Below are 230,686 nucleotides of genomic sequence, written 5' to 3'. Positions count from 1 at the left end.
TGGCTGCGAACTTTTGCGCCAGTATATGCTTTTTTAGCAAGGTTGGGGCATGTGATGGCAGCGCAGTTAAAGCCATAATGCAACAATGGGTCGTTCCAGATAGGGCGCACAATGCCGCTCTCAATTTTATTCAGCGTCAGTTTTTTGCCGTTTACAACAGCGACTTTATCATTAAATGGTCCGTATACATCAAGAGCGTTTTTCTTAATGTCACGGATAGATTTAAGCGGATAATGCTTGAGCGCTACGCCAACCGTGCTGGCATTATAAAGATTAAGCCAATACGCATATTGTTCGTTACGGTTCAGTTTCGTTACATCCACGGCTTGTAGTGATTTAAGATAATTTCTTAAGGCCGCTTTATCTTCGCCGCTGACACGACCATAAGCGACAAGATTAACGCCTTGTCCGTTCGTTTTTACGTATTTTCCTAAAAATTTACTCCAAGGAGCGTGGTCGATGACAATCTTTGATGCGGCATCATGTTTCCTCCAAATTTGATCAGCAAGCTTTGATTTGGGCACAAAGGAGCGCTCAATAGAGCTTTGTGCAAAGGCTGGCGTGAGAAAATTTGTGAGTGCTAATAAGAACAAAGCACTAAGCGCAATAATGACGGCAAATGGCTTGAAGCGCATGATTGAATGAAGCATATATGTACCTTAATGTTTAAACATTGTTTCTTCTACATAACTAATGATTGTACTGAGAATTTACTAAGCACTTTCAATCACCCCACATCACATATGGTTTAGATCGTAGTCTACGCCGTTATTGTCGCGAGCATTTGTTAAGGTGTGATTCATGATATATTTAGTCTGTTTTTGTTCGTAACGGTTTTTATGCGATTTTTGCTTAAGATTTATGGTGTTTAACCAACTGTTTTATCTTAACTGGAAAAGCGACACTATGGACCAGATTATTAAATGGGTAAGCGGCATAATTTTTGTTGCGATTGCCGCTCATTTTGGCGTCTTAAACTATGTTGAGCCAAGGCTTGATAAAGGTACGGATAATCAAGAAATTCAGACACAAGCAGCTCTCCCAGTCGAGCTTAATCGCACAGAAGTAAAACACGTCGAGCAAGAAGAGCCTTTGCCGGGTCGGGCTGTGCGTGTGAAAGCTGGCAACAACGGTCATTTTTATCTTGATGCCAAAATCAACGGGACAAGAACGCCGTTTTTAGTTGATACGGGTGCCTCGATGGTTGCTTTAAGCTATGAGTCTGCTCAAAGGGCTGGTATTCGCTTGAAAAAATCAGATTTTAAACACACGGCATCAACCGCTAATGGACAGGTGGCTATGGCTGTTGTGATGCTTGATAGCGTCCGCTTCAAAAATATTCTCGTCCGCAATGTGCGAGCTGGGGTCTTACCAAAAGGGGCTTTGGGTGGCGCTAATCTTCTCGGCAACAGTTTCCTGAGTCGGCTGCGAGAATATAAGGTGAGTGATGGCTCGCTCATTATGCGCCCATAATCAAAGAAAATTAGATTTTACCGTTTCATCTGAGGGTTGTGAATGATTGGCAGCACAGCACGCTTGCGCCACATGGTTGTTTCACTCTAAGGTTTACAGCGACGACTCACTGTCTTTGACTCTTTAAATGAGCTGCTATGTTTCCTAATCCTGTTGCCAAACTTTCTCCAAATACATTGGAGTTTGAAACAATTCCCATGGTCAAGCCGACAGGTTTTCGCGAATATGATGCGCGATGGTTGTTTGGTGATGAAATCAACATCATGGGCATTCAGATGCTTGGCGCAGGTATTGGCACCGTCATGCATGAAATGGGCATCAAACCTGAAATTGTTGTTGGCCATGATTACAGAAGCTATTCCGCGTCCATCAAGATTGCGTTGACGAGCGGGCTGATGGCGGCAGGCATCAAGGTTTATGATATAGGCTTGGCTTTATCGCCGATGGCATATTTTGCTCAATTTGAGCTTGATGTTGCTGCTGTTGCCATGGTGACGGCATCGCATAATGAAAATGGCTGGACCGGCGTCAAAATGGGCGTTAATCGCCCACTGACCTTTGGGCCGGATGAAATGAGCCGATTGCGCGATATAGTTTTGACAAACAAGCTCAATTTAAAGGGCTGCGGCTCCTATGAGTTCGTTGCTAATTTTGGTGAACGCTATGCAAAAGACTTGACCGCGCGACCTAAATTAAAACGCCCCATCAAAGTGGTGGCAGCCTGTGGCAATGGCACGGCTGGCGCTTTTGCTCCTCAAATTTTGTCTGACATTGGCGCGGATGTGATCCCTCTTGATGCTGAGCTTGACCATACATTTCCGCGCTATAATCCCAACCCTGAAGACATGAAAATGCTACACGCAATCCGCGATGCAGTTTTGGACAATGGGGCAGAGGTGGGCCTTGGTTTCGATGGCGATGGCGATCGGTGCGGTGTTGTTGATAATGAAGGTGAAGAAATTTTTGCTGACAAAGTGGGCGTCATGCTTGCGCGTGATCTGTCAGCTATTCATGCTGATGCTACATTTGTCGTGGATGTGAAATCTACAGGATTATTCCATACCGATCCGGTTTTGATAGAGAACAATGTAACGACAGATTACTGGAAAACGGGTCATTCATATATCAAACGTCGTGTGAATGAATTGCAGGCTTTGGCAGGATTTGAAAAATCAGGCCATTATTTCTTTAATGCCCCTATTGGCCGCGGCTATGATGATGGTCTGGTTTCAGCATTAGCAGTTCTTGATATGTTGGATCGTAATCCTGAGCGCACCATGGCTGACCTAGGTCGTGCACTTCCCAAAACGTGGGGGTCGCCTACCATGTCGCCCACATGTGACGATGAAAAAAAATATGGTGTAATTGATAAAGTGGTCGCGCGCTTTGAACAGATGAAGGCGAACGGGGAGAAAATCAATGGTCAAAATATCGTTGATTTGATTACCGTGAATGGCGTTCGTATGGTTGCAGAAGATGGCACATGGGGCTTAGTGCGCGCGTCGTCGAACAAACCGGAACTTGTTGTCGTTGTTGAAAGTCCAGTGTCTGAAGCGCGACTGCATGAAATGTTTCACATCGTTGATGGTGTGCTGCGTGAAAATGAGGGTGTTGGCGCCTATAACCAGACAATCTAGGGTATTGATCTATGACCTGTTTGAAAAAAACAATCTCACCTTTTTTAAGCGCGGTTATTATTTGCTTTGCGGTTGTTTTGCCGCTCAAAGCGCAGGATGGAAAAGAGAATACAGAAGAAGGCAGAGAGCTGGATGAGGTTATTGAATTAATTCAAGAACCCGAGCTATTTGATCCTGACCAGACATTTGATGATTCAATTATTACCTCGACCACCAAGAAAGGTGAAGTGGGGGAAGGCGTTATTCAAGAATTGAAGGCGGACTGGCGCGATGGTGTTGGTGTGTTGACAATTGGGTATTTGATTGACGGTGACGAAAAGCGTCAACGCCGCCAACTGGAGCCTTTCCGTTTAGCCTTGCAGGGCACGAGTGGACTAAAGGTTGCCTATCGAGCTGTTCGTACATTGGACCAGCTGATTAAACTTCAGGCTGATCGTCGTGTGCAATACGCGCTTCATTCTGCATCATCCTACATAACGCTTCAAGCCGTGTGTAAATGCGTCGAGCCGCTTGCGGTACCGAAAGATCATGTGGGTGCTTCTGGTGTGCATGCCGTCGTTCTTGCCCCATTCAGCGGCAAGGTCAAAACCTTGAGTGATTTAAAAGGAAAAAGGCTTGCCGTGCCCGCGCCGCCTGCAACAATAACGCGACTTTTGCCTTTGAGTAATTTCAAAGAGGCAGGGTATGATAAATCAGACGATCTTGGCGAGCTTATTGATGTTGCAAACCCTGTTGAGGGATGGCGGAAAATTACAGCCGGTGAGGCTGATGCTTCCATAGGGTGGTCAAGTTTGCAGGGCGATCTGAAATCCGGCTATTCTAGCGGTACGCTCAAACATCTCATTGTTGTAACTGAGCTTGCGAAAAGCACGGATATGCGTGTTGTGTGGCGATCTAAAATGGTGCCCAACGCGCCTCATGTTATTCGATCTGATCTGCCAACGCCTTTAAAGGAGTTGCTACGTGATTTTTTGACCAATCTACATGAAAAAAATCGCGCCGCTTATGATGCGATTTCTCCAGTGCTTTCAGGTGGTTTTACTTTGATAGAAGAAAAAGATTTTTCACCCTTGGCCAAAATTATCGAAAAGAAGAAAGAGGGTTGATCTCTTTCTAACGTGGACTTGATAAATTATGTGCCGTCAATAGGTAGTCCTGAGCGTGATTGGAAATAAGCAGTTTCACTCAAATTGAACATGACCGATGAAAGTGTTTCATAAGGTAGAGTTGTTTCTGTTACGACTAGGAAAACACCCGGCGTTAATGCTGACGGCAGATTGATTTTTGAGTTAATAGGCGGTGCTAATGCGCTAGGTCCAAATCCTTCACTCCAATCAACAGTGGCTGTTGTGCCGTTAGAATCAACCAAAGCACCAGTAATAATGATGTTAGCAAGAGTAACGTCATTAGGTGTCATAATCACCTTGCCGAGTTCTGAGAGCGCTTGACGGTCAGTGCTATCCAAAGCTGTTTCGCGCGCTGCAATATCTGCCATGGAGTGGGTCGCCAAAGACACCTTGCGCTTGGCGGTCAAAGCAAAAACAGCATCGATACTACCGAGCAACAAGATCACAATAATTGGCACCACAAGTGCAAATTCGACAGCCGCTATACCGCGTTGGTCTTTTGAGAGCGAGTTTCTTTTAGCTGGAATTTTTTTGAATAGATTGAAGAACATCGGCGTTCCTTTTCCTAAATGCTATTATTTAGCAAATTGTATGTATTGCTTATGATAGTGGTTTAGTCGCTGAATAACTCGTTCTGGAACGCTAGGCTTGTTGATAGCTGTAGTCCATTACCACTCACGCCTGGCAAGACGTCACCAGCAACAATTGGGATGAATACGGAAGCACTAACAACGACGATTTCTCCGCCTTGCCCAGGTTCAAAAGTGCCGTCCACGATTACGGGCCTTCCATTGGGAGTATATAGATCACCCGCAGTCTGTGCTTGATCCACAGCATCAAAGTCTACAAATGATTGTACCGATAACAGCATTTGGTTTTCACAATCGGATATCAGTGTTACGCGATCACACACGTCACGTCTAAAATCACTAAGAGTTCCGCCCGTTTGAGTGATTTGACCGGTTTGTATTTCTCGAGCGGCTACATCAACGGCTTCATCCAGCGTCTGGTTCGCCAGAAAGATGATGCCGAGCTGTATTGTGCCAATTATCAATGCAAAGAATGGCAGAGCTAATACTGCAAATTCTACTGCTGTAGCACCACGAGTGTTCGAGGCTAATTTTTGAATGCTTTTTCTCATAATAATATGCAACCACCCATATTTGTTTGGATTATTTATAACTCATATGAATAAAAATTATGTTTATAGGTGGGTTTATTTTTCGATGTTTCTGATAACTATTCATTAGTTATAAATTAGTTTGGCTTGTTACTTTGTACTGATGGGTAAAGAGCCAACATCTGAGAACATAGAGCAAATATCAACGGAAGAGCGGTGTTCTATATCGTCAAAATGATCCTTTAGCCATAGATCTGCAACCTCACGCCCTCTATCGAATAGATGCGTTAGGAAAGCCCAGTCTGTGTTGAGCTTTGACGATGCATCCAATGCCTCCATGTTATGCCCGCCGCCCATGATATGAATATTAACTTTGCGATGAAGCTCATCAGAAACTGCGCCGCTTTCGAGTAGCTGGTTAATATAATCAATGCCGCGCAATTCGTGGATGAGAGATGAATTGAAAGTGATTTCATTGACGCGGTTTAAAATTTCACGTGCTGTTTGCGGCACACCTTCCCGTTTTGTAGGATTAATTTGAATAACAACGATGTCTGAGGAATCGGCATTGCTTAGAAGAGGAACCAGCGGTGGATTGCCCATATAGCCGCCGTCCCAATAGTGTTGCCCGTCAATTTCTACGGCCTGATAGATAAACGGCAAGCACGTTGATGCCATAATAACATCAGCATTGATCTCGTCACGTTTGAAGACTCGACCGCGCCCGGTTTCTACATTGGTCGCCGAGATAAAAATACCGAGATCTTTGCAGGCTCGCACTTTTTCAAAATCAATCAAATCTTCAATCATTGTGCGAAACGGATTAATATTAAGCGGGTTCAAGTCATAAGGCGAAGCCACACGTTGCATCATATCAAGGAAAAGATACATCGGTGACTTGTCGAGACCCCAGTTGCCTAGGGCCGCATCAAAGGGTGTTGTCTTGAGTGGGCTTAGTTTTCCTGCGTCACTAACCGCTTTCCAAAATGTTCTCAGGGCCTCGCGCGCGGCTGGCGCTTGACCTTCATGCATGCCTTGTGCGGCAACTACAGCATTGACGGCACCTGCACTTGTACCGCTGATGGCGTCTATCCAAAGCCTGTCGTCTTCAAACATTCGGTCCAAAATACCCCAAGTGAAAGCTCCGTGTGAACCGCCGCCTTGGAGAGCAAGATTAATGGACTTGACGTGTCTTTTTTTGCGTGTGCTTGGCATAGTTTTACTGCTTTCAATTGAAAGTAATGAAGAGAAATTAGTTCAATAACACCTATATACAGAGCTATATTGCAATGCACAATCAGGCCGATTGTGTTTGTTTAATTTTTCGTTCGTTTACGATGTTTAACGAAGTATTAAAATTAAAGCAGCGTTAGAACCATTTTTCGCCTAAATTATCGGTAAATATCTTTGTAGGCTTAAAACATAAGGATAGATAATGTCTCAGGTTTTGCGTCGTGGCATCATTCGCCTTGAACTGACAACGAAAATAACCCTAGCCATTCTTGCACTCGCCAGTGGTGTCTACACCTACTTGGGCGTGCGCGGCTTACTGCAGGGCACCGGTGCGTCCGTTTTCTTTGGTGCTGTGGTTTACGCAACGGCGGTTTCCGTTGGTATTTATGCCTTTTGGTCCTATCTCATCCAGTTTGCACCGCATATCCGCGATGGTGGCACACGGCGGCTTCTTCTTTTCGCAATGTTGCTTGGTAGTGCGATGATTATTGCCATGTCATCATGGCTGAATGCAGCAGCCCTTGCGGGTGGTGCGGCTCTTGAGCAGCATTTGGCCAATACCACAGAAGATTATCAAGCACGGCTGAACAAGGCGCATAATAATGCACTGGCAGCTCAAAGTCTTTTGCCCGATATCGAACTTGCTGCAGAACGGTTTCAGCGTCTTGGCCAAGAAGAACGAGCCAGCGGTTCATTGACTGGCACATCGGGAAGCGGGACCGTGGTGCAGTTATTACGACAAATGTCATCACAACTTGAGGGTCTTGGTGTCGAGGTTCGCACAGCACGTACAGCATCCGATGCGCTCTACGATCAAGGCGGGCGCCGTCTTGGGCAAATGCGAAAAATTGTCTCAAGCTTTGGTCCGATCGATGACCGCAGTATTGCTTTTTCAGAAGAAGCTGTCGCGCTTGCCGGCATCATTACAGCTTTGCAGCAAACATCCATTGCTCCTTCTGTGAAGCGAGCCGCCGATGATCTGGGCGCGACCTTTGTAGCCCCAGTTTCCGATGGGGGCAGTGCTGGTAATGTTGATCTTGCCACCCGCCAAGATGCTGTGGTCGGGCGTGTGGAAAAAGCGATCAAAGCCCAGTCATCTGCTTTATCTAGAGCGGCAGATGAAATTTTAGCACGCGACCCGGTTCAGCCGTTGCGGTTTAAACCACTCTCAACAGCTGAAGCTGTTTTGCTCTATGCTGAAGATTTCTTGCCAAGTTGGGCTGGCGCGATTTCAATCGATCTTTTACCAGGCGTTTTGATCCTTATTCTGTCAGGCGTTCAGGCGTCTATTCGTCGTGAAGAAGGACATGACCTCGATGAAAATCATGTCACGGTTAGTGAGCTAAACCGTGCTCTCCGCCTTTATGACAAATTACCTTCAGCTTTGGTGCAGCATATTGATCAGTCAAAAAATCCAGGAAAACGACCTCAGGAGTCAGAAAAAGAGCCAACCCCAGAACCTCTTGTTGCCAAAACAAAAGAGCCAGCTCTTAATGCTGAAGAAATTGAACAATCCAGCGTGACGAAACTCACATCTTTGAAGTCGCGAAAAGGTGATGGTCCTGCACGCGATGGGTCAAAAGGCTAAGGGTGATAAGATGGCGCATGCACCTGTAGACGAGGAAGAGTATAAACCAAAATTTAGCGGCGAAGAGATGGTGTTGACCTTACTTTTTGGTGTTCTTCTCGCTGGTGTTCTTGGCGTGTTGTTGATTGATTATCGAACGCTTACCGGACAAAAGGTGCCGTTGGATATTCCATTTTTACGCCCGTCTGAAACCTCAAGCCCGATCCAACCCGCGCGTAAAGACGACCAAGTTCGACGTTATTCACCACAAACAACTGTGGATTTTGGTCCCGGAGGTCGTGTAAGTCTGCCAGGTGTACCAGGGCGTGCGGATGGTTTGTTAAGCGGAACGATGACTTTTCATTCAGCTGGTAAAGGCATCGTGACCGCTGTCGGTTTTATTGAAGCTGGCACGGCCATACGGTTTGAAGAATTTGTGGCAAGTCAAGAAGAGTTGGGCGGCGTTAAAACGCTTTACCTCCATTCACCAGGGGGCTCAGTGCGAGATGCCATTGAGATGTCACGCTTCATTCGCGAGAGGCGAATGAATACGGTTATCACCAAGCATGGTTATTGTGCGTCGTCTTGCCCGCTTGTTTTTTCTGGTGGTGTCAAACGAACCATTACAAAACCAGCAGCTCTTGGTGTGCATCAGATTTTTACGAGTGATAGCGCGATCGGCACACTACAACAGGGTATAGCCAATGCGCAGGCCATAAGCGCTGAAGCCCAGCAGCTTCTGGTGCAAATGGGAGTTGACCCAAAAGCGTGGATAGAGGCGATGGCAACGCCAAAAGATAAGCTTTACCTATTCACTGATAAAGAAATTAGAGATCTTAATTGGATTGTTAAGTAACCTTTGTAATAGGCGTTGTATGAATTGTTTTAACAACAGTTTTGTTTGTTGGACTGGAAATTAATAGAGTTGGTTTTGGGCATGGTAATGGACCTTTCATTAGACCAGATAAAAACGATTAAGAGCAAAATAGATCACGGCTATCGTGATATGGATATTGCTCAAACGATCGAATATTTTAGAAAGTTCTTTGTTGAGACTTGTCCTATTCCAAGCGACCAGTTGAAAGACGTTACGATTGGTGATTTTGGCTGTGGTTATGGCTGGTTAGCGTTGGCCTTCGCGCTGCATACGGATGCTCAAATCATTGCCATGGACATTGACGAAGGTCGCGTGAATGCTGCCCGTGAACTGGCTGACTATTTTGGCGTTTCAGATAAAATAGAATTTCGTACTGGCAGCTTAATGGAGCTTCCCTTTAAAGAACTCGAAGTTGATGTTGGTTACACGATTGAGGCGCTTGAGCACATTGGAGCTGATGAACGGGCTTTTTCAGAATTAACAAGAGTGTGTAATCGTTATTTGGTTGCGACAACACCTAATAAATGGTTCCCGCTAATTGCCCATGATACACGGCTACCGTTTTGCCATTGGTTGCCGATGCCGCTGCGCGATATTTATGCAAAGTTATGCGGCCAAATGGAAAAACAACATGGCAATTATTTTTGGAGCGAGCTGGATTTAAAGCGTGGGCTTGCGGGCTTTGAGCGCGCACCCAGCTTTATGCAATTTCCTGATGCCGCAAGTTATTTGGGGCAATATCCTACTTACCTACCCTATAACGGGGGTGAAGTGCGTCAAATTGGGCGACTGAAAAGGATCTATATGACATGGGCTTCTAGAGTCTTGGGTCGTCACGTATCGTATGCTCTGCCCAATCTTTCTGGCATCTGGCAGCGGCGTCAAAGCGAGCGCTGATTAACCCGTTTTGATACTTGCTCTGCTGTTTCCACGCGCTCAGAATATCGATCAACTAGATATTCTGAACGCCCCCGCACCATATGGGTAAATTTCACAAGCTCCTCAACCACATCAACAATACGATTGTAGTAGGGCGAAGATTTCATGCGGCCATTATCATCAAATTCAGTAAATGCTTTGGGAACAGAAGACTGATTTGGAATGGTGACCATGCGCATCCACCGCCCTAGAGTTCGCATTTGATTGACCGAGTTAAAGCTCTGAGAACCGCCACAGACCTGCATCAGGGCAAGGGTCTTGCCCTGTGTTGGTCGCATTCCGCCGATTGATAAGGGGATCCAATCAATTTGAGCCTTCATAATGCCTGTCATGGCACCGTGGCGCTCTGGTGATACCCATATCATCCCTTCAGACCAAAAGGCCAGATCACGTAATTCCGTTACTTTGGGATGGCTATCTTCCACGCTATCTGGAAGAGGAAGATCGCTGGGGTCAAAAATTTTGGGTTCAGCCCCAAAAAACGTCAAAAGGCGAACGGTTTCTTCTGCGACCAGTCGCGAATAGGAGCGTTCTCGCAAGGAACCATAAAGCACTAAGATACGCGGTTTATGCTTTGGGCCGTCAGGTGCTTTGAGGTCTTCGATATTGATTGAATGGGCATGATTGCCATCCAGATTGGGTAGATCATCTGTCGTCATAGGGTTATCGTCTTACTGTGAGGGGGTATCTGATGGAATAGCTATCATTGATAGATAACGATAGCATGACAAACTGAAAATGAAGACGCAAGAGCGTGGTGCATTATAAAAGTAATTCACGTGTCATGAGGCTGATTCCGGCAATGAGCAGCAGAAATATCAAAAGCCTTTTGAATTGGTGATCTTTGAGTCTTTTAAAGATGATTATTCCAACTTGTGCTGCAATAATTGATAAAGGGATGGCAATGGCGAGATTAAAAAGGACGGGTTTGCTGTAAACACCTTGAAAAGCGAGTATAGCTGCGGAAAGGCTTAAAATAATAATATTAAATGGTTGTAGAATGCCGCGCTGTTCATGCTTCGGCCATGGCCGCAAAGCGATCCACATGGTTGGTAACGAGCCAGATAATCCAGCAACAGCTCCTAATATGCCAGCGAAAAAACCGATTATACCATCAATGATATTGGTGGGCCGTGTGAAGTTTGGCAGCCCTTTTTTAAGGGTAAAGAAGACACCATAAAGTATCAAAAATACGGCGATACCAATTTTTAGAATGCTGGGATTTATGATCGCCAATAACTCAATGCCTATTGGCACACCAAGGAGGGCGGGAAGAAGAAACCAAGCTAGTTTTTTATAATTTATGTGTTTCCAAACAACGATTATGCCCTGTATGCCACTGGAAACAGACATGAAAAGCGCCATTGCAACCGCTTCCAGTGGCGGCATGATTTGTAGCCACCAACCTAAAGCGAATAAAGATGTGCCAAAGCCGGCGAGGCCATTGATGAACCCTCCGGCAAGAGAGCCTGCTGTAAGGAGGAGAAAAAATTCCAGCGTCATTGAGTGGTCGCACTAGGTCGCGGCACAATAGTTGTTTTGATGTCATTCAATCCTGCCACACCGCCGGTCATTACATTGCCAGCACGCACAGCGCCAACACCGGCTGGCGTGCCAGTCATAATAAGATCTCCCGGTGCCAGCTCGACAGATTGTGACAAAATAGAAATGTGTTCTTTTACAGACCAGATCATGTCGCTGATATCGGCGTCCTGTTTGATGTCTCCATCAACCGCCAGCCAGATACGGCCCTGTTCTAGGGAGGCAATATCAGCTATTGGAGAAAGCGGAGCGATAGGCGCAGAATTGTCAAAACCTTTCGCTAAATCCCAAGGTCTTCCCATTTTTTTTGCGACAGCTTGTAGATCGCGACGGGTTAAATCAATGCCGACCCCCGCGCCCCAGATGTGGTCATAAACATCATCTTGCGCGATGTCTGAACCGCCTTTGGCCATGGCAATCACCAGCTCTATTTCAAAATGCATATCATCAGTTTGTGGGGGATAGATAAGGTCTGCACCGCTATCAACCACGGCGTCAGCTGGTTTTGTAAAGAAGAAGGGCGGCTCACGGTCAGGATCTTTACCCATTTCTCGCGCATGAGCCGCGTAGTTTCGTCCAACGCAAAAGATACGGCGAACTGGAAAACGATGATCGCTATTTGCAATAGAAACAGAGGCTTGTGGTGGGGGTGAAATTACAAATTTTGTCACGTCGATATTCCTACATATCTTGGCGTGTTAGTTATATTCATAATTGGTTCCCCTGCTTATCTGTTTCTGTGGTATCGATAAAGGCTAGTTCGTTGCTTGGCGATAAATTAAAAATTATGATGTGATTTCTTTTTTATAACCGTAAATGAGTTAAATATGTCGAAGCCTATCCTATTAATAGATTATGCTGAACCGGGCAAAAATAGTTACGGTATTATTCGTCTGCTTGCAGCATTGGCAGTGGTTTTCTCTCATGCATCTATCATTTCTGGTGGTGTCTCTATTAAAGAGCCTCTAGAAGTTTTGACAGGCTACACCTTGGGTGCGCATGCGGTCCATATTTTTTTCGTTTTGTCCGGCCTCATGGTTACAGCAAGCTTTGAGCGGTCACGCAACATCTATGCTTTTGTATGGGCGCGATTATTGCGAATTTATCCTGCGATGATGACGGTGGTGGTCGTTTTTATCATTATCGGTGGACTTTTTTATACGAGTGCGGCGCAATCAGACTATTGGTCATCAGGAAATATTGGCGGCTATTTTTTGCGTAATATGCTGCTTCTTGGTGGCGGAGCCACTTTGTTGGGTATCTTCGAAAATAACCCTCTCGCTAACGCAATTAATGGTCCTTTATGGACGCTGAAGTTTGAAGTTGTCTGCTATATTTCATTGGTTATCACGCTTGGATTAGCGCAAAAGTTTTTTCCACCTGAAAAACGCCAGAAGATAATATTGATTATCACCGGTATGATTTTGGCCACTACACTTTTACTACATGTGACGCCTCCAGCTTATCATGATAGCGGTCATTTAGATCATTTGATTAGAATGGCATTTGCCTTCTATTTGGGGTCCCTTGCTTGGACTCTTAGGGCTCGTTTTGTGCTTTCGGCTTGGATTGTCTCAGGCTTGTCAGTGCTCGTTGTTCTTTTTACACATTTTACTTTGCCGTTGAGAGAGCAAATCCAGATAATCTTCCTAGCCTATGGTGTTTTGTGGTTAGGACATTTCAGTGGCGGCAAGCTCCAAAGCTTTATTGATAAGCAAGATTACTCATATGGCGTTTATATAATTGGATTTCCTGTGCAGCAGACGCTGATGCTCTACAATGAGTCGATGACGCCTATACAAAACTTTTTGATGGCAGTGCCAATTACTCTTGTACTGGCAGCACTGAGCTGGAATTTGGTCGAACGACCGGCTATGAAGTTCAAAAAAATATTCAATTCGGGATTAAAAGTAGGCCTCCTAGGTCGTTATAGGTTGGGCTAGCAGGTCAGGATCAATTGTCTGCACTGTTTTATTTAGTTCTGATTACTTGTTCGGTCCAATCATCAACTCGGGCCGCACATATTGATCGAACTCTTCTTCGCTTAAAAGCCCCAATGCAAGGGTTTCCTCTTTCAAGGTTGTACCGTTCTGATGGGCCGCTTTTGCGATCTTCGTCGCATTGTCATAGCCAATGTGAGGGTTAAGCGCTGTCACAAGCATTAGAGAACGTTCCATTAGAGTTTTGATGTTGTCTTCATTGGCTTTAATGCCAACAACGCAGCGGTCGGTGAAAGACACAGCCGCATCACCCAAAAGTTTGATGGATTGCAACATCGCATAGCCCATCACGGGATTATAAACATTCAATTCAAAGTGCCCTTGCGAACCGGCAAAAGCAATCGTTGTTTGATTGCCCATCACCTGAGCACAGACCATAGTCATGGCTTCACATTGTGTCGGGTTCACTTTGCCTGGCATGATCGAAGAGCCAGGCTCATTTTCTGGCAAGGACAGCTCGCCAAGGCCCGAGCGCGGGCCAGAACCTAAAAGGCGCACATCATTGGCGATCTTAAACAAAGACGCTGCAACGGTGTTGAGTGCACCATGAGCATAAACATAAGCATCATGGGCGGCCAAAGCCTCAAACTTGTTGGGCGCGGTGCGGAAGGGAAGGCCGGTGATGTCAGAAACGGCACTGGCAAAGTCGCTATCGAAGCCAACCTTTGAATTGAGGCCGGTGCCCACGGCGGTGCCGCCTTGGGCTAATTCATAAAGACCATCGAGTGTTTCTTCAACGCGCTTAATGCCCATGGCAACTTGGTGGGTATAGCCAGAGAATTCCTGACCCAATGTGAGCGGTGTTGCATCTTGCGTATGGGTGCGGCCAATTTTGATGATATCTTTGAAGGCTTCGGATTTTGCCTGAAGGGCTGCGTGTAGATGTTTCAAGCCGGGTAGAAGCACTGAATTAATTTCTCGCGCTGCCGCGATATGCATTGCAGTGGGGAATGTGTCATTTGATGATTGGCCCATGTTGCAATGGTCATTGGGGTGAACGGGTTCCTTTGTCCCAATTACACCCCCCATGATTTCGATTGCACGATTTGCAATCACCTCATTGGTGTTCATATTGGATTGTGTGCCGGATCCTGTCTGCCAGACAACAAGGGGGAAATGGTCATCGAGATCGCCGCTTGCGACTTCGTTGGCCGCTTGTTCAATCGCTTTGGCGCGATCATCATCAAGTTTTCCCATTTTGTGATTCACACGCGCTGCCGCTTGTTTCACGATGCCCAGTGCATGAATGAGGGGTAGGGGTTGTGTTTCGCCGCCTATTGGAAAGTTCATGATAGAGCGGGCCGTTTGTGCGCCATAATATTGGCCTTCGGGTATATCGAGTGAGCCGAATGAATCGCTTTCGCTACGGGCTGGTATTTTGGACATGAGGCGCTCCTTGTCGATCAATGTTATTGCAACATAGTCACAATAGATCAGTATGCAAGCAGGCAAATAGGACAATTTAATAGTGGCCTAGCTATTGAATAGCTTCACTCTATGTAAGGTTATAAATGCAGATTTAAATATGTATTTGGGTGTTTTAAATTCGGCATCACTCTGCTAATAGATACTACAAATGAGACTTTAAGTCTCATTTGTGAGATTTTATACGTAAATATTTATCATACCCTAGAAACGATCCAGCGGCACTAAAGCCTTAGCTGGGTCCACAAATAGGGATAGCAGTTTCTGTTTTTGTAATGCAAAAGATTAAGTAGATTTCATGCCAGCACAGTGTTGGCCAGAGGAGATTCAAGGTTGGCTAATAAAGACAGAGGACTGGATACATCCCCCCATGTATCCGATGAAATACGCCAAACCACATGTTATATGTGTGCGTGCCGTTGCGGCATCAATGTGCATATGCGCAAGGATGAAGCTGGCAAAGACAAAATTCGTTACATCGAGGGCAATCGCGATCACCCAATCAACAAGGGTGTTTTATGCGCGAAAGGCTCAGCAGGCATCATGCAGCACTATTCTCCTGCGCGCCTGAAAAAACCACTGAAACGGGTCGGTGAGCGCGGCGAAGCAAAATTCGAAGAAATCGAATGGGATGAAGCACTGGACATAGCACAGGACTGGCTATCAACCATTCGCAAAGATGATCCTAAGAAATTAGCTTTCTTTACAGGCCGCGACCAAAGCCAATCCTTTACAGGCTGGTGGGCGCAAATGTTTGGGACGCCAAATTTTGCGGCACATGGCGGCTTTTGCTCGGTCAATATGGCTGCTGGAGGCATCTATACATTTGGCGGCGCCTTTTGGGAATTTGGATCACCGGATTGGGACAAAAGCGAATATTTCATGATCTTTGGTGTTGCAGAAGATCATGATTCAAATCCAATCAAAATAGGTCTTTCTAAACTTAAAAATCGCGGCAAAAAAATTGTCGGCGTGAACCCGATTCGCACAGGCTATAATGCCATTGCTGACGAATGGGTCGGTATTACACCGGGCACAGACGGCTTGTTTGTACTGGCATTGGTGCATGAGCTTTTGAAGGCTGGCCAGATCGATCTAGACTACCTGATCCGATATACGAATGCCCCATGGCTAGTGATTGATAACCCTGATGGTGACGATCATGGTCTTTTTGCACGTGACAAAGATGGCAATGCACTGGTTGTGGATCGCACAACAGGCAAAGTTGTTGCCTATAATAAGAAAGGCGTCAAACCGCATCTTAAAGGCGAGTTCACTGTGTCAAAAGGCAAAAAGGCTCGCCCAGCTTTTGAGCTTTTGGCTGAAAAATACCTGTCAGACGAATATTCACCTGAAAATGTCACTGAAACCACAGGGGTTCCCGTCAACCAGATGAAGCGTCTGGCGCAAGAAATTGCGGATGCGGCATTTAAAAGCGAGGTGGTGATTGATCAACCATGGACAGATATGCGCGGCGAAAAGCATGACAAGATGATTGGTCGCCCGGTCGCTTTCCATGCAATGCGCGGCATTTCTGCTCATTCAAATGGTTTCCAAACATGTCGAGCCATTCACCTGTTGCAAATTTTACTAGGTTCAATTGATAGCCCAGGCGGGTTTCGCTACAAGCCACCTTATCCGCGCCCTGTTGATGCTCAACCCAAGCCACATGGCGGCGGCAAAGGAGAAGGCCCTCTGTCTGGCCCACACCTAGGCTTTTTGAACAGTCCAGAAGAATTACTTCTCGAAGATGATGGTCTTACAGCTCAGCGTATTGATAAGGCATTTTCGTGGGACGCGCCAATGTCATCACACGGATTGATGCATATGGTGATATCAAACGCGCATGCACGCGAGCCTTATGGCATCGATGTTCTCTTCATGTATATGGCGAATATGGCGTGGAATTCTTCCATGAATACAGCCAGCGTTATGAAGATGCTCACGGATAAAAAAGATGATGGTGAATATGTCATTCCAAAAATAATCTATTCGGATGCCTATTCATCTGAGATGGTGGCTTATGCTGATTTGATTTTACCAGATACGACATATCTAGAGCGTCACGATGCCATTTCGATGCTGGACCGACCGATCAGTGAACCAGATGCAATGTGTGATGCAATCCGATGGCCGGTTGTAGAGCCTGATCGCGATGTACGCGGTTTTCAGTCTGTCTTAGTTGAGCTTGGCGGGCGGCTTGGACTGCCTAATATGGTCAACGAAGATGGTTCGCATAAATACAAAGACTATGCCGATTACATGATCAATCATGAGCGCAGACCCGGTGTTGGTCCGCTTTCAGGCTGGCGTGGGGATGGTGATAAAACCGGTCGCGGTGAGCCGAATCCCGATCAGATTAATAAGTATATTGAAAATGGGGGGTTCTCGGAAACACATGTGCCGAAAGAGGCGCTCTATTTCAAACATGCCAATGTCGCATGGCAGGATTTTGCTGTGGAAATGGGTTTACAAGAAGGGCATGTTGAAAATGTCTTCCAGCTTTATTTGGAACCCCTTCGTAAATTTCAACTCAGTGCAGAAGGTAAGGCAGAACCACAACCGCCAGAAACTCACAGGCAACGGATCAAAAATTGCTTTGATCCGCTACCGATCTGGTATCCCCCTTTTGAGGGGACAGATATTGATGAGAAAGAATTTCCTTATCACGCTCTAACGCAGCGACCTGCAGCTATGTACCATTCATGGGGTTCGCAAAACCCGTGGCTTCGACAAATCCACGGAACAAACCCGATGTATATACCAGGTGAAATCTGTGACGATGTTGGCCTTGTTGACGATGATTGGGCGTGGATCACATCATATCACGGCAAAATAAAAGTGCCGATCAAACGCATGGATGCTGTCAACGGTAAGACCATGTGGACATGGAATGCGATTGGCAAGCGCAAGGGTGCATGGGCGCTTGATAGTGATGCACCGGAAACTAAAAAAGCCTTCCTGCTCAATCACCTCATCAATGAGCTTTTACCACCCAAAGGCGATGGACTTCGTTGGGCAAATTCTGACCCAATCACCGGACAAGCCGCGTGGTTTGACCTTCGTGTGAAAATCGAAAAAGCAGAACCTGGTCTTGAGGTCAGCGAGCCGCAATTCGATGAGCAAGGCAATCCAGGCTTTTCTACCGATGATAAATTATCTTACGGAAAGGAGTGGACGAAGTGACAACCCTCCCAACTACGACCAACAAAAAGCTTGGTCTTGTCATTGACCTCGATGTCTGCGTTGGCTGCCATGCTTGTGTGGTCAACTGTAAAGAATGGAACACGGGCGGCTATGGTGCGCCTTTGTCGGACACCGACCCCTATGGCAGCAATCCTGTCGGTGCTTGGCTCAACCGCATTCATACCTTTGAGGTCACACCGGAAGATGCCCCGGCCTCTATCGTGCATTTCCCAAAATCATGCCTTCATTGTGATGATGCGCCTTGTGTTACTGTGTGCCCCACAGGAGCCAGCTATAAGCGCTCTGAAGACGGCATCGTACTGGTGGAAGAAGACAAATGCATCGGCTGTGGCTTATGTGCTTGGTCGTGCCCTTATGGCGCTCGCGAGATGGATCCTGTCGAGCAAGTGATGAAGAAGTGCACCTTGTGTGTTGATCGCATCTACAATGAAAATCTTGAAGAGGTCGACCGCGTCCCTGCATGCGTGCGCACATGCCCTGCCAATGCTCGTCACTTTGGTGATTTTGCTGATCCAAATTCGGATGTCTCCATCATGACGCGTGAGCGTGGGGGTATCGATTTGATGCCTGAGATGAGAACAAAACCGGTCAATCAATATCTGCCGCCACGTCCAAAAACACGACCAGACGCGGCACCCACTATGACAACGCCAATACCAAAAGCTGAAGGCGGTCTTTTGGGTTGGGTTGATAAAATGTTGGAGGCGCTCTAATGCATCCCGCCCTATCGGTTATATTCTTCACCGTCACTTCAGGCGCAGGTTTTGGCTTTATGTTCGTGCTTGGCCTTGGTTTGCCAATGCCTGAAAGTCGAGTTGCAGCCTTCTTTATTTCTGCGCTGGCTGGTGGGCTTGCTATTGCAGGCTTGATCTCATCAACGTTCCACCTTGGCCACCCTGAGCGGGCATGGCGGGCATTCTCGCAATGGCGCTCATCATGGTTGTCTCGTGAGGGCGTGCTGGCAGTTTTAGCCTTGTCTTGCTTCGGTCTTTACGTACTGTTTTGGGTGTTTTCGGGTGAGCGTATTTTGATGCTTGGTTTGTTAGTCAGCGTCCTATCATTCGCCACAATTTTTGCAACGGCCATGATTTATGCCCAGCTTAAAACCGTGCCAAACTGGCATACATTTTGGACGCCTCTTTGCTATCTTTTCTTTGCTATCGCCTCCGGTCTACTTTTGGCGGCGGCTTTCACCACAAGTAATTCAGTCAGCATCACAACAGCCGCATTTGTATTTGTTATTCTATCTTGGGCAATAAAACTAAAATGGTGGAGCCGCGCGGCCGCCGTTGGATTTAGCGATACGGGGTCAGATGTTGGCACCGCAACGGGGCTTGGTAAAATTGGCAAAGTGAGATTGCTAGAAAAACCACATTCAGGTGAGAACTATCTAACCAAAGAAATGGTGCATCAGATTGGTCGTAAACACGCTGATAAACTGCGAAAGCTTGCTCTTATTGTTGGTGGGGTAATACCAGCTATTTTATGTTTATTGGTTGCGTTCTTTGGCCTTCCAAGCCTTGTTCTGTTTTTAGCATTCATTGCCATGGCGGTTGGCCTGTTCGCGGAGCGCTGGTTATTCTTCGCTGAGGCCAAGCACGCTGTGTCTTTGTATTATTAATCAGCTAAGCTTTTTCAAAAAAGGCTGCATCAGATCAAAGAGAGCGTCGGGCTTTTCAACGCAGGGTAAATGCCCTGAGCCTTGAATAATTTCATAGCCCGCACCCGGTATTAATCTAGAGAGCTCTTCAACAAGAGCAGGCGGCGTGGCGCCGTCTTCGCTGCCAACAATACATAAGGATGGCACTTTGATGTTGGGCGCTTGCTCAGTGAAGTCTGCATCTCTTATGGCCGCACTTGTCCCCATATATCCCTCAGGTGATGTGCGCTCCAGCATATGTCGATAACCCGCAAAAGTTGCTACCTGCGCGGAGCGGAATTCTTTGGAAAACCAGCGCGACAAAATCAATTCTGAGATGGCTGGAATGCCGATTTCATTGACAGCTTTAATACGCCCATTCCACAGCTCTGTATCACCAATTTTGTGTGCCGTATCACAAAGCACTAAAGCTTTCACAAGGTCGGGCCGAGCGAGCGTTAGCCCCTGTGCGATCAATCCACCAACTGACAGCCCGCAGATAATCGCATCTTTTACCTTAAGGTAATCAAGCAAAGCAGCAAGGTCAGCCACGTGATCATCTATTTTATAGGGCGCTGGCGGTGAATCAGAAAGACCGTGTCCCCGCTTGTCGTAGGTCACAATAGAAAACTCACCAATAAGCTGAACGATGACATCGCGCCAAATTCTAAAATCAGTTCCAAGTGAATTTGAAAAGACAATCACTGGTTTGCCCTCAGGTGCGCCAATAACCTGATAGTGCAGAGTGATATTGTTGAGTTTTTCAAACTGCATTAATAGTACCCCATAAAAAAATAGTTTATAAATATCTGAGAGTATTGTCTCATAGATGCATCTTCTCATCTCGAACACTGTTTCACCAGTAAATAGAATTTGAACAGGGTTATTGCTTTCCACTGCAAATGCTTGAATGGTAATAGTGCATTTAAATGTCATACAGCGAGAAGTCCTGTTGAGCCCCTTGTTTGAAGAGATTGACTACCGACCGACGCCCATCGGCGCAATAAGCCTGCGTCGCCGCCGTATTCTGGCGCTTGATCAAGATGTCTATGAGATCATTTTGGGTGATGAGCATTTGATGTCGAGTTTGTTCAACGCATCAGAAATTGCACTAGCAAAGCTGGGGCTTGAAGCTCACGCTGGCAAGGCGCTTGATGTTGTGGTTGGCGGCTTGGGCTTAGGCTATACGGCAGGCGCGGTTCTAGAGCATGATAACGTCGCATCTCTCACCGTTGTTGAATTTCTCGATGCGGTTATCGACTGGCATGTAGAGGGTTTGGTGCCACTTGATCCACCTTTGTCAAAAGACAAACGATGCCGTGTCGTTCAAGGCGATTTCTTTGAGTTGGCAGCATCTGAAACAGGATTCGATGCGCGAGAGCCAGCGCGCCTTTTCGATGCAATCTTAATCGACATAGACCATGCACCTGATTGGTTGCTGGATGAACGCAGCGGTGGTTTTTACAGTGTTGATGGACTTGAAAAACTCACCCGCCACTTAAAGCCCGGTGGCGTCATGGGGCTTTGGTCAGACAAGTTGGAAGATAAAGAATTTACGCAGCGTTTAGCGGATGTTTTTGATAAAGCATGGGCAGAGCCAGTAACTTTTCACAATCCGCTACAAGATAAACCATTCACACAAACGGTCTATCTTGCTTTGAAAAAGTCTTAAGCGATTTCTTTAAACAGACGCGGCTGATCTTCTACCTTTACGGAAACGATTTTTCGGGTTGCCGTTTCTTGCCCCAGGTTTCGAGCTGGGTTTTGAGCCGTTGGTACGTTTGCCGCTTGGGGTACCTGCACCGGCAGTATTGCGCTGGCCGCCTGCTCTTTTAGCATCGCGGTTTCTATTGCCATGAGCTTTGCCTCCGGCGCGTCCTCCTCTTGTGGGAGTTTTATTAGCGCGTGCTTCTGCCTTGGTTGGGCGCTGGCCACTTGCGGCATGGATGTTAATTTTCATCACTTCTTCAATGGCGAAAAGCAAATGAGCATCGCCCGGGGAACAAAAGGCAATAGCTTGGCCCTCTGCGCCTGCGCGCGCTGTGCGGCCAATACGGTGGACATAGTTCTCGGGAACTTCTGGTAGATCGAAATTATACACAAAGGCAACACCAGGAATATCAATGCCGCGCGCAGCCACATCGGTGGCGACGAGAATTTTTATATTTCCAGCGCGGAAATCACGAATAGCACGATCGCGTTGACCCTGACTTTTATTGCCATGAATGGAGGCCGCATCAAAACCTTTGGCAACCAACCGCTTCATTAGTTTTTCGGCACCATGCTTTGTGCGGGCAAAAACAATGGACAACTCTTCAGGATTTTTAGAAAGGCATTCTTCAAGAAAATCGGCTTTTTTGCCGCCATCAATGTAATGGACGCATTGGGTCACTTTATCTGCGGCCTTGCCAACACTGGCTGTTTCTATTCGCACAGGATCATTCAAATAAGATTTTGAGAGTTCAGCCATTTGTTTTGGCATGGTGGCCGAAAACAGCAGTGTCTGACGTTTTGGGGCAAGCAATTTTGCAATTTTGCGAAGCGCATTGATAAAGCCAAGGTCGAGCATTTGGTCTGCTTCATCGAGAACCAGAAAATTTGTTTCATTCAACCGCAACGCGCCGCGATCAAGAAGGTCCATTAAACGGCCAGGGGTAGCAACTAGAATATCAGTGCCTTGTTCCAGCTTTTTGCGCTGAACGTTAATGGACGCGCCACCAACAACCACATTCACGCGCAGGCTAGTGCCTTGGACGTAAAGACGTAAATTATCGGCGATTTGATTGGCTAGCTCGCGGGTCGGTGCAAGGATCAATGACTTTGCAGTTTTTGGCTGCGGGCGGCCCTTGTTGGCGAAAAGATGTTCGACAAGCGGCAAGCCGAACGCAGCTGTTTTGCCAGTGCCTGTTTGGGCAAGACCCATAATGTCGCGGCCTTCCATCACAAGTGGAATGGCTTTTTGCTGGATTGGGGTTGGTTTATCAAAACCAAGGCGTGCAATGGATTTGAGGATGAGTGGAGAAAGCCCAAGGGCTTCGAAATTAGACAAGGAAATACCTTTCAAGGTGCGATCCAGCCTATGGCTTGGTATCGCATAATAAAAATAAGACGCCCCATTAGCCTGGGAGAAGGCGAACGGTGTCGTCTGGTGCGGTTGGGTTTCATCACGCTCTTGCTGATGGAACCACTAGAACCCCGCGTGAATTGGGAAACTGGGTAGGAAAGCGTCAATGATATCAAAAGCGGTATCAAAGAACGCTGGCGCATTTATCTCTCGGAAACACTCAATGGTGCTCTATAATCGGGAGAGGGACTGCTCACGCGGCAGCAATGCAAGGATGTCAGTCCTATCTGCTTTAAAGCATTGAAAGTCAAGCAGTCATTTGTAAAGTAGCTTAATGATAAACCTGATTAAACCGCAATTCGGACATCGGTAGCACGTGAGATATGACGAAGTTTTCTGCAAATTTGGGATTCCTATGGTCTGAGTTATCGCTTGTTGACGGTATTCGAGCTGCGAAGCTGGCAGGCTTTGATGCTGTTGAGTGCCACTGGCCTTATGAGACGCCGCCTCAAGATGTTGCAGATGTCTTAGAGGAAACTGGATTGGTGATGCTTGGTCTTAATACTGTGTGTGGTGGTGAGAATGAGAAAGGGCTGTCAGCCTTGCCGGGGCGTGAGCAAGAGGCGCGTGAGGCTATTGATCAAGCCATTGCTTATGCGCGCGCCATAGACGCAAAAAATATTCATGTAATGGCGGGCTTTGCAAGTGGCGTAGAGGCACAAGCAACCTTTATTGAGAATCTTGAATATGCCTGCATGGGCGCTAAAAAATCAGGCATTACAATTCTTATCGAACCACTTAATCATTATGATGCGCCCGGTTATTTTTTGACCAATTCGTCGCATGCGAAAGAGATCATTGAAAGCGTTGGTGCCTCCAACTTAAAGCTGATGTATGATTGTTATCATATGCAAATCATGGAAGGTGACTTGAGCCGTCGTTTGACGAATCTGCTGCCAATTATCGGGCACATCCAAATTGCAGGCGTACCAGAGCGCGGCCCGCCGGATAGTGGTGAAATCGCCTATACTCATCTTTACAAATTACTTGATGACCTCGGCTACAGCACGCCACTTGGCGCTGAATATAGACCTTTAGGCTCGACAGAAGAAAGCTTAGATTGGTTGGCTGCGATTAAGGATAATGTTCAGTGATTGATTATGAGCGACGTGTGGCAAATCATTCAAGGGCGCGGGCAGCGTGCCAATGGGCCATTTGATAGTGGGAAATCCCAGCGCAGTGTTAAGTCTTCACCCGACAGCTCCATGCCTACGAAATAACCGCGTAAAGAATCTTCTCCGCATATCGCATGTGCCCCAGTGAAAAAGCCGTTTTTACGCGCGTCAATCGCCGCCCAGTTAAGGCTGCAATAGAGTTGTCCTTTTTTCAACCAGCGTTTGCTGATCTCAAACGGCTCAGCCAAAACCGTTCCGCCCTGCTTGATTGGTTCGCGCGCGCATTGCTTCGGCGTGCCCCATGTTCCATAGAAGGCCTCGTGCTTATCGGCGGCGAGGGCTTTAGCAGGAAAGATAAGAAAAGGGATCAAAAAGACGGTGCGCATTGATGTAGTCTATGCCATGGCCCGAAACGATTGCCAATCAAATTGCCTTGATGGGAGTGTTCAAATAGACGGCTGATTTAAATGCCGCAGTCGAGGTTACGTACCTTCATACCCCTTCGGGTTTTTGCGTATCCAGTTCCATGTGTCAGCGCACATGGTTTCCAGATCCCGTTCAGCTTTCCAGCTGAGCTCAGACTGTGCGAGGCTTGTATCCGCGTAACATGATGCAACATCGCCTTCACGGCGTGGGGAAATTTGGTAGGCAACTTTTTGATTCGAAGCCCGTTCAAAAGCGCGGATCATTTCCAAAACACTATAGCCTGTACCGGTGCCGAGATTAACCGCATGGCAGCCGGTGTTGGAGAGTTTATCATGCGCTGCCAGATGCCCGCGTGCGAGGTCCATCACATGGATATAATCGCGTACGCCTGTGCCATCAGGGGTCTCATAATCATCGCCAAAAACAGACAGCTGCTCGCGCCTCCCACTCGCTACCTGCGCAATGAATGGCATGAGGTTATTGGGTATACCAATCGGATTTTCACCGATGAGACCACTTTCATGCCCACCCACCGGGTTGAAATAACGAAGCAACATGATGCCCCAGCGAGGATCACTGGCGGCGAGATCGCGCAGAACATCTTCGATCATTTGTTTGGTGCGGCCATAAGGGTTGATAGCGCCAAGGGGGTGACTCTCGGTTAGTGGCAGATATTGCGGCACACCATAAACGGTCGCAGATGAACTGAATATAATCTTGCGAACGTCACATTCATTCATTGCTTCCAAAAGACGAAGCGAGCCAACGACATTATTGTCATAGTAAGAAAGCGGTATCTCATTCGATTCCCCGACAGCCTTGAGTCCTGCAAAATGCACAACACTGTCACAGTGATGGGCTTTTATGACCGAACAAAGCCCGTCCTTATCGCGGATATCGAGTTTCTCGAAATGGACCTTGCGACCCGTAATGTCAGCCACGCGTTCAAGGGACACTAAATGGCTATTTGTCAGGTTATCGACCACGACAACATCGTGACCAGCTTCTAAGAAAAGAAGGGATGTGTGTGAGCCGATATAACCGGCACCACCTGTGATTAAAACGCTCATTTCTATCAATAATCCTTATGATAAGGCGTTGATATCTTCATCAGTTAAGTCGCCAGGAACAATTGTCATCGGAATAGGGAAATGGCTGCTCATGGTTCGGGTAAAGTCTGAGATCAAAGGCCCTGGCCCTTCTCCATCCATACTGGCGGCGAGGACAAGAAGTGCTATATCTTCATCCTCTTCAATCAGTTCTGCGATCACTTCAGTTGGCACGCCTTCCTTAATGACCTGTTCCGGTTCAATTTGGGCTATTTCATGTGCAATATCATTAAAGCTACTAAGAATGGTTTGTGCCTGTTCATGTGCTTCGGCTCTCATCACACCCTCAACGCCCAGCCAATGCTGAAATTCAGATGGCTTGATTATATAGAGCATAATCAGCCCGCCATTCGTACGCTCGGCTCGCTTCGCTGAATAAGCAACGGCACGTGCGCACTCTGGTGTATCATCAAGAACCACTAGAAACTTGCGGCGATGACCTTCTTCAGAACTTTTACGTTTCCACCCCATAACAAACCTTTGCCAGTTGTATAGATTAGGTGACAAGCACCTATCTTAAAAAGCCCAGAATGTCTTTTACATCATCCATAATAGGCCGCGCTATAGCATTTGCACGATGCGCGCCTTCTCGCAAGACACCATCAATATAATCTGGCGCATCCACCAGTCTGCGCATTTCATTCGCGACCGGGCTTAAGGTTGTTAGTGCAAGCTCTGCAAGAGCGGGTTTGAATTCTGAAAACTGCTTGCCTCCATACTCACGAAGCACGTCATCTTTTGATTGGGCAGAAAGCGCGGCAAAGATGCCAACGAGATTGTTTGCCTCGGGCCGACCCTCCAAACCTTTTGTTTCACTTGGCAGTGCATCGGGGTCAGTTTTTGCCTTACGTAGTTTTTTCATAATCGTATCAGCATCATCTGTCAGGTTAAGACGAGACAGGTCTGAGGGATCAGATTTAGACATCTTCTTTGTGCCATCACGTAGCGACATTACCCGCGTGGCTGGCCCTTGGATCAAGGGCTCTGGGAGTGGGAAAAACCCACCCTCATGTCCTTGAGCGGCAATGGCATCGGCAAGATCAGTATTAAATTTAGATGCAATATCGCGTGACAGTTCCAAATGTTGTTTTTGGTCTTCGCCAACAGGTACATGGGTTGCTTTATAGGCCAGAATATCGGCAGCCATCAGATTAGGATATGAAAACAGGCCAACAGAGGCATTTTCTTTGTTTTTACCCGCTTTATCTTTGAACTGCGTCATCCGGTTTAGCCAGCCCATGCGGGCGGTACAATTGAAAACCCATGCAAGCTCTGCATGAACGCTGACCTGACTCTGGTTGAAGACGATTTGCTCCACTGGATCGACGCCGGCTGCGATGAAAGCAGCACTAACCTCGCGAATGTTATTTTTCAAAACATCTGGTGGCTGTATTTCCGCAGTAATGGCATGCTGGTCGACAACGCAATAAAGACAATTATGGGTTTCTTGCAAGGCGACGAATTTTACGATGGCCCCTAAGTAATTACCCAAGTGCAGGTTACCCGTCGGTTGAACGCCAGAAAAAACACGTGCTTCAAAGTTTGTTTCACTCATTTAGTGTTCCGATTATTTGCTTGCCATTTGCGATATTCGAGGGCGTTTAATTGTTTGGTGATTTACGACGCATTGTGCGCAGCATGTGCCTGAAATCAACCGCTCCCGTCAACCTGCATAAAATAAAATAGATAAATGCGCCCAAAATGACGAGGCCGCTGAGCGATGCTATTTGTGATAAAAAGCCATCCAGCAGGCCTTGGCTCTGCAGCCATTTTTGCGCGCCATAAAGGCCTAAAGCCATGCCGGCACTCGATAAAACCATCATCAAGCAGCGTCTGAGCGTGCTTGATTTTATGGGCCAGTAATTGCGGCGCTTCAAGCCGACATATAACAAGATAACATTCACCCATGCCGCCACACTGGTGGCCATGGCAATGCCAACGTGGTCATAAGTTTGGAATAAAATAATGGATAAGATGACATTCACAATCGCATTGATCGCGGCATAGATCATCGGGCTTTTTGTGTTTTCCCGTGCGAAAAAGGCAGGCGATAGCACCTTGATGAGAACAAAAGCCGGTAAGCCGATCGCAAAAGCGGAAAGAGCCGCTGAGACGCCAACTGTGGCTGCTGCATCAAAGGCGCCACGTTCATAAAGGGAAGAGGTGATTAAATGAGGAATAACCATGAGAGCGGCGGCGGCCGGCAATGTCAGGCACATGGCAAATTCCATCGACTGATTTTGTGTCTCAATAGCTTTGGATTTTTCACCGGATTTCAGATCGCGCGCCAATTCAGGCAAGAGCACAACCCCTATAGCAATACCAATCACGCCGAGTGGTAATTGATAAATCCTGTCAGCATATTGCAAAAGCGCAATCGCGCCATCTTGTGCTGAGGCGATGATTTGGCCAACCAGCAGATTGATTTGCGTGATTCCACCAGCGATGGCTGTAGGTACAGCCAGTATAAGAACCCGCTTCACCGGCGGTGTCATGCGTGGTCGGCTCATAGAAAGTCTAAACCCGGTCTTGCGTGCCGCCGCCCAAACAAGGGCAAGTTGTGCAAAGCCCGAGACAAACACACCCCAAGCCATATATGTTCCAGTGAGCGGCGTATTGCCTGTTTCGAACAAGGAACAGAAAAGCAAAACAGCAATCATGATGACATTGAGTAATACCGGCACAAAAGCGGCCGCAAAATAATGGCGGAACGAATTCAAAACGCCAGATAACATCGCAACCAGTGACATACATAAAAGATAGGGGAACATGATCCGTGCAAGATCAATGGTTAGCAGTGTTTTCTCGCTCCCCTCGCCAAATCGTGGTGCAATAATGGTTTTAACAAGCCAGGGCATGGATATTTCAGCCAAAGCAGTCAGCACCAAAAGAGTGACAAATAAAACGGAAAAGACTTGACGAGCAAAAGCTTGTGCCGCCTCGCGTCCACCAGTTTCAAGCTCTTTGGCAAACAGCGGGATGAAGGCGGTGTTAAAGGCTCCTTCTGCAAACAGGCGTCGGAAAAGGTTTGGAAATCTGAAGGCGGCATAAAAGGCATCCGCCACTGGACCAGCGCCAATTAAGCTTGCAATCAGTATCTCGCGCACAAACCCCAATATGCGACTGGCAATAGTGGCGCCGCCGACGGTTGCAAAGCTTTTGAATAAACGCATCTTTTAAGCCACTTTCTTTTTGGGTTTAGCAGGTGGGTTAAAAGCTTTTTCTAGATGCCGTTTGATTTTGCCTTGTCGTGCCTTATTGGTGATTTTTTCGCCCATCAGATCAGTCACGTAAAAGACGTCCACAGCACGTTCGCCGAAGGTAGCAATATGGGCAGATGATATGTTGAGACTCAGGCCAAAAATAGCATGTGCTAGATCATGCAGAAGACCTTTGCGGTCTTTGCCGGATGCTTCGATAACAGAAAATCGATTCGACAATGTGTTGTCTATCACGATTTCGGTTTGGACAGAAAACGCTTTGCTTGATTGTTGCACTGAGCGAAGGGAAATCCCGTTTTCGGTTTTTGGTTTTATACCCGCTAGCGAGTTTCTAATCTCGTCGCCAATTCTCTCTGCGCGTCTAATTTCGTCTTCTTCTTTATCAAACTCACGGCGCACGTGCATGGTATCGATGGCAAATCCATCGCGGGTTGTATAAATCTGGGCGTCAACAATATGGGCGCCAGCACGTGCACAAGCGCCAGCCAAAACCCTGAGCATGTCTGGTTGGTCCGGTGCATAGATAGTGATCTCTGTCACGCCTTCAAATGCGAGGGTGTGGGCCATGGTGGCTAGAGGCATATCACCGATTTGCGACTTTAAGATGAACTCGGCATGTTGTTTTTGCGTCTCAAGATCGGTGCGCAACAAATAGGCGGGATAGTGGCGCTCTACATAAGCAATTCTATCTGCTTCATCCCATCCAGTTAGTGCCTTGGCCAATGCGCCACGGGCTTCTTCCATGCGCTTTTCAATCGCTATGGTATTGTATCCACCGGCTAACAAGGGCTGAGTTTCATGATATAATGTTCGAAGCAATTGTCCTTTCCAGCCATTCCAAACGCCTGGGCCAACGGCTTTGATATCGCAGATAGTCAAAATTAAAAGCAGTTTTAAACGTTCAGGGCTTTGCACTATATTGGCAAAATCCCGGATGGTTTTGGGGTCGCTTAAATCTCTTGATTGCGCGATGATGCTCATGGTCAAATGTTCAAGCACCAGCCATGAGAGTGTCTCAATTTGCGATGGTTTGAGATTAAACCGTTTGCCAATACGCTTGGCCACCTTCGCCCCTGCAATGGAATGATCTTCTGGTCGTCCCTTGGCAATATCGTGTAAAAAAAGTGCGATATAAAGCATCCGTCGGTCGTCGAGTGTATCGAACAGATTATGAGCAACAGGATGCTCGTCTTCCGACTCTTTGTGCTCAATAGAAGAGAGCACACCAATCGCGCGGATTGTGTGTTCGTCTACTGTGTAGTGATGATACATATTGAATTGCATCATCGCGATGATTTTACCAAAATCTGGTACAAACCGACCTAAAACACCTGATTCATTCATCTTGCGTAATATGGTTTCAGGATCACGTTTGGAGCATAAAACCTCCAAGAAGATATCATTTGCTTCCCTGTTTGCGCGCACTTCCTTGGTGATCAATTTCAAAGAACGTGCCATCAAATGCAAAAGGTTTGGGTGAAAATTTAGCCCAGTTCTGTCTGCAGTCTTAAAGGCGCGCAGAAAATTCACGGGGTCTTTTTTAAAAATATCGTCATTCGTTTGGATGATACGGTTGTTTTCATTCAAAAAGACATCATTGCCCTTTATCGCGCTTGGTTTGCGACCTCTGATTGCTGCTACGAGGCGGTTAAGCTTGGGCGCTTTCTTTACCTGATTTTGCTCTAATTTGGTTGATAGAATATTGGTTAGATCACCAACGTTTTTTGCGACCAAAAAATAGTGTTTCATAAAACGCTCGACATCGAGCAACCCGCCATGCGTTTTATAATTGAGCCGCTTTGCCATTTCACGCTGAAGGTCAAAGCTAAGGCGTTCTTCTGCCCTGCCTGTCAGATAATGCAAATGACAGCGAACCGCCCACAGAAAGTCGCCTGATTTACGAAACAATTTATATTCGTCTTTGTTGAATATACCTTCTTTGAGAAGCTCATCCGCTGTTTTGACCTGATAGAAATATTTTGAAATCCAGAACAATGTGTGTAGGTCACGCAGTGCTCCTTTACCTTCTTTCAGGTTGGGCTCGACCAGATAACGGGAGCCACCAGCCCTACTGTGCCGCTGATCGCGTTCTGCCATTTTTGCTTCAATAAATTTAGCGCTTGTGCCGCGGATAACCTCTTTGCTGAACCTTTCTTCCATATCGTCGAAAAGGTCTTTGTCGCCATGCAAAAACCGCGCTTCCAAAACGGCTGTGCGGATGGTCATATCTTGCAATGACAGGCGGATACATTCGTCAAGATTGCGGGTAGCATGGCCAACTTTGAAGCTCATATCCCAAAGCATATAGAGAATATATTCGACAACACTCTCACCCCATGGGGTTTGCTTATAGGGCAAGAGGAACAGGAGATCGATGTCTGAACCAGGTGCCAATGTTCCGCGACCATAACCACCAACAGCCACAATCGCCATACGCTCAGCAGCTGATGGATTGTCAATACGGTAGATATGTTTGAGTACAAATCGATGTATTGCACCAATGAGTTCATCTTGAAGGCTGCTTAAGCGAGCGGCACATTTTAATCCTGAGCCGTCTTCTAAAAGCAGCACTTCACCACGGTCGCGCCCATCGGCAATTACTTGCTTCAAATAGGCCAAAAGAGCATTTCTACATTGCGGCGATGTGGCATCACCAAACTCGGCAATGAGCGCTTCAATTTTGCCATCAAGTGTTGCTAGGTCAATTAAGCCATCACGTTCCGCGAGGCACTTGGTGCCTTTTTTTGGTTTATTCTTGGATGTCAAAGACAGCTTCCTATTGCACGCATTGGTGTGTTTTACGAATCCCTTGCCCGTGCTTTTAGAGCATAGAGTTGCTCAAGGGCCTCACGCGGGGTTAGATCATCTGGGTTCACCGCGTCAAGAGCCATTTTCAGCGCGCCTTCCGCAGCATTGCTTGTTGGGGGGGCTGGTTTGGCCGCATTGAAAAGCGGTAAATCATCAATCAAAGTCGTAGGGTTTTGCCGGTCACTCGCTTCAAGTTGCCCCAGAACACCTTTCGCGCGGTTGATAACCGTGGCTGGCAGCCCGGCTAATTTAGCAACTTGAATGCCATATGAGCGGTCAGCAGCACCGGGCACGATCTCATGCAAAAACACAACGTCTCCCTTCCATTCGCTCACCTTGACTGTGGCATTGGATAGTCGTTTGAGCTTTTCTGAAAGTGCGGTCAATTCATGATAGTGAGTTGCAAATAAACAGCGTGAGCGATTGACCTCATGTAAATGTTCAATCGCAGCCCAAGCAATTGAAAGTCCATCAAATGTTGCTGTGCCACGGCCAATTTCATCAAGGATGACGAGCGCGCGCGATCCTGCCTGATTGAGAATGGCGGCCGTCTCTACCATTTCCACCATGAAGGTGGATCGTCCACGCGCCAGATCATCCGCCGCTCCAACGCGTGAGAAAAGCCGGTCAACCATGCCTATATGAGCCGATGTTGCAGGCACATAACCGCCACTTTGCGCCATGATGGCAATCAGTGCGTTTTGACGCAGAAATGTTGATTTACCTGCCATATTAGGTCCCGTGACAAGCCAGATCAAACCGCCACCGGTTTTCACATTATCGCCTGAGAGGTCGCAATTATTGGCAACGAAAGGATCGCTCATGGCCTGGGATAAAGCACGCTCCACCACTGGGTGTCGCCCCTCAACCACAGCAAAAGACAGGCTATTGTCCACTTTAGGCCGACAATAATTACGCCGCTCGGCCAGTTCTGCATTTGCGTTCGCCACATCAAGTTCGGCCATGGCGCGTGCAATTTTTTTGATCGGCCCGCTAGCTGACACAATGGCATCTTCCAAGGTGTCAAAGATGGCAAGTTCCATACCTCTCGCCCGATCAGCAGCATTGACGATACTGGTTTGTAATTCAGACAATTCTGTTGTTGTAAAACGTATGACATTGGCCAATGTCTGTCGGTGAATGAATGTCTCGCTCATTGGCGCTGCCAACAAGCGCTCACTATGCTGGGCTGTGACTTCAATGAAATAACCAAGCACATTATTATGTTTGATTTTCAGGGCTTTGATGTCAGCAAGTTCTGAATATTTAACTTGCAGGCTTGCAATAACCTTGCGGCTTTCATCACGGAGCGCACAGGTTTCATCAAGCGCCTTGTCATACCCCTTGGCAACAAAGCCTCCATCGCGTTTTAACAATGGCAATTCATCACGCAGCGCGGAGATGAGTAAATGAGCTAAGTCTTTTGGTGCATCACGCAGTTCATTCAGCGCTTCTTGGATGAGTTTAGGATAATCCGATGATAGGGCTTGTTCGCCAAGCAAGGTATCAAGCGAAAGCGCTGCCTCAAGTCCAGCACCAATGGCTGCCATATCACGTGGACCGCCTCTTGAAAGAGTCAATCGTGAGAGGCATCGTAGAATATCAGGCGCGGCTTTTAATGTGTTACGTAAACGAGCACGAAGCTCGCGGGCATTTAAAAAATAACTGACCGCATCAAGGCGTTGATTAATGGTCTCGGCATTTAAAGAAGGGCTTGCAAGGCGTTCCGCCAAAAGCCGTGCACCGCTACCGGTCACGGTCATATTGACGGTTGCAAGCAGCCCGCCCTTTTTCTCACCGGACAAGGTTTTTGTAATCTCAAGATTGGCTCTGGTAGCAGGGTCGATCAGCATGACACTATTAGCATCTTCACGAGCTGGCGGGTTCAAAGCAGGTTTTTCACCGATTTGTGTCTTCTCGATATAGGATAAAATGGCCGCCGCCGCTGCCAACTCACAGCGTGAGAATGTGCCAAAGGCGTCAAGCGAGGCCACATTAAAAAACCGAGTTATTCGCTCATCCGCCGTTGTGGATTCAAAAAACGCAGCAGGTTGAGGGACGACAGCTCCAACAATCTCCTCAAAAATTTGGCGCATCTCAGGGTCACAAAACACAGCGTCGCTCAAGATCAGCTCTTTTGGATCAATGCGCGCAATATCGGCCTCAAGATTTTTAAGGCTCGTGGCTGCAAGGCGGAACTCACCGGTTGAAAGATCAACCCACGCCAGCGTATAATCGCCTGCCTCAGAAACCTGGGTGCGGGCAAGGCTCGCAAGAAAATTATTAGCTCCTGATTCAAGTAAATTATCTTCTGTCAGGGTGCCAGGTGTGACAAGACGCACAACATCGCGCTTGACCACGGACTTCGCCCCGCGCTTTTTCGCTTCAGCTGGGTCTTCCAATTGCTCGCAAACAGCCACCCGAAAATCAAGCGCAATGAGTTGCTGTAAATAGCCATCCGCTGCATGCACTGGCACGCCACACATTGGAATGTCTTCTCCTTGATGTTTGCCGCGTTTGGTCAGGGTAATACCGAGTGCCCGCGATGCCTCTTCGGCATCTTCAAAGAAAAGCTCGTAAAAATCGCCCATACGATAAAACAGCAAACTATCGGGGTTTGCGATTTTGATCTCCACATATTGCGCCATCATAGGGGTTAGTTCCGGCGCTTTGTTGGCCGGCTTATCAATGTTGGGACTGGGAGTAGATATATTCATATCCCAAGCTTAGCAGAGGCTGGTGATGAATTCACGCCCGACGATTACAAGACTGACGGCTTTCCATAGATTTATGCGGCGTACCGTCCAGCACTTTCACCGTAGTGGCTGATATAGCGCGGATTGATGTTTTCAACAGGCAGGATAATCAGCACATCTGTTGTACCAAAATCATGGTCGATCACCGCCCCGTCGCCAATATAAGCCCCCAGCCGCAGATATCCTTTGATAAGGGGCGGCAGGGCTGAAAGGGCCTGTTTTTTGGAAAAATTGGCACTATGCGCTTTCATGGGAACATAATGGTTTCCATGTGCTTTTACCTGCCATTCTTTCGGCGTGTCATGCAGCTGCGAAAGGAAAGATAATTGCTCTTGCAAGGCCTTTATATCAGTTCCTTCAAGCGAAGCGCAGCCGAACATGACATCGATTTTGTGATGCAGCACATAAGTCCAAATACCATGCCACAAAAGTTCAACGGTGCGTTTAGTTCGATATTCCTTCATGACGCAAGAACGGCCAAGTTCAAGAAACCGCATGTTTTTATGATGGTCTAGAAAATTTACAAGGTCATATTCCTTGGCTGAATAAAAGCCGTCGTTTTGTTGGGCTATCTCCTGACGCAATAGGCGATAGGTTCCAATGATTTTGGCTTTCGTTCCCTTAATGTCATTTTGGTGCGCCTCATTGTCGATAACAATCAAATGGTCGCAATAGGCATCAAAAGGATCCACATCGCGACGCGGGGTAAGAGTCATGACTTTGCCACGAGCTGACATTTCATCAAAGAAGACTTGATAGCGCAAACGCTGTGCTGCCCGAAGTTCTGCCCGCGTTGTCGCAAGTCTTACTTCAAGAGACCCAATCCGACCAAGCAAAGGATTTAATCTCTCTTGGTTTCGGCGACTTTTGGCTTTTTTAAAAGCGGCAAGAGTTTGGGACAGAAAGGCACGATGCTTAAATGTCTTCAGGCCGAGCATTGCTTGTCTTTTCCGTAGAATTAAATGAGTGCTTCTTTAGAGCAGTGTTATTCTACAGTCCTGTGACAGATTTGTATTTAGAATTATCGGATTGATGTTGAATTTTCCCAATTTCATGTCGAAAAAGTTCAATATCTATCGGTTTCGTCAAAATAGCATCCATGCCAGCGTCCAGCGCAGCAATGCGTGCTTCATCTGTTGCATCAGCCGTTAAGGTCAAAATAGTGGTTTCTGGCAATCTGCGTTCTTTTTCTAGTTTGCGTATGATGCGTGCAGCGCTCAGGCCGTCCATGCCAGGCATATGAAGGTCCATTAAAATCAGATCGAAAGATGAGCCTTGTTCTATGTGGGCAACGGCATCTTGACCATTTTCAACACTTTCAACCTGCCATCCTTCACGCTGTAATAGCGCACGTGATAAAAGCGCGTTAATGGGATTATCTTCAACAAGCAAAACAGAACGCGAAGCTGCTTTTGTTCTGCGCTTAGGCTTCTTTGTTTTATTCAAATCAGCAGGGTCAGAAATAAAACTGGTTTGCTTTTTCGTGGTTGGATTAATGAGGTCGAGCGACACGCGGCTAAACGAGGATGCACGGATAGGTCGCATTAAATAGGACTGGAAGCCGGCCTTTTTGATGGCGGCAAGTTTTGGGCGATCGCGCGGTGCAATCAGAACAACTGATGGCGGTATTTTCGCTGTTGCCTCATTTAAGGTTTTCATCACATTATCGGGCTTGGCGATGAAGCGTGCGTCGATTGCAATGAGGTCAAACATTTCGCCTGCAGCTTCAGCAGCAGCTATTTTAGCTTGCGCCTCAACCAACGTCAGGGCTGATGTGATCACCGCGCCATCATCTTTTGCTTGTGCGGTAAAAACGTCGGCTTCCGGTTTTTGCGGACTGATATGAAGGATCGACCGGTTTTTAAGCGGGGCATGAGCTTGCGCCACCTCGGTGAGGTTTTTCATGATTTCGAATTGGAAGCAGGAGCCTTCATCTGGCGTGCTCTCAACGCGTAACTCGCTCCCAAAAGCACCAACGATATGGTGCGAAATAGCAAGACCTAACCCTGTGCCACCAAAGGCGCGCGCAGTGCCTTCATCAGCCTGTCCGAACTCTTGAAAAATTCTCAATTTGGCTTCATCAGCAATGCCAATACCTGTATCACGTACGGAAAACAGAATGCCATTTTTCGATCTCACAGCGCTAAGTATAACGCCGCCTTTTTCTGTAAACTTGATGGCATTGCCAACAAGATTAAACAAAACTTGTCGCAGACGCTCCCCGTCAACATGAATAGTTTTCGGCAAAGCGGGGTCAATATAGGCGGCAAGATCAATATCTTTTTCATAGGCACGTGGCGCGAGTAGCTCCGCCGTTCCTTCCAAGAGCTCGTTGAGCGAAATGTCACTTGGTAGAAGATTGAGTTGTCCTGCTTCAATTTTTGAGAAATCAAGAATGTCATTGATAAGACTTAAAAGAGCAGTGCCAGATTTTTTGACCGCATCATTATAAGCACGTTGATCTGATGAAAGGGTGGTCTCGGAAAGTAAATCGGTCATTCCCAAGATACCATTAAGGGGGGTTCTGATCTCATGGCTAACGGTTGCTAGAAAGCGTGATTTAGCACGGTTCGAACTTTCAGCTTTTTCAAGGCGTTGGTCTTGAGCGTGTTTTTCCCATAACTCGTCTTGGGATAGTTCAAGTTCTGTAACCAGATCGTCTATACGTTTGTTCGCTCGTGCTTTCTCATTTGCGTGTCTCTTGTTTAAAATCAACGTGAGAGCAAAAGGCATAAGACATAATAGACCAGCTATAACCAGCGGGCTTGGTATTGTGATGGCGCTCGGACCTGTGATCCATAGGGCAAGCACGATGATAGGGGACAGCGCGAGAACTCCCCAAATCGTCCAAAGGAGCGCGGAAGTTTTATCTTGATGGGTGGTGGTTGGTTGCAATTCACTTTTCATTCTCCAAGTATGCAGGATGAAAGTTGCGAAAGTCTTGAGTGCTTGTATTTAGTTTTGATTTTTTGAATGAGGAAACCACTTAAGCAATCAGGCAGCAAGCGCACTCACTGAACTGATGGTGCGATAAGAGATAGCTTCGGCTATATTCATACGGGAAACATCGCGCGATGCTTCAAGATCGGCGAGTGTGCGGGCAACCTTCAAAATACGATGATAGGCGCGGGCGGAAAGTGAGAGTTTTTCTGCCGCATCATGCAAGAGCGTGCGTGCGCTATCGTCCATTTCCATAATTTTTTCAATCAAAGCAGGTGTTGATGTCGCATTGTTCATGGTGGGTCCAGCACCGCTTGCCTCGTCCATACACAACGCTTGATAACGTTCGCCCTGTATGGCGCGCGCCCTCGCAACCCGCGCTGCAATTGTGGCGCTGGTTTCACTGCTTCCAGGTTCTATTAAATCCAAGGCAGACACGGCGGGCACCTCAAGGCGAATATCGATGCGGTCAAGGAAGGGGCCAGAAATTCTGCCTTGATAATCACTCACGCAGCGTGGGCCGCGCCTGCATGTATGGCCCGGCTCACCTGCCATGCCACAGCGGCATGGATTCATGGCGGCAATCAATTGGAAGCGTGAGGGATAACGCACACGGTGATTAGCGCGCGCGATGATTGTCTCACCGGCTTCAAGCGGCTGGCGCAAGGAATCGAGCACTTGCGGCGAGAATTCCGGCAGTTCATCGAGAAATAATACGCCGTGATGGGCGAGGGCAGCTTCTCCCGGTTTGGCGCGCATCCCACCACCAACCATTGCTGCCATGGAAGCAGAATGATGCGGCGTGCGAAACGGACGCGCGTCTGATAATTTTCCGTTAGCAAGCTCGCCCGCGATGGAAGAAATCATCGAGACTTCCAGCAGTTCTTGAGGCGATAGAGGCGGCAGGATGGTAGGAAGGCGGCTAGCCAGCATGGATTTACCAGCACCTGGTGGCCCCACCATTAGTAAATTATGCCCCCCTGCGGCAGCAACTTCGAGCGCGCGTTTAGCGCTCTCTTGTCCTTTTATGTCGGCTAAATCAATTGATGATGCGCCAATGTCAGCCATCGCTGGGCTTGGGCGGGCCATCGTCTGTGTGCCCTTAATATGATTGACAAGCTGTGTCAGGTTGCGGGGCGCCAAAACCTCCATGTCGGCCCCTGCCCATGCAGCTTCGGGTCCGCTGCCATGAGGGCATAATAATCCTTTGTTTTGCGCATTAGCGGCCATAGCAGCAGGAAGAGCACCGGCAACATTTTCGATCGAACCATCGAGTGATAATTCGCCAAGCACCACATAGTCATCAAGACAATCAGAAGGCAGAACATCCATGGCAACCATGACGGCAAGAGCAATGGGAAGATCGAAGTGACTGCCTTCTTTGGGAAGGTCGGCTGGTGCCATATTAACAATCACACGTTTTGCTGGAAGCGACAGACCGGAGGCGACAAGTGCTGATCTGACCCGCTCACGGCTCTCGCCCACAGCCTTATCAGGCAGGCCAACAATGGTGAAGGCTGGCAGGCCAGACATAAGCTGGACCTGAACATCAACCGATACAGCCTCAATGCCTTGAAAAGCCACCGTTGTTACATGCGCCACCATAACAAATATCCCATACATTCGCTTTTTAGCAGTATAGAACATAAAAGGAACATTTGTACAGTCTTGCTGTGCAATAATATTAGATTGGGCTTATGTCTGATGCTGAATAACCAGCGAAACCGTGTAAAATAAAGCTTTAAGCGCGCTTAGCCTCTACAGCATCCCAGAATAGAGCCGCAATATCATTGCCACCGAATTTCTTCACCTCGCGAATGCCGGTTGGCGAGGTGACATTGATTTCCGTCATAACGTCGCCAATCACATCAATGCCCACAAGCACAAAACCGCGCTTTTTCAGTTCAGGTCCAATGCGGGCGCATATTTCAAGTTCGCGCTCTGTCATGTCGGTTTTTATGGCCTTGCCGCCCACATGCATGTTGGAACGTGCATCGCCTTCGGCTGGCACACGGTTGATGGCACCAACAGGCTCGCCATCAATTAAAATGATGCGTTTATCGCCTGCGCGCACATCAGGCAAATATTGCTGAATCACATAGGGCTCAGGATATAAGCCGTCGAACATTTCTAAAAGCGAAGACAGATTTTGATCTTGTTGTGTGACGCGAAAAACGCCAGCCCCCCCATTGCCATAAAGCGGCTTGATGATGATATCGCCAAATTCTTTTCTAAAGGCTTTGATGTCATCTGTATTGCGCGTAATCAGGGTTGGCGGCATCAGGTCCGGATATTCTGTGACGAAGATTTTTTCTGGCGCATTACGCACTTCAGCCGGATAGTTCAGCACCAATGTTTTGGGGTGAATGCGCTCTAAGATATGGGTGGCTGTTATGTAACCCATATGAAAGGGCGGGTCTTGGCGCATCAAAACCACATCCATTGTTGATAAATCAGTCGTGGCCTTTTCGCCTAGCGTGTAGTGATCGCCTTCAACATCGCGCACACTAACAGGTTCAAGCCCAGCAAAAACTTTGCCATCGCGCATTGATAGGCGGTCTGTTGTGTAATGAAAAAGTTCATGGCCGCGCATCTGTGCTTCCAGCATCAGGGCAAAGGTCGTGTCGCCGCCAATATGCAGGGTAGAAATATGGTCCATCTGGATGGCGATTTTCATGAATGCGTTCTCCGAAATAAAGCTATTGTTCTCTTATGGGAGTTGAGGGGTTTTCTTTCAAGCGTGTTATCGTTAGGCCTGCGTATTATTCGCTGGCGTCAAAGGCTGCTTCAATCATTGTAATGGCTTTGTCAGGAGTCATGATTGCCACATCAAAGCGAAAATCAATATCTGATCCCAAGGTCTCAGCATTTTCACTCATCCATAAAAGAGCGCTGTTAGCAATACGCTTTTGAGCGGTTAAGGTAACGCTATAGGCTCCTTCATCAACCGAACGCCGCGCTTTCACTTCGACAAACACGACCAGATTTTTTCTTCGTACAATGAGATCAATTTCACCATATTTTGTTTTATAGCGGTGTTCTAATAACTCGAACCCAAGCAAGCTAAGGTGGTCGCCAGCAAGTTTTTCTGCCTCAATGCCCAGATCAAAAGCTTTGCGCCGTTTGAGGCTAGGTTCCTTCATCTGCTTCCTCTTTCAAGGCGAGAGCGCGTTGATACAGGTCGCGTTTTGGGAGCCCCAATTGTTTGGATAAGAGAGAAGCGGCCTCTTTGATTTGGTGGGTTTTGAGCAAATCTCGAAGATCACGATCAATGACGTCTTGATTAATTGTCTTTTCAACAGGTGGTCCGATCATGAGCACAATCTCGCCTTTTGGGGTATCATCTCGCGCAAATTGTGCGGCTAATTCGCTCACGGTGCCGCGTGAAAAAGTTTCATACAGCTTTGTGAGTTCGCGCCCCACAGCCGCGTCCCGCTCACTGCCTAGGGCGTCCACGCAATCGGTAAGTACGCCTGCAATGCGTTTGGGGGATTCAAGAAAGACGAGTGTTGCTGGAATATCGGCAAGCTGTGTTAAGCGGGCCATGCGAGCGGCTTTTTTGGGTGGCAAAAACCCAGCAAACATAAAGGCGTCAGTTGGCAGACCTGCGGCAGATAGAGCGACAATTGGCGATGATGCGCCAGGTAGCGGTATTACCTTGTGCCCAGCCTCAAGCACATCATTGATGAGTCTAAAGCCTGGATCTGAGATCAAGGGTGTCCCAGCATCACTGACAAGAGCAATGGATTGTCCATTTTCCAGCGTGCTGAGCATCCGTGGGGATTGCTTTGCCGCATTATGGTCATGATAAGCGACCATACGGGTTTTAATAGAAAACCGTTGTAGCAATTTGCCCGTAACACGTGTGTCTTCGCAAGCGATCATATTAGCACCAGCAAGTGTTTGAAGCGCGCGCAGGGTTATGTCACCGAGATTACCAATGGGTGTGGCGACGATATAAAGCGCAGACTCTAATGGTTTGGCACGTAGGGAGGCTGGGTCAATGAAGAAGCCGCTATCTGATGAAGAGGTATTTTCCTGCATTGACGTATCATTGCCTCACTATAATAAGGGCCTCTTCTTAACCATAACACCTATAAATAGGCTACCGAAGGGGTTTGTGTCTGTTGTTCTTGGTTAATTTTTGGTACTTAGTTTAAAAATGCGGTAGAATGATCGGTATATCTCGCAGTCATATAGGGGCTTTCAGCTTGGTTGGGAAATTATATGCGGTTGAGAATAAAGGAAATTGCTATGAGTCGACGGTTTTATAAAACACTGGCATCCGCAATGGTTGCGGCTGTTGCTTTAACAGCCTGTGTTGCAACTGGGCCGCAATTTAGCGGAGGGCTGACAACGCCTACACCCGCAATTCCAACGCCAAGTGAGCAAATACCTGAAACAACCGTCACATCACCAGCACCCGCGAATGGTACAATTATTGGCCGCGGACCGATACGGGTTGCTATGTTACTGCCTAAATCAGCAGCTGGCTTTGGTTCCCTAGCCGCTGAAAATTTTGCTAATGCTGCAAGTCTTGCTTTGCGGGAATTTGATGAAAACGCGATAAATATCGTTGTGAAAGATACAGGTGGCACGGCTGCTGGAGCGGCGAATGCCACGCGAGAAGCACTCAATGAAGGCGCAGAGTTGATATTGGGGCCGGTCTTTTCAAAAGCAGTGCCGGCGGCGGTTTCTATCGCTAGACCTGCTGGCATTCCTGTTATCACGTTTTCTAATTCGTCAGGAGTAGGTTCTAGAGGGACTTATGTCTTTGGATTTACCCCTGAGCCAGGTATTAAGCGCGCGATACAATATGCAGGCAACAATGGTAGAAAAAGTTTTGCGGCTTTGTTGCCAAATAATGCTTTTGGTACTTTGGCCGAAGCGGCGTTTAGGCAATCTGTTGCCAGTGCCGGAGGTCGGATTGTCTCAATTGTAAAATATAGTTACAGCAATGGTGAGCCCAATAAAAGAGCTCAAGAGATTGGCGCCCTGGCTGCTAGTGGACAGATTGATGCGGTTTTTGTACCTGATGCTGGCGATGTAGCGCCTCAGCTCGTGACAACCATAAAACAGGTCGCGCCTAGCAATCCTAATTTGTTATTTATAGGCTCCGGCCAATGGGATGACCCGCGTATTTTTCGTAATTCTACCCTAGCAGGTGCGATATATCCAGCGCCTGAACGTAGTGGGTTTAATCAATTTGCCCAGCGTTATAATGGTACCTTTGGCAAACCACCTATTCGTTTAGCAAGCTTGGGCTATGATGCCGCAAGTTTGATGATTGTCTTAACTCAAAACTTTAAAGACCAACGATTTGCTGAAAGTAATTTAACAAACCCAAGCGGCTTCAAAGGTGTGGTCGATGGCACTTTCCGTCTTGAGACAAGTGGTCAAGTCAAACGTTCCTTTGCTGTTTATGAAGTAACAGTTGGCGGCCCGCGTATTGTTGCACCAGCACCACGAACATTTGCGCAAACAGCATCTAGTAATTAAAGCGCCATTCTTTAAGTCGTTAGTGGCGATGGTTTTTTGTTGCGCGTCATCAGCAAAATACCGAGCGTGAGTACAAAAAGCCCAGCCCAACTTATCAAGCCAATGGGCTCATCAAGAAAAATCAAACTGAGAAGAGCGACCAGACCAGGCACGCTTGCCATAAAAGCGGCTGTCCCAGATGGGCCAAGATGACGCGCTGCGATTGAGATCATTAGCAATCCAAATAAATTAGGCACCAGTCCTTGAAACAGGGCTTGAAGCCAGAATTGATGAGGTGTTGTCTCTGCAATGCCGCTTGGTAAAAAGAAAAACCAGATAGGCACAAAGGTGATTGCGTTTAAAATTGAACTGCACATCAAAACTTGTGTTGATGTTACATCCCAAAGACGACTGACCACGAGGTAAAGGCAAAAAAGCAAGGCGGCAACGATAAACATCAAATCACCTTGCCAAGTATCGAAAAAGCCAAAAGTGGCATCTCCTACGGTCATGATGACGCCAAAAAGAATGATCAGAGAGGCAATGATATGTCGTCTTGAAGGGCGTTGCGCGAGCCAAGTCCAGCCAATCAAAAGTGTGATAATCGGCAGCACGCCATTCATAAAAACACCCCCGTGGGCGGCAGGCGCTAATTTAAAACCAAAAAAAACCAGTAAGACATAGATAGGGCCAAGAAGCATCATCACCGTGATCATTCGCTTCCATGACATGTTTCGCCAAGGTTTGAAATAAAGCACGATGGGAAGAGCGACAAGAGCAGAAACGCCGTATCGCAAAGCCGCCAGATCATAAGGCGTCATAGGAGTGAGGGCTCCAGCGCGGCTGACGACCAGCCATGAAGACCAAATGAAGACAACCGACACTGCTGCAAACGCCCCAAGAAGAGGCCTGCGCGAAAAGGTTGCTGGACTAGATGTCAATCGTTTCGCCTATCATGAGCACTGTGAGACGATTTGTCTTATTGACGCGCATTCATCACTCATGCACTCAGCCCTTGTTCAAGGTCCGCAATAATGTCGCTCACATCTTCGATCCCTATTGAAAGTCGAATGACATCACCGGTCGCACCAGCGACAGTTTTTTGCTCGTCGCTCAGCTGTTTGTGCGTCGTTGATGCCGGATGAATGATCAGACTTCTGGTGTCACCAATATTGGCAAGATGCGAGAAGAGTTCAACATTGGAGACAAGTTTCACGCCCGCCTCATACCCGCCTTTGAGGCCAAAAGTGAAAACAGCACCGGCGCCGTTGGGCATATATCGGGCTGCGAGTGCGTGATTGGGGCTGTCTTCCAAGCCGGCATAACGCACCCATTCAACCGCTGGATGATTGTTGAGATAATCAGCAACCTGCAAGGCGTTGTCACAGTGACGCTGCATGCGAAGGGGTAGGGTTTCAACGCCCGTGAGAAGCTGGGATGAATTGAACGGAGAAATCGCTGCACCAAGGTCACGAAGCCCAAGCACACGGCAAGCAATTGCAAAACCAAAATTACCAAAAGTCTCATGAATGACCAGCCCATCATATTCTGGCCGAGGCTGTGATAGCATAGGAAAACGGGACGACGCGCTCCAATCGAAATTACCACAATCAACAATCATGCCGCCCATAGAATTCCCATGCCCGCCAATGAATTTGGTCAAGGAGTGGACGATGATATTGGCGCCATAATCAATAGGGCGACATAAATAAGGTGTAGCCATCGTATTATCGACAATCAGCGGCACGCCTGCTTTTTCTGCTATCCTTGCGATAGCTTCAATATCGGTGACAATGCCACCCGGATTAGCGAGACTTTCAATAAAAATGGCTTTTGTTTTGTCGCTTAAAGCGGCTTCAAAAGTGCTAATATCGTCGGTATCAGCCCATTTCACACGCCAATCAAAATTTTTGAAGGAGTGGTTGAACTGATTGATAGACCCACCGTAAAGCTTGTTCGCGGCGATGAATTCATCGCCTGACTGCATCAAGGTGTGAAAGACGCCAAATTGTGCCGCGTGGCCGGAAGCGACCGCAAGACCTGCTGTTCCGCCCTCAAGTGTTGCAATGCGTTCTTCTAAGACAGCGGTGGTTGGATTGGTGATACGGGTATAAATATTACCAAAAGCCTGAAGTCCGAAAAGAGAGGCGGCTTGTTCAACGTCATCAAAAACAAAACTAGTTGTTTGATAAATAGGAGTTGCACGCGCGCCTGTTGTTGGATCAGGGGCCGCGCCTGCGTGAATCGCCTGTGTCGAAAACCCTGGTTTTTTATCACTCATAATCCCGCTCCTATTTTTGCATTACTCCAAACCGCTGAAACCCTTTCAGCAATTTTGGTTTTCTTGATGAAATCACACCAGAGCAAACGCCTGCCCAGCCAATTTCACGCGCTAATCTTGCATATTCAATCTTCGGGCAACGGTCCATAACCACCTGTACGCCAGCCTCTTCAGCAAGTGTCGCCGCCTCTTGATTGAAAACGGTTAATTGCATCCAGATGACTTTTGGAAGTGGGTCAAGCATCAAGGCTTCCTTGACAACCCCAAGGGCCGCATCAGAGTTTCTGAAAATATCGACCATATCAACGGGTCTGTCTATATCTGCCAATGAGGCATAAACTTTCGCGCCACAAATCTCACCACCTGCCAGCCCCGGGTTCACCGGTATGACATCATAGCCCTTGGAAATCAGATATTTCACCACAAAATAAGAAGGCCGTATGGTCTTGGCACTGGCACCAACCACGGCAATGGTTTTCGTTTCGCATAAAATCGAGCTAATATATTTGTCGTCGTAAGCAGAGTGATCCATGTGTTTATTTAATCACGAAAGAATCCTTTCGTCATCCTCTACATTGCTAAATCTGCAACCACCGCATCAAGCACAAACCAGCCTTCGCGGCTGACGCGGATGATGTCATCAGATAGTTTTTCAAGCATCCCATCACCAATAAGATCTTCGATCTGTTTGTTTTCTATTGTCATGCCGGAAAGAGTTTCATAACGGCTGATTGAAATACCCTCTTTGAGGCGTAGCCCCATGAGCAGCATTTCATCTCCCGACTGCTCTTCGTTTAAAACTTCGACATTCCATATGCCATGTCCCTTCGCCTCAACCTCCTTCAGCCATGTTTCGGGATAGGTCTCAACAGCAAAGCCTGTACGCTCACCATCTAAAGTCAGTCGTGAATGGGCGCCCGGCCCAATGCCAGCGTAATCGCCATAGCGCCAATAGGTCAAATTGTGCAGGCTTTCACTACCTACTTTCGCGTGATTTGAAATCTCATAAGCAGGCAGACCGCGTGCATTACAAACATCTTGCGTGATGTCATAAAGCGCGCGTGCATGGTCATGATCAGGCGGTACGAGTTTGCCTGCATCAAACAGTTTTTGAAAAGGGGTGTCTGGTTCAATCGTCAATTGATAGAGCGAGAGATGATCGGCTGCATAATCTATTGCCAGATTCAGCTCGTCTTCCCAGTCTTTCTCGCTTTGGCCCGGTCGCGCATAGATCAAGTCAAAAGAAATACGCGGGAATGTGGCGCGCGCAATTTCAACCGCATTGATCGCTTGTTCCACATCATGCAGTCGTCCGAGGAATTTTAAATCTGCGTCTTTCAAACTTTGCACGCCAATCGAAAGCCGATTGATGCCAGAGGCGCGATAGGCTTCAAAACGTTCCGCCTCCACCGATGAAGGATTAGCTTCCATCGATATTTCTGCACCCTCCATCACATCCCAGTTGTTGCGTACTTCGCGCACCAGTGCATCGAGGGTTTCAGGCTCCATCAGTGACGGCGTGCCGCCGCCAAAAAACATACTGGTTACCTGTTTGCCTTTGGTGAGATCAGCAAAGTAGGCGATTTCGCGGCGATAGGCTTCCACGTAATCTTTTTGCGTCACACCACCATGGCGTACATGGGAATTGAAATCGCAATAGGGGCATTTTGCTTCACAAAATGGCCAGTGAATATAGATGCCAAAACCGGGGGAGGGTTGTTTCAAGGGCTTATCCTATATTGTCTAAAAGGCAAGCTTCGGCGAACATTTTGAAAGCAACAGCACGATGGGAAAGCGGTTCTTTGTCGCCGCCGAGATCAGAAGGTTTCCAGCCGTGTTTTTCGTCCGCCGTCATCTCGCCAAATGTTTTGGAATGGTCGTTGGGAAGAAATATTGGATCATAGCCAAAGCCTTCACTCCCGCGCGGGGGCCAAACAACATCGCCATGGACTTCGCCACGAAACATTTCATGATGGCCATCAGGCCACGCAAGGCAAAGGCAAGCGACAAAATAAGCGTGGCGGTCGTCTGAGCCACTGGCTTCTATTTTCTCCTGCACATTACGCATGGCGCGGGAAAAATCTTTGTCTTCCCCTGCCCAGCGCGCGGAATAAATACCCGGATCGCCATTGAGTACTGAAACCGCAAAGCCTGAATCATCGGCCAAAGCAGGTAGACCCGTTGCTTTCGCTGCAGCCTCAGCTTTCAAAAGTGCATTGGCTTCAAATGTTGTGCCCGTTTCTTCAGGTTCAGGAAGGTTAAGTTCGCTCGCAGATTTAGCCACAAGACCAAAGGGAGAGATCAATTCGTTGATCTCGCGCACCTTGCCTTTATTGTGGCTTGCTACAACCAGCGTGTCACCTTCGAGCTTTCGCGTCATTCTTTGATGGCCGCCTTTTGTAAATCAACCAGTTCGGCAATGCCTTTTTTGGCCAATGTCATGAGGGCTGCAAATTCCTCTTCCGAGAATGGATCTTTTTCAGCGGTTCCTTGAATCTCGATGATGCCGCCTGAACCGGACATGACAAAATTAGCGTCTGTCTCAGCATTGCTGTCTTCGGCATAATCCAGATCAAGAACGGGTGTGCCATTGTATATACCGCATGAGATAGCGGCTACATTGTCTTTTAAAACTGTGCCTTGCAAGAGCGAGCGATCACGCATCCATTCGATACAATCATTGAGAGCAACCCAAGCACCAGTAATGGCTGCTGTGCGTGTGCCGCCGTCCGCTTGAATGACATCACAATCGACAGAAATCTGCTTTTCGCCAAGCGCTTTCATGTCCACAACGGCGCGCAACGAGCGACCAATAAGGCGCTGGATTTCCTGTGTGCGGCCTGATTGCTTGCCGGAGGAGGCTTCACGGCGCATCCGGTCAGAAGTTGAACGCGGCAACATGCCATATTCGGCCGTCACCCAGCCTTGTCCGCCACCGCGCAACCACGGTGGTACACGTTCTTCTAGGCTGGCTGTACATAAAACATGGGTATCGCCAAATTTAATAAGGCATGAGCCTTCCGCATGTTTTGAAACATTACGCTCTATTGAGACATCACGCATGGTGTCTGGTGTGCGGTTCGATGGGCGCATGGGAATTCCTTCTTATGTTTAACTTTATCTGATGTCTTAACGAGGGAATGAGCAGGCGTAAACTACTGTTGGCAAAGAATGACCAAAATAACAGGAGAGGAGGGGGTATTTACATGGTCATGAATGTTTTGGTTATGTGTCTTTCATGAAATGAAGCTGTTTTTTTAAAAGAGGCTTGAGCAATACCTATTGAATGGTAGATAGTAGTTCTACAATTGAATTGCCTGAGGGAATATTTTGACCGGCTCGACAGATCAGCTTTTACGTGAGGTGGATGAACGCTCACGCGAGATTTTCCGCCATATTGTTGACACCTATCTTGCCTCTGGCGAGCCTGTTGGCTCACGCAATATTTCGCGATCTCTCTCCGATAGCTTATCGCCAGCATCGGTGCGCAATGTGATGTCTGATCTTGAGCATCTGGGGCTCATTTATGCGCCACATACGAGTGCCGGTCGTATGCCGACCCAAGAAGGGCTGCGCTTTTTTATCGACTCCATCATGCAAGTAGGTTCTCTTGATAACGCAGAGCGCCAAAATATAGAGCGTAACATCCAAGAAAGTGCAGACACAGAAGGTCTGGATAATGTGCTGGCAGAGGCAAGCACTATGCTTTCTGGTCTAACGGGTAGCGCTGGGCTTGTTTTAGCGCGAAAACAAAATGCGGCGCTCAAACATGTTGAATTTGTCCGTCTTGATGAAGCCCGCGCCCTTGTTATTCTTGTCAATGAAGATGGGCAGGTCGAAAATCGTGTGCTGCAATTGCCCAATGGAACGACGCAGTCGTCGTTAACGGAAGCGACCAATTATTTGAATGCCCGTATTCGTGGGAATACATTGAACGAGGCGAAAACAGATATTGAAAATCTCTATGAGTCATCAAAGCAAGAGCTTGATGTGCTCACTCAGAAAGTGGTTGAAGCTGGAATTGCTACATGGGTGGAGACGACAGAGGGCAGCGCGCCGACCATGATTGTGCGGGGCCGCTCTAATCTACTTGAAGATATGACCGCTGGTGAAGATCTGGGCCGAATCCGGCAACTTTTCGACGATCTGGAAGCTAAAAAAGACTTGATGCAGCTTTTGACGCTTGCAGAACAAGGTGACGGCGTGCGGATTTTTATTGGATCGGAAAATTCATTGTTTTCCATGTCTGGATCGTCGTTGGTTATGTCGCCTTATCGCGACAAGGAAGAGCGGGTTGTTGGTGTTTTGGGCATTATCGGGCCGACACGGCTGAATTATGCGCGCATTATCCCGATGGTGGATTATACTGCGCAGTTGATCAGCCGCATGCTTAAATAGCAGAAAATACAAGTAATTTAGAGCTCAAATCCTGCTTTAGAAGCAATTTGTCGCAGGCTCGAATCAAGTCTTGGTCCTACAACTTGAATGACTTGTGACGCCAATAGACATCCAAGCCGCCCGGCATTTTCATGGCTCATGTCATTTGTCAGACCATACAAATATCCAGCTGCGAACATATCCCCAGCACCGGTTGTGTCGATCACATTACTTGTCGGGAATGGCTTACAGGCGATCTGTTTTCCATGATCCAGAACGATCGCGCCCTTTTCACCACGTGTGATGGCAGCGGTTGAGCATTCTGCGGCTAGCATACGTAAAGCACTGTCAAAATTATTTGATTCGAATAATGATAAAAGCTCGTCTTCATTCGCCAGAACAATATCAACCGTACGGTTTTGGATAAGTTCTCTGAATTCATCACGGTATCTATCGACACAAAAAGAATCAGACAGCGTGAGCGCCACTTTACCGTCTGCTTCATGTGCAATTTCTGCCGCGCGGCGTAACGCATCTTTTGCGCGCGGTGGGTCCCATAGATATCCTTCAAAATAGATAACTTGGGAAGCGCGAATGACGCCGTCGTCCATATCTTCAGGACCAATTTCAGTGCAAGCACCAAGATAGGTATTCATTGTGCGTTCGCCGTCTGGCGTAATGGCAATGATAGAGCGGGCTGTTGGTTCTTTTTCCTTGATGGAGGCTGTTGGAAAATGCACGCCAAGCTTCACCATATCGTCGTAATATTGTTTTCCCATGTCATCATCAGCAACTTTGCCGAAGAAGGCAGTGCTGGAGCCAAGGTCTGCAAGGCCTGCAATGGTGTTGCCAGCAGACCCACCGGAGCGAATCTTTGAATCTTGAATTTGACCGCTTAGATAGAGTGCTCTTTCAGCATCGATCAGTGCCATACTGCCTTTGGTCAAATCATGAGTCGTGATGAAATCGTCCTCGACTTTGGCCAAAATATCGACAATTGCGTTGCCTATGCCCAAGACCTGATATTTTTTCGTTGTCATATGAAATTCCAATTCGCCGCGTGGTTCTTAAAAGCTATCTGAGTGGTGGTCCTTGCACAAGGGTGTTGTGTGTCTTACTTGAAAGAAACTGAAAGATAATTTATGCGGACAAAAAATCATGTTTCACGCGGCGAGCCTTGCGTTTAATCAAGTTTTTTCTAAGCCTTTTAGAGGCGTCTTCTGGAAAGCCCTTGGCATCACCTTAATATTGTTGGTGTTGCTTTGGTTGGGTGTTCAGGCGCTTCTTACAGCTTTTTTAGTTGTGCCTTACCCTTGGCTCGAAACAATCATTGCCTGGGCAACGGGTGCTGGCATGTTGGTAGGTCTTGGCTTTTTTATTGCGCCAGTGACATCTGTCTTTGCGGGTATTTTTCTCGATGAAATTGCGGAGAAAGTCGAAGACAGATTTTATCCACAAGACCCTCGTGGTAGGGAGATGCCTTTGTTGAAGTCTTTGGGGCTGACCACGCGTTTTGTGATGACGGTTCTCGGTGTCAATATTGTTGCCCTTATCTTGTTTTTCGTTCTCGGATTGGGCGTCCCGATTTTCTTCATTGCCAATGGTTACTTGCTGGGTCGTGAATATTTCGAGCTGGCGGCGATGCGATTTTTGCCAGTTGAAGAGGCCCGCACTTTGCGCAAGCATCATTCAATGCGGGTGTTTTTGGCTGGGCTTATGATTGCCGGCTTTTTAGCCATCCCCTTATTAAATTTACTCACGCCCCTGTTTGCAACAGCCTTCATGGTGCATATTTACAAAATGCTTTCAGGCTCCACACGCCCCGCGTTAGAATCGCAACTAAGCTAGATACAAAAAAGCCGCAGGCAGTGCCCGCGGCTTTTTTTGAATGTATCTGCGATTATTCGGCAGCAGCATTTCCATCAAGGCCGATGGTTTTCAAATAAGCGATCACATCTTTACGCTGATCTTCTTTTTTGAGTTTAAGAGCCATTTTAACTTTGGCTTTCTCATTTCCTGTGTGTCCACGGATGTATTTTTTAGGATCTTCTAGATATCCAAAAAGGGTCTCTTCATTCCAAACAAGACCAGAATAACCCTCAGGCGTGTCAAGATAACCATCACCATCTGCATCTTCGCCAATTTTACCGCGCGCTTCAATAATGCCTGTGCCATATTTATAGCCAACAGCAACACCGGCTGTGCGGCCAACGATACCATTTAATATTGGGCCAAGTTTGTTTTTCGCATCAGGTCCAACCGTATGACAGGCTTTGCATCGTTTGAATACTTTCTCACCAGCAACTGCATCGCCTGCACTTGCACCGGATGTGGCTGTTAGGGCCATGGCAGATGCCAATAAAATGCTCACAGCGACTGTTTTTAGTGGGTTATTCATCACAGATAGTCTCCTCAAATTATATTCTATCTTGGCTTATATCTTAATTGCCTGATAATAAGCCAGTAACTTATGACTGAATTATGAGAAAAATATGAACTACCAGCCACCCCAAAATTATTATGCATTAGATGCCGAAACGATGACCCGTTATTTGGCGCTTAATGCTCAAATTATTGATATTCTAGGCGGCAATCCGGAAAAATGGATTACTGAAGAGGTGGGTGATGGGAATCTGAATCTCGTATTCATTGTCAAAAATGGTGATAAATCTGTCATTGTCAAACAAGCGCTGCCCTATGTGCGTCTTGTCGGCGAAAGCTGGCCCTTGCCCTTGTCGAGAATTTATTTTGAACATGAAGCTTTATCACGGCAGGAGGCTGCGGTACCCGGTTTGACGCCGAAAATCTTGTGCTACGACCATGAGATGGCGCTGATTGTGATGGAGCATCTCACGCCGCATATAATTTTGCGAAAAGGATTGATTGCGGGCATTCAATATCCACATCTGGCTGATCATGCAGGTCGGTTTATGGCGGAAACATTGTTTTCCTATTCTGATCTTGCGCTTGATGGCGAAGCCAAGAAACTCAATGTAGCTTTGTTCTCAGAAAACCATGTGATGTGCGCACTCACAGAGCAGGTAATTTTTAATGACCCTTATTATCAGGCCGAATTAAACCATCACACGACCCCCCAGCTTGATGAGGTCGTCAAAGATATTCAACAAGATAGCGCCTTGAAGGTGGCAGTGCAGGAATTAAAGACGCTGTTTATGTCGAAGACGCAAACGCTTTTACACGGCGATCTTCATTCTGGCTCTATCATGGTCACCGAGAGTGATACACGTGTGATCGATCCAGAATTCGCGTTTTATGGGCCGATGGGATTTGATGTAGGTGCTTTAATGGCCAACTTGCTTTTGGCCTATTTCAGTCAAAAGGGCCATGCTACGGCTTCAGATGATCGGGCGGACTATAGCGAATGGCTGTTGCAAACGCTGTTGCAGACCTATGCAGTATTTGAGGCCGATTTTTCTACATTGTGGCGAGAGAGACGGGTTGGATCGCTTTATCCTGAAGCACTGTTCGCGACCAGTGATAGCTCAGCCTCAGAGCGTGCTTTGAATGCATATTTGCGCGATATTATGATTGATTCTATTGGTTTTGCTGGCGCAAAAATGCTGCGCCGAATTGTGGGCATTGCTCATGTGGAAGATCTTGAGGCGATTGAAGACGAAGATAAACGGGCCGCGTGTGAAAAGCGGGCTTTATCTTTAGCCCGTATTTTGATCACCGACCGCGCGTCCTTCTCCAGTTTTGATGATGTGGTGCGCATGGCACGGGAAATAAACGCATGAAAATCGAGGGCAAAGCCTATCGCTCCATCTGGATTGAGGATGATAAAGTAAAAATCATCGACCAAACACGCCTGCCACACGAACTGATGATTGTCGAATTGGAAACGATGGAAGACGCTGCCAGAGCCATCTCTCACATGCTTGTGCGTGGTGCGCCACTCATTGGGGCAACAGCGGCCTACGGCTTGGCTTTGGCCATGCGGATTGATGCCAGTGATGAGCATTTGAGCCATGCGGCAAAAACACTTGGTGCAACCCGTCCAACTGCCATTAATCTACGCTGGGCCATTGAGCGTGTCAGCACGTATTTAAAACCCTTGAGTGAGTCTGAACGTCTAGATGCCGCCTTTAAGCTGGCCTTTGAAATTTGCGATGAAGATGTAGAGATTAACCGGCGGATTGGTGAAAATGGACTGGCCATCATCAAGGACATCGCATCGAAAAAAGAGGGGCCAGTCAATATTTTAACCCACTGCAATGCTGGTTGGATTGCAACCGTTGACTGGGGAACCGCAACATCGCCGATTTATCAGGCCCATGATCTTGGCATAGATGTTCATGTTTGGGTGGATGAAACCCGCCCACGCAATCAAGGTGCGCATTTGACCGCATGGGAACTGGGCAGCCATGATGTCCCGCATACATTGATTGTCGATAATGCCGGCGGTCATCTCATGCAGCATGGCATGGTGGATGTCTGTATCACTGGTACAGATCGTGTGGCGTCAAACGGTGATGTTTGCAATAAAATAGGGACCTATTTGAAAGCCTTAGCAGCTCAAGATAACAATGTGCCTTTTTATGTGGCTTTGCCATCTCCAACCATTGATTGGAGTGTCTCGGATGGTTGTCGCGATATCCCAATTGAACAGCGTTCAGGCGATGAGGTCGCTTTCGTTCAAGGTTTGCTCAATGGTCAGACTGAACAAGTACGAATCACGCCTGAAACAACGCCCTGCGGTAATTATGCCTTTGATGTAACACCGTCTAAATATGTGACGGGTCTTATCACCGAACGGGGGATTTGCGCAGCGAACACTGAAGGACTCGCCGTTTTGTTCTCTGATTTAGCTGAACGCATGTGAGCCAAACCCTTGCGGGGCTTGAAGTCTGGCACAAAATCTATATCAAACACATAGGGTTCTGACCCTAGTCGATCTCCCACGACCACCTATACGGACAATATATAATGCTACGCCCTACATTTGCTGCCTTCGCGCGGAAACTAACGATTCCTGAATTAAAGAGCGCTGGATCTGCTGATTTCACTCCTTCTCGCGTAAAAACAGAACTACTTTCAGGTCTGACTGTTGCGCTTGCGTTGGTGCCGGAAGCTGTTGCTTTTGCTTTTGTGGCAGGGGTGCATCCGCTTGTAGGGCTTTATGCGGCCTTTATCGTAGGTCTGGTGACAGCAGTATTAGGCGGTCGTCCCGGGATGATTTCAGGAGCAACAGGGGCCTTGGCTGTTGTCATGGTTTCGCTTGTGGCGAGCCATGGCGTTGAATATCTCTTTGCAACCGTTGTCTTGATGGGGATTTTACAACTTCTGGCCGGTGTTTTCAGGCTTGGCAAATTTATCCGCCTCGTCCCGCATCCAGTGATGTTGGGTTTTGTGAACGGTCTGGCGATTGTTATTTTCATGGCGCAATTAAGCCAGTTTAAGGTGCCCGGCGCAGATGGTGCGCTGGTCTGGATGACCGGAACACCTCTTATCATGATGTTAGGACTTGTCGCCCTCACCATGGTGATCATCTGGGGCTGGCCCAAGATCACTACCGCTATTCCAGCCCCTCTTGTTGGTATCGGCGTTGTTGCCGGACTGGTGATTTTCTTCGGCATCGATGTGCCGCGCGTTGGTGATCTTGCCTCTATTCAAGGTGGGTTGCCGATGTTCCATATTCCCACTGTTCCGATCAATTTTGAAACGCTTCAAGTCATTGTTCCTTACGCCTTTATTCTCGCAGCGATTGGCCTGATTGAAAGTCTGCTGACACTTAATCTGGTAGGTGAAATCACAGGCAAACGCGGTGGCGCTTCACAAGAATGTCTGGCTCAGGGCCTTGCTAACACCATCACAGGTTTCTTTGGCGGCATGGGCGGTTGCGCGATGATTGGTCAATCTATGATCAATGTGAATTCTGGTGGGCGCACTCGTCTTTCCGGCATATTTGCCGCCCTTTGTTTGCTCGCCTTTATTCTGGTTGCCTCAGGTTTGATCGAGCAAATTCCACTAGCTGCTTTGGTGGGCGTTATGTTCATGGTGGTCATCGGTACATTTGCTTGGCAAAGCCTTGCCATTATGCGCATCATACCGCTCACTGATGCACTCGTTATAGTGCTTGTCACAGTTGTAACCGTGATGACTGACCTTGCGATTGCCGTTATCGTTGGCGTCATCGTTTCTGCGCTAGCCTTTGCATGGACAAACGCCAGACGTATTCACGCCAGACGAAGCGTCACGCCCGAAGGCACTAAAGTTTATGAGATTGAAGGACCACTTTTCTTCGGTTCAACCGACGGATTTGCTGAATTATTTGATCCCGCAGGTGACCCTGATCACGTGATTATTGATTTTCTCAACAGCCGGGTCGCAGATCAGTCTGCTTTGCAAGCCATAGAAGATTTGGCTTCAAAATATCAATCACAAGGCAAAGAGCTGCAATTACGTCATCTCTCTCGCGATGGTCATAAGCTTTTGAACCGGGCAGGCCAATTGGTTGTCGATGCGGATGATGACCCCGATTACGGTATTGCTGTGGATTATTCAATTAAGACTGGCAGCTTTGGTGGCGGCGGGCATTAGGTCAACACCTGTGTTATCGGTTTAATTCAGCTTCGACAAAATAAACCAGATTGCTTGCATAGCTGCGCAAGATTTCAACATTTTCTGTTGCCCTAGAGGCGGACCATAAACCTTGTGTGGCGATGGCCAGCACAGAGGCAAGCTCTTTCAGTTCGCTCCTGCTTCTTTTGCGGGCATCCTTATTCATGCGCTGAAGAACATTCTCAAAACCTGCCTGTAGGCGTTGGTTATGCGCATTAACATGTGCCATCACTTCTGGATCATGTGGGGCGAGTTCGGTCATTGTATTGGCCATCAAGCAGCCTGGACCTGGTAAGCCGACACCTTCAGCGAAGGCGATTTGACGCTCAAAATAAGCTTCCAGCGCCTCAAGCCCCACGCCTTTGATTTCAACAGGCGCAAAAGCAGGCGTTATCACATGGGTTGAATAATGATCCAAACAGGTGAGGAATAAATCACGCTTGCCGCCAAAGTCCGCGTATATCGCATGGCGGCTGCTGCCAGTGACTTTGACCAGAACATCCATCGACAAGGCTTCATAGCCGCGCTGCCAGAACAGATTCATGGCTTTGGCAATAACTTGATCTATGCTCTGGGACTTGGGTCGAGGCATTCGCATTATCCAAAATGGGTTAATACGAATAAGCTAGCAGCGCCCCCGTGACCTTTCAAGACGACAAGCAGAGCGCCGTGCATCATATCGTCTATTGTGGAGATCAAAAGATAGGGACTATAAGAGAAGCATTATGATTGAGTATGGTATCGTTCTTTTAGCTTTTGCACTTGGCTTTTCATTGGCTCGCGCCAGCACATGTACCGTGGCAGCAACCAACAGATTTGTAATGAACGGCAAGGCGGATTGGTTTTTCGGTCTAGTTGTTGCGGTAAGCTGGTCCGGTATGACCTTGCTTTTTCTAACCGTGTTTCTTCCAGATTTTGCGGCCATGCCACAGGATTTTGTGATTGGTTGGCAATTGGTTTTGGGCGCGGGCGTTATCGGTCTTGGGGCGTTGCTTAATAAAGCCTGCTTCATTGGTAGTGTCGCTAAGATTGGTATTGGTGATTTTTCTTATATTTTGACCTTTGTTGGTCTTGCGGCCTCATTGCCTGTGAGTCAAATTCCCGCGCTATCCGAATTTGTTCATACCACGCCCATCGAGAATGCAAACCGCCACAGTGGCGCTTTGTTTTGGATAATGCTCACGATTTTTATCGTGATATGCGCAATCAGCATATGGCGATTGATTAAACATAAGTCACAGGTCAAATTGGCACTGAGTGTTATGGGCATAACGGCGGCCATGATTTATGCGGCTCAACCAGGTTGGAGTTATCAGCATATGCTGGAGGAGATGGTTCTTCGCAAACGTTTTTCCAGCGGGTATATTATTGAAATGACCGTTGCCGCCCTTTTTCTTGGTGCGATCATCAGCTCGGAACTTAAAAATCGATTTAATCCGCATTTTTCATCGTGGAAGCCCAGTATGATGAATTTTGCAGGTGGCTTTTTAATGGGGCTAGGAGCGAAAGCGGTGCCGGGGGGTAACGATACCTTGCTTTTGTGGGACATACCCGGATTTGCCCTTCATGGGCTGGTGGCCTATGGCATCATGATCGCCGTTGTTGCGATGATGATCGCTACAATGAAACGCCTTGGCGTAGCCATGTAAATTGCCCATAGATATGAAAAGGCGAAAGCAGAGAAAGCCTGCTTTCGCTTTAATAACGGCTGTGAGACAGCTTATTTGCCCAGCGACAAAAATGTGTCTTGCTTGCGCATCAAGAAATGAGCGAGCGATGCACCAAATACAGGAACCGCTGTCAGGAATAAAATATTTGGCTTGGTTCCTGGATCAAGGATCAACGGTAAAGACACAACCAAAGAAGCAAGGTTCATCAGCATAACCGCACCTGTTGTGACAAATTTGAAAAGACCCAGAACATAAGCAAGCAGCAACAAAACTTGAGCCGCACCCACGGCATAGACAATGCTTACTCCAATACTGACACCGTAAAATTTCTCAAAAATACCCGGTTCATCGCCGCCAGCATAAGATTCTGGTGCGGCAATTTTAAGTACTGCCCACATAATCATAAGAAGAAAAATGGTCAGCCTTATTATGAACAAACCATATTGTGTTGATTTTTCATCATTCATTATGAAAGTTCCCCTCTATTTTTTATTATTAAGCTGGATAACCAGCCGCCATGCGCGCCTTGCGCATGTTAAGATAGCACCTAGAATAACCAACCAAAGCACGATAATAAAGACCATATTATCGGACCACCAAATGGGTTCAAAAAGGGCAATTATACTGCCAAGGGTAACCATAGCCATGCGATGCGGTTTGGCCATCGGGCCGGTGAAATCGGCCGGAAGTCCATTACTGCAACCAAGCTCGCGAATATAGGCGGTGAATATGGCAAGTGTCGCGGCAATCCAGCCAAGCATCGGGTTGGAAGCGGCATAGCCCACACCCACTAAAATTGCGATGTCGGCTATGCGGTCTGGAAATTCATTCCAAAACGGGCCGTCTGACGCAGACTTTCCAGCCTCAATAGCCACAAGGCCATCCATTAAATTACACAAAAGGCGAAGCTGGCAAAAAACGGCAGCAGCGATCAAAAACGTAATGCGTATCCCGCCTTCAGCATCAGCAGATAGAGTGAATAAAAACCCGCTGATTATGGCAAATGGTATGCTGAGTATGGATATCTGATTGGGGGTGATGCTGGTCGCCGCCAATCGTTTTGTTAGCCAGTTAGCCCAACCGGTATTGCGGCTTTTAAGGGGGCGGCGATTATCATCCTTAGTCATTTATCGCACCTTTGGTTTTCCAAAGAGAGAAATTATAAATAGCAGCATAAAGGCTGGCGACACAAAAAGGCAAAGCGATGGTGAGGAAGACTTCTGGTGTTCCTGCAAGAGTGTGTAGCGTTGTGAGTAGGATAAAGGAGACAGCAATGGCTGCGAGCGGCGGAACAATGAGCGCTGTGATGCCGGATAGACGCGCGGCCAAAGCTTCGATACTTTTTTTGAGAAAAAGGGTAATGCAGGCAGAAAGCCCACCTTGTAAAAGTGCGGCGAATATCGGCTTTGGCATCTCATAAGCGCTGTTTGCAAGAAATGCCCAGCCTCCCATCGCGATGAAAGCGCCAACAACATGCATGAAGCTGCTTTGGGATAGTTGAACGATTAGCGCGCGCATCTATCCCCAGCCATAGTGTACGAGATGGAAGAAAACAGGAGCGGCGAAGACGACAGAATCCAGTCGGTCAATAAACCCGCCATGGCCCGCGATTGTATGACCCCAATCTTTAATGCCCTTGTCTCGTTTGATGGCTGACATAACAAGCCCGCCAAAGAACCCCATGATAGTGATAACAAAGGCAATCAGCCCTGCTTGAAGGGGGTTGAAGGGGGTGATCCAATAAAGAGCGCTACCAACAAGTGTAGCGCTTAAGATGCCGCCAACAAGCCCTTCAAGGGTTTTAGAGGGAGAGAGGTTGGGGGCAATTTGTCTGCGCCCCAAGAGCTTTCCCCACACATATTGCAGCACATCGCTCAGTTGAACGATGATAATCAAAAATGCAATCAGCAATACGTTACGTCCTTCGTACCCTTCAATCTCAAGAGACAATAGAGCGGGTACATGGGAGGCACAAAAAACACAAATCATCAAAGCCCATTGGGTCTGTGCAATGCGCAAAAGGAAATTTTCAGCATCACCGCGTAGCGCGGCGACAATAGGCATCAACAAGAATGCATAGACTGGAATGAAGATGGAATAAAACCCGTACCAGTCGATCCAGATTGCATAATATTGGATGGGCAGAATAACGAAAAAAGCCGTGACCAGCGCCCAGTGGTCGGCGCGTTTGGTGTTGAGGAGCGTCACAAATTCTCGCAGGGCAGCAAAGGAGCAAAATGCAAAAAGAAGCACAACGCCTGCTCGCCCGCCGAGAAAGGCAATGCCCAACAATGTGACCATTGCCCACCAAGCATTGATGCGTGCGTTCAAATTCTCAACGCCGAGGCTGATATTGGGTGCTGCACGGCGCCTCAATATTTGTCCAATGATAGTTGCGACAACAAGAAGAATTGCCACCCCAAAAAGAAGTTTAATGAGGTCTATTGTGTCAGCACTCATTGCTCTTCTCCCACGGGCTTATCTTTTGATGGATTAAGGTCCAACAATGCCTTTTCAGCCCGCTTTAAAAAAGCCGCTTTATCCTCACCGTCTTCTACATGCAAAGGTGTGCCAAATGTTACTGTACACACCAGCGGTATCGGAATGATCTCACCTTTCGGCATAACGCGGTTCAGGTTTTCTATCCATGCAGGTGTCAGAGGCACATTGGGTTTTGCTTTGGCAAGATGATAAAGCCCACTTTTAAAGGGCAGCAATGCTTGATCCGTTAAGTTGCGGAGTCCTTCGGGGAAGATGATCAGAGACGATCCTTCATCCAGAGCGTTTGACATTTGGGTAACTGGATCTTCTGTTCGATCTTCTGGCTTACGTTCAATAAGCACAGCATTGAAGACGTCTTTTCCGATAAACCGCCTGATTGTGGAGGTGAGCCAATAGTCGGCGGCCGCGACAGGTCGCGTCTTGTTGCGCACATGGGCTGGTAACAAGGTCCAAATTAGGACGAAGTCGCCATTGCTTGTGTGATTGGCAAAATAAACGGTTTGCTGACCTCCCGCCTGTGGGTCTTGCCAAATGCCACGCACAGCTGTGATGAAGCGGGCAAATAAAATTATACCGGATGCAACGAGTGGGGAGAACAGTTTCATAATGTCCTAATTACCATAAAATTATCCCCTTGGGTGGAAGAGGCAAGATCGCGCTCAAACTAAAGATGAGAAGCATTTTATATGCACTTTGAGCGACATGCAGAATTGTTTTTTAATTTAATTTAAAAAAATGTTATAAAGCCCTTCTCTTTAGGCAACTTAGTGTCTATATCAACGGACTTGAAAGACATTGATTGTCTTTGTATCGCGGGGTGGAGCAGCCCGGTAGCTCGTCAGGCTCATAACCTGAAGGTCGTAGGTTCAAATCCTACCCCCGCAACCAACGCAATATGCGTTAGACCAATTTTATTTTTATCGGACCGTGTGAATCATTTGTTGGTAGCAAACTAATGAGTGTGTTTTGGTCTAATTTAGCTCAATGGAGCTGTGGATCTGTTCAAGACCTTGTTATTCTTTACCTTGTTTGCATATTCACGACCAATTTATTTTGGGCTTTTTAATAGTTCCTATAATTATAACGTGACGAATCTAAGAACTATGGAATTGAGGGGCTTGTTTTGGTTGAGAATTTTTTCTCGAAATTTAAGTTTACAAAACGCAGGCTATTAGTTTCTGCATCGCTGCTATTATTGGCCTCAACACCTGTGCTTAGCGCGGATAAATTCACATCACCTGATATTTTTATTATAGGAGACTCGCAGCTTTCATTCGGTGCAGGCCCGGTTTTTCTCGATTTTTTTCAAAATATAAAAGCCCATTGTGATCCTAATTTGGTGCAAATTGATGATCTGAAGTCCTTGGGAGAAATGTCTGTTGGTGTCATCGGAGTGCGATCGACATCACTCCATTCATGGTCGGCTAAAACTGGCAGGGCGAAAGGAACAATCTGCAATGTTGACCGTAAGTGGAAAGTGAATGCCAGTGTCTACGGCATCATCAAACGCAGCAAGGCAAAATATGTGCAAATAGGCCAAGGGGCCGCTTATGATTTTTGTAAAAGCGAAAAGTCAGCCTTCGAATCCATGTTCAGGGATAATTATTACAACCCGAAACTGCTGATCATGTCTTTTCTGGGCAACTCCGCCCATCGCTGGGCTCAAAATCCAAAAACAACGAAAAGAGATGTTGAGCGGACAATGAAGCAAATCCCAGACGATCTGCCTTGTATTTTCATGACAACAGCGCCAGCCTATAAAAAGAAAACAGTTGATCTGAGATGGCGCGCGCAAAAAAATGTAAAAAAAGCTTTCGAGGAAGTTGGTAGTCGCTGCAGTTTTGTCGAAGGGCACACCCCTGAAACTGTGAAAGCTAATCTTGGCAACAAGTCATATTTCAGATTGAATAAAGCGGGCAGAGTAAAAGATCCATTCCATCCCAACCAAAAAGCGGCGCGCCATTTTTTTGCGATTGAAACTAAGGAAATCTGTTCAGCTGTGTTTAAACAGGTAAAAGGCTCTTCTTTTGATATTGTTGATAGTCGAAATGAGCTCAAACCCAGCCTTGGCATATATGGCACACAGTGACATCTTGACGTAATCGTTAGATTGATTGTCTGGCTTTGCTAGCATTTAGGTCATATTCTATAGAAAATTTATATATGACACACAAAAATTGGAGATCAATTATGTCATTCTCACGTCGAAAATTCATAGCAACTGGTTTAGCATTTATTGGAACAAGCGCACTGTTTGTGACTGCTGCAGAAGCTATGGGCCAAATTTTTGGCAGACAAGGGCTTGCCATTCGCGGTTATGACCCAGTTGCGTATTTTAAAGTGTCTAAACCTGTGAAGGGTAAGAAGGAATTTAGGACAAAACACAAAGGTGCTACATGGGCTTTTGCGTCGCAGGAAAACCTCGATGACTTCGTGAAATCCCCTGATAAATTTACGCCGGTCTATGGCGGCTATTGTTCATGGGCGATGTCTCAGGGTCGCCTTGCAACGACTGTTCCACAAGCATGGGATATTGTCGGTGGTAAGCTGTATTTGAATTTCAGCCTTGGAATACGCAAAAAATGGCGTACGAATATCCCTAAGCATATTAGACTTGCTGATAAAAAATGGCCTACTGTCAGAAAAAAATTGAGCTAAAAGGTCTTGGCGTAGGATCGCTCTTGTTTAGAGGGCCGACCCCTATTTATTTCTAGGACAACCCATTTGGCAAAACTTAGCCAGTCTCAGGCAGTTTGGCAGGTCTTGCACAGTCCGCGCAGCTCGATGGTTGTCTTTAGTAATGTAAAATGTGTCTCACTAGCAAGGTGCGCAAGTCGCTTTGTAAGTGGGCGATCCGTTATCTCATCTACCTGACCGCATGTGTCGCATATCATGAAGGCCAGCGTTTCCTGACCATCGCAATCTGGGTGACTACAGGCAACAAAAGCATTCAGGCTTTCCAATCGATGCACCATGCCAAATTCAACGAGTTTGTCGAGTGCGCGATAAACTTGTAGCGGGGCGCGAAAGCCTCGATCACGCAGCTGATCCAAAATGGTATAGGCGCTGAGTGGCTCTTCTGACTTTGCCAAGGCTCCCATAACTAAAGATTGGTTTTTGGTCAGGTTCTCGATAGCGTGAACATGGTTGCTCATGATCGGTTTCCTTTTCGAGGTTTATTTGAATGCTTGTTCTCGGCGTTAGTATTTTTAGTTCTGTTTGGGGAACGATAAAAGAGGGAGAGAATGAAAAGGGCGAGAGCAGCCACAACGATGCTGGGGCCAGCGGGTGTGTCCCATTCTAGTGACCCGAATAAACCGCCAACGACAGAGGTTGCTCCAATGAGGGCCGCCCAAAGCGCCATCTGCTCAGGACCAAAAGAAAACCGGCGCGCAGTGGCCGCAGGAATAATCAGCATGGCAGTGATCAATAACACACCAACAATCTTCATTGAAATGGCAATGACTGCGGCCATTAAAAGCATGAAGATGATATTAGCCCGTTCTGGCCTCATACCCTCAGCTTCACTCAATTCGTGGTTGACCGTCGCTGCAAAAAGCGGGCGCCAGATAGCGGCAAGGATACCAAGCACAATAAGACCACCAAGCCAAATGATGGCAATATCTGGTTTGGACACAGCCAAGATATCGCCGAATAAGAAGCCCATTAGATCAATGCGGACCCACGTCATGAATGCAAGAGCAACGAGACCTAACGCCAGCGAAGAATGAGCCAGAAGACCGAGCAGTGCATCGCTTGAAAGGGTTGCATGGCGCCGTAACAATAAAAGCGCAAGTGAAACACAAGCAGAGATAGCAAAGACGGCAAGTGTGATGTTTATCTCAAACAAAAAAGCAAGCGCCACGCCAAGTAGCGCCGCGTGCGACAAGGTATCGCCGAAATAAGCAAGCCTGCGCCAGACAATAAAGCAGCCCAACGGCCCTGCAATAAGCGCAACGCCAATGCCTGCAATAATTGCGCGAATGAAGAAGTCGTCAAGCATCGTGTTTTGTCTCCCTTTTAAGGGAATGCTTCTCGTCTGATACGTCATCATGGTGGTGATGGCCGTCATCGGGGTGGCAATGGTCGGTAATGGTGCCATCGCTATGTTGGATGAGGCCATTGGGCAAATGGGTGTGATCGTGGTGATGTTCATAAACTGCGAGCGTAGAGGTCGCCCGTGCGCCAAACAGAGCTTGATATTCCGGACTTGATGCAACAACTGTTGGTGTGCCTGAACAACAAACATGGCCATTCAAACACATAACGCGGTCAGTGGCGGCCATTACCACATGCAGATCATGGGAAATCAGTAATATGCCGCATTGAATTTCATCGCGAATGTTTTTGATGAGATCATAAAGGGCAATCTCACCAGTAAAATCGACCCCTTGCACTGGCTCATCGAGGACCAGCAAGTCAGGTTTGCGTGCAATCGCGCGCGCTAGCATGGCGCGCTGAAACTCACCCCCTGAAAGCGTTCGCATCTCCGCATCGGCCATATGATTGACACCTGTGGCAGTCATGGCTTTGTCAGCCTCATTAGTGCTGACGTTGCCGGTCAATCGCATGAAACGGCGAACACTAAGCGGCAGCGTCCAATCAATCTCAAGTTTCTGCGGTACATAGGAGATATTCAAATTTTGTTTGCGGGTCACCGAACCTTCATCCGGCTTGATAATACCAAGGGCCATTTTGGCGGTTGTGGATTTCCCCGAACCGTTCGGACCGATCAGCGTTACAATTTCTCCCGCTTCTATAGAAAAGCTCACACCCCGCACAAGCCAGTTGCCTGCACGGTGAATGCCGGCATTATCCAGCGTGACAAGGGGTTCAGGTATATTCGACATTGTTTTCAAGAAGACTCTTTTTTCGTCAATAGCTCTTGCTATATCTTATGGCACTGGTTATACCATCACGCAATAATGTAATACAATAACATAACACATCTTTGTATATTTATTAGGAGTGCTTGTCTTGCGTGGTTTAAAATTACTCTCTCTGTCCGTGACATTGCTTTTTGCGTCCCCTGCTGTGCCTTACCTTGCGCCACTAAGTGTCGCCAAAGCTGATGTTAATGTGGTTGCTTCAATCAAGCCGGTCCATTCGCTCGTGGCGGCAGTAATGGAAGGTGTTGGAAAGCCAGGGTTGATTGTTCAAGGTGCCGCGTCCCCGCATAATTATGCTTTAAAGCCTTCGCAGGCCAAAATGCTGGAAGCTGCAAATATTGTGTTCTGGATAGGGCATGATCTTGAGCCTTTCCTTGAAAAATCTCTTGAGACCATCGCTGCAAAGGCCAAATCGGTTGAACTGATTGATGCCCACGATCTTATAAAGCATGAGTTTCGTGAGGGCGGTGCCTTTGATGGGCATGGGCACGAAGAAAAAGATGATCACAAAGAAACGGCCGGGCACGATGATCATGACAAGCACGATGATCATGACAAGCATGATAAGCATGACAAGCACGATGACCATGATGATCATGATAAGAAAGCCAAGTCTGATCATAAAGAACACAAAAAGGCGGGACACGATCACGAGGCGCACGGCGCACATGATGCCCATGTCTGGCTTGATCCTGTAAATGCGAAAGCGCTCGTCCACGAAATCGAAGAAACACTTGTTGAAGCTGACCCAGCTAATGCCGGCAAGTATGAAGCCAATGCCAAAGCTATATCCAGCAAGATTGACGTCTTAATTGCTGATGTAGCCGCCGAATTGAAACCACTCCATGATAAGAATTTCATCGTCTTTCATGATGCTTATCAATATTTTGAAAAGCGCTTTGATGTGACGGCATCTGGCTCGATCACGGTTTCTCCAGAAGTCTTACCAGGTGCAGAGCGCATCAGTGAAATTAGAACGAAACTTAAAGGATTGGATGCAGCTTGCGTGTTTGCCGAACCACAATTTGAGTCCAAGCTGGTATCGACCGTAATTGAGGGCACAAAGGCAAAATCAGGCATCATTGACCCTCTCGGCGCACGGCTTGATGCGGGCCCAAATCTTTATTTCCAATTAATCCAAAACATGGCGGCTTCCTTCAAGGGCTGCCTCACATAAGCAAGCCAGTAGATTGCGTTAGATCATGCGTTCCATATGGCATTTTGTCATAATAAGCGCTTGTACAGTAATGGTATTTTGTTTTATCGCCTCCCCATTGCTGGTGGTTGAACAGAGCACTAACCAAAGTAAGAAATTATCAGAGTTTGAAAGTTGATATGATGAAACTATTTAGAAAATATACCCCAACCAAATTTATTCTAGCCGCTATGACAACGGCCGCTATATCATTGGTTATGCAAACAGGGATTACCTCGCAAGCAAATGCCCAAGCGGGTATATTTGAAGTCGTCCATCCTGATGTTACAAAAGATGAAATAGAGATTGAAGTCCTTAATGGCTTTGGCCTTTCTAATGTTGAAGAAGGCGACGAGCGCTCGGCACATGAATTCGCGATTGGCTATGGGCTAACGGATTTTTGGAAATTTACGGTTGCTGTTGAAGTGGCAAACCCGCGCGGTGAAAGCCCTGAGATTGAGGGTTTTGAGTTTGAAAACCTTCTCCTTTTGCCATTTTTTGGCGACCATGATCACGGTCACGATAAAGATGAAAAAGAGAGCGCTGCTGATGAAGATGATGAACATGGTGAATTTTCACTAGGGCTCTTTACTGCGCTTGAAATTCCAAGAGAAGGCGGTATCAGCGAAGGTGCTCTTGAGGTTGGGCCAGTTTTTGAAGCGGGATTAGGCCCTTTTGACTGGGTTGGTAACCTCCTCGTAGAAATACCCTTCGAAAGCGGTGAAGATGCTGGTCTCGCTTATGCATCCCAAGTTATTTTCCCTGTAAGTGATTCAGTCGGCATAGGCTTTGAGAATTTTGGTGAATTCGAAGGCCTATTTGGTGGTGGTAATGAGCAAGAACATCTTGCTGGTCCTGCCATTTATTATGAATATGAATTGCCAAATGGACACGTCCTTGAGCCACGGGCTGCGGTCTTGTTTGGTTTGAATGATGAATCGTCAGATGCAGTTTTGTCGTTCAATATCGAATATAAATTCGGAGCCAAGTAAGCACCTCAATTGAGGGCTTATTCAAGAACATAAGAGCTTGAGTTGACTTAAGACGGTCGCTCAAGCTTTTTCTTTTGTATCATCTGCAATAGTCCTGACCCAAATCTAAGCCTGACAATGTCTTTTCATTTATGATGATTAAGAGTAAACGGTATCCAATAGCATCCAAATGGTAGCTAATGAGAGCGACAAATAGGCAAAGGTTTTAATGCGATATGAAAAAAATAACTGTTGTTGGTCTCGGCTATGTTGGTTTGGCAATGTCAGTTTTACTGTCTCGCGATAATGAAGTCAGAGCTTTTGATATTTCAAAAGCGCGGGTGGATGCGCTTAATAATCGTCAATCCTCGGTGTGTGATGAGCTCGCAGAAAAAATTCTATCAGAGGAAAAACTGCATCTTGTTGCGACAACCAATCCAGATGAAGCTTTTCCTGGCGCAGATGTGGTCATCATTGCAACGCCCACAGATTACGACCCTGAAAAGAATTATTTCAATACAAAAACAGTAGACCATTCTATTCAGCAAGCCCTTGGTCTATGCCCAAAGGCCGTGATCGTTATTAAATCGACCATCCCAGTTGGTTATACAAAACGGGCCAACGCACAATTTAATACAAATAATGTCATTTTTTCTCCAGAGTTTCTAAGAGAAGGAAAAGCACTTTATGACAATTTGTATCCCTCCAGAATTGTTGTTGGAGATACGGGGGAACGCGGTGCGCTAATCGCTGATATTTTGAAAAAGGCGACTGCAAAACCTGACGTTGATGTCGTGCTCACTGGCTCCGCGGAAGCTGAAGCGATTAAGCTGTTTTCTAATACCTATCTTGCGATGCGCGTGGCTTATTTTAATGAACTTGATTCTTTTGCCATGCATGACGGCTTGGATTCAGAACAAATCATTCGCGGGGTTTGTTTCGATCCTCGTATCGGTGAGGGCTACAACAACCCTTCCTTTGGTTATGGTGGCTATTGCCTGCCAAAGGATACCAAACAATTGGTCGCAAATTATTCTAGTGTACCGCAAAACCTGATCTCGGCTATTGTGAGCGCCAATACAACGCGCAAGGATGTGATTGCAAATGCCATCCTTGAATCAAAACCTAAAACCGTTGGCATTTATAGGTTGGTGATGAAGCAAGATTCTGACAATTTCCGCAGTTCTTCCGTACAAGGTGTCATGAAGCGGATAAATGCGAAAGGTGCTGAAATCATAATCTATGAACCGGCATTTGAGGATGAAAAACTCTTCGGCGCCGAGATTGTCCGCGATCTTGAATCCTTTAAATCGAGCGCGGATATCATTGTTGCTAACCGGTGGCATGAAGATTTAAACGATGTGCGCAGCAAGGTCTTCACACGAGATCTTTTCCACGCTGATTAAGGCCTATTTAAACGCAAGCCTGACATTGCCCCAGCGTCTGCCATTGACCATGATGGGGACATTCAGTTCTTTCATGATAACAAAGTTTCCATTACCCATATCGCGGCGGTAGGTCTGAAGCAAAAGAGGGGATTCGTTCTTAGCAGCTCGTTGGCCTACTTTGTCGGTGAAAATGCGACGGTTGCGGGAATTCGCGGTGTTCCATTCAGGATCCTGCCCTTGAGGCTTGGAAAACTTCAATAGATGGGAAGGCAGATACCCTTTGGTATCGGTCGCGATAACATAAACAACAGTTGAATTCTCGCTCGCGATAGCTTCTTGGAGAGGTACCAATACCTCTTCTGCAAAACTGAGATAAGGCACCAGAAACTGCTCAGGATTTGACCCTTCAACTACTTTGTAGTCATGAGAAAAGAGGCTTGCTTCTGTTACCTGACCATTAGCAATACCGTCTTCAAAGGCCGCTGATACTTGCGAGCCATACGATTTAGCCAATTCCATATACTTTGCGTCATCAACATCAACGCCGGACTGAATGACATCGACGACTAAGCCATCGAGCATATCTGCCACCGTTTGTAGTCGCTTGCTGAAACTGACCAGATCGGTCGATTGGGTGCTGGTATTCTGTGATAATGTGTCAAAGGCATTGGAGAATGTAACACAAGTTTCGCTGACCTTGTCACTACGGCATGAGACGTCTTTTGTTGAGTCTTGAATTTCATCAATTGCATTGCTTACCATTGACAACATTGATGTGAACGATCCAGCCTTTTCGCCAACGACTTCTGCTTTTTTGGTGGCACCTGTTGATCGTTCATTTAAGCCGTCGAGGCCGGTTTTGATGCGATTGATTGTACTATCAATTTCTTCTGTCGCCGATGTCGTATTTTGGGCGAGCTGTTTAACTTCACTTGCAACGACAGCAAAACCTTTGCCAGCTTCGCCTGCTCGTGCGGCTTCAATTGTTGCATTGAGAGCGAGGAGGTTGGTTTGACGGGCTATGGTTTCAATGATGCCTGTAACAGCACGCACACTTTCCATAGCGTCATTTAATTCGATCATGTTGGTATCAAAAGACGATACGTCAGCGATCAACTCATCAATTGATGTGATGGCTTGTGTTGTCGTGTCTTGGGATTGTTGCAGTTCACTGCCAACTTGATCTGACACGTTGCGTGCGCTTGTCATGCTCTCAGTGATACTATTCGCGGAGGTTTCAACCACGTTCAAATCTTCGATGAGTTCGTCAAAATTATTTGCGTTATCTACCGATTGCGATGCTATCGTCTCAATAGAACCTGATATATCAGCCACATCTAAACCAAAATTGCTTAGACCTTGTGCGATCTTTTTTAAAACAGTCTTTAACGAGCGGTTTTCTTTTTCAAGATGATTTAAGTATTCAGAATTTTCGGTGTTTTCTAAATTATGAGCGATAGATTCATTTCGAGCAAACATAGTTGAAATCTTATCATATATTGAAAATATCTATAATACTATGGAGTGTTGGTTAACAAAATTATAAAATCAACTGAGACAAGCTTTGTGGACGTGGAGGGAATAACTAGTAAGTGCGATTTTCGCATCCTCAGAATCACTGTATGAAATAATCATGGAATTTACAGATATCATCCTGACACTGGGTAATCACCCGATTTCGCTTGGTGATGCGCTTATTGCAGCCGGTGCTTTGTTCTTGGTCATGCTGCTGCTGCTTATTATTACTATCTGGCGTTCTGGTCAGCGTCGTTCAGCTCTTGAGGCAGTCACGCGCATGCAAGCCAAAGAGATGGATGCTAGGATGGCTGAGGTGATCAAAGCTCAGTCTGAAATGACTGGCCGGATGCAGACATTTGCGGAAGTCTTTGGTTCTAGACAGCAGGATTTAACCCGTGTTTTGGGTGAGCGCATGGATACGATGAGTCACCGTCTGGGCCAAAACATGACGGAAACGACAAAATCCACGCATGATAACTTGAAGGTATTGGCTGAGCGGCTTGCTGTGATTGATACAGCACAATCCAATATCACCAAGCTCTCCACTCAAGTAGTCGAACTACAAAATGTGCTGGCCAACAAACAAACACGCGGTGCTTTTGGTCAAGCGCGCATGGAGACAATCATACAAGATGGCTTGCCGCACGGGGCTTATGGGTTCCAAGAAACCTTATCGAATAGAAACAGACCGGATTGTTTGATTTTTATGCCCAATGATGCGCCTTCCTTGGTTGTGGATGCAAAATTTCCGCTTGAATCATGGAACGCTGCGCGGCAAAGCGATAACCCGGAAGAAATCCGTTTGGCGCATACCCAGTTCCGCCGTGATGTGGAAAAACATATTAAAGACATCTCGGAGCGTTATTTCATCACTGGTGAAACCCAAGATACAGCCTTTATGTTTGTGCCATCAGAAAGTATTTTCGCTGATATTCATGAGCATTTTGAGGACATTGTGCAAAAAGCCCACCGCTCACGGGTGGTGATCGTGTCGCCATCTTTGTTGATGCTCTCAATACAAGTTGTTCAATCTGTCTTACGTGATCAGCGCATGCGTGATCAAGCGCACATCATTCAAAAGGAAGTTGTGGCGCTTATGCAAGATGTTGTGCGCCTTGATGATCGGGTCAGCAAGCTGCAAACCCATTTCACACAAGCCAATCGTGATGTTGAGCAAATACTGACATCAACCAAGAAAATTACAACGCGCGGCGGTCGCATTGATGCGCTTGATTTTGCAGGCGAGGCCGGCGCGGAACAAAGTCAAGATGGTGCGCCTGACCGCAGCGTGGTGCAAAAGCCCGCGCAACCTGATCTTTTGGCTGGTGAATAAAAAAAGCCCCGAGATATACTCGGGGCTTCGTTTGTTCGGATTTTGTTTTTTAGCTTTGTGTCAGCGGTGAAATCTGGATTTCTACGCGACGGTTTTGGGATTTGCCTTCCGGTGTTGCATTTGTTGCAATCGGTCGCTGTTCCCCAAAGCCTTGAATAGCAAAGCGGCGTCCATCCACACCCTGTGTAGCAAGGTAAGAGGCAACATTTGTTGCGCGTCGCTGTGACAAGTTGAAGTTAGATGTATCGTCACCATCACTGTCTGTATGGCCGAAGACATCGACAAGAGTCTGATTATATTTATTCAAGACGATAGCTACTGAATTGAGAACCGAATGGAAGTTCGGTTGAACCTGATCAGCGCCACTTGCAAAGGTAACATTGCTTGGTAGATTCAAAATAATCTGATCACCATTGCGTGTAACGCTAACGCCAGTTCCTTGAAGCTGTTGGCGCAGCTCAGCTTCTTGACGATCGAGATAAACGCCCACACCACCGCCTGCTAAGGCACCGATACCTGCGCCAATCAAGGCGCCGCGTCTTGTATTATTACTTGCCTTGCCGATCAAAGCACCTGCAAGCGCGCCGCCAGCAGCACCAATGCCAGTACCTTTAGCCGCGCGGCTGATTTTTGACTCGCCAGTGAAAGCGTCTTGTGTTGTTACACAACCCGCTAAACCCAGACAGAATGCTGCCATAAGGGCAGAAGTTTTCATCATTTTGTTCATTGGAATATTTCCGCTTTTGTTATCGTCTAATTAATGGGAGAAAAAGGCTAATTTCAGATAGAGAGAGGTTATCTCACCGTTTTATGTCTCGAATTGGGCGAATATACACTTAAGATGCTGAAGCAATCCTGAACAAAGGCGTGTTTTATGATTTTATAAGGTGAAGGCGCTTATAAGGCTGTGCGCTGGCGCATTGCGGCAGAAAGTGTGCCCTCGTCAAGATAATCAAGTTCACCGCCCACTGGCACACCATGAGCAAGACGAGATACCTGCACACCTTCACTACTCAATTGATCCATAATGTAGTGGGCAGTCGTTTGCCCTTCCACGGTGGCATTCACGGCCAGTATAACCTCATTTACATCGCTTTCATGAACTCTGTCGATCAATCCATTAATGTTCAAGTCTTCAGGGCCAATGCCGTCTAGAGGTGAGAGTGTGCCGCCAAGGACGTGATAGACCCCTTTAACAGCCATGGCGCGTTCAAGCGCCCAAAGATCGGCGACATCTTCTACGACCACGAGTGTTGTCATGTCGCGGCTTTGGTCCTTACAGATGGTGCAAGGTGAAGAGGTGTCGACATTTCCGCATGCGCGACATTCAACAATGTTCGATACCGCGTCAGCCATTGCTGCCCCAAGCGGGGCCATGAGTTTGTCTTTATTCTTTACAAGATGAAGCACGGCACGGCGCGCTGATCGCGGGCCAAGGCCGGGCAATTTAGCAAGTAATTGTACAAGGCGCTCAATTTCTGGGCCGGTAACGGACTTAGGCATACAGGTGGCTCTCAATGTTTGTGAGAATATATAACCCGATTCGAAGTTGCCTTCGGCATATCTTCGTGTCTAAGCCTAACCTCTCCCCAAATAGGGCATTTTTGTTGCCATCACGGTCATAAATTGAACATTGGCGCTTAAAGGTAAATCAGCCATATAGCCCACCGCATCGCCCACATGTTTTAAATCCATCAAAGGCTCGGGGCTCATAGTGCCATCCGCTTGCATGGCGCCTTCAGACAAGGGAATTGCCATGTCAGAGGCTGCATTTCCGATATCAAGCTGCGAACAAGCAATATCAAAAGGTCGACCATCTAGAGATAAGCATTTGGTCAGGCCAGTGATGGCATGTTTGGTGGTTGTATAAGGCGTGGAGCCAGGTCGTGGTGCATAGGCTGATATGGAGCCATTATTGATGATGCGTCCACCCATAGGGCTTTGCTTGCGCATAAGAGCGAAAGCCGCGCGTGCACATAAAAACGAACCAGTAAGATTAACATCCACGGCCTGCTGCCACTCTTCTAAGCTTAGCTCGTCAATTAATTTGCCAGCAATAAAGATCCCGGCATTATTAAATAGAACATCAAGGCGTCCGTGGCGCTCCGCGATAGATTTGAATAACGCGTCAATCGCGGTAGCGTCGGTCACATCACAGGCGATTGCCTCGCCGCTACCTTGGCCTTCACTCAATGCTTGTTCCAAAACATTTAGGCGACGACCAATGAATATAACATGATAGCCTGCGCTCATTAAAGCGTGAGCAGCGGCTTTGCCAACGCCTGTTCCAGCACCTGTTACGAGAGTGATTTTAGTCATTCAACTCACTTTTAAAATGGAAGCTTCATACCCGGAGGCAAAGGTAGCCCTGAGGTCAAATCTTGCATTTTTTCCTGCATTAATGTTTCAGATTTTCCTTTAGCTTCGTTATGGGCGGCCATAATCAGGTCTTCCAGAATTTCAACATCGTCTTCTTTGAAGAGTGATGGATCAATAGAAAGTCCTCGCATTTCGCCTTTGCCACTCATGGTCACCGTGACAAGCCCGCCACCTGAAGTCCCGGAGACTTCCGCATTGGCAGCCTCTTCCTGCATTTCCTGCATTTTTTCCTGCATTTCGCCGGCTTTTTTCATCAATCCCATGATATCTTTCATGGCTGTTACTCCTGTTTATTCGTCAAAATCGTCGGGGTCATTTTCGGGCACTTGTTCAAGGATACCATCTGTTTCATCGTCTAAAAATGTAACATTGACCACCTTGGAGCCAGAGAATGTTTTTAAGACAGCAGCAACCACCGGGTCTTCTTCCGCATCGCGGGTGCGCTGTTTGTCTTCTTCATCGCGTTGAACGCGCAAAGGATCATCACCACCGTCGCGGGCAACAATGACTGTCCACTTCGCCCCAGTCCAATCAAGAAGACGGGTTTTGATGTCATTAGCAAGTGTTCTTGGCGCTTGCGCCGTTTGTGCAATTTCAATGCGACCATTTTCAAATGAAATCAGCCTCACATGATTTTCTAGCGCTGAACGCATAGCTAAATCGCGATGCTCTTCTGCAAGGGCGACAAAATCCTCAAACCGGTTGATGCGTAGAATTTGTTTCTCAGGTGCGACCAGTGGTTTTTCAATAGGACGCGGGTCAGGATTATTTGTCGCCAAGACAGGGCGCGGGCGTGTTTGGGTGGCCTGTGATGCTGACATTTCAGGAGAGGGAACGTTATCAACCATGGGTATTTGTGAGGTTTGTGTAGCTGCACTCGTGGACCCTAATGGAGAAGCCATCCCGCTATTTGCAACTCCAGACCCAGACCCAGACCCAGGCCCAAGCGCAAGCGATGGAGTGGTTTGCGTCGATGCTGTGCCATCCCGCAACGTTTTCAACGCTTCATCGGGTGTAGGTAAATCAGCGACATAAGCAAGGCGCACGATCACCATATCAGCTGCAGCCCATGGTTTATTGGCACTTTGCACTTCTTCGATGCCTTTGAGGAGCATCTGCCATGCGCGCGACAAAACACGAATGGATAGATTGGTTGCGAATTCCTCGGCCTTTCCTTTTTCTAAATCGGAAAGTGCTTGTCCGTTCGGCACACCATCGGCGAGCTTGGCTGTTGTCACCAGATGGGTGAAATCGGCAAGATCTGTGAGTACAACCAAGGGGTCCGCACCGATATCTACTTGCGCTTTAATTTCATCAAGCGCCTCTTTGACGCGGCCTGACATAATGTGATTGAAAAGGTCGATCACCCGTGTGCGGTCGGCCAGACCCAGCATGTCGCGCATTTGTTCGCTATCAACGGTGCCGCCGCCATGAGCAATGGCTTGATCGAGTAAGGAAAGCGCGTCGCGCACCGATCCTTCAGATGCGCGTGCGACCAGCGACAAGGCGTTTTTTTCAACAGTGACGGATTCTTTTTTGGAAACATTGTCAAGAAAGTCAACCATCGTATCGGCTTCAATGCGGCGTAGATCAAATCGCTGGCAGCGGGATAAAACAGTGACGGGCACTTTTCTAATTTCGGTGGTAGCAAAGATAAATTTCACATGTTCAGGCGGCTCTTCCAGTGTTTTTAAAAGCCCGTTGAACGCGGATTTTGAAAGCATATGTACTTCATCGATGATGTAGACTTTATAGCGTGCGGCTGCTGGTTTGTATTTAACGGCATCCACAATTTCACGAATATCATCAATACCGGTATGCGAGGCGGCATCCATTTCGATGACATCAATATGTCTGGAATCGATAATTGCATCACAATGTGCGCCATAGTCGGGCATCTCTATTGTGGGCGTTTGAATGGCGTCGGTCTCATAGTTTAAGGCGCGGGCCAAAATACGCGCGGTCGTTGTTTTGCCAACACCGCGCACGCCGGTCAACATATAGGCCTGTGCAATGCGACCCAGCTTGAAAGCATTGGTGAGCGTCTGCACCATTGGCTCTTGGCCAATGAGGTCATCAAACGTGCTGGGACGATATTTTCTCGCAAGCACGCGATAGGCGCTCTCGGAGTTGGAGCCGCTTGGGGAGTTGGAACCGTTGGCTTTACCTTCGTCCATAAACGACGCCCGCATCTTTCCTGAACATTTAAAAGTCAGGCTTTTATTGCCTGACATAGTTACCAAACGCCATGGCGCGAAAAGTAGGAGGCTGGACGTTGACCCGAGCCGAAGCTCGTTAGGGCTGCTTCCTTCCGGATCTGACCCGGTTGGCGAGTGGCACGTCCATCGCCAACCTCCCAGTAATACTCTATCACAAGGCGCGCGGTAATTTGCAAGCATCATTTGCATTTTTGATGCGGCTGGTTTCAAATTGGGTATAAATTAAAGATTGAAAGCAAGACCTTATGAAAAAAAATGAAAAAACCGGCTTTTTTCTCGCTGATCAGCTCAAACGCGATACGTTTCCTATCGCTGAACTGAGGTTGTCATCATTGCTTTTGATGAATGACAAAAGATACCCATGGGTTATTTTGGTGCCTCGTGTGGCTAATGCGCAAGAACTTTTTGATCTTAATCGCACTGAACAGAGCTTTCTAATGGAAGAAATCAGTGTGACATCAAAGGCGATGTCGCTTGTTAGTCGACCGGAAAAAATCAATGTGGGTGCAATCGGTAATATGGTGCGCCAACTGCATGTGCATGTGGTGGCCCGCTTTACAACAGATATGGCGTGGCCAGCCCCAATATGGGGCAATGGCGCGGCGGAGCCTTATCATGATAAGGCCGAGGCTTATCTGTCCTTGCTGCGCCCACAAATCAAGCAATTGATGATGGAATAATAACGGCTAAGCTAAACTGTTCTGTTGACTCAATAAGAGTCCGTCAACTCCCTGTGGATTTTAACACGCAAAACCGTTAGATAGACCTAATGACGTTTCAAGAAGGAATATTTGTATGACGATCCGTTTTCACAAGGGCGATTTGCCGGATCTTAGCCGTTATACGGGTGATGTTGCTATAGATACTGAGGCCATGGGCCTTCATGCGCATCGTGACAGGCTTTGTGTGGTGCAATTATCTCCTGGCGATGGCAGTGCTGACGTTGTCCAAATTGCTGCAGGACAAGCAGACGCTCCTAATATTTGTGCGCTTTTGGCAGATATGAGTAAGGAAAAAATATTTCATTTTGCCCGCTTTGATGTGGCGCTGCTGCTGCATAGCTTCAATGTTATGACGACGCCGATTTTTTGCACAAAAATAGCCTCGAAACTCACACGTACTTATACTGATAGACATGGCCTCAAAGAGCTTGCGCGCGAGCTGGTTGGCGTTGATATGTCCAAGCAACAGCAAAGTTCGGATTGGGGGGCTGATACTTTGAGTGAGGCCCAGCTTAATTATGCAGCCTCTGATGTCCTTTATCTTCATGCCATGCGGGATATTTTGAAAGAGCGTCTGTTACGCGAAAGTAGAACAGACATGGCCAATGCATGTTTTGACTTTTTACCAACCCGTGCAAAACTAGACCTCGCTGGTTGGCCGGATACGGATATATTCTCGCATTCATAGAATCTGATCCTCAAAAAATTCAAATCTCTAAAAGCATAATGCGACATAGTAATTTGGAATGAACAAGCTCATATTTCCGCCATACTGATAGGAGCTATAGCTTATCTAGTTAGTTTTAATGGCGCTGCTTTTGCGACGTTATATCGAATGGTGAGTTTACTTCTTACATGTGTTATTGTGTTATGAATAAAAGCTAACAAACGTAGCATAGCCAACAATTTGGTAGTTCATGAATATACATGACCCTAATATGAGCAATACGACACAAGGATTGACCGGGCCAGCGGCTGTCGATCATCTTGGTCATGGCGATGGTCAACAGCAACAATTGTTGCAAGCTATACAAGCTCAAAAAATTGAAGGAGCCAATAAGTTTAAGGCCGCTCGAAGCTATTCCCGCCGCGTGCGGAAACTCAAAATTGCTTTACCGGTCATTGGGGCCATTTTTATAGCCCTCTTCGTTGGCATTGCGTATCTGTCACAATTTTCTACGCTGCCACTTGGTTTTGCCGCCATTGATTTGACAAATGGACAAATTGTTATGGAGCGCCCAACCTTGAACGGTTTTACATCAAGCGATGCGGAATATGAAATCGTCGCTGAGCGGGCGTTACAAGACCTAACAGATCCGAAAAAGGTTCTTCTGGAAAAAATTAGCGCGACCCTTACGCTTGATGATGGCAATATCGTTTCAATTGACGCTGGAAAAGGTCGATTTAATGTCAAGGGTCAGCATCTCGTGCTGAGCGATGGCATAAGCATGCATATGAGTTCAGGTTACACTGGTGAATTGGATTCTGCCACAATTGATATAAAAGGCGGCATGCTTACCAGTAAGGGTGACGTGTTTGTGAAGGCCGATATTGGTGAAATTCGAGCAAATAGCCTAACCGTTCGTGATAATGCCACTTTTATTCTGTTTGAAGACAGGGTACGGATGATTGTTAACCCAACTAAAGTGCGTCCAAAATAGATGCTACATAGTCAAAGGATACTGCCTGTGATGACCTTCAGGTCTAAAGCATATTTACATTTGTCATTGTTCGCTGTTGCTATCATTGCGACTGCCTTCTTTTATGTGACTGCTGGTTTCGCGCAAGCCACAGGTGACGCCTTTACGGGATTTCGTTCGAACAATAACAACCCTATCCAAATAGAAGCTGACAGTCTGGAAGTGCGAGATGTAGAAAAACTGGCCGTCTTCAAAGGCAATGTTGATGTTAAGCAGGGTGAAACCACAATGCGTGCCGCAACATTGCACGTCTATTACGATGGTTCTGTTAAACCTGGAGAAACTGGCGGCAATCAGGGCATTAGCCGTATTGAGGCAAACGGCAAAGTTATTGTGACATCAGGCGATAATAAAGCCACAGGAAAAAATGCGGTATTCAATATGAAGTCGCAATTGGTTACGCTCACAGGCGGCGTTGTTCTTACGCAATGTGAAAATATTATTCGTGGAAAAAAGCTCACCGTCAATCTTGATACAGGAAAAGCGCAACTCTCTGGTCAAGGGCGTGTCCAAGCCTTGTTTTCGCAAGGTCAAGGATCTTCATCATCAAAGAAATGCAAGTGATTTAAGGCGTATATAAGGCGCTTTGAAATAACGTAATGATTGACTCCTCTCGCTCAATTGATGGCAAACTGATGCGCAACAGATATATAGTGTGAATGAACAGCCATATGCCTCATGTTGAAGTAGCCCCAGCAGCCTCCGTAGAAACATTGCGCGATAACACGGGCCGTGGCTGGTTGATCGCTAAAAATTTGCGCAAGAGCTATAATGGCCGCACTGTTGTCAATGGCGCTAGCTTGGCGATTGGTCGAGGCGAGGCCGTTGGCCTTTTAGGGCCAAATGGTGCGGGTAAAACAACAACTTTTTATATGATAACAGGTTTGGTGCGGGCGGATGAGGGGTCTATTTACCTCGATAGGCACGATATATCGCCTTTGCCGATGTATCGTCGGGCGCGCCTCGGCATCGGTTATCTGCCACAAGAAGCTTCTATTTTTCGAGGCCTGAATGTTGAAAATAACATTCGCGCTGTTCTTGAAGTGATTGAGCCGAATAAGAAGCGGCGAGAGCAAGACCTTGAAAACTTACTCACCGAATTTGGTATTGAACATTTACGCAAAGCGCCCTCAATTGCCTTGTCAGGCGGTGAACGCCGACGGTGTGAAATCGCACGCACATTGGCAAGCAGGCCGAATTTTGTACTGTTGGATGAGCCCTTCGCTGGTATTGATCCTATAGCGGTTGGTGATATACAAATTCTCGTCAAACACCTCAAGAAACGTGGCATCGGTGTTTTGATAACTGATCACAATGTCCGAGAAACCCTCGGGGTGATTGACCGTGCTTATATTATTCACTCAGGTCAGGTATTAACCCAAGGCACGCCTGAAACCATCATCGCTAACCCCGATGTGAGACGCCTTTATCTTGGCGACCAATTCACATTATAATTTGACGGGTTATCAGCCATAATTGCGCTTGTTAGCGATGTCTTGAGTGATTTTATTTACAATTTTGGTATAACTATGCTTTAACTTAAGCAAGACTTGGACCAGTTTTAGCTGGACTAGACAAAAAACTTTCAAAAGAAGCATAACAACGGTAACTCATGGCCCTTTCGCCAAGATTAGAATTTAGACAGTCGCAATCGCTGGTGATGACGCCGCAGTTGATGCAGGCGATCAAACTATTGCAGCTGTCTCATTTGGATCTGACAAGCTATGTGGAAGCTGAGCTGGAGAAGAATCCACTGCTACAGCGCGCAGAAGAGAAAGAAAGCGCTAACTCAGAAAACGTCGGAGAATTACCTGCAGCCTCCCAAGAAGAAGGAAGTGGCGGGGATGATAATAATTGGGCTGATGAGCCGCTTGAGGCTAACCCACAACAAATAGCCGAAACCTTTGATACCGATGCTGAAAATGTTTTTCCAGATGATTCAGGAAGCGCTGGCCGTGAAGCCTCAACTGTTACAGGTAGAGATACCCATCCATTACAATCTAATGTTCAAGGCGGTTCTAATGAGGGCTACGACCTTGAAGCTTTTGTCAGTGAAGAAGTTAATCTGACACAACATTTGATGTCACAAGTTGGCTTGTTGATACAGGATGCGGCTTTACTTCTTGTGGCGCGCACATTGGTGGATAGCATTGACCCAAGCGGTTACATCCGTACGGATTTGAGCGAAATTGCTGAAGGGCTGGGCGCGTCATTAGATGTCGTTGAAAAAATGTTGAGCGTTCTTCAAACACTTGATCCACCTGGCATTTGCGCCCGCAACTTGCCCGAATGTCTGGCGCTCCAGTTTAAAGAAAAAAATCGTTATGATCCTGCCATTGCAGCTCTCCTTGATAACTTGGATCTGCTTGCGCGGCGTGATTTTAACGCGCTGAAAGAGATATGCGACGTTGATCATGATGATTTGATGGAAATGATTAGCGAAATTAAAATGCTGGACCCTAAACCAGGGGAAGCATTTGGAGATGTGCTCTCAGAGACGATTGTGCCAGATGTTATAGTGCAGGCTCGGCCAGACGGTAGCTGGGCAATTGAATTAAATTCTGAAACGCTCCCGCGAGTAATCGTTGATCAGACATATTATGCAACGGTAGCAAAGACCGCGAATGATGAAGCAGAGAAGACCTATCTAACCGATTGTCTTCAAACAGCGAATTGGCTGGTTAAGAGCCTCGATCAACGGGCCAAGACAATTTTAAAAGTATCAACCGAGATTGTGCGTCAGCAGGATGCTTTTTTGACAAAAGGCATACAATATTTGCGCCCGCTGAACCTCAAAATGGTGGCAGATGCGATTGAGATGCATGAATCGACGGTCAGTCGGGTGACATCCAATAAGTATATTACGACACCGCGTGGTATTTTTGAGTTGAAATATTTCTTCACCGCCTCAATTGCCTCATCTGAAGGCGGAAGTGCGCATTCTGCTGAATCTGTGCGTCACCGTGTGCGCGCACTGATTGATGCAGAAAGTCCAAAGAAAATTCTTTCAGATGATGCATTGGTCAATTTATTAAGAGAATCAGGCATCGATATTGCTCGGCGCACTGTTGCTAAATACCGCGAAGCCATGCGGATTCCATCGTCAGTCCAGCGTCGCCGCGAAAAGCGTGCAGCTTTGGAAAGCAACTGATTCGATCGAATTTTCTCAGAATTTCTTCATATTTTTCAATGTTAATATCTTAATTGTAATGATTGAGCACTTTTTCTCTAAAAGAGCTGACGGGTGATGATCTAGTCGTTACAGTGGTCTCATAATAGCGTGAGTGGCATATGATTCTCGCCATTCGCATATTGATAATAATATGATGGAGGCAATATGAGTTTACGTATTTCAGGAAAGAATATTGACGTTGGTGATGCTCTGCGAACTCATATAGGTGATCAGATAGATGCCGCCGTTAGCAAATATTTCGATGGCGGGTATACGGGTCACGTGACGCTAGAAAAAGAAGCGTCAACATTTAAAACTGAATGTAAAATTCATCTTGATACAGGTATCGATCTTGTTGCCACGGGCGCTGCGATGGAAGCTCATCCTTCATTCGATCTTGCTGCTGCCCGCATAGAAAAGCGATTGCGTCGTTACAAACGAAAATTGAAAGATCACCGCGCATCTAGTAACTCTAAAGGCTATCAAGTTCCATTTTATGTGCTTGAAGGTCCCGGTGAAGGCATTGACGATAGCCAAGATAATGAGGCTTCTCCAGCGGTTATTGCTGAAAATGAGACAACAATTCTAACAATGACGGTCTCTACAGCCGTCATGGCCATGGACTTGGCAGAGCAAGATGTGTATGTGTTCCGCAATCCTGATAGTGGAGAGATCAATATCCTTCATAAACGGCAAGATGGAAACATCGGCTGGATTGATCCCTCGCAAACATAAAAGACATTACTGGGCCAGTATTTGATAAGTGATAGCTGCAAGTGCGATTAGGCCAGTCAAGGGAAATACAATGGATCTAGAAGATCTTATCGTAGCAAAATCTATTTTGCCCACGTTAAAAATTTCAAGCAAGAAGCAGGCTATTCAGGTCTTATCTGAAAAAGCAGCCGAGCTGTCAGGGCTGGACGAGCGCGAAGTTTTTGAAACACTTTTGCAGCGTGAACGTCTTGGATCCACGGGTGTTGGGTCCGGAATTGCCATTCCGCATGGAAAATTGCCAAGCGTGGAGAAAATTTTTGGTATTTTCGCACGACTGGAAACCCCGATAGATTTCGATGCACTTGATGATCAGCCTGTGGATATTATATTTTTATTACTAGCCCCTGAGGGTGCCGGTGCGGATCATCTCAAGGCACTAGCAAAAATTGCTCGCCTGTTGCGTCATAGCGACACCATACAAAAAATCCGCGCAACAGCTGATCAAGAGGCTCTCTATTCTCTTCTGATCACCCCACCTGATCAGGTGGCCGCTTAATCGCTCGCCGCCCTACCTGCACTATTCGGCTACTCAACGATGATCCATAATTTTCTAGTGAAGACTAACCATCTCTAGATCATGCTCGTCTGCATTGGCTTCTGCCAGGGACCTATCATCTGATATCATCAGTGGCTCACCATCAGCACCAAGCAGCGCAAAGAGTTTATAAGGGATTTCACCATCCAAAATTCCGGGATATAGGACTTCAAAATCGGAAACGGAAAGCTCACGTATATAAGCAACATTCTCCTCGCCTATATGAAGAAGCTCTTCTTGCGTTATCGTGTCCTGTGTGGACACATCAAAAAAATCAGTCATAGCGCAACTCCTTTGTACTCTTTAACAGCGCATCTAAGACAGGCACCAATATATTCTGGTTGATTCTGTACGTTTCAATAATCGAATCACGTGATACGAATCAGTTTGCCTGTGAAATCTTAATCTTTTTTATCATTCGTTCAGGTTGGCGCTTTTTTAATTCAATAGATAACAGGCCATTGCTCAACTCTGCCTCACCAGCTTCCATTCCATCTGCAAGGACAAATGTTTTTACAAACTGTCGCGCAGCGATACCACGGTGAAGATAAACCCGCGATGTATCATCTGTTTGTTTGCCACGAATAATGAGCTGGTTTTCTTCAACTACAATTTCAAGATCATCTTCCGTAAAACCTGCAACAGCTAATGTTATGCGTAGGGATAAAATATCATCTGCGCTAATAACCTGCTCGATATTATAGGGAGGGTAGCCGTCACTACCATTTTTAGAAACATGGTCTAATAGGCGTTCAATCTCATCAAAACCCAATAAAAGCGGATTTGAGAAAACCGGACCTCGCGGAGGGGCGTTTCGTGTCATATCAAAACCTCATAACAAACCCCCAAAATGGGCGGTCATTTATGGAATCCCAATCGGGCATTCCTATAGAACTAAGATGGGTATTGATGATGATAATTTCAAGAATTCTGAGCTGCACCGATCAATTGATACTGTCAGACGAAATCATGACAGGCCAATTAGCCGGCATCAGCGCTTTTTTTGCCTGACATGAATTGTGGACCTTTGATATTCCACCACAATAGAGCAAAAAACGCCACCAACCCTGCTATATGGAGTGATCGATCCAGCGGCCAGAGTAAGGATGCCCCAATGGCAAGAACAACAACACGCATTACGATATTGAGTTTGTTTTCCCAATAGCCCTCTATTCCAGCGCTGATCCCCCACAAGCCAAATAAAGCAAAGACGAATATCTCGATCATCACTGGCCAATCGCCGGAAAGAAACGGCGTATAGGCAAATAGAAGCGGCACAAAATACAAGCCTTTTGCAATCTTCCATGAATAAAAGCCGGTTTTCATCGCAGGCGCTTTCGCAATCGCGGCAGCGGTGAAAGCTGCGAGACAAACAGGTGGTGTAACATTGGAATCTTGGCTCAACCAAAAAATGATCATGTGAGCGGATAATAGTGCGGTTGCGAGTATCGCAGGAGAAAATGCATTATCGATAATCAGCCCTTTGCTTTCAGGCGGTATAAGGTCGAGCATTTCTTTTGCTTGAGCCACGGACATCGGTGCGTTTAACAGTGTTATTTTATCGGGAGCTGCAAGAAAGAAAATCGCTTGTGCGTTCTCTGGTAAGCCACCAGCAACGAGTAGATCGATGATTTGGCCATTTAAAATAAGCTGATAGAGGGCTGGTGCTGAAAGGGTGCCGAGCACGATGTAGGCAGCTGTTACAGGCAACCCCATTCCCAAAACCAACGAGGCAAGGGCAACGAGCACAATGGCGACAAAGAGGTTTCCATCTGACCAATTGCTGATCATCAATGAAAATGTATTGCCAACGCCCGCTGTTGTGATGATGTTCACAATCAAACCAACCGCGCATAACAAGATGGCTGTCATGATCATATTGCGCGCGCCCAGTTCTAAAGCGCCTAATATATCGCGAATACCCATCCGGTGCGGTGTTAGCCATGAGGCGGCGATACATGTGAGAATGGCCCAGCCGGCTGCATAGGTTGGTGAAAAGCCGTTCACAAGGAGATAAATCAACAAGCCGATCGGCAATATAAATTGCGGGCCACCTTCACGTAAAACTTTCATGAGAGGCGGCTGCTCTTCAGCGGTCAAACCGACTGAACCAGAGCTTTTTGCTTGAATACGTACAAAGAAGGCAACTGTCGCGAAATACAAAATCGCAGGCAAAAAGGCGACAGCGATAATCGTTGTATAAGGAATTTGTGTTGTGGCCGCCATGACGAAAGCGCCAGCGCCCATGATTGGTGGCATGAGCTGCCCACCCGTGGAGGAGGCCGCTTCAACGCCGCCAGCAAAATGACTAGGAAAGCCTGCTCGCTTCATTAGTGGGATGGTGATCACGCCTGTTGAGGCAGTATTAGCGACTGCTGATCCGGATATAGTGCCCGTTAGACCGCTTGCAAAAACCGCAACAAAACCCGGCCCGCCTATCGTCTTTCCGGCAATCGCACGCGAAAGATTAATGATAAATTCGCCGGCGCCTGATTTCAGCAAAAAAGCACCGAAGATGATAAAGAGAAAAACAAATGTTGCTGAAATACGCGCGATGGTTCCAAACAAGGCATCATCACCGTAGATCGAACGGAACATCAATGTTTCCACTGAAAGCCCTGGGAATTTGAAAACGCCTGGCACATGAGCACCCCACAAAGTGGAATAAGACAAGGCAATAATGATCAAACTAGGAATAATCCAGCCAGTTGTGCGCCGGGTAAATTCAATAGCGCCAAGGATGGCAATAACACCAGCAACCCAATCCAAAGTAACAAGGCGAACACCTCGGTCGTATATTGAACTTTCAGCAAACACCAGATGAATAGCTGAAAGGGCAACGGCCACGCCAAAGGCAATATCCAACATGCGTAAAACTGGTTTTTTTGCGAAATCTGACTGACTGAAAGGAATAGCCAAAGCACATAAAAGAGCGAAGCCTGCGTAGTGAAGGCCGTTTTGGAGAAGGGTGGATACATTGGCAAATGTATTCATCCATATACTGCTAAGCGACAAGACGATTGCCAAGACAACGATGATGCGTTCGAGGGGAGAGGTTTTCTCTGACTTAGGATTATTTACTTTAGTCATCGCCTCAGAGCGCATCGCTTATTCTCCAGTCATATGAAAATAGGAATACGCCAAAACGCTTGGCGTAGACATGGAAATATACGGGCAATCAATCTAGGTGTAGATGTGAGATTGCCCGTATATTTATTATGCTAAGTCGCGTTTTATTTCGCGATCAATGAGTCTGGGATTGAAATGCCAACTTCTTTGTAGAATTTCGCAGCACCAGGGTGCAGTGGAAGAGGCAAGCCTGCAACCGCACGTTCAACAGCCATTGCTTTTGTTGCTTTATGAATAGCGTTCAAGAAAGGCAGGTTTTCGTACATGGTTTTTGTAATCATGTAGACTGCATCTTCATCAACGTCTGAGCGAACAGCAAGAAAGTTTGGCTGAGCGATTGTGTTGACGTCTTTATCTTGTCCTGGGTAAGTGCCAGCTGGGATCGTGTATTTTGTCCATAGACCTTTACCACCATCTGCTTTTGCGGCTTGCTCATCTGTGAAAGAAAGCAACTTCACTGAATCGCCTTTGGCTGCAAGAAGTTTTGTAACTGCACCCATTGGTACGCCTGCTGGAAGACCTGCTCCAGAAGCTTTTCCATCGGCAACAGCATCAGCTGACGGGCCATAGCCGCCATGAAAGAGTGAGAAATCGCTATCAATATCAAGGCCGAAACCTGAAAGGACTGTGCGGTTAGAGCCAATTGTACCTGACTTTTGTTTGCCAAATGCCATTGGTTTGCCTTTTAGTGCAACGATATCTTCAATCGTTCCTGTTTTTGCAGCATCGGCAGAGATAACGAACTGTTCAACATTTTGCCAAAGCATAGAAACAGAACGAAGGTCTTTTTGTGGGCCATCCGCTTTTACTGGGCCTGTGCCAGTTGCAGCATAGTGACCAAACAAACCTTGGATGATTGCAAACTGAGCTTCATTTTCGCGAAGAAGCCGTACATTTTCGCCTGAACCAGCTGAGTTGATTGCGGACATGCTGATTTTTTGTTTTGGCTGTAGTTTCACTTTAGTAAGCGTCGCAATAGCAACACCCACAGGATAGTACGTACCACCAGTTGAAGCTGTTGAAAGAATATAATTGCGTTCTTCAGCGGCTGTAGCTACAGCCGTGACACCCGCGATGAGTGAAGCTGTTGTAAGTGTTGCAACAGCTGCCTTTTTAAATGATGTAAATTTCATGTAATCCTCCCAGATTATGCCATGTTATGTTTGAGGCCTGTAAGTGGCCACCTAACTAACATAGCAAGGACTATGCCAATCATCTAGTCGCTTGTCACGCTTGTTTTGTAGGTTGATTAACGTCTAAAAGAGCATCTATGAGCAATATTATGCCGGTGGCATAGTTTAATCGGCAGGTTTTCGCTTATGATCTAGCGTATCTCGTTCAAGTCCATAGCGGTTCATTTTATCATTTAGCGTCCTGCGCGGAACAGATAAATCATCCATAACAGCGCTAATATTACCCTCATGCTGCTTAAGAGATTGCTCGATCAAAGACTTTTCATAGCGGGCTGTTTGCTCCGCCAGTGAACAAGTGGCATTTATGTCTTTTTTACTGTGCGCTTTGGTATGAATAAGCCGCTCAAGATCGCCTACACCATGGCTTCGTGACAAGACAAACCGTTCGGCAATATTTTTCAATTCGCGAACATTGCCGGGCCATGCGTGTGCCTTTAATGCGGCCATGTCAGACGCCATGAGATCATCCGCACTTTGTTCAAACTGTTTTTCTGCCAGACTTACGAAATATTCAAATAAGAGAAGGATATCATCGCCGCGCTCGCGCAATGGCGGCATATGCAGCTCGATGGTATTCAACCGATAATAAAGATCATCGCGAAGCCGTCCGGATGCTACGGTTTCTGATATATTTTCATTGGCCGCCGCCACTACTCTCACGTCAATATCGACCAGCGCATTGCCACCAAGGCGTTGTACTTTTCTTTCTTGCAAAACCCGTAGTAATTTTACCTGCATGGGGAGGGGCAGGCTGGTAACTTCATCAAGAAACACAGTGCCGCCACGTGCATATTCAAATGCACCAATACGCGCATCGCCAGCGCCTGTAAAAGCGCCTGCCTTATGGCCGAAGAACTCACTCTCAAACAAATCATCGGGGATTGCGCCGCAATTAATGGCTTGAAAGGGGGACGGTGCGCGGCGACTAAAGTCATGTAGGGCGCGTGCAGCAAGTTCTTTGCCGGTTCCCGTCTCGCCCTGCAGCAGGACATTCACATCTGTAGCGGCCAGATGCACCAGTTCACTACGCAGATCACGCATCACGCCACTCTCGCCGATCAGATAGCGCGATAATCCACTAGAGTCAGCAAGCTGCTTTTTGAGACGTCGGTTTTCTAATAACAGCGTGCGCTGCTCGAAAGCTCTCGTGACAATTTCAGCAAGTCTTTCCGGCGAGAATGGTTTTTCCAAAAAATCATAAGCACCCCGCTTCATGGCATCGACCGTCATTGGCACATCACCATGGCCTGTCATTAAAATAACAGGAATTTCTGCGTCTAATTCTTTCACAGCAGATAACAGCGCCAAGCCATCCATGTCAGGCATTTTGATATCGCTCACAATAACACCTGTGAAATCCGCTGTGAGCGCTTCATATGCCGTGCGCGCATTAGAAAAAGCACTGACAGAAAAATTGGAAAGATTAAGCCATTGCTCGAGCGAGCGAAGCATAGCCTTTTCATCGTCAATTAAAATAATTGGTTTGGTCATTTACTCCGCTGCCCTCAGAGCGTGCTTTGCTTCATCTGCCAGTTTGAGACGGACCGAGAAAACTGCGCCACCTTCAACATTACGCGCTCTCAGCGTTCCGCCCATATCTTCGATCAGCCCATATGAAATTGCAAGACCCAGACCGACACCTTGTTCAACAGGCTTGGTTGTGACGAAAGGATCAAACACATGTTCAAGTACATCACTGGCAATACCAGGCCCGTTATCTTCAATGCGCAAAACGGCTTCTTCTTCTTCTCTCAAAAGTGATATTTTAAGGCGTGGGTTTTCTTGTTTATCAGACATAGCATCAAGCGCATTGCGGATGATGTTTGATAACACTTGTTCAACACGATGCTCGCTGCCGGTAACAATCATCGCCTCTTCTGTCATCTCTTCAATAATCTCGACTTTGCTGTCTTTAAATTCGCTTTTGAATGTTTTAAAGACTGCACGAATAGCATCATGCAATGAAACTAGTGCAGTTTGCTCATTTGTGGTTCGTGCAAAGAGTTTCAAGTCACCCGTGATGGTCGATAGACGCGCAATGACATCTGCAATATCATTGAATGTCTGCTCTGCCGCATTGTAATTTTCCCGTTCTATGAGAAGTTTTCCGCTGGATGCAAATGTTCTGATTGCTGAAATGGGCTGGTTTACTTCATGGGCGATGGCCGCTGACATGCGCCCAAGAGCGGCCATTTTACTGGCTAATATCAGTTCTTCTTGTGCGGCTTGTAGATCAGATTCGGCCTGTCTGCGGACTTCAATTTCACCCGCTAATTCGGTATTGATTTGTTTGATGCGGGTTGCATCTTGTGCTTCGCGAACAAGGGCTTTTTTCCTTAATCTTTCCCTATAATAAAGTAGGGCCACCCCAAAGAATAAAATGGTGCCTGCGGCAAAAGCCATGGCAATCCAGCGGGCTGAGATAATTGGGCGCGCATTGGCAAGATAATGCATCGTCCATTCATGCTCAGACAGCTTTGATCGAATATCAAAATACCGCTCACCGTCGCTGAAATGCATGACAGGCCTTGCCGCCAATGTTTGGTAGGTAATCTCAAGAGGTTTAATGGATTGTTTGGTAAAGGTACGATTGGCGATCAAACGCTCACGGACCTCATGTGATAGAGGGTTGAGTGTTCGGTAGAGCCAGTTTTTGTTGGAAGCGGAAATGACAATGCCTTCAGCATTGGACACCATGACTTTTTCGCCACCGTCCCGCCATGTGGTTTGCAGGGCTTCCAGCTCAACTTTGACAACAACAACACCAAGGATAGTCTTTTCTATATCGTCAGTATAAATGGCACGGGAGATAAAATAACCCGGTCTTTTTGTTGTCACACCAACAGCGAAAAAGCGACCTTCACGCCCATCGAGAGCATCTTTGAAATAGGGGCGAAAGCCGTAATTATGACCTTCGAAACTCTCCTTCTTAGACCAATTGCTTGAAGCAATTGTTTTCCCACTGGGGTCGAGCAAATAAATAACACTGGCATCAGAAGCCGTGGCAGCTGTCGTAAGATAATCCCGTACATCTTGAAGAACGTCTTGCCCCAAAAGCAAGGCGCCAACCGCATGATGTCGTGAGATGACAAGGGGAAGGTGGCGTAGGCGTGAAAGAGCGTTTTCCAAAGTGGTGCGATAAAGCCGCACCCGCTCGGAAGAAGATTTCTCCAGTTGAGATAAGGCCACTGTCGTTGACACAGTTCCCACACCCCAAACAGCACCCAACATAAGCGCGCACAAAAAAGCTATAGTGAGAATGAGGCGTGGTTGCATTAATTACTCAAAACTAGAGGCTTCCATGACTTAGACCAATTCTGCATCCGTCATGATTTCGACAAGTGAAGGCCCATCATAAGCGAGCGCCTCCGCAATTGCAGTCTCAATTTGGGATGTCTCGGTGACGCGTGTCCCATGGCCGCCGCAAAGACGGGCAAAGGCAGCAAAAGACGGATTATGCAGATCCGTTGCCCAGACCTCCCATTCACCTGCTTTTTGCTCTTTCGAGATTTTACCAAGCTCATGGTTGTTGAGCAGAATATGGGTGATATTCATGCCGTATTTAACAGCCGTTGTGAAATCCATTGGATATTGGCCAAAGCCGCCATCGCCCGATATCGAGATCACCTTGCGTCCTGCATATTCCTCAAAATCCTGCGTTGCTGCCCATGCGCCGATGGCTGCCGGGAAACCAAAACCGATGGAGCCAAGATAGCCAGACATCAATACGCGCTGGCCTTTGGTCTCAAAATATCGGCCAAAGGAATAGGTGTTATTGCCAACGTCACAAGCAATGATTGCGTCATCAGGGCACAATTTGGAAAGGACATTAAAAATAGAAACCGAATGGATGCCTTTGTCGCCGGTTTCCGATAGGCGTCTTTCTTTTTCTTTGCGCCATATTTTCCAGCGGTCCGCTAATTCTGAAACTTGATCAACTGCAGGCTTATGGTTTTTAAGTTTTGGTGCAACTACCTCACAAAAAGCGCTCAATTCACCCCAGATTGGCAGATCAACCGGATGGAACTTACCAAGCTGCATGCGTTCAAAATCAACCTGAATGATCTTCTTGCTTGGTTCAATGCCCGTGTGATTTGAAAATGATGCACCAAGGGCAATGATAAGATCAGCCTCATTCATAAACCAGCTGGCAATTGGCGTGCCAGAGCGACCCAGAACACCGCCTGCATTTGGATGATTATCCGCAATCAACCCTTTGGCTTTAAAGGTTGTTAAAACCGGAGCGCCAATTTTTTCAGCAAATTCAATAATAGCTTCACGCGCGTCCACCGCACCATGGCCAATCACGATAATCGGACGTGAGGCCTCTTTGATCGATTGAACAGCGGCTGCGATATCATCATCGCTCGGGATAATTTTTGTCCCGCCAAGCCGGCCTTCGGCGTCTCCAGCTGGCGCATCACTTGGATCAGTTTGTATATCATCAGGAAAAATCAGATGCGCCACATCACGCTCCACAAGCGCGGTCTTGCAGGCAAGAGACATCAGTTCTGTGTGCTTGGATGTGCTGAGTACCGGTTGCGAAAATTTGGCAACGGCATCAAAGGCTGATTTCAGATCAATATCTTGAAAAGCTCCGGGACCGAAGACCTGTGTTTGAACTTGACCCGTTAGGGCGAGAATCGGCGCGCGGTCTACTTTGGCGTCCCACATGCCGGTTAGCAAATTGGTGGCACCGGGGCCTGCAATCGTAAGACAGGCTGCTGGTTTATTTGTTAGTTTGCCATAAGCAGAAGCAGCAAAAGCCGCAACACCTTCATGGCGAATGCCGACAAAGCTCAACTCGCCCGCATTTTCGCGCTGACGGATCGCTTCTGACAGGCCAAGATTTGAGTGGCCCACCATGCCGAAGACCCGTTTGACACCCCAGTTCACCATGGTCTCAGCCATGGCATCTGTTACCGTGCGTTCACGCGGCGGCTCTGGCTCAAGGCCGACAAAAATTTCACCATCACGAATGTCGATGGGATAAAGCGTCTGGCCTGTGTCTTCATGCCCCCCTGGAGGAGCACCGGTGAGTGGGTCAAAATCCCAACCATGCCAGGGGCACCGTATCCAACATTTGCCGTCGACACCCTTTTCAATAGACCCTTCACCCAGCGGCCCATTTTGGTGGGGGCAGCGGTTGTCCATGGCGGCCCATTGCCCATCGAAATGAGAAAGGCACATGGAGATCGTCCGGGCTGTGACGGTTTTGACGCGCCCCTCAGGCAGATCAGATACGTTTCCGACGCTTATCCATTCCAAGCTTTCTTTAGTCATTCTTCTCTCCTGCACCCAAAACGAAACGCTCTTAAAGCGTTTTTGTTATTTTATCACTCGGCTTTTGCATGATCATGCAGGTGGCCTAGTGTTTACTAAATTTATCGAACCCTTTTTGAAGGGCTGTCAGCACAAGAAAGACTCCTATAGCCCAGACTAACAACTCAAAAGGAGCAAGCTCCGTTCCGCGCACCCATTTGGCGACAAGTCCGCCTTTGGGTGTTAATTCTTTCCAGCCAAAGAGCCCCGGTCTATCCCAAAGGCTAAAGGCCCAAAATCGTGAAACGTAAAACAGCACAAAGCCAGTGAACGCGACTATGATGAGACTTATGAATCGCTTCATTTGACAACACTCACATTTGCAGGATCAACAAGAACAACCAACAAATCGCCACGCCGTTCAATGTTGGCCTCGATCTCTACAAATTGGCCAACATAATCGTAAAGCTGTCTTCTAAGCGGTTTGCCATTTGCATCACCAACCAATAAAAACTCCGAACCTTCAATGGGTTGCGTTGACACAAAAACTGGCGGGATATCTCCTTCAAGGCACAGGTTAGCACAGGCTTTATGAGCAAGACCCCGCCCAGGATTCATCGCGCCGGCAATACATTTTCCATCACAAATTTCGCCTTGAATTTTCCAGCGCCCCAAAGGCACACTTGCTGGAATCTCTGCCGCTTCAGATAATGGCTTGAAGCCTTTTTTGCCACCCACAAGTTGCAGCATATCAATATCGCCGCGCCGTAAAATGATGCCTGTCACTTCGGCAAGCTCGCCCGTGCGCTTTTTGACGGCTTTCATAGCGCCTCTTTTTCCTGAACCAGACAGCATGAGGGTTTGTCCCGTCTTAATGCGCTCGTTGCCCTTGGTTACATAGATAAGAGGATAGGGTTTATCTTGAATTATGCCGGTGACTGTCTGGCGACCAAAGTCAAACCGGAAACCAGCCTTTCCAGGATCGTCCTGTGTCGCACCAATAAGAAGGGCACTGGTCGCAAAGCCGGAAAGCAGCATGATTGAGATAAATAGGAGAAAAACCTTTAAGCCTTTCGGGATGCCTAAATAGCCGACAAAAAAGGGTGCTTTTGCATCATTCATTTTATTGCGCTCCTGCTGTTGTGAAGGGAACCGGTTCAACATAGGTCCCTGGCGGATTTGCATTGGGATCAACCATCACGGCATTCCCTTGAATGCTGACACGATAAGTCGGCACCATTTCGGTAAAAGGAGCAGGAGACCTGCCATCCGTTACATTGTACTGGAAACCATGCCATGGGCAGGTGACAAAGCAATCAATCACTTTGCCTTCACCTAACGGACCATTTTGGTGCGCACAGGCATTAGAAATTGCCGATAGCTTTCCCTCTTGCAGATAAACAGCCACACGTTCTCCGTCAGACAGCTGTGCAATCTTAGCATAGCCTTCGCGCATGTCGGATAGATCACAAACCTTGACCCATTCGGCTGTTCTATCAACGAGCGGGTCGCCATGTTTGCGCTCATGAAAGGCCGCCCAAAGATGGAGAGCCGCGACAATCAAAGCTGCAATGATGAAAATCAACGTGAAAGTATGATTTTGTTGATCCTGCAAAATACCAAAGCTGACGTGGGCAACCACGGAAATATAGGCCGCGTAAATCAGATAGTGGGTGTATTTCCAGATACGCGGTGTAAAAAACTTAAGCCAGAAATCATGGCTGGTTGCAGCCAGTATAATGAGGCACGTGAGGGAAAAAATGCCAAAAGCCTCAAACGGAAAACCGGCCAGTTGTCCATAGCTCGTGTTGGCAAATAAGAGAGCTTCATATTTGTCAGATTTCGAAAAGGCGAAATACCAATTCACTATATAGCTGGCATGCGTAATGCCGACAAAAGCGGTCATCACACCAAAATGACGCCGATTATAAAGCAAAGGCAAAAAGCGCTTATCAATACGAGCGAGAGGGCCAATACACAAAATAACACTCAACATCAAAAAAGCGCAGGAGCCGAAGGCACGTGCATTATGAACCTGTCCATTAATGCGCCCTTCATTGCCCATCAAATCCGGCGTGATGTAAATAAATGCATACAAATAGGCAAAAACACTCGCCAGCATAATGGCATTGTATTTCCATTTATTTGGGTTCCACTGGACAGGGATATATTTGACGCTCATTGGTTTTGATCCGACTCTTGAGAGATTTTTTGCGGTGTGAAATCTGCTGGCCAAATCTGACGTTGAGCCAGACCTACCATGATGATCACGGGAATAGAAACAGCAAAAACAATAGCCACCCAGAAATGAGCATTGCGCGGTGGCTTATGTCGACTTTGCCATTGATCACGCCCTGTCTCCAAAACAAACCAGCGCCATAAAACAAGCGGCCATATAACAAGAAGAGCAGGCACGAGTAGAGGCCTGAAAGCATAAGCCCCTTGTGCGTCTTCATCGAAACGGTCGATGCCGATTGTCAAAAATACAAGGGCAATCACAGCTCCGATAAGCATCCAAATTTCCAAGTAATATAGTATGGCTTCTGCTGCGTTCATGATATTCCACCGAAAGATACGCCAGATAATTCACTCATCTCTTTTTTCCATGTCGTTAAATCTTCATGACAGAATTTAGAAAGGTGGTCATGCCCACATGCACGAGCCATCACCTGCATCAATTCTACGGACGCTTCAAAGAAGTTTGTTAATTGGCGGGCAGATTTTTCAATTTCCAGCCGGTTTACTAGATGCGGTTTTTGTGACGCGATGCCCACAGGGCAGTTGTTAGTGTGGCAGGCACGCATGGCGATGCAACCAATTGCCTGCATGGCAGAATTTGATAGGGCAATTGCATCCGCCCCCAGTGCTAAGGCTTTGATGAAATCAGCTGGTTTGCGCAACCCGCCTGTGATCACAAGCGTGATATTATCATTGCCTGACTTGTCGAGGTGCCGTCGCGCTCTTGCTAGGGCCGGGATTGTAGGCACAGAAATATTGTCACGGAAAATAATAGGTGCTGCACCTGTGCCACCGCCACGACCATCCAAGATGATGTAGTCGACACCAACCTCTAGGGCCGCATCAATGTCTTTCTCGATGTGCTGGGCTGACAGTTTATAGCCTATCGGAATACCGCCAGTGCGCTCCCGCACTTCATCTGCGAATTCTTTGATCTGACTTGTTTCTGTCCAGTCTGGAAAACGCGATGGCGAAATGGCGTCGTCCCCGGGGTTAAGGCCGCGCACTTCCGCGATTTTACCTTTAACCTTGTTGCCCGGCAAGTGACCGCCAGTGCCAGTCTTTGCACCTTGTCCGCCTTTGAAATGGAACGCTTGCACCTTTGCTACTTTATCCCAGCCAAAGCCGAAACGCGAAGAGGCCAGCTCATAGAAATAACGAGAATTGGCCTCTTGTTCTTCCGGCAACATGCCGCCTTCACCGGAACAAATTCCGGTGCCGGCAAGCTCTGCGCCGCGCGCTAGCGCTATTTTTGCAGGCTCAGATAAAGCGCCGTAGCTCATATCAGAAACAAACAGTGGAATATCAAGCTTCAGCGGCTTTTTAGCGTTTGGCCCAATAATAACTTCAGTACCAACGGCATCGTCGTCGAGCAGCGGTGGCGTTTGTAATTGAGCGGTCAATAGCTGAATGTCATCCCAGTCTGGCAATTGATTGCGCGGCACGCCCATTGCGTCAACTTTGCCGTGATGGCCAGTTTTTGAAAGACCATCGCGGGCATATTGCTGAATGAGGCCCGTATAAGGCTCTTCTTCTGTCCCGTGAGCGGTATCTGCATATTGGCCCAGATATTCATCGCGGTTGAACGGCTGTGGGTTTATTTTGCACCAAGCGGCAATCTCATCTTCGTCGACAAGAATTTCGCCGCCTTCCACCCATGATTCAAACTTTGGCAGCACTTCTTTATTGTCATATTCTGAGATGCCGGTTTCGACTTTATAATCCCAATAATGGACGCCACAGATCAAGTTGTCACCTTTGACAAATCCATCAGACATCAGCGCGCCTCTGTGCAGGCAGCGCCCGTACATCACAGAAATTTTTTCATCCATTCTCACGATAACAAGATCAACATTCGCCACCAATGCATGGGCAGGCTTTCGGTCTTTGATATCGTCGAGTTTTGCAATGGCGATTTTTTTCATGAGGCTTTCCTATTGTCTTAATCTTGATAATCGGTCGTTCAGTGATTTGAGTTGGTCTCTGCACATTTGCCCAGAGCTTTGACACGGGCGGCATACCAGTTTGCGCCCGGTACGGCTGTTAAACCATGAAGGAGCGCACTAATCCATACCGCATTAACGGCAAGGTGCAAAATAGGTTCAGCGAATTCTGAATCAATTTCCCCAACAACCATGAGTGCAAACAAAGCTGTAGCCAAGCCGCGCGGGCCAAACCAGCCAAAGAAAATACGGGTTAAAGGGGATGCATCAGTGCCCATAAGGGATAACCAGATAGCGAGTGGTCGCACAATAAAAAGGCTGACCAGAATGATCGCGAGTGTAGACCATGATAAATGCGCAATCGCATCAGGTACGAGCACCAGACCAAGTAGAAAAAATGCCCCCCATGTAAGGCCTTGGCCTTCGCTCTCGGTAAATTCAAATATGAACTTGCATCTGTCTTTAACAATGCCGCCAAAGCAGAGGCCTGCAATGAAAGCCGCAATGAAACCATTGCCACCAATTGCCGTTGCGCCAAGATAAGCGGCAAGCGCCATTGCAATGGCACCAACGCCTTCATACACATCTGCCGTGAACTCTCTATCTTTTGCCCAAAGCAGAACAACCCCGCCCATCAGACCAACAGCAGCGCCTACTAATGGGCCAAGCACCAATTGTTTGGCACCAAACAACAGCCAATTTGTATCCCCCGCATCCACTGCGTTTGCTGTTAGGCTTGCAAATAGTAATATGACAGGAAGCGCCAAACCATCATTCAGGCCGCTTTCTACCGTCAAGGCTCTGCGCACACGATCCGGCACAATCGGATTTGAAACAACCGCTTGCCCAAGGGCTGCATCCGTTGGCGCAAAAATAGCCGCAACAAGGACAACAGCCACAAGCGGCCATGTTGGTAAAAGCAACCATGCCGCCATGCTTCCAAACACAATAGACAAAGGCAACCCGATCAGCAGCATCCGCGCTGGCCAAACAAATCGCACGCGCAATGCAGCAATATCTGTTTTAGCAGCATCCAAAAACAGCAATATCACGAGCGCAATTTCAGCAACAAGATGAAGTGTTTCTTCCATTTCACCAAGGGGGAATAATCCAGCATGCGACATGATCAAACCGAAAGCAATAAACAGCATAGGAGCTGTTAAAACAGTCGTGGACAGCCGTTTAGCAACCATGCAGAAGCAAGCAGTAAAGAGGCAGGTAATGAGAAGTGACGTTGTCATTTGTGTGCTACTATCCTGTGAATATATCCAATTATCTGTTGTTGATGGCAAAATGCATATTTCTTATGATGCAGGATGACACATTAAGGTTACACATTGCCATTTAAAACTTCAGACTGCAATGTGAAGCGGGGTTGTCATTTGAGCGGTATTATATTTTAAGTAATGGCCAGCTGACTGCTGCTGTTTTGGGTTCTTGGGAAGAATTATACTTATATGTCGGAATCAAACTGCCCTGAAGTTAGTGGAGATATTTCCGGTATCCGTGATGGCAATTCTACGGCAATTCGCCATTTTGTGAAAGAAAACACTCCATGGATGATGGCGGTAGCATTCAGAATTCTGCGCGACCACAGCTTAGTGGAAGATGTCGTTCAGACCGCATTTGGTAAAATTCTTGACGGACTGGCTGGATTCGAAGGTCGGTCGAAAATTAAAACTTGGATGCACCGCATTGTTATCAATGAAACATTGATGGTTGTCAGGAAAAGATCACGCCTGAACGAAGATTCGTTAGATGAATTGTTACCTATATTTGATAAGAATAAGTGTCGCATCGAAGAACCATGGGATACTATCGATACGCCTGAACTGTTAATGGAAAAATCTCAAACTGCAGCAAAAGTTATGGAGAAAATAAATTTGCTACCCGACCAGTACCGAATTATTTTAATTCTGCGCGATATAGAAGAATTTACGACTACTGAGGTTGCCGAGCAGCTTAATTTAAGTGAATCGAACGTGAAAGTAAGATTACATCGCGCTCGTGCGGCTTTAAAGAAACTCCTTGAGCCATTGATGAGAAGGCACGTTTTGTGAAACACAAACCACAGTCATTGATACGCCGCGTGCACGGCATAATGTTCAAACTCCCTTATATGATCACATGTGAGGAATTTGAAGATTTTATACTTGCATATATCGAAGGTGATCTTCCCAGAAATCAACGAGTTATTTTTGAACTCCATCTCAAGTTATGTCGTGAATGCCGTGAGTACCTAGCCAGCTATCGCACTTCCATGGAGTTAATGAAGAAAGCTATGAATGACACGACATTGTCTCTTCCAGAAGCCCCTGAGGACTTAATAGATGCTATTATTGCGGCAAGAGACAGTTAGTATGCTGCATCTGACTTTTGTTTAACGTTATCAGCTTGGGATCATTAAAAAAGGCACTGATTTGTAAGTGAAATTACGGAAGTTAAGAACTATCCAACAGCGCTAGAAAAGTCATTGTTATGTTAGTTCAATGACAATTATATCTAATTTACCAGTTTCGGCATGAACCAGGTGCCCAGTGGTTACAAATGCCACCGTTTTCCGCCACAAGTCATATTAGCTAAGTCTTTGAAAGTAATGGCGCGCTCGGGAAGATTCGAACTCCCGACCCCTAGATTCGTAGTCTAGTGCTCTATCCAGCTGAGCTACGAGCGCATCATTGGCTTGCAATTGTTAGCAAACCAGAATTTCATCGATACAGTCAACGATTATTCGCATCAACGAGATGCAGGAAGTAATCTGTTATTTGGGCAAATGCAACCCGCTTTTTTTAGGAATGATGAATCCTTTTGATTTTTTATATCAATGGAGGAAAAAATCAAACGATTGACTTACCTTTATTAGGTAGCTCAATCTCGAAAGTAGCTCCCGGACCATCATCATCTGTGAGCTTTATCGTTCCACCATGGGCTGTGACAATTTCATGGGCTATGGCAAGTCCAAGACCTGTCCCGCCTTTGGATAAGGACCCGCGAAATGCTTCAAAAAGATGTTCTTGGGCACGTTTTGGCACGCCGGGGCCTGTATCGCTGATAATAATACGCGTGCGGTCTTCCAACATGTTCGCGCCAATTGTCAGGCGTCGAACCAAGGATTCATCTTCCATTGCTTCTAGAACTTTTATCGCGTTGCGTGAAAGATTCATCAAAACGCGAAAAATTTGCTCTGGATCGGCATCAAGTTCTGTTCCCACAGGTACAGTATTACGCCATTCGACTGTTGGGTGATCATCGAGATCTAGCAATGATTCAAGTTCTTTGATCATTTTGGCTAAACGGATAAGCTGACGTTTAGGCGGCTCTTCCTTAGCGCTGCCATAGACAAGGGTTGATTCACAATAGCCTATTGCCCGATCAATACCGGCGATAAGCTTTGGAGCAAACCGTTGGACATCGGGGTCAGGAAGCGATGTTAGACGGTCGGAAAACAACTGGACAGAGGCCAGAATATTACGCAGGTCATGATTGACCTTAGAAACAGCCAACCCAAGGCTTGCTAGGCGTTTTTGGCTGGAGAGTGTGCCTTGGAGATCTTTTTGCATTTCTGCAAGACGCTCTTCCGCAGTTCCAAGCTCATCTGTGCGCCCGCCCGGTTTTATGATATTTTCACTGGCCTCCGGGTTTTTGGAAAAAGCCTCCATGCTATCTGCCAAGCGCGCAATGGGCCGCACGAAGAGTTTGCTAAGGGCGAAATAGACCATAGCTGCCGTTAAAACAGAAATGATTAAGGATAAAATCATCACATTGCGCGTATAGGTCAGCATCGCCGCACGCAAAGGCGGCTCCAGCGCAACGACTTGTATCAATTGATCTGTGCCAGGCGGAGAACCTGAAATTGAAATAATGCGCGGCGTGGTGGCGAGCAGTGTCATGAAGGCATCGTGGATAGATTGCCATGCTCCAGTATGAATCACATCAAACTCGGCACCAATTTCGCCAGCATCTTCGTCAATCATTGCAATGAGTTGTCGTCGACCATCTTTGCGATGCGCGAGGGTGACAACATCAAAGCTGCGCATTGCATCTTCAATGCGTTTTTGGTTTGCCTCTATCTGCTCTGGCGGCATGATCACACCAACGGGCACTTCAGGCGACATTAGTAATACTGTTCGTGCGCGCGTCAGGCGATCTGTCAGCCAGTCATTTCGAAATTTCGCAACTGAAGGAACGAAAACAAAAATCTCGCTTAGCATTACAAAACCGATGGTTAAAACCAACAGCTTAGCCGAGAGATTCATTGTCAACTTACGTTTTTTAGGTTTTACAATAGCAATAGCTTCGCCCACCCGTGAGTCGGCACTCTTATTCTCAGAAATGAGTGTTTCTTCTATAGACTTATGGTCTGGCGACTTATTCAAAGCCTGCATCCCCTACTTTCTTCTCTACTTTAAGATAGAGCATAGTTTCTTGCAAACAATGATAGCTGACCAGTCATCATATGTATGTGAAAGCTGTTCTAAGCCACCATTCGCTTTGGTCCTAGCCAAATATCCGCAAGAAACCGATTACGCGTTTGATCCAAGGGTTTTGGAGACTTGGTTTGTAATATTCGGTGGAAGCTCTTTTACCTATTTCTGTCATTGTAGGATAGGGAGGAATATAACCTGTCATTGCACCCACCTTCATACCTTGTGTGACCGCTAATGCCCAAATATTTATCATCTCACCAGCATTTTGGCCGACAATGGTGGCGCCAAGAATTTTACCCTTTTTATTGGTGATGACTTTAATCAGGCCAGTGGTTTTTCGCTCAGCCTGTGCCCTGTCATTTTCAACATAGGGCCAGCGTAATATTTTGATATCTTTATGCTGCTCCCTCGCGGCTTCTTCGCCAAGTCCAACATGGGACACTTCAGGGTCAGTGAAAGTGACCCATGGAATGATATTCGTTTTCTCTTTCGCGCCCATCCGAAACAGGATAGAGCGGATAACAAGGCCAGCATGATAACCGGCCACATGGGTGAATTGCAAACCGCCAGCAACATCACCAATCGCATATACGCGCTTATTTGTGGTGCGCATTTTCGCATCGACGACAATACCCTTACGGGAATATTCAATACCTGCTTTTTCCAGATCAAGACCGCTTACATTGGCAGCTCGGCCTGTTGCCAACAAAAGGTGTGAGCCGGCAATTGTTTCTTCTTTGCCATCTTTTTCGACAATGACCTCAACGCCATTTTCAGCACCTGGCAAAAGCCGAACGGTTTTTGTCTTTTCGCGAATATCCACGCCTTCGCGCCTGATTTCATCGAGAGCAATCGAAGTCAGTTCCGGATCGTCTTTGCCAAAGGCAGTAAACATTTCGATGACGGTCACTTTTGAGCCAAGACGGCGATGCGCCTGCGCCATCTCCATGCCGATTGGCCCACCGCCGATAACGACAAGATGTTCCGGTCTTTCGGTGGCTTCAAACAGTGTTTCATTGGTGAGATAAGAAACAGCCTCAATGCCAGGAATGGGCGGCACAAAGGCGGACGACCCGGTTGACACCACAAATCTGCGGGCTTTAATTTTATATTTACCGGCAACAACCGTTTTCTGATCTTGAAAATAGCCAGCTTCTGTAATGACCTTCACTCCAAGGCCAGTGAAGCGTTCAACGGAATCGTTAGGCGCGATCGCCGCAATCACCCCATGAACATGATCGTGCACTTTTTGGAAATCTACTTCCGGCTCTTGTGGTTTGATGCCAAATTTTTCTGACTGACGAAATGTTTCGGCTATTTTGCCAGCTGCAATCATTGCTTTAGAAGGCACGCAGCCATAATTCAGGCAGTCACCGCCCATTTTGCCTTTCTCAAGCAAAACAACTGATACGCCAAAAGCGGCGGCTGCAGCGGCAACACTTAGGCCGCCTGACCCAGCACCTATAACACAAATATCTGGGGTTAAGGTCTCTGTCATAGGGTGTCTCATTTGTTAGGAGGTTTAATAGGATATGCGCTCAGAAGAACAAAATAAATCTATGCAGCACAATAAACAATGTGCCGCATAGTTCAATCGGTCATATCTCTTTTAAAGGAGTGTTATTAGACTGTGCAGTTATGCCTCGCCCAATGTCGTCTTTTTGCGACGCACCCATTTGACAATCAATGGAATGACAGAAGCAACTGCGAGAGCGGCAAGGCCCAGTGTTATTTTTTGTGTGATATCTGAACCGTCAACAGCCGAACCAACCTGATCACCAATGAAGGAATAAGCATAGGTGCCTGGAATGATGCCGATGAACGTCGCTAGCGCGTAACGCGGCAAATCCATACCGAAAAGGGCTGGGGCAAGATTTGTGATCCAAAAGGGCACGACCGGCGCAAGGCGTAATGTCAAAAGGTAACTGAAAGCTTCTTTTTGAAAGCCTTCACGCAATTTATTCATACGCGGACCTGCTTTTTCAGCCAAATAATCGCCGATAGAGGTTTTAGCCACGAGAAATATGATGGAGGCACCTATAGTTGCGCCAATCACTGTTAAAGTTCCGCCAATGGCCCAGCCAAAGATGCCGCCCCCTGCAATGGTCAAGAAGCTAGCCCCAGGAAATGATAGTGAAACGGCGACAATGTAAATGAGCAAATAGGCACCCATTGCTAGAATGAAGTTATCCGTAACGAATGTATCAATCAGCGCTTTATTTTCCGCGACAGCATCAAGAGACAAATATTTGTGGAGACCTGACGCATAACCAATAACGAGGAGAGACAGAATAATTAGAAGGGGGGAAAACCTTTTCAAATTAACCAGTAAAGACGCTTTTTCAGAAGGCTTATTAGATGACATGATATTCTCATCTCTTGTTTCAAAGGTTCCATTTAGTGACATAATTTACTCCAGAAGTGCAACCGTAAATACTTTTGTTCTATCGTGTTAAGCGGTTTTATATGACCACTTATTTCTAGATCTGATATATGTACAAATTCTGTAAATTGAATTGAAAAATGCCCTTTTGACGAACATGTGAAAATAGCAATATCAACCTCACGGTATGGTGATCAAAGGGCAACGTAGTTCGGAGCGGGAGAAAGTGAATATTAAATAGATATTGTCTCTGAGGGCTTTGGCTTTAATTTCAAGGCCATTGAGAAGGCTTTTTACATTGACTTTAACCCCTCTTTGTTTCTATAAGCCGCAATCTCATTCTTTGGGTGATTGACGAATGTGGCGCAGACGACAAGATCGGCGCGCTGACTTCGACAGCAAAAACCAACGCATTACTGATGACGAGGCCTGTTTAAAAGACGGGGAAAGCAAATGAAACGTACATTTCAACCAAGTAATCTTGTTCGCGCTCGCCGGCATGGCTTTCGTGCACGTAAAGCGACTGTCGGCGGTCGCGCTGTTCTTGCTGCGCGCCGTGCCAAGGGTCGAAAAAAGTTATCAGCGTAAACCTGAGACGGTGCATCTGACAGGATATGGAGGGTTTTGACCAATGGTCGCGGCCCAAACTAGTCATAAGAGTATTCTGAAGAAGCGTGAGTCATTTTTAAATGCGGCAAAAGGGAATTATATTCCGCGCGGTTCTTTTGTTATGCAGCGTAATGCAAAAAAAGATGCTCACGACAATCAATTTGGTGTCGGCTTTACGGTTACGAAAAAGGTCGGGAACGCGGTGGTGCGCAATCGTGTAAGACGCCGTTTGCGAGAAGCTATACGTCATATCGATGATCAGTTATTCGAAGCATCGCATGATTATGTGCTTGTAGGTCGCGCTGGTGCATTATCAATTGAGTTTCCCACCCTTTGCGCCGACATTGAAAAAACACTAAAGAAACTTGCACGTGGTGAAGGGCGAGCAGCCAGACCGCGTAAATTTAAATGAAGAACCTAGCCAAAACAGGACAGTAAGAACCCATGCAGGATAACAAGAACCTCTTCATTGCCATCGGTTTATCCATGTTGGTTTTACTGGGCTGGCAGTTTTTTGTTCTCGGCCCTCAAGATGAGGCACGCCGTGCTGCGCTAGAGGCTGAACAAGCCGCACAAGCACAGTTACAAACAACAAATCCTTCTGCTGCGCCGGCAACACCTGCACCTGACAATCAAACCGGTGTTGTGCCCAATGTGCCGGACAATCAACCAACAGGCGCACCGGCAGCTCCTGGTACTGTACAAGCTGGTGCTGCAGGACAGCTGCCCACAGTTGGTGCGGCTTTAAAAAACACAAGCCGCGCGCGCATCAGTACTGAGCGCCTGAATGGTTCAATCAACCTGACAGGCGGTCGTATTGACGACCTTTTATTGCTCGATTATCGCGAAGAAATTGAAGACGGCAGCCCGAATATCAGATTGTTTCATCCTGTTGGCACACAAAATGCCTATTATGCTGAAACGGGTGTGGTTGCAGCTGCTGGCGGCCCGAAAGTACCAAATAGCAACACGGTTTGGTCTATTAAAGGTAATCAAACACTCTCCGTTGATAAGCCACTCACCTTAGTTTGGGATAATGGGGAAGGCCTCTCTTTTGAGCGCACTTATGAAATCGATGAGAACTATATGTTCACACTTACCGATAAGGTGATGAATAGCGGCGCTGAGGCTGTCAATGTCTATCCTTATGGCTTTGTCTCACGCCGTGGCCGACCCAAGACAAGTGGCATCTGGATTTTGCACGAGGGCCTCATCGGCATGTTTGGTGAAGAAGGTCTTCAGGAAATCGACTATGATGATTTGGAAGACACACCCTCAATCGAGGAGCCTGCAACAATAAACGGTTGGCTTGGCATTACTGATAAATATTGGGCCGCGACGCTTATACCTTCCTCGGAGAGTTCTTTTAAAGGTCGATTTGCTTATAGCGCTGGCGCAACTCCCGCTTTTCAGGCAGATTTTTTAGCTGATCCCTTAAATGTACAACCTAATGGGTCAGCTTCCGTATCCACCCGTTTGTTCGCTGGCGCAAAAGAGACAAATCTCATTGATGCTTACGAGGAAACAGGCATTGAGCGATTTGAGCTGCTGATTGACTGGGGATGGTTTTATTTCCTCACCAAACCTTTGTTCCATGCGCTTGATTATCTTTTCAAGATTTTTGGTAATTTTGGCGTTGCTATTTTGGCCGTTACCGTTGGTATCAAAATCCTTTTCTTTTGGTTCGCAAACCGCTCTTACGTCTCGATGAGCCGTATGAAACTTGTACAACCGAAAATGAAAGAAATTCAGGAGCGCCACAAAGACGATAAGCCGCGCGTGCAACAAGAGATGATGAAGCTTTATCGGGAAGAGAAGATAAATCCGCTTGCCGGTTGCTGGCCAGTTTTGATCCAGATTCCCGTTTTCTTCTCGCTCTATAAAGTTTTGTTTGTCACCATTGAGATGCGCCATGCGCCCTTCTTTGGATGGATTCAGGATTTGGCCGCACCCGATCCCACGACATTTATGAATCTATTCGGTCTGATTCCAATTGATATGCCGGGATGGATGCCACTCATCGGTGTCTGGCCGCTGTTGATGGGTATTACTATGTTCATTCAGATGAAACTGAACCCTGCACCGCCTGATCCAACACAACAATTTATCTTCAATTGGATGCCTGTGATCTTCACAATTATGCTGGCAAGCTTCCCAGCCGGGCTTGTTATTTATTGGGCATGGAACAACCTTCTTTCTGTGATCCAGCAATATGTGATCATGAAGCGCCAAGGTGTTGATGTGGATATTCTAGGCAATATGCTTGATACTTTCCGTAAAGATAAAAAGTCGGCTCAGATAGAAAAGAAACCGGACTAGCTGTGAGCGATAGCGATAACAAAATCGTAGAAATTGAACGGGCGGCTCTCGAAAAGGGCCGCCTTTTCTTCGCGAAGCCGTGGACGTTTTTATTAAGCGTTGCAGAGCTTGAAGGATTGCCCGATTTTTCTGGTCTTGAAGTTGCCTTTGCTGGCCGCTCCAATGTGGGAAAATCATCGCTCATTAATGCCCTGACCGGTGTAAAGGGTCTTGCACGCACATCGAACACACCGGGCCGCACTCAATTTTTGAATTACTTTTTGCCTGAAGACGCCGCGACCGCCGCGCTCGCGATTGTTGATATGCCAGGTTATGGCTATGCCAAAGCGCCGATGCCCTTGGTTGAGCAATGGACTGATCTAGTCATGCGTTATCTGCGCGGTCGACCTAATCTTCGTCGTGTTTATGTTTTGATTGATTCCCGTCATGGGATTAAGAAGAATGATGCTGAAGTTTTGGATATGCTTGATAAAACAGCCGTATCTTATCAAGTGGTGCTGACCAAGATTGATAAAATCAAACCACCTGCCGTCGTGCAGGTTTATGCTGAGGTTGAAGAGGCCTTGAAAAAACGGCCCGCTGCTTACCCGCAAATCATTGCGACCTCCAGCGAAAAAGGCGAAGGCATCGCTGATTTGCGTGCCGCGATCACACGCCTGACAACCGAATAGATTTAATCTTTAAAATTTTTGTTGAGGAGCCACGGAAATTTGACCCGCGGCACTTTACCATGGGGTGTTTTTTCCCAAACATGAGGGGCCGTTATCAGCTGGACAAGGGCGCGCCATGCAGCAAAGGACAATAAAACCCAATAGAACGGCAAGCCGAGAGCATACCACGTATGTGACTTTTGATTGCGATAAGACAAAGCGCGATAAGATAGATAAGCATAAGTGACAAAGGCGAAGAGAAAATTGAGAGCCATGGCAAAAGCAAAACCTGGCTGCGCATCAAAAACCACAGCGCGATGGATATGATAAACAATCAAAATCAAGAAGAATGGATAGCCAAGAGCTGAGACAAGCAGGCTGGTTGATATAAGGTGGAAGGTGAAGAACCCACGCCATCCAAGCTGTGAAAATGTGCGCTTAGGTGCCCTCATATGAACAAGACTTGTTTGCATCCACCCCTTAAACCATCGAGTGCGTTGTTTAAGCCATATGGTGAGATACGCTGGCGCCTCTTCATAGGTCGGCAAATCGATCACCTCCACTCTGTATCCATAGCGTTTAAGGCGAATGCCAAGATCTGCATCTTCCGTTACATTATAGGGATCCCAAGCACCAATGGAGCGCAAAACCTTTGTCCGAAAATGATTAGAGGTACCACCAAGAAGGACGGGAAATTTCCATCGCGCGAAGGCTGGAATCACACCATCAAAAAGGCCGGCATATTCAAGGGAGAACATCGCTGAAAGCCAAGAGTGCTTGGCGTTGTCTATTAACAGCGGTGCTTGTATGCAGGCGACCTCGCGGGTGGATTTGGAAAGCTTAAAATAGGCAGCCTTTAGTTGATCTGGATGAGGCCGATCTTCCGCATCATAGATCACCACAAACTCCCCGCGGGCGAGAGGCAAAGCATAATTTAATGCCCGTGGCTTGGTTCGTGGCTGACCGGGCGGCACGATGATGATTTCAAAAGCCGACCTGCCGGAAATCGCTAATCTTGCAGCTGAAATTGTTGGTTGGTCATTTTCCTCAAGTATAATTTTGATATCAAGCTTAGCGGCAGGCCAATTGAGATTAGAAAGAGCGTCCACCAGATCAGGAATGATGCTTGCCTCATCATAGGCAGCCACCAACACAGAATAGACAGGCAATTTTCGCGCAGCCATTACTGGGGTTGGCAGAAGTCGCGCTTTATTATCCCTCAAAGTAAAAGCCGCGCCAAAGCGCAAGCTAACCGAGAGAAAAAATAATACCGCGATAATGCCATTCAATATCAAAGACGGCATGCTGGTTGGTGTGACAGCTGATGTTATTAATAATAATATGATCAAAACAGCGAAGACAGCGATGCTTCCGCTTGGGACCTGATAAGCTGAAAAATTCGGCATCTGCCTATGCAACATTTGCGAAGCATGCTGGCTGAGTGTCTTATTCAAATGCCATAGATAAGCTTGTCTAATTTCGCTTGGCTGAGCAATAGCGATACGACTGTTCAATCCACTTAATTGAGCAAGTCGATATCGTAATCTCTCTATCTCTTCACGCTTCGGTGCTGTTACTAAAATGAGTGCGCCCGTTTCATCGCGATGGAGAATTTGCGAACTATAACGCAGCGCATGAATGATACCTTTGCTTTTCGTAAGCTGGATATTTTGAAGTTGTTGCGCTGTTACAAAATCCAGTTTTAAATGATCGGCAAGGCAGCGATAATAATACTCATTGGTAATCTGCCCCGAAGAAATCATTTCTTCATGTGCTTCGACATCCGTTTGGGATGCGTCCATCATGATTTTTCTTAATTGCTGATGCGAAAAGCCATATCGAGTCAAAAAACCGATATCTGATGCTAAAAATTTCCCCTCGTCATTCGAAGGAGTGTTATTTTGATCGTTGATGGAGATTGGAATGCTCTGTATGTTAGAAAATGATTGACCTTTAAAAAGAGTTCTATCGCAATAAATAAACCTACCGATTAGAACGTTTAAAATTACGTTTGCATTGAAGAAAGCATGAAAGAAATATTTCCACAATGAATAATTTCCTATTTTTATTTGGTATATTTAAGAGGATTACTGCGGCAGTTCTATTGTTTTGTATGGTACTTAGCACTGTTGCAAATGCTCAAGCAGACGAAGAGAGCGTCAATATTCCTCAATTCATCAACCCTAATGTCATCACAACATTAGGCACCACGCCGACAATCCGCACCATACGATTTTTAACGACAGATGATTTTCCACCATTCAATTTCATTGATCAACAAGGTCGGTTGGAAGGCTTTAATGTTTCTCTTGCACGGGCGCTTTGCTTTGAAATAAAAGCGCGCTGCACAATGCAGGCTTTGCCTTGGGATAATTTGAGTGATGCTCTTTCCAAGGGACAAGGCGATGCCATAATCGCTGGCCTTGCTGTTTCAGATGCGACGATTAGGGAGCACGCATTTTCCGTTCCTTATCTGCGCATGCCTGCTCGGTTTTTTTCTAATAAAAATGTCGAAATACCTGACAACCCTTTTAAAGGTCCAGGCACACAAACTGTGGGTGTTGAAGCTGGCACGTCGCATGAGGCTTTCTTGAAAGAGTTGTTTCCTGAAACGCCGATAAAAGCATTCAAGAACCAAGAAGAGTTGCGCAGTGCTCTGCGCGACAAGGTTGTTTCGCTTGGGTTTGGAGATGGAGTCAGCCTCTCATTTTGGCTTCAGAGCAGCGATGCAAATAACTGTTGTTCCTTCATTGGCGGACCTTATTTAAGTTCTGATTTCTTTGGTCAAGGGCTCTCCATAGCGGTGCCAATCGATCGCCTTGATCTTAAGCAAGTGCTGGATGATGGCCTTGGAAAATTAATGCGAAAAAGCAAATATGCCGAAATTTATTTGCAGTTTTTCCCCATTAGCTTTTTCTAGGCAAACTCTAAGGGAGTCGTTTAAACGGCAGCGTTAGAAGCCATAAAAGGCGTGAAGGCTTCTCATCGCGATAATATTCCAGCCCGATTTGCATGGCATCATGGCCCTCTGCTGGCTGGGCCGTATATGTCTTAAACGCTCTGTCCCAGAAGGAAAAATTAAATCCATAATTGCTGTCAGTTTCAAGCTGCATCGTAGAATGATGCACACGGTGCATATCTGGTGTTACAAAAACCAGCCGCACCACACGATCAAGCCTTAGGGGCAGCTTAAAATTGGAATGATTGAACATCGCCATACCGTTCAAAATAATTTCAAACAAAAGAACAACTGCAACAGGTGCGCCAAGGGCGATGACAATGGCTGCTTTCCAAACCATGGAGAGAAGAATTTCTAAGGGATGAAATCTCAGCGCTGTTGTGACATCAAAATCGGTATCAGCGTGATGCATACGATGGATGCGCCACAAAATTGGGATTTTATGACTAGCGAAATGTTCCAGCCAGACAGCAAAATCCAGCGCAAAAAACGCAACCAACGCGGCAATCAACCAATGCACTTCAATAACATTGAAAAGGCCAATATTATTGGTGCTGGCATAGAGTGCAGTTCCTACAGCTGCGGCAGGAAAAATGAGCCGCAATACCACGCTGTTCACAATAGTGAGCCCACCATGCGCAAACCAGCGCCGCCCTTTTAAAGGCTTGCCATCATGTTTTGCTATTTTTCGTCTGGGCAGCACTATTTCAAGAAGCGCCATGGTTGCAAAAATTGACACAAAAGCTGTCAGTCTTATCGCAGGTTCATTTTGAGCGAGAAATTCCATATATCCTCAATCTACTCAAGCGATGCGATAACGCGCTCTTGCTGTATATTCAATTGCCGCAATAGATAGTTTATCTAAATCAAGTTTATCGCGCAGCATTTGTAAGAACCGCAATTCCTCCTGCACAATTTCCATATCAGCGGCTGCGACATCTACCGCCAATGCATAGGCAGTGTCATAAAGATGAAGGGGCAATGCTTCAGATACAATATTAAGTACATCTTGAAGACCAGTCTCACCTCTTAATTTATCACCGCATTCGGCAGCAGTGGTAACGAGGTGATCTGGATTATACCCATTAAACACTGGAAGAATTTTCACAAGATCACCAATACGCAGAAGCTCCGTTTCATCCATTTGACTGTCCACAGCTGATATTGTCACCATGATGTATATCAAGGCTTCATGATGTGTAATTGATGCGCTCATATTGTTCTCCAAATTTGTCATTGGTTATAATATCTCTGTTTAAGCCTTCTTTTAGGCGGGCACAAGCAAACTGGTTTGAGTTTATTATCATTCAAGATCAATATATCGATTGTTGACCTTTGAGGCGCATGTTTCTAGTGTCGCGCGCGGTCATCTGCTTAAGGTCAAGATGGCAGGTAGGCCCTTATTCATTTCTTTTCGAAGGACATTTTATGCTCAATGCAACGACCGGAACGCTGACCCCTCTAGCGATCACACCTGATCTTGTTGAAGCGGGTAGAAAATCCAAGGCATGGCCCTTTGAAGAGGCGCGCAAGCTGGTCAAGCGTATTGAGCAAACCGGCAAGGCTGAAGTTATCTTTGAAACCGGTTATGGTCCCTCTGGTCTGCCGCATATTGGCACTTTCGGTGAGGTGGCGCGCACCACCATGGTGCGTACGGCTTTTCGCGCCCTCACTGAAGATAAAATTCCTACTCGCATGTTATGTGTTTCTGACGATATGGACGGCATGCGCAAGGTGCCTGGTAATGTGCCAAATGCAGAAATGCTGGAAGGGCATATAGGAAAACCCCTCACTGTCGTACCCAATCCCTTTGACAGTGACGCGCCAAGTTTTGGCCATCATAATAATGCGAAATTGCGAGAATTTCTTGATCGCTTTGGGTTTCAATATGAGTTTTTGTCCTCAACTGAGCTGTATCAAGCGGGCCGCTTTGATGAAATGCTCTTAAAGACCTGCGAGAAATATCAAGATATTATGGACGTGATGCTGCCTACATTAGGTGCAGAGCGGCAGGCGACTTATTCACCCTTTTTGCCGATCTCGCCCACAACAGGCAATGTGCTCTATGTGCCCATGAAACATGTGGACGCGAGTGCTGGCACCATTACATTTGAAGATGAAGATGGGTCTGAGGCAACTCTTTCGGTCACGGGTGGGGCTGTGAAACTGCAATGGAAACCAGACTTTGGCATGCGCTGGGCAGCGCTGGGCGTTGACTTTGAAATGTACGGCAAAGACCATCAGATCAATGGCGGCCTTTATTCCAAAATTTGCCGCATTTTAGGCGCCCGCCCGCCGGAACAATATTGTTATGAGTTGTTTTTGGATGACAATGGCGAAAAAATTTCAAAGACCAAAGGTAATGGCATCTCAATTGATGAATGGTTGAGCTATGCCTCGCCTGAAAGCCTGTCGTTGTTTATGTATCAAAAACCACGCACGGCCAAACGGCTTTATTTCGATGTGATCCCTAAGGCTGTAGATGAATATTTCACATTTGCCAGCAAGCTGGCTGATGCCGATGCCACTGCTTCGTTGCAAAACCCTGCATGGCACATACACGCAGGCCATGTGCCTGACAGTGATATGCCCGTCAGTTTCGCCATGTTGTTGAACCTTGTTTCAGCATCCAATGCGTCTGACAAAGAAACCCTATGGGGCTTCATTTCAACTTACGCGGATGGGTTGTCGCCACAATCTTCGCCCAAACTCGATGAGATGGTGGGTTATGCCATTCGTTATTTTGAAGATTTTGTGCGCCCGACGAAGGTTTTTCGCGCGCCCAGCGATCAAGAACGCGTTGCTATGGAGGATCTGGCAAAACGCCTTGGCACCATGGATAAAGGCGCTGATGCCGATGCATTGCAAACGGAAGTCTTTTCGGTTGGCAAAGCGCATGACTTTGAGAACCTGCGTGATTGGTTCAAAGGGCTTTATCAAGTCTTGTTAGGGCAAGACCAAGGACCACGCTTTGGTTCCTTCATCGCGCTTTATGGTGTTGATGAAACAGTGCAGTTAATTACCAAGGGCCTGAATGGTTCATTGATGAAGGGAGAATAGCCATGCTTATTGATATGCGCACCTATACGTGCCGTCCGGGTATGCTGCCAAAACAACTCAAACTTTATGAAACTTTTGGAAAAACGCCACAAACCCGCCATCTTGGTCAGCCAATTGCTTGGCTCACCACGGAAACGGGAAATGTGAACCAATTTGTCCATTTGTGGGCCTATAAAGATGCTGGCGACCGCGAAAAACGCCGAGCAGCTATGGAGGCCGACGCGGACTGGCAAATCTTTAAACAAAAAAGCAGCGAGCTGGGAGCACTGGTTACGCAGGAAAATAAACTTATGAAGCCCGCAGATTTTTTCGGTAATCCTCGCTCATCAGATGTGGAATAGCTGATAATCTTTAAAACATTTGGCAATATTTATAGTTTAATTGATTCAGCGAATGAAATGATCGGTACTTTATAAATAGATCCATGTGAGTATTGTATTGTTTAAAACGTGGTATTTTCTCAAAGACATGCAAACTACAGCATGATAGAAACGCTCAACACTCAAGTTTGAGATATGACTATATGGAAATGGCACTACTCTATGGAATTTAAATCCCATCGCAAAGAATGTCCCAAACTGTTGTCTTTTCGTAATCGTGCTATCCGTTCAACTGGATCAATGATGGTTGCGCTCGCAACCGTTTTGATAGGCTTTTCAAGCACGCCATCCCATGCTCAATCAAATTCGTCAGCGAGCTCTTCATCTTGTGCAGGCAAGCTTGGTGTTCACCGCACCATAAAAGTCTCAAACAAGAACACGATCCTTGTGGGCGTGGATAATCATGGTCGTATTGGATTGAGACCCAAAGAACTGGTGCTTACTTTTGATGACGGACCACGCGAAGGCAGCACACAAAAAATACTCAAAGCCTTAGCTGATGAATGTATCAAAGCGACATTTTTTTCATTAGGTCGCTCCGCTCGTGCGGCACCTCATCTTTTGCGTCGTATAGCCCGCGAAGGACACACCGTTGGCACTCATAGTCAAAGCCACCCTTTGCTCACAAAGCGCAATAATGATGGCGTTCGTGCTGAAATTCGCCGTGGTGTTAATTCGATTGATGCCGCACTAAAAGGCTCCAATTATAAGGCGGCCAATTTTTTCCGTTACCCATTCCTTGATCGCTCCAAGCGCACAGACGCTATTGTACGCGAAATGGGCCTTGTTGCCTTTCACATGAATATTGATAGCTGGGATTGGCGCAAACAGACGCCAAGCGCGATGGTTGCTCTCACTATGCGTCGTGTCCGTGCAGAGGGTAGTGGTATTGTTCTATTCCACGATATTCAGGCTAAAACCGCTGCTGGTTTGCCGGAATTTTTGCGTACAATAAAGCGTGAAGGCTATAAAATAGTTCATATTGTGCCGGGCAATAGTAACTTTAATTATCGTCGTGATGTGGCCTCTCGCCAAACGGCTAAGCCGGTTCAAACAGTAAAATTGTCCGAGCAATCAAGCATTCAAGAATTGCCTGCGCTAAAGAAAACCAAGATTGTAAGAAAAAGAACACTTAAAGCGCCACACCCAAAGCGCAAACCTAGAGACAGAAGAATAACCTCTGTTCGCAAAACACCTATTGATAAGGCGCGAACGACACAGTCGCTCTCAAGAGCTAACGATGATTTGCCAACGCCTGCGCCCGTTTTTGAAGAACAATTGGCCAGTGGCAATCCAGTTGCCGCACAACCACCCAAGAAAAAGAGATTTCGGTTATTACGCAAAATCTTTGGCAAAAGGAATTAGCAGACATAATTCAATCCGCTTTTATTGACTAGCCCACGTGATGCAGACCACCCATTCAACTGCTTCACGGGATATTTTTCTTGTTGGGTGTTCTGGATTAAAAGACATCAGCGTGATTGAATCTTTGTTTTCTGCGACAAGCACTTTTGCCATTACTTCACCGTTCATAGTCTTCACAACAACCCTGTCCCCGGGAATAGATTTTCTTGCTGCGGAGACCACGATAATATCGCTGTCACGATATACAGGAAGCATGGAATCGCCTGAAATTCGCAAGGCATAATCGCCCTCTTGGGTTACCATGGGAAGATCAACTTCTTCCCACCCTTGCCCAACAGGAAAACCACCATCATCAAAAAAACCACCCATACCCGCCTGAGCTAATCCTAACACGGGAAGAACATGCGGGCTTTGCCTTACCTTAGATGATGCGTTGCTACCAATATGACCATAAAATTCTTCGTAATTTGATCCGGTAACTGTGAGTATTTTGGAAATGGATTCAGTCGATGGCCATCGCGCGCGGCCATCACGAGCAAAACGCTTTGATTTGTTAAAAGTCGTGGGATCAAGGCCTGCACGACGAGCGAGGCCAGATGGACTCAATCCGTTGGTTTCCGCAAGTTTATCAATCGCAGCCCAAATTTTCTGGTGCCCAAACATAAATGCCCTCATCACAGCGCATATCATTATCCATAGGTCATTTTGATACTTTATAAGTATCATTCTCCATACAGAGTCCGACCGTTCAAACACTCCCCCAATTGCCACCGAGTGCACAAAATCTTATAAAGCAATTTTCCAGCGTGTCACCTGACAAAGCTGCCAAAATAATCAAACGCGCCATTATTTCTATAAATACCGCAATTTACGGTTTGAAAGGTGCCCGCCCGCTGGTCAAGGCCTCATCCAAAAGCTCGACCCTATCTTGGCCCCAAAAACACTCACCATTCAATACATAGGCAGGGACGCCCGGTGAATCTGCGGCAATCGCATCTTGGGCATTTTGAACTCGTTTGGCCGTTATTGCAGGATTTTTTGACGCTTCGATAATAGCCGAGGCATCATGGCCACTATCGCTTAACAAACCTGTGAGTGTCGCTTCATCGGCAATATTAAGCTCATTCACCCAAACAGCTTGGAAAACACTCGCCATATAAGAACGTGCATCGGCACCAGAGTCCAAAACAGCTAAGATCGAACAATCGGCAAGTGTTGCATCCACCGGGAAGAATTTAGGCTGATGATTGATCGGTAAGTCGCGATGCAGTGCAAGGCGCTGGAGTTCGACAAGTCGCATGCGCTGGCGCACAGGGGGGCGTTTGGCGGGTGGTACAGCACCAGATTCTGCCCAAATTGCGAAAAGATCAACAGGTTTGAAATTAAGTTCGCAACCATGTTTGTCTGCGACCGCTTGAATGGCTTCATGACCAAGATAGGTGAAAGGCGACGCCGAGTAGAAATAATAATCGATAACAGCCATAAGTTTAGTTCCTTAATGCAATCACCTAAGCGGCTTTTTTCGCATCTCCTTTTGGATTGAAGCGGTGATAGAATTTCTCATCTCTCGCAGCCATCTCGATGATCAATTTATTTGGCTTGAAACGGGCGCCGTGTTTCTTTTGTAGTTTTTTACAAAGCGCAAGAAAAGCTGGCGTGCCCATCATGTCGATATAAGACAAAGTGCCGCCCGACCAAGGCGCAAAACCAAAGCCGAGAATTGAGCCGACATCTGCCTCGCGAACATCGGTTAAGACGCCTTCTTCAAACACCCGCGCTGCTTCCAGCGCTTGCGCCACCAACATGCGGTCTTTCAATTCCTGTACATCAAGCGCATCTACATCAGCCACCTGCTCATACATATCTGCTAGGCCGTGCCATAGATGTTTTTTGGCGGGTTTAGGTGGATAGTCGTAAAAGCCTTTACCGTTCTTACGGCCAAGTCTGCCGTGTTTATCAACCATGTCATCAACAAGGGTCATCAACACGGGATCAACCGCTTTCTCGCCCAAGTCTTTGACCGTTGCTTTCATGATTTTTTGAGCCAGATCAATCGCGATTTCATCGTTTAATGAAAGCGGTCCAACAGGCATGCCAGCCATTTTTGCAACATTTTCAATCATCGCTGCGGGAATGCCCTCTGTCAGCATCAAATGACCTTCGCGAACATAATTCAAAACACAACGGTTTGCATAAAAACCACGGGTGTCATTCACGACAATCGGCGTTTTTCTAATGCGGCGCACATAATCAAGCGCGAGGGCGAGGGCTGGGTCACCGGTTTTCTTACCCATGATAAGCTCGACCAGCAGCATTTTATCGACTGGTGAAAAGAAGTGGACGCCGATAAAGTTTTTCGGTCGTTTGGATGCTTCTGCCAAACCGGTAATAGGTAAAGTTGATGTATTGGAGGCGTAAATGCAGGTCGGTTTGATAACGGCCTCTACTGCTTCCGTCACTTTGCGTTTGACCTCGCGGTCTTCAAATACGGCCTCAATCACGAGGTCGCAATCGGCCAGTTCATTATAGTCTGTCGTGGCTAAGATATGATCGAGCAGCTCTTGCTTGTCTTCTGCCTTCGCTCTGCCACGGCTTACTTGTTTGGTCATCAAGGCATCGGAATGCTCTTTGCCCTTATCCGCGGCCTCTTGTTTCTGGTCAATCAGGACAACATTGATGCCTGCTTTTGCGCTCACATAAGCAATGCCTGCGCCCATGAAGCCTGCGCCGATAACACCCACCTTCTTGATTTTTGTTTTTGGCACCCCTTCAGGGCGGCGCGCGCCTTTTTCAAGCTCTCCTTTGGAGAGGAATAACGAGCGAATCATATTGCCTGCCTGCGGTGATTTCATCGCAGCCGTGAAATATCGCGCTTCAATACGCAGACCCGTATCGATGGGCACTTGCGAGCCTTCGTAGACACAGGACAGAATATATTGTGCGGCTGGATAATTCATTGCCGTTTGCTGGCGCAAAATACCATTGGCCGCAGGCCAAAGTTGCATGCCGGCAGGTGAATAGACCTTGCCGCTAGGGGCTCTAAAGCCTTTTTTGTCCCACGGCGCGACAGGATCAACCAAGCCGTCCTTGATCATCTGTTTGGCGCTTGCAACAAGTTCTTCAGCTGGCACCACTTCATTAATCAAACCCATGGCTTTCGCCTTCAAGGCTTTGAGGCGCTGTCCTTGTATCAGCATTTGCAAACCGGCCTGCATGTCTTTGGCAAGGCGGGCAACCCGCTGTGTACCGCCCGCACCAGGCAGAAGGCCGACTTGAACTTCTGGAAGCGCAAGACGTAATTTATCATGGTCAGACGCCACGCGGGCATGGCATGAAAGAGCGAGTTCAAGCGCGCCACCCATGCAAGTACCATTGATGGCACAAACCACCGGCTTGCCACAGGTCTCCAGATCACGATAAAGCTGGCCTAATCGAGATGCCCCTTCAAAGAGCATTTTTGTGGCCGCCTCTTCATCCTTCGCTTTTGCCTGATGATAGTTTTTGAGCGATCCTTCCAACATGGAAAGATCAGCACCACCGGAAAAACTGTCCTTTTTGCCCGAGGCAATAACCGCGCCTTTGATTTTCTCATTGGCTTTAATCTCAGCCGTGAAAGTCGCGATTTCATCCATGACGCTCTCATCGATGACATTCATCGACTTATCAGCCATGTCCCATGTCAGAAGCGCAATGCCGTCTGCGTCTATATCGAGGGTAAAGTTTTTATAGGTCATTTTGTGTCTCCCTCTTAAACCCGTTCAATGATGGTTGCGGTACCCATGCCAGCGCCAATGCACAGTGTCACGAGAGCGGTATTGAGATCACGGCGTTCAAGTTCGTCAATTACGGTGCCAAGGATCATGGCCCCCGTAGCGCCCAGCGGGTGACCAAGCGCAATTGCGCCGCCTGCCACATTGACTTTGCTATGGTCCACGTCAAAAGCCTGCATAAAGCGCAGCACAACAGAGGCAAAAGCCTCATTCACCTCAAAAAGATCAATGTCATCAATCGACATGCGTGCGTTTTTCAAAAGTTTCTCGGTCACATCAACTGGGCCTGTCAGCATCAGTGCTGGTTCAGAGCCTATATTGGCAAAGGCTTTGATGCGTGCGCGCGGTGTGAGGCCTGCTTTTTTACCTGCCCGTTTGGAGCCAAGAAGAACAGCCGCCGCACCATCGACGATGCCGGATGAATTACCCGCGTGGTGAACATGATTGACCGCTTCAATTTCAGGATGCGCTTGAATGCCAACAGAGTTGAATCCGCCCATATTACCCATCATTTCGAAAGAAGCATTAAGGGCTGCGAGGGACTGCATGTTGGTGCCTTCACGACGGTGTTCATCCGTGTTCAAAATGGTAAGGCCATTGATGTCTTTCACTTTGACAACGGATTTATCAAAATTGCCTGCATCCCAACTGGAACAGGCACGCTTTTGGCTTTCAACCGCATAAGCATCGCAATCATCGCGGGAGAAGCCGTATTTCGTGGCAATCAAATCTGCTGAAACCCCTTGCGGCATGAAGTAAGAGGGAAGGGCGACCATGGGGTCAACTGGCCAAGCGCCACCTGAGGCACCAAGCCCAACGCGCGACATGCTCTCCACACCACCTGAAACCACCATATCGTGCTGGCCTGACATAATCTGGCTGGCACCCATGTTCACAGCATCAAGGCCGGACGCGCAAAAGCGATTGATTTGCATGCCTGGAACACGCTTGTCATAGCCTGCTGCAAAAACCGCAGCGCGTGCAATGTCGCCACCCGCTTCACCAACCGGATCAACGCAGCCAAGCACCACGTCATCGATCTGTGTCGTATCAAGTTCGCTTCGATCGCGCACCGCTTCAAGGGCGGTTTTGGCAAGACTAACTGCCGTCACCTCATGCAGCGAGCCGTCTTTTTTACCGCGACCGCGCGGTGTGCGCACATGGTCATAGACAAATGCTTCAGCCATTGGTTTTCTCCTTAAAATTGATCAGCGGGCATCGCCATCATGGTCTCGGACCCTGTGGAAATACGTGCAAGGCGAACAGCGGTTTCCGGCATCATGCGCTCCATGAAAAATTTTCCGGTAATCAGTTTATTTTGATAAAATGGTTTGTCGTCACTTGCCGCTTTTTCAAGTGCCACCTTCGCCATTTGCGCCCACATGTATCCAAGCGCCACTGTGCCAAACAGATGCATATAATCTGTTGAGCCTGCACCTGCATTATCTGGGTTTTCCATGGCATTTTGCATGAACCACATGGTCGCTGCCTGAAGATCGCCGAGGCCCTTTTTGAGCGGAGCGATATAAGGCGCCATGTCTTCATTGTCGGCGTGTTCTTTCAAGAAGCCTTCGACTTCGCCAAAGAAGGCCATCACAGCTTTGCCACCACCTCTCGGCAGTTTGCGACCAACCAGATCAAGTGCTTGAACGCCATTGGCGCCTTCATAAATCATCGCAATGCGCGCATCACGAACAAATTGTTCCATGCCCCATTCGGTGATATAGCCGTGGCCGCCGTACATTTGTTGGGCTGCAACAGCATTATCGAAGCCCACATCGGTCATCACGCCTTTGATGACGGGTGTCAAAAGACCCATGAAATCATCAGCCTCGGTGCGGGTTTTTTCATCATCAGCACGATGAGCAATATCGCTTTTCAGCGCGGTCAATAACATCAATGCACGGGCAGCTTCATTAAAGGCTTTGATGCGCAGGAGCGTGCGACGTACATCAGGATGCACCATCAAGGGATCCGCTTTTAGCTCAGGATTTTTATCGCCGGTCAGTGAGCGGCCCTGAAGGCGGTCATTGGCGTAAACAACGGCGTTTTGATAGGCCGCCTCAGACTGCGAAAGCCCCTGTATGCCAACACCAAGCCGCGCCTCATTCATCATAGTGAACATGGCGCGCATGCCTTTGTGCTCTTCGCCAATCATATAGCCCGTGGCTTCATCATAGTTCATGACACAGGTTGAGTTGCCGTGAATGCCCATCTTTTCTTCGATTGAACCACAAGTTACCGGATTGCGCTCGCCGATGGAGCCATCTTCGCCCACCATGAACTTTGGCACGATGAAAAGCGAAATGCCCTTAATGCCTTCCGGTGCGCCTTCGATACGGGCGAGAACCAGATGAATAATATTTTCTGTGATGTCTTGTTCACCGGCAGAGATGAAAATTTTCTGACCAGAGATTTTGAAGCTGCCGTCGGGTTGTGGCACGGCTTTGGATTTGATGAGGCCAAGGTCTGTGCCGCAATGCGGCTCGGTCAAATTCATGGTGCCGGTCCACTGACCAGCAATCATATTCGGTAGATATTGTTGCTTAAGCTCATCATTGGCATGAACCTGAATAGCGGCAATCGCGCCTTGTGTCAGGCCCGGATACATGCCCCACGCCATATTGGCAGCCGAGACATATTCGTTGGCTGCTGCATTGAGAATATAAGGAAGGCCTTGTCCGCCATAATTGGCATCGCAGGACATGCCAACAAGCCCAAGCTCAGCAAACTGATGAAAAGCTTCCTTAAAGCCAGTGGGTGTTGTGACTGAACCATCATCAAGGCGCGTACAGCCTTCATGATCGCCAACTTGATTGAGAGGCTGGAGAACTTCTTCACAAAAACGCCCTGTTTCTTGAAGAATTGCCTCAACCATATCAGGCGTTGCCTCTTCAAATCCTGGCAAATTATTATAACGCTCCATTTTCAGGACATCGTTTAGAATAAAAAGGGTGTCTTCCACGGGGGCCTGGTAGGTTGGCATTTGTTTCTCCCTTAGATTTTTTATGCTTACTCTTACGTAAACGTAATGTAATCATTTATATTAAAACTACAAGATAAAATAATATTCAACGGCGGCTTGGTCGCCTCTCAAGCACTTTTATACGAGTGACGCACATTTTTTTAATTCTGGGAAGAGGAGGCATAGTAAATTTTATCCGCGTGTGCATCCAATGCGATGACGGCAGATGAAAAAGGTAAATTATTCTACTTTGATACTTGTAACTTGCATAAAGTCTCCTGGAGACTCCTTAGCCAGCATTCATTAATAATTGAGCCTCACAGAATCTAATTATATATCGCTCTGATTACGACTGAGCTTCTTTTTCAATCAACATGCCTTCGACGATGCTAACCGTTCGGGTGAGCTCATCAATTGCTTGCTCAACATCCTCTTTTTGTTTTTGCAGAAGATCAATTTGCTCATTGAAGCGCTTTAAAGAGACTTTTAATTGAACTGATTGACCATCTTTCAGATCATAAAGGTCCAACATCTCTTTGATTTCAGTTAGAGAAAAACCAACACTCTTTCCCATGAGAACGAGTTTTAATCTTGCACGGTCACGTCGGCTGTATATCCGTGTTACACCTTTACGGCGCGGGTTGAGTAAGTTCTTGTCTTCATAAAAACGTAATGTTCTAAGACTGACGTCAAATTCCTTGGCGAGATCGCCAATTGTAAATGCCATTCTTTTACTCCTTGAGGCAAGTCACGATTTACCAGTGTCACGCGTCAATGCTCATTAGCTTCATATTGTTTTTATCCGCGTGATTGTGAAAAGACTATTTATCATTTCCATCACTGTAATTAATTTTCAAAAGCATAATTAACATTGTGAGTGTCATGCGAGATATTTCCAGAATAGCTATAGAATTTCGCACCTTCCGTAAAGGGCATATGGCTGATCTTTAAATCTGATACTGATAATATTTTAAAAATAATCTTCATTTGGGGCGCGACACAATGCTTCTTCTTTAAGAGGAACGCAATTTTGTTAACCCTACGTTTACCACGATTGACGAAAAGTAAGTTTCGTTGGAATCGCCAGAAAAGTGATTCGTACGTCCATTTTGCTTACTAAAGCATGGTTTCGGGCACTTGCAGGAGACAATCGTGAGAGATAGGCAAGCTTCGGCTTATCATAATCCTACATATCATAACGCCGAAATAGACCTCGAGCTCCGCGCCGAAGAGGCTGCTTATATGGCCGGCAAGAGTTTAGAAGACTGGCTTCATGATATTATTTTGGAACAAAGCAACCCTGCAAACCGTCCTCAGCACAATACGCAGCCGGCACCTCAAGAAGCGTCGCTTATGCAAACCAAAGATGCCGTTCTCGAAAGTTTGGCTAACCGAGTTAAAGCACTGGAAACAGCACAAGATTTCGAAAGTAAACGTCGCTATGCTCAGCCACCTCAAACGGGCACCTTAAATCACGCTATACATCAGGCGGCTGAAAACATTGGTCGAAATTATGATGAAGATGCCCGCATTCTTATTGAAGGCATCCGCGCCCGCGTACGCACCCAAGACCAACAGTCTTCCCCAAGACCACAATCCACCTCGCGTGGTCATCACGACCCATCTGCTGATCGCTTGACAGAAATGCTGACAATGATCGAGCGCTTAGAAAAAAAGCTTAATGAAACGCACACTCAATCATCTAACAATCCACAAAGACACGAAGAGCAACAACCTGTGGCTAATTCTGAAAACAATGTTCGCTTGGCAAGAATTGAACAGCAGCTTGCTGGTTTAGAATCGCATCTAAATAATTTTGAACACGCCCCGATGCCCGATTTGACAATGCCAGCACGCGATAAGGTCTCTTCAGGACCAAATAGAAAACACAATACATCGCGTCGTAAATCCTCAAATTCTCAAGGCCGAAAAGCATTAAACCTGACTATGAAGACGATAGCCGATCAACAGAACAATAAAAATATCCATGACATGGTAAGTTCAGATGACGCAAACCAGCATTTTTTAGGGCTTGTCCAAAAACTAGAAGAACTGCAGCATGGAACACCAAACATAAATGACCTCAAAAAACTTACAGCTGAATTTGCGCTTCTACGTAAAGATATAGTTGATGGTGGTAATACTGAGACAATGGCGGAGATTGGCCGTCTACGTGATTTGCTTCAAACAATGCAAAACACGGTTGCTAATAATTTGGATGGCACCAAGCTTGAAACGTTGGAAGCAGACATCAATCGTATTGCTGAGTTCCTTCTTAAGTCACCTGACTTAACCAAACTGCCTGAACACACAGACACAATGGTTCGTGAAATCAGTCGCATTTCCGATGGTCTTTTGGCTATCGGCGACAAGAATTCTACTCACACCCGTGAAGCCGGTGATAGAGTTGTTGGCCATCTTGAAAACAGCTTGAAGACATTACGGGATGATATTGTCGCACAATTGAGTGACAACAATGGCGCCCCCGCTGCAGCATCAGCTGATCTTGAAAATCGCATAGCTGATTTGCGCAATCATATTGATCAGGCAATGAGCGCGATCACGGGTAAGGTTGACGGGATAGAAGATAAAGTTGTCACAGCCGCACAAAAGCTAGAACAACTTCAACACTCGCGCAGTCCTAATCAAGATCTCACCCAGCAAATGGTTGGCATGGAAGAGCGCCTAGTTGGTGCAGCAAAACGTCTTGAACAAGCAAGCACGGATGTGGCTCGCTCCACCGGAGCGACGTCTGCTATGATCATAGATGCCGTTACGAACAAAGAATTAAAAGAAGAACTTGATACGCTTGGCGCACGCTTGAGCGACGCTATCAAATCCGGTGAACGGTCTGCTGGTGAATTGACGTCACAAGAGTTAAAAAATGAACTAGGCGGACTTGCGGATCATCTGGTCGAACGCTTGAAAGTTGTGGCACCCCCTCCGGTCAAGGGTGGCGTCACTGATGATGCACTGAAAAACGGTCTTGACGGGTTGGTAAAGCAGGTCACTAAAAGCTTTGCTAATGAAAGCTCGATCATGGTGAATCATATTGATGATGCCATATCGAAGCTTTACATGATGTCGGAATCTCAGCAAAGCTCATTGGAAAATATTGCACGGCAAGCCATAGAAAAAATCAGCAAAGAGGCTCCTCAAACGAGTGGGGGAGATGCTCTTCCTGATATGGATATTGACGGCTTGTTGGATGGCATCAAGAGTTTACAAAGTTCTACGGAGACTCTCTCCTCTCAGACTGAGTCCTCATTTGTATCTGTTCAACAAAAAATCGAAGATGTCGTTTCCCGCCTTAATGAAATTGAAGACAATAAGCAGGAATCGCTAAAGGTGGCAAAAGTTGAGCCGCCAAAAGAAGAGCTGCACGACAAAAGAAGCGTGTCTTCACCATCACCTATTGATGATGGCGCTGCAACGAAACAGATGGATGAAAAATCCTCTTCTTATTCTATGACGAATGATGAAGTGATCATGGAGCGTATGCGTGCACATGTTAAAGCGCGTCACCCTGATGAAAAACTTATTGAGCCAAGTGCAGATGATGTGCCGCTTAAACCTGGTGAAGGCAAACCAGAACTCAAGCCAGTAGTACTTGGAGAAGATACTCAGGTTAAATATGTTCATGAAGCGAGTGACGCGAAGGAAATCGTAGGGCTAGATGCTTCTGATCCTATTGAACCAGAGTTGGATGATGCTAAAAAATCAAAATCAGACTTCATCCTAGCGGCTCGGCGTGCGGCCCAGCTTGCAGCTAGTGAACAAGTTGTCTTGAAAGAGCAGGAAGAACAATCTGAAGCCCGCTCAACTCTATCCTCCATCCGTGAGCGCATCAATGCGGTAGGCAAAAAGACCAAGCAGGAAAAACCAAGCCCTGAAGCAGAAGAAAGTAAGTCTCATAAAGCACCAATGCCCACTATTGCGGCTGAGCCAAACGTAGAAAAAGACTTAAGTGGCTTGGAAGATATAAATGAAGAGTTGTTGAGCGAGACTCCCGCGAAGAGTTCTCGTGTAAAGATTTTGGCAGGCCTATTGGCTGTGGCTTTGATTGGTGCAGGATATTTTGTCGTACAAAAGCCGGCAAAAGAATTGATCGCAAGCCTTTCTGGAGGCCCTGCAGTGAGCGAAAATGTTTCGTCCAGCCAGTCAGCCATTTCAGTTCCATCAATTAATACAACAAAACAAGTGCCCGAACTGCCAGCGCTACCTAGTGCACCGGTTATCTCCGAAGATATATCAGAATTAGAAGTTCATACCTCGCTTGAAAATGACAGAGCTATTGGCGATATAGCTTCTTTGGACTTAGGAGCTTCCGGTATTGATGGCACCACAACGCAAGCTATTTCACCCAATCAAGATTTAGCAGCCGAGCCACCCTTAGACCCAGTCTTAAAGAAGGCTCTTGAAGAATTGCCTGATGAAGGAATTTCAGCAAAACTTGCCGATGCATTGATTGCTGGTGATTCATCAGCTTTCATTGAGGTTGCCCGTCGTTATGGTAAAGGTGATATTTTCCAGCGTGATATTCAAAAATCAGCTTTTTGGTATAGACAAGCGGCCGAAAAACAAAATGCCGTTGCCCAATACCGCCTGGGAACACTTTATGAAGAGGGCATAGGCCTTAGCAAGGATGTGAATGAAGCACGCCGCTGGTATATGCGTGCATCTGATAATGGAAATGCACTGGCCATGCATAATATTGCCGTCCTTTATACAGAAGGCGCTTTTGGCGAGGTGGATTTTCAAGAAGCCTTTAAATGGTTTGAGCGTGGTGCCGCATACGGCATCAAAGATAGCCAATTTAACCTCGGCATTTTATATGTTCGCGGCCTTGGAGTGAATGTGAGCCTGCCACAGGCTTATAAATGGTTTGATATTGTGGCCAAAGGCGGCGACTCTGACGCCGTTGAAAAACGTGATGACGTTGCCAAGGCTTTAAGGCCTGACCAATTGGAAGCGGTTAAAAAAGAGAGCGCCATCTGGAAAAAAACAGAATGGATTGCTTCTGCCAATATCGTGACGCCGCCACCAAGTTTTTGGCGCGATGGCACTGAAATAGGCGCAGCCGTTCTTCATAAAGAACAACCAAATATACCTCGCTCTTCACCTTTGGTAAAAGAAGCTCAACAACTATTGAGTGGTTTGGGCTTTAATACAGGCCAGCCCGATGGGATAATAGGTAAGCGCACTAAAGAAGCTGTTCGCTCTTTTGAATATGAGCTTGGCATACCTCAAACTGGTAAGATTAATCAAAAGCTTCTCGATATTCTAAAAGCACAGAAAATTTGATTCCATTGAGCCTTGCAAAATTCGTTTTAGTCTCATTTTTGAGAAAAAAATTCCAAACTTGAAGGCTTTTCTTTATGTTTCAACCATGATCTTCGATGTTATGGGGTCAACCATATTGACTTAAAGAAGAAGCGGGTATTTATGAGCCTTAATTGCATAAGGTTTGTTTTTCTCTCTTAGAAGATATTATCCGTGTTCCTATATCTGCCAATTGCTGAACTGCCCGTGAATGTGTTCATTTTTTTGGGCATGGGCGCTGCTGTAGGATTTTTGTCTGGCATGTTTGGCGTGGGCGGTGGTTTTTTGATGACACCGCTTTTGATTTTTTCAGGTATTCCACCTGCTGTGGCTGTTGCCACGGAGGCAAACCAGATCGTTGCGTCCTCTTTTTCCGGTGCGCTTGTTCACTTCCGTCGAAAAAGTATTGATTTTAAACTCGGCGGCCTGTTGTTGGTGGGTGGTATTATAGGATCGTTTTTCGGTGTTATCCTATTTGGTTTTTTGCGTCAGATCGGCCAACTTGATTTGATTATTTCTATTGCCTATGTCGGCTTTTTGGGCGGGATTGGCAGCTTGATGCTTTACGAGAGTGTTGGCTTTATGCGCCGGGCAGCAACTGCCGCTAAATCAGGAAAAGTAATCGCAACCAAAATGCCAGGGCAGCATAATTGGATTCATGGCCTACCCTTTAAAATGCGCTTCAAACGCTCCAAGCTTTATATTAGTGCCATCCCTGTTTTGATGATTGGCGGGCTTGTTGGTGTGCTTGCTTCTATCATGGGTGTTGGTGGTGGATTTATTATGGTGCCAGCGATGATTTATCTGTTGCGTGTTCCAACAAATGTCGTCATTGGCACATCGTTGTTTCAAATCATGTTCGTGACTATGTTCACAACCATTGCACAGGCTGGTGCTAATCATACTGTGGATGTAATGCTGGCCTTTATATTAATGGTCGGCGGGGTCATCGGAGCGCAATTTGGGGCGCAGGCTGGTCAAAAGCTCAAAGGCGAGCAATTGCGTGCTCTGCTTGCACTGATTGTCTTAATCGTTTGCGCTCGTCTTGCTTATGATTTGGTCGTTACACCTTCAGAATTATTCTCAATTGGTTTTGGAGGACACGGGTAATGCAGTGCTTCAAGTATTATTTGAGATACGCCTTTATGGCATTTGCAATCACTATCTTGCCATTTTCAGCGACCGCACAAGAGCTGATCACAGGTTTATCAAATGAAACGATTTATATTACATCCGACTTTAACGGTTCAGAACTCCTTGTATTCGGCACAATTAATAACCTCCAACGCTTGACTAAAACTCAAGATAAAGAAGGTATGATTAGTGACTACGATATTGTTGTCGTAATTGAAGGCCCCACTGAAGAAGGTGTCGTGCGAAAGAAAGCTCGCACAGGGGGCATATGGGTTAATAACGATAGCGTCGGCTTCGAAATGATCCCAAGTTCTTATTTGATGATGACGTCAAAACCCCAAGATGAAAACGCATTGAATGAATCATTGAGTGCACTCAAAATTGGATTGAATCATACATCTTTTGGTAATTCTGAAAACAAAACAGTTTCCACAGCACCGCAAGACTTTAGAACCGCGGTTGTCCGCTTGAAAAAGGCTGATGGTCTTTTTTGGCAAGGAACAGGGATTAACTTTCTAGGAGATAACTTATTCCGTGCTCGTTTCAAAATACCTGCGCTCATTCCGGTTGGCAATCACACGGTTAAAAGCTATCTTTTTGTTGAGGGTGAATTGGTTTCAGATTCCAGTCATATCGTTGAGATCACCAAAACTGGTTTTGAGCAGTTAATGTTCGATTTCTCATATGATTATGGCTATCTCTATGGCATATTCTGCGTGATACTTGCCATAGTCACTGGTTGGCTATCGAGTGTGATTTTCAGACGTAGCTAATATCGCTTGGTTGTGGACTTAGAGTCATCAGATCATATATTGCAACATTGAATATCATTTTGATATTTCCTTAAAATAAATCTTTCATTTACCATGTAGGTTCATACTATCCATTCAATATTCTCGAATATGGATGATGTAACCATGAATTTAAATTTAAACTCAACTGGCCGTTTTTCTCCTAGTAAATGTTTTGGCGTGGCTATTTTGGCAATCGGCCTTATGGTTACAGGATTTACTGGGGTTGATGATGCATCAGCCAAAGAAACAATTAACGTCACTGTTGATCATGCCAAAGTTATGCGGGTATCGCGACCAGCAGCGACTGTCATTATTGGCAATCCAGGCATTGCGGATGCAACTGTGCAAGACAGCCAGACTTTAGTGATCACGGGCAAAAGCTTTGGCGTGACAAATATGATTATTCTCGACAAAGACGGTGAGCCGATTGCTGATGCGCTTTTGACCGTGCAAGGTGAGCGCGTCAATGCTGTAACCGTTTATCGCCGTACAGATCGCGAAACTTTCAGCTGTTCGCCAAACTGCGAGCGCTCACTAGCGCTTGGCGACAATGAAGATGCGTTTGGCAGCGTTCGTCAGCAAGTCCAACAAAGAAATGGTTTTGCTAACGGCGACTCTGCACAATAAAATTCTTACCAATCACATAATCATCAAATAAAAGGGCCGCATTAAGCGGTCCTTTTTATTTGCCCTCGACAAAACCTTTCATTAGCTGATGGGCAATGGCCATTTGTGGTGGCGACCAAAATCCTTCTTCATGTTCTTTTGTCAAAATGCTTGCTGTTTCTTCCCGCGTAAACCAACGACACATGTCAAGTTCATCATCGGTTTTGATGTCAGTTGATATCGCCTCTGCATAAAACCCTATCATCAAGGATGAAGGGAAGGGCCATGGCTGACTTGAATGATATCGAACGCGATGGGTTTTGATGCCGGATTCTTCAAAAAGTTCGCGCCTCACAGCTTCTTCTGCGGTTTCACCAACTTCAATAAAGCCTGCGAGACAGGACACCATCTTTTCTGGAAAGGATGGGCTGCGTCCTAAAAGGCAGCTATCTCCATCAACGGCAAGCATGATGACAACAGGATCAGTGCGAGGGAAATGGTTTACCTCACAAACGCTGCAGTGGCGCGCGTAAGCGGCTTGTGTAACATGGGTCTTAGTGCCACATTTGCTGCAATACTGATACGTTTCATGCCATAAAACCAAGGATCGAGCTTGGGCGATTGCCCCCAATCTTTCGCCATAAAGAATACCGGCGCGGGTGAGAGTGCGCAAATCAACCGCTTCGATTTGGTCTGGATAGGCTTCTTGGCGCTCAACGCTCAAAGCAAATTCAGCTGTACCATCTTCACGACACCCTAAAAGATATGCTTCATCAGGATGACCATTTAAGGTCAGGACCTCATCACGCGTGAACAAAGCGTCGAAAGGATTGGTGCTTTTTATCAGCTGGCGTTGTTCGCTTAAAACATAATAACGGCTGCGGTTATCACGATGCAGCGCAGATATATCTAATATTTCACGCTGCTCACCAAGTCGATTGAGGGTGTTACCAGAAAATCCGTTCAGGCTGCTCAGGTCGTTAGTCGGCAGGGTATAGTCATATGTCATGTTGTCGCAGTTTAATTGCTAAATGGTGTGGCGCAAGCAATAAGCGGATAGTCTGGTCAAGTGATCATGTCTTATGCTGGATTATTCACCTTTGGTGAAATGGAAAAACGCTTCATCTTGTTGCTGAAATTGTGCTGGTCATGTTGTTGTTTTTGGATGCTGCTCAAACAGATGTCATTGAATTAACGTAACAACATCAGGTTAACTCCAAATTCTTTGAATCACGTGTAACCAAATATGTCACGAACGCATCAAAGCTCTGTGTCATATATTCATTAATTGAGTGAAAATCGGGTTTAAGGTATCAGTTTTTTGCACACGATTTCTTGTTCGCCTTCGTTGCGCTTAACTCTTGTGCAAGTTAACGTCGTACTTAATCAAAATATGTATGATTGATACAAAAAACCATAAAATCAGGAAAGCGTGTCCTTCATGATCAAAAGCGATAAAAGTGATAAAAGCGAAATTTTGCGTGACCCTCATGCGACAAAATCAACCGCCTTCACACGCGAGGAAAGAGACGAGCACGGCCTGCGCGGCCTGCTTCCATATGCGGTGACTGATCTTGAAAGGCAAAAAAGTCGAGCGCTCGAGAACATGCGGCGCAAGCATTACGATATCGAGCGCTACATTTTCTTGACAGCCTTGCAAGACCGGAACGAAACACTGTTCTATCGTACTCTCATTGACAATATCGAAGAGATCATGCCCCTGATCTACACACCAACTGTCGGTCAGGCTTGTCGCGAATTTGCGCACATATTCCGTCGCCCACGCGGTTTTTATGTGACGCCTGAAGATAAAGGACAAATGCGAGCGATGCTCGACAATTGGCCAGAGGATGATGTGCGTGTGATTGTGGTGACTGATGGGGAGCGTATTCTGGGCTTAGGTGACCTTGGGGCCAATGGCATGGGTATTTCGATCGGCAAATTGTCTCTCTATACAGCGTGCGCGGGAATCCATCCTAATCAATGCTTGCCGGTGATGCTCGATATCGGCACCAACAATGATGAGATCCGCAATGATCCGTCTTATCTTGGTTACCCGGCTGAACGGGTAAAGGGTGACGCTTATCTTGAACTCGTCGACGAGTTCATGGCTGCAGCACAGGACAAGTATCCAGACGTGCTGATCCAGTTTGAGGATTTTCTGACGCCGAATGCCTATAGTCTCTTGAATCGTCATCGAGACCAGTATCTCTGCTTTAATGATGACATTCAAGGAACAGCCGCCGTTTCGCTGGCTGGCGTTATGGCGGCCACGCGTGCAACCGGCAAGGCGTTTAAGGATTTGAAAATCATGTTCCTTGGGGCGGGTTCAGCAGCAACTGGGATAGGCGATTTGATGGCGCGTGCCTTCGAAGCCGAAGGCCTAAACAGCGAAGAGGCACGTCGGCGTCTTTGGTTTGTCGATGTTGAGGGGCTGGTTGTGGCAGAACGATCTGATCTCGCGCCACAAAACCTCCCTTATGCACATGATCATCCGAAGATGGGTTTCATGGCCGCGTTGGATTCCATAAAGCCGGACATTTTGATTGGCGCCACAGGCGCACCTGGAACCTTTAATGAGGGTGTCGTGCGCAAGATGGCCGAATTGAATGAAAAGCCTGTAATTTTTGCGCTGTCCAACCCTACATCACGTGCCGAATGCACAGCTGAAGAAGCCTATAAATGGTCCGATGGGCGAGTGATTTTCTCTTCCGGTAGTCCTTTCAAGCCAGTTGTGTTGCCAGATGGCTCCGTGCGCCGACCCGGTCAAGGCAATAATGCCTATGTGTTTCCAGGTATCGGCCTTGGTGCTTTGGCGGCCAAAGCATCAACCCTTCCCGATGAGGTTTTTCTAACTGCTGCGGCCGCACTCGCAGGTTTCGTCAGTGAGAACGATCTGGCTCAGGGGGCGCTTTATCCTAAATTGTCTGAAATCCGTCGTGTATCTGAAGCCATCGCATTTGCGGTTGCCGACAAGGCGTTCTCTCTCGGGATCGCTGGGACCGATCGGCCGGACGATCTGGCTGCTACAATTGCCGCTTCGATGTATGATCCGCATTACTAATCAGGCAGCTAAATGGTGCGATCAAGGCGTGTGGTTTCATAAGAAGCAATGACTACGTTCAAGCGGCATCTCTTCAATAAGTCGCAGACTTAGTGGAAGCGGTAATAAAGCTAAACAGCTCGCGCAATGACTTGTGGGGGAAACGGTGGTTTTTGTACCTGATGGATGCTTGGTTCATACTGAAGCTGATAAACTAGATATCATTGTCATTGAATTAATGTAACAGCGCTTCTAAATCGCATTTATAGTAAGTAGTTGTTTATAATATTCGTAGATGGTCCTACCCATAGTATATTCAGTATTATGGGGCATTTATGAAGGTTCTTTCCAATCTTAAAATTAGCTGGAAAATAACATTAGGAATTGGCTGTAGCCTGGTTCTTTTGGCCGCTATCTCACTTGTGACACATCTTCAATTAGGTGCCATATCTGATCAGTTTTCTCGATATCAAAATCTGGCCAGTAAAGTGAATCAGACGAGCACTATTCAGACTGATTTGCTTTCGGTGACATTGGGGGTGAAAGACCATATGATCACCAATTCAGACGAGGCCGCGAATGGAGTTCGTCATCATGCGGAGATCGTTCAGCAAAATATTGCAAAAATAGCAGAGCAGCTGGATCAAGGTGATGAGCATCAAACAATACTGGCCGCATCGCAGGATATCGACGCATATATCGCTTCATTTGAAGAAGTCTCAGCCTTGGTTGAAGAGCGGAATAAGCTTGCGCAAAAACTGAGCGAACTTGGATCGGATGCTGTTGATAATCTTAAAGAAATGCTCGTAATTGCACAAAATGAAGATGATTTTCAGGCCGCTTATTTTGGGGGGCTTATGATAACGAATGTGTTGCAGGCGCAGCTTTACACAAACCAATATTTTGCAGACAACAATTCAAAAACCGCAAAGAAAGTTCTAATTCAACTGACGGAATTTGAAGAAACTGCGCAAGAAATGTCGTATGAGGCAGAAGATAGCGAGGCCTTCGAGGTTGCCACACATGTTGGCGTGATTTCCGCATCATACGCAATCGCCTTCAAACAAATCCGAGGCATAATTGAAAAACGCAACGAAGTTATCACAGAGTCTTTGAATGTACTCGGGCCTCGGCTTGCGATGGCAATCGATACCATTAAAAAATCAGACATAGTTATTCAAGATAGTCTGGGTGCTCGCGCATCAACAGGCATTGCTGCTGCTTCTCAGATTTTGTACCTCGCAGGGTTCTTTGCGGTTATCTTTGGTCTCGCTTTAGCCTACTTCATTGGTAGAGCAATCAGTCAGCCGGTATTGAAAATGGCGAAATCCATGAAGCTTATTGCCGAGGGGGATATGAGTGCAGATGTACCTGCTTTGGATCAAACCGATGAAATAGGTCAAATGGCTAAGGCCGTGCAGATATTTAAGGAAAATGCCATAGAGACTGAGCAAATGCGCGCGGCCAAGGCTGAAGAAGACGAAAAAAGAGAGCAAGAGAAGCGCGGTACGATGCTTAAGTTAGCTGAGGATCTTGAAGCCAGCGTGATAACCGTGGTTGATGGCGTCAGCGAAGCTGCAGATGAAATGAAAAACACGGCCAAAGACCTCTCGGATGCCACATCCACGACGGTTGATCGTGCAGGTACTGTGGAAAATATTTCGGCCGAGACGAACACAACTGCCAAAACAATGGAATCATCTGCCACTGAGCTTTCAAATTCGATTGTTGAAATCTCAGAGCAGGTCTCAGAGGCGCGCGAATTTGCGGCTTCAGGTAAAGTGCAAGTTGATTCAACCAATGAGACGGTTAAGGGGCTGGCAGAAAGTGCGCAGAAAATTGGCAATGTTGTGGGCCTCATTCAAGACATAGCTGAACAAACCAATTTGCTGGCTCTTAATGCAACCATAGAGGCCGCTCGTGCAGGGGATGCAGGTAAGGGTTTTGCTGTTGTTGCTTCTGAAGTAAAAATGCTTGCCAATCAAACAGCGCAGGCGACGGAGGAAATAAGAGTGCAAATTCAATCGATGCAGCAGGTGACGAGTAGCACTGTTGAAGATATTGAAAATGTCGCCGGTATGATGACGAAAATCAGCGAGATGAATAATAATGTTGTGGGTGCGATAGCGCGCCAATCAGGTGCAACGAGTGAGATTGTAGATAATATACAAATTACATCTCAAGGCACGCTCGACGTTTCCAAAAACATTGCGGATGTGAAGTCGGCTGCCACGGTTTCTAATGAGGCATCCGCCAATGTTGCAAATGTTGTCGGAAGGCTGAATACACAAACCGAAAGTTTACGCGGTGAACTTCAATATCTTCTCAAATCGTTGCGAGCTGCCTAAGTTACAATCTTTCGCACTTGAGTTTCTCAATGAGATTTATGCCTCGTGTGAGGGGTGTAGTTAAATATCATTACACGTACAAATATAGGCAAGCTCTAATGCAAGCTTAGGCCCCTCTATTTCATCACAAGCATGCGGCGCGGCAGCAAGCTTTTACTCATTTCTAATATTGGCGCTAAATGCTGCAATTATGGGGTGATGTTATCTAATTATATATTATTATATAGATATTCTATGTTGAATCATTCGTTAGCTCTATTAACCCTTGGCAACGATCTTTCGCATGAAGAAATGTTAATATTATTTAATTAAATCAATATCTTAATGAGTTTCATTTTTCGACGCACTAGTCTTGATATTAGAGGGCAAATCATTGTGGTGAGTCTCAATAATTGTAATTTGTTCAAGTTCAGAGAAAATGAGACTATTCCATCTTGGGTCGAGGTTGATACACTGACTATTGTTCGATAGGTTTAATCCATTAAAGAAGCTCTGGAGGGGAAGCGTCTGTAAATGTTTACGACAAATCACTTTGCCGAACTGTCGGCAACTATTTCACCGTCTGTTATGCAGGCTTATGTTATCTTGATGGTTCTGCTTGTTGCTGGTGGAACACTATTCGATGTAATCCACAAACAAAGCGCAAAATATTTCTTCCGCAAAGGTAAGAAATCGGAGCAAAATGCTGTAAGAAATGTCAGCGGCGGAGAGAAAGTATCTCTGGCCGTTAAAACAACTGTTTCGGATGTTTTGACATCTTCTGAATTTTGCAATCCAAAGCGTCGCGTTGCTCACCTTCTCGGAATGTACGGTTTTGTTATCTATCTGATAGCAACCATCGTTATGGTGTTTGCTGACCCTGCGTCTGCAGATTCACCTGGAATATGGCCTTTTCTTTGGGCTGTTGGTGCTCTCATGGTTTGCGTTGGCGGTTATTGGTTCTGGTTTTTCATCCGAGTGGATGTATCTTCAGAAGGTCAATCGCCATTCCGAGTTATTCGTGCTGATCTTTTCATTCTGTCTCTATTGGCGAGTGTTACATTCGGATTGATATGGGCTTTTACACAGTCTTCAGGCGGTGGTGTTTGGTCCATGATTTTCTTGGGATTATATCTCATTGCAACAACGGTACTCTTTGCTGGTGTGCCGTGGTCTAAGTTTTCCCATATGTTCTTTAAGCCGGCTGCGGCTTACCAGAAGAAGGTTGCCGTTGCTAATGGTGCTTTGGATAATCTACCCCGTGTTGCGGATAGAACAGATCCAGAGGACAGAGACAGGCACTCAATGGAACTTTTAAAAGATGCTCCGCTTAATATGGGTCTGGGCATCAAGCGGGAACAGCCGCGCCACTACTAAACGAGTATTTATTAGAAACAATTTCGAAGGAACCTGCTATGCCAACATTTGTCTACATGACAAGCTGTGACGGTTGCGGACACTGTGTTGATATTTGTCCATCGGATATCATGCATATCGACCCTACTTATCGCCGCGCCTATAATATCGAGCCGGATATGTGCTGGGAATGTTATTCCTGCGTTAAAGCGTGTCCTCAAAATGCAATTGATGCTCGTGGTTATGCTGACTTTGCGCCGCTTGGACACAGTGTTCGGGTGCGCCGTGATGAAGAAAAGGGCACGATATCTTGGAGGGTTAAGTTCCGGAATGGAACCGAAAAGAATTTCCTTTCGCCCATCACCACTAAGCCATGGGGTACAGGCTATCCTGAGTTGAAAGACGAACCTGCACCTAGCAATGAAATGCGGGATAGTCAGCATCTCTATAGTGAGCCTAAATATATCCGCATGGATGATGGCGATGTACACACTCTGGAATCAAACAAACTCAAAATGAAGCTCGGAGTGTATTACTAATGGCGTGCGAAACTATTGTTGAAGACAGTATCGATATTTTGGTAGTAGGCGGCGGACTAGGCGGCAGTGGTGCTGCATGGGAAGCGCGCTTTTGGGGCCAAGATAAAAAGATTGTTGTTGCTGAAAAAGCTAATATTGACCGCTCAGGTGCCGTGGCGCAGGGTCTTTATGCGATCAATTGCTACATGGGTACGCGATGGGGCGAAAATAATCCTGAAGACCACGTGCGTTATGCCCGTATCGATTTGATGGGCATGGTGCGTGAAGACTTGCTTTTCGATATGGCTCGCCACGTTGACTCCACAGTCCACCAGTTCGAGGACTGGGGTTTGCCGATTATGAAGAACCCTAAAACGGGAAATTATCTTCGTGAAGGCCGTTGGCAGATTATGATTCACGGTGAATCTTATAAGCCGATTGTTGCTGAGGCTGCTAAAAAATCCGCAGATAAAATTTATAATCGGATTTGCGTAACTCATCTATTGCTTGATGACGCGAAAGATAACCGGATCGCTGGTGCGGTTGGCTTTAATGTGCGTACAGGCAACTACCATGTCTTTAAATCTAAAACGGTTGTCGTTGCTGCTGGTGGCGCATCCAATATTTTCAAACCACGTTCTGTGGGTGAAGGCGCAGGGCGCGTTTGGTATGCGCCTTGGTCATCAGGTTCTGCTTATGGTCTTATGATCAATGCAGGCGCAAAAATGACGCAGATGGAAAATCGGATCGTCTTGGCTCGGTTTAAAGATGGATATGGTCCAGTTGGCGCCTATTTCCTACACCTAAAAACCTATACTCAAAACTGTAATGGTGAAGAGTATGAATCCAAGTGGTTCCCAGAACTTCAAAAAATGGTTGGTAAGGAATATTTGGACCCCGAACTGTCTCACCGGACACATCGACCAATACCGACATGTTTGCGTAACCATGCAATTATCAACGAAGTAAATGCAGGCCGTGGTCCCATTCATATGGTCACTATGAAAGCCTTTCAGGACCCTCATTTGGAAGAGGTCGGCTGGGAGAACTTCCTTGGCATGACAGTTGGTCAAGCGGTGCTTTGGGCTGCGACAGATGTTGACCCGAAAAGCGAGAATCCTGAGCTGACGACTTCCGAGCCATATGTTATGGGCTCACATGCGACGGGTGCTGGCGGCTGGGCTAGTGGTCCTGAGGACATCTCACCACCAGAATATTTCTGGGGCTATAATCGAATGATGACGATTGAAGGTCTGTTTGGTGCTGGTGATGCCGTTGGTGGTACGCCTCATGCGTTTTCTTCTGGTTCGTTTACTGAAGGACGTTTGGCAGCCAAAGCAGCCTGTAAGTACATCGATGATGGCAAGGCTGAAGGTATCCGGATCAACGATCAACAGGTGCAAGATAGAAAAGAAGAAATTTTTGCACCAATGGAACGCTACAAAATCTATCGCAACGAAATTGTGGCCGGCACAGTTAGCCCAAGCTACATCAACCCAAAACAGGGTCTTGATCGTTTGCAAAAGCTGATGGATGAATATTGTGGCGGTGTGACCGTTAGCTATATGACGAATGAAAAGCTTCTTAATATTGGTTTGAAAAAACTCAAGATTATGGAAGAAGATTTGGAAAGTATAGCTGCCAAGGACATTCATGAATTGCTACGTGCGTGGGAATTGAAACACCGCCATCGTACAGCTGAATGTGTAACGCAACACACGCTCTTCCGCAAAGAGACCCGTTGGCCAGGTTATTACTATCGTGGCGATGCCATGAAACTGGATGATAAGAACTGGCATGTTCTTACTGTTTCGCGACGTGACCCTGAGACTGGCGAATATACCATGGAAAAAGCACCATGTTATCATTTGGTCGGTGATGAAGAAGAGAAGGCTGCCAAGAAAAAGGCACCTGCTAAGAAAAGGGCATAAGCCTGAACAGCTGAAGTATGAAAGCAAACATCAAGTCAGTTGGCAAAGCTGCCAATTGACATTAAGTGGTTTGATCAATGATTGTTTTGGTCAAGCCATTTATTATTTTAGAAAGCCAACTCAAGGATGAGCGATATAAAATTCCATCCATTAAGACGCGGTTTTCGTTTTTCTTTAACATCAGCAGAAAGGTTCTATGATGAACATCGTTAATCACAGCGATGAAGAAATTATGTCGCTTGCGAACACTATGTGGCGTGATCTTATCAAAAATTCGAACGAAGGTAATTATCCTGAGTTTATAAAATGCTTCTCTCCGGATCTGACATTAGGTTTGAATGAGATTGAGATTGGCAACCAATTTGCAAATAGTGAATTGACGAGAAGCTTATCTGAAGATTACGACGAACTTGGCATTATTCGCCGTGGCCAACATGTCACCGTTTTGTTCAAGCAACGCAGCACCGCCCGCGAAGGTGAATGGCTTGGACGATTGGTTCTTGGATATGATGGAGAAGAAGTCTATATTTTTGGTGCTTCAATATTTTAAACATTGATCGGCTGTAGGTGAGTAAAATGGGTGAGTTAATCCAAAATGAAAAGCTGGTTGAACTTAAATACCAGGTGACAGACGAAAAGTCTGGCCAAGTTCTCAGCACAGTCGAATTTCCGATAAGTTATGTCCACGGCCACAACGATGTTTTGGCACCTCAGGTTCTCGAAGAACTTGAGGGCAAGGCTGTCGGTGATGTCATTAAGGTGCCGATTGATTGTAATGAAATTTTCGGACCGCGTGATGAGTCATTGGTTTTTACGGATAGTATCAAAAATGTGCCTGAAGAGTATCGGGAACTAGGCATGACCATCACCATGGAAAATGGAAATGGTGACACAAAGAATTTTATAGTGACTAGGCTAGATGATGAGACTCTAACCATCGATGGCAATAATCCGTTATGCGGAAGGCAGGCCATCTTTACTCTTGAAATTTTGAAAGTACGCGATGCCACTGACGAAGAAATAGCGGCAGGTGGTAGAGATATTGATGCTGACCAAGTCGATGAGGCAACACTGTCAGGACTGAAAACTCATTCAGTCAACTGACAACAAAGCGTAAGCAGATAAACACCTGCATCAATATTATGTTTAAGGACGTTTTGGCGTCTCATATGGGACTTCTTTTTGGAAAGGTTCCCATATGGTTTCAAATCCGACATAGCCTTTATCATTGGGCTCCATCTGACGTGTTTTAAAGAAGCGTGCTTGGCCTTCAGGAACTTTAGTGACGGGTTTTGTATCGCTCATGGAATTGCCTTGTATTTGAAACCAAAATGGAACCCGTTTTTGTAAAAAAGTAAAATTTCAAACAATAACTCGTCGGGCTTTTCTCATCACATCATACACATTTGAACGATGGTTGCAAAGACCTTTCGGTATATCCCAAAACGGCTATCGAGAGGGTTGGTATGTCATGGTATTTTACCATTATATAGGTGGCGTCTATTTTATAATAGACAATTAAAAACAATAACTTACGCTATGTATTGTATATCAATATGTAGGCAGAGTGAATAGCTAAAAAATATGACCACTGGCCCTTCTATTGAGGCTGGAACTGGTTAGAATGAAGCGAGGAAAATACTGGGAGGAGACAAGGCTATGCCGGCATCTGGATTGTGAAATCCAGCAAGTAAGTCAGCAGTAGAATTGTAGATATAAAGGGAGAGAATACATGGGTGAACTTGTACCACCGCATGGCTCGGATACGGTCAAGCCTCTATTAGTTTTAGAGGATAAGCGTGAGAGCGAATTAGAGCGTGCTAAGTCACTTTCGAAAATTCCTCTGACCAGTCGTGAAGTGTCAGATTTATTCATGTTTGGCATGGGCGCTTATACACCTCTTTCAGGTTTCATGAGTGAAGCGGATTGGCGCGGCGTTTGTGTTGATATGAAGTTGAGCAACGGCATTTTTTGGCCGATCCCAATTACACTTTCGACAACGCAAGAACTCGCTGATGGCATTGGCATAGGTGACGAGGTTGCACTGTGTGATGGGGAGAGTGGAGAAATTACAGGAATTTTGAAACTTTCTGAGAAATATTCAATTGATAAAGATCTGGAATGTTCAAATGTCTATAAGACTACAGACCCTGCCCACCCCGGGGTGCAAAAGGTCATGGAGCAGGGAGAGGTCAATCTGGCTGGATCAGTCGTTGTGCTTTCCGAAGGTGTATACCCTGGCAAATATCCTGACCTATATCTGCGGCCAAATGAATCACGCGCCTTATTTAAAGAAAAAGGCTGGTCCAAGGTCACGGCTTTTCAAACACGAAATCCAATGCACCGCAGCCACGAGCATCTCGTGAAAATTGCAGTTGAGGTCACCGACGGTGTTTTCATCCATCAGGTTTTGGGCGCTTTGAAACCCGGCGATATCCCCGCTGAAGTTCGAACACAAGCGATCCAAACCATGATCGATAATTACTTCAAACCTGGAACAGTTGTACAAGCCGGATATCCGATTGAAATGCGTTATGCCGGTCCGCGTGAAGCACTCTTGCATGCGCTTATTCGTCAGAATTTCGGGTGCTCGCATCTCATCGTTGGCCGCGATCACGCAGGTGTCGGCGATTATTACGGTCCCTTTGATGCGCATAATATTTTTGATGAATTGTGGGAAGGCGCCTTGGTTACGCAAGCGCTAAAAATCGACATCACTTTCTTCTGTCGCAAATGCTACGGAATGGCGACGGGCAAGACATGCCCTCATGATCCTAAATACCACATCTCTGTATCGGGCACCCAGCAAAGAGAAATGCTGTCATCTGGCGCAGATATTCCACCCGAATTTGCCAGACCGGAAGTCATAGATGTTCTCCGGAAATATTATGCCAGCTTGACCTAAGTTCCTCAGTTATGATCATCGCGCAAATTTCAGACACCCATATTACTCTTGATGCCCCTGATGCAGATCAGCGGATACGGGATTTTGAGGCTGTCATTGCAGATATAAATGCACTGGATCCGGCGCCGGATATTATCATCCATAGTGGTGATATTGTTCACAATGGCCTTCGGGAGGAATATTCTAAGGCTTTAGAAATTCTCTCAAAGGCACATGCGCCAGTTTATGGCATGGTCGGCAATAAAGATGATCGTGCAATGATGCGATCAGTTTTTTCTGATGCTGATTATATCACGACAAACTCTGATTTTATTGAGTATGTGATTGATGATTTTCCTATCAAATTGATCATACTCGATACCAAACATGCTAATAACAACCTAGGTGATTTCTGTTCGGTGCGGATGCGCAATCTAGGTGATATGATCAATACTGAAGCGACCAAGCCGATCGCTGTCTTCACACATCATCCCCCCTGTGAAGTCACGGTTGGACCACATCCAATGCATTTTGAATCAATGCAGACCATGAATAATTTGCGTCAGGTATTGAAAGACTGTGGGCGAGTTATCGGTGTTTTCTGTGGCCATGTTCATCGTGCGACAGTCGGATATATTGAAGACATCCCCGTGACCGTAATGTCGGCTGTCGCAACACCTTTGCGTCGCGATGACTATCCCAATCACATGAAAAATTGCCCTATCTATAATATTCATAGGCTTGATGGAAGTGGCGATTTAATCACTGAAAAGCGTGTTGTTTCGGTTTAATTTTCCCATAGATGAAGTTTGAGATGTAGCAAGATCACGAATTATTTGCTATTCATTTTGAGTGAAAAATAACGGCACCACATCTCAAAATACACCGCGCCCACGGGTGCTGATAACGGGGTTTTCTGTCTTTCCCAGTGCGCCAGTCAATCCAACGGAAGAGCTGATTAGCATGCTGCGAAAGGTTGATTTGTCAGCCTTTGATGCTGAGTTTGAGTTTCTATTATTCAAGACCGATTACCGGCAATTAGACATCGAATTGGCAAGGCTCGCGGAAACAATCACCCCTGATATAGCCATTCACTTTGGGCTTGATGCCAAGGCTAGAGGATTTAAACTTGAACGGATAGCTGCAAATCATATCGCTTTAGATAAGCCGGATGTGTGTGGTTATATCCCTGCAACAGGTATAATTATGGATGGATTAGGAGATCAGCAAAGCACCTTGCCATTGGGGCAGCTTCACAGAAAATTATCGCAATTAAATTTGCCTGTCGACTATTCACATGATGCAGGCAGCTATCTTTGTAATTACCTTTTTTATAAATCAAGCAGCCAGCGACTGTGGTCGAGCAAAGCATGTATGAGTGGCTTCATCCACGTACCGCATCTGGACCATCAATATGCCACTTTGGATGATGAGATAAAATCACAAGGCCTTGCCACGATGACGAGTGATCAATTGCTTGAAGGTGTGATGGAAATTATTCGTATATGCCTGTCCGTTCAGCCGTCACCATGTACGCCATAAGCTAATCCTGTTCTTCTAGCCGGTCGGTCGCAAGGGCTGGCGTACGGCTTAAGCTCGAAATTTCATTGCGCAAGTCATCGGGCATAGCCACATTGACGCTATCGAGCGAAGGCTGAAGCTGTTCAAGATGACGCCCTCCAATGATCGGGCAGGTAATGTCAGGATTGGCCGCAGCCCAAGCAATGGCAAGAGAGACGGGATGAACGCCCTGTTTCTTTGCAAATTCCGTGAAGTTTTCTGCAACGTCAAAAACCCAATCTTCACCGTAGCGCTTGCTATATTCTGGGTTTTGGACAATACGCCCAACGTCAGGCCGGTTATCTTTTGAATATTTGCCAGACAGCAATCCACCGCCAACGGGTGAATAAGAAATCACAGCCAATTCTTGCGCACGTGCGAGCGGTAAGATCTCACTCTCAACTTGCCTTTTAACGAGAGAATACATTGGCTGAATAACATCAAACCGAGACCAGTTGTTTTTGTCACAAATACCAAGCCCTGTTGCAATCTGCCATGCGGAATAATTGCTGGCACCAAGATAAAGAACCTTGCCATCTTGAACCAGGTTTTCAAGAGCACGCAATGTTTCTTCCAAGGGCACGCCCTTGTCCCAGCGGTGCATGAATAAAACGTCTAGACGGTCAGTGCCAAGCCGTGTGAGGCTGTCTTCAACGGCTTTCATGATGTGTCTGCGGTTGCCGCCACCACTATTCACATCGCCCTTGATGTTCATGAAACATTTTGAGGTAATGACGAGTTCATCGCGCTCAGTTTTCATCAAGCGCCCTAAAATCTCTTCAGCCGCCCCTTTTGAATAAGCATCCGCGCAATCAAAGAAATTGATCCCTTGATCACGGCAAGCGTTATACATCCGCGCAGACTGTTCTTCGTCCGCATCGCCGCCAAACGACATGGTACCAAAACAAAGCTCAGATACATTGAGACCAGTGCGTCCAAGAGATTTATATTTCATGTGATTTCCTCTCATAATTACTTAGTGTCATAGTTCATAGATTGAATAAGGAAAAGCAATCAGATTTATGTTTCAATTGATAATGCCTAAATCACTAGGCTAGCATCGGCATTTGATTAAAGCATCTACAATCTTGATCATCTTGCCTCTTGCTCAAACGCCTGCCATCTACTAACAACACGCATGTTATTTATGCTGTGCGCCATTGGACCTGATGCACTGCTTTTTTATTGAGGACGCGCTTTCATGGGATTTAAATGTGGTATCATTGGCCTGCCTAATGTGGGTAAATCAACACTTTTCAATGCGTTGACCAAAACCGCAGCAGCGCAGGCAGCCAACTATCCGTTTTGCACCATCGAACCAAACACGGGTGAAGTGAGTGTTCCTGATGAGCGGCTGGCCAAGATTGCAGCCATAGCAGAATCAAAAGAAATTTTGCCCACGCGCCTCAGTTTCGTGGATATCGCAGGTCTTGTTCGCGGCGCTTCAAAAGGCGAGGGGCTTGGCAATCAGTTCCTTGCCAACATTCGCGAAGTTGATGCTATTGCTCATGTGCTACGCTGTTTTGAAGACGACGACATCACGCATGTGGAGGGCAAAGTGGACCCGATTGCAGATGCAGAGACGGTCGAAACAGAATTGCTTATCGCTGATCTTGAAAGTGTTGAAAAGCGTATTGTCGGTGTGCGCAAGAAAGCTGCGTCAAAAGATAAAGAAGCAAGCGAACAACTGCCGCTATTGGAAGGGGTGCTTGCGCTCTTACAAGATGGTAAGGCCGCGCGTCTTTTGGACGTTTCTGATGATGAACGCCCCATCTTTAACTCCCTGCAGCTTTTGACCTCCAAGCCAATTCTTTATATCTCTAATGTGGATGAGGAAAGTGCCAGCGAAGGTAACGATTTTTCCGCTCGCGTGGATGCTATGGCCAAGGAACTTGGCGCGAAGTCAGTGACCATTTCGGCCTCAATCGAATCTGAAATTGCTCAACTTGATGCAGAAGAACAAGCGGAATTTCTCGAAACACTCGGCCTTGAAGAACCTGGCCTCGACCGGCTTATCCGCCGGGGTTATGAGCTTTTGCAACTTTTGACTTATTTTACCGCAGGCCCCAAAGAAACCCGCGCATGGACAATTACCGCCGGCACCAAAGCACCGCAGGCAGCAGGTGTGATTCATACTGATTTCGAAAAAGGGTTCATCCGCGCACAAACCATAGCTTATGATGATTACATTGATTTGGGCGGCGAAGTGCCCGCGAAAGAAGCGGGTAAAGCACGTGATGAAGGCAAGGAGTATATTGTTGTCGATGGCGACATAATGCTCTTCAAATTTAATAACTAGGAATTCGTATCAATGAAGGCGCCTGCACTCGAGATCATCAATGGCAAAACGGTTTTATTCATTATGGCCGTGCCGATGGAATATGGCGATGCTCTTAAAAGCCGCATCACGCCACTGATGTGCGGTGTTGGGCCAGTGGAAGCAGCGCTTGTCACAGGTCAGGCGCTTATGGCACTTGCGCACCAAAACATCACACCAGCTGTGATCGTTTCGCTTGGATCTGCTGGCTCTGCAACACTTGAGCAAGGTGAGGTTTATCAGGCGGCCAGTGTGTCTTATCGTGATATGGACGCCTCGCCCCTTGGCTTCACCAAAGGTGTGACGCCCTTTATCGATCATCCCGTTGACCTTCCGCTTTTGTGCCCTCTCCAAGATGTGCCAAAAGCCAAGCTTTCAACGGGCGCGAATATTGTTTCAGGTGATGCCTATAAGACAATTGATGCCGATATGGTGGATATGGAAACCTTTGCCATCAAGCGCGCAGCAGACACCTTTGAGGTGCCGTTGATCGGCCTGCGCGGTATATCTGACGGTAAGGAAGAACTATCAAAATACGGCGACTGGGCAGATTATCTAGCCGACATTGATGTGAAACTGGCCGCCAGTATCGATAAGCTTGAGAAAGAGTGCGAGCTATAGAGGTGATATTAGTCGCCTTCAAACTCCACTAAGACGTGAACATCAACACCCATTTTTTCTAATTTTGCACGGCCACCGAGATCTGGCAGATCAACGATAAAGGCTGCGGCAACAACTTCGCCGCCTGCGCGCCGGACAAGCTCGATACCCGCCTCTGCGGTACCGCCCGTTGCAATCAGATCATCAATGATGAGAACTTTATCGCCGGGCTTGATCGAGTCTTCATGAATTTCAACGCGGTCGGTCCCATATTCAAGCTGATAATCTTGCCCAATTGTCTTGCCCGGCAATTTGCCCTTCTTGCGGATGGGGATAAACCCGCGTCCAAGTTCATGAGCCACCGCACCACCCAAAATGAACCCGCGTGCTTCTATGCCAGCGACATAATCAATCTGGGTTGTGATGAACGGGCGCAAGAGTTGGTCCACCGAGGAACGCAAACCAACAGGATCGGCGATCAAAGTTGTCACATCACGAAACTCAATACCTGGTTTTGGATAATCGCTAATCGTGCGTATCAAGTCTTTAAGATCGTGATCTTTTGCAATTGTCATAGAAGTTCTACTCCGCCTCGGTAATGCCTTTATTTAGACTTTTTATCACCATGCTGGAGACAAAACTGCAAGTTAATCTTTGAGGTATAAGTCACTTTATTCGTATCAAAGGTGCGTCACACATCAACCTCATGAGAGTTTTTATCTCAACCCGCTGCAGTCTTTATGAGGGCGGGCGGTTTTTTTTTGATAAATGAGTAAACCTCATATGGCTTAGATAGCCCAAAAAAAAGGCGCCTCAAATGTGGCGCCTTTTTAGGATTCATAAAACCAAACTTAGTGTCTGCCAGTAAAAATACGGCGTTTGGTTGCATAAAGAAGGCCTGCAAAGATAATCAAGAAAATCATAACTTTAAAGCCAAGCGATTTGCGCGCTTCAAGTTTTGGTTCAGCTGCCCACATCATGAAATGCGTAATGTCTTTTGCATATTGGTCAACCGTTTCTGGTGAACCATCATCATAAGTCACGATGCCATCTGACAAAGGAGGTGCCATTTTCAATGCAGGTCCTGAAATGAAATAGTCATTCTTATAGGTGCCATCATCTTGCGCTTCATCACTTTCATACCCTGTGAGAAGGGCGTGGATGTAATCCGGTCCTTGCTCTTGGTATTGTGTGAAAATATCGAACACAAAATTAGGGAAACCGCGCTCAACCGCACGGGCTTTGGCAAGCAGAGAGAAATCTGGCGGATAAGCACCGCCATTAGAGGCTGCACCTTGTTGAGGATTTGCCCAAGGGCCTGGAATTTTATCAGATAGCTTTGGCTGGCGCTCAACAGGCTCACCATCCTCATCCGGTTCAGCATCAATGATCGTTGTATTCCAGTCCGCTGCAATTTGCTTGATTTGAGCTTCGCTAAATTCTGGACCACCTTTTTCAACCAGATTGCGGAAAGCAACAAGGCCAATTGAATGGCAGCTTGAGCAGACTTCTTGATAAATTTTAAAGCCACGCTGAAGAGCACCACGGTCATAATGACCAAAGGGGCCAGCAAAGCTCCAATCTTGATAAGCAGGTTTTTTAATAGGACCACCCGCAGCATGAGCACCAGAAAGTCCGATACCAACAAGTGCTGTAGCTATCACAAATGGGCGCAGGAATTTCAAAGTCATTTTAGGTGTCCCCGAAAGTAATTGAGATACGTTCATAGCGCGCTCACCCTTTTTTCTCGGCTGAAGCCGCAGCGCCAGCCAGTTGAGTGCTACCACTTGCAGCATCTTTACCAAGCACTGATTCCGAAATCGAAGCAGGCTGCTCTTTTGGTGTCTCATAACGACCAAGCAAAGGCAGGATGATGAGGAAGTGAGCGAAATAATATGCTGTCGCACATTGCGCAATGATAATATATGGCTGCTCAGCTGGGCGTGAACCAAGCCAGCCTAGAAGCACGGCGTCAGCTAAGAATATCCAGAAGAACCATTTATACAATGGGCGATACTTCGCTGAGCGCACCTTCGATGTGTCGAGCCATGGCAGTACGAAAAGCACCGCAATAGAACCGAACATGGCAATCACGCCGCCAAGTTTTGAATCAATTGGACCAATGTCAAAAGTGATAGCCCGCAGGATCGCGTAAAATGGCAAGAAGTACCATTCGGGCACGATATGCGCCGGTGTCACAAGCGGGTTCGCTTGAATGTAGTTGTCCGGGTGGCCGAGGAAATTAGGCATGTAGAATAAGAACCAGCCGAAGAAGATAAAGAACAGCATCAGGGCAAATGCGTCTTTCATTGTCGCATAAGGCGTGAACGGCAGTGTGTCCTGCTTTGATTTCACTTCAATGCCCGTTGGGTTTGTTTGACCAGTTACATGGAGCGCCCAAACGTGAAGGATAACCACACCCAAGATCATAAATGGCAACAGGTAGTGCAGTGAGAAGAAACGGTTCAATGTTGCATTATCAACCGCAAACCCACCCCATAACCATGTCACGATCGGTTCGCCGACAAGAGGCAGTGCTGAGAACAGGTTGGTAATCACCGTTGCTCCCCAGAAGGACATCTGTCCCCATGGGAGAACATATCCCATAAAGGCAGTTGCCATCATAAGAAGGAAAATCACAACGCCCAAAATCCAGAGCAGTTCGCGCGGCTCTTTGTAAGAGCCGTAATAAAGACCACGGAAAATGTGCAGATAGACGGCGATGAAGAACATCGAGGCACCGTTTTGGTGCATGTAACGCAGGAGCCAGCCATAATTGACGTCGCGCATGATGTGCTCAACAGCGGCAAATGAAAGCGCTACATTAGCAGTGTAATGCATGGCAAGCACGATGCCAGTGATAAGCTGTACCACCAGCATGAGCATCAAAATCCCGCCGAATGTGTACATATAGTTCAAGTTGCGAGGAACCGGATATGAGACAAAGCTGTCATATATCAAGCGTGGCAGTGGCAGACGCTTGTCGATCCATTTTTCAACGCCGGTTTTAGGTTCGTAATGACCGTGGTGCTCTAAAGCTGACATAAAATTTCCCCTTAACCGATCTTGATAACGCTATCAGAAACAAACGAGAATGGTGGCACTGGAAGATTTTCCGGTGCTGGACCTTTGCGAATGCGGCCTGATGTATCGTAGTGCGAACCATGGCATGGGCAGAACCAGCCACCAAACTCACCCGCTTCTCCAAGCGGGATACAACCTAGGTGAGTACAAACACCAACCATCACGATCAGATTTTCACGACCCTCGCCAGCTGAACGCGCCAGATCTGTCGCGTCTTCGCCTTTGCCGTTGCGAGCATCAGGATCGGGCAAGTCTGCAATTGGCACAGCTTTAGCAGCCTCGACCTCAGCCTCTGTTCGGTTTCTGATGAAAACTGGCTTGCCGCGCCATTTAACGCGCAATGACATGCCAGGCTCAATGCTTGAAATATCAACTTCGATACTTGCAAGTGCTAGAGAGGCCGCATCGGGGTTCATCTGGTCGATAAGTGGCCATGCAACAGCTGCAGCGCCAACGGCACCGAAAGCACCAGTGGTGACATAAAGGAAGTCGCGACGGGTTGGGTCTTCGTATTCTGATTCAGACAAAGCAATGCCCTCGTGTTTAACCGGTTTGATTCTCCCAGCATACACTGAGAAGCTACAACCTGACTATTAAAACATGTAACGCACTAGAAATTAGACCTATAGCTTATATCTAGCGCATCAAATTGCGATCTTTTAATCGTGGTTTGATGCGTTTGTCCAGCCCGTGCGTGCCAACCGTATTAAAAAACATATAAGAATTCCACTAAAGCATGAAGCATTGTTCACAACCCAAGTGTTTTCGCGGGTGTCGCTGATCTGCTGGCAGGGGAAAAACGTCGCGTTATTTATGATGTAAAATGGGCCTTTGCCGGTACCCCATAGAGAAAGCCACCAGACTGGCGCTCCCATAGTTTTGCGTATCGGCCCTCTGCTTTCAGCAGTTCGTCATGGCTGCCGTCTTCCACGATGCGCCCTTCATCCATAACGATCAGCCGATCCATAGACGCAATGGTCGATAAACGGTGTGCAATCGCGATCACCGTTTTGCCCTTCATTAAATCATAAAGTTGTTCTTGGATCGCGGCCTCGACACCAGAATCAAGCGCGGATGTGGCCTCATCCAACACCAGCAAAGGCGCATCTTTCAAAAGCACACGGGCAATGGCAATGCGCTGACGCTGGCCACCAGACAGATTCACCCCGCGCTCACCCACCAGCGCATCAAGGCCACGATTGCCATTCACATCTTCCAATTCTGGAATAAACGCCCATGCCTTCGCTTGTTCAGCGGCTCTAATAATCTGCTCATCTGTCGCCCCCTCAAGCCCATAGGCGATATTCTCGCGGATTGTTCGATGAAGCAGCGATGTATCTTGGCTGACCATCCCGATTTGCGAACGAAGGCTTTCTTGTGTCACTTTGGAAATATCTTGGCCGTCGATTTTAATGGCGCCGCCTTCAACATCATAAAGCCGCAGTAAAAGATTGACGAGCGTGGATTTTCCAGCGCCAGATGGGCCAACCACACCGATTTTTTCGCCCGGCTGAATTGCTAAGGATAATTCCTCAATCACGTTTTTTGTTTTGCCGTAATGGAATTTCACCTTGTTAAACTCGATGCCGCTCTTGTTGATGGTCAATGCGCCAGCGTCGGGCATATCGCGCACAACACGGGTGAGCGCCATGGTCGCAATGCCATCTTGTACTGTGCCCACATTTTCAAAAATCCCCGCCATCTCCCACAAAATCCAATGTGACATGCCGTGCAGGCGCAACACCAAGCCCATGGCAAGAGCCACATCACCGATGGCAACTGCCTCAACACGCCACGCCCAAATTGATGAGGCAGCTATGGCGAAAAAGGCTGTGTTATTTAATAAAGCCAGCGAAACATTCAGCCATGTCACCTGTCGCATTTGTTCATAAACGGTGCCTAAAAAGCCGCTCATGCTTCTTTTGGCGAACCTTTCTTCGCGTTCGGCATAGGAAAATAGCTTCACAGTTTGAATATTCGAATAAGCATCAACAATATGACCGGTCATAACCGATCTTGCATCGGCCTGTCGTTTGGAAATATCCCGCAGTTTTGGAATGAAAGTGCGCAGTAAAATTGCATAGCCGATAAACCAGCCGATAAACGGCAATGTCAAGCGCCAGTCCGCATTGGCCACCACCACTAATGCACCGAAGAAATAAACACCGACAAAGACAAAAACATCGCTAACCTTTGTTACCACTTCACGTACGGCAAGTGATGTTTGCATAAGCTTATTGGCAATGCGTCCGGCAAAATCATTTTGATAAAACGACATGCTTTGGCGCAACAAATAACGATGCCCGCGCCAGCGGATGCCCATGGGGAAATTGCCCACCACTCCTTGATGGAATACAAGCTCCCAAATAAATTGGGTCAGCGGTAAAATGCCAAGGAGCACCACCGTCATTATCACAAGAGTGTCGCCGTTTTCTGCAAAAAAAGTTGCTCTATCAGCTTTGGATAAAAGGGTCACAAGATCACCCATGAAAGTGAAAATTGTGACTTCCAAAATAGCCACGAGCGCACTTAATAAAGAAACCAGCACTAATAAGGGCCAAAGGGGCTTTGAATAAAACCAGCAAAATGCCAAAAAGCCCTCAGGTGGCGTTTCTATGCTGTCGTCTTTGTAAGGATCGTTCAAGCCTTCAAAGAATTCCATCAATCGGTTGGGCTTCATATCTTCTAGCTTTTTCTATAAGAGTGCTGCTTCATTCCATGGATAGTCAGGCAATATTGTGACATCACTTGCACCGCTACGCTATAACCCACCTGCGGGCGAAATATCCATCATATATCATGATGATGACATTCTTGTGCTTGATAAACCAAGCGGGCTCTTGAGCGTGCCTGGCAAAAGCGACGCGCATAAAGACTGCCTTGAAAGCCGCATTCAAGCTGATTTTCCAACAGCCCGCATTGTCCACCGCCTCGATATGGATACATCAGGCCTGATTATCATGGCGCTTAATAGTGACGCTCATCGTCATCTTGGATTGCAATTTGAACGTCGTTATATTGATAAAACATATGTCGCTCGTGTGTGGGGACTCATTGCAGATGAAAGCGGTATCATCGACTTACCTTTACGCTGTGACTGGCCAAACCGACCGCGCCAAATGGTCGACTTTGATGAGGGGCGCTCTGCCTTGACTGAATGGGAAGCTGTGGCGCGAGATGACATATCAACACGCGTGACGCTTTACCCTAAGACCGGACGCTCGCATCAATTGCGCGTCCATATGCTAGAATTGGGGCATCCGATTTTAGGCGACAACCTTTATGCTCATGAAGAGGCGCTAGCGGCTTCTTCACGGCTGTGTCTACATGCCCAAAAAGTTGACCTATACCATCCAACCGGTGGTGCAAGATTATCCTTTGAAGTGGAGTGCCCTTTTTGACAGCCGCCCAACAACCTTCATCAATTTCGATAGCCCTTTATCAGCCAGACATCCCACAAAACACCGGCACTATTCTGCGGCTTGGTGCATGCCTTGGCGTGAAGGTGCACATCATTGAACCGACTGGTTTTGCGCTCTCGGATACGGGACTGAAGCGCGCTGGCATGGATTATCTTGAGCGCGCGGCCATGCAGCGCCATCGCTCATGGGATGCCTTTGAAGAATGGCGTGAGGAGGAAGGGCGTCGGCTTGTGCTTTTGACGACAAAAACCGATCAGCCTTATCTTTCATTCGATTTTAAAGCGGATGATATTTTGCTCTTTGGCCGTGAATCTTCCGGGGTTCCCGATGATGTTCATGACAAAGCGGATCATCGACTAACGATTCCGATGGTGGAGGAACTGCGCTCAATTAATCTTGCTTGCTCCGCTGCTATGGTCACAGGGGAGGCCCTGCGACAGTTAGGGTGAGGCCGAGCTCTTTAAAGATGATCCTTCGAATGCGAAGATGTGAAAAATTGCTGTCTATCACCGAGATATGAAAGTGATACAGTCTGGTATGCTTTCATGCGGCGCTATCATAAGATAGGTGTGAATGAGGGGGAGATGAATGACGCAAAAGCCGGATGTGCCGCGCCTTGCAATCAAGCGCGCCTCAAATAGGGTTATGAATCTTGGCGCCTTGGCAACGCAAGCAGCCGCCCGCAAACCCGCGTATCCAGCCCTTATCTGGGGTGAAGATCAGCGCAACTGGGCAGATTTTAACGCGCGCGCTAATGCAATAGCCTTGCATCTTTCAAATCTTGGTATCGAGCGTGGCGACAGGGTCATGATTCATTCACCTAATTGCGCCCAGATGCTGGAAGCAATGATTGGCGTTTTAAAGGCAGGTGCTGTTATGGTGCCAACCAATTTTCGTCTTGCGCCGGACGATATCGCAGACATGGCGCATCGTACCAAAATTAAGATGATCATCGCGCATGCTGACTTTCCGGAGCATGTTCAGCGGGTGCAGGAGGCGGCTCCAACATGTAAAAACCGTATTCTTATTGATGGAGATGGAGAAGACAGTTTTGATAACGTTGTTGCTCGGCTGATCGGCACTCCTTTTGTAGATGTGGATGTGGATTACGACGATCCTTGTTGGTTTTTCTTTACATCGGGGACAACAGGAAAACCAAAAATCGCAACACTGACCCATGGTCAAATGAGTTTCATCACTGTCAATCATGTGGCCGATTTAATGCCCGGACTGGGGGACGAGGATGTGTCTATTGCGGTCGCTCCTTTATCCCACGGTGCAGGGGCGCATTTTTTTCCGAATGTTGCGCGTTGCGTGCCAACGGTATTGACCACAGCATCCGGTTTTGATCCCGTTGAGATATGGGGATTGATCGAAAAACATCGCGTCACGAATATGTTTACCGTCCCCACTATCGTGAAGCGACTGACGGAAGATCCGTGCGTTGATGACTATGATCATTCCTCGCTCAAACATGTCGTCTATGCAGGTGCTCCGATGTATCGTGAAGACCAAAAGCATGCCCTGTCGAAAATAGGCAATGTGCTGGTGCAATATTTCGGGCTTGGTGAGGTCACGGGCTGCATTACCGTTTTGCCGGCGCATGAGCATAGCCTTGATGATGACAAAATGCCGATCGGCAGTTGTGGATTTGCGCGCACGGGCATTGATATAGCCATTCTCGATGATAAAGGGGTGCGGCTTGTGGCCGGCCAAACAGGTAATATTTGTGTCGGCGGGGTTGGTGTTTTTGCGGGTTATTTTGAAAATGAGGTCGCGAATCAAGAAAGCTTCATCGATGGTTGGTTCATCACGGGCGATCTTGGCCATCTCGATGAGCGGGGGTATCTTTATATAACCGGACGCAAATCTGATATGTATATTTCAGGTGGGTCTAATGTTTATCCGCGTGAGGCGGAAGAAAAGCTGCTTGAACATCCAGCCATTGCTGAAATTGCAATTGTCGGAGTGCCAGACAAGGAGTGGGGCGAGGTAGGTGTTGCTATTGTAACGCTGAACGAGGCTATGGATATTGATGTGGACGCATTGAAAACATGGATGCAGGATAAAATCACCCGTTACAAACAACCGCGCGATTTTTATATCTGGGATGAAATGCCAAAATCCGGCTATGGCAAAATCGAGAAAAAACGTATTTTGGCAATCCTTAAGCAACAAGGGTTGATTGAGGATGTCTGATTATCGCCCCCATCCTGGCCCACTGCACCCCGTGCGCCGGTTCCATAGCGTGCCAGAAAAGCCTGTGCATATACGCGCACAGCTTGCCGCTGGTCGCTCACTCCATAATGAGGTGGGTGAAGTGTTGAAGGCCTGCGACTTGAAGAGTGCCAGCATGACATTCATCGGCGGGGGCTTGTCTGCGTTGAAATTCACAACAGGCGATATCGAAGCGCGGGCGGACAGCAATAAGCAGGCTAATTTCACATATATCCGCGATTGGAAAAATTGTGCGATTGCTTATGGTGCTGCAACGGCTGGCTTAAGCGTTGAAGGGATGCTCATGCTTCATGCTCATGTGGTTTTTACGGATGTTTCAGGTGAGCAATTCGGGGGACATTTGTTTCCAGAAAGCTGCATGATCAGCCATCCCATCATTGTACATATTGTCGGTCACCCCAATGCTGCGATCCAACAATTTTATGACGATGAGACCACGCACACTGTTTTCAATCCTGTGACCAAGGCGAATGCCCATGTCTTTTGAACGAGGCAAATATGATCGCGTCTTCTTTGCCCGCTTGCGCGCGGATGAAGATTTAGTAACAGGCATTGAAGCGCTCTGCCGTGAGGCTGGTTTTGGTCATGCAGTCATTCGTGGCAGCCTCGGCAGTGTCAACTATGCAACTTTCAAAGTGGGTGAGCAGATCATTCATGTGCCGCATATGGGTTTAGAGATCACAGCCCTTTATGGCGAAATACGCGAAGGCAAAGCCAATTTAACCGGTTCCGTCGTCAATGGTGCAGGAGAGGTTTTTTCTGGTCATTTTGTGTCAGGCAAAAATCCGATATGCGTTACGGCAGAAATAACAGTGGAAGAATGGGTTCCAGAATAAAGGCGCACACCACCCTAGAGAACAAAGCCTAAAATTCATAACCGGGTGGTGGGATATCGTGGGTTTTTTCTTTGGATTTACATAAATCAGCTATGACACAATTGCCGCATTCCGGTTTACGCGCTTTGCAGATATAGCGTCCATGTAAAATGAGCCAGTGATGCGCATGAAACTTGATGTCATCGGGGATAATCCGGTCCATCGCGAGCTCCACATCAAGTGGCGTTTTACCCGGGGCCAGTTTCAATCGGTTGCCGATGCGGAATAAATGCGTATCAACAGCGATGGTGAGTTGACCAAAAGCCATATTCAGGACCACATTCGCTGTCTTGCGACCAACACCGGGCAATGTTTCAAGGGTATCGCGATCTTCGGGTACTTGGCTGCCATGTTCTGCAATCAGCATTTCTGACAGGGCGATGACATTCTTTGCTTTTGCCTTGTAAAGACCGATGGTCTTGACGTGATCGCGCACTTTGTCTTCACCAAGGGCCACCATTTTTTCTGGCGTATCGGCGATCTTGAAAAGCTCTTTCGTCGCCTTATTTACTCCAATGTCGGTTGCTTGTGCTGATAAGACGACAGCCACAAGAAGTGTATATTCATTGACGTGATCCAGCTCCCCTTTTGGTTCGGGATTTTGTTTTTCAAAACGTTTGAAAATGCGGCGCACTTCTTCTTCCGTGTAGATACGGCGAGGCATCCGTTTTTTGCGTGGGGCAGATTTCTTTTTTAAAGAGGGCTTGGCGTTTGGCATGATTTTTCTATACTCAAGAGAGGAACCTCAATAAGTGTAAGCTGCATGAGTGAAGACGAAAAGACCTCAACGGGCGCAGATCATGGTTTTGTGGAAATCTTTTCCGCAACCCTGCGCCCTTATCGCTCGTTATCGCAAAATGGTTTCATCATATTGATGATCCTTTTTGGTGGCACATGCTTTTTGATGGGCTTTTTCTATTTGATAATAGGCGCTTGGCTTGTGTTCGCTTTTCTGGGGCTCGATGTGCTGCTTTTATATGTGGCTTTTCGAATTAATTATCATTCTGCTAAAGCGTTCGAAGAAATTATCGTGCGACGTGATGCGCTGATCGTGCGACAGGTTTCAGCGCGGGGGAAAATTCAGGAAATGACGTTCAATCCCTTTTGGGCAAAACTCAATATTTCCAAGGATGATGAGGGTGTGGTCACAAAAATATCAATAGCCGCGCGCGGTGAGACTAATGATATTGGGGCGTTTTTGAACCCTGAGGATAAAACGACTTTTGCCAGAGCTTTCGGTGCGGCACTTGTTGAAGCCCGTGCGTAATCGGGGGGTTAGCAAGTTTCGGGTGGTCCTAATCTTTCTTCTTGTTTAGCGTCAAGGAAATGAATGAGAAGAGGCCTTCATGGATCATAAACAAAGCGAACAAACAGATTATGCAGTCGTCCGCTCAGCCATTGAATATTTGAGCGAGCACGCCAAGAATCAGCCGGATCTTGATGCATTGGCAAAAGCGCTGGGGCAGGATCCTTTTGCTTTGCAAAAACTCTTCAAGCGTTGGGCGGGAATTTCGCCAAAATCTTTTCTTCAAGCACTCACTCTGGATCATGCAAAAAATATGTTGCGCGATACCTCAAGCGTTCTAGATACCTCATTGGAGGTAGGTTTTTCCGGACCCAGTCGCTTGCATGATTTATTTGTCACTCATGAGGCCATGAGCCCCGGCACTTATAAAGCGCGCGGTGCCGGTGTGACCATCTCATGGGCCTTCCACCCATGCCCCTTTGGCTTGGCGCTTTTGATGGTGACTGAGCACGGTCTTGCGGGGCTTGCCTTTTGTGATGAGGGTAATGAGGCGGCGTCCTTTGATGATATGGCAGGGCGCTGGCCCAATGCGAACTTTGTCCAAGACAGCATCAAGACCGCGCCCTATATGGCACGCGTTTTCAATCGTGAAGAATGGCAACCGGATCAACCTTTGCGCATTGTTTTTATAGGGACTGATTTTGAAGTCAGGGTCTGGGAGACGCTTTTAAAAATCCCGTTTGGTAAAGCCACAACCTATGGCGACATTGCCCTGCATCTTGATAAACCCAAGGGTGCGGCTCGTGCGGTGGGGACAGCGGTTGGCAAGAATCCCATATCCTTTGTTGTCCCCTGTCACCGGGTGCTGGGGGCGACGGGAAAACTATGCGGATATCATTGGGGATTAACTCGAAAACAAGCCATTTTAGGCTGGGAAACGGGATTAAGTTAGATAACTAACAATAAAATTGCCGATGACTGGTCGGCAAAATTAATCGAGAATTTCCACGCTTTGAAGGCTGGTATCATCGGCTAATGTGTAAATCATTGGCACGCCGGTTTCTATTTCCTTGGCGATAATTTCTTCTGGGGTAAGTCCTTCCATCGCCATGACGAGTGCGCGCAAAGAATTTCCGTGAGCTGCGACAAGAACGGTTTTGCCACCCATTACTTGCGGCAGAACATCATGCATAAAATAAGGCCAAACCCGAGCGCCGGTATCTCTTAAACTTTCGCCTTCATCACCAGGGGGCGGAACATCATAGGATCGACGCCAGATGTGAACCTGTTCTTTGCCCCATTTTTCGCGAGCATCATCTTTATTGAGGCCAGCAAGATCACCGTAGTTTCTTTCATTCAGCGCCTGATTGCGAATTGTCTCCAGATCAGGCTGACCAATTTCATCCAAGATCAACTGGCAGGTCTTTTGTGCACGTTGCAGAACTGATGTGAACGCCAGATCAAAGCTGATCCCTTTAGCTTTCAGTTTGCGCCCGCCTTCAATGGCTTCTTCGACACCTTTTTCGGTGAGGTCTGGATCTTTCCAGCCTGTGAATAGGTTTTTCAGGTTCCACTCACTTTGACCGTGACGAACAAGAACAAGAGTATGAGACATGCGGGGGCTCCATTAAACGTCTTTAGGAAGACCGAGAACATCGGCCATTGTGTAAAATCCGGGTTTCTTGCCAAAACCCCAAAGGGCGGCTTTCACGGCACCACGCGCGAAAATAGCGCGATCTTCCGCAATGTGTGAAAGCTCAATGCGTTCGCCTTCACCTGCCAAAAGGACAGAATGCGATCCGACGACCGATCCACCGCGCAGGGTTGCAAAGCCGATTGAGCCTTTATCACGTGCACCTGTATGGCCGTCACGTGAACGAACAGAATGATCATCAAGATCAATGCCTCGACCTTCGGCGGCTGCTTGGCCCAAAAGAAGGGCCGTGCCGGAGGGCGCATCGACTTTATGTTTGTGGTGCATCTCCAAAACTTCAAGATCAAAATCAGCATCGAGCGCCTTGGCCGCTTGGCGCACAAGAACGGCAAGCAGGTTTACACCAAGGCTCATATTGCCAGATTTGATGATAACAGCTTGGCGGCCCGCTGCTTCGATCTTTTCATCGTCCTCGATGCTACAGCCCGTGGTGCCGATCACATGCACAATACCCTTTTGCGCGGCATAATCGGCAAATTCCAGCGTCGCGGCAGGAGCGGTAAAATCAATCACGCCGTCGATATTTGAAAAGGCAGAGGATGCGTCATCCGTGATCGCAACACCCAGTGGTTCTGGCAGACCCGATATTGTTCCTGCGTCTTGTCCAATAACCGGCGAGCCTTCAAGGTCGATAGCGGCACCCAGCACCACACCATCCATCTCGGTGATGGCACGAATAAGCGCTTGACCCATTCGGCCACCAGCACCTACCACCAAAAGTTTCATATCTGCCAATTTAGTCTCATTTCTAGCGCCTCTAGTATCTCATAGAAGACAATTTTCAACTTTGTTCTGCAGCTCGCAACTGTGGAGCAACTTTCCAAAAAGTGGTGTTTGTGACGGGTATTTCTTTGATCACTTCGCCTGTTTCTGAAGAAAAATTAACAGCCTGTAAGAGGCCGTCTTTCTTTATATATCCGACGCAAAGCCTGCCATATTTTGCCACATTGCCTCGCACGGCATCGACCACCAATTTTTCAAAGTCTTTTGTTACAGTATCGCCGACGACCGCGATATCCCATGTTGATGCTGTTCCGCATGCAAGTCCATGGATAAGATCAAGTTTGGCACTGATTTGAACTTCTATCAATGGCTGTTCACTTACTAAAATTCGATTGGCGCTTATCAGGGTTTTGCCATCAATTATGCTTTTCGAAACCGCAATGCAGCTTTGTGAAGCCGCAACATAATTAGCGCATTCAAACGGTTTGTCAGCATTGGCGCTTAACGTCTCCTCGATCGAAACAAAGCCTTCCAGTTTGGAAATTTCGGACAAATCTGCTGCTGCTGCATTGAATGTAAAAAACAGAGCATATGACCAGGAAATTAAAAAAACTCTCAGCATTTATCGTGTCACTTTCGTTAGCTGTCTATGCATATAGCAGCGTCATGGTGCAGAGGGAAGATATGCGCAGGCAATTCGATGTAATTTCAACCTCTAAAGTAGAAGGTCATAAAATTATAGTCGAATTTTAATGCAGATTAAAATCTTTAAAACGCCGTTGCGGTTTGGGTCGCGAGCTTATCGTAAGGAGCACTAACCATCAAAACCTTCGACAATGGTCAATTCGCCATCAGCCACTGCATTTCGAATTTCTTTGGCCATCTGATAATCAGGATCATTGTAGCAGGCGAGGGCCTCTTCAACTGATGGGAATTCAATGACAACATTGCGCGCCCGACAATCGCCTTCTAGCGCGTGAGCTGCCCCACCGCGCACCAAAAATTTAATATCATAGCGTTGGAAAGCATGAGCCGCACCTGCGACATAATCCTTGTAGCGCTCCACATCGCGCACATCCATGCGAGCGATCCAATATCCTTTAGCCATTAGCTTTTCCCGATTTCAAGATAGTGCTGCTTCAATTTCTTCGACAATAGCCGAGGCTGCTGCTCGCCTGTTTTCGGCCTTCAAAATAGGTCTTCCCACAACAAGATAGTCGCTACCATTTTCAATTGCCATGCGCGGGGTCATGATCCGCTTTTGATCATCTGCGGCTGCGTTCGCTGGGCGAATGCCGGGAGTAACAAGGAGCAAGTCAGGACCAGCGGCTGCACGAATGGCGCTTGCTTCTGCTGCTGAACAAATAACGCCTTCGATACCAGTGTCGCGTGCTTGAACGGCGCGTTGAAGAACAAGATCATGGGCACTTTCTTTATAGCCAGCCTCTTGTAAAAGAGTGTCATCAAGATTGGTCATCACGGTGACGGCGAGTAATTTTAAATCACTTGTACCACGCCCCTCCACCGCTGCGCGCATGGCATGGGGATAGGCATGGATTGTCAAAAAGGTACCACCAAGGGCCGCAAGGCTCTCAACACCACTTTTAACGGTATTGTCGATATCGAGTAGTTTTAGGTCGATGAACACCTGTTTGCCAGCATCTTTCAGTTCTGAAATCAGATCAAAACCACCAGCATAAAGAATTTGAAAGCCAACTTTATAAAAACTGACCGCATCACCTAGGTCTGCCACCACGTCACGGGCGTCGCTCAAACTTGGCACATCAAGCGGGACGATTAAACGATCTTTGGGAGAGGGATTTTTAACATCGAAGTCAGTCATAGGGCGAACGCCAAGCTAGTGAATATTATGGCCGTGGAACGGCTTTAATACGTTGGATTGTGAATAGGAGTTCATCAAGGCCTTTATCCATCAAAGAGACCAAGTGTGGATCTTTTAATTTACCATCCGCATCAAAGGCTGTTTCCCCCTCACCGACGGATAGTTGCGGTGTGATGATCTCAGCGCCTACATTCATGAGTATCGCGCGTAGATGATAAAGACCGCGCAAGCCTCCAGTCTTCCCGGGCGAGCAGGATGAGATGAAACACATCTTGTCCTTATACGGCCCGAAACTGTTGCTGCTACTGACACCTGATACACTGACCCAATCGAGTGTATTCTTCATGAGGGGTGTAACGGATGCATTATATTCTGGTGAGACAAAAACAAATCCATCACTTTGTTCAAAAAGTTTAGCCAGTGCGATGGCCTTTTCAGGCACTTCTAAGTCTTCATTAAAGATGGGAAGCTGATAATTTTTGGCACAAACATGAGTGACCTCGGCTCCAAGCTCAATAAGGGCGTTCGTCAATGCATCAGCAAGTTTGATGTTAAACGAGCCATCACGCATAGAACCGGCGAAAACGAGAATTTTTGCAGACATTATTATCTCCACGACTTCTAATAATAAGATACTTATCTATGGATATAGCCGATTATTTGCTTAAGGGTAGACTTTATTGCTGAGGAACTAAGATATTCTTCGGTAAACAAATACTCTCGCTGGCGGAATATTTCGTAAAATCCAGGATGATTTAGTCAGAGATACAGCGACCGGATTTTCAACAGGCGTGGTGAATCCATATGAAAACTGGATGAAGGGCGCACCAGATTCAAGATGCGTAAGGCTTTGCTGTAAAAGCCCTTCACGGTCCTCTTTTGGTCTGGTGAGAAGAGGCAGGCTTGAAACGATTGCAGCAAATTTCGGTACATCACCTAACCCCCCCTGCAAGGTTTTGCTAAGCGCATAGGCGTCGCCCTGTATCACGCGAATGTCTGGGAATTGGCTTCCTATAAGTTCAAAAAACTCAGTGTTATATTCAAGCGCGATCAATCTCTCAGGTGCAACGCCATGTTTTAGAAGGGCGCGGGTGACAGACCCCGTTCCGGGGCCAATTTCAAGCACGGGTAAGTCGTTGTCCAATGGCACCAAGGAGGCCATTTTATTTGCGAGCCCACTGCCAGAAGGCGCGATAGCACCGGTCGTCATGGGAGCGCCGGCCCAATTCTTGATGAAGCTGGTATTGGCGCTTAATCGTTCCAAAACAGTTCTAGCTTTATGCGCCATGTGTAAACTACTTCCCGCCGTAATAAGCGTTAGGCTTCGTTCGAATTAGTAAAGAAATCTTTCATGCGTGTGAAAAAGCCTGATGATTCAGGGCTATTTTTCTCGGATGATTCTTGTTCAAATTCTTCAAGCAATTCTCGCTGGCGGCGGCTGAGGTTTTGCGGAGTCTCAATCAAAACCTGAATATACATATCGCCATGTTGGCTGGATCTTAAAACCGGCATGCCTTTATTTTTTAATCTGAATTGCTTACCACTTTGTGTGCCCTCAGGAATTTTGACCCGCGTTTTGGCGCCTTCCACTGTTGCAACTTCAAATTGACCTCCGAGGGCTGCTGTGGTCATGGATATAGGCACCCGACAGAATATATCTGCTCCTTCACGCTGAAAGAATTCATGAGGGATGATCGAGATGAAAATATAAAGATCACCCGACGCATTGCCCATCATGCCAGCTTCGCCTTCACCTGCTAGCCGGATGCGCGTGCCATCTTCGATGCCTGCTGGAACATTGACAGAGAGCGTGCGCTCTTGCGCAACACGGCCGTTCCCACTGCATGAGGCGCAAGGATCAGTAATAACCTCACCGCGTCCTTGGCAATTTGGGCATGTTCGCTCAACTGAGAAAAATCCTTGGCTGACGCGCACTCGACCCGCCCCACCACATGTTGAACAGGCAGATGGGCTTGTGCCCGGTTTTGCACCTGAACCCATGCATTCATCACACTTGATGGAAGAGGGTACAGTGATTTCGGCCTCTTTGCCGTTAAAAGCTTCTTCCAGCGTGACTTCCATATTGAAGCGCAGGTCTGAACCACGGTTTGCGTTGCGCTCTCCGCCACGTCTGCCGCCCATAACATCACCGAAGAATTCTTCGAAAATATCAGACATTGATCCGCCGAAGTCACCAGAAAATCCGCCTTGACCACCACCGCCGCCGCTATTGGTGAAGGCTTCATGGCCATAGCGGTCATAGGCTGCCCGCTTTTGCGGGTCTTTCAGTGTTTCATAAGCTGTATTGAGCTCTTTAAACTTTGCTTCAGCCTCATCATCGCCTGGATTACGGTCAGGATGATATTGCATCGCACGTTTTCTAAAGGCACTTTTCAGTGTCTTCTCATCTGCGTCGTTGGAAACGCCTAGTGTTTCATAAAAATCGGCTTCTGCCATTTGCATTGTCTCTCAGAATAATCTTTAACAAACAATCCCGTCAGACCTCATATTGGCGATGACGTTGTGAATGATTTTAGGGCTCTTATAATGGATGAACTAAAAGCTTTCCATAGGATATATGCTATATATAGGCATAACCTGATGAAAATGATCAGAAGTTTACAAATTGCTAGGTTTCGATGCTAAGTAAGCTGAAAATAACGTAACGCTTGGCGATGAACTCTTATATAATGGTTCAACAGCGATCAGTTGCACGTGGGTTGATATCTTGCGTGCTGTATTACCTAGAAGCAAAGAATAAAAACCCACATTTGCGCCTAAATCGCGGAATGTAAAAGGGCTCGTTTTCTGCAAAGAGAAAATATTCCAAAAGGATGTGTTTTAATTTCACTCATTGTTACATTTTCCTAAAGCTACATTCCTCAAAAAAAAACGGCGATTATAAAATCGCCGTCTGATATTTGTTGAATGATTGAGTGTCAGCTTTGCTTTATTAAGCTGATTTTTTCTCGTCGCCATCGTCAGACACATCTTCAAAGTCGGCATCCAAAACATCGTCGTCACCGTCGGCAGCATCGTCTGCGGCAGCGTCAGCTTCGGCTGCAGCCTGCTGTTCAGCATACATTGCTTCACCTAGTTTCATGCTTGCCTGTGCCAATGTTTCAGACTTCGCCCGCACATCATCGGCATCAATCTCATCACCTTCAACGGCCGTTTTTAGAGCAGCAATAGCATCTTCGATGGCTTGCTTGTCGCTATCGCTCACCTTGTCGCCATATTCCGCTAATGATTTCTCAGAGGAATGAATAAGCGTTTCAGCATTATTGCGTGCGTCAACGGATTCGCGAAGTTTCTTATCGGCGTCAGCATTGGCTTCCGCATCTTTGACCATTTGATCAATGTCATCATCGCTCAAGCCGCCAGATGCCTGAATTTGGATTTGTTGCTCTTTGCCTGTGCCTTTGTCTTTAGCTGACACATTCACAATGCCGTTGGCATCGATATCAAAGGTCACTTCAATTTGCGGCATACCGCGTGGTGCTGGTGGAATGCCAACCAAATCGAACTGGCCGAGGTTTTTGTTGTCGGCCGCCATTTCGCGTTCGCCTTGCGCCACACGAATGGTTACAGCATTTTGATTGTCTTCAGCTGTAGAGAAAGTCTGGGACTTTTTCGTTGGAATTGTTGTGTTGCGGTCGATCAAGCGAGTGAACACGCCGCCCAATGTTTCAATACCAAGCGACAATGGTGTCACATCAAGCAGTAGAACATCTTTAACATCACCCTGAAGGACGCCAGCTTGGATCGCTGCACCCATGGCAACAACTTCATCTGGGTTTACGCCTTTGTTCGGTTCTTTACCAAAGAATTTTTGCACAGCCTCTTGAATTTTAGGCATACGGGTCATGCCGCCAACCAGAACCACTTCGTCAATATCAGCCGCTGTCATGCCGGCATCTTTCAACGCTGATTTGCAAGGCGCTATTGTGCGTTGAACAAAATCATCAACGAGGGATTCGAATTTTGGACGCGTAAGCTTCAATGTAAGGTGTTTAGGACCAGAAGCATCAGCTGTGATGAAGGGCAGGTTGATTTCTGTTTGTGTTGCAGATGAAAGTTCGATTTTTGCTTTTTCAGCCGCTTCTTTCAAACGCTGAAGTGCAAGCTTGTCACCGCGAAGATCGATGCCTTGTTCTTTTTTGAACTCATCAGCTAGATAATCCACAAGGCGCATATCGAAATCTTCACCGCCGAGGAATGTGTCGCCATTGGTGGATTTCACTTCAAACACACCGTCACCGATTTCGAGGACGGACACATCAAATGTACCACCACCCAGATCGTAAACAGCGATTGTTTGGCCGTCTTTTTTATCAAGGCCATAAGCAAGCGCCGCAGCTGTTGGCTCATTGATAATGCGTAACACTTCAAGGCCTGCAATCTTACCAGCGTCTTTCGTTGCTTGACGCTGAGCATCATTGAAGTAAGCAGGAACCGTGATAACAGCCTGTTCAACTGTTTCGCCGAGGAAGCTTTCTGCTGTTTCCTTCATTTTTTGAAGGATCATCGCAGATACTTGTGAGGGAGAATATTGATCGCCATTGGCTTCAACCCATGCATCGCCATTGTCTGCTTTGACAATTTTGAACGGGACAAGCTCTTTATCTTTACCAACTGTCGGGTCTGTGAAGCGACGGCCAATCAGACGTTTGACAGCAAACAATGTGTTTTCCGGATTGGTAACAGCCTGACGTTTGGCGGGTTGACCAACAAGGCGCTCGCCTTCGTCAGAAAAAGCAACCATAGACGGCGTTGTGCGCGCGCCTTCCGCATTTTCAATAACTTTCGGTTCTTTGCCGTCCATGACCGAAACACAAGAATTTGTTGTTCCAAGGTCAATACCAATAACTTTTGCCATCTTATTCAGTCTCCTTAACAAGCAAGCCTGTGTGAACCTTTTTCAAGCGTTCAACAACCCCTTTTAAGGGTCGATTTAAAAAATAAAACCAACTGGCTTCTTTACATATTCAGTCAAGCGGAAGTGGGTAGCTATAATCGACTTAAATTGCAAGCCCGATTTGATAGCTCTGCCCGCTTTATCGGTTGGCACTGTATATAAGTAGGGCTGTCTATTTCTACAAGTCATCGAATAATAAAATATCGCATTAGTCTTAGAAAAAATATTTTTGTGCAAAACGTTCGTAATGAAAGTTTTTTTTGTGTTACTATCTCCGGTTTCGCGCAGATCTGTTACGGATAATGAATGAAGGCAATTCGTTATATACCTGCTTATATTGATCGAAGTGGACAGGAAAAATTGCGCGATGATATTCGCAGCATCATCCAGCGCTCACCGCTCTTTCAACCTATAATGCCGCGCACAGGCAAGCCAATGTCAGTTCGCATGTCGAATTGCGGTTCTTTGGGTTGGGTTAGTGATAAGCAAAAAGGCTATCGCTACCAAGAAAATCATCCTGTAACCAGCAAGCCGTGGCCCGATATTCCGCCCGCGCTGCTTGCTTTGTGGAAGGATGTATCCGGTTATGACCACCTCCCCGAAGCGTGTCTCGTCAATTTTTATGATACAACCGCGAAAATGGGACTTCACCAAGATAATGATGAGCAGAATTTTGATGCGCCTGTTGTTTCTATTTCATTAGGAGACACCTGTCGCTTTCGGGTTGGCGGGACAACCCGTGATGAAAAAACATCCTCATTTAAGCTGCAAAGTGGCGATGTTGTCGTAATGGGTGGTGAGAGCCGACTGTGTTTTCATGGTGTCGATCGCATCTATCCAGGCACCTCAACATTGCTCAAAAATGGTGGTCGGATTAACCTCACTTTACGGCGTGTCACCGCGCCTGAATGACCTGACGTGCCTAATAGCTGTAGCTCGTATGTAGTTACATGCAATATTTCACTGTTCGAAATTCTACTATTGCTTGCAATCCGTTCATATTCCCCCTATAAGCGCGCATCGCTGAGTGGCCCGGCGGTTCTTGCTCATAATGAGAGTAAGGCGGGCATGCCGTGGCTACTCCGAAAGCTTAAACTCAGAACAAAGTGCTTAAAAGCCGGTTTACGGTTTTAAAACAGCGCGAAAAAGGAAAAGCAAAATGCCCAAGATGAAGACAAAATCAGGCGCAAAGAAGCGCTTTAAGCTGACGGCCTCTGGCAAAGTCAAAGCCGGACAGGCTGGCAAACGCCATGGCATGATTAAACGCTCTAATTCATTCCTTCGCAACGCACGCGGTACGACAGTCTTGTCGGAACCCGATGCACGTATTGTGAAGAAATTTTTGCCCAACGGCTAAGAGAACAGATTTTCAGGAGAGTTAAATCATGGCACGTGTAAAACGCGGTGTAACCGCTCATGCTAAACATAAAAAAGTTTTAAAGGCCGCTAAAGGCTATTACGGCGCTCGTTCGCGCACTATTCGCATTGCCAAACAGGCAGTGGAAAAAGCAGCGCAATACGCTTATCGCGACCGGAAAGTCAGAAAGCGTCAATTCCGCGCTTTGTGGATCCAGCGTATCAATGCGGCTGTGCGTCTGCACACCGATGGCGAAATGACATATGGTCGCTTCATGAATGGTCTAACAAAGGCCAATATTGAGGTGGATCGCAAAGTATTGTCAGATCTTGCAATCACTCAACCAGATGCTTTCAAAGGCTTGATCGAACAGGCCCAAGCGGCTTTGGCGGCTTAAAGCACTCAAGGTTTTAGAATTGAAAAACCCGCGTATGGCTTGCCTGACGCGGGTTTTTCATATCTTACTTTAATTTAAGAACGGCTATAGACCTTCTTCTGTGATCTGATAAAAAACGGGCGACGTTATACCCAAGGATTTTCTATGTCTGAGCTACTTTCTCTTGAGAACGATATCACCGCGCAAATTAACAATGCCTCTGATGAGCCGACGCTTGAAGAAATTCGTGTAGGCGCGATTGGTAAAAAAGGCACAATATCTGAGAAGATGAAGACGCTTGGCAAAATGACGCCAGAAGAGCGGCAAGAAATGGGACCATTGCTGAATGGTCTTAAAGTGCGAGTGACTGAAGCCATTGCTGAGCGCCGTGACGTTTTGAAAGAAGCAGCCCTCGACGCGCGCCTTGCCAGTGAGGCCGTGGACATTACATTGCCCGCTCGCATGGACACTTTGAGCGAGGGCAAAATTCATCCCGTCACGCAAGTGATTGATGAGATCACAGCGATTTTCTCAGGCATGGGTTTTGGTGTCGCCGATGGTCCGGACATTGAAACCGACTATTATAATTTCACGGCATTGAATTTCCCAGAAGGTCATCCGGCGCGCGAGATGCACGACACTTTTTTCTTGAAAGAAAAAGCAGATGGCGAGCGTCTTGTTTTGCGCACCCACACATCACCAGTTCAAATCCGCACGATGGAAAAAACCGAACCACCCATCCGCGTGATCATTCCAGGGCGCACCTATCGTCAGGATTCAGACCAAACTCACACGCCGATGTTTCATCAGGTAGAGGGGCTGGTGCTTGGTGAAGATATCCATATGGGTCATTTGAAATGGACATTGGAAGAATTTTGTAAAGCCTTCTTTGAAGTGCCAAGCGTGAAGCTGCGTTTTCGCCCTAGCTTTTTTCCGTTTACGGAGCCTTCAATGGAAGTTGATGTCGGCTGCACCTTCGGCGATGGCGAAGTGAAAATCGGCGAGGGTGATGACTGGATGGAAATTCTCGGCTCCGGCATGGTGCATCCCAATGTGCTGAAACATGGCGGCATTGATAGCGATAAATACTCCGGCTTTGCTTTTGGTGTGGGCATTGATCGTCTCGCGATGTTGAAATACGGCGCGCCCGATTTGCGGGCCTTTTTTGATGCCGATGCCCGCTGGATTAAACATTACGGTTTTAGGCCGATTGATATCCCAAGTTTGGTTGGGGGGCTTTCAAGCTGATGTTATCGATGGAAACCATCTTCGCGTATGTGGCAACGGTGCTTGTGCTGATGTCCACGCCTGGCCCCAGCCATTTGCTTATGCTGTCGAATTCGGCCAGCCATACGTTTAAACGGGCAACGATGACAGCTTTTGGTGATTTATCCGCCAATGCCTTGCAGATTACGGCAGCTGGTGCAGGTCTTGCGGCAGCATTGTTGGCATCACAGACAATATTCAACGTGATCAAATGGATAGGTGTTGCTTATCTTGTTTGGATGGGTCTGCGATTAATTTTGAATGCGGGGCGGATGAGCAATCAACAAGCCGCACAAAAAGCGAGCCTCAAAGTTTTATATATGCAAGGGTTTTTAACGTCGGCAGCAAACCCGAAGGCCGTTGTGTTTTTTGCAGCCCTGTTTCCGCAATTTATTGATCCTGCGTTTCCTGTGTGGCCGCAAATTGCAGCGCTGGGTGCGCTTTATATTTTAATTGATGGCACATTTTTGATGACCTATGGATTACTTGCTGACCGCTTAACCAAGCGTTTTGCCAGTGGCTCCAAAATTTGGCTCGATCGTGTGTCAGGTGGGTTCCTCATTGTCAGCGCAATTTTGCTTGGTCTTAAAAGCGTGCAAGGTCGATAGAGATAATAAGGATGCTTTCTCCAAAAAGGCGATTGGACGACGCGTCGATGATATACAATAGAAGAGAAAAGACATGAAATTCACCCTTTCCTGGCTCCGCGATTATCTTGACTTCGACGACACGCTTGATGCTGTGCTTGAACAACTGACCTTAATCGGCCTTGAGGTCGAGGGCGTTGAAGATCCTGCGCAAAAGCTTGAAGCTTTTAAGATCGCTGAAGTGATATCCGCCGAACAACACCCTGACGCCGACCGTCTTCGCGTGTTGTCTGTCAACAATGGTGGAGCAGAACCTATCCAAGTGGTTTGTGGCGCACCTAATGCCCGTGCAGGCATGAAAGGCGTATTGGGGTTGCCCGGTGATTATGTTCCTGGCCTTGATATCACTTTGTCTGTTGGCAAAATTCGCGGCGTGGAATCCTGCGGCATGATGTGTTCAGGCAGCGAGCTTGAAACATCGGAAGATCACGATGGTATTCTTGATTTGCCAGATGATGCGCCAGTGGGAACGCCTTATGCGGTTTATGCTGGCATGGATGATCCGGTGATTGAAATCGGTGTAACACCAAACCGACCTGATGTTTTGGGCGTTTATGGCATCGCGCGTGATTTAGCGGCGACCGGTCTTGGTAAGCTCAAAAATAAAACTACAGCACCTGTGCGTGGTAATGGTCCATGTCCAGTGAGCGTTGACATTCAAATTCCAGAATTTTGTCCAGCCTTTGGTTTGCGTCTTGTGCGTGGTGTCAAAAATAGCCCTTCACCTGAATGGATGCAAAAACGTTTGAATGCCATCGGCTTGCGTCCGATTAATGCGCTTGTTGATATCACCAATTATATGACATTCGACCGCGGACGCCCTTTGCATGTGTTTGATGCGGCAAAGGTCAGCGGCAATCTGGTGATCCGTCGTGCAAAGGCTGGCGAAGAAATTGCAGCGCTGAACGACAAGACTTATAAGCTTGATGAAACCATGGGCGTGATCGCCGATGATGCGGGTGTTGAATCTTTGGCAGGCATTATCGGGGTCACACGCTCTGGGTCACAAGCGGAGACAGTGGATGTTCTTATTGAATCCGCCCTATGGCATCCGCTGCAAGTCGCACAGGCAGGACGTAAACTTGGATTGAGTACAGATGCGCGCTATCGTTTTGAGCGCGGCGTTGATCCCAATTTCATGGTCTCTGGCCTCGAAGAAGCGACCCAATTTGTGCTGGATATTTGTGGTGGTGAAGCAAGCGATATACATATTGCGGGCGCCATCCCAGACGTGGACAAGATTATTGATTTCCCAACAACCGAGGTAAAACGTCTTGGCGGAATCGACCCCGAACCGCGTGAGATTAAAGCCATTTTGGAGCTTTTGGGATTTTGGGTAACCGGTCACGCGCCAAACTTTAAAGTCGCCGTGCCAAGCTATCGTCCTGATATTTTCGGCAAAGCTGATTTGGTAGAAGAGGTGGTGCGTATTTTTGGCATCAATGATGTTCCTTCAACACCACTGCCGCCAATGCCCGACCTTGGTGCGGGCAAGCTAACGCTCTCGCAAATGCGCAACCGTCGCTCCAAACGTCTGCTTGCTTCACGTGGTATGATGGAAGCGGTGACATGGTCGTTTGTTTCAAAAACAGAAGCTGAGGCTTTTGGTGGCGGGCAAGAAGAGTTGAAATTGGCAAATCCGATTTCCAGCGATCTTTCTGATATGCGGCCAAGCCTTCTGCCTGGCCTTTTGCTCGCTTCGCAACGCAATGCAGACCGTGGAACAGGTGATGTTGCTTTGTTTGAGGTGGGCCAAGTTTTCCATGGTGATCAGCCCGATGATCAAAATGATTGCGCTTCTGGAATTCGCCGTGGCTTAGCCAGTACACGTGCCAATGGTCGCCACTGGTCAGGAACAGCGCAAACAGTATCTGTGTTTGATGCTAAAGAAGATGCGCTAAGCTTGTTGTCTGGTCTTGGCACTAACGTCGATAATCTACAAATTGTCGCGGGCGGGCCAGACCATTTCCACCCTGGTCGTTCCGGCACAATTCAACAAGGGCCGAAAAATATTATCGGCCATTTTGGAGAGTTTCATCCACGCGTTTTGGATAAGCTTGACGTAGAAGGCGCTCTTGTTGGTTTTGAAATTGATCTCAAAGCATTGCCGGCCCCGCGCGTTAAACCGACAAAGACAAAAGGGGCTATGCGTGCGTCTGATCTTCAGCCGCTGCACCGTGATTTCGCTTTTGTTGTGAGCAAGGATGTTAGTGCTGATAAGCTTTTGCGGGCAGCCAAAGGTGCCGATAAGAAGTTGATTACGAAGGTCACCTTGTTTGATGTATTTGAGGGTGATGCCCTTGGTGCAGACAAAAAGTCATTAGCTATCGATGTTACTCTTCAGCCTGATGTGAAAACAATGACAGATGAAGAAATTGAGGCTGTAGCGACCAAGATTGTTCTATCAGTTGAAAAAGCGACAGGTGGCGCCTTGAGAGGGTAAGCCTTGATTGCACGCTTTATTGGGATGTTACCTTAGACTTACTTTGCCTTTGTGAAGCACCAAATGCCATTTGTGTGCTAGATAGTTCAGCGCGTGTGGCATAGCCATCACCATCGCTATCAACCCGTGACCATGCTATTGAATAAAGTCGGAAGGTTTTAACGCGCTTTGCATTGCGATGACCAGATTTAGCGAGAAGGTTGATGAATTGTTTGAATTCTTTAAAGGATAATGCCGCGCTTTGATCCGTGTCCGCCAAAATAAAAATTTGCCCACGTGTGCTCTGTGCAAAAGCTGATGCAGGTACAACAATGCTTAAAGCTAAGAGAATGGCGATAATGCGGTTCACTGTTTTATTCCTAGTTTCGTCTGTCTAGTACATAATGCCTATATGTCACACAGGCTAGTTAAAGAAACATCACGATCTCTCACATTTTCGCGTTTTCGTCATGGAAACGCCAAAATAATATAAGCTCAGCATCAATAAGACCATGATAATGGCCTGAATATGTCCGTATTCAATGGATAGCAGCGGATCTATATTCTGTGATTGTCCATCACAGTTAGCATTGGTAAGATGAGAACCCATATATATCAGGATTCACATGCCTCAGTTGCCTATTCAATTTGATAACAGTTATGCGAAATTGCCGGACATATTTTATGTAAAGCAATTGCCGCAACCTGTTGCTGCTCCTCATTTGATAAAGCTCAATGAAGAGCTCGCGGCACTTCTTGGTGTAGATTTGGATTTTTTGAGCACACCTGATGGGCTGGCAATGCTGAGTGGCAATCAAATGCCACAGGGCGCCTCACCATTGGCAATGGCTTATGCGGGCCATCAATTTGGCCATTTTGTCCCACAATTGGGCGATGGCCGAGCCAATCTGCTTGGTGAAGTTATCGGCTGCGATGGAATACGCCGTGACATCCAACTCAAAGGGGCGGGGCAAACACCTTTTTCACGTATGGGTGACGGTCGCGCGGCACTTGGTCCGATTTTGCGCGAGTATATCGTCAGCGAAGCCATGCATACACTTGGTGTGCCAACAACACGGGCACTTGCCGCCGTCACAACTGGCGAGCAGGTCGCGCGCGAGACATTTTTGCCCGGCGCCATCCTGACACGTGTGGCCCAAAGCCATATACGGGTAGGCACATTTCAATATTTTGCCGCACGGCAAGATAAGGAAGCATTGAAAATACTGGCAGATCATGTGATTGAGCGCCACTATCCTGAAGCGGCAAAAGCCCATGAGCCTTATGTTGATCTCATCACTGCCGTCCTTACAAGGCAAGCCAGTCTTATTGCCAAATGGATGTCACTTGGCTTCATCCATGGTGTGATGAACACGGATAATATGTCCATTGCTGGGGAAACAATTGATTACGGTCCTTGTGCTTTTATGGATGTTTATCATCCTAAAACCGTGTTCAGCTCGGTCGATCAGATGGGACGCTATGCCTTCGGCAATCAGCCAGGGATTGCCCATTGGAATTTGGTTCAATTTGCTCAGTGCTTGCTGCCTCTTTTGGATGAGGTGAGCGATAAGGCGATTGCAAAAGCACAAGAAGCGATCAATCAATTTCCAGGAAAGTTTGAAGCCGCACTTGGCGATGAACTGAGAAAGAAAATAGGCCTTGCAAAATCGCAGGACAATGATCTTGCATTAGCGCAGGATTTATTGGATTTGATGGCAGAAAATGAAGCCGACTTTACACTCTCATTCAGTTCTCTTTCGCGCTATGTGGATACAAGCGATGGTGATAATCCTCACTTCAAAAAACCTGCCGCCTTTGAAGAATGGGTGGTGAGATGGCGGGCGCGGTTGAATGAAGAAAATATAAGCGGGCCTGAGATGGTAGATCGGCTTCGCGCTGCAAACCCAGTTATTATTCCAAGAAATCATCTCGTTGAAGAAGCCATTCGTGCGGCAGAAGATAATCAGGATTTCACAGTATTTGAGGCGCTAACAGAAGCCATGAGCCATCCTTTTGATGAAAAATTTGAAGATACAAACTATGCTCTGCCACCTCGCGCAGAACAGATTGTCCACCGTACATTTTGTGGGACTTAAGGCCGACAGAAAAAATAGTGCATTTTATTTAGGCGTCAAACAACTTGCGCTATTTCATTTAATCTGTTCCGATAAAGCCTCTATTTTCTTCAACGTTTAAGTTCCGGTTGTCATGTCAAAAAATAAAGCCTGTTTTGACGAAATGCTTTCAAACGGAAATCATGTGCGTGCCCCTTATAATGACTATCAAGATTGGCTCGTAACAGAGGACCTTGGTGAGCTGCGCAAAAAATCTGCTGAGGCCGAGAGTTTTTTTCGCCGAACAGGCATAACATTCAATGTCTATGGCAATGATAAAGAAGATGAACGTCTGATCCCTTTTGATGTGGTGCCGCGTATTATCTCTGACAAAGAATGGCGCAAGCTGACCAAAGGAATTGAGCAGCGTGTGCGTGCGATTAATGCTTTTTTGCATGATATTTATCACCGTCAGGAAATCTTGCGCTCTGGTCGGGTTCCAGCTGATTTGATCGCGCAAAATGAAGCCTTCCTGCCGGAGATGATTGGAGTATCACCACCAGGGGATGTTTATACGCACATCACGGGAACGGATATCGTGCGCACCGGAGAAGACGATTTTTATGTACTAGAAGATAACGCGCGCACACCTTCGGGCGTTTCCTATATGCTAGAAAACCGAGAAACGATGCTGCAAATGTTTCCGGAACTTTTTTCAAAGGTGAAAGTTCGTGAAGTAAGCGGATATCCAAAATATTTGCGACGATCATTAGCGGCTTGTGCGCCATCTGCCACAACCAACCGTCCTGTTGTTGCGGTCTTAACGCCGGGCATTCATAATTCCGCCTATTTTGAACATTCGTTCCTCGCAGATCAAATGGGGGTTGAACTGGTGGAAGGTCATGACCTGACACTGATTGATGGGCGTATCGCCATGCGCACAACCCGCGGATTTCAGCCTATTGATGTGTTGTATCGTCGCGTGGATGATGATTTTCTCGATCCCTTGACTTTTAATTCCTCGTCAATGCTGGGTGTTCCCGGGATCATGGATGTCTATCGTGCTGGAGGCATCACAATCGCAAATGCGCCAGGTACGGGTATTGCAGATGATAAAGCTATTTATTCCTATGTGCCAGAAATTATAGAGTTTTATACTGGCGAGAAAGCAATTTTGAAAAATGTTCCAACATGGCGCTGTTCAGAAAAAGACAGCCTTGCTTATGTTTTGGAACATCTTGATGAGTTGGTTGTGAAAGAGGTTCATGGGTCTGGCGGATATGGGATGTTGGTTGGTCCGGCTGCGTCGAAAAAAGAAATTGCGGCCTTTCGAGATAAATTAAAATCAAAGCCCAACAATTATATCGCCCAGCCAACATTGTGTCTTTCTACGGTGCCTATTTTAACCAAAAAAGGTCTCGCGCCGCGTCATGTGGACTTGCGTCCTTTCGCGTTAATGGCACCAGATAAAATAAGTATCACACCGGGTGGATTAACGCGTGTTGCCTTGAAACAAGGCTCGCTCGTGGTCAATTCAAGTCAGGGTGGCGGCACAAAAGATACTTGGGTTTTGGAGGAATAGATGCTTGGCAAAAATGCAGGTGGTCTGTTCTGGATGTTCCGTTACTTAGAGCGTAGCGAGAATACGGCGCGTCTTCTACACGCAGGTTTTAGAATGGCCTTGACGAGTGGAGGCTCGTCAGAAGACGAATGGAAATCCATCCTAACAACCGCAGACCAAAACACAGCCTATTGCGAAAAATATGATAACTATGAACCTGCAAAGGTGATTGATTTTCTGCTCCGCGACCGCACCAATCCCTTTAGCGTCTTATCTGTCATACATACAGCAAGAACCAATGCGCGCATGGTGCGAACCAATATCACCGCCGAAGTTTGGGAAGCGACGAATGAATGCTGGATCGTTCTTAATGATCTGTTTTCACGCCCGATAAGCGAGAAAAACTTACCTGAAGTCTTAGGTGTTGTTCGCCAAAAAAGTGCGCTTGTGCGTGGGGCTTTGCACGGCACGATGTTGCGCAATGACAGTTATAATTTTGCTCGTCTGGGAACATTCATTGAACGCGCTGATAATACGGCTCGCATTCTGGATGTGAAATACTATGTATTGCTGCCAAGTATTTCTCACATTGGGTCATCGCTCGATAATGTACAGTGGGAGTCAATCTTACGCTCTGTTTCCGCACTTCGCGCCTTTGGGTGGGTCAACGATGGTGAAATGGGACAAAGAGGTATTGCCGATTTTCTGATTCTAGATCGTCGTTTTCCTCGTTCACTTGCGTTTTGTTCTGAACAGATTTTAGGGAATATGGAGCGGCTTTGTGAGGAGTATGAAGAGGAGAGACCGTCTCTCGCCTTGGCGAAAGCGCATCGGTTCAGTCTCAAGAGAGGCAATATTGACGATGTATTCGATATGGGCCTGCATGAGTTTCTTGAAGGCTTCATTCACGAAAACAATCAGCTCGCGGGACAGATTGAAAAAGACTATCGTTTCTCGGGATAGCGAGAATGGTGATTGTAACTTTAAAACCGGAGGGACATAAAGCGCCATGCATTTGAAGGTTTCTCATACGACGGCCTACCAATATGATAAGCCTGTTGACTATGCGCTGCAGCAACTGCGGATCATGCCCAAGCACTCAACGGGCCAACGGGTTCTCAATTGGGTGACGCAGGTTGAAGGGGGACGAAGCCAAGTTTCCTACATTGACCAGCATCGTAATCATGTTGAACTTGTCAGCTTCGATCCTGAAGTTCGAAATGTTATCATACACTGCGAGGGTGAGGTTGAGGTTACACTCAATGACGGTGTGGTTGGCAAACATGTGGGGCTTGCACCTTTATGGCTGTTTAAACGTCAGACTGAGTTAACGAAAGCCGGATCTGGAATCAGTAAGCTTGCACGACAATTTAAGCAGGTTAATGGATCGGATATTATGCAATTTCATGCACTATCTGCCGCGATTACAGACGTGGTCGATTATCAAATCGGCCAGACTGGTGCGATGACAAGCGCGGAAGAGGCTTTTTGCGGCGGCACTGGGGTGTGTCAGGACCACGCACATATTTTCATCAGTGCAGCACGCTATCTTTCTTATCCAGCGCGCTATGTGAGCGGCTATTTGCTCATGGATGATCGCATAGAACAAGAGGCCGGCCATGCATGGGCTGAGGTGTATCTACAAGATCTTGGCTGGGTTGGCTTTGATGTCTCAAATGGTATTTGTCCCGATGAGCGTTATATTCGGGTGGCAACGGGTTTAGATTATTTTGAAGCAGCACCTGTCTCAGGTATGCGATATGGGCAAAGTAATGAAAACATGATTGTAAGCCTGCAAGTTCAGCAGTAGGTTTGTTGTCGAATCTTCCAAGGAGTGATTAATGACTTACTGTGTGGCTATGAGACTTGATAAGGGTCTTGTCTTTATGTCTGATACACGCACCAATGCAGGTATCGACAATATTTCAAGTTTTAGAAAAATGCATACATGGTCAGTGCCTGGCGAGCGCGTGATTACCGTTATGACTGCGGGAAACCTTGCCACGACACAGGCTGTTGTCAGCGTTCTTGATGAACGTACGAAAGCAGCCAGCGATCGTCATCCCTCGTTACTAGAAGCGCCGAGTATGTTTCAAGTCGCGCGTCATGTGGGCGAAACACTGCGCGAAGTTGTCGAGCAATATAAAGGCGAAGGGCAGGGGCAGTCAGACAGAGTTTTCAATGCAACGATGATCGTTGGTGGCCAGGTAAAAGGGGGTAAGCCGAGACTGTTTCTTGTTTATCCAGAGGGTAATTTTATTGAAGCTTCAGCCGACACTCCCTTTTTCCAGATAGGGGAGACAAAATATGGAAAGCCTATTTTGGTGCGTGCTTATGACCCCACGATGAGCTTTGAAGATGCTGTGAAGCTTACGCTTGTTTCATTCAATTCAACCTTGAAAGCCAATCTGTCTGTCGGTTTGCCTTTTGATTTGCAAGTTTATGAAAAAGACAGCTTGCAGGCTGGGCCGGAGAGCCGCATCCGCGAGAGTGATCCTTACTATCAGGAGGTTTCTGAAGGCTGGGGAGATGCCTTGTCGAGTGCGCTCGATTCCTTGCCAGATTTCAAATTTTAAACATGGGATATGCCCACCCAAAAATGCAACGTACATTTGGCCATGGGCGGCTTGTGTTAAAATCATGTCAAAATAAAACGATGCTGGACCAGCTTTATCAAGAGGGTGCCGCGCGCATTCGTCTGCCCAAAACCTATGATGGGTGCCTTGAAGCTGTGATGATTAACACATCAGGTGGCTTGACGGGTGGCGATGTTATGGCGTGGAACATTGCTGCTGGGCAAAACAGCTGCGGCGTTGTGACGACGCAGGCATGCGAAAAAATTTATAAAAGCACCGGTGATGTGGCGCGTGTGACAACTCAGATCAATGTGGAAGCCGGAGCGCGTCTTGATTGGCTGCCACAGGAAACAATTTTGTTTGAACGCTCCAGCCTGAGCCGTTCTCTTGATGTGTCGCTAAAAGGGGATGCGCGGTTTATGGCTGTGGAAGCTGTGATGTTGGGCCGTGAAGCGATGGGGGAGAAAATTGATAAGACAACGTTCCAAGATCGGTGGCGCATTCGTCGCGATGACAAACTCATCTATGCGGATGATCTGCGCATAGAAGGCGCCATTCCAGCTCTGCAAAAAGCGTCATCTACCTTAAACACCAATGCGGCTTTTGCTTCGTTCATTTATTGTGGTCCAGAAGATCCGGAAATTTTGCAGGGGATCATCAAGAAGCAATTCGATGATGCACAAAATTTAGGCATAGGAATGAGCGCAATGGATGGCAAGATTACGGCGCGATTTTTGGGTCATGATTGTTATGAGTTGAGAAAAGTTTTAATCCCGTTTTTAATGAAGATGCGCTCACAGCTTGGTGCAAGTGTGGCGTTGCCTAAAGTTTGGAATTTATAGATCTGGAATCCTAATGAACCTTACACCTCGTGAAAAAGACAAATTACTGATTGCTATGGCCGCTGAAGTGGCGCGCAAACGCTTGATGCGTGGCGTCAAATTGAATCATCCAGAAGCAATTGCCTTGATTTCTGACTTTGTGGTCGAAGGCGCACGCGATGGCCGCGCGGTGGCTGAGCTTATGGAAGCGGGCGCTCATGTGATTACTCGTGATCAGGTGATGGAAGGGATTGCGGAAATGATCCACGATATTCAAGTCGAAGCGACATTCCCCGACGGGGTAAAGCTTGTCACCGTGCATCAGCCGATCAGGTAAGGAAAGCTTATGCAAGGTGCCGATGCAGTCAATAATCAGATCAATGATCAAGCCAACTGGAACCCGCCTGATATTAATAATCTACTGACCGACGGCGATATTTTTTTAACGCCATTCATCCTGCTGGCTGTTGTTATTTTCTTTATCCGCAAATGGTCAACAAAACCCACAGTGCCGTCGCAAGAGGCGATAGACTTTATTGAAAATGAAAGTGACAACCAAAATGATCCCCGGTGAAATTATAACGGCAAGTGGCGACATCACCTTGAACGATGGGGCGTCAACTCTCACGCTGAAAGTTGCCAATATGGGCGACAGGCCCGTGCAAGTCGGCAGTCATTATCATTTTTATGAAACCAACGAGGCGCTCGATTTTGATCGCGAGGCCGCCAAAGGTATGCGACTTGATATTGCTTCTGGCACGGCGGTGCGTTTTGAACCGGGTCAAGCCCGCGATGTGACGCTGGTGTCACTGTCGGGAGACCGAAAGGTCTTCGGCTTTAATCAAAAAATCATGGGAGACCTCTAATGCCCACCACAATCTCCCGCGCGGCCTATGCCGATATGTTTGGTCCCACAACAGGCGACAAGGTGCGCCTTGCTGACACTGAGCTTTTCATCGAGGTTGAACGCGATCTCACGACCTATGGCGAAGAGGTGAAATTCGGCGGCGGCAAGGTGATCCGCGATGGCATGGGCCAATCGCAGGTGGCGCGCGCAGACGGTGCGGTGGACACGGTGATCACCAATGCGCTGGTGGTGGATCACACAGGTATTTTCAAAGCTGATATTGGCCTTAAAGACGGCGCGATTGTCGCGATTGGCAAGGCGGGAAATCCCGACACGCAGCCCAATGTCGATATCATCATTGGCCCCGGCTCGGAAGTGATCGCGGGCGAGGGAAAAATCCTAACCACAGGCGGTTTTGACAGCCACATTCATTTCATCTGCCCGCAGCAGATCGATGAGGCGTTGATGTCGGGTGTGACCACGATGCTTGGCGGTGGCACAGGCCCAGCCCACGGCACTTTGGCGACCACCTGCACGCCCGGCCCGTGGCATATCGGGCGCATGATACAAGCGGCTGATGCTTTTCCCATGAACCTTGCGTTCGCTGGCAAAGGCAATGCCTCACAACCAAAAGCACTGCATGAAATGGTGATGGGTGGAGCCTGCGCTTTGAAACTGCATGAGGACTGGGGCACGACACCGGCGGCGATTGACACTTGCCTCACCGTGGCCGATGAGCTTGATGTGCAGGTGATGATCCACACCGACACGCTGAATGAGAGCGGCTTTGTTGAAAACACCGTTGATGCCTTTAAAGGCCGCACGATCCATGCCTTCCATACGGAAGGGGCAGGCGGTGGCCATGCGCCAGATATCATCAAGGTTTGCGGCCTGCCGAATGTGCTGCCCTCTTCCACAAATCCAACGCGTCCTTATACGGTGAACACAATCGCCGAGCATCTTGATATGCTGATGGTCTGCCATCACCTTGATAGCAATATTCCTGAAGATGTGGCCTTCGCTGAAAGCCGCATCCGCAAGGAGACGATTGCCGCTGAAGACATTTTGCATGACATGGGCGCGTTCTCGATCATTGCCTCTGACAGTCAGGCGATGGGGCGGGTTGGCGAAGTGTTGATCCGCACATGGCAAACGGCTGATAAAATGAAGCGCCAGCGCGGACGGTTGGCGAGCGAGAGCGGCGAAAACGACAATATGCGCGTGCGCCGCTATATCGCGAAATATACGATCAATCCGGCAATTGCCCACGGTATGGATGAGCATATCGGCTCAATAGAGGTAGGTAAGCGCGCGGATTTGGTCTTGTGGGATCCAGCCTTCTTTGGTGTGAAACCAGATATGGTGATTGTCGGCGGCACGATTGCAGCCGCTCCAATGGGCGACCCAAACGCCTCAATTCCAACGCCGCAACCGGTGCACTATCGCCCGATGTTCGGTGCCTTTGGCAAAGCGCTCACGGCGTCTTCAGTGACCTTTGTGTCAAAGGCGGCAGCCGATAGCGGGCTTGGCGCGGCACTTGGTGTTGATAAGGGGCTCGTTGCTGTCAAAAATACACGCGGCGGCATTTCCAAATCATCTATGGTGTTGAACGACGCCATGCCCGATATTGAGGTCGACCCTGAGACCTATGAGGTGCGCGCAGATGGCGAGCTTTTAACCTGCGAACCAGCTGATGTCTTGCCGATGGCACAGAGGTATTTTCTGTTTTAGCGAGAGGGCCGCATGAACCAAGAACCTGATTTTGAAGCGTTTGATGATTGGTTGGTTTATCATTCACCATGGCCATCGCCTTCTTTTTGGGACAAAAACAATAGCCTCAACAGTAAGCAAGAAAGTATCGTTAAGAAGAATGCAGGGCTTCTTTTGGATAAAGAGGCGTGGAGCGCCCATGTTGACGAGTTTGAAAAACAACTCATTTTAATCGAAGATGAGGATGTGCGCTCGAAGGTGCGAGCACGGTTCCACATCCGGTTTGATCACCACAAGTTTCCTCACCATAAGGCTAATTTTTCTGGCCTTCGCTTTCCCTGTTCTGTGTCGTTCAGCGGAGCGAAATTTGGAGATGGGAAGGTCCGGTTTAACGAAGCAAAATTTGGGGAGGGGAACGTCTGGTTCCAGAACATAGAACTTGCCGAAACACGTATATCTTTTGAGGATATAGATGTCGCCGGCAATCTTTTTGTTCGAGATATCAGCTTTCCCAAAGAAGCCAATTTCCAACGGGCATCCGTTAAAGGAACTGCTAATTTCTCAGACAATACTTTTCATGAGGTGCCAGACTTTCGAGATACGGTGTTTGCCCACCCGCCAGAGGTTGCGCGCATGGCGGTGCCGCCCCCTGAAATGGAAGGTAAGTGGCTCCTCAAAACCGCAAAGGATGCGGAAGATGTATCCAAATACCGTAAACTGAAAGCCATGGCGCTTGCAGCCAACGATCATGAAAAAGATATTGAGTTTTTTGCCTATGAAATGCGTGCTAAACGCGGTCGTGAAAAAGGCAGTATAAAATGGTATGAGCTTTTAATTAATTCACTCTATTCCATCTCAAGTAATTTCGGGCAGAGTTATTGGCGACCAGCGTCTGGATTGGCGGGAAGTCTTTCTCTATTCTTTGTTCTCTACGCTGTCTTGATCAGCAAATTTCTTACCATCGCTGAAACCTTGTGTTTCGCCTTTTTCCATTCTTTTAAAAACTTTGTCCCTTTCCTAGGTTCGCTGTTCCGTTTTGCTGCGCGGCCAGAAGGCCACCCAAGCGGGTATGATGAAATTTTCTATGAACTCGCCCATGACGGTGGGCCTGTAGATTGGCTTGTATATCTCGGTATTTTCCAAAATTTCTTTGGCCTCATCCTGCTGTTTCTGCTTCTTCTGGGCCTGCGCAATAAGTTCCGTTTGAAATAGGGTTAGCCATGCAAGACAAGCGCCTTGCTGTCTTTCTTCTACGTAAATACTATATTTTTAATATTGATAGTTGCGGTTACATAAAAAATGGCATAAGGCGATAATTTGGCAGAATTTGTAATTACTAATTTTAGTACTGCCTGCTGTTATTTTTCTAAGTAGTATTAGCATAATTGATATTAAGAGTTTTCTTAATGTTATTTAGGGGTTTAATTTTTCTTTATATTATCTAGGGGTTTAATACTGTGCCGACAATAAACAAAAAAGTTGCCATTGCGCTTCTTCTTGTTCGCCTTTCTATCGGGGCTTTTTTTGCCATATGGGCGAGTTTGAAATTTCTTCGTCCTAAATGGATGGAAAAGGTGTTTCATGATATTTATCAGCTTGAATTTATAACGCAGGACCACGCCTTGGCGCTCGGTCTGGCGCAGTCGCTTGTTGTTTTTCTATTCATCATCGGTATACAGCGCACATATAGTTATGGGCTGGTTACTATAATGCATGGCATAGGCGTAATGGGTGCCTTTCCACTGCTTATGAAGTTTACGCATTATCCATCAAATTTGCTATGGACGGCGGTGCCCACTCTTGGCGCAATGATTGCGCTTTTCTACCTTCGTGAGTATGATATTTACACTGTTGATGGATGGCAAGATCGGGCGTTTTAATGCGCGCATTGAAAATTACTGAACACCCGCACAACTGTGTGGATAGGATCACGCTGGATGAAACGGCGCGTCATCGAAGGCGCGTTAAGATGATATCCGACAACGGGATTGAGTTTTTACTCGATCTACCCGAAGCTCGGCTTTTGCGCCACGGCGAAGGGCTTGTTCTCGAAGATGGACGAGTGATTGAAGTGTGTGCTGAGCCGGAGCCGCTTTATGAAGTGCGCGCCAAAAGCCCGCACCATTTGTTGCAGCTCACATGGCATATGGGTAATCGCCATTTGCCCACGGAAGTGATGCCCGATCATATTCGCATCCGCCGCGACCATGTTATCAAAGCTATGCTGGAGGGTCTGGGTGGCACGGTCATGGAAATTGCCGCGCCGTTTAATCCACAAGGGGGAGCCTATAGCGCGCCTTCCCATTCTCACAGCCATGACTAACATTCATCTCCAATCAATTTTGCGCCTGCAAACATGGCTGTCGCCCGTGTTCCCTGTTGGTGGGTTTGCCTATAGCCACGGGCTAGAGCGCGCTGTGCATGATGGGATCGTGCAAGATGAAGAAACGCTCGCTTTATGGCTGATATCTCTTTTGTCGCATGGCTCGCCGTGGAATGACGCCGTTCTTCTGGCAGCGGGTTTTGCGAGGGCGCGTGACGCGAAGAAGCTTGAGGAGGTCATTGAGCTTGGCCAAGCGATGGCAATTTCAAATGAGCGTCAGTTAGAGACCATGGCGCAAGGGCAGGCCTTTTTAGAGGCCGTTGGTCATTGGCCGCTGCCAGATGGTTTTGATAAACCCATTGAGGCGCCGCTGCCGGTGGCCGTTGGCGTGATCTGCGGCGTGCTCGATGTGCCACTTGACGCGGGCGTGAGCGCTTATCTACAAGCTTTCACAAACAACCAGCTACAGGCCGCGATCCGCTTGTCTGTTTTGGGTCAAAAGGGAGCGGCGCGGCTTATGGCAAGGCTGGAGCCTGTTGTGATTGGCTTGGGTGAAAAAGCGGCAAAAAGTACGCTGGATGACCTTGCCAGCGCGTCCATTCAGGCCGATATCATGGCAATGAATCATGAGCATCAAACAACAAGGCTTTTCAGATCATGACAAATGGTTCTCATAGCGGTGGCTCCAATAGAAACGGCCCGCTGCGTGTTGGCATTGGCGGTCCGGTTGGCTCTGGCAAAACAACAATCACCGCTGAACTATGCAAAGCCATGCGCGACACTTATTCGATCGCCGTGGTGACCAATGATATTTACACCAAGGAAGATGCCGATGCGCTGGTGCGCATGCAGGCCTTGTCTGAAGATCGCATTTTGGGCGTTGAAACCGGCGGCTGCCCCCATACAGCCATTCGCGAAGATGCGACCATCAATTTACAGGCAATCGACCAACTGGTTAGAAAGCACCCAGACCTTGATGTGGTCTTTATTGAATCTGGTGGCGATAATTTGGCCGCGACCTTCTCGCCGGATTTGGCGGATCTCACTCTTTATGTAATCTCGGTTTGTCAGGGTGAAGAGATACCGCGCAAAGGCGGGCCGGGCATCACCAAATCCGATTTGCTGCTGATCAATAAAGTAGATTTAGCCCCTCATGTGGGGGCTGACCTTGAAGTGATGCAGCGCGACGCGGATATTCAGCGTGGCTCACGCCCCTTTTTGCTCACAGATGCCAAGCATAACGATGGATGCAAGCCGATTATCGAGTTTATTGTTGAACACGGTGGGCTGAATGCCTAAATTAGCTTTACCCTAGATTAGAAATATTCTAAACTAATCTGAAATGTTGTGATGCGCTCATTAAAGGGCTGTTCAACGATATATCCATGAAAGAGATGCCTCATGTTTATTCAAACAGAAGAAACGCCAAATCCAGCCACACTCAAATTTTTGCCGGGTATTGTTGTGCTCAATGCGGGCACATTTGATGTTCGCAAAGGCGATGATGCATCTCAGTCGCCTCTAGCATTGCATCTATTCGAGATTGAGGGTGTTGAGGCTGTTTTCTTTGGTTATGATTTCATCACGATCACCAAAGCTGCTGATACACCATGGCCGCATCTTAAGCCTGCCGTTCTTGGCGCTATCATGGAGCACTTCATGGCGGGCCAACCGGTTATGTTGGAAAATGCCAATGTTGAAGCGCAATCGGAAGAAGAATTTTTCGATGAAGCAGACGGCGAGATTGTCGCAACAATCAAGGAGCTGCTTGAGACAAGAGTGCGCCCCGCTGTTGCGCAAGATGGTGGTGATATAACCTTCCATGGCTTCAAAGATGGTACGGTTTATTTGAACATGCGCGGCGCCTGCGCTGGCTGCCCTTCATCAACGGCAACCTTGAAGCATGGCATCCAGAACTTGCTGCGCCATTTCGTGCCGCAAGTGCAGTCCGTTGAAGCCTATGGACAGCAGCCAAGTTTTTAACCTTCAGCCACTTTAAAGCTTCCATGTCTTGCCAAACGGATTTATGATTCTTGTATGGCTCTTCTTTCTATTGATACATCATCTCGTAATTGTTCTGTTCATTTAAAACGGAGCGATGGAGTGTGTTTTGGGCGCACTAATGCGATAGGGCACGGGCATGCTGAAGTGTTAATCGATATGATTGACGAAGCGCTCGGTCAGCTTGATCTGTCTTACCAAGATTTAACACGAATTGGCGTGACCACAGGACCGGGTTCCTTCACCGGCGTGCGGGTTGGTTTGTCTGCTGCGCGCGGGCTGGCCTTGGCGCTTGATATTCCTGCTGTGGGTGTTTCAACACTTGAAGCCTTGGCGAGTGGCTGCGATATGACAAGTGCAAAGCTCGTGGTTCAAGATGCTAAACGCGGTGAATTCTACACCCAGTTTTTTGATGAAAATGGGACGTCAAAAGAGGGGCCGTTGCTGCATAAGATAGATGCTCCTTGCCCTGAACTATGGCTCAACTATGCAGAGCTAGCACTTATTGGGTCGGGTGCACAGCATTTCGCTTCGCTCATAAAGGGCGGGTTTATACATTCAACAGACGATGCGCCATCGATTGAGGTCGTCTCAAAGCTTTGCGAAGTCGCGAAGGTCAGCGATATAAAGCCCAAGCCGCTTTATCTACGTGCAGCCGATGCAAAACCACAACCATTGAGCGCTCGTGTTGCAAGGCTCGTCTCATGATGTGGCCTTTTATAGCAGGTGATATAACCGTAGAAGGCTCGCGGGTGTCCGATGCCATGGACCTTGCCAATGTGCACGCTGATGCTTTTAGCCATAATTGGTCGGGCGATGAAATTACACGCATGATTGACAGCGACAATATACGCGCACTGCAGTGTAAGCGCCCTTCGACATGGCTTCGCCCCCCAAGTCTTGGTCCTAAAGGGTTTGTTTTAGCGCGCGTTGCGGCTGATGAAGCAGAAATACTGACCATTGCTGTTGCAAATGATGCGCGCAGCCTAGGGATTGGTAAAACCTTAATGCGCGCGATCATGAGTGATCTATATGCTGATCGCATCAAACATCTGTTTTTAGAGGTGGATGAGACCAACGAGGCCGCAGTCGCGCTTTATCACGGTTTGAAATTTAAAGAGGTTGGCGAGCGTAAATCTTATTATACTGCGGATAAAAGTAATGGTGATGAAACACGACCGCGACCGCGCGCGCTTGTCATGCGCGCTGATCTTCGCTAATTCTTGGCCTAAGTGGCAATGAATCGGCAGCGGAAAACCTATGTTCCTTGAAAAACAATGCGTAGACAAAGGAATGCGGATGACCGAGCAACGTCGCATTATTGCGCGCGTGCTGGAAAAAGCACATGACCATCCCGATGTTGAAGAGCTGTATCGCCGTGCTGTGAAAGTGGACGAGAATATTTCGATTTCCACCGTTTATCGCACTGTTAAACTTTTTGAAGATGCGGGTATTGTTGAGCGCCATGATTTTCGTGATGGTCGCTCGCGTTATGAGACCGTACCTGAAGAACACCATGACCATCTGATCGACTTGCGCACCGGTAATGTTATTGAATTTAACAATGAAGCAATCGAAAAACTTCAAGAGGTGATTGCCCGTGAATTGGGCTTTAAACTCGTGGATCATCGGCTCGAGCTTTATGGCGTGCCACTTGATGCGCCAGATGATCCAGATGAGATAAAGAGCTAAGCAATGATAGGCACGGTGCGCGCCTCTTTCACGATCATTGTGTTACTTTTAGTAACGCTTCCACTCATACCCATCCAAATAATACTCAATGGTCTCAAGTTGCCTTCAAGGCGCAAGTTGCCGAGCTTATGGCACCGCTTCGCCGCTCGCATAATTGGTCTAAAGGTAACGGTCCAAGGGCAGATTTCTGATAAGCGTCCGCTTCTTATTGTGGCTAATCATATCTCATGGCTTGATATCGTGGCTCTTAGCGCAAGCGGGCCGGTTTGTTTTATAGCAAAGCAGGAAGTCTCAAGCTGGCCTGCTTTTGGCCTCTTGGCGAAATTACAACGCACAGTCTTTGTCAATCGCGAACGCCGCAGTGCCACGGGTGAAAAGACGAATGAAATCGCCGATCGTTTGAACGACGGTGATGTCATGGTGCTTTTTGCCGAAGGTACATCGACATCGGGCGCCCATGTTCTTACTTTTAGATCAGCTCTTATCGGGGCAGCGCAAAGGGCGATAAGGGATGATGAGACCGTTTGGATACAGCCCGTGGCTCTTGCCTATACCCATCTTCAAGGTATGGCTGCCATCTCAACCGAGCGCGCGCTTACAGGCTTCTATGGTGATATGGAGATGGGTCCGCATTTGCTTGGCGTACTAAAAGAAGCAGCCATTGATGTATCGGTTGTTTACGGAAAACCCTATCAAGTGGGCGCCGCAACTAATAGAAAAGAGTTGACGAAGAAGCTGGAGACCGATGTTCGTACTATGAAAACGACTGCATTGCGCGGGACAAAAAAGCCGTGAAACCATCAAAACGTCATGGTTTTATAAGATAGTGACTTGCCTATTGTCGTAAAGTCGGGAATCAGTGCGCATAATGCCCTATAAGGGTAATGAACAACCTTCTTGAGAGTAACCAAAGCCGTATGGACGATGTAGTGAAAAATGAGAAGAAGAAAACTGACGTCCCTAAGAAGGTTTTTATAAAAACCTATGGCTGCCAGATGAACGTCTATGATACCACGCGCATGGCTGACACCTTGGCGGGTGAAGGATATGGGCAGACGGATGTGATCGAAGACGCTGATCTGGTGTTGTTGAATACCTGCCATATCCGCGAAAAAGCCTCAGAGAAAGTGTATTCCGAGCTTGGGCGTATTCGTCAGCTGAAAGAAAAACGCGCCAAAAAAGGCAAAGAGACCATGATTGGTGTGGCTGGCTGTGTTGCACAAGCTGAAGGTTCAGAAATCCAGCGTCGAGCACCGATTGTAGATCTTGTGGTTGGTCCGCAAAGTTATCACAAACTACCAGGCCTTGTGGCACGTGCGACAGGAAAGAACAGTCGTGATGATTTGTTGGAAACTGAGTTTCCCGCTGAAGACAAATTCGACCATCTGCCAGCACCAACACGACGCCAGATCAAGTCGCGCGGCGCAAGCGCATTTTTAACAGTGCAAGAAGGCTGCGATAAATTTTGTGCCTTTTGTGTCGTTCCTTATACGCGTGGTGCAGAAGTCTCTCGCCCTGTGGCACAGATTGTTGAAGAAGCGCGTTTGATGGCGGAAAGCGGTGTGCGTGAAGTGACATTGCTTGGGCAAAATGTGAATGCGTGGCATGGCCTTGATGGGGCTGGCAATGAGGTGGGGCTTGGTGAGTTATTGTTTGAGCTTGCTAAAATCGACGGCTTATCTCGTTTGCGTTATACAACCAGTCACCCAAACGACATGGATGACACTTTGATTGCGGCGCACCGTGACCTTGAGTGTTTGATGCCATATCTACATTTACCGGTTCAAGCTGGCTCGGATAAAATTTTGAAAGCCATGAACCGCCGTCACACGCGCGATGATTATTTTCGCGTGATTGATCGTGTCCGCGAAGCGCGCTCTGACATCGCCCTTTCCGGTGACTTCATTGTCGGCTTTCCTGGTGAAAGCGATGAAGACTTTGAGGCGACGATGGATCTTGTGCGCCATGTCGAATATGCCTCAGCTTATTCTTTCAAATATTCACCGCGCCCAGGAACACCGGCGGCCGATGAAGAGGTGCAAGTGGATGAGGCCATAAAAGCTGAACGCTTGCAGCGTTTGCAGACGCTCTTGATTGAACAAAGAGATAGCTTCAATGCCTCATGCTTAAATCGTGAGATGACACTTCTTTTGGAGCGCAAAGGGCGCGAGGCTGGCCAGCTGGTTGGTCGTTCGCCGTGGTTGCAGCCGGTACAAGTTAATGCGCCTGAAGAATTAATCGGAGAAATTGTGAAAGTGCGTGTCAGTGAATTAAGTACCAATTCACTTTGTGCGACACTCATAGACCATAATGCTGAAAAGGCATTAGCAATGGGGGCAGTTTGAAAACTGAACTTGAGCGAATAGAACGGATTATCGCTTTTGAGGATAATCGTTTAGCCAGTGACCTTTTTGGGCAATATGACCAAAATCTTGCGCTAATTGAGCAGAGTATTGGTGTTGAAGCCATCCGGCGGGGGAATCAGGTTACTCTTCGCGGTTATGAGGATGCTTGTGATCGCGCGCACCGCACCCTTGAAATTCTATATGAACAACTTAACCTAGGCCGTCCAATCGATAACGGCGAGATCGCTGGTATTGTTCGTATGGTAGAGGCTGAAAAAAGCCAGTTGGTGCTGCCGACTATGGAGAAACAGGCAAAAGTGAAATTTGCTCAAATATCCACGCGCAAGAAAACCATTATTGCGCGCTCTAAAACCCAAGACGAGTATATTCGCGCAATGGGTAAGAAAGAGCTTATTTTTGGTACAGGCCCCGCGGGAACAGGTAAAACATATCTCGTCTGCGCTTATGCTGCTGCCATGTTGGAACGCGGCGAGGTGGACCGGATTATTTTGTCACGCCCGGCCGTTGAAGCAGGTGAACGGCTTGGGTTTTTGCCCGGCGATATGAAGGAAAAGGTCGATCCTTATCTGCGCCCGCTATATGATGCGCTTTATGACATGATGCCGCCAGAACGTGTGGAGCGCGCCTTGGCGTCCGGCATGATCGAAATTGCTCCACTTGCCTTCATGCGTGGGCGCACTCTCGCCAATTCAGCGGTCATTCTTGATGAGGCACAAAACACAACCTCGATGCAGATGAAGATGTTTTTGACGCGGTTGGGTGAAGATTCAAAAATGTTCATCACAGGTGATCCAAGTCAGGTGGATCTGCCGCGCGGCACGATATCTGGCCTTGTGGAGGCTTTGCGCGTGTTGAAAGGTGTCAAAGGCATTGCATGCATCAAATTTACAGCCGAAGATGTGGTGCGCCACGCACTTGTCGCACGTATTGTAAACGCCTACGATGGTGATAGCGAGCACATGAACCGCACAGGACACAATGATGGCGCCTGAGCCAAACTCTTGCACTGATAAAGTGAGGGTCGAACTGGATTTTAGGATTGAGGCAGGCAATTGGCCAGCGCTTGAGATCTTGGAATCCATGATTGACAGCACATTTGCCACTCTTATGGATAATCGATCTTTTTGTCAGGTTTGTAAGGTTATGGATGGCTCAGAAGTTAGTCTTCTTTTTACAGACGACAGCCACATAACTCGGATTAATGGCGAGTTTAGGGGGCAAGAAAAGCCAACAAATGTGTTGTCTTTTCCTCAGCAAGAAGCGGATTGTGATGTTTTTGGACCCTATCTTGGTGATATTGTGCTTGCATTTGAGACCATTTTCCGCGAAGCCGACCTTGAGAAAAAAGACTTTAATCACCATCTTCAACACTTAATGGTTCATGGCTTTTTGCATCTTGTTGGATATGATCATGAAACGGATGATGAAGCTGCGGTGATGGAAAGCTTGGAAATAGATATTTTGCGTGATCTAAATATTGATGATCCGTATAAGGATATGACAGATAAATGACCTTGAAGGCGCCTTCCTCTGATGCGTCAGTTGTAGCGAAAGACGACCAACCTGGAGACGATGAACCCGGGTCTGAAAATGCTGACCAACTTGACGAGAATGATTTAAGCGATAAACCCGCCAAACTGAGTCTATTCGAACGCATTAAAAATATGCTGCCGTTTCGCAAAAATATGTCTTTAAGACGTGACCTAGAGGTTGTGCTTGGCCAAGAGGACGATGACTTAACGTTCAGCCCTGAAGAGCGCTCGATGTTAAGCAATATCTTGTCTTTGCGTGAAGTGCGTGCTGATGACGTTATGCTCCCTCGAGCAGATATCGACGCGGTGGATGTGACAATCACCCTAGGTGAACTTATTTTCCAGTTTGAAGAATCACGCCATTCACGCATGCCAGTTTATCGCGAAATGTTAGATGATCCAATCGGCATGGTTCACGTCAAGGATTTGATGGCTTACATGATGGATAAAGCTGAAAAAAACCCCAATGATGGTGCGAAGCAACGGCGCAATGATGTCGTAGATTATGATCTAAGCAACATCAATTTGAGCCAGACGCTGGAAGAATCAGAAATTTTAAGGCCGGTCCTCTTCGTGCCACCTTCTATGCCTGCCTTTGATATTTTTGCCAGAATGCAGGCCAGTCGGTCACAAATGGCGATCGTGGTGGATGAATATGGGGGCACCGATGGCCTTGTGTCCATGGAAGATGTGGTCGAGGCTATTGTTGGTGATATTGAAGACGAGCATGACGATGAAATCGGCCCTCTCATCACTAAGGAAGCTGATAATCGGTGGAGTGCAGATGCACGAACCCCACTAGGGGATGTTGCGCAAGCTCTTGATATTACTCTTGATATCGACGTTGATGATGATGATGTCGATACAATCGGCGGTCTTTTATTTACTGAACTTGGTCGCGTGCCGGTGCGCGGTGAAGTGGTGCGCGCCTTGGGAGCATTCGATTTTGAAATCATTGAAGCTGATCCGCGCCGCATTCGCAAAGTGCGCATCGTTGCAAGTAAGCCGACGAGTAAGCGTCGCCGGAAACGTTCAACTGATACATCAGATGTGACTGGTGTCTCTACAACAAAGAAGTCTAAAACGTGAACGCATTGCAAGCAATTTGTCATTCCATCGTTTTACTGTCTGGTTGGCGTGTCTTGGCTCTATGCTTCGTGCTTGGTGCTATAACAGCGGCTGGCCTCGCGCCATTGCATCTTACCCCTGTTCTGTGGGTTATATTTCCCCTCTTCGTCTTCACACTTGATGGCGCAGTGCCGAATGCGGAAAAACGGGGCTTGTCAAAATTTATGCCAGCTTTTTGGCGTGGCTATTGGTTTGGCTTTGGGTATTTTATTGCCGGATTATGGTGGTTAGGTTCTGCTTTTCTGGTTGATGCGGATATGTTCGCCTGGCTTTTGCCGCTTGCCGTCATTGGTCTTCCACTTTGCTTGGCCATTTTTTTTGGGTTGGCAGCTCTTGTCGCTCGGGTATTTTGGACTGGGGGGGCTAGGCGCATTTTTGCTCTTGCCGCCAGTTTTGCGGCCTTCGAATGGTTGCGCGGAACAATATTATCGGGGTTTCCATGGAACACGCTGGGCGTACTTTTGGCGCCCAATGATGTGATGATGCAAGGCGTTGCGATTTTTGGACTTTATACCTATGGATTTTTCGCGGTTTTGATTTTCTCCAGCCCAGCCCTTCTTCTAGGTGATGCATCTGTTAATAAATCCAAAGGACGAATTTTTCTGCTGATCATATGTCTCGCCATTGGTCTTGGAGCATATGGTTTGTTGCGCCTTTCTGCAGCTGATGAGGCGCATGTGGCTGGAGTGCAGCTTCGAATCATACAGCCGAACATATCTCAAAAAGATAAATTCAAACCTGAAAAATCGGGTGAAATACTGGAGCGGTACATTTCGATGTCCACCAGAAGTACAAACCCCGACGATTTGGGGCTATTATCCACAACTCATTTAATTTGGCCGGAATCCGCTTTCCCTTTTTTATTGACGGAGCAACCAGACGCCATTTCGCAAATTGCTAATATGCTCCCTGTTGGGACAACACTTTTAACGGGTGCTGCTCGTGCGACCCCGCGCACTGCGGGTAATCAGAGACGAGCATTCTATAATTCATTGTATGTTATTAATCATGACGGCGAAATAAGAGATGCCTATGACAAAATGCATCTTGTTCCGTTTGGCGAATATCTTCCATTTGAAGAACATCTCAAGAATTTTGGCCTATCGTCTTTGGTGCAAGTACCGGGTGGGTTTTCGCCAGGAGCGCACAGGCGAATTCTTGAAACAGGTAATGCTCCGCCTTTTATACCTTTGATTTGTTACGAAGTACTTTTCCCTGGTCAAGTATCGGCCAAGCATAATACACAAAGTGCTGAATGGATTTTGAATGTTACTAATGATGCATGGTTCGGCATTACATCTGGCCCGTACCAGCATTTTCATCAAACTCGCTTACGGGCTGTTGAAGAAGGTTTGCCTGTTATCAGAGCCGCAAATAATGGAATTTCAGCTGTGATCGATGGCTATGGGAGGGTGGAACAAAGCTTGAAGCTTGGCCAATCTGGTATTATTAATTCAAAAATACCCGTAAAAGTTGTATTGCCGGTTGAGTATGATATAAAGACATTTATTTTCTGGGCGTTAATAATATTCTCTATTTTTGCCGCAGCTAGAGGTATTCTAGCAAAACATTCATAGGTGTGTTGATTTATAGTCGATTTTGGTATTTTCCTGTGATCCAAGAGCGGGAAGTGTTACGTAAAATAAGTATTGAGCTAATGAACCATAAATATGGGCCTATCTATATTGCTTTGGTGTTGAATTAGAAAGGCTATCCCCTGATGGCGGGAAAGAAACAACCTAATCCTATTGATGTCCACGTTGGGAGCCGTGTGCGCTTAAGACGCATGATGACTGGAATCAGCCAGGAAAAACTTGGAGAACATCTCGGTATTACATTTCAGCAAATTCAAAAATACGAAAAAGGTACCAACCGCATTGGCGCCAGCCGTTTGCAAAGCATTTCTAACGTGCTCCAAGTGCCTGTTTCCTTCTTTTTTGATGGTGCTCCTGGGCCGTCTGGAGGTATAGAGCCTTCTGGATTTCAAGAAAGTGCTTCATCTCATATGGTTGAGTTTCTCTCCAGCCCTGAAGGGTTGCAATTGAACAGGGCTTTTTCGAAGATTCAAGATCCAAAAGTGCGTCGCCGCTTGGTGGACTTAGTTAAATCGCTTGCTGCCGTTGATGAAGAGACTGCAATTTAAAGTTTTCGAAACCTATACAATTAAGTCTCTTAGTCATCGCTTATACTCTTATCTTCGTAATGGTCTAACTAACTTGACGAGGCTAGATAAAATTGCGATGTGCTGTGTGCCTTTCTATAGAGAGGGCTGCAGCCTATAGCGCTGTTTTGTATAGTGATGTCAAAAAAGGATATGTAGTGGCGCGATCTTCTTATTTGTTTACGAGTGAATCTGTTTCTGAGGGGCATCCTGACAAAGTGTCAGACCGTATTTCAGATGGCATCGTGGATGCTTATTTTAAGGCTGCGATTGATGAGGGTATGGACCCTTGGCAAGTGCGTGTTGCTGCAGAAACCCTGACAACCACCAATAAAGTGGTCATCGCTGGTGAAGTGCGTGGCGCTGAAAGCGTGACCCATGAGCTGATAGAAGAGCTGACGCGTGATGCGATCAAGGATATTGGCTACGAACAAGACGGCTTTCATTGGAAAGACGCAGACATAGATGTGCTTTTGCATTCGCAGTCAGTTGATATTGCACAAGGCGTGGATGTTGGCGGCGTTAAAAGCGACGATGAGGGTGAGGGCGCCGGTGACCAAGGTATTATGTTTGGCTATGCCTGCCGTGATACCGATGTGCTTATGCCAGCTCCTATTCATTATTCCCATGCGATTTTAAAACGTCTGGCTGAAGTGCGTAAAGATGGCACAGAGCCAACGCTTGAGCCTGATGCAAAAAGTCAGGTAACTGTGGCTTATGAAAATGGTAAGCCGGTAGGCGTGACGTCTATTGTGCTATCAACTCAACACAGCGATGAAAATCAGACGTCGGCAGATATTCAAGACATCGTTGAGCCGTATATCCGTGAAGTTTTGCCGCAAGACTGGATAACAGATCAAACCGTTTGGCACGTTAATCCAACCGGAAAATTTGTCATTGGTGGCCCTGATGGGGATTGTGGCTTAACAGGCCGGAAAATTATCGTGGATACTTATGGCGGTTATGCACCTCATGGCGGCGGTGCATTTTCAGGAAAAGATTCAACCAAAGTGGATCGCTCTGCGGCCTATGTTGCGCGCTATCTGGCGAAAAATGTGGTGGCCGCTGGGATCGCGCCTTGGTGCTCTCTCCAGCTTTCATACGCAATTGGCGTTGCGCAGCCTTTATCCCTTTATGTTGATATGGGCGGTAAGGGTGAAGTGAGCGAAGAAGCGCTTGAAAAAGTGCTGGGCCAAGTGATGGATCTGTCACCAACAGGTATTCGTAAGCACCTTGATTTGAATAAACCTATTTATGCCCGCACAGCAGCTTATGGTCACTTTGGCCGCGCTCCTGAGGCGGATGGCGGTTTCTCTTGGGAGAAAACCGACCTTGTGGATGCTTTGAAAAAAGCGCTTTAAACAAGACTGAGCAAACAATTTGATGATATCAAACGCCCCGTATCAAACATCTGATCCGGGGCGTTTATTCTTCGTGTCGAGCGAACTTGAAAAACGATGATAGAAACTGACAATAAAAAAACCTCAGTAAGACCGCGCAAGCGCATGGGCCATGGTGAGCAACTTGCACGTGGTTTTTTCGGGCGACGGATAGGCAAAACACTCAATGAGCGTCAAGCAGCGGTGATGGATGATTGTCTTGTGCGCTTGAAGATCGATATTGAGCGCCCCGCGCCTTCATCGCTGTTTGACATTTTCGAGGCGAATGTCAGCTCTGTGTGGATGGAAAGCGGTTTTGGTGGTGGTGAACATCTGGTGCATCGAGCACGAGAAAATCCGAATATTGGCTTTATCGGCGTGGAGCCGTTTCGCAATGGCATGGCAAAAGCACTCGTTTCCATTGAGGAAGCTCAGCTCACAAACATCAGGGTCTATGACGAAGAGGCGGCATCGCTGCTCGATTGGTTGCCAGCAAACACGCTTGATGGATTTTATCTGCTTTATCCTGACCCATGGCCAAAGACACGCCATTTTAAAAGGCGGTTTGTTAGTCCAATAAATCTTGACCGGATCGCCAGAGTTTTGAAGCCCGAGACTGAGTTTCGTGTTGCTACTGATATTGATGCTTATGTGGAATGGACGTTGGAGCATTGTGAGGCGCATCCGTCATTCACATGGCTTGATGGCGACGAGAAAAACGCCCTTGAGGCTTGGGAAAATTGGCCTGGAACACGCTATGAAGAAAAAGCAATTCGAGAGAAGCGCCTACCAAGGTATCTGACATTTAAACGATTGTGACGAGCGATGACCTATGACGAGTTCAATGATTATTGCGGTTCCTTAAAAGCCACCACCTATGTTGTTCAATGGGGAGGCTCTCATGTCTGGAAGGTGGGCGGCAAGCTTTTTGCCATCGGCGGTTGGAATAAGGGGCAAGCTGGATATACATTCAAGGTCACGTCCTTGTCTTATGACATTTTAAAAGAACAGCCAGGCTTGCGTCCGGCTCCTTATCTCGCTTCAAGGGGCATGAAATGGATACAGCATTACGCTGAGCCGGGACTGTCAGATGAAGAGTTGAAAGCCTATCTCAAACAGTCATACGATTTGGTGGTTGCAAAACTAACCAAGAAGATGCGGGCGGAACTGGCGTTATAGGGTTTGAGCGTGAGAGGCAACACAATGCGTGCGTAAAATTATAGGCGCTTGCGTAAAATCTTATGCGCTGCTATATGAAGCGAACAACTCAATCACATTTTGTGAGAGTGGGCCCGCCGGACCCGCTCTTTTTTATTGGGAAAATGAATAAACTTGATGGAAGAACGCATCGTTAAAGAAACGGGTCTTGATGCCCGCATTGCCAGCATTGTTGAGCCGGTCATTGAAGACCTTGGCTTTCGGCTGGTGCGCGTGCGTATTACAGGCCTTAATGGTATGACGGTGCAAATCATGGCTGAACGAACTGATGGAACCATCGGTATTCATGAATGTGAAGAGATCAGTAAAAACATTGCTCCGGTGTTGGATGCAGAAGACCCAATTTCCAAAGCCTATCATTTGGAGGTTTCGTCACCAGGCATAGATAGGCCTTTGGCGCGGGCGAGTGATTTTGATCGTTGGTCTGGCCATGCTGCAAAAATGGAATTAACAGTACCTAATGATGGTCGGCGTCGTTATCGCGGGACTTTGCTTGGTACAAAAGAAGGATCGCAAGGTTTGCAAATAGGGGTTGAAATACCTGATGCACCTGCAGATCAAGAAGACAAGGTATGGCTACCGCTTGATACCATAGGTGAAGCCAAGTTGATTATGACAGATAAGTTGATGGAAGAAGCGGAAAGCCTGCTTAAACCGTCATAAAAGTGCTTTGATGAGAGGACGTATAGATGGCCGTTAGTGCAAACCGGTTGGAATTGTTGCAAATCGCAGATGCTGTGGCGCGTGAAAAAGTAATTGATCGTGAAATCGTCATTACTGCGATGGAAGATGCGATTCAAAAAGCGGCAAAGTCCCGCTATGGCGCCGAGACCAATATTAATGCGGAGATTGATCCTAAAACGGGCGAGATTCGTCTGCAGCGTCTGCTTGAGGTTGTCGATAATCTAGAAGATTCTACAACACAGATCGACATTGTGACTGCGCAACAGCAAAATCCGGCCGCAACGCTAGGTGATTTTATCGGCGAACCTCTTCCGCCGCTTGATTTTGGTCGTATTGCTGCGCAATCCGCCAAGCAGGTTATTGTTCAAAAAGTACGCGAAGCCGAGAGAGATCGTCAGTTTGATGAGTTCAAGGACCGTATTGGCGAAATCATCAATGGTACCGTCAAGCGTGTTGAATATGGCAATGTGATTGTTGACCTTGGTCGTGGCGAAGCGATTTTGCGCCGCGATGAACTTATTCCGCGTGAAGCATTCCGTTATGGCGACCGTGTTCGCGCTTATGTGCAGGATGTGCGTCGTGAACAGCGAGGCCCGCAAATCTTCTTGTCACGAAATGCACCAGAATTCATGACCAAGCTTTTTGCGCAAGAAGTACCAGAAATTTACGATGGTATTATTGAAATTCGCAATGTTGCTCGTGATCCAGGTTCCCGTGCCAAGATTGCCGTGATCTCGAACGATGGCTCTATTGATCCAGTTGGTGCTTGTGTGGGTATGCGTGGCTCACGTGTTCAGGCCGTTGTGAACGAGCTTCAAGGCGAGAAAATTGATATTATTCCATGGAACATGGATCAAGCGACATTCATCGTGAACGCATTGCAGCCGGCTCAGGTGAGCAAGGTTGTGATCGATGAAGATCAGAACCGTATTGAGGTGGTCGTACCAGATGAGCAATTGTCGTTGGCTATTGGTCGTCGCGGTCAAAATGTGCGTCTTGCCTCGCAATTGACAGGCTGGGATATTGATATTCTAACCGAGGAAGATGAAAGCGAACGTCGTCAGAAAGAATTTGCTGAACGTACATCTCTCTTTGCTGCGGCCCTTGATGTTGATGAAGTTGTTGCCCAGCTACTGGCTTCAGAAGGCTTTGGGTCTCTTGAAGAAATTGCTTATGTCGAGCTTGATGAAATTGCTTTTATTGAAGGTTTTGACGACGATACAGCATCTGAGCTACAATCTCGTGCCCGTGAACATCTTGAAAAGCGTGATCGCGAACTCGACAGTGAGCGTGTAAAACTTGGTGTTGAAGATGGGTTGTTACAAGTTCCTAATATGACGGTCTCTATGATGGTTGCGCTTGGTAAAGATGATATCAAGACTGTTGAGGACTTTGCGGGATGTGTTGCTGACGATCTTTTGGGTTGGACGGAACGCAAGGACGGGGAAAGCAAACGTTTTCCCGGTGCTCTCGAAAGCTTTGATATCACCCGCGAAGATGCCGATAATATGATTATGACCGCGCGTGTTCAGGTGGGTTGGGTAACTGAAGAAGATCTGGCTAAGCCTGCAGAAGAAGAAGTTGAGACAGAAGAGGCGGAAGAGCAAAAAGACGAGGTTTAAGTTGGGCCTGAAGGTAATCTGATGGCTAAGCAACATAGAAAAGGTGGTAGTAAGCCGGATGAAGGTGAGAACGCGGGTAAGCGAACCTGCATTGTACATAGGCAAGTAAAGTCATCTGATGATATGCTGCGTTTTGTGATCGATCCTGATAGCAACGTAGTGCCGGATTTGAAATGTATTTTGCCTGGGCGCGGTGTGTGGGTTACGGCTACAAGGCAAGACGTTGACTTGGCTGTGCAAAAAGAATTGTTTTGTCGAGCCTTTAAAAGAACAGTTGTTGTTGATAAGGCATTGGGAGACAGGATTGAGCAGATGCTGGAAACGGCGACCTTGAGTGCACTTGGCTTTAGCGCTAAGGCAGGGTTGGTGGTCACAGGGTTTGAAAAAGTACAGGCGACACTGAGTAAAAATCAACTGCGTGCAGTGATTTTTGCCTTTGATGGCGCCGAAGACGGCATCCGCAAGATGCGGTCAAAAGTGAAACAATCGGTGCGTGTGAAGAAGATCGCAGTGCATCAAAGTTTACGCTGTGAACAAATGGCCTTGGCCTTGGGGCGGTCAAATGTGATACATGCTGCATTACTAAAAGGTGGTGCAACAGATATGTGCTTAAAAATGATGGGCAGACTGGAAAAGTTTCGATCTGCTGTGAATAAAGAAAACGAAGACGAAACAAATATTTAGCTGATGTGTTTGCCAAAGGGCAAACGGGAAAGAGTGACGGAACGTATGAGCGATACGAACGATTCAGGCGAAGATAAAGGCGACGAAGGCAAGAAAACATTGTCTTTGAAACGCGGCGCGGGTGGCACAGTGCGCCAGAGCTTTTCGCATGGGCGCACAAATACTGTGGTAGTTGAAAAGAAACGGCGACGTTTCTCTGCGCCTGGTTCTACACCAGCACCTGCACCAGAGGCTGCACCTGTTGTCGAAACACGGGTGGCAAAGCCTAAGGTTGCTGCGCCGGCCCCCGAGGCATCAGCGCCGAAGAAAAAACCAGAACCTGCGGCTGGGAATTCTGGCGGTGCGATATTACGCCATCTTTCAAATAATGAACAAGAAGCGCGCGCGCGCGCATTGGCCTTTGCCCGCGAACGGGAAGAAGAGCGAGTACTCAAAGAAAAAGACGAAGAATTAGCTCGTAATAACCGGGCAGAAAAAGAAAAAGCCGATGCGCAGAAGCGCAAAGAAGCTGAAGCGAAGCGTATAGCTGAAGAAGAAGCTCTTTTGGCGGAAAAATTAGCCCGCGCGGAGGAAGAATCATCTAATGCCGCCGCTGCAGTTGAAATTAATCCAGCAGCTCCAACACCAAAACGCTCTGTAGAAGATCGCAATAATAAATTGGATGATAGCAAGGGCGGCTTGAAAGCCTATGAGCGAGTAAAAGTAGACACACCCAAACCTGCCCGCCGAACCGAAGAACGCAAACGCGGAAAACTGACGCTCGCCAATGCGCTCGATGATAGTCAGCGCGAACGTTCTCTAGCTTCGATTAAACGTCAGCGCGAACGCGAAAAAGCACGTGCTGCAGCCAAGGCGCCGCGTGAAAAAATCTCACGTGATGTTGTTATTCCAGAGACTATTACGATTGCTGAACTCGCAAACCGTATGTCTGAGCGTGCTGTTGATGTGGTGAAACTGTTAATGCAGCAGGGTCAAATGATGACCGCAAATGACATCATTGATTCAGATACCGCACAGCTGATCGCTGAAGAGATGGGACACAAGGTAACGCGTGTCGCTGAATCTGACATTGAAGGCGATCTGTTTGAAGACATTATGAATGACGACGACGGTGAAGCATTGCCGCGTCCGCCTGTTGTGACAATCATGGGTCACGTAGACCACGGTAAGACGTCACTGCTTGATGCCATTCGTAATGCCAATGTTGTTTCTGGTGAGGCCGGTGGCATCACTCAACATATTGGTGCCTATCAGGTAGAGCAGAACGGCTCTAAGATCACATTTATTGATACACCGGGCCACGCAGCTTTTACGGAAATGCGTGCTCGTGGTGCTCAGTCAACTGATATCGTTATTTTGGTGGTGGCCGCTGATGATGGCGTGATGCCGCAAACTATTGAAGCGATCAATCACGCTAAAGCAGCAGAAGTGCCTGTTATCGTTGCCGTGAACAAAATAGATAAGCCAGCAGCAGACCCAACCCGTGTGCGCAATGAATTGTTGCAGCATGAGGTGTTTGTGGAAAGCATGGGCGGCGAAGTGCAGGAAGTCGAAGTCTCTGCGCTTAAAGGGACCAATCTCGATCAACTTCTTGATGCCATTACACTTCAAGCTGAGCTGCTTGATTTGAAAGCCAATGTAACCGGATCGGCTAAAGGTACTGTCGTTGAAGCTAAGCTCGATAAGGGACGTGGTCCAGTTGCGACCGTGCTGGTGCAAGGCGGTACATTGCGTGTGGGTGACATTGTTGTTGCTGGCGCATGTTGGGGTAAAGTGCGCGCACTTATAGACGACCAAAATCAACAGGTCACCGAGGCATTGCCATCGAAACCGGTTGAGGTTTTGGGCTATGATGGTGCGCCAGAAGCTGGCAATCGTTTTGCGGTTGTAGATTCAGAAGCTAAAGCGCGCGAGATTACGGAATACCGTCAACGCCAAAACCGCGATAAGGCAATGGCGCGTCTAACCACGCAACGCGGTTCTTTGGAGCAGATGCTGAACAAGCTTCAGACCTCTGAATTGGCGGAAATTCCACTTGTTCTCAAAGGGGATGTGCAAGGTTCAATTGAAGCCATCATTAGTTCGATTGATAAGCTTGCGACAGACGAAGTTGCGGGGCGTATCATTCATTCGGCTGTCGGTGGCATCACAGAATCTGACGTGACATTGGCATCAGCATCGAATGCACCGATCATCGGCTTTAATGTTCGTGCCAGTAAACAGGCGCGTGATCTGGCTGAGGCCGAAGGTATCGAAATTCGCTACTATAATATCATCTACGATTTGATTGATGACGTTAAAGGCGTGATGTCAGGCATGTTGACACCAGAACGCCGTGAAACCTTCATCGGTAATGCTTCAATCCTTGAAGTCTTCAACATCACGAAAGTTGGCAAGGTTGCCGGTTGTCGTGTGACAGAAGGTATGGTTGAACGCGGTGCTGGTGTTCGTCTTATTCGCGATAATGTTGTTATCCATGAAGGAGAGCTTTCAACGCTGAAACGCTTTAAAGATGAAGTGAAGGACGTTGCCGGTGGTCAAGAATGCGGCATGGCTTTCCTTAACTATCAGGATATGCGTGAAGGTGATGTGATCGAATGTTTCCGTGTGGAACATGTCGAGCGTTCACTCTAAGTAATTCCTCAGTGTGATTGATTGTATTTGATTTTCTGCGTCGCCCTTTTGTTTTTCGTGTTGGATTTGAAGCGATGAAACTGGCTGTAATTAAAAAAGCGATCATCAGCATTATGCTGACACTGATTGCGACGCCGGCTTTCGCGATTGCTTGTCAAAACACGCGTCCAAATTGGAATGAGGCTGATGGCCCCATGACAATGTTGGGTGAAACTTGGCATATCATGTCAGGCTCCGGCGTGATTGGGCTTTTTATTATCATGATACTGGCAGCTCGTTTTCAAAACCTTTGGTTTACTCTTATTATTGCGGCATGTGCATTAGGCACGGCCTTCTTATTTTTTAATGCGTGGAGTGCCGCTGACGCTACAAGTACCATTGCAGCCTCTATAGCCGAAGGATGCGTGGGGGCACCTTATGGTGGCATCAGTGTTTTGATTTTTGCTGCTTTTTTACTTATCATTTGGCAGTTTTTTGGACCGAAAAGGCAACAGACATGAATGCGCCTAAAATGCCATCACAGCGCCAGTTGCGCATCGGTGAGATCATCCGCAAAGCCTTGTCTGAGAGCTTGACGCGCGGTGAAGTGCGTGACCCTGTTTTAGAGACGAGTGTTGTCTCTGTTTCCGAGGTGAAAATGTCAGCGGACCTTAAAATAGCGACCGTCTATATTGCACCGCTTGGACCGCAAGACATAAAAGCAATTGTTAAAGCGCTGTCTGAGAATGCGAAATTCTTGCGCGGCCGTATTGCTAAGGCACTTTCACTCAAATATACGCCAAATCTGCGCTTTCAAGTGGATAATAGTTTTGATGAATATGCCAAAGTGGATGCGCTGTTGCGCTCGCCTAAAGTCGCCCGCGATCTTGAGCGCCAGACTGGATATGGAGACGAGGATTAATGACTCGTCGCAAGAAGGGGCTTGATACGAGCGGCTGGGTTATTTTCGATAAACCGCTTGAAATGACCTCGACACAAGCTGTTGGCAAACTGAAATGGCTCTTTAACGCTAATAAGGCCGGACATGCCGGAACCCTTGATCCTTTGGCGACAGGTCTATTGCCGATAGCATTGGGAGAGGCAACTAAAACCGTACCTTTTGTCATGGACGGTGAGAAAATCTATCAGTTTACAGTGAAATTCGGCGAGGAAACCAATACTGATGACACTGAAGGCGAGGTGACGGAGACGTCCACACACCGCCCGAGTGACGCTGAAATTGAAGCCGTTTTACCTAATTTCACTGGCGATATCATGCAGGTTCCACCAGCCTTTTCCGCTATAAAAATTAATGGCGAACGCGCTTATGATAAAGCACGCAATGGCGAAGAGGTGATTCTGGATGCGCGGTCAATATCGGTGCATTCTCTCACATTGATTGAGCGGATAGACGACGATCAGGTGACTTTTGAAGCTGAGTGCGGAAAAGGTACTTATGTGCGGGCGCTGGCGCGCGATATGGCGCGCCAATTAGGTACATTTGGCCATGTAACAGCTCTTCGTCGGGTTGTTGTTGGACCTTTCAACGAAGAAGACATGATTTCACTGGAATTTCTTGAAGAATTGCGTCATAAGACACCGGAATTCACTGAAATGGCTCTTAACGGTCATTTTGATGATGTTCTCCTTCCTGTTCAGACCGCGCTGGACGACATCCCGGCGCTGGCCGTGAACAGTAAGGATGCGGTACGCCTCAAAAGAGGCCAGTCCGTTTTGCTTCGTGGACACGATGCACCTTTAATTTGTGACACCGTTAGCGTGTCGTCGGGCGGTTGTCTGGTGGCGTTGGGTGAAGTGGATAAAGGCACGTTGAAGCCGAAGCGTATTTTTAATCTTACCCGGTAAGGGTCAACAAAGGAGTACCCGATGTCGATTACTGCAGAACGGAAGCAAGAGCTTATCAAGGAATACGCAACCAAAGAAGGTGACACAGGCTCACCGGAAGTACAGGTTTCTATTCTCACAGAGCGGATTGTAAATCTCACAGATCATTTTAAAGAGCACGGCAAAGACAATCACTCCCGTCGCGGCCTTTTGAAGATGGTGAGCCAGCGTCGTCGTTTGCTCGACTATTTGAAGAAAATAGATGAAGCACGTTATGCTGCCTTGATTAAAAGTCTCGGCCTGCGTCGCTAACACAAGATTATGGTGGCGCTCTATGAGTGTCACCACTCTATCGGCGGTCTGTTTTACAGTCTGCCACATTATGCGGACATGCTCATGGCAGGATTGCCAGCGGCTTTACCCAATCAAAGCCCCTCGTTGTCTTGTCCATGACATGCCGCACCACTTTAAAATTGCGTAACGATACGCAAACCCCAAGCTGACCATGAGGGTTGTGCAGGGGGATATGTATGAGGACAAGAAGTTGTTTGATATCCACGAAGTAGAAATAGAATGGGGCGGTCGTCCGCTCAAATTAGAGACGGGTAAAGTTGCCCGTCAAGCCGATGGCGCTGTTTTGGCGACATATGGTGACACAACAGTGCTTGCAACCATCGTTGCAGCCAAAAAGCCAAAGCCCGGCCAAGACTTTTTCCCGCTGACAGTAAACTATCAAGAAAAAACATATGCAGCTGGTAAAATTCCTGGTGGTTTCTTTAAACGCGAAGGCCGCCCAAGCGAGAACGAAACACTGACATCTCGTTTGATCGATCGTCCAATCCGTCCGCTTTTCGCGGAAGGCTTTAAATGTGACACGCAGATTATTTTGAGTGTTATGTCGCATGATCTGGAAAACAATCCTGATATCGTGGCATTAGTCGCGGCTTCTGCAGCATTGACCATTTCCGGTGTTCCTTTCATGGGCCCAATTGGTGGTGCGCGTATTGGTATGATTGACGGCGAATATGTGTTGAACCCTACTCTTGATGAGATGGAAGACACAAACCTTGATTTGATCGTTGCCGGCACATCAGATGCTGTGTTGATGGTTGAATCAGAAGCACAAGAACTGGACGAAGCAACCATGCTTGGTGCAGTGAGCTTCGGTCAAAAAGAATTCCAACCTGTTATTCAGGCTATTATTGATTTGGCTGAAAAAGCGGCTAAAGCCCCGCGTGAATTGATCGTTGAAGATCACTCTGAGCTGGCCTCTAAAGTTATGGGCCTTGCAGAAAAAGGCCTGACGGAAGCTTATAAGATCACCACAAAAATGGAGCGTAAAGACGCTGTTGATGCGGTGAAAGCAACGGTGATGGAAACATTGGCTCCTGCTGATGCCGAAGACGCGCCAGACAAGGTTCTCCTTGGCGATCTGTTCAAGAAAGTCGAAGGCTCAGTTGTTCGCGGTAATATCTTGAAAACAAAATCACGCATCGATGGTCGCGATTTGTCGACTGTTAGACAAATTGAATCTGAAGTAGGCGTTTTGCCTCGCACCCACGGTTCTGCGATTTTCACCCGTGGTGAAACACAGGCATTTGTTGTGGCCACTCTAGGTACAGCTGATGACGAGCAGTTCATTGATGCGCTGGAAGGTACACGCAAAGAAAACTTCCTTTTGCATTACAACTTCCCTCCATTCTCGGTCGGCGAAACAGGCCGCACAGGCTCTCCAGGCCGTCGTGAGATTGGTCACGGCAAGCTTGCATGGCGTGCAATCCACCCAATGCTTCCTGAACATCACGAGTTCCCATACACATTGCGTGTTGTGTCTGAGATCACTGAATCAAATGGTTCATCGTCCATGGCGTCCGTTTGCGGCACATCCTTGGCGTTGATGGATGCGGGTGTTCCTTTGAAAAAACCGGTTGCAGGTATTGCAATGGGTCTTATCAAAGAAGGCGACGACTACGCTGTTTTGTCTGATATCTTAGGTGATGAAGATCACCTTGGTGATATGGACTTTAAAGTAGCTGGTACTGAAGACGGCATCACATCTTTGCAGATGGACATCAAAATTGATGGCATCACAGAAGAGATCATGCAGGTAGCACTTGACCAAGCCAAAGGCGGTCGCTTGCATATTCTTGAGTGCATGACTGAAGCACTTTCCTCATCACGCGATAGCGTTGGTGAATTTGCACCACGCATTGAGATGTTGAAAATCCCAACCGATAAAATCCGTGACGTGATCGGTACAGGCGGTAAGGTTATTCGCGAGATCGTCGAAAAAACCGGCGCAAAAGTGAATATCGAAGATGATGGAACCGTGAAAATTGCCTCTTCCGATGGAAAAGCCATTGACGCCGCTATAACATGGATTAAATCAATCACGAGCGAACCTGAAGTGGGTGAAATCTACGAAGGTACAGTTGTTAAAACAGTCGATTTTGGTGCTTTTGTTAATTTCTTCGGCCCGAAAGATGGCCTTGTTCATATTTCACAGCTCACCGATGGTCGTCCTGAAAAAACAACGGATGTTGTTAAAGAAGGCGACAAAGTGAAAGTGAAGCTCATGGGCTTTGATGAGCGCGGAAAAGTGCGCTTGTCCATGAAGGTTGTTGACCAAGCAACAGGTGAAGAAATTAAAAAAGAAGGCTAATTTACTTCTCATATGATTTTGAAAAAGCCGGTGTTCTGACGCCGGCTTTTTTATTTCGAGGCTGCTTATTCCTCTACACGCGTTAGTGATAAAGCGTTTATTGATGTTAAGCGGTATAATTCACATATTAATGGCAGAGGTTATACCCTGGCCTCTATACGGGAAGGTCTTGTTGTTATGCCCCTCAGCAGGCCTTCCCAATTATTTTTTCAGATAGATAAATCTTAAAGTTTATATATGCCTACAGACCCGCGCTCTACCAATCGTGCTGGTAGTAACGTGCGTTGTGGTTCATCAGACTGTATCTGTCTGCCTAAGCCGCAAAGCTGGTCAGCGGCTATCTCTCCGATACGACGCGCCGGTAATCGGAGCGTTGTCAGGCCTGGCTCCATATGAGCTGATCCTGTAAAATCACCGATACCAATAATTGAAATGTCATCAGGAATATGAAGGCCTAAAACCTGGCAGGCATAGATGGCGCCTTGCGCAATAATATCATTGCCGCAAACGAGTGCGCTTGGCGGGTTTTCTTGCAAAAGCTTAATCACAGCTTTCTTTGCAAACCCAATATCATAATTGGTTGCAATTAATCGGTCAGGGCTTAGCTCCTGTTCTGATTTATTGAGCCCCGCCAGTGCGCCTTGAAAGCGATCATGGGCGCGGTCGTTTGAACGGGTAGGGGGGAATAAAAGCGCTATATCTTCATGCCCGCGTTGAACCAGATAACGAGCGACCTTAAACCCTGCATCATAATTATCGGCTCCAACGCACGGTATGAATGAATCGGCGCGGTAATTCCATGCCGCTAGAACAGGAACATGCCTTGTGCTCAGCATTTCAAGCGAGGCTTGATTATGTTCAAGACCGATCATCGCGATACCGTCAATTCTGCGTTCAAGTAGTGAGCGAATGATGGCCACTTCCAATGATAGATCATATCCGTGAGCCGCAATCAGCATGATGCGGTCATGGAGCCTCAGCCGAGCAGAGAAAGCCTGTATGAGTTCGGCAAAAATAGCATTATCGATTGTGGGCACGACCAAACCAATTGTGCCGGAAAACCGATTATGCAGACTGCCTGCCACTCTGTCACGAATATAGCCAAGGTCTTCTGCTGCTTTTTCGATGCGGAGCCTTGTTGCTGATTTAACAATATCAGGTGAATTGAAATATCGAGACACTGTGGCGGGCGATACTGCTGCGCGTCTTGCAACCTCTACTATGCCAGGCGCCCCTTTGCGGGATCTCGTCCGTCTCATTAGAGCATCCACTTATAATTTTCTTCTTGTATTTTCTTATCATACCTCATAATGAAAACGTTTGCATTCTTATTTTCATTGGATAAAGTTGAGCATGTTGGAGGTGAGCGTATGTTCCCTGTTGCATCGCTTTGGGAGGAGCATAAAGAAACATGGAATTTCTTGGGTATTTTGGTGGCGTATTCGAACCTATATCGCTGATGTTGTTGTTGGGGGGCACAATCGGCGGTTTAATATTAGGGGCCACACCGGGGTTATCCCCGACGATGGCAGTTGCGTTGCTAATTCCCTTTACATTCCATCTCACCCCAACACAGGGTCTTATTCTACTTGGTGCCGCCTATACATCCACAGTAGCGGGTGGTGCGGTCAGTGCCATATTACTTAAAATTCCTGGAGCGCCAGCCAATATAGCAACGGCGCTCGATGGTAATGCCATGGCCAAAAACAATGAAGGTGCACGGGCACTGCATTTGTCTTTTTTATCGTCCGGCATTGGCGGTGTTATTGGTGTTCTGCTGTTAATCTTTCTAACACCTGTGCTCGCCGAGTGGGCACTAAAATTTGGACCGTCGCATCTGTTTTGGATTGCTATATTGGGTGTCACCGTGATCGGCTCGCTCGATTCAAAATCCTTTGTAAAAGGATTGTTGTCCGGCTGCATCGGTCTTTGGCTTTCAATGATCGGCTATGATGAAATTCAAGGAACTGAGCGCTTCATATTCGCAGATGCACTAACCGGCGGCATTCATATTATACCGGCCCTGATTGGTCTTTTTGCTATTCCCCAAGTGATGGAAATGCTTTCCAAGGGACGCAATAAAGAGAAAGTCGAGGCTATCAAAGTTCCAAAGCATGCAGTAATGGATTCAGTGCGTGAGATGACGCGTTCCCCGCGCCCTCTTACCATCGGAACAATCGTCGGCTCTATTGTTGGTTTGATACCAGGTGTCGGTGGGCAGATTGCCGGTCTTGTTGCTTATGATCAGTCTAGGAAGTTTTCACCTGAAAAAGAGAAATTTGGCACAGGTCACCCAGAAGGCCTTATTGCTGCAGAATCGGCTAACAACGCGATGGTCGGCCCCTCGCTTGTTCCTTTACTAACACTCTCGATCCCAGGAAGCCCAACCGCTGCTGTTCTCTTGGGTGGTTTGTTGATCCATGGCATTTTCCCTGGTTCAGATATCTTCGAGAAGCATCCAGAGGTGGTTTGGACTTTCATCAACTCCATGTTGATTGGTCAGGTTTTGATGGTGATTTTTGGTATTTATACCGCCGCATGGGCCGCACGTATTGCTAAGGCACCCATTCCCATCATGGCCGCAGGCGTGATGGTGCTTGCCGTTTTTGGTTCTTACTCCGTGCAGCAATCGATGGGCGATGTACACATCATGCTGGCGTTGGGTGTTGGTATGTTCGTACTTGAAAGATTTGGTTTTTCAGCGGCACCACTAGTCCTCGGTCTTATTCTTGGCCCCATTGCGGGAGACTATTTCACCAATGGTTCATTGATTGCAGCAGCGCAAGATGGTCCATGGGTCTATTTCTTCACTGGTTCCCTCAATATTGTTTTAATTGGACTTGTCGTTGCCTCAGTTGCTTATTCCTTCTGGACTAATATGCTGCAAGGCAAGCAAACTCAAAAACAAGCTGTCACTATGGAGGGCGCGGAATGACCATCTCTCGCCTTCAGCATATCATTCCAGCTGGTCTGGTCTTTCTGCTTGCAGCCGTTGTTACATGGCTGAGTTTTACCCAACAACCGGTTGAGTCATTTCTGTTTCCGCGCGTGATATCGGTCGCATTTATTATTCTTGCCTTGTGGAATTTGATCAGGGCGGGTGCGGGTATGTCTCGTGTAGGTGGGGGGCTATCCTTTGACACCATGCTGAAAATAGCGCCGGGCCTTATTATTGTCTTGATTTATGTGTTTTTCGCAGCAAAAGAGCTGGGTTTTTATGTTAGCTCAACGCTTGTCTTTTTTGCTGTTTATTCGTTTTATGATCCTGTGCCAATTTCCAGCATTAAAGACTGGTTTAAACGGATTATGATAACGGCAGTCTTTATGGCTGTCATTTATGGTCTCTTTGCTCTGACCTTACAGGTTCAGACGCCAAGAGGTATTTTTATCTGATTTCTCATGATTCACCATGAGAAACTATGATTATTGGGAGGAAGTAATAATGAGAAAACTTTTAAAAACAGCAATGCTCTCTGTAGCAGCTCTAGCTGTTGGCGTGACTGCTGCGCTGGCAGAAGGATATCCGGATCGCCCTATAGGTGTTGCCGTTTCATACGGGGCAGGAGGCGCTACTGATTTTCAAGCGCGGATCGTCACTATGGTTGCTGGCAATGAGGATATGCTTGGCCAACCGATTTACATCTTGAATAAACCAGGTGCTGGTGGACGCAAAGGCTGGAACTGGTTCGCAACGGAAGCAGAAGCTGATGGCTATACAATGTCAGCGTATAATGTGCCGCATTTCATTGCTCAAGGCATTAAGGGCGGCGTGAAATATAGTGCTGACTCGTTTGAGCCTATTGCAAACTGGGGTGCCGACCCAGCTGTTGTTGTGGTTGGTAAAGACAGCAAGTTTAACACAATGGCTGACTTGATTGCTTTTGCTAAAGAAAACCCTGGCAAGACAACAACATCAGGTGCTGGTCTATTCGTGGGTCACCACATCGCAGCCCTGCAAGTCGAAAAAGCTTGTGCATGTAAGCTTGCTTATATCCCGACTAAAGGGGGTGGCGCTGCTGCTATGAAAGCTGTGATCGCTGGTGAAGTTTTGGCAGGTATCAACAATCTGTCTGATGCTTTCCGTGCGCGCGAAGCGGGTAATGTGAAAATTCTTGGTGTTGCTGATCTAGAGCGTAATGCAGAATTTTTGCCTGATGTCCCAACGCTTAAAGAAGGTGGCCTCGATGTTGATAATGCATCCGTCAACTTCCGTGGCTTGATGGTGCCAAAAGGAACCCCACAAGAGGTGATCGACAAATTGGCCGCACAGGTTCCAAAAATGTTTGGTCACAAGCGTGTAACTAAACGTATGAAAGCAGGCGGCTCTCCATTGAAAGTGATGGATCGCGCAGCTGTTCAGGCCATGTGGGCAGAACGTAAAGCAACCTTGGCTGAGCTTTTAAAAGGTCTCTAGCCATCTATGTCGGGTGAGGGATTGTCCTCACCCGACATTCAACGAATGGATATTAAAGAATGACGGCACAATTAGCTCAAACTGATCTCTCTCCAGACGAAATCATTGTCGATGAATTAGTGGTGCGAGCGCGCAAAGCACAAGCTGCTTTTGAAAAGAATGCCGATCAGGAGCGCTATGACCGCGCAGCACTAGCTGCTGCATGGGCATTAATGGAACCAGGCCGCAATGAAGAGCTGGCAGCCATGGCTGTTGAAACCACTGGCCTTGGCAACGTCAAAGACAAAATCACAAAAAATCACCGTAAGACTTTAGGCGTTCTACGAGATATCAAACATTCAAAAACCTGCGGTATTATCAGTGATGACGCAGCAACCGGCATCACCGAGATTGCCCGGCCTAAGGGTGTGGTGGGTGCGGTTGTCCCGTCAACAAACCCTGTTGCGACGCCCACCAATAATGTCGTGAACTCTCTAAAGTGCGGAAACGCCATCATTCTTTCGCCCTCACCCAAAGGGGTCAACGTTTGCGAAAAGTTGCTGGGCTACATCCATGCCGAATTTGACAAGGTCGGCATTGACCGCGATCTTGTGCAAATGATACCCGCGCCTGTATCCAAAATTCGCGCCCAGCGTCTTATGGAAACTGTAGACGTGTTGGTGGTGACTGGTAGTCAAAACAATGTTCACCGCGCCTATTCATCTGGCACACCGGCCATCGGTGTTGGTGCTGGTAATGTGATGGTCATCGTTGACGAGACAGCAGACCTCAATGAGGCTGCCAGAAAAATCACGGCCTCAAAAACATTTGATAACTCCACTTCTTGTTCGTCAGAAAATGCGATTGTCGTTGTTGATGCGATATTTGACGATCTGATGGTAGCGCTTGATGCTGAGGGCGGCAGGCTCTTGGATCGTGCCAATGACAGTAAACTCAAACATGCTTTATTTGGTAGCGGTCATCTCAACAGAGATATGCTGGCGCAAGACATCGATAAGGTGATTGCGGTGGCGGACATAGAAGTGAGTAATCCGCAAACCGCAAAGTTCTTGATGATTGAGGGAGAAGGAGTGGGGCCGAATTTTCCTGAATCTGGAGAAAAGCTCTCTCTTGTCGCGACCGTTTACCGTGTCAGTGATTTCAATGCTGCCCGTGAACTTGCAACAACTATATTGGCGCACCAAGGTGCGGGGCATTCCATTGGTCTGCATTCATCGAATGATGAACGTGCAGTCGCGCTTGGTCATGATATGCCTACATGCCGTGTTATCGTCAATCAGGCGCATAGCTTTGCAACCGGTGGATCGTTTGATAACGGCATGCCATTTTCACTTTCCATGGGCTGTGGCTCATGGGGTGGAAATTCCATCGATGATAACTTCAACCACCAACACCTGATGAACATCACAAAAGTCGTTCGCGCTATTCCGGCCAATGAGCCGAGCCTTGATGAGATTTTTGGCGGTTACTGGGAAGAGGCAGGGAAGTAATGGGTCAGCCATTTGATCCGCAATCTATTGCAGGTCTATCCGTCCGTGATGTTATCGACAAATGGGCGAAGACTAAACCAGATAGTGCGTTTGTTATTGATCCAAAAACAAATGAAAAACTGACGTTTAGTGACTTGCAACGCGATTGTTCGGCTTTTGCCGCTAATCTTGCCGCAAAGGGTATGATGCCCGGCGACAGCATCGCTTATGCAATGGGCAACGGGTTGAATGTGATACGCACAATCTTCGGCACCCTTTATGGCGGCTATCTGGCAACGGCGGTTAATCTCGTTTCCGGCCAAAATACGATCGCTCATGTGTTGAGCCATTCAAACGCTCGGCTTGTTTTTGCTGAGGAACAAACTGTAGAGCTTATGCAAGGTGTCGTGGATAAATGCGACGGATCAGATGGTGCATTGAATGTACCAATTATGAGTATTGACCCGTCATGGTTTGCATCGACGCAAAGCGACCTATCTGAGCTAAATAGTGAGCAAGATGGACTCTTGATGTATACTTCCGGCACAACAGGCGTGCCCAAAGGCGTTGTTCATTCCCACGCCTCTCTGTTGGCTGGTGGCTGCAACACAGCACTTGCTCATCAGCTGTGTGAAGAAGACAGCACGCTATGTGTTTTGCCTCTTTATCATATCAATGGTCTGTGCGTGACATTGATAGGTACATTGATTTCCGGCGGTTGTATTGTGCTGCCGCGCAAGTTTTCGGTATCAACATTTTGGCAGCTTTTACGTGACCATAAATGCAGTTGGTTTTCACTGGTTCCGACTCAGATTTCTTATTTGCTGCACGAAGCAGAAACCAATGGCCATGACCACGTGGGACTGGAAAATCTGCGCTTCGGGCGTTCGGCCTCGGCGCCACTAGCACCTGATATTCATCAGGCATTTGAGACCAAATTCAATATCAAAATAATTGAAACAATGGGATTGACTGAAACGGCGGCGCAAATTCTTTCTAACCCGATTGATGGTATATGCAAAATTGGCTCGCCCGGCATTGCATTCGGTAATGAGGTGATCATAGCCGATGAAAAGCAGATCGAGTGCGCACACGGCGAAGAGGGCGAAGTGATTGTGCGTGGAGCAAACGTCATGCGCTTTTATCGCAAAAACGAAGAAGCAACGATGGCCTCACTGACTGATGATGGCTGGCTTCGCACGGGCGATCTTGGTCGAATGGATGATGACGGTTACGTGTTTATCACAGGACGCTTGAAAGAGCTTATTATCAAAGGCGGAGAAAACATTGCACCACGCGAAGTTGATGAAGCGCTCTACTCTCACCCTGACGTGATTGAAGCCGCTGCCTTTGCCCGTAGCTGCCCTCAATATGGGCAGCGCGTCGAGGCAGGCGTGGCCGTGCGGGAAGGATCAGCATTGACGTCAGATTCACTCATCGGTTTGTGCCATGACAAAATCGGACAGTTTAAATCTCCAGAGAAAATTCATTTTTTCGCTGAATTGCCAAAAGGCCCTTCAGGAAAGATACAACGGCTGAAATTGTCTGAAATTACAGACTAAGGTTACTCTGATTTGTTCTTCGGTTTCTTGGGTTTTTTGGGCCGCTTTGGCTTCGATGGCCTTTTCAGCGGTGAGTTGCCGCCAGTGTCGCTAGATTTGGCCGTTTTGTCCCAAACCTTGTTCTTTTTAGGTGCGTTGCCTGCGCGCTTGCCTGCTGCTTTTCTTTCTGCTCTTGAACCGTCCTTATTGGTGGAGCGTGCAGGCTTATCTGTACGCGCTGACTTGCCAGCTCCCTCATTGTTATCCTGACTTTCAAAAGGCTTGCGGTTGCCTGGTTTTTTACCGGCATATTTTTTCGAGCGGCGATCTGATCTGTCGTTCTTTTTAGGGCCATCTCTACCATTTCGCTTATTTGAGCGGCCTTCTATTTTTGGGGCACCATCAAGGCGTTTCACCCTGATGTTGCGTTCCATCGTCTGATTTTTTCCCAGTGCACTGAAAAACTCATCAGCATTCTCGGCATTCAGTTGAACGAATGTTTCCTCAGTCTGCATAGTGATTGCACCGATATCGCGTTTGGTAAGATTGGCGGCGTTGCAAATCATGGGAATCAACCAGCGCGGTTCCGCATTTTGTTTGCGCCCCACGGAAAGAGAGATCCACACACTGTTTTCAAATTCAACGCGCGGGCCGCGTGGTTCACGTGCTTCGCGAGGGTTGTCTCGTCCTTTGGAACCTTTGGGCGCTTGCGCTGACACATTTTGCAAATCTTCCGGTGCGGATTGTCCAGCTTTGTTGAGGCGCAGAAAAGCGGCGGCAATTTGTTCGGGGGAATGATCGGCAAGCAAACGCTGCGCGAAGGATGTTTCGTCATCAGTTAATGGCGCCGTTAAAATCGGATCAGCCAACATACGCTCTTCGTCGCGACGGTTCACATCATCAGCCGAAGGTGGAGTGGTCCATGTTGCGTCGATTTTGGCAAAGCGTAAAAGTCGTTCAGCACGTCCACGCCCTTTATTATCTACAATAAGCGCACTTATTCCTTTGCGCCCCGCCCGACCTGTGCGGCCGCTGCGATGGAGCAGCGTATCTGGGTTTGTGGGCAATTCGGCATGAATAACCAATTCAAGTTTAGGCAAATCAATGCCGCGTGCAGCAACATCAGTCGCGATACATACCCGTGCCCGACCATCCCGCAGCGCTTGCAGCGCGTGAGTGCGTTCGTTTTGGCTTAATTCACCAGACAGAGCTACGACTTGAAACCCTCTGTTATTAAATCGAGCAACCATACGATTGACGGAGGCGCGGGTGTTGCAAAAGACAAGTGCATTTTCCGCCTCATAATAACGCAGTACATTGATAATCGCATTTTCGCGTTCACGCGGAGCGACGCTGAGCACGCGATATTCGATATCGATGTGCTGTTTTTTTTCTTCTGATGTTGTAACCCGCACAGCATCGCGCTGATAGCGCTTGGCAAGTTTGGCAATAGTCGCTGGAACCGTTGCCGAGAAGAGCAGTGTGCGTCGCTCTTCTGGTGTGGCCTCTAAGATGAATTCAAGATCTTCACGAAACCCAAGATCCAGCATCTCGTCGGCTTCATCAAGAACAACGGCTTTAAGATGTGATGTATCAAGGCCGTTGCGTCTAATATGATCGCAAAGGCGACCTGGCGTGCCGACAACAATATGTGTGCCACGCTCTAAGGCGCGACGCTCAGTGCGAGCATCCATACCGCCAACACATGAGGTGATGACAGCACCGGTATCACCATAAAGCCAATCAAGCTCACGTTTGACCTGAAGGGCTAGTTCACGCGTGGGGGCAACCACGAGTGCGAGCGGCTTATCAGCGCGGGCAAATCTTTCTTCATCAGCTAAAAGAGTTGGTGCAATGGCTAAGCCAAAAGCCACGGTTTTGCCCGAGCCAGTTTGGGCAGAGACAAGCGCATCTGCATTGGCAAGTTCAGGGGCAAGAACAGCTGCTTGAACAGGCGTAAGCGCGCTATATCCGCGTTTTGCTAACGCTTGACCAAGCGCTGGTGCGACACCTTCAAATTCGATCATAAATGCTCTTTCAAAAGGGGCATGCCTAAATGGTTAGGACCAGAAAGGTTAAGGTTTGAAATGTTTATTGGCAGCTTTGGTTCTCAATGGAGGAAGAAAAGTGAGCCGCGTGATGCAGCGACAAGGCGCTTTATGGTCTCAATAGGTGGTAATGTGTGCATTGTATAGGTCTGAATAAAATAATTTCAGCATTAGTATGAACACCCATGTCTTGAGACATGGAATCATTCGTAGAGATTCAGTTTCGTTCACCACGTTTTCAGATCATGGTCTTGTTTTCTGGGTGTTAAGGTTGGTGGCGACAGGTCATATTTACGGCTGAACTATGGATTTCCACAGAGTATCGCATCTATCTTCTTATATTTGTTGTTTTAGTGAGGTATTGACCTTTTCATTTGCTAATGTCGCACTTCATTCAAGGGACGTGAATTTAAATGGCTGAGATACCTAAGAAACCTGAAAATCGATATATCAATGACCTTCGTCGTCTAGATTTCAGTCAATCAGTTGCTCTGAAAGTGCGCGGAGCAATCGCGCCAGTTGGCTTATCGCTTATTTTTCTTGCAGGTATCGCATTGTTTGCAGGCAGCGGCTTTACCGGACTTGGTGAAGAGGCGCTTTTGATCGCAGTTGCCGCTGTCATTGGCGGCTATATGGCGATCAACATCGGTGCGAATGATGTTGCCAATAATATGGGGCCTGCTGTCGGTGGTAAAGTCCTTACGGTTTTTGCAGCCATCGTTATTGCCGTAATCTGTGAGAGCGCAGGCGCCTTGTTGGCAGGTGGCGATGTGGTGAGCACGATTTCAAAGGGGATTATCACACCCAATGAAGATATCGCGGTTGTCGATTTTCGATTTTTAATGTTGAGCGCTTTACTCGCCGCGGCTTTATGGATCAATCTTGCGACCATTTTGGGCGCGCCTGTTTCAACAACCCATTCCATTGTTGGTGGCGTGTTGGGTGGTGGCATTGCTGCTGCTGGTTTTGGGCTTGTAAATTGGGTGACCATGTCAAAAATTGCCGCCAGCTGGGTTATCTCACCGGTGTTCGGCGCCGCGGTTTCGGCCCTTTTACTTCTTTTTATTAATGTCAGAATTTTTGATCAAAAAGACAGGGTTGCCGCAGCTAAGCGTTGGGTGCCGATTTTGATTGGTCTTATGGCAGCAGCTTTTGCAGCCTATATGGCAATGAAGGGTCTCAAGAAAATATGGAGGCCGTCGACAATTGAAATTACCATTTTCTCATTGGTGGCCTTCGGTGGCGCTTTTTTGTTGGCAAAGCCTTATATTGCAAAATGCGTAGTGGGCATGAATAATGATCGAAAGGGTATCAACTCACTTTTCAATATACCGTTGATCGCTGGTGCCGCTCTTCTTTCTTTTGCCCATGGCGCAAACGACGTGGCTAACGCAGTTGGACCACTGGCTGCGATAGTTTCAACGGTTGGCGAAGGCAGCGAAATTGCCAGCAAAGTATCTATTCCACTATGGGTTATGGTGATTGGTGCTTTTGGTATCGCGCTGGGGCTTGGTCTTTTTGGTCCCAAACTGATCGCGATTGTTGGTGAAAAGATCACACGGCTTAACTCGCCTCGCGCTTATTGCGTGGCTTTGTCAGCGGCTGTCACTGTGTTGATTGCTACCACGCTTGGGCTTCCGGTTAGCTCAACGCACATTGCTGTTGGTGCAGTGTTTGGTGTTGGTTTCTTGCGAGAATTCACAGAAAATCCCAATCGTCGAAAACGCCGCGCAACTTATAAGCTAAATAAGACGGCCGATGATGCTTTTGCAACGAATACGGTTCGAGGAAAAAGACGGCTTGTACGTCGTAGATTTGTGATTTCGATCGCGGCAGCTTGGGTGATTACCGTACCAGCTTCAGCGCTTCTTTCTGCTGCAATTTATAATCTTCTGCAGCTTCTATAATCCACGGCTGCAATTTCTCAAAACGTTGGAGAAGATTAAAAAAGTCCTCGCGATAAACAATTTTTTTTGCGTCCTCAAACAGTGTCCAATGACGCTCTCTTTTCTTGCGCTCAGGCCATTTTGATACCTGTTCATGAACTAGAAATGGATAATATGTGACCACAATGTCTTCAAGGCCTTGGTCTGTCTGACGGCTTATGACCGTCGTGATGGCAAAATCACTTAACACGGTTCCATGCACACCGGCTTCTTCAAAAGCTTCGCGCGCACAGGCGTCCTCATTGGTCTCGTTTTTCTTTTTCCAACCTTTAGGCAATATCCAGCGCCCTCGTGTTTGTGAGGTCACAAAAAGCAACGCCATATCGCCGCTTCTTATATCAAATGGTAAGACTCCAACTCGATGCATCAATATGCTCATTTTTATAGTTTATCTAAGGATGATTCGCACATCATAGTATTTTTACGTTAAATCGCAACTCTACCCCCTTCATGTGGGTTGAGTTTGCATAATAACAAGTACTATTCCTTGGGCAAAATCACAGCTATAGTCGAGGACGTTATTAATCGTGTTCAGTGGAGTATGTCTTGTCTAGCGATGCAGAATTTTTAAATGTCTCTGTGTGGCGCGGTGATGAAGTGTCTGGAAAATATCAGACTTTCAAAGTTCCTGCTCTCGGTAGCCAGACAGTATTGGATGTTGTCGCGTGGATACAGCAGAATGAAGATCCAACATTATCCTATCGTTTTGCTTGTCGTGTCGGCATGTGTGGATCATGCGCTATGATGGTCAATGGCGTGCCGCGCTGGACATGCCGCACCCATATTTCAAAAGTTACGCAAGACGATAGTTTAGAAATAGCACCATTGCGCAATTTGCCAGTGATCAAAGACCTTGCAACTGACATGGATCCATTTTTCGATAAATGGGTTGAGGCCGAAGGCCTGCATCATCCCTCTAAAACGCGCCATGATCCGATTGAAGCAGTTGATCCGAAAAGTGCGGCGCGCGCCGAGGCCGATACAGGGATTGAATGCATCAATTGTTCTATCTGTTATGCCTCTTGCGACACGGTAGCGGGTAATGCAGATTATCTCGGCCCTGCCGCTCTTCAGCGCGCATGGACGCTTTATAATGATGAGAAAAATGAAAGCCGCCAATTTATTCTTGATGCGGTATCGGGCAAAGGCGGGTGCCACAATTGCCACAGTCAGGGCAGCTGTTCTCTCCATTGTCCAAATGAATTAAACCCGATGAAAGCGATTGCCGGTTTGAAAAAAGCAACAGCCAGCACCTTCTTTACGAGGGGGAAATAGCCATGTTGGATATCCGCCTCTATATGCTGCAACGCATAACTGCGCTGATCATGGCGCCACTAACCATCGGTCATCTCGCTGTGATGATATATGCGATCCAAGACGGCTTGAGTACGGGCGAGATTTTAGGGCGTACACAGGGAAGCATTTTCTGGTTTTTATTCTATGGCAGCTTTGTTGTTGCGGTCTCCATTCACGCGGCAATAGGCCTGCGCGTTATTGTGCATGAGATGACGGGTTTAAAAGATATTCCTTTGCGGGCTTTCACATGGGGTGTGGGGCTTTTGCTCCTCGCCATGGGGATGCAGGCTGTCATGGCGGTGACGCTGTCATGATCCGTCCACACCGCTCTCACCCTCTATGGTATGCCTATGCTTTACACCGCATATCTGGTCTTGGTCTGGCGCTTTTCCTACCTTTGCATTTCTATGTCTTGTCTAAAGCATTGACCGCGCCCGATGAGCTGGATCAATTTTTACAGCTGGCGGAAAACCCACTGGTTAAGCTAGTGGAATTCGGTCTTGTGTTTGGTCTTGCCGTTCATATGTTTGGCGGCCTGCGGCTTATTGCGCTTGAATGGCTCCCATGGTCGAGTAAACAAAAAACGATGGCGGCTTTGGCTATCGCTGTTTCGTTTTTAATTTCCAGCACTTTCTTTTTAAAGGCGATTTGACCCATGGCAACGCATGATATTGAAAGACATGACACAGATATTTTGATCCTTGGGACGGGTGGTGCTGGCATGTTTGCAGCCCTTCATGCTCAGCAATCTGCACCCAAAGGCACGAAGATCACAATTGCGGTAAAAGGGCTAATCGGAAAGTGCGGCTGCACTCGCATGGTGCAAGGTGGTTATAATGTCGCGCTGGGTGGCGGTGACACAGTTGAGCGCCATTTCATGGATACGATCATTGGCGGCAAATGGTTGCCTGATCAAGATATGGCTTGGAAGCTTTGCGAACAGGCTGTTGTGCGTATTCGCGAACTGGAAAATGAGATTGGCTGCTTCTTTGATCGTAATGCCGATGGTTCCCTGCATCAAAAAGCCTTCGCGGGGCAGACCGCTGACCGGACAGTTCACAAAGGTGATTTGACGGGTATTGAGATCATCAGCCGATTGATGGAACAAGTGCTTGCTCGGCCCGTTGAAAAACTTCAAGAACACCGAGCCATAGGTTTAATTCCGACTAAAGACGGCAGCGCACTGGCTGGTGTTTTATTCATCGATATGCGCACAGGTAAGTTCAGGTTCGTGCGGGCGAAAACCGTCTTGATGGGAACGGGTGGTGGTCCCACCATGTATAAATATCATACGCCTTCCGGTGATAAGACAATGGACGGTCTTGCCATGGCTTTGCGTGTTGGTCTTCCCTTGCGCGATATGGAAATGGTGCAGTTCCATCCAACCGGATTGCTAGCGGGTGATCATACAAAAATGACAGGAACCGTTTTGGAAGAAGGCTTGCGCGGGGCAGGCGGGCAACTTCTCAACGGGGCTGAAAACCGTTTTATGTTTGATTATGACCCCCTTGGTGAACGTGCGACACGCGATGTTGTTAGTCGTGGTATTTATGCAGAAATGAAGAAAAACAATTCGTCCCAAAACGGCGGCGTTTATATCTCCATGGCGCATCTTGGCGTTGAAAATGTCCGCCAAAAATTCAAAGGCATGGTCAAGCGCTGCGCTGACAGTGGTTTTGATCTGGCCGGTGGCTTGGTTGAGGTCGTGCCGACCGCGCATTACTTCATGGGCGGGGTGGTCGTAGATGTTGATGCACGCACGGCAATGGAAGGTCTTTATGTCGCAGGCGAAGACGCTGGCGGCGCGCATGGCTCTAACCGTCTTGGTGGCAATGGTGTTGCCAATTCCACGGTCTATGGTGGAGTAGCTGGTGATGTGATGGGTAAAGATATTCGCTCAATGGGCGCTTTGCGTGATGCGGATGAAAGTGTTTTGAGTGCCGAGGTTGAGCGGGCTTGTCATCCTTTCTCAAAGAAACCAGCTAATGTTCAAAAACTGCGAATGGCATTGCAAGAAGCGATGTGGGATGATGCGGGCGTGATCCGTAACAAGGTTGGCATGGAGCGTGGAATTGCGCGAATTGAAGAAATCAAAGCGGAACTCATGGAGATTGGCGTTGCCTCAGACAATCTTGCCTTTAATCTGACGTGGCATGATTGGCTCAATATGGCGAGTTTGTGTGATGTATCCGATGTCATAGCGAGAGCGGGTATTGAGCGCGAAAATTCACGCGGCGCGCATTACCGCGAGGATTTTCCTGATAGCGGTGCTATGGAAAGCTCTTATTATACGGTCGCGCGCAAAAATGGTGATACAGTTGATGTGACACGCGAAGATGTCCAATTTACAATCGTCAAACCGGGGGAGACCATTTTGCCCTCTAGTGAACCTGAAACTTTGGTGGCCGCACAATGATCTCGATTGATTTAATTCAAAGCACAGCAGAAGTCCTGATGGATAAGGCCGCGATTGAGATACCGCAAGATTATCTGGATGGTCTCAAGAGCGCTGCAAAGGTTGAGGATGGTGATCTTTCCTCTTTCGTACTTCAGGCAATGTTAGAAAACTATGAAGCCGCCAAAGAAGACCGCCGCGCTATGTGTGGTGATACAGGTACGCCGCGCTGGTATGTTAAAATGGGTAATGAAACTCAAGTGGAAGGCGGGCCAATCGCGCTTGAAGCGGCGTTGCGGCGCGCAACAGCCAATGCCACAAATGGCGTGCCACTACGCCCTAATCGTGTGCACCCTTTGTGGCGCACGGACCATGACAACAATGTTGGCATTGGCGCGCCAGAAATTGAATATGGCTATGAGCCGGGCGGTGAATGGATTGATCTCATCACGGTTCATAAGGGGGGCTTGTTTGGTACAGACTACAGAATGCTTTTTCCCTCCGACGGTATTCAGGGCATCAAGCGCTTTTATCTCGATAGTCTTGTGGCTTTTGGCAAGCGCGGCTTGGCCTGCCAGCCAGCCATTATAGGCATCGGGCTTGGCGGCTGCAAAGACACCTGCATGGTGCTTGGCAAACGTGCTGCTTGTTTGCGCACTGTTGGCTCTAAAAATTCAGACCCTAAAATTGCCGAGCTTGAAGACGAGTTAAAAGAATTGGGCAATAGCATCGGCATGGGCGCGATGGGCTTCGTCGGCAAGTCCATGGTGGTCGATGCGCACATTGAGGTGGGCTATTGCCATACGGGCGGCATGCAGATGTCGGTCCATGCTTTTTGTCTTTCATCGCGCCGCGCTGTGGCGCGCGTTTATCCAGATGGGCGTGTCGAATATCGCACAGACCCTGACTGGTTCACCGATTATCAACGCAGGGAGACTGTCGAATGGGAGATGCCACCCCTAGAACAGCAGGAACAGATAAATACAGAAAAATCCGCCTGAGCACGACGCCAACGCCTGAAGCCCTAGCCGAGCTTCGCATCGGTGATGTGGTTTATCTAGATGGCTTGATTTATACCGCCCGTGAGGGTGTTTATATGCGTGCACTTGAAGATAAGGCGAATATTCCAATGGAATTGCCAAGTGAGAGTGCCGCTAATTTCCATTGCTCGCCCGCAGCGCGCATCAACGATGACGGCACCTATGAGCTTGGTGCCGTGACGGCTACAGCCTCCTTCCGTTTTTCAAAGTGGATAGGCGAATGGATGGCTAAATCTGGCGCGAAGCTCATTATCGGCAAAGGTGGTATGAGCCCATCAGATTACAAAGAACATTTTGTGCCCAATGGCGCGATCTATTTAACGACCGTGGGCTATGGCACGGGCGCGCTTTTGGGGCGTGGTGTGAAGCGGGTGAAAACGGTGCACTGGAATAAAGAACTTGGTATTGCGCAAGCTATGTGGGTTTTAGAAGCTGAAAACATGGGCCCGTTTATTGTGGAAAGTGATCTCGCAGGTAACAGCTTGTTTGAGCGTGAAAACAAGAAGATTTCAGAAAACCTAGACAAAGTCTATGAAGGCACAAAACCTGCGACCCTCAAGCGGTTTGGTGAAACGGATGATAAGTCTGATGAATTGATCGGCTGATGTTTAATCAGCGACGATCACATCGTGAGTAACGGCGTTGATGTCTGATAGGCCCAGTTGAGCTAGAGTTATGCTCGTTTCTGTTGCCAGTACGTCTGCCATCTCGGCAACGCCTTTGGCACCGGCAGCTGCCATAGCAAACGAAAAGGGCCTACCAAGAAAAACGAAATTAGCGCCCATGGCATAGGCTTTGATAATATCATCGCCACTTCGAATGCCGCTGTCAAAAAACAAAGGATAGTCATCACCAATAGCTATGCGAATGGAGCGCAGGGCATGGATCGGGGTAGGGGCGCTATCGAGCTGTCGCCCGCCGTGGCTTGAAACCTGTATAGCGTCAACGCCCATAGCGCGCATTTTTAGCGCATCTTCAACATTCAAAACGCCTTTGACAACCAGATTACCTTTCCAGCCATCGCGAATTTTTTTAAGTAAATCCCAATCAGCGCCAGCACGGCTGCTGGTGCGATCAAATTCGCCGTATTCCCCACCAAAATTGGCAAGCTGTGGTCGGCCTTGAAGGAGTGTTGCAAGCGACCATCGTGGATGGAGTGCAAAATCAAGCGCTTGGCGAGGTCCCATTTTGAACGGCATTTTAAATCCGCGCCTGAGTTCGCGCGGCCTGCGCCCAACTTCTGGCACATCAACAGTCAGAATAAGTGTTCTGTAACCAGCGTTTTCCGCACGTTTGATGAGCGCATTGGATGCATTTTCATTGCCGCTGAAATAAAGCTGGAACCATGCATTGCCTTTTGCCGCCATGCCTAATTCTTCAAGCGATGTGGATGAGGCGGTGGAAACTCCAAGCGGAATCGCGTGCTTTGCAGCCAAACCTGCAAAGGCTTGATCTGTTCCTGGGCCCGCGAGATTACACATACCCATCGGGCTGATGCCAAAAGGCAGGGCAGATTTTTTATCAAAAACATCGACGCTTAGGGAGCGGTGTTCGACATTATTCAAAACACGGGGCATCAGGCGAATGGCGCGTATTGCTTCGCGGTTTAACGCCTCGCCATAGCCTTCGCCTGCCGCGCCATCGATATAGTCAAAAATCATGCCCGGCAAACGCCGCTTCGCGATCAGCCGAGCATCTAGGCAGGAATGAAGTGTCGGGTTAGTGAACATCGGTTTCCTGCGTTTTATTCATTCGAGAGACCTTTAAGCGAGTGCTTACTGGTTTTTGCGAGCCACTTCTTGCATAAAGCGGTGGCGTATAACGGGCGCATCGAGTTCAATCACCGGTACGGGGATATTGCCAGATTCGCATTTGCAAATGATGATGGCCATTTCTTCCCCAGCAAGGGCACCCTTCATCACATCAGCAGCGTCTTCTGCTTGGCATTCGATGACATTTTCACAACCGCAGGCGCGCGCGACTTCTGCTAGAGATGTTTTCATGCCTGCATAGGTTGGCTGATCACCAGTTGATCCGTAACTGCCATTGTCGACCACGAATAAGATATAATTATTAGCAACATTATTGGCGATTGTTGGCAAAGTTCCAAGATTGGTCAAGACAGACCCATCTCCATCAATGGAAATGACCTTTTCATTCTGCGCAAGCGCAAGTCCAAGCCCAATGGATGAAGAAAGCCCCATCGTGCCAAGCATATAAAAATTTGTGGGCCGATCGCCCATCATATGCAGTTCCTGACTTGGTAGGCCGATGTTGCAGACAACTAATTCGTCTTCAATGACAGGAATAAGGTTTTTAATGATTTCACTGCGGATCATATCAGTATCCTCCCCAAAAATTGGAGTCTGTTAAAATGGCTGTTGGCTTACGGCTCATGAAGGTGTGGTTCAAAATACTGTCCAACTCCTCCACATCATCAGGTTTATGGAAATGATATGTCTGAATATTCATTTGGCTCAAAAGGGCCTTGGTATGAACCGCCATTTCGACCTGACAGGCAACGCGCTCACCAATTTCGCCGCGATAGCTGATCAGCATCGGTAGGGGTATATTGTAATATTGGATCAAGGTAGCCAATGTATTGATGGTGACACCAATTGCCGTGTTTTGCATGATGATTGCCGAGCGCTTGCCGCCCATATAAGCCCCAGCACATAACCCCATGCCTTCATCTTCTTTGTTTGATGGCACATGCATAATAGCATCGTTTTTCTCGATACCTTCAATGACACCAGCTAACTGCTTGCAAGGCACAGTTGTCACGAATTCAACTTTGTTTTTTACAAAGCTGTTCAATATTTTATCATTTACTGTCACGTTAAACTCCTAGCCTTTAGGCCATCAAAACAGATTTAAGGTTGTAGATCGAATGTTTCGCCGGGGAAATACTTTTTTAAACGGATGTCAGCTGTTCGTGCATGGGCTTCCATGCCTTCAAGTCTCGAGATACGTGCCGTAGCCTCAGCGATCGGCTTGGCACCCTCACGGGTTGCTTTTTGCCACGTGACGATCTTCATGTACTTGTGAACTGAAAGACCACCCGTATATTTTGCAGCCTGCGAGGTTGGCAAAACATGATTGGTGCCAGAAGCTTTATCACCAAAGGCAACGGTTGTTTCTTCTCCAAGGAAAAGTGAGCCATAACATTCCAGACGCGCAAGCCACCAGTCTAGGTCTTCGGCCTGCACGGTCAAATGCTCAGGGGCATATTCATCTGATTTAGCGGCCATAGCATCACGGTTGGAGCATAAGATAACCTCAGCATAGTCGCGCCAAGCAGCCTCCGCATTTTTAGCATTGAGTTCTGGTAGATCAGCAATCAATCGCGGAACAATTTCAATTACTTTTTCTGCGAGTGTTTGATCATCGGTGACCAACCAAACAGGTGAATTATATCCATGCTCAGCCTGACCAACCAAGTCTGCAGCAACCATCTCAGCATCGGCTGTTTTATCTGCCAAAATAAGACTGTCGGTTGGGCCAGCAAACATATCAATACCGACACGTCCAAATAAGATACGTTTGGCTTCCGCAACAAATTGGTTCCCTGGACCAACGAGAATATCGGCTTTGGTGAGGCCAAAGAGGCCAAATGTCATTGCGGCAATTCCTTGAACGCCGCCTAAGGCTAAAATCTTATCTGCACCACAGATATGGGATGCATAGATGATGGCAGGGGCAATGCCTACATCAGGTCGTGGAGGTGAACAGGCAATAATGTTGCTGCATCCGGCAACCTTAGCCGTTGTCACAGTCATAATGGCAGAGGCGATGTGGCTGTAGCGCCCACCGGGTATATAGCAACCGGCGGTCTGGCAAGGAATGCTTTTTTGGCCAGCGATGAGGCCTGGCACAATTTCCACCTCAATATCTTTGAGTGTAGCTTTTTGAGCTTCAGCAAATTTGCGAACATTGTCGTGGGCAAATTGGATGTCGCTTTTCAACTTTTCAGGAACAAGTGCAATTGCTGCTTCAATTTCTTCGTCAGTAACAATTAAATTGCCAGTATATTTATCAAACTTAGCCGCATATTTAAGCGCTGCTTCATCACCACCAGCTTCGATCTCATCGAGGATGGTTTGCACTGTCTCGCGAACATCACTGGTATCGCTTGAAGGCTTTAATGTGGACTTCTTAAGGTAGGTATAGGTCATAATACTTTTGCTTTCATATTAAAATGTAAGCTATTACATTATGGTTAGTTACAGTAAAAAATATGAAGATGCAAGAGGCAGATTGGTTGTACTAGTTTGTTAACGCAGTCAGTGTCGCGCGTTCGACAATATAAGTATCAAGTTTGATATGATGTGGGCCGGTGCTCTCTTTTACCATTGAAAATAAAGTTTCAGCAGCAATGCTGCCCATATCACGGTGTGGCACATGAACGGTAGTTAATGCAGGATTTGTGACTGTCGCTAATTCAATGTCATCAAAGCCTGTGATGCAAATATCATCAGGCACGCTTAACCCAGCTTCTCGGGCTCCCTGCAAAGCTCCAACAGCAAGCACATCATTGCCCCCAAATATGACGGTAGGACGCGCGTTGTTTGCGATAACATCATGAAAGGCTTTACGCCCGCATTCTATCGATTGATTGGTTTCTATGATTGGCATGGAATCAGGATCTATGCCTGCATCTTTAAGGGCATCTTTTGCCCCTAAGATACGGTTATGCGCCCGGTCGTTCATGCGGGTCTTGGCCGAGATATAAGCAAAGGAACGATGGCCCAGCTCTATAGCTTTTTGAGCGAGCTGTTTCATAGAGGAGCGATTATCAAAACCAACATAGGAGTGTGACTTGTCGCTCGGACATGCCCAAGCGATAACAAGGGGGATATTGCGGTCAGACAAAAATGAATAAATCTCAGGGTCGCGCTGTGTGCCGATGAGCATTAATCCATCAGCGCCACGCGCAATCATCGTTCGTATCTGATGTTCTTCTTGTTCTGGGTCATATGATGAGCTTGCAACAAGCATGGTTGCATTATGATTGTGCAGTGTTTGCTGAAAAGCCTCTATGCCACGCGCAAAAATTGCATTTTCCATCGTCGGGATAACAACGCCATAGGTATTGGTGCGATTGGCAGCGATAGCTCGCGCACCAAAATTCGGACTATATCGTAATTGCTTTACAACCTCTAAGACGCGTTCGCGCGTTTTGGCAGATACTTTGTGCGGTTCATTAAGGCAGCGTGACGCTGTAGCGGTAGAAACCTTTGCCGCCTTTGCAACCTCTTCTAATGTTGGCAAGTTGCGTTTTATCAATTGATAGCCCCTTCAAAATGAAGCATGTTTTTTAGGGGGCATATTGAGTTACCTGCCCTTTGAATCAAATGTAGCATAATATGTTGTGACTTGTCAGACAAAATGTAATGGCTTACATACATGAATGCTGACTATGAATGCACGATCTACTTTAGGGTAGCGCTATTGACTATTATCATTTGAAAGCTTGTTAATTAACAACCTTATCTGACTTTGGAAAAGCTATGGACGAGAGCCTGCCGCATTCTTTATTTGATCTAAACGGTAAAATTGCCTGTGTGACGGGGGCGAGTTCTGGGTTAGGTCGTCGTGCTGCGGACATCCTTATCAGCGCAGGTGCATCCGTTGTTGGTGTCGCACGGCGCGAAGATATGCTCTCACGTTGGGCAGCTGATAATTCCGGTTCGGCTGGTTTCGTGGTCGGTGATTTGGCTGATAGATCCTCGTTGACCAAAATTGCAAATGAAGTAAGCGATATATTTGGCTCACCCGATATCCTCGTTAATGCTGCTGGCATTAATACCCGCGAGGTGGCTGATGAGGTAACCCCACAAGGCTGGGATGTCACGCTAGATTTAAATCTCGCGACACCGTTTTTTTTGGCGCAATCCTTTGTGCCTGCCATGAGAGAGCGCGGGTTTGGCAGGATCATCAATTTTGCCTCTCTGCAAAGCTACCGCGCGTTTCCTGGGGGTGTATCTTATGGTGCATCTAAAGGAGCCATTGTGCAATTGACCCGCTCCATGGCTGAGGCATGGTCGCAATATGGCATCACCGCCAATGGTCTGGCGCCGGGTTTTTTTCGCACTGAATTAACAAAGGCTGTTTTCAATGACCCAGTGCGCGCTGAACGTAACGCGAGCCAAACCTGCATCGGCCGTAATGGTGAGCCATCCGATATTGACGGTCCAATTTTATTCTTTGCCTCAAAGGCGTCTGGTTACATTACCGGTCAGACCTTAATGATCGACGGCGGATTTTCGGGAAAATGAAAGCACTCGTTTACACAGGTCCTAATTCTGTTGCCTTCATGGATGTGGATGATCCAAAGCCTGACCTTCAGGCTGATGAGGTCCTCATTCGTGTTGAAAGTGTTGGTATTTGTGGCTCCGATATGCACGCCTATCTTGGTCATGATGATCGACGTCCAGCGCCCTTGGTGCTTGGCCATGAGGCGGCAGGCATTGTGGTCTCGAAAGCGGAAGAAGGGCGGCGTGTCACGGTTAATCCATTGGTGACATGCATGGAATGCGCGGCTTGTAAACGCGGTCAGGAAAACCTTTGCGCCAAGCGGCAGATTATTTCTATGCCACCGCGTGAAGGTGCCTTCGCGCAATATTTGAAAATGCCTCGCCAAAACCTCGTCACTGTTCCTGATCATATTTCTTTTGATAAGGCCTCATTGACAGAACCGGTTGCATGCGGCTGGCATGCCGTGCGCTTAGCTAGAAATGCTGTAGCGCATATTCCTAGAGCACAGATTCGTGTTTTGGTGCTGGGTGGTGGTGCGATTGGTACTGGTGCAGCGCTATCGGCAAAAGCTCAAGGTCTTCATGATGTAACCGTGATCGAGCCAAACGCTGAGCGCCAATCATTTATGAATGAAAACTCTGAGTTGACCGTC

221 protein-coding genes, 2 tRNA genes and 1 other RNA gene (2 of these 224 only partly in view) are annotated in these 230,686 nt (G+C 47.2%); 124 read left to right on the top strand and 100 right to left on the bottom strand.

Annotated features, from left to right (window positions below; genetic code table 11):
- Nucleotides 1–650, bottom strand: the 5' portion of a protein-coding gene (locus ABJ081_06475; protein ID MEP6356309.1) for a DUF547 domain-containing protein. The gene continues 235 nt to the left of window position 1, outside the view; the window shows 650 of its 885 coding nt (coding positions 1–650); the start codon lies at nt 648–650; its stop codon lies beyond the left edge, outside the window.
- 256 nt (nt 651–906) lie between these two features.
- Here ABJ081_06475 and ABJ081_06470 point away from each other — a divergent pair, with 256 nt between their 5' ends.
- The 3 genes from ABJ081_06470 (at nt 907) to ABJ081_06460 (ending at nt 4,216) form a co-directional block, all read left to right on the top strand.
- Nucleotides 907–1,473: a TIGR02281 family clan AA aspartic protease gene (locus ABJ081_06470; protein ID MEP6356308.1), complete on the top strand. Its 567-nt coding sequence runs from the start codon at nt 907–909 to the stop codon at nt 1,471–1,473.
- Between the two features lie 137 nt (nt 1,474–1,610).
- Nucleotides 1,611–3,110, top strand: a complete 1,500-nt coding sequence (locus tag ABJ081_06465) for a phosphomannomutase/phosphoglucomutase (protein MEP6356307.1) — start codon at nt 1,611–1,613, stop codon at nt 3,108–3,110.
- Nucleotides 3,111–3,121: 11 nt separating this feature from the next.
- Nucleotides 3,122–4,216 carry a PhnD/SsuA/transferrin family substrate-binding protein gene (locus tag ABJ081_06460; protein ID MEP6356306.1) on the top strand — a complete coding sequence of 365 codons (1,095 nt, stop codon included), beginning with the start codon at nt 3,122–3,124 and terminating at the stop codon, nt 4,214–4,216.
- 26 nt (nt 4,217–4,242) lie between these two features.
- Here ABJ081_06460 and ABJ081_06455 read toward each other — a convergent pair whose 3' ends face one another.
- From ABJ081_06455 to ABJ081_06445, 3 genes are all read right to left on the bottom strand, one after another.
- Complete coding sequence (locus ABJ081_06455; protein ID MEP6356305.1) at nt 4,243–4,788, bottom strand: TadE/TadG family type IV pilus assembly protein; 546 nt, start codon at nt 4,786–4,788, stop codon at nt 4,243–4,245.
- A 62-nt stretch (nt 4,789–4,850) separates the two neighbouring features.
- A complete protein-coding gene (locus ABJ081_06450; protein MEP6356304.1) occupies nt 4,851–5,378 on the bottom strand; it encodes a TadE/TadG family type IV pilus assembly protein in 528 nt (175 codons plus the stop codon).
- Between the two features lie 129 nt (nt 5,379–5,507).
- Nucleotides 5,508–6,572, bottom strand: a complete 1,065-nt coding sequence (locus ABJ081_06445) for a patatin-like phospholipase family protein (GenBank protein MEP6356303.1) — start codon at nt 6,570–6,572, stop codon at nt 5,508–5,510.
- 220 nt (nt 6,573–6,792) lie between these two features.
- Here ABJ081_06445 and ABJ081_06440 point away from each other — a divergent pair, with 220 nt between their 5' ends.
- The 3 genes from ABJ081_06440 (at nt 6,793) to ABJ081_06430 (ending at nt 9,931) form a co-directional block, all read left to right on the top strand.
- Nucleotides 6,793–8,178: a hypothetical protein gene (locus tag ABJ081_06440; GenBank protein MEP6356302.1), complete on the top strand. Its 1,386-nt coding sequence runs from the start codon at nt 6,793–6,795 to the stop codon at nt 8,176–8,178.
- A 10-nt stretch (nt 8,179–8,188) separates the two neighbouring features.
- Nucleotides 8,189–9,013: a hypothetical protein gene (locus tag ABJ081_06435; GenBank protein MEP6356301.1), complete on the top strand. Its 825-nt coding sequence runs from the start codon at nt 8,189–8,191 to the stop codon at nt 9,011–9,013.
- An 87-nt stretch (nt 9,014–9,100) separates the two neighbouring features.
- Nucleotides 9,101–9,931, top strand: coding sequence for a class I SAM-dependent methyltransferase (locus ABJ081_06430; protein ID MEP6356300.1), 831 nt, complete (start codon nt 9,101–9,103; stop codon nt 9,929–9,931).
- On the opposite strand, the gene arsH is transcribed toward ABJ081_06430, so the two are convergent.
- The 3 genes from arsH to ABJ081_06415 form a co-directional block, all read right to left on the bottom strand.
- Nucleotides 9,916–10,632, bottom strand: coding sequence for an arsenical resistance protein ArsH (gene arsH, locus ABJ081_06425; GenBank protein ID MEP6356299.1), 717 nt, complete (start codon nt 10,630–10,632; stop codon nt 9,916–9,918). The genes ABJ081_06430 and arsH overlap by 16 nt on opposite strands.
- 103 nt (nt 10,633–10,735) lie before the next feature.
- Nucleotides 10,736–11,476 carry a sulfite exporter TauE/SafE family protein gene (locus tag ABJ081_06420; protein ID MEP6356298.1) on the bottom strand — a complete coding sequence of 247 codons (741 nt, stop codon included), beginning with the start codon at nt 11,474–11,476 and terminating at the stop codon, nt 10,736–10,738.
- Entirely contained in the window at nt 11,473–12,186 is a 714-nt protein-coding gene (locus ABJ081_06415; GenBank protein MEP6356297.1) for a fumarylacetoacetate hydrolase family protein, read from the bottom strand. Before ABJ081_06415 ends, ABJ081_06420 begins: the two co-directional genes overlap by 4 nt.
- A gap of 156 nt (nt 12,187–12,342) precedes the next feature.
- Between ABJ081_06415 and ABJ081_06410 the strand changes: the two genes are divergently transcribed.
- Complete coding sequence (locus ABJ081_06410; GenBank protein ID MEP6356296.1) at nt 12,343–13,458, top strand: acyltransferase; 1,116 nt, start codon at nt 12,343–12,345, stop codon at nt 13,456–13,458.
- 42 nt (nt 13,459–13,500) lie between these two features.
- Here ABJ081_06410 and fumC read toward each other — a convergent pair whose 3' ends face one another.
- Nucleotides 13,501–14,901, bottom strand: a complete 1,401-nt coding sequence (gene fumC / locus ABJ081_06405; GenBank protein ID MEP6356295.1) for a class II fumarate hydratase — start codon at nt 14,899–14,901, stop codon at nt 13,501–13,503.
- Between the two features lie 372 nt (nt 14,902–15,273).
- On the opposite strand from fumC, the gene ABJ081_06400 reads away from it, so the two are divergent.
- From ABJ081_06400 to ABJ081_06390, 3 genes are read left to right on the top strand one after another with little or no spacing between them, the layout of a single operon-like run.
- Complete coding sequence (locus ABJ081_06400; GenBank protein MEP6356294.1) at nt 15,274–18,126, top strand: molybdopterin oxidoreductase family protein; 2,853 nt, start codon at nt 15,274–15,276, stop codon at nt 18,124–18,126.
- Complete coding sequence (locus ABJ081_06395) at nt 18,123–18,860, top strand: 4Fe-4S dicluster domain-containing protein (GenBank protein MEP6356293.1); 738 nt, start codon at nt 18,123–18,125, stop codon at nt 18,858–18,860. Before ABJ081_06400 ends, ABJ081_06395 begins: the two co-directional genes overlap by 4 nt.
- Nucleotides 18,860–19,768, top strand: a complete 909-nt coding sequence (locus ABJ081_06390) for a DmsC/YnfH family molybdoenzyme membrane anchor subunit (GenBank protein MEP6356292.1) — start codon at nt 18,860–18,862, stop codon at nt 19,766–19,768. The genes ABJ081_06395 and ABJ081_06390 overlap by 1 nt, the downstream gene beginning before the upstream one ends.
- On the opposite strand, the gene pcaD is transcribed toward ABJ081_06390, so the two are convergent.
- A complete protein-coding gene (pcaD, locus tag ABJ081_06385) occupies nt 19,769–20,560 on the bottom strand; it encodes a 3-oxoadipate enol-lactonase (GenBank protein ID MEP6356291.1) in 792 nt (263 codons plus the stop codon).
- A 178-nt stretch (nt 20,561–20,738) separates the two neighbouring features.
- On the opposite strand from pcaD, the gene ABJ081_06380 reads away from it, so the two are divergent.
- A complete protein-coding gene (locus ABJ081_06380; GenBank protein ID MEP6356290.1) occupies nt 20,739–21,458 on the top strand; it encodes a spermidine synthase in 720 nt (239 codons plus the stop codon).
- A gap of 9 nt (nt 21,459–21,467) precedes the next feature.
- Here the strand turns inward: ABJ081_06380 and ABJ081_06375 are convergent, their stop codons facing one another.
- Nucleotides 21,468–22,835 carry a DEAD/DEAH box helicase gene (locus tag ABJ081_06375; protein ID MEP6356289.1) on the bottom strand — a complete coding sequence of 456 codons (1,368 nt, stop codon included), beginning with the start codon at nt 22,833–22,835 and terminating at the stop codon, nt 21,468–21,470.
- Between the two features lie 398 nt (nt 22,836–23,233).
- Between ABJ081_06375 and ABJ081_06370 the strand changes: the two genes are divergently transcribed.
- Nucleotides 23,234–24,004, top strand: coding sequence for a TIM barrel protein (locus ABJ081_06370; GenBank protein ID MEP6356288.1), 771 nt, complete (start codon nt 23,234–23,236; stop codon nt 24,002–24,004).
- Between the two features lie 29 nt (nt 24,005–24,033).
- On the opposite strand, the gene ABJ081_06365 is transcribed toward ABJ081_06370, so the two are convergent.
- The 13 genes from ABJ081_06365 to rsmI form a co-directional block, all read right to left on the bottom strand.
- Complete coding sequence (locus tag ABJ081_06365) at nt 24,034–24,411, bottom strand: hypothetical protein (GenBank protein MEP6356287.1); 378 nt, start codon at nt 24,409–24,411, stop codon at nt 24,034–24,036.
- Between the two features lie 96 nt (nt 24,412–24,507).
- Entirely contained in the window at nt 24,508–25,521 is a 1,014-nt protein-coding gene (gene galE, locus ABJ081_06360; protein ID MEP6356286.1) for a UDP-glucose 4-epimerase GalE, read from the bottom strand.
- 15 nt (nt 25,522–25,536) lie between these two features.
- Nucleotides 25,537–26,031 (bottom strand): universal stress protein, encoded by a 495-nt coding sequence (locus tag ABJ081_06355; GenBank protein ID MEP6356285.1) that lies wholly within the window; start codon nt 26,029–26,031, stop codon nt 25,537–25,539.
- Nucleotides 26,032–26,071: 40 nt separating this feature from the next.
- The gene (trpS, locus tag ABJ081_06350) at nt 26,072–27,115 is read right to left on the bottom strand and encodes a tryptophan--tRNA ligase (protein ID MEP6356284.1); all 1,044 of its coding nucleotides are present in this window, start codon (nt 27,113–27,115) and stop codon (nt 26,072–26,074) included.
- Nucleotides 27,116–27,161: 46 nt separating this feature from the next.
- Nucleotides 27,162–28,733, bottom strand: a complete 1,572-nt coding sequence (murJ, locus tag ABJ081_06345; protein ID MEP6356283.1) for a murein biosynthesis integral membrane protein MurJ — start codon at nt 28,731–28,733, stop codon at nt 27,162–27,164.
- Nucleotides 28,734–28,736: 3 nt separating this feature from the next.
- On the bottom strand, nt 28,737–31,547 hold the full coding sequence (locus ABJ081_06340; GenBank protein MEP6356282.1) for a [protein-PII] uridylyltransferase: 2,811 nt from the start codon (nt 31,545–31,547) through the stop codon (nt 28,737–28,739).
- Nucleotides 31,548–31,579: 32 nt separating this feature from the next.
- Nucleotides 31,580–34,306 carry a DNA mismatch repair protein MutS gene (gene mutS, locus ABJ081_06335; GenBank protein MEP6356281.1) on the bottom strand — a complete coding sequence of 909 codons (2,727 nt, stop codon included), beginning with the start codon at nt 34,304–34,306 and terminating at the stop codon, nt 31,580–31,582.
- Between the two features lie 71 nt (nt 34,307–34,377).
- Nucleotides 34,378–35,283 (bottom strand): GNAT family N-acetyltransferase, encoded by a 906-nt coding sequence (locus ABJ081_06330; GenBank protein ID MEP6356280.1) that lies wholly within the window; start codon nt 35,281–35,283, stop codon nt 34,378–34,380.
- Nucleotides 35,284–35,335: 52 nt separating this feature from the next.
- Nucleotides 35,336–37,252: a response regulator gene (locus tag ABJ081_06325; protein MEP6356279.1), complete on the bottom strand. Its 1,917-nt coding sequence runs from the start codon at nt 37,250–37,252 to the stop codon at nt 35,336–35,338.
- A gap of 87 nt (nt 37,253–37,339) precedes the next feature.
- Nucleotides 37,340–38,890 carry a YifB family Mg chelatase-like AAA ATPase gene (locus ABJ081_06320; protein MEP6356278.1) on the bottom strand — a complete coding sequence of 517 codons (1,551 nt, stop codon included), beginning with the start codon at nt 38,888–38,890 and terminating at the stop codon, nt 37,340–37,342.
- 136 nt (nt 38,891–39,026) lie between these two features.
- Nucleotides 39,027–39,962 (bottom strand): glutathione synthase, encoded by a 936-nt coding sequence (gene gshB, locus ABJ081_06315; GenBank protein ID MEP6356277.1) that lies wholly within the window; start codon nt 39,960–39,962, stop codon nt 39,027–39,029.
- Nucleotides 39,963–40,047: 85 nt separating this feature from the next.
- On the bottom strand, nt 40,048–40,428 hold the full coding sequence (locus tag ABJ081_06310) for a YraN family protein (GenBank protein ID MEP6356276.1): 381 nt from the start codon (nt 40,426–40,428) through the stop codon (nt 40,048–40,050).
- Nucleotides 40,415–41,329 (bottom strand): 16S rRNA (cytidine(1402)-2'-O)-methyltransferase, encoded by a 915-nt coding sequence (gene rsmI, locus ABJ081_06305; GenBank protein ID MEP6356275.1) that lies wholly within the window; start codon nt 41,327–41,329, stop codon nt 40,415–40,417. The genes ABJ081_06310 and rsmI overlap by 14 nt, the downstream gene beginning before the upstream one ends.
- Nucleotides 41,330–41,539: 210 nt before the next feature.
- On the opposite strand from rsmI, the gene ABJ081_06300 reads away from it, so the two are divergent.
- Nucleotides 41,540–42,784: a penicillin-binding protein activator gene (locus ABJ081_06300; protein ID MEP6356274.1), complete on the top strand. Its 1,245-nt coding sequence runs from the start codon at nt 41,540–41,542 to the stop codon at nt 42,782–42,784.
- Between the two features lie 11 nt (nt 42,785–42,795).
- Here the strand turns inward: ABJ081_06300 and ABJ081_06295 are convergent, their stop codons facing one another.
- Genes ABJ081_06295 through rph form a run of 6 tightly spaced genes read right to left on the bottom strand, consistent with a single transcriptional unit; the run spans nt 42,796 to nt 48,137 of the window.
- Nucleotides 42,796–43,704 carry a DMT family transporter gene (locus ABJ081_06295; GenBank protein MEP6356273.1) on the bottom strand — a complete coding sequence of 303 codons (909 nt, stop codon included), beginning with the start codon at nt 43,702–43,704 and terminating at the stop codon, nt 42,796–42,798.
- Nucleotides 43,705–43,763: 59 nt separating this feature from the next.
- Nucleotides 43,764–45,044 carry an O-acetylhomoserine aminocarboxypropyltransferase gene (locus ABJ081_06290; protein MEP6356272.1) on the bottom strand — a complete coding sequence of 427 codons (1,281 nt, stop codon included), beginning with the start codon at nt 45,042–45,044 and terminating at the stop codon, nt 43,764–43,766.
- Nucleotides 45,045–45,054: 10 nt separating this feature from the next.
- The gene (locus ABJ081_06285) at nt 45,055–45,576 is read right to left on the bottom strand and encodes a CoA-binding protein (GenBank protein ID MEP6356271.1); all 522 of its coding nucleotides are present in this window, start codon (nt 45,574–45,576) and stop codon (nt 45,055–45,057) included.
- Between the two features lie 38 nt (nt 45,577–45,614).
- Nucleotides 45,615–46,769: a radical SAM family heme chaperone HemW gene (gene hemW, locus ABJ081_06280; protein ID MEP6356270.1), complete on the bottom strand. Its 1,155-nt coding sequence runs from the start codon at nt 46,767–46,769 to the stop codon at nt 45,615–45,617.
- Between the two features lie 4 nt (nt 46,770–46,773).
- Nucleotides 46,774–47,424 carry an RdgB/HAM1 family non-canonical purine NTP pyrophosphatase gene (gene rdgB / locus ABJ081_06275; GenBank protein ID MEP6356269.1) on the bottom strand — a complete coding sequence of 217 codons (651 nt, stop codon included), beginning with the start codon at nt 47,422–47,424 and terminating at the stop codon, nt 46,774–46,776.
- Nucleotides 47,421–48,137, bottom strand: a complete 717-nt coding sequence (rph, locus tag ABJ081_06270; GenBank protein ID MEP6356268.1) for a ribonuclease PH — start codon at nt 48,135–48,137, stop codon at nt 47,421–47,423. The genes rdgB and rph overlap by 4 nt, the downstream gene beginning before the upstream one ends.
- A gap of 237 nt (nt 48,138–48,374) precedes the next feature.
- Here rph and hrcA point away from each other — a divergent pair, with 237 nt between their 5' ends.
- Nucleotides 48,375–49,442 carry a heat-inducible transcriptional repressor HrcA gene (gene hrcA / locus ABJ081_06265; protein ID MEP6356267.1) on the top strand — a complete coding sequence of 356 codons (1,068 nt, stop codon included), beginning with the start codon at nt 48,375–48,377 and terminating at the stop codon, nt 49,440–49,442.
- Nucleotides 49,443–49,459: 17 nt separating this feature from the next.
- Here hrcA and ABJ081_06260 read toward each other — a convergent pair whose 3' ends face one another.
- Entirely contained in the window at nt 49,460–50,461 is a 1,002-nt protein-coding gene (locus ABJ081_06260) for an adenosine kinase (GenBank protein MEP6356266.1), read from the bottom strand.
- Between the two features lie 118 nt (nt 50,462–50,579).
- On the opposite strand from ABJ081_06260, the gene ABJ081_06255 reads away from it, so the two are divergent.
- On the top strand, nt 50,580–51,269 hold the full coding sequence (locus ABJ081_06255) for a sulfate transporter family protein (GenBank protein MEP6356265.1): 690 nt from the start codon (nt 50,580–50,582) through the stop codon (nt 51,267–51,269).
- A gap of 52 nt (nt 51,270–51,321) precedes the next feature.
- Here the strand turns inward: ABJ081_06255 and ABJ081_06250 are convergent, their stop codons facing one another.
- Nucleotides 51,322–51,819: a cytochrome c family protein gene (locus ABJ081_06250; protein ID MEP6356264.1), complete on the bottom strand. Its 498-nt coding sequence runs from the start codon at nt 51,817–51,819 to the stop codon at nt 51,322–51,324.
- A 94-nt stretch (nt 51,820–51,913) separates the two neighbouring features.
- Here ABJ081_06250 and mtnK point away from each other — a divergent pair, with 94 nt between their 5' ends.
- From mtnK to ABJ081_06235, 3 genes are all read left to right on the top strand, one after another.
- On the top strand, nt 51,914–53,179 hold the full coding sequence (gene mtnK, locus ABJ081_06245; GenBank protein ID MEP6356263.1) for an S-methyl-5-thioribose kinase: 1,266 nt from the start codon (nt 51,914–51,916) through the stop codon (nt 53,177–53,179).
- A complete protein-coding gene (mtnA, locus tag ABJ081_06240) occupies nt 53,176–54,264 on the top strand; it encodes an S-methyl-5-thioribose-1-phosphate isomerase (protein MEP6356262.1) in 1,089 nt (362 codons plus the stop codon). The genes mtnK and mtnA overlap by 4 nt, the downstream gene beginning before the upstream one ends.
- Nucleotides 54,265–54,368: 104 nt before the next feature.
- Entirely contained in the window at nt 54,369–55,982 is a 1,614-nt protein-coding gene (locus ABJ081_06235) for a SulP family inorganic anion transporter (GenBank protein MEP6356261.1), read from the top strand.
- 13 nt (nt 55,983–55,995) lie between these two features.
- Here ABJ081_06235 and ABJ081_06230 read toward each other — a convergent pair whose 3' ends face one another.
- On the bottom strand, nt 55,996–56,595 hold the full coding sequence (locus ABJ081_06230; GenBank protein ID MEP6356260.1) for a TetR/AcrR family transcriptional regulator: 600 nt from the start codon (nt 56,593–56,595) through the stop codon (nt 55,996–55,998).
- A gap of 133 nt (nt 56,596–56,728) precedes the next feature.
- Between ABJ081_06230 and ABJ081_06225 the strand changes: the two genes are divergently transcribed.
- Complete coding sequence (locus ABJ081_06225; protein MEP6356259.1) at nt 56,729–57,652, top strand: YeeE/YedE thiosulfate transporter family protein; 924 nt, start codon at nt 56,729–56,731, stop codon at nt 57,650–57,652.
- A 71-nt stretch (nt 57,653–57,723) separates the two neighbouring features.
- Here ABJ081_06225 and ABJ081_06220 read toward each other — a convergent pair whose 3' ends face one another.
- Genes ABJ081_06220 through ABJ081_06200 form a run of 5 tightly spaced genes read right to left on the bottom strand, consistent with a single transcriptional unit; the run spans nt 57,724 to nt 60,780 of the window.
- Nucleotides 57,724–58,140 (bottom strand): hypothetical protein, encoded by a 417-nt coding sequence (locus ABJ081_06220; protein MEP6356258.1) that lies wholly within the window; start codon nt 58,138–58,140, stop codon nt 57,724–57,726.
- 15 nt (nt 58,141–58,155) lie between these two features.
- Nucleotides 58,156–58,800, bottom strand: a complete 645-nt coding sequence (locus ABJ081_06215) for a CDP-alcohol phosphatidyltransferase family protein (GenBank protein MEP6356257.1) — start codon at nt 58,798–58,800, stop codon at nt 58,156–58,158.
- Entirely contained in the window at nt 58,793–59,191 is a 399-nt protein-coding gene (locus ABJ081_06210; protein MEP6356256.1) for a hypothetical protein, read from the bottom strand. Before ABJ081_06210 ends, ABJ081_06215 begins: the two co-directional genes overlap by 8 nt.
- Complete coding sequence (locus ABJ081_06205; GenBank protein ID MEP6356255.1) at nt 59,192–60,133, bottom strand: phosphatidate cytidylyltransferase; 942 nt, start codon at nt 60,131–60,133, stop codon at nt 59,192–59,194.
- Nucleotides 60,130–60,780, bottom strand: a complete 651-nt coding sequence (locus ABJ081_06200; GenBank protein MEP6356254.1) for a lysophospholipid acyltransferase family protein — start codon at nt 60,778–60,780, stop codon at nt 60,130–60,132. The genes ABJ081_06205 and ABJ081_06200 overlap by 4 nt, the downstream gene beginning before the upstream one ends.
- A 206-nt stretch (nt 60,781–60,986) precedes the next feature.
- Here ABJ081_06200 and ABJ081_06195 point away from each other — a divergent pair.
- From ABJ081_06195 to ABJ081_06185, 3 genes are all read left to right on the top strand, one after another.
- Nucleotides 60,987–61,063: transfer RNA gene (locus ABJ081_06195), tRNA-Met, on the top strand.
- A gap of 235 nt (nt 61,064–61,298) precedes the next feature.
- Nucleotides 61,299–62,264: a hypothetical protein gene (locus tag ABJ081_06190; GenBank protein ID MEP6356253.1), complete on the top strand. Its 966-nt coding sequence runs from the start codon at nt 61,299–61,301 to the stop codon at nt 62,262–62,264.
- 101 nt (nt 62,265–62,365) lie between these two features.
- Nucleotides 62,366–62,833: a YHS domain-containing (seleno)protein gene (locus tag ABJ081_06185; GenBank protein MEP6356252.1), complete on the top strand. Its 468-nt coding sequence runs from the start codon at nt 62,366–62,368 to the stop codon at nt 62,831–62,833.
- 86 nt (nt 62,834–62,919) lie between these two features.
- On the opposite strand, the gene ABJ081_06180 is transcribed toward ABJ081_06185, so the two are convergent.
- From ABJ081_06180 to ABJ081_06170, 3 genes are read right to left on the bottom strand one after another with little or no spacing between them, the layout of a single operon-like run.
- Nucleotides 62,920–63,330, bottom strand: coding sequence for a Fur family transcriptional regulator (locus ABJ081_06180; GenBank protein ID MEP6356251.1), 411 nt, complete (start codon nt 63,328–63,330; stop codon nt 62,920–62,922).
- Nucleotides 63,327–64,178 carry a metal ABC transporter permease gene (locus ABJ081_06175; GenBank protein MEP6356250.1) on the bottom strand — a complete coding sequence of 284 codons (852 nt, stop codon included), beginning with the start codon at nt 64,176–64,178 and terminating at the stop codon, nt 63,327–63,329. Before ABJ081_06175 ends, ABJ081_06180 begins: the two co-directional genes overlap by 4 nt.
- Entirely contained in the window at nt 64,171–65,025 is an 855-nt protein-coding gene (locus ABJ081_06170; protein ID MEP6356249.1) for a metal ABC transporter ATP-binding protein, read from the bottom strand. Before ABJ081_06170 ends, ABJ081_06175 begins: the two co-directional genes overlap by 8 nt.
- Nucleotides 65,026–65,143: 118 nt before the next feature.
- On the opposite strand from ABJ081_06170, the gene ABJ081_06165 reads away from it, so the two are divergent.
- The 3 genes from ABJ081_06165 (at nt 65,144) to ABJ081_06155 (ending at nt 68,636) form a co-directional block, all read left to right on the top strand.
- Nucleotides 65,144–66,241 (top strand): zinc ABC transporter substrate-binding protein, encoded by a 1,098-nt coding sequence (locus ABJ081_06165; protein ID MEP6356248.1) that lies wholly within the window; start codon nt 65,144–65,146, stop codon nt 66,239–66,241.
- Nucleotides 66,242–66,399: 158 nt separating this feature from the next.
- Nucleotides 66,400–67,251, top strand: coding sequence for a hypothetical protein (locus ABJ081_06160; GenBank protein MEP6356247.1), 852 nt, complete (start codon nt 66,400–66,402; stop codon nt 67,249–67,251).
- A gap of 215 nt (nt 67,252–67,466) precedes the next feature.
- Nucleotides 67,467–68,636 carry a nucleotide sugar dehydrogenase gene (locus ABJ081_06155; protein ID MEP6356246.1) on the top strand — a complete coding sequence of 390 codons (1,170 nt, stop codon included), beginning with the start codon at nt 67,467–67,469 and terminating at the stop codon, nt 68,634–68,636.
- Nucleotides 68,637–68,639: 3 nt separating this feature from the next.
- Here ABJ081_06155 and ABJ081_06150 read toward each other — a convergent pair whose 3' ends face one another.
- Entirely contained in the window at nt 68,640–70,097 is a 1,458-nt protein-coding gene (locus ABJ081_06150) for a methyl-accepting chemotaxis protein (GenBank protein MEP6356245.1), read from the bottom strand.
- A gap of 154 nt (nt 70,098–70,251) precedes the next feature.
- Here ABJ081_06150 and rmuC point away from each other — a divergent pair, with 154 nt between their 5' ends.
- On the top strand, nt 70,252–71,469 hold the full coding sequence (rmuC, locus tag ABJ081_06145) for a DNA recombination protein RmuC (GenBank protein ID MEP6356244.1): 1,218 nt from the start codon (nt 70,252–70,254) through the stop codon (nt 71,467–71,469).
- A gap of 49 nt (nt 71,470–71,518) precedes the next feature.
- Here rmuC and ABJ081_06140 read toward each other — a convergent pair whose 3' ends face one another.
- From ABJ081_06140 to ffs, 6 genes are all read right to left on the bottom strand, one after another.
- Nucleotides 71,519–72,187 (bottom strand): OmpA family protein, encoded by a 669-nt coding sequence (locus ABJ081_06140; protein ID MEP6356243.1) that lies wholly within the window; start codon nt 72,185–72,187, stop codon nt 71,519–71,521.
- A 179-nt stretch (nt 72,188–72,366) separates the two neighbouring features.
- The gene (recR, locus tag ABJ081_06135) at nt 72,367–72,972 is read right to left on the bottom strand and encodes a recombination mediator RecR (protein ID MEP6356242.1); all 606 of its coding nucleotides are present in this window, start codon (nt 72,970–72,972) and stop codon (nt 72,367–72,369) included.
- 75 nt (nt 72,973–73,047) lie between these two features.
- The gene (locus tag ABJ081_06130) at nt 73,048–73,788 is read right to left on the bottom strand and encodes an SDR family oxidoreductase (GenBank protein ID MEP6356241.1); all 741 of its coding nucleotides are present in this window, start codon (nt 73,786–73,788) and stop codon (nt 73,048–73,050) included.
- Nucleotides 73,789–73,799: 11 nt separating this feature from the next.
- On the bottom strand, nt 73,800–74,123 hold the full coding sequence (locus tag ABJ081_06125) for a YbaB/EbfC family nucleoid-associated protein (GenBank protein MEP6356240.1): 324 nt from the start codon (nt 74,121–74,123) through the stop codon (nt 73,800–73,802).
- A 15-nt stretch (nt 74,124–74,138) separates the two neighbouring features.
- Complete coding sequence (locus ABJ081_06120) at nt 74,139–76,025, bottom strand: DNA polymerase III subunit gamma/tau (GenBank protein MEP6356239.1); 1,887 nt, start codon at nt 76,023–76,025, stop codon at nt 74,139–74,141.
- An 82-nt stretch (nt 76,026–76,107) separates the two neighbouring features.
- Nucleotides 76,108–76,206: signal recognition particle sRNA small type (gene ffs / locus ABJ081_06115), an RNA gene on the bottom strand.
- Nucleotides 76,207–76,312: 106 nt separating this feature from the next.
- On the opposite strand from ffs, the gene ABJ081_06110 reads away from it, so the two are divergent.
- The 8 genes from ABJ081_06110 to ptsN all read left to right on the top strand — a co-directional run bounded on the left by ABJ081_06110 (nt 76,313) and on the right by ptsN (nt 82,931).
- The gene (locus ABJ081_06110; GenBank protein MEP6356238.1) at nt 76,313–76,747 is read left to right on the top strand and encodes an HIT family protein; all 435 of its coding nucleotides are present in this window, start codon (nt 76,313–76,315) and stop codon (nt 76,745–76,747) included.
- Between the two features lie 115 nt (nt 76,748–76,862).
- Nucleotides 76,863–77,477, top strand: a complete 615-nt coding sequence (locus ABJ081_06105; GenBank protein ID MEP6356237.1) for a ribonuclease D — start codon at nt 76,863–76,865, stop codon at nt 77,475–77,477.
- A gap of 250 nt (nt 77,478–77,727) precedes the next feature.
- A complete protein-coding gene (lptC, locus tag ABJ081_06100; GenBank protein MEP6356236.1) occupies nt 77,728–78,450 on the top strand; it encodes an LPS export ABC transporter periplasmic protein LptC in 723 nt (240 codons plus the stop codon).
- 30 nt (nt 78,451–78,480) lie between these two features.
- Complete coding sequence (locus ABJ081_06095) at nt 78,481–79,053, top strand: LptA/OstA family protein (protein MEP6356235.1); 573 nt, start codon at nt 78,481–78,483, stop codon at nt 79,051–79,053.
- A gap of 107 nt (nt 79,054–79,160) precedes the next feature.
- A complete protein-coding gene (lptB, locus tag ABJ081_06090; protein ID MEP6356234.1) occupies nt 79,161–79,943 on the top strand; it encodes an LPS export ABC transporter ATP-binding protein in 783 nt (260 codons plus the stop codon).
- A gap of 158 nt (nt 79,944–80,101) precedes the next feature.
- Entirely contained in the window at nt 80,102–81,640 is a 1,539-nt protein-coding gene (gene rpoN / locus ABJ081_06085) for an RNA polymerase factor sigma-54 (protein MEP6356233.1), read from the top strand.
- 186 nt (nt 81,641–81,826) lie between these two features.
- Complete coding sequence (gene raiA, locus ABJ081_06080) at nt 81,827–82,396, top strand: ribosome-associated translation inhibitor RaiA (GenBank protein ID MEP6356232.1); 570 nt, start codon at nt 81,827–81,829, stop codon at nt 82,394–82,396.
- A 70-nt stretch (nt 82,397–82,466) separates the two neighbouring features.
- Nucleotides 82,467–82,931, top strand: a complete 465-nt coding sequence (ptsN, locus tag ABJ081_06075; protein MEP6356231.1) for a PTS IIA-like nitrogen regulatory protein PtsN — start codon at nt 82,467–82,469, stop codon at nt 82,929–82,931.
- A 54-nt stretch (nt 82,932–82,985) separates the two neighbouring features.
- Here ptsN and ABJ081_06070 read toward each other — a convergent pair whose 3' ends face one another.
- The 13 genes from ABJ081_06070 to ABJ081_06010 all read right to left on the bottom strand — a co-directional run bounded on the left by ABJ081_06070 (nt 82,986) and on the right by ABJ081_06010 (nt 97,976).
- Nucleotides 82,986–83,252: a DUF1150 family protein gene (locus ABJ081_06070; protein ID MEP6356230.1), complete on the bottom strand. Its 267-nt coding sequence runs from the start codon at nt 83,250–83,252 to the stop codon at nt 82,986–82,988.
- Nucleotides 83,253–83,352: 100 nt separating this feature from the next.
- Entirely contained in the window at nt 83,353–83,793 is a 441-nt protein-coding gene (locus ABJ081_06065) for an Hsp20 family protein (GenBank protein ID MEP6356229.1), read from the bottom strand.
- A gap of 158 nt (nt 83,794–83,951) precedes the next feature.
- Complete coding sequence (locus ABJ081_06060; protein ID MEP6356228.1) at nt 83,952–86,075, bottom strand: TRAP transporter fused permease subunit; 2,124 nt, start codon at nt 86,073–86,075, stop codon at nt 83,952–83,954.
- 128 nt (nt 86,076–86,203) lie between these two features.
- Nucleotides 86,204–87,232 carry a TAXI family TRAP transporter solute-binding subunit gene (locus ABJ081_06055; protein ID MEP6356227.1) on the bottom strand — a complete coding sequence of 343 codons (1,029 nt, stop codon included), beginning with the start codon at nt 87,230–87,232 and terminating at the stop codon, nt 86,204–86,206.
- A 165-nt stretch (nt 87,233–87,397) separates the two neighbouring features.
- Nucleotides 87,398–88,783, bottom strand: coding sequence for a sigma-54 dependent transcriptional regulator (locus tag ABJ081_06050; GenBank protein ID MEP6356226.1), 1,386 nt, complete (start codon nt 88,781–88,783; stop codon nt 87,398–87,400).
- Nucleotides 88,784–90,568: an ATP-binding protein gene (locus ABJ081_06045; GenBank protein MEP6356225.1), complete on the bottom strand. Its 1,785-nt coding sequence runs from the start codon at nt 90,566–90,568 to the stop codon at nt 88,784–88,786.
- Between the two features lie 30 nt (nt 90,569–90,598).
- The gene (locus ABJ081_06040) at nt 90,599–92,575 is read right to left on the bottom strand and encodes a thiamine pyrophosphate-binding protein (protein MEP6356224.1); all 1,977 of its coding nucleotides are present in this window, start codon (nt 92,573–92,575) and stop codon (nt 90,599–90,601) included.
- A gap of 85 nt (nt 92,576–92,660) precedes the next feature.
- On the bottom strand, nt 92,661–92,918 hold the full coding sequence (locus ABJ081_06035; protein ID MEP6356223.1) for a hypothetical protein: 258 nt from the start codon (nt 92,916–92,918) through the stop codon (nt 92,661–92,663).
- Nucleotides 92,915–93,676 (bottom strand): hypothetical protein, encoded by a 762-nt coding sequence (locus tag ABJ081_06030; GenBank protein MEP6356222.1) that lies wholly within the window; start codon nt 93,674–93,676, stop codon nt 92,915–92,917. Before ABJ081_06030 ends, ABJ081_06035 begins: the two co-directional genes overlap by 4 nt.
- Before the next feature lies 1 nt (nt 93,677).
- On the bottom strand, nt 93,678–94,736 hold the full coding sequence (locus ABJ081_06025) for a Rieske 2Fe-2S domain-containing protein (GenBank protein MEP6356221.1): 1,059 nt from the start codon (nt 94,734–94,736) through the stop codon (nt 93,678–93,680).
- Entirely contained in the window at nt 94,733–95,068 is a 336-nt protein-coding gene (locus tag ABJ081_06020; protein ID MEP6356220.1) for a hypothetical protein, read from the bottom strand. Before ABJ081_06020 ends, ABJ081_06025 begins: the two co-directional genes overlap by 4 nt.
- A gap of 38 nt (nt 95,069–95,106) precedes the next feature.
- Entirely contained in the window at nt 95,107–96,717 is a 1,611-nt protein-coding gene (locus ABJ081_06015; GenBank protein ID MEP6356219.1) for a glutamate synthase-related protein, read from the bottom strand.
- Nucleotides 96,718–96,755: 38 nt separating this feature from the next.
- Nucleotides 96,756–97,976: a cation:proton antiporter gene (locus ABJ081_06010; GenBank protein MEP6356218.1), complete on the bottom strand. Its 1,221-nt coding sequence runs from the start codon at nt 97,974–97,976 to the stop codon at nt 96,756–96,758.
- A gap of 216 nt (nt 97,977–98,192) precedes the next feature.
- Between ABJ081_06010 and ABJ081_06005 the strand changes: the two genes are divergently transcribed.
- Nucleotides 98,193–98,795: a sigma-70 family RNA polymerase sigma factor gene (locus ABJ081_06005; GenBank protein MEP6356217.1), complete on the top strand. Its 603-nt coding sequence runs from the start codon at nt 98,193–98,195 to the stop codon at nt 98,793–98,795.
- Nucleotides 98,796–99,332: 537 nt separating this feature from the next.
- On the opposite strand, the gene ABJ081_06000 is transcribed toward ABJ081_06005, so the two are convergent.
- The 4 genes from ABJ081_06000 to ABJ081_05985 form a co-directional block, all read right to left on the bottom strand.
- A tRNA-Arg gene (locus ABJ081_06000) sits at nt 99,333–99,409 on the bottom strand.
- A gap of 163 nt (nt 99,410–99,572) precedes the next feature.
- Entirely contained in the window at nt 99,573–101,120 is a 1,548-nt protein-coding gene (locus ABJ081_05995; protein MEP6356216.1) for a HAMP domain-containing sensor histidine kinase, read from the bottom strand.
- A 112-nt stretch (nt 101,121–101,232) separates the two neighbouring features.
- Nucleotides 101,233–102,660, bottom strand: a complete 1,428-nt coding sequence (locus tag ABJ081_05990) for an FAD-dependent oxidoreductase (protein ID MEP6356215.1) — start codon at nt 102,658–102,660, stop codon at nt 101,233–101,235.
- A gap of 138 nt (nt 102,661–102,798) precedes the next feature.
- Complete coding sequence (locus ABJ081_05985) at nt 102,799–103,569, bottom strand: TVP38/TMEM64 family protein (GenBank protein MEP6356214.1); 771 nt, start codon at nt 103,567–103,569, stop codon at nt 102,799–102,801.
- Nucleotides 103,570–103,998: 429 nt separating this feature from the next.
- Between ABJ081_05985 and rpmH the strand changes: the two genes are divergently transcribed.
- Genes rpmH through yihA form a run of 4 tightly spaced genes read left to right on the top strand, consistent with a single transcriptional unit; the run spans nt 103,999 to nt 107,144 of the window.
- Nucleotides 103,999–104,133, top strand: coding sequence for a 50S ribosomal protein L34 (gene rpmH, locus ABJ081_05980; protein ID MEP6356213.1), 135 nt, complete (start codon nt 103,999–104,001; stop codon nt 104,131–104,133).
- Between the two features lie 43 nt (nt 104,134–104,176).
- Nucleotides 104,177–104,566 carry a ribonuclease P protein component gene (gene rnpA, locus ABJ081_05975; GenBank protein MEP6356212.1) on the top strand — a complete coding sequence of 130 codons (390 nt, stop codon included), beginning with the start codon at nt 104,177–104,179 and terminating at the stop codon, nt 104,564–104,566.
- A 32-nt stretch (nt 104,567–104,598) separates the two neighbouring features.
- On the top strand, nt 104,599–106,473 hold the full coding sequence (yidC, locus tag ABJ081_05970; GenBank protein ID MEP6356211.1) for a membrane protein insertase YidC: 1,875 nt from the start codon (nt 104,599–104,601) through the stop codon (nt 106,471–106,473).
- A 23-nt stretch (nt 106,474–106,496) separates the two neighbouring features.
- Nucleotides 106,497–107,144 (top strand): ribosome biogenesis GTP-binding protein YihA/YsxC, encoded by a 648-nt coding sequence (gene yihA / locus ABJ081_05965; GenBank protein ID MEP6356210.1) that lies wholly within the window; start codon nt 106,497–106,499, stop codon nt 107,142–107,144.
- 2 nt (nt 107,145–107,146) lie between these two features.
- Here yihA and ABJ081_05960 read toward each other — a convergent pair whose 3' ends face one another.
- Entirely contained in the window at nt 107,147–108,928 is a 1,782-nt protein-coding gene (locus tag ABJ081_05960) for a glycosyltransferase (GenBank protein MEP6356209.1), read from the bottom strand.
- A 308-nt stretch (nt 108,929–109,236) separates the two neighbouring features.
- Here ABJ081_05960 and ABJ081_05955 point away from each other — a divergent pair, with 308 nt between their 5' ends.
- Nucleotides 109,237–110,043 carry a transporter substrate-binding domain-containing protein gene (locus ABJ081_05955; protein ID MEP6356208.1) on the top strand — a complete coding sequence of 269 codons (807 nt, stop codon included), beginning with the start codon at nt 109,237–109,239 and terminating at the stop codon, nt 110,041–110,043.
- Nucleotides 110,044–110,050: 7 nt separating this feature from the next.
- Here ABJ081_05955 and ABJ081_05950 read toward each other — a convergent pair whose 3' ends face one another.
- Both ABJ081_05950 and ABJ081_05945 read right to left on the bottom strand, forming a co-directional pair.
- Nucleotides 110,051–110,869, bottom strand: coding sequence for a sterol desaturase family protein (locus ABJ081_05950; GenBank protein ID MEP6356207.1), 819 nt, complete (start codon nt 110,867–110,869; stop codon nt 110,051–110,053).
- A 15-nt stretch (nt 110,870–110,884) separates the two neighbouring features.
- Nucleotides 110,885–111,298 (bottom strand): tellurite resistance TerB family protein, encoded by a 414-nt coding sequence (locus ABJ081_05945; protein MEP6356206.1) that lies wholly within the window; start codon nt 111,296–111,298, stop codon nt 110,885–110,887.
- Nucleotides 111,299–111,510: 212 nt separating this feature from the next.
- Here ABJ081_05945 and ABJ081_05940 point away from each other — a divergent pair, with 212 nt between their 5' ends.
- From ABJ081_05940 to ABJ081_05930, 3 genes are all read left to right on the top strand, one after another.
- Nucleotides 111,511–113,142 carry a lysine--tRNA ligase gene (locus ABJ081_05940; protein MEP6356205.1) on the top strand — a complete coding sequence of 544 codons (1,632 nt, stop codon included), beginning with the start codon at nt 111,511–111,513 and terminating at the stop codon, nt 113,140–113,142.
- 2 nt (nt 113,143–113,144) lie between these two features.
- On the top strand, nt 113,145–113,483 hold the full coding sequence (locus tag ABJ081_05935; protein ID MEP6356204.1) for an NIPSNAP family protein: 339 nt from the start codon (nt 113,145–113,147) through the stop codon (nt 113,481–113,483).
- A 201-nt stretch (nt 113,484–113,684) separates the two neighbouring features.
- On the top strand, nt 113,685–114,887 hold the full coding sequence (locus tag ABJ081_05930) for a polysaccharide deacetylase family protein (protein ID MEP6356203.1): 1,203 nt from the start codon (nt 113,685–113,687) through the stop codon (nt 114,885–114,887).
- Between the two features lie 21 nt (nt 114,888–114,908).
- Here ABJ081_05930 and ABJ081_05925 read toward each other — a convergent pair whose 3' ends face one another.
- From ABJ081_05925 to ABJ081_05900, 6 genes are all read right to left on the bottom strand, one after another.
- Entirely contained in the window at nt 114,909–115,550 is a 642-nt protein-coding gene (locus ABJ081_05925) for a helix-turn-helix transcriptional regulator (GenBank protein MEP6356202.1), read from the bottom strand.
- Between the two features lie 205 nt (nt 115,551–115,755).
- The gene (locus ABJ081_05920; GenBank protein MEP6356201.1) at nt 115,756–116,370 is read right to left on the bottom strand and encodes a 2-hydroxychromene-2-carboxylate isomerase; all 615 of its coding nucleotides are present in this window, start codon (nt 116,368–116,370) and stop codon (nt 115,756–115,758) included.
- A gap of 25 nt (nt 116,371–116,395) precedes the next feature.
- The gene (locus ABJ081_05915; protein MEP6356200.1) at nt 116,396–118,621 is read right to left on the bottom strand and encodes an FAD-dependent oxidoreductase; all 2,226 of its coding nucleotides are present in this window, start codon (nt 118,619–118,621) and stop codon (nt 116,396–116,398) included.
- Nucleotides 118,622–118,635: 14 nt separating this feature from the next.
- Nucleotides 118,636–119,844 carry an acetyl-CoA C-acetyltransferase gene (locus ABJ081_05910; protein ID MEP6356199.1) on the bottom strand — a complete coding sequence of 403 codons (1,209 nt, stop codon included), beginning with the start codon at nt 119,842–119,844 and terminating at the stop codon, nt 118,636–118,638.
- 11 nt (nt 119,845–119,855) lie between these two features.
- On the bottom strand, nt 119,856–121,643 hold the full coding sequence (locus tag ABJ081_05905) for an acyl-CoA dehydrogenase C-terminal domain-containing protein (GenBank protein ID MEP6356198.1): 1,788 nt from the start codon (nt 121,641–121,643) through the stop codon (nt 119,856–119,858).
- A 325-nt stretch (nt 121,644–121,968) separates the two neighbouring features.
- On the bottom strand, nt 121,969–122,349 hold the full coding sequence (locus ABJ081_05900) for a MerR family DNA-binding transcriptional regulator (protein ID MEP6356197.1): 381 nt from the start codon (nt 122,347–122,349) through the stop codon (nt 121,969–121,971).
- A 425-nt stretch (nt 122,350–122,774) separates the two neighbouring features.
- On the opposite strand from ABJ081_05900, the gene ABJ081_05895 reads away from it, so the two are divergent.
- The 4 genes from ABJ081_05895 to ABJ081_05880 all read left to right on the top strand — a co-directional run bounded on the left by ABJ081_05895 (nt 122,775) and on the right by ABJ081_05880 (nt 129,499).
- The gene (locus tag ABJ081_05895) at nt 122,775–126,926 is read left to right on the top strand and encodes a peptidoglycan-binding protein (protein ID MEP6356196.1); all 4,152 of its coding nucleotides are present in this window, start codon (nt 122,775–122,777) and stop codon (nt 126,924–126,926) included.
- 192 nt (nt 126,927–127,118) lie between these two features.
- Nucleotides 127,119–128,054: a sulfite exporter TauE/SafE family protein gene (locus tag ABJ081_05890; protein ID MEP6356195.1), complete on the top strand. Its 936-nt coding sequence runs from the start codon at nt 127,119–127,121 to the stop codon at nt 128,052–128,054.
- 35 nt (nt 128,055–128,089) lie between these two features.
- Nucleotides 128,090–128,851, top strand: a complete 762-nt coding sequence (locus tag ABJ081_05885; protein ID MEP6356194.1) for a TIGR02186 family protein — start codon at nt 128,090–128,092, stop codon at nt 128,849–128,851.
- 144 nt (nt 128,852–128,995) lie between these two features.
- Complete coding sequence (locus tag ABJ081_05880) at nt 128,996–129,499, top strand: pilus assembly protein N-terminal domain-containing protein (protein ID MEP6356193.1); 504 nt, start codon at nt 128,996–128,998, stop codon at nt 129,497–129,499.
- A gap of 55 nt (nt 129,500–129,554) precedes the next feature.
- Here ABJ081_05880 and nudC read toward each other — a convergent pair whose 3' ends face one another.
- Entirely contained in the window at nt 129,555–130,487 is a 933-nt protein-coding gene (gene nudC / locus ABJ081_05875; protein ID MEP6356192.1) for an NAD(+) diphosphatase, read from the bottom strand.
- 432 nt (nt 130,488–130,919) lie between these two features.
- Here nudC and ABJ081_05870 point away from each other — a divergent pair, with 432 nt between their 5' ends.
- The 7 genes from ABJ081_05870 (at nt 130,920) to ABJ081_05840 (ending at nt 139,757) form a co-directional block, all read left to right on the top strand.
- Nucleotides 130,920–132,542: an NAD-dependent malic enzyme gene (locus tag ABJ081_05870; protein MEP6356191.1), complete on the top strand. Its 1,623-nt coding sequence runs from the start codon at nt 130,920–130,922 to the stop codon at nt 132,540–132,542.
- A gap of 467 nt (nt 132,543–133,009) precedes the next feature.
- On the top strand, nt 133,010–134,869 hold the full coding sequence (locus tag ABJ081_05865) for a HAMP domain-containing methyl-accepting chemotaxis protein (protein MEP6356190.1): 1,860 nt from the start codon (nt 133,010–133,012) through the stop codon (nt 134,867–134,869).
- 513 nt (nt 134,870–135,382) lie between these two features.
- The gene (locus tag ABJ081_05860; GenBank protein ID MEP6356189.1) at nt 135,383–136,225 is read left to right on the top strand and encodes a hypothetical protein; all 843 of its coding nucleotides are present in this window, start codon (nt 135,383–135,385) and stop codon (nt 136,223–136,225) included.
- Nucleotides 136,226–136,263: 38 nt separating this feature from the next.
- On the top strand, nt 136,264–136,743 hold the full coding sequence (gene aprB / locus ABJ081_05855; GenBank protein ID MEP6356188.1) for an adenylyl-sulfate reductase subunit beta: 480 nt from the start codon (nt 136,264–136,266) through the stop codon (nt 136,741–136,743).
- The gene (aprA, locus tag ABJ081_05850) at nt 136,743–138,653 is read left to right on the top strand and encodes an adenylyl-sulfate reductase subunit alpha (protein ID MEP6356187.1); all 1,911 of its coding nucleotides are present in this window, start codon (nt 136,743–136,745) and stop codon (nt 138,651–138,653) included. The genes aprB and aprA overlap by 1 nt, the downstream gene beginning before the upstream one ends.
- A gap of 196 nt (nt 138,654–138,849) precedes the next feature.
- The gene (locus tag ABJ081_05845; protein MEP6356186.1) at nt 138,850–139,203 is read left to right on the top strand and encodes a hypothetical protein; all 354 of its coding nucleotides are present in this window, start codon (nt 138,850–138,852) and stop codon (nt 139,201–139,203) included.
- 26 nt (nt 139,204–139,229) lie between these two features.
- Nucleotides 139,230–139,757, top strand: coding sequence for a hypothetical protein (locus ABJ081_05840; protein MEP6356185.1), 528 nt, complete (start codon nt 139,230–139,232; stop codon nt 139,755–139,757).
- A 42-nt stretch (nt 139,758–139,799) separates the two neighbouring features.
- Here ABJ081_05840 and ABJ081_05835 read toward each other — a convergent pair whose 3' ends face one another.
- On the bottom strand, nt 139,800–139,958 hold the full coding sequence (locus ABJ081_05835) for a hypothetical protein (GenBank protein MEP6356184.1): 159 nt from the start codon (nt 139,956–139,958) through the stop codon (nt 139,800–139,802).
- A 427-nt stretch (nt 139,959–140,385) separates the two neighbouring features.
- Between ABJ081_05835 and sat the strand changes: the two genes are divergently transcribed.
- The 3 genes from sat (at nt 140,386) to ABJ081_05820 (ending at nt 143,079) form a co-directional block, all read left to right on the top strand.
- Nucleotides 140,386–141,558: a sulfate adenylyltransferase gene (gene sat, locus ABJ081_05830; GenBank protein MEP6356183.1), complete on the top strand. Its 1,173-nt coding sequence runs from the start codon at nt 140,386–140,388 to the stop codon at nt 141,556–141,558.
- An 11-nt stretch (nt 141,559–141,569) separates the two neighbouring features.
- Complete coding sequence (locus tag ABJ081_05825; protein ID MEP6356182.1) at nt 141,570–142,328, top strand: metallophosphoesterase; 759 nt, start codon at nt 141,570–141,572, stop codon at nt 142,326–142,328.
- Between the two features lie 61 nt (nt 142,329–142,389).
- Nucleotides 142,390–143,079 carry a hypothetical protein gene (locus tag ABJ081_05820; protein MEP6356181.1) on the top strand — a complete coding sequence of 230 codons (690 nt, stop codon included), beginning with the start codon at nt 142,390–142,392 and terminating at the stop codon, nt 143,077–143,079.
- 1 nt (nt 143,080) lies between these two features.
- Here ABJ081_05820 and ABJ081_05815 read toward each other — a convergent pair whose 3' ends face one another.
- Nucleotides 143,081–144,052, bottom strand: a complete 972-nt coding sequence (locus ABJ081_05815; protein MEP6356180.1) for an aldo/keto reductase — start codon at nt 144,050–144,052, stop codon at nt 143,081–143,083.
- Between the two features lie 246 nt (nt 144,053–144,298).
- Here ABJ081_05815 and ychF point away from each other — a divergent pair, with 246 nt between their 5' ends.
- Together ychF and ABJ081_05805 are read left to right on the top strand one after the other, a co-directional pair.
- A complete protein-coding gene (gene ychF, locus ABJ081_05810; protein MEP6356179.1) occupies nt 144,299–145,396 on the top strand; it encodes a redox-regulated ATPase YchF in 1,098 nt (365 codons plus the stop codon).
- 12 nt (nt 145,397–145,408) lie between these two features.
- A complete protein-coding gene (locus ABJ081_05805) occupies nt 145,409–146,035 on the top strand; it encodes a 5'-methylthioadenosine/S-adenosylhomocysteine nucleosidase (protein MEP6356178.1) in 627 nt (208 codons plus the stop codon).
- Nucleotides 146,036–146,043: 8 nt separating this feature from the next.
- Here the strand turns inward: ABJ081_05805 and ABJ081_05800 are convergent, their stop codons facing one another.
- From ABJ081_05800 to ABJ081_05780, 5 genes are all read right to left on the bottom strand, one after another.
- Complete coding sequence (locus ABJ081_05800) at nt 146,044–146,589, bottom strand: adenine phosphoribosyltransferase (GenBank protein MEP6356177.1); 546 nt, start codon at nt 146,587–146,589, stop codon at nt 146,044–146,046.
- Between the two features lie 276 nt (nt 146,590–146,865).
- Nucleotides 146,866–147,705: a cytochrome c1 gene (locus tag ABJ081_05795; protein MEP6356176.1), complete on the bottom strand. Its 840-nt coding sequence runs from the start codon at nt 147,703–147,705 to the stop codon at nt 146,866–146,868.
- Between the two features lie 43 nt (nt 147,706–147,748).
- Nucleotides 147,749–149,059, bottom strand: coding sequence for a cytochrome b/b6 (locus ABJ081_05790; protein ID MEP6356175.1), 1,311 nt, complete (start codon nt 149,057–149,059; stop codon nt 147,749–147,751).
- Nucleotides 149,060–149,070: 11 nt separating this feature from the next.
- Nucleotides 149,071–149,625 carry a ubiquinol-cytochrome c reductase iron-sulfur subunit gene (gene petA, locus ABJ081_05785; protein MEP6356174.1) on the bottom strand — a complete coding sequence of 185 codons (555 nt, stop codon included), beginning with the start codon at nt 149,623–149,625 and terminating at the stop codon, nt 149,071–149,073.
- A gap of 284 nt (nt 149,626–149,909) precedes the next feature.
- Nucleotides 149,910–151,778 (bottom strand): ABC transporter ATP-binding protein, encoded by a 1,869-nt coding sequence (locus ABJ081_05780; GenBank protein ID MEP6356173.1) that lies wholly within the window; start codon nt 151,776–151,778, stop codon nt 149,910–149,912.
- Between the two features lie 58 nt (nt 151,779–151,836).
- On the opposite strand from ABJ081_05780, the gene ABJ081_05775 reads away from it, so the two are divergent.
- The 5 genes from ABJ081_05775 to ABJ081_05755 all read left to right on the top strand — a co-directional run bounded on the left by ABJ081_05775 (nt 151,837) and on the right by ABJ081_05755 (nt 155,594).
- Nucleotides 151,837–152,499, top strand: a complete 663-nt coding sequence (locus ABJ081_05775; protein ID MEP6356172.1) for a pseudouridine synthase — start codon at nt 151,837–151,839, stop codon at nt 152,497–152,499.
- The gene (locus ABJ081_05770; GenBank protein ID MEP6356171.1) at nt 152,496–152,969 is read left to right on the top strand and encodes a tRNA (cytidine(34)-2'-O)-methyltransferase; all 474 of its coding nucleotides are present in this window, start codon (nt 152,496–152,498) and stop codon (nt 152,967–152,969) included. Before ABJ081_05775 ends, ABJ081_05770 begins: the two co-directional genes overlap by 4 nt.
- A 139-nt stretch (nt 152,970–153,108) precedes the next feature.
- Nucleotides 153,109–154,719: an acyl-CoA synthetase gene (locus ABJ081_05765; protein ID MEP6356170.1), complete on the top strand. Its 1,611-nt coding sequence runs from the start codon at nt 153,109–153,111 to the stop codon at nt 154,717–154,719.
- Nucleotides 154,712–155,245: a DUF296 domain-containing protein gene (locus ABJ081_05760; GenBank protein ID MEP6356169.1), complete on the top strand. Its 534-nt coding sequence runs from the start codon at nt 154,712–154,714 to the stop codon at nt 155,243–155,245. Before ABJ081_05765 ends, ABJ081_05760 begins: the two co-directional genes overlap by 8 nt.
- Entirely contained in the window at nt 155,235–155,594 is a 360-nt protein-coding gene (locus ABJ081_05755) for a PPC domain-containing DNA-binding protein (GenBank protein ID MEP6356168.1), read from the top strand. The genes ABJ081_05760 and ABJ081_05755 overlap by 11 nt, the downstream gene beginning before the upstream one ends.
- Before the next feature lie 28 nt (nt 155,595–155,622).
- Here ABJ081_05755 and nth read toward each other — a convergent pair whose 3' ends face one another.
- Nucleotides 155,623–156,351, bottom strand: a complete 729-nt coding sequence (gene nth / locus ABJ081_05750) for an endonuclease III (protein MEP6356167.1) — start codon at nt 156,349–156,351, stop codon at nt 155,623–155,625.
- A gap of 45 nt (nt 156,352–156,396) precedes the next feature.
- Here nth and ABJ081_05745 point away from each other — a divergent pair, with 45 nt between their 5' ends.
- Both ABJ081_05745 and ABJ081_05740 read left to right on the top strand, forming a co-directional pair.
- Nucleotides 156,397–156,900: a DUF2244 domain-containing protein gene (locus tag ABJ081_05745; protein ID MEP6356166.1), complete on the top strand. Its 504-nt coding sequence runs from the start codon at nt 156,397–156,399 to the stop codon at nt 156,898–156,900.
- Between the two features lie 79 nt (nt 156,901–156,979).
- On the top strand, nt 156,980–157,831 hold the full coding sequence (locus tag ABJ081_05740; GenBank protein ID MEP6356165.1) for a bifunctional helix-turn-helix domain-containing protein/methylated-DNA--[protein]-cysteine S-methyltransferase: 852 nt from the start codon (nt 156,980–156,982) through the stop codon (nt 157,829–157,831).
- Between the two features lie 39 nt (nt 157,832–157,870).
- Here the strand turns inward: ABJ081_05740 and ABJ081_05735 are convergent, their stop codons facing one another.
- The 9 genes from ABJ081_05735 to dnaK form a co-directional block, all read right to left on the bottom strand.
- Nucleotides 157,871–158,494, bottom strand: coding sequence for a 2,3-bisphosphoglycerate-dependent phosphoglycerate mutase (locus ABJ081_05735; protein MEP6356164.1), 624 nt, complete (start codon nt 158,492–158,494; stop codon nt 157,871–157,873).
- A 12-nt stretch (nt 158,495–158,506) separates the two neighbouring features.
- Nucleotides 158,507–159,319 (bottom strand): 4-hydroxy-tetrahydrodipicolinate reductase, encoded by an 813-nt coding sequence (gene dapB / locus ABJ081_05730; GenBank protein ID MEP6356163.1) that lies wholly within the window; start codon nt 159,317–159,319, stop codon nt 158,507–158,509.
- Between the two features lie 55 nt (nt 159,320–159,374).
- On the bottom strand, nt 159,375–159,938 hold the full coding sequence (locus ABJ081_05725; protein ID MEP6356162.1) for a hypothetical protein: 564 nt from the start codon (nt 159,936–159,938) through the stop codon (nt 159,375–159,377).
- 192 nt (nt 159,939–160,130) lie between these two features.
- Nucleotides 160,131–160,424 (bottom strand): DUF1330 domain-containing protein, encoded by a 294-nt coding sequence (locus ABJ081_05720; GenBank protein MEP6356161.1) that lies wholly within the window; start codon nt 160,422–160,424, stop codon nt 160,131–160,133.
- Between the two features lie 15 nt (nt 160,425–160,439).
- On the bottom strand, nt 160,440–161,159 hold the full coding sequence (gene pyrF / locus ABJ081_05715) for an orotidine-5'-phosphate decarboxylase (protein ID MEP6356160.1): 720 nt from the start codon (nt 161,157–161,159) through the stop codon (nt 160,440–160,442).
- A 25-nt stretch (nt 161,160–161,184) separates the two neighbouring features.
- A complete protein-coding gene (locus tag ABJ081_05710; protein ID MEP6356159.1) occupies nt 161,185–161,763 on the bottom strand; it encodes an NAD(P)H-dependent oxidoreductase in 579 nt (192 codons plus the stop codon).
- Nucleotides 161,764–161,850: 87 nt separating this feature from the next.
- Complete coding sequence (locus ABJ081_05705; GenBank protein ID MEP6356158.1) at nt 161,851–162,447, bottom strand: methyltransferase domain-containing protein; 597 nt, start codon at nt 162,445–162,447, stop codon at nt 161,851–161,853.
- A 29-nt stretch (nt 162,448–162,476) separates the two neighbouring features.
- The gene (dnaJ, locus tag ABJ081_05700; protein MEP6356157.1) at nt 162,477–163,616 is read right to left on the bottom strand and encodes a molecular chaperone DnaJ; all 1,140 of its coding nucleotides are present in this window, start codon (nt 163,614–163,616) and stop codon (nt 162,477–162,479) included.
- A 496-nt stretch (nt 163,617–164,112) separates the two neighbouring features.
- A complete protein-coding gene (dnaK, locus tag ABJ081_05695) occupies nt 164,113–166,038 on the bottom strand; it encodes a molecular chaperone DnaK (GenBank protein MEP6356156.1) in 1,926 nt (641 codons plus the stop codon).
- Nucleotides 166,039–166,383: 345 nt separating this feature from the next.
- Here dnaK and ABJ081_05690 point away from each other — a divergent pair, with 345 nt between their 5' ends.
- From ABJ081_05690 to pheT, 6 genes are all read left to right on the top strand, one after another.
- Entirely contained in the window at nt 166,384–166,989 is a 606-nt protein-coding gene (locus ABJ081_05690; GenBank protein ID MEP6356155.1) for an alpha-ketoglutarate-dependent dioxygenase AlkB, read from the top strand.
- Nucleotides 166,990–167,236: 247 nt separating this feature from the next.
- Nucleotides 167,237–167,434 (top strand): 50S ribosomal protein L35, encoded by a 198-nt coding sequence (rpmI, locus tag ABJ081_05685; protein MEP6356154.1) that lies wholly within the window; start codon nt 167,237–167,239, stop codon nt 167,432–167,434.
- Nucleotides 167,435–167,462: 28 nt separating this feature from the next.
- Nucleotides 167,463–167,831, top strand: a complete 369-nt coding sequence (gene rplT, locus ABJ081_05680) for a 50S ribosomal protein L20 (protein ID MEP6356153.1) — start codon at nt 167,463–167,465, stop codon at nt 167,829–167,831.
- Between the two features lie 144 nt (nt 167,832–167,975).
- The gene (gene pheS, locus ABJ081_05675) at nt 167,976–169,058 is read left to right on the top strand and encodes a phenylalanine--tRNA ligase subunit alpha (GenBank protein ID MEP6356152.1); all 1,083 of its coding nucleotides are present in this window, start codon (nt 167,976–167,978) and stop codon (nt 169,056–169,058) included.
- Nucleotides 169,059–169,066: 8 nt separating this feature from the next.
- Nucleotides 169,067–169,684, top strand: a complete 618-nt coding sequence (locus ABJ081_05670; protein ID MEP6356151.1) for a LysE family translocator — start codon at nt 169,067–169,069, stop codon at nt 169,682–169,684.
- Between the two features lie 73 nt (nt 169,685–169,757).
- Nucleotides 169,758–172,166 (top strand): phenylalanine--tRNA ligase subunit beta, encoded by a 2,409-nt coding sequence (gene pheT, locus ABJ081_05665; protein ID MEP6356150.1) that lies wholly within the window; start codon nt 169,758–169,760, stop codon nt 172,164–172,166.
- Between the two features lie 16 nt (nt 172,167–172,182).
- Here the strand turns inward: pheT and ABJ081_05660 are convergent, their stop codons facing one another.
- Nucleotides 172,183–172,515: a hypothetical protein gene (locus ABJ081_05660; GenBank protein MEP6356149.1), complete on the bottom strand. Its 333-nt coding sequence runs from the start codon at nt 172,513–172,515 to the stop codon at nt 172,183–172,185.
- A gap of 256 nt (nt 172,516–172,771) precedes the next feature.
- Between ABJ081_05660 and ABJ081_05655 the strand changes: the two genes are divergently transcribed.
- From ABJ081_05655 to pnp, 38 genes are all read left to right on the top strand, one after another.
- The gene (locus ABJ081_05655) at nt 172,772–174,244 is read left to right on the top strand and encodes a protein adenylyltransferase SelO (GenBank protein ID MEP6356148.1); all 1,473 of its coding nucleotides are present in this window, start codon (nt 172,772–172,774) and stop codon (nt 174,242–174,244) included.
- Between the two features lie 112 nt (nt 174,245–174,356).
- Nucleotides 174,357–175,784 (top strand): circularly permuted type 2 ATP-grasp protein, encoded by a 1,428-nt coding sequence (locus ABJ081_05650; protein ID MEP6356147.1) that lies wholly within the window; start codon nt 174,357–174,359, stop codon nt 175,782–175,784.
- Nucleotides 175,785–176,726, top strand: coding sequence for an alpha-E domain-containing protein (locus ABJ081_05645; GenBank protein ID MEP6356146.1), 942 nt, complete (start codon nt 175,785–175,787; stop codon nt 176,724–176,726).
- A gap of 46 nt (nt 176,727–176,772) precedes the next feature.
- On the top strand, nt 176,773–177,573 hold the full coding sequence (locus ABJ081_05640; protein ID MEP6356145.1) for a transglutaminase family protein: 801 nt from the start codon (nt 176,773–176,775) through the stop codon (nt 177,571–177,573).
- Between the two features lie 31 nt (nt 177,574–177,604).
- Nucleotides 177,605–178,339, top strand: a complete 735-nt coding sequence (locus ABJ081_05635) for a proteasome-type protease (GenBank protein MEP6356144.1) — start codon at nt 177,605–177,607, stop codon at nt 178,337–178,339.
- Nucleotides 178,340–178,362: 23 nt separating this feature from the next.
- Entirely contained in the window at nt 178,363–179,181 is an 819-nt protein-coding gene (locus ABJ081_05630; GenBank protein MEP6356143.1) for an urease accessory protein UreD, read from the top strand.
- A 13-nt stretch (nt 179,182–179,194) separates the two neighbouring features.
- Nucleotides 179,195–179,497: an urease subunit gamma gene (locus ABJ081_05625; protein MEP6356142.1), complete on the top strand. Its 303-nt coding sequence runs from the start codon at nt 179,195–179,197 to the stop codon at nt 179,495–179,497.
- A 9-nt stretch (nt 179,498–179,506) separates the two neighbouring features.
- On the top strand, nt 179,507–179,734 hold the full coding sequence (locus ABJ081_05620; protein ID MEP6356141.1) for a hypothetical protein: 228 nt from the start codon (nt 179,507–179,509) through the stop codon (nt 179,732–179,734).
- A complete protein-coding gene (locus tag ABJ081_05615; GenBank protein ID MEP6356140.1) occupies nt 179,721–180,026 on the top strand; it encodes an urease subunit beta in 306 nt (101 codons plus the stop codon). Before ABJ081_05620 ends, ABJ081_05615 begins: the two co-directional genes overlap by 14 nt.
- On the top strand, nt 180,026–181,738 hold the full coding sequence (gene ureC, locus ABJ081_05610; protein MEP6356139.1) for an urease subunit alpha: 1,713 nt from the start codon (nt 180,026–180,028) through the stop codon (nt 181,736–181,738). Before ABJ081_05615 ends, ureC begins: the two co-directional genes overlap by 1 nt.
- A 12-nt stretch (nt 181,739–181,750) precedes the next feature.
- Nucleotides 181,751–182,929: a hypothetical protein gene (locus tag ABJ081_05605; protein ID MEP6356138.1), complete on the top strand. Its 1,179-nt coding sequence runs from the start codon at nt 181,751–181,753 to the stop codon at nt 182,927–182,929.
- Nucleotides 182,930–183,174: 245 nt separating this feature from the next.
- Nucleotides 183,175–183,597 (top strand): hypothetical protein, encoded by a 423-nt coding sequence (locus ABJ081_05600; protein ID MEP6356137.1) that lies wholly within the window; start codon nt 183,175–183,177, stop codon nt 183,595–183,597.
- Nucleotides 183,597–184,040: an urease accessory protein UreE gene (locus ABJ081_05595; GenBank protein MEP6356136.1), complete on the top strand. Its 444-nt coding sequence runs from the start codon at nt 183,597–183,599 to the stop codon at nt 184,038–184,040. Before ABJ081_05600 ends, ABJ081_05595 begins: the two co-directional genes overlap by 1 nt.
- Nucleotides 184,033–184,701 carry an urease accessory protein UreF gene (locus ABJ081_05590; protein MEP6356135.1) on the top strand — a complete coding sequence of 223 codons (669 nt, stop codon included), beginning with the start codon at nt 184,033–184,035 and terminating at the stop codon, nt 184,699–184,701. Before ABJ081_05595 ends, ABJ081_05590 begins: the two co-directional genes overlap by 8 nt.
- Nucleotides 184,698–185,339: an urease accessory protein UreG gene (ureG, locus tag ABJ081_05585; GenBank protein ID MEP6356134.1), complete on the top strand. Its 642-nt coding sequence runs from the start codon at nt 184,698–184,700 to the stop codon at nt 185,337–185,339. Before ABJ081_05590 ends, ureG begins: the two co-directional genes overlap by 4 nt.
- A 102-nt stretch (nt 185,340–185,441) precedes the next feature.
- Nucleotides 185,442–186,023: a NifU family protein gene (locus ABJ081_05580; GenBank protein MEP6356133.1), complete on the top strand. Its 582-nt coding sequence runs from the start codon at nt 185,442–185,444 to the stop codon at nt 186,021–186,023.
- Nucleotides 186,024–186,077: 54 nt separating this feature from the next.
- Nucleotides 186,078–186,749, top strand: coding sequence for a tRNA (adenosine(37)-N6)-threonylcarbamoyltransferase complex dimerization subunit type 1 TsaB (gene tsaB, locus ABJ081_05575; protein ID MEP6356132.1), 672 nt, complete (start codon nt 186,078–186,080; stop codon nt 186,747–186,749).
- Nucleotides 186,746–187,261: a GNAT family N-acetyltransferase gene (locus ABJ081_05570; GenBank protein MEP6356131.1), complete on the top strand. Its 516-nt coding sequence runs from the start codon at nt 186,746–186,748 to the stop codon at nt 187,259–187,261. The genes tsaB and ABJ081_05570 overlap by 4 nt, the downstream gene beginning before the upstream one ends.
- A gap of 40 nt (nt 187,262–187,301) precedes the next feature.
- Complete coding sequence (locus ABJ081_05565) at nt 187,302–187,733, top strand: Fur family transcriptional regulator (protein ID MEP6356130.1); 432 nt, start codon at nt 187,302–187,304, stop codon at nt 187,731–187,733.
- A gap of 3 nt (nt 187,734–187,736) precedes the next feature.
- On the top strand, nt 187,737–188,528 hold the full coding sequence (locus ABJ081_05560) for a 1-acyl-sn-glycerol-3-phosphate acyltransferase (GenBank protein ID MEP6356129.1): 792 nt from the start codon (nt 187,737–187,739) through the stop codon (nt 188,526–188,528).
- Nucleotides 188,529–188,650: 122 nt separating this feature from the next.
- Complete coding sequence (gene miaB, locus ABJ081_05555; protein ID MEP6356128.1) at nt 188,651–190,078, top strand: tRNA (N6-isopentenyl adenosine(37)-C2)-methylthiotransferase MiaB; 1,428 nt, start codon at nt 188,651–188,653, stop codon at nt 190,076–190,078.
- Nucleotides 190,075–191,091, top strand: a complete 1,017-nt coding sequence (locus ABJ081_05550) for a PhoH family protein (GenBank protein MEP6356127.1) — start codon at nt 190,075–190,077, stop codon at nt 191,089–191,091. The genes miaB and ABJ081_05550 overlap by 4 nt, the downstream gene beginning before the upstream one ends.
- A complete protein-coding gene (gene ybeY, locus ABJ081_05545) occupies nt 191,078–191,611 on the top strand; it encodes an rRNA maturation RNase YbeY (protein MEP6356126.1) in 534 nt (177 codons plus the stop codon). The genes ABJ081_05550 and ybeY overlap by 14 nt, the downstream gene beginning before the upstream one ends.
- Nucleotides 191,608–192,720, top strand: a complete 1,113-nt coding sequence (locus ABJ081_05540) for a hemolysin family protein (GenBank protein MEP6356125.1) — start codon at nt 191,608–191,610, stop codon at nt 192,718–192,720. The genes ybeY and ABJ081_05540 overlap by 4 nt, the downstream gene beginning before the upstream one ends.
- The gene (gene lnt / locus ABJ081_05535; protein MEP6356124.1) at nt 192,717–194,336 is read left to right on the top strand and encodes an apolipoprotein N-acyltransferase; all 1,620 of its coding nucleotides are present in this window, start codon (nt 192,717–192,719) and stop codon (nt 194,334–194,336) included. Before ABJ081_05540 ends, lnt begins: the two co-directional genes overlap by 4 nt.
- A 140-nt stretch (nt 194,337–194,476) precedes the next feature.
- Complete coding sequence (locus ABJ081_05530) at nt 194,477–194,902, top strand: helix-turn-helix domain-containing protein (GenBank protein ID MEP6356123.1); 426 nt, start codon at nt 194,477–194,479, stop codon at nt 194,900–194,902.
- 176 nt (nt 194,903–195,078) lie between these two features.
- Entirely contained in the window at nt 195,079–196,281 is a 1,203-nt protein-coding gene (metK, locus tag ABJ081_05525) for a methionine adenosyltransferase (protein ID MEP6356122.1), read from the top strand.
- A gap of 96 nt (nt 196,282–196,377) precedes the next feature.
- Nucleotides 196,378–197,118, top strand: a complete 741-nt coding sequence (trmB, locus tag ABJ081_05520) for a tRNA (guanosine(46)-N7)-methyltransferase TrmB (protein ID MEP6356121.1) — start codon at nt 196,378–196,380, stop codon at nt 197,116–197,118.
- A gap of 6 nt (nt 197,119–197,124) precedes the next feature.
- Nucleotides 197,125–197,478 carry an MmcQ/YjbR family DNA-binding protein gene (locus ABJ081_05515; protein ID MEP6356120.1) on the top strand — a complete coding sequence of 118 codons (354 nt, stop codon included), beginning with the start codon at nt 197,125–197,127 and terminating at the stop codon, nt 197,476–197,478.
- A gap of 156 nt (nt 197,479–197,634) precedes the next feature.
- Nucleotides 197,635–198,180: a ribosome maturation factor RimP gene (gene rimP, locus ABJ081_05510; protein ID MEP6356119.1), complete on the top strand. Its 546-nt coding sequence runs from the start codon at nt 197,635–197,637 to the stop codon at nt 198,178–198,180.
- Nucleotides 198,181–198,206: 26 nt separating this feature from the next.
- Nucleotides 198,207–199,823 carry a transcription termination factor NusA gene (gene nusA / locus ABJ081_05505; protein ID MEP6356118.1) on the top strand — a complete coding sequence of 539 codons (1,617 nt, stop codon included), beginning with the start codon at nt 198,207–198,209 and terminating at the stop codon, nt 199,821–199,823.
- A 21-nt stretch (nt 199,824–199,844) separates the two neighbouring features.
- Nucleotides 199,845–200,507, top strand: a complete 663-nt coding sequence (locus tag ABJ081_05500) for an RNA-binding protein (GenBank protein ID MEP6356117.1) — start codon at nt 199,845–199,847, stop codon at nt 200,505–200,507.
- Nucleotides 200,508–200,552: 45 nt separating this feature from the next.
- On the top strand, nt 200,553–203,141 hold the full coding sequence (infB, locus tag ABJ081_05495) for a translation initiation factor IF-2 (protein MEP6356116.1): 2,589 nt from the start codon (nt 200,553–200,555) through the stop codon (nt 203,139–203,141).
- Nucleotides 203,142–203,215: 74 nt separating this feature from the next.
- Complete coding sequence (locus ABJ081_05490; GenBank protein ID MEP6356115.1) at nt 203,216–203,641, top strand: hypothetical protein; 426 nt, start codon at nt 203,216–203,218, stop codon at nt 203,639–203,641.
- Nucleotides 203,638–204,042, top strand: a complete 405-nt coding sequence (gene rbfA, locus ABJ081_05485) for a 30S ribosome-binding factor RbfA (GenBank protein MEP6356114.1) — start codon at nt 203,638–203,640, stop codon at nt 204,040–204,042. The genes ABJ081_05490 and rbfA overlap by 4 nt, the downstream gene beginning before the upstream one ends.
- On the top strand, nt 204,042–204,986 hold the full coding sequence (truB, locus tag ABJ081_05480; protein ID MEP6356113.1) for a tRNA pseudouridine(55) synthase TruB: 945 nt from the start codon (nt 204,042–204,044) through the stop codon (nt 204,984–204,986). The genes rbfA and truB overlap by 1 nt, the downstream gene beginning before the upstream one ends.
- Nucleotides 204,987–205,007: 21 nt before the next feature.
- Complete coding sequence (gene rpsO / locus ABJ081_05475) at nt 205,008–205,277, top strand: 30S ribosomal protein S15 (GenBank protein MEP6356112.1); 270 nt, start codon at nt 205,008–205,010, stop codon at nt 205,275–205,277.
- Nucleotides 205,278–205,509: 232 nt separating this feature from the next.
- Nucleotides 205,510–207,627, top strand: a complete 2,118-nt coding sequence (gene pnp, locus ABJ081_05470; protein MEP6356111.1) for a polyribonucleotide nucleotidyltransferase — start codon at nt 205,510–205,512, stop codon at nt 207,625–207,627.
- Nucleotides 207,628–207,851: 224 nt separating this feature from the next.
- On the opposite strand, the gene ABJ081_05465 is transcribed toward pnp, so the two are convergent.
- Complete coding sequence (locus tag ABJ081_05465) at nt 207,852–208,886, bottom strand: LacI family DNA-binding transcriptional regulator (protein ID MEP6356110.1); 1,035 nt, start codon at nt 208,884–208,886, stop codon at nt 207,852–207,854.
- A gap of 152 nt (nt 208,887–209,038) precedes the next feature.
- Between ABJ081_05465 and ABJ081_05460 the strand changes: the two genes are divergently transcribed.
- Genes ABJ081_05460 through ABJ081_05440 form a run of 5 tightly spaced genes read left to right on the top strand, consistent with a single transcriptional unit; the run spans nt 209,039 to nt 215,072 of the window.
- Nucleotides 209,039–210,562, top strand: coding sequence for a tripartite tricarboxylate transporter permease (locus ABJ081_05460; GenBank protein MEP6356109.1), 1,524 nt, complete (start codon nt 209,039–209,041; stop codon nt 210,560–210,562).
- Nucleotides 210,559–211,020: a tripartite tricarboxylate transporter TctB family protein gene (locus ABJ081_05455; GenBank protein ID MEP6356108.1), complete on the top strand. Its 462-nt coding sequence runs from the start codon at nt 210,559–210,561 to the stop codon at nt 211,018–211,020. Before ABJ081_05460 ends, ABJ081_05455 begins: the two co-directional genes overlap by 4 nt.
- Nucleotides 211,021–211,069: 49 nt before the next feature.
- Nucleotides 211,070–212,041 carry a tripartite tricarboxylate transporter substrate binding protein gene (locus ABJ081_05450; GenBank protein MEP6356107.1) on the top strand — a complete coding sequence of 324 codons (972 nt, stop codon included), beginning with the start codon at nt 211,070–211,072 and terminating at the stop codon, nt 212,039–212,041.
- Nucleotides 212,042–212,100: 59 nt separating this feature from the next.
- A complete protein-coding gene (locus ABJ081_05445; GenBank protein MEP6356106.1) occupies nt 212,101–213,531 on the top strand; it encodes an aldehyde dehydrogenase family protein in 1,431 nt (476 codons plus the stop codon).
- The gene (locus ABJ081_05440; GenBank protein ID MEP6356105.1) at nt 213,531–215,072 is read left to right on the top strand and encodes an AMP-binding protein; all 1,542 of its coding nucleotides are present in this window, start codon (nt 213,531–213,533) and stop codon (nt 215,070–215,072) included. Before ABJ081_05445 ends, ABJ081_05440 begins: the two co-directional genes overlap by 1 nt.
- Nucleotides 215,073–215,074: 2 nt before the next feature.
- On the opposite strand, the gene ABJ081_05435 is transcribed toward ABJ081_05440, so the two are convergent.
- The gene (locus tag ABJ081_05435; GenBank protein MEP6356104.1) at nt 215,075–217,078 is read right to left on the bottom strand and encodes a DEAD/DEAH box helicase; all 2,004 of its coding nucleotides are present in this window, start codon (nt 217,076–217,078) and stop codon (nt 215,075–215,077) included.
- Between the two features lie 434 nt (nt 217,079–217,512).
- Between ABJ081_05435 and ABJ081_05430 the strand changes: the two genes are divergently transcribed.
- On the top strand, nt 217,513–219,006 hold the full coding sequence (locus tag ABJ081_05430) for an inorganic phosphate transporter (protein ID MEP6356103.1): 1,494 nt from the start codon (nt 217,513–217,515) through the stop codon (nt 219,004–219,006).
- On the opposite strand, the gene ABJ081_05425 is transcribed toward ABJ081_05430, so the two are convergent.
- Complete coding sequence (locus tag ABJ081_05425) at nt 218,945–219,412, bottom strand: NUDIX domain-containing protein (protein ID MEP6356102.1); 468 nt, start codon at nt 219,410–219,412, stop codon at nt 218,945–218,947. The genes ABJ081_05430 and ABJ081_05425 overlap by 62 nt on opposite strands.
- Before the next feature lie 179 nt (nt 219,413–219,591).
- Here ABJ081_05425 and ABJ081_05420 point away from each other — a divergent pair, with 179 nt between their 5' ends.
- The 6 genes from ABJ081_05420 to ABJ081_05395 are packed head-to-tail and all read left to right on the top strand — an operon-like array spanning nt 219,592 to nt 224,381.
- A complete protein-coding gene (locus tag ABJ081_05420; protein MEP6356101.1) occupies nt 219,592–220,320 on the top strand; it encodes a 2Fe-2S iron-sulfur cluster-binding protein in 729 nt (242 codons plus the stop codon).
- Nucleotides 220,321–220,322: 2 nt separating this feature from the next.
- Nucleotides 220,323–220,655, top strand: a complete 333-nt coding sequence (locus ABJ081_05415; protein MEP6356100.1) for a succinate dehydrogenase — start codon at nt 220,323–220,325, stop codon at nt 220,653–220,655.
- Nucleotides 220,652–220,993, top strand: a complete 342-nt coding sequence (gene sdhC / locus ABJ081_05410) for a succinate dehydrogenase, cytochrome b556 subunit (GenBank protein MEP6356099.1) — start codon at nt 220,652–220,654, stop codon at nt 220,991–220,993. Before ABJ081_05415 ends, sdhC begins: the two co-directional genes overlap by 4 nt.
- Before the next feature lie 3 nt (nt 220,994–220,996).
- Nucleotides 220,997–222,757, top strand: coding sequence for an FAD-binding protein (locus tag ABJ081_05405; protein MEP6356098.1), 1,761 nt, complete (start codon nt 220,997–220,999; stop codon nt 222,755–222,757).
- Complete coding sequence (locus ABJ081_05400; GenBank protein ID MEP6356097.1) at nt 222,754–223,737, top strand: fumarate hydratase; 984 nt, start codon at nt 222,754–222,756, stop codon at nt 223,735–223,737. Before ABJ081_05405 ends, ABJ081_05400 begins: the two co-directional genes overlap by 4 nt.
- A complete protein-coding gene (locus ABJ081_05395) occupies nt 223,680–224,381 on the top strand; it encodes a fumarate hydratase C-terminal domain-containing protein (protein MEP6356096.1) in 702 nt (233 codons plus the stop codon). The genes ABJ081_05400 and ABJ081_05395 overlap by 58 nt, the downstream gene beginning before the upstream one ends.
- 3 nt (nt 224,382–224,384) lie before the next feature.
- Here the strand turns inward: ABJ081_05395 and ABJ081_05390 are convergent, their stop codons facing one another.
- The 5 genes from ABJ081_05390 to ABJ081_05370 form a co-directional block, all read right to left on the bottom strand.
- Nucleotides 224,385–225,506 (bottom strand): alpha-hydroxy acid oxidase, encoded by a 1,122-nt coding sequence (locus tag ABJ081_05390; GenBank protein MEP6356095.1) that lies wholly within the window; start codon nt 225,504–225,506, stop codon nt 224,385–224,387.
- A gap of 45 nt (nt 225,507–225,551) precedes the next feature.
- Nucleotides 225,552–226,115 carry a sulfopyruvate decarboxylase subunit beta gene (gene comE / locus ABJ081_05385; protein MEP6356094.1) on the bottom strand — a complete coding sequence of 188 codons (564 nt, stop codon included), beginning with the start codon at nt 226,113–226,115 and terminating at the stop codon, nt 225,552–225,554.
- Nucleotide 226,116: 1 nt separating this feature from the next.
- Nucleotides 226,117–226,614: a sulfopyruvate decarboxylase subunit alpha gene (gene comD / locus ABJ081_05380; protein MEP6356093.1), complete on the bottom strand. Its 498-nt coding sequence runs from the start codon at nt 226,612–226,614 to the stop codon at nt 226,117–226,119.
- 35 nt (nt 226,615–226,649) lie between these two features.
- Entirely contained in the window at nt 226,650–227,951 is a 1,302-nt protein-coding gene (gene hisD, locus ABJ081_05375) for a histidinol dehydrogenase (protein ID MEP6356092.1), read from the bottom strand.
- Nucleotides 227,952–228,042: 91 nt separating this feature from the next.
- Nucleotides 228,043–229,062 carry a LacI family DNA-binding transcriptional regulator gene (locus ABJ081_05370; GenBank protein MEP6356091.1) on the bottom strand — a complete coding sequence of 340 codons (1,020 nt, stop codon included), beginning with the start codon at nt 229,060–229,062 and terminating at the stop codon, nt 228,043–228,045.
- 224 nt (nt 229,063–229,286) lie between these two features.
- Between ABJ081_05370 and ABJ081_05365 the strand changes: the two genes are divergently transcribed.
- Nucleotides 229,287–230,054, top strand: coding sequence for an SDR family oxidoreductase (locus ABJ081_05365; protein MEP6356090.1), 768 nt, complete (start codon nt 229,287–229,289; stop codon nt 230,052–230,054).
- A protein-coding gene (locus ABJ081_05360) for an alcohol dehydrogenase catalytic domain-containing protein (GenBank protein MEP6356089.1) crosses the window boundary here: on the top strand, nt 230,051–230,686 show its 5' portion. It continues 366 nt past the right edge of the window; only the first 636 of its 1,002 coding nucleotides appear in the window; it begins with the start codon at nt 230,051–230,053; its stop codon lies beyond the right edge, outside the window. Before ABJ081_05365 ends, ABJ081_05360 begins: the two co-directional genes overlap by 4 nt.

This window comes from Hyphomicrobiales bacterium, assembly GCA_039989895.1.
Classification (GTDB): domain Bacteria; phylum Pseudomonadota; class Alphaproteobacteria; order Rhizobiales; family JACESI01; genus JACESI01.
The sequence above is the reverse complement of the archived record's forward strand: the minus strand, read 5'-3'. Positions and strand labels throughout refer to the sequence as shown.

Coding starts and splice junctions, on each gene's coding strand:
- ABJ081_06470 (MEP6356308.1), top strand. CDS start 907: ATGGACCAGATTATTAAATGGGTAAGCGGCATAATTTTTGTTGCGATT.
- ABJ081_06465 (MEP6356307.1), top strand. CDS start 1,611: ATGTTTCCTAATCCTGTTGCCAAACTTTCTCCAAATACATTGGAGTTT.
- ABJ081_06460 (MEP6356306.1), top strand. CDS start 3,122: ATGACCTGTTTGAAAAAAACAATCTCACCTTTTTTAAGCGCGGTTATT.
- ABJ081_06455 (MEP6356305.1), bottom strand. CDS start 4,788: ATGTTCTTCAATCTATTCAAAAAAATTCCAGCTAAAAGAAACTCGCTC.
- ABJ081_06450 (MEP6356304.1), bottom strand. CDS start 5,378: ATGAGAAAAAGCATTCAAAAATTAGCCTCGAACACTCGTGGTGCTACA.
- ABJ081_06445 (MEP6356303.1), bottom strand. CDS start 6,572: ATGCCAAGCACACGCAAAAAAAGACACGTCAAGTCCATTAATCTTGCT.
- ABJ081_06440 (MEP6356302.1), top strand. CDS start 6,793: ATGTCTCAGGTTTTGCGTCGTGGCATCATTCGCCTTGAACTGACAACG.
- ABJ081_06435 (MEP6356301.1), top strand. CDS start 8,189: ATGGCGCATGCACCTGTAGACGAGGAAGAGTATAAACCAAAATTTAGC.
- ABJ081_06430 (MEP6356300.1), top strand. CDS start 9,101: ATGGACCTTTCATTAGACCAGATAAAAACGATTAAGAGCAAAATAGAT.
- arsH (MEP6356299.1), bottom strand. CDS start 10,632: ATGACGACAGATGATCTACCCAATCTGGATGGCAATCATGCCCATTCA.
- ABJ081_06420 (MEP6356298.1), bottom strand. CDS start 11,476: ATGACGCTGGAATTTTTTCTCCTCCTTACAGCAGGCTCTCTTGCCGGA.
- ABJ081_06410 (MEP6356296.1), top strand. CDS start 12,343: ATGTCGAAGCCTATCCTATTAATAGATTATGCTGAACCGGGCAAAAAT.
- fumC (MEP6356295.1), bottom strand. CDS start 14,901: ATGTCCAAAATACCAGCCCGTAGCGAAAGCGATTCATTCGGCTCACTC.
- ABJ081_06390 (MEP6356292.1), top strand. CDS start 18,860: ATGCATCCCGCCCTATCGGTTATATTCTTCACCGTCACTTCAGGCGCA.
- pcaD (MEP6356291.1), bottom strand. CDS start 20,560: ATGCAGTTTGAAAAACTCAACAATATCACTCTGCACTATCAGGTTATT.
- ABJ081_06370 (MEP6356288.1), top strand. CDS start 23,234: ATGACGAAGTTTTCTGCAAATTTGGGATTCCTATGGTCTGAGTTATCG.
- ABJ081_06365 (MEP6356287.1), bottom strand. CDS start 24,411: ATGCGCACCGTCTTTTTGATCCCTTTTCTTATCTTTCCTGCTAAAGCC.
- galE (MEP6356286.1), bottom strand. CDS start 25,521: ATGAGCGTTTTAATCACAGGTGGTGCCGGTTATATCGGCTCACACACA.
- ABJ081_06355 (MEP6356285.1), bottom strand. CDS start 26,031: ATGGGGTGGAAACGTAAAAGTTCTGAAGAAGGTCATCGCCGCAAGTTT.
- trpS (MEP6356284.1), bottom strand. CDS start 27,115: ATGAGTGAAACAAACTTTGAAGCACGTGTTTTTTCTGGCGTTCAACCG.
- murJ (MEP6356283.1), bottom strand. CDS start 28,733: ATGCGTTTATTCAAAAGCTTTGCAACCGTCGGCGGCGCCACTATTGCC.
- mutS (MEP6356281.1), bottom strand. CDS start 34,306: ATGAATATATCTACTCCCAGTCCCAACATTGATAAGCCGGCCAACAAA.
- ABJ081_06330 (MEP6356280.1), bottom strand. CDS start 35,283: ATGCTCGGCCTGAAGACATTTAAGCATCGTGCCTTTCTGTCCCAAACT.
- ABJ081_06325 (MEP6356279.1), bottom strand. CDS start 37,252: ATGAAAAGTGAATTGCAACCAACCACCACCCATCAAGATAAAACTTCC.
- ABJ081_06320 (MEP6356278.1), bottom strand. CDS start 38,890: ATGGTGGCGCATGTAACAACGGTGGCTTTTCAAGGCATTGAGGCTGTA.
- gshB (MEP6356277.1), bottom strand. CDS start 39,962: ATGAAAATCGCCATCCAGATGGACCATATTTCTACCCTGCATATTGGC.
- ABJ081_06310 (MEP6356276.1), bottom strand. CDS start 40,428: ATGAAGGAACCTAGCCTCAAACGGCGCAAAGCTTTTGATCTGGGCATT.
- rsmI (MEP6356275.1), bottom strand. CDS start 41,329: ATGCAGGAAAATACCTCTTCATCAGATAGCGGCTTCTTCATTGACCCA.
- ABJ081_06300 (MEP6356274.1), top strand. CDS start 41,540: ATGAGTCGACGGTTTTATAAAACACTGGCATCCGCAATGGTTGCGGCT.
- ABJ081_06290 (MEP6356272.1), bottom strand. CDS start 45,044: ATGAGTGATAAAAAACCAGGGTTTTCGACACAGGCGATTCACGCAGGC.
- ABJ081_06285 (MEP6356271.1), bottom strand. CDS start 45,576: ATGGATCACTCTGCTTACGACGACAAATATATTAGCTCGATTTTATGC.
- rdgB (MEP6356269.1), bottom strand. CDS start 47,424: ATGACGCGAAAGCTCGAAGGTGACACGCTGGTTGTAGCAAGCCACAAT.
- rph (MEP6356268.1), bottom strand. CDS start 48,137: ATGCGCCCATCGAACCGCACACCAGACACCATGCGTGATGTCTCAATA.
- ABJ081_06260 (MEP6356266.1), bottom strand. CDS start 50,461: ATGACAACGAAAAAATATCAGGTCTTGGGCATAGGCAACGCAATTGTC.
- ABJ081_06255 (MEP6356265.1), top strand. CDS start 50,580: ATGTTTCACGCGGCGAGCCTTGCGTTTAATCAAGTTTTTTCTAAGCCT.
- ABJ081_06250 (MEP6356264.1), bottom strand. CDS start 51,819: ATGAATAACCCACTAAAAACAGTCGCTGTGAGCATTTTATTGGCATCT.
- mtnK (MEP6356263.1), top strand. CDS start 51,914: ATGAACTACCAGCCACCCCAAAATTATTATGCATTAGATGCCGAAACG.
- mtnA (MEP6356262.1), top strand. CDS start 53,176: ATGAAAATCGAGGGCAAAGCCTATCGCTCCATCTGGATTGAGGATGAT.
- ABJ081_06235 (MEP6356261.1), top strand. CDS start 54,369: ATGCTACGCCCTACATTTGCTGCCTTCGCGCGGAAACTAACGATTCCT.
- ABJ081_06230 (MEP6356260.1), bottom strand. CDS start 56,595: ATGCCTCGACCCAAGTCCCAGAGCATAGATCAAGTTATTGCCAAAGCC.
- ABJ081_06225 (MEP6356259.1), top strand. CDS start 56,729: ATGATTGAGTATGGTATCGTTCTTTTAGCTTTTGCACTTGGCTTTTCA.
- ABJ081_06220 (MEP6356258.1), bottom strand. CDS start 58,140: ATGAATGATGAAAAATCAACACAATATGGTTTGTTCATAATAAGGCTG.
- ABJ081_06215 (MEP6356257.1), bottom strand. CDS start 58,800: ATGACTAAGGATGATAATCGCCGCCCCCTTAAAAGCCGCAATACCGGT.
- ABJ081_06210 (MEP6356256.1), bottom strand. CDS start 59,191: ATGCGCGCGCTAATCGTTCAACTATCCCAAAGCAGCTTCATGCATGTT.
- ABJ081_06205 (MEP6356255.1), bottom strand. CDS start 60,133: ATGAGTGCTGACACAATAGACCTCATTAAACTTCTTTTTGGGGTGGCA.
- ABJ081_06200 (MEP6356254.1), bottom strand. CDS start 60,780: ATGAAACTGTTCTCCCCACTCGTTGCATCCGGTATAATTTTATTTGCC.
- ABJ081_06185 (MEP6356252.1), top strand. CDS start 62,366: ATGTCATTCTCACGTCGAAAATTCATAGCAACTGGTTTAGCATTTATT.
- ABJ081_06180 (MEP6356251.1), bottom strand. CDS start 63,330: ATGAGCAACCATGTTCACGCTATCGAGAACCTGACCAAAAACCAATCT.
- ABJ081_06175 (MEP6356250.1), bottom strand. CDS start 64,178: ATGCTTGACGACTTCTTCATTCGCGCAATTATTGCAGGCATTGGCGTT.
- ABJ081_06170 (MEP6356249.1), bottom strand. CDS start 65,025: ATGTCGAATATACCTGAACCCCTTGTCACGCTGGATAATGCCGGCATT.
- ABJ081_06160 (MEP6356247.1), top strand. CDS start 66,400: ATGATGAAACTATTTAGAAAATATACCCCAACCAAATTTATTCTAGCC.
- ABJ081_06155 (MEP6356246.1), top strand. CDS start 67,467: ATGAAAAAAATAACTGTTGTTGGTCTCGGCTATGTTGGTTTGGCAATG.
- ABJ081_06150 (MEP6356245.1), bottom strand. CDS start 70,097: ATGTTTGCTCGAAATGAATCTATCGCTCATAATTTAGAAAACACCGAA.
- rmuC (MEP6356244.1), top strand. CDS start 70,252: ATGGAATTTACAGATATCATCCTGACACTGGGTAATCACCCGATTTCG.
- ABJ081_06140 (MEP6356243.1), bottom strand. CDS start 72,187: ATGATGAAAACTTCTGCCCTTATGGCAGCATTCTGTCTGGGTTTAGCG.
- recR (MEP6356242.1), bottom strand. CDS start 72,972: ATGCCTAAGTCCGTTACCGGCCCAGAAATTGAGCGCCTTGTACAATTA.
- ABJ081_06130 (MEP6356241.1), bottom strand. CDS start 73,788: ATGACTAAAATCACTCTCGTAACAGGTGCTGGAACAGGCGTTGGCAAA.
- ABJ081_06125 (MEP6356240.1), bottom strand. CDS start 74,123: ATGAAAGATATCATGGGATTGATGAAAAAAGCCGGCGAAATGCAGGAA.
- ABJ081_06120 (MEP6356239.1), bottom strand. CDS start 76,025: ATGGACGAAGGTAAAGCCAACGGTTCCAACTCCCCAAGCGGCTCCAAC.
- ABJ081_06110 (MEP6356238.1), top strand. CDS start 76,313: ATGAAAAAAAATGAAAAAACCGGCTTTTTTCTCGCTGATCAGCTCAAA.
- ABJ081_06105 (MEP6356237.1), top strand. CDS start 76,863: ATGACGATCCGTTTTCACAAGGGCGATTTGCCGGATCTTAGCCGTTAT.
- lptC (MEP6356236.1), top strand. CDS start 77,728: ATGAGCAATACGACACAAGGATTGACCGGGCCAGCGGCTGTCGATCAT.
- ABJ081_06095 (MEP6356235.1), top strand. CDS start 78,481: ATGACCTTCAGGTCTAAAGCATATTTACATTTGTCATTGTTCGCTGTT.
- lptB (MEP6356234.1), top strand. CDS start 79,161: ATGCCTCATGTTGAAGTAGCCCCAGCAGCCTCCGTAGAAACATTGCGC.
- rpoN (MEP6356233.1), top strand. CDS start 80,102: ATGGCCCTTTCGCCAAGATTAGAATTTAGACAGTCGCAATCGCTGGTG.
- raiA (MEP6356232.1), top strand. CDS start 81,827: ATGAGTTTACGTATTTCAGGAAAGAATATTGACGTTGGTGATGCTCTG.
- ptsN (MEP6356231.1), top strand. CDS start 82,467: ATGGATCTAGAAGATCTTATCGTAGCAAAATCTATTTTGCCCACGTTA.
- ABJ081_06070 (MEP6356230.1), bottom strand. CDS start 83,252: ATGACTGATTTTTTTGATGTGTCCACACAGGACACGATAACGCAAGAA.
- ABJ081_06065 (MEP6356229.1), bottom strand. CDS start 83,793: ATGACACGAAACGCCCCTCCGCGAGGTCCGGTTTTCTCAAATCCGCTT.
- ABJ081_06060 (MEP6356228.1), bottom strand. CDS start 86,075: ATGCGCTCTGAGGCGATGACTAAAGTAAATAATCCTAAGTCAGAGAAA.
- ABJ081_06055 (MEP6356227.1), bottom strand. CDS start 87,232: ATGAAATTTACATCATTTAAAAAGGCAGCTGTTGCAACACTTACAACA.
- ABJ081_06050 (MEP6356226.1), bottom strand. CDS start 88,783: ATGACCAAACCAATTATTTTAATTGACGATGAAAAGGCTATGCTTCGC.
- ABJ081_06045 (MEP6356225.1), bottom strand. CDS start 90,568: ATGCAACCACGCCTCATTCTCACTATAGCTTTTTTGTGCGCGCTTATG.
- ABJ081_06040 (MEP6356224.1), bottom strand. CDS start 92,575: ATGACTAAAGAAAGCTTGGAATGGATAAGCGTCGGAAACGTATCTGAT.
- ABJ081_06035 (MEP6356223.1), bottom strand. CDS start 92,918: ATGAAGCGATTCATAAGTCTCATCATAGTCGCGTTCACTGGCTTTGTG.
- ABJ081_06030 (MEP6356222.1), bottom strand. CDS start 93,676: ATGAATGATGCAAAAGCACCCTTTTTTGTCGGCTATTTAGGCATCCCG.
- ABJ081_06025 (MEP6356221.1), bottom strand. CDS start 94,736: ATGAGCGTCAAATATATCCCTGTCCAGTGGAACCCAAATAAATGGAAA.
- ABJ081_06020 (MEP6356220.1), bottom strand. CDS start 95,068: ATGCTTATCGGAGCTGTGATTGCCCTTGTATTTTTGACAATCGGCATC.
- ABJ081_06015 (MEP6356219.1), bottom strand. CDS start 96,717: ATGAAAAAAATCGCCATTGCAAAACTCGACGATATCAAAGACCGAAAG.
- ABJ081_06010 (MEP6356218.1), bottom strand. CDS start 97,976: ATGACAACGTCACTTCTCATTACCTGCCTCTTTACTGCTTGCTTCTGC.
- ABJ081_06005 (MEP6356217.1), top strand. CDS start 98,193: ATGTCGGAATCAAACTGCCCTGAAGTTAGTGGAGATATTTCCGGTATC.
- ABJ081_05995 (MEP6356216.1), bottom strand. CDS start 101,120: ATGCAGGCTTTGAATAAGTCGCCAGACCATAAGTCTATAGAAGAAACA.
- ABJ081_05990 (MEP6356215.1), bottom strand. CDS start 102,660: ATGACAGAGACCTTAACCCCAGATATTTGTGTTATAGGTGCTGGGTCA.
- ABJ081_05985 (MEP6356214.1), bottom strand. CDS start 103,569: ATGTCACTAAATGGAACCTTTGAAACAAGAGATGAGAATATCATGTCA.
- rpmH (MEP6356213.1), top strand. CDS start 103,999: ATGAAACGTACATTTCAACCAAGTAATCTTGTTCGCGCTCGCCGGCAT.
- rnpA (MEP6356212.1), top strand. CDS start 104,177: ATGGTCGCGGCCCAAACTAGTCATAAGAGTATTCTGAAGAAGCGTGAG.
- yidC (MEP6356211.1), top strand. CDS start 104,599: ATGCAGGATAACAAGAACCTCTTCATTGCCATCGGTTTATCCATGTTG.
- ABJ081_05960 (MEP6356209.1), bottom strand. CDS start 108,928: ATGATGGACGCATCCCAAACGGATGTCGAAGCACATGAAGAAATGATT.
- ABJ081_05955 (MEP6356208.1), top strand. CDS start 109,237: ATGGTACTTAGCACTGTTGCAAATGCTCAAGCAGACGAAGAGAGCGTC.
- ABJ081_05950 (MEP6356207.1), bottom strand. CDS start 110,869: ATGGAATTTCTCGCTCAAAATGAACCTGCGATAAGACTGACAGCTTTT.
- ABJ081_05945 (MEP6356206.1), bottom strand. CDS start 111,298: ATGAGCGCATCAATTACACATCATGAAGCCTTGATATACATCATGGTG.
- ABJ081_05940 (MEP6356205.1), top strand. CDS start 111,511: ATGCTCAATGCAACGACCGGAACGCTGACCCCTCTAGCGATCACACCT.
- ABJ081_05935 (MEP6356204.1), top strand. CDS start 113,145: ATGCTTATTGATATGCGCACCTATACGTGCCGTCCGGGTATGCTGCCA.
- ABJ081_05930 (MEP6356203.1), top strand. CDS start 113,685: ATGGAATTTAAATCCCATCGCAAAGAATGTCCCAAACTGTTGTCTTTT.
- ABJ081_05925 (MEP6356202.1), bottom strand. CDS start 115,550: ATGTTTGGGCACCAGAAAATTTGGGCTGCGATTGATAAACTTGCGGAA.
- ABJ081_05920 (MEP6356201.1), bottom strand. CDS start 116,370: ATGGCTGTTATCGATTATTATTTCTACTCGGCGTCGCCTTTCACCTAT.
- ABJ081_05915 (MEP6356200.1), bottom strand. CDS start 118,621: ATGACCTATAAAAACTTTACCCTCGATATAGACGCAGACGGCATTGCG.
- ABJ081_05910 (MEP6356199.1), bottom strand. CDS start 119,844: ATGGCTGAAGCATTTGTCTATGACCATGTGCGCACACCGCGCGGTCGC.
- ABJ081_05905 (MEP6356198.1), bottom strand. CDS start 121,643: ATGCCAACCTACCAGGCCCCCGTGGAAGACACCCTTTTTATTCTAAAC.
- ABJ081_05900 (MEP6356197.1), bottom strand. CDS start 122,349: ATGGCATTTACAATTGGCGATCTCGCCAAGGAATTTGACGTCAGTCTT.
- ABJ081_05885 (MEP6356194.1), top strand. CDS start 128,090: ATGGCATTTGCAATCACTATCTTGCCATTTTCAGCGACCGCACAAGAG.
- ABJ081_05880 (MEP6356193.1), top strand. CDS start 128,996: ATGAATTTAAATTTAAACTCAACTGGCCGTTTTTCTCCTAGTAAATGT.
- nudC (MEP6356192.1), bottom strand. CDS start 130,487: ATGACATATGACTATACCCTGCCGACTAACGACCTGAGCAGCCTGAAC.
- ABJ081_05870 (MEP6356191.1), top strand. CDS start 130,920: ATGATCAAAAGCGATAAAAGTGATAAAAGCGAAATTTTGCGTGACCCT.
- ABJ081_05860 (MEP6356189.1), top strand. CDS start 135,383: ATGTTTACGACAAATCACTTTGCCGAACTGTCGGCAACTATTTCACCG.
- aprB (MEP6356188.1), top strand. CDS start 136,264: ATGCCAACATTTGTCTACATGACAAGCTGTGACGGTTGCGGACACTGT.
- aprA (MEP6356187.1), top strand. CDS start 136,743: ATGGCGTGCGAAACTATTGTTGAAGACAGTATCGATATTTTGGTAGTA.
- ABJ081_05845 (MEP6356186.1), top strand. CDS start 138,850: ATGATGAACATCGTTAATCACAGCGATGAAGAAATTATGTCGCTTGCG.
- ABJ081_05840 (MEP6356185.1), top strand. CDS start 139,230: ATGGGTGAGTTAATCCAAAATGAAAAGCTGGTTGAACTTAAATACCAG.
- ABJ081_05835 (MEP6356184.1), bottom strand. CDS start 139,958: ATGAGCGATACAAAACCCGTCACTAAAGTTCCTGAAGGCCAAGCACGC.
- sat (MEP6356183.1), top strand. CDS start 140,386: ATGGGTGAACTTGTACCACCGCATGGCTCGGATACGGTCAAGCCTCTA.
- ABJ081_05825 (MEP6356182.1), top strand. CDS start 141,570: ATGATCATCGCGCAAATTTCAGACACCCATATTACTCTTGATGCCCCT.
- ABJ081_05815 (MEP6356180.1), bottom strand. CDS start 144,052: ATGAAATATAAATCTCTTGGACGCACTGGTCTCAATGTATCTGAGCTT.
- ychF (MEP6356179.1), top strand. CDS start 144,299: ATGGGATTTAAATGTGGTATCATTGGCCTGCCTAATGTGGGTAAATCA.
- ABJ081_05805 (MEP6356178.1), top strand. CDS start 145,409: ATGAAGGCGCCTGCACTCGAGATCATCAATGGCAAAACGGTTTTATTC.
- ABJ081_05800 (MEP6356177.1), bottom strand. CDS start 146,589: ATGACAATTGCAAAAGATCACGATCTTAAAGACTTGATACGCACGATT.
- ABJ081_05795 (MEP6356176.1), bottom strand. CDS start 147,705: ATGACTTTGAAATTCCTGCGCCCATTTGTGATAGCTACAGCACTTGTT.
- ABJ081_05790 (MEP6356175.1), bottom strand. CDS start 149,059: ATGTCAGCTTTAGAGCACCACGGTCATTACGAACCTAAAACCGGCGTT.
- ABJ081_05780 (MEP6356173.1), bottom strand. CDS start 151,778: ATGAAGCCCAACCGATTGATGGAATTCTTTGAAGGCTTGAACGATCCT.
- ABJ081_05765 (MEP6356170.1), top strand. CDS start 153,109: ATGACGCAAAAGCCGGATGTGCCGCGCCTTGCAATCAAGCGCGCCTCA.
- ABJ081_05760 (MEP6356169.1), top strand. CDS start 154,712: ATGTCTGATTATCGCCCCCATCCTGGCCCACTGCACCCCGTGCGCCGG.
- ABJ081_05755 (MEP6356168.1), top strand. CDS start 155,235: ATGTCTTTTGAACGAGGCAAATATGATCGCGTCTTCTTTGCCCGCTTG.
- nth (MEP6356167.1), bottom strand. CDS start 156,351: ATGCCAAACGCCAAGCCCTCTTTAAAAAAGAAATCTGCCCCACGCAAA.
- ABJ081_05745 (MEP6356166.1), top strand. CDS start 156,397: ATGAGTGAAGACGAAAAGACCTCAACGGGCGCAGATCATGGTTTTGTG.
- ABJ081_05740 (MEP6356165.1), top strand. CDS start 156,980: ATGGATCATAAACAAAGCGAACAAACAGATTATGCAGTCGTCCGCTCA.
- ABJ081_05735 (MEP6356164.1), bottom strand. CDS start 158,494: ATGTCTCATACTCTTGTTCTTGTTCGTCACGGTCAAAGTGAGTGGAAC.
- dapB (MEP6356163.1), bottom strand. CDS start 159,319: ATGAAACTTTTGGTGGTAGGTGCTGGTGGCCGAATGGGTCAAGCGCTT.
- ABJ081_05725 (MEP6356162.1), bottom strand. CDS start 159,938: ATGCTGAGAGTTTTTTTAATTTCCTGGTCATATGCTCTGTTTTTTACA.
- ABJ081_05720 (MEP6356161.1), bottom strand. CDS start 160,424: ATGGCTAAAGGATATTGGATCGCTCGCATGGATGTGCGCGATGTGGAG.
- pyrF (MEP6356160.1), bottom strand. CDS start 161,159: ATGACTGACTTCGATGTTAAAAATCCCTCTCCCAAAGATCGTTTAATC.
- ABJ081_05710 (MEP6356159.1), bottom strand. CDS start 161,763: ATGTCTGCAAAAATTCTCGTTTTCGCCGGTTCTATGCGTGATGGCTCG.
- ABJ081_05705 (MEP6356158.1), bottom strand. CDS start 162,447: ATGGCGCATAAAGCTAGAACTGTTTTGGAACGATTAAGCGCCAATACC.
- dnaJ (MEP6356157.1), bottom strand. CDS start 163,616: ATGGCAGAAGCCGATTTTTATGAAACACTAGGCGTTTCCAACGACGCA.
- dnaK (MEP6356156.1), bottom strand. CDS start 166,038: ATGGCAAAAGTTATTGGTATTGACCTTGGAACAACAAATTCTTGTGTT.
- ABJ081_05690 (MEP6356155.1), top strand. CDS start 166,384: ATGAAGGCAATTCGTTATATACCTGCTTATATTGATCGAAGTGGACAG.
- rpmI (MEP6356154.1), top strand. CDS start 167,237: ATGCCCAAGATGAAGACAAAATCAGGCGCAAAGAAGCGCTTTAAGCTG.
- rplT (MEP6356153.1), top strand. CDS start 167,463: ATGGCACGTGTAAAACGCGGTGTAACCGCTCATGCTAAACATAAAAAA.
- pheS (MEP6356152.1), top strand. CDS start 167,976: ATGTCTGAGCTACTTTCTCTTGAGAACGATATCACCGCGCAAATTAAC.
- ABJ081_05670 (MEP6356151.1), top strand. CDS start 169,067: ATGGAAACCATCTTCGCGTATGTGGCAACGGTGCTTGTGCTGATGTCC.
- pheT (MEP6356150.1), top strand. CDS start 169,758: ATGAAATTCACCCTTTCCTGGCTCCGCGATTATCTTGACTTCGACGAC.
- ABJ081_05655 (MEP6356148.1), top strand. CDS start 172,772: ATGCCTCAGTTGCCTATTCAATTTGATAACAGTTATGCGAAATTGCCG.
- ABJ081_05650 (MEP6356147.1), top strand. CDS start 174,357: ATGTCAAAAAATAAAGCCTGTTTTGACGAAATGCTTTCAAACGGAAAT.
- ABJ081_05645 (MEP6356146.1), top strand. CDS start 175,785: ATGCTTGGCAAAAATGCAGGTGGTCTGTTCTGGATGTTCCGTTACTTA.
- ABJ081_05640 (MEP6356145.1), top strand. CDS start 176,773: ATGCATTTGAAGGTTTCTCATACGACGGCCTACCAATATGATAAGCCT.
- ABJ081_05635 (MEP6356144.1), top strand. CDS start 177,605: ATGACTTACTGTGTGGCTATGAGACTTGATAAGGGTCTTGTCTTTATG.
- ABJ081_05630 (MEP6356143.1), top strand. CDS start 178,363: ATGCAACGTACATTTGGCCATGGGCGGCTTGTGTTAAAATCATGTCAA.
- ABJ081_05625 (MEP6356142.1), top strand. CDS start 179,195: ATGAACCTTACACCTCGTGAAAAAGACAAATTACTGATTGCTATGGCC.
- ABJ081_05620 (MEP6356141.1), top strand. CDS start 179,507: ATGCAAGGTGCCGATGCAGTCAATAATCAGATCAATGATCAAGCCAAC.
- ABJ081_05615 (MEP6356140.1), top strand. CDS start 179,721: ATGATCCCCGGTGAAATTATAACGGCAAGTGGCGACATCACCTTGAAC.
- ureC (MEP6356139.1), top strand. CDS start 180,026: ATGCCCACCACAATCTCCCGCGCGGCCTATGCCGATATGTTTGGTCCC.
- ABJ081_05605 (MEP6356138.1), top strand. CDS start 181,751: ATGAACCAAGAACCTGATTTTGAAGCGTTTGATGATTGGTTGGTTTAT.
- ABJ081_05595 (MEP6356136.1), top strand. CDS start 183,597: ATGCGCGCATTGAAAATTACTGAACACCCGCACAACTGTGTGGATAGG.
- ABJ081_05590 (MEP6356135.1), top strand. CDS start 184,033: ATGACTAACATTCATCTCCAATCAATTTTGCGCCTGCAAACATGGCTG.
- ureG (MEP6356134.1), top strand. CDS start 184,698: ATGACAAATGGTTCTCATAGCGGTGGCTCCAATAGAAACGGCCCGCTG.
- ABJ081_05580 (MEP6356133.1), top strand. CDS start 185,442: ATGTTTATTCAAACAGAAGAAACGCCAAATCCAGCCACACTCAAATTT.
- tsaB (MEP6356132.1), top strand. CDS start 186,078: ATGGCTCTTCTTTCTATTGATACATCATCTCGTAATTGTTCTGTTCAT.
- ABJ081_05570 (MEP6356131.1), top strand. CDS start 186,746: ATGATGTGGCCTTTTATAGCAGGTGATATAACCGTAGAAGGCTCGCGG.
- ABJ081_05565 (MEP6356130.1), top strand. CDS start 187,302: ATGTTCCTTGAAAAACAATGCGTAGACAAAGGAATGCGGATGACCGAG.
- ABJ081_05560 (MEP6356129.1), top strand. CDS start 187,737: ATGATAGGCACGGTGCGCGCCTCTTTCACGATCATTGTGTTACTTTTA.
- miaB (MEP6356128.1), top strand. CDS start 188,651: ATGGACGATGTAGTGAAAAATGAGAAGAAGAAAACTGACGTCCCTAAG.
- ybeY (MEP6356126.1), top strand. CDS start 191,078: ATGATGGCGCCTGAGCCAAACTCTTGCACTGATAAAGTGAGGGTCGAA.
- ABJ081_05540 (MEP6356125.1), top strand. CDS start 191,608: ATGACCTTGAAGGCGCCTTCCTCTGATGCGTCAGTTGTAGCGAAAGAC.
- trmB (MEP6356121.1), top strand. CDS start 196,378: ATGATAGAAACTGACAATAAAAAAACCTCAGTAAGACCGCGCAAGCGC.
- ABJ081_05515 (MEP6356120.1), top strand. CDS start 197,125: ATGACCTATGACGAGTTCAATGATTATTGCGGTTCCTTAAAAGCCACC.
- rimP (MEP6356119.1), top strand. CDS start 197,635: ATGGAAGAACGCATCGTTAAAGAAACGGGTCTTGATGCCCGCATTGCC.
- nusA (MEP6356118.1), top strand. CDS start 198,207: ATGGCCGTTAGTGCAAACCGGTTGGAATTGTTGCAAATCGCAGATGCT.
- ABJ081_05500 (MEP6356117.1), top strand. CDS start 199,845: ATGGCTAAGCAACATAGAAAAGGTGGTAGTAAGCCGGATGAAGGTGAG.
- infB (MEP6356116.1), top strand. CDS start 200,553: ATGAGCGATACGAACGATTCAGGCGAAGATAAAGGCGACGAAGGCAAG.
- ABJ081_05490 (MEP6356115.1), top strand. CDS start 203,216: ATGAAACTGGCTGTAATTAAAAAAGCGATCATCAGCATTATGCTGACA.
- rbfA (MEP6356114.1), top strand. CDS start 203,638: ATGAATGCGCCTAAAATGCCATCACAGCGCCAGTTGCGCATCGGTGAG.
- truB (MEP6356113.1), top strand. CDS start 204,042: ATGACTCGTCGCAAGAAGGGGCTTGATACGAGCGGCTGGGTTATTTTC.
- rpsO (MEP6356112.1), top strand. CDS start 205,008: ATGTCGATTACTGCAGAACGGAAGCAAGAGCTTATCAAGGAATACGCA.
- ABJ081_05465 (MEP6356110.1), bottom strand. CDS start 208,886: ATGAGACGGACGAGATCCCGCAAAGGGGCGCCTGGCATAGTAGAGGTT.
- ABJ081_05460 (MEP6356109.1), top strand. CDS start 209,039: ATGGAATTTCTTGGGTATTTTGGTGGCGTATTCGAACCTATATCGCTG.
- ABJ081_05455 (MEP6356108.1), top strand. CDS start 210,559: ATGACCATCTCTCGCCTTCAGCATATCATTCCAGCTGGTCTGGTCTTT.
- ABJ081_05450 (MEP6356107.1), top strand. CDS start 211,070: ATGAGAAAACTTTTAAAAACAGCAATGCTCTCTGTAGCAGCTCTAGCT.
- ABJ081_05445 (MEP6356106.1), top strand. CDS start 212,101: ATGACGGCACAATTAGCTCAAACTGATCTCTCTCCAGACGAAATCATT.
- ABJ081_05440 (MEP6356105.1), top strand. CDS start 213,531: ATGGGTCAGCCATTTGATCCGCAATCTATTGCAGGTCTATCCGTCCGT.
- ABJ081_05435 (MEP6356104.1), bottom strand. CDS start 217,078: ATGATCGAATTTGAAGGTGTCGCACCAGCGCTTGGTCAAGCGTTAGCA.
- ABJ081_05430 (MEP6356103.1), top strand. CDS start 217,513: ATGGCTGAGATACCTAAGAAACCTGAAAATCGATATATCAATGACCTT.
- ABJ081_05425 (MEP6356102.1), bottom strand. CDS start 219,412: ATGCATCGAGTTGGAGTCTTACCATTTGATATAAGAAGCGGCGATATG.
- ABJ081_05415 (MEP6356100.1), top strand. CDS start 220,323: ATGTTGGATATCCGCCTCTATATGCTGCAACGCATAACTGCGCTGATC.
- sdhC (MEP6356099.1), top strand. CDS start 220,652: ATGATCCGTCCACACCGCTCTCACCCTCTATGGTATGCCTATGCTTTA.
- ABJ081_05405 (MEP6356098.1), top strand. CDS start 220,997: ATGGCAACGCATGATATTGAAAGACATGACACAGATATTTTGATCCTT.
- ABJ081_05400 (MEP6356097.1), top strand. CDS start 222,754: ATGATCTCGATTGATTTAATTCAAAGCACAGCAGAAGTCCTGATGGAT.
- ABJ081_05395 (MEP6356096.1), top strand. CDS start 223,680: ATGGGAGATGCCACCCCTAGAACAGCAGGAACAGATAAATACAGAAAA.
- ABJ081_05390 (MEP6356095.1), bottom strand. CDS start 225,506: ATGTTCACTAACCCGACACTTCATTCCTGCCTAGATGCTCGGCTGATC.
- comE (MEP6356094.1), bottom strand. CDS start 226,115: ATGATCCGCAGTGAAATCATTAAAAACCTTATTCCTGTCATTGAAGAC.
- hisD (MEP6356092.1), bottom strand. CDS start 227,951: ATGACCTATACCTACCTTAAGAAGTCCACATTAAAGCCTTCAAGCGAT.
- ABJ081_05365 (MEP6356090.1), top strand. CDS start 229,287: ATGGACGAGAGCCTGCCGCATTCTTTATTTGATCTAAACGGTAAAATT.